Genomic DNA, 230686 nt, shown 5'->3' with positions numbered 1-230686 from the left:
AACTGCGGCTATTTTTAATAACTTGTTTATCATTTTTTGTCCCGTTTTCACTTCGGACCCGAAGGTCCGAAGTAAATGTGACACTGGGTTTTAAATTACTTTGTCACTGTATTTTCAGCTTTGATGGCCTTGTAGCCGCCCTTGTCAATGATGGACTGGGCTTTGGTGAGATATGCCTCAGCTGTTTCTACACGCTGTTTTGTGTAGTTGAAGGCATGGACACCCCAAGAACCGTCTTCTTCAACTTGCTTAATAATTTCTCCGGCCTTGTCAATAAGAAGCATAGCTTCAGTTCTTTGTTCCGGAGTCAGCTTAGTGACTTCAAGCAACTTGTTAATACGTGTCATGGCGTCAACGTTCTTCTGATGGCTTTCCTTAATTGGATTCTGCCACTTCATAACTTCACCATAGATTTCCTTCTGATCTTGGTAAATGAGACCTTGATCCAGTTCGGACTGGAATGGGCTATGGCAGCCTTTTCCTTCTGTAACTGTGAAATCAGCGATAGAAGTTCTTGCGCAACTCCACATCAAGTCAACGTAACCGTGGCCTTCTTCGTCACGAGCAATACGCCAGCCCTTAGAACTTGCATCACGGGACTGTCCAGGACCAGGGTTCATCATCTTCTTCTCTGGGTCGACCATGATCTTGAAGAGGTGAGAACGGCGGACGGCGTCAAAGCCAGCCATATCCGGACGCTGAATGGCCGTGAAGTTTTCGCAGCTCATTGTGAACGGCATATGACATGCAATGCAGTCGACCTTGCTGTGGGTATCAGCCTTGGAGGCCATTTCCGCCTGAACCTTATGGCAGTCTTGGCAATTCTGACGAATAGCCGGACGGGTCGTACCGGACGTCCAGTCGTTGCTTGTAACTTCATGAGGATCGTGGCAAGTCACGCAGCGCATACCCTTTTCATAGTGCTTGGACATGAACAACTGTGCGCCTTCTGTACCGCAAGACGGGCAGGAAGATTTTGTCTTAGCATTGAAAGCCCTTTCCAATTTACCCTTAGCATCCGGGCGATCGACTTCGTCTTCGACGAAATTCAAGCGCTGATGGCAGCGATCGCAGTTAGTGCTCATGTTGTTGGTATTGCCAACCAAGTGGCCGCCCTCGCCGTGGCACTCTTCACAAGCAATACCGCGAGAAATTGTGTGCTTCTGAAGCTCTTTAGGATTACCCAAAGCAGCAAAGAATTCTCTCTTATCCTTAAAGTCAAACTTGAAGGCGTGACAGACTTCGCAGTAAGAGGAAGCGGCCTGGACTAAAAGTTTGCCTTCATAGGTAGAACCGTAGGAGGTCATACCCCATTGGTGAGAAGCTGACGGACCGAACTGGCTAAGCTCTGTCGGGAAGTCAGGAATAAGCTTCTGGATTTCTTTTGCCTTTGCTGGTGTCAGCCATTCGGCCCACCCGCGGGACATCTGGTTGCCGCCGGCAACGATGCTGCCAGTACCGTCTTTCAGAAGACCGTCACGAACGTGATAGGAGCCACGAACGAGCCATCCGTCGATATAACCGTATTTAGTACGCGGTGTACCGATGGTAGCGTAAATGACATCTGCTGTAATACCGTCAGGAAGAATAGAGGCTTCCGTTCCGTACAGCTTTTTCTTCAGATCGTTATCCACTTCAGGATGTTCTCCCGGGAATCTAACGGTCTTAGCATGACGGGAACGCTTCCACTGTTCGTACTGAATAGCGTGACATTCGCCGCACTTTTCAGGACCTACGAATTTATTCGGGAAGTCAAGAATTGAGCGTTGGCCTAAACGATACTGAGAGGCCATTGGACGGTTGCCTGGCTGGTGTGCAGAATACTTCTGGGCATTGCCTTCTCCCAAATACTCAGAACCGCGGGTAGAAATCACCGGAGTACCGATAACACGTCCGTCTTTGCCGTAGGTAGCAAAGATCGGGTGATTCTCGAATATGTAGTCCCACATTTCCTTTTCTTGGACGATGTAGTCTTGCAATGTCCGGATGCCTTTTGATTGCTCGGTCACGTCAGGATTATCCCAGACCTTCTGAGTCAACGCGTTAACTTTCGGAGCCGGGAGCGGCTGGCCGTTAGCAGCATGGACACAAAATGCTGTCATTGTCGCTGCAATGCCAAGCCCAATTTTTATCAATCGTGTCTCTTTTAACATTAAATTCTCCTTGTGAGGCGCGACGATTAGCGAACGCTTATCTTTCACAAATAAATCAGCCTCTGTAGGTATAAAGTAGGTACTCGATACAGGTGGGGAATCAAAATACCAAGTTCAGTTTAAGTTAAGGAAAACGGATGAAGAATAAGACTAATGTTGTAAGTATTTATACTGAATTTATTTCTTAACTTAGAATTAATAAGGGTACATTTCTTGAATTTTGTTAAAGACGACAAATACTATTCGTTATTGACTTTTATAGCTATAAGTAAAGAGAACCCCCAATAACTCTAGGGTTTTGAAGAAAAGATACTGAATTTTTGGAGTTATACAAAAATAGTTCTATAGAAGTGTTCGATAAATCGGAAAAATTAAGAAAAAAGTCTATTAGATAAATATCTAAGATCGGTTACCTCTATAACACTTCGAAATAATGTTAACAATAGCAAAATAAGTAAATCGAGTAGGGCCGGTTATTACCCGTCCCTCTCACACCACCTGGCATGCCGTTCGGCACCAAGGCGGTTCCAGTAAACATCCCTACGTTCCAGATGCGGTTCGCAGGGCCTTTTCTAAACTGCACCATCCCTCTGATTCCAGCACATTGTTGCTTAGACCGGTTTGTAGGGGTCTGCAAGTGACGATGTGCCAGTATCGATTACTGGAATAAGCAAATTTTTCTACGTTTGGAGCTTTGTTCCACCTTAGCTTCAGCTCACGGTATCGATTTGCCGGCTTCTTCCACTGTTTCCACAGAAGTTGCCGAACCCTTCGCCTAATCCATGAGTCTAGGTCCTGAACCCAGCTTATAGGAACTGCCTTTTTAAAGTAGTTGGCCCACCCTCTGAGTTTCAGCCTCAATTTCCTCTTTATCCTGTCTATCCCTCCTCGGGCACGTCTGTCTAGCAATATTCTCAGGGATTCCTTGAGCTTCTTGCGTTTCTTTACGTGCACAGTAGGGAAGTATCGGTATTGCGGGAATTTCATCTTTTTAGCCTTTGAGACTTTAGTCGTGAAGCTAAAACCTAGGAATTGAACATCGGGGCTTCCTACTTTTAGAATTTTTGTCTTGTCCTCGTTGACTCTGAGGTGAAGCTTGCTCTCGATGAATTTCTTAATCCACTTAAGTGCTCTCTCCGCGGCTTTCCTGCTTTTGCAGAAGATGACGGCGTCGTCGGCGTATCTGCATGCTCTCATGTTCTTCTCACGGAGTTTTATATCCAGTTCATGAAGAACTACGTTCGCACACACGGGAGATATAACACCCCCTTGTGGACAGCCGAGTCGATTCGCTTTCCCAACTTTCCCTTCCTCGCTAATCGGCGCTCGAAGGAATTTATGGATTAGAGAGATTACACGTCCGTCCCTTATCCTTCTGGATAGGAGTTGAACTAGGAAATCATGGTTAACCGTATCAAAGAACTTACGTAGGTCGATATCGATTACCCATTCGTATCCCTCTCGAATATGCTCCATAGCTCGCCTTACGGCTTGCCGGCAGTCCCTGTTGGGTCTGAACCCATAGCTGTGATCCACAAAAATCTTTTCGTATTCCTCGCTCAGTACTAAGGCTATTGCCTGTTGCACAAAGCGGTCGATTACCGTGGGTATCCCCAAGGGACGTTGCTCCCCGTTGTCTTTTGGGATGTAAACCCTCCTTATAGGCGAGGGCTTAAAAGTACCTTGAAGAATTTGCTCTGTAAGTTTCCCAGGGTTTGATTTGAAGTAGGCTCTCAGCTCACTTGTTTCCATGCCGTCAACACCGCATGAACCTTTATTTGCTTCCACCTTCTTCAGAGCCTGCATTAGGTTCCCTCTGGCGAGTATCCTTTCGAGCGTGATTTCTCCAAATGTTTCGCTACTCATAAGTTCCGTCTGCTTGGTGTCATCGAACTCCTTTGCTCTTAACTTTCGTGTTCCGCACTATCCTTCAGAGCCTAGGTGTACTTCCTTTTTTTCCATTCTTGCCTTGCAGCGTTCCTCCTTTCACGGTTTACTAGTTCGGTCCTTCCCCCTTACTCTTGGGTACTATGACCTCTGCTGACTTCTTGCCATTCGTTGTTACTACCCCTGTCGGAGCTGACAAGACCTCCTCGGGTAAGAGTGCACTCTTTCACCTCATGTAACTGCCGTCTTTACATTCGCAGATTCCGGCTAGTTTTCGGACTTCGAATTATTTTGCATTCTCATCCTCTGCGCCTGCCTATAGACGATTTCTGTTCGTCAGTTCAAGGTTTTGCTATCTGCTTCTTTCAGCCTGTACATCACTGCACACACCTTGCAGATTCGCTAGCTCTTCCCACTAGCGGGCGAGCTCGGGACTTTCACCCTTTAGATTGCACTCATGCCGAGCACACAAAAAACCGTGAACCTCTTTTACAAGTCCACGGATGCTTTGGCTTCAAGTAATTGCTCTTTTTAAAGAGCAACGGAAGAAAAAATCACTATATTTTCGAAAAAATGCTCTGTTCTTCTAATTCTTATTTCAAGCTCTTAATCTGAGAGGAAAGACGGACAAGGCTCAGTGCTACGTCCGCGGCAGCTTCCAGTGATTTAACAGGAATGCATTCGTAGACGCTGTGGTAATTCATTCCGCCGGTAAAGACGTTCGGGCAAGGCAAGCCTCTAGTGGACAGGCGAGCACCGTCCGTGCCTCCGCGAATCGGCTCTTCGATCGGTTCGATTCCTGCTTCTCTATACGCCTGACGGACAATTTCCATTACCTTAGGAGCTTGATCCAAATAAGGACGCATATTTTCGTAGCTGTCTTTGATCGTCAAGCTTACTTTTGCTCTTGGTTCGGATTCTTGGATCTCTTCTACCAGCTTTTTCAGAAGTTCTTTCTTGGCCTCAAATTTAGCTTTGTCGTGATCACGAATCAAAATACGGACAGTGGTTGATGCAACCGTTCCTTCAACTTTATTGGGATGAATAAAGCCTTCATAGCCTTCGGTTGTTTCAGGGGCTTGATCTGCAGGAAGCCGGCTAATCAACTTAGCAGCGAGTTTTAAGGAGTTAACCATCTTTCCTTTAGAAAGACCAGGATGAACCACAACGCCGGCAATCTGAACAAAAGCCGTAGCTGCATTAAAGTTCTCGGTTTCTAAAGTTCCAATCTCACCGCCGTCAAAAGTATAGGCATATTGAGCTCCGAAATGCTCAATATCAAAATTAACCGTTCCTTTTGCGATTTCTTCATCCGGCGTGAAGGCTACGCAGATTTTTGCATGCGGAATTTCCGGATGAGTTTTGAGATAATCCATGCAAGCAGTAATCGCTGCAATTCCGGCTTTATCGTCAGCGCCCAGCAGGGTTGTGCCGTCGGTAAAAATGATTTCCTGATTGAGATATTTCTTAATTTCCGGGAAGGATTCTTCTTTGAAATAAATCTCCTTCTCCGGATTCAGAAGTACGTCCTTTCCTTCATATACCAAGATCTGCGGCTTTATATTGACTGCCGGAGCATCTGGAGAAGTGTCCATGTGAGCGATCAGCCCAAGTCCGGGGCAATCTTCACAGCCCGGCGTGGCAGGAAGCGTGCCATAAACTACACCGCCCTTCCCGATATGTGCGTCTTGCAACCCGGAAGATTTCAGCTCTGTGACCAGCTCCTCGGCTAAAAGCAATTGGTTGGGAGTAGAAGGCTCTTCTATGCTCTCTCTTGAAGACTGAGTCTCATAAAGAACATAACTTAGAAACTCAGGAACGATGTTCGGAAATTTTTTAGAAGTCATTTTCTTTGAAAAATAATTAAGAACTTTCGGCATTATTTACTTGGACCTATCAAATAGTTATACATGAAATTACTTACTCACATATAGGTATATATTTATAATTTTCATTATTTTTCATAAAGTTACTATTAATTCTTGATTTTATAAATATCTGCGTAATATAGCGTTATTCCTAATTGATTTAATTGGTTCTCCTGATTTTTGAAATCAATTCTGCTCTCTAACATGAGCCCGTTCATTTCAACTTTGCGAGACAAAAATGACTTTTAGTGTTTGGGTTGCTATTGCGGCAGTAATAGGAACCATCTATGGCCTTATTAAGCGGTACGAGACCCGTCTGGTACTTCTTCTTGCGGGCTTAGCCATGTGCGTACTCTCCATGGATCCCATGGAGGCTTTTCTGCAGTTTGATAAATCAATGACGAATAAGGCACTGATTATCTCAATCTGTTCTTCTATGGGTTTTGCAGCTTGCGTTACGATGACTAAATGCGACCTTCATTTGGTCAGCCTTTTAACAAAGCCTTTAAACAAACTCGGCATTTTGCTTCTTCCATGCTGCATGCTGGTAACCGGTGTCGCTTCCTTGGCAATTGGTTCCTTAGCCGGGTTGTGTGCCGCCATCGGCCCAACACTTGTCGCACTTATGATTAGAGCAGGCTTCCGTCCGGCAATTGCCGCAGCCGCGATTATTTCATCTACTCTGCCTAATTATTGGTCTCCCGGCTCAACTGACAACATCCTCGTAGCACAAATTGCAAATATTGCTGTAATGGATCAAATCAACTACATCTCCGGGAAAATCCTTCTTTTGTTCGTTTTCTGCGTCATCGCACTGACAGTTATCTGTTTCCTTTTCGGCGACTACAAGAAAAACGGTACTTTTCAAGAAGCAGGAACTACCAAGGCCGGGGAATTGAACCGCCCTCTACCTGAGCTTCCAGCTAATCCGAACATCCTTAAAGCCTTTGCGCCTCTTCTTCCGGTCGTGCTTCTGTTCGTGATCTCTTTGTGGTTCCCTCAAATCAAGATGAGCGTTGCTACTGCCATGTTAATCGGCTTTATCTACGTCATCTTTGTTACTAGAAGCAATCCTGCTGAATTAGTTAAGAAATTCTTTGACGGGATGGGTTCAGGCTACGGCAACATTATCGGCTTAATTATCGCCGCCGGTGTTTTTGCTGCCGGATTGAGAAGCTGCGGTGTAGTTGCCGGATTCATTGAATACCTCAAGGATTCCTCAGAAATCGCAAAACTTGGCGGTTCTTTCGGCCCGTATGTTCTTGGCGTTATGACCGGATCCGGGAACGCTGCAGCTTTCGCCTTCTGCGAATCTGTCGTGCCTCACGCCGCTGACTTCGGCATGAAGATCCAAGACCTCGGTTTCCTTACCTGTCTTTCTGCAACTCTCGGCCGCGTTTCTTCTCCGTTGGCTGCAGGCGTTATTCTGATTGCAGGTATTGCCGGAACCTCTCCAATCGAAGTCATTAAACGTTCCGCTTTAGTCAGCCTCGGCGCCATCGTTCTTACCATCTTCCTTATGTAACAACCTAAAGAATCAAAATGAAACAACTTTCCATTGCCTTACTAGCAGCACTCTCAGTTACCGCAACCGCTTACGCAGAATCTTCAGTAACCGTATACGGAAGAATCGATGTCGGAGTCGGCGCCTCGCACGTTGACAACGGCCTGGGCTCTACCGTCAACAATGTTGAAATGATTAGCGGAGGCGGTACATCTAACCGCATTGGCATCAAAGGAACTGAAGACCTCGGAAACGGTTATAAAGTCAAATTCGTGCTGGAAAACGGCTTTGACTCCGACACCGGTGCAGAAGGCTCAGAAGGACTTGCATTCAGCAGAGAAGCCACTTTGCAAATTGAATCTCCTTACGGCATCCTCGCAGCCGGTCGCTCTTCCGTCCTTGGAACTGACGGTGGATCCTTTAACCTTCTTGGAAACGTAAATCCTTTCGGAACCGGCATCTGGGAAATTGGCAACCAAAACATCGTCTATGCGAAACTGCCTGCCTCCCGCAATGACAATGCCGTTATCTACCGCTCTCCGGTTATGAAAGGATTCCAGCTTACAACTCAATATTCCATGGGTGAGGAGGATCATGAAAACCGCTCAACTTCCGATCATTATTTCGGTTTAGGCGTCACTTGGAAGGGATCTCAGGCTGAAGGTGTTGTCCTCTTCGAAAGAGTTAATGAAAAACTTACGACTTTGAAGAGAAATCCAAAAGACATGTGGAGAGTAACTGCCGGTGGAAACTGGAAACTCCAAAGCTTCACTACCTATCTTTCTCTGCAATACTTTAGAAATGCGGACGCTGTAGGAACTCCGGCTTTCGGCGACATGAAGGACCATGGCATCGGCAAAATTTCTGCCGCACAGCTCAAAATAATTGACGGCCTTAAAGGCGGCAGCGTCATCTTAGGTTTCTCAACTCCTGTTCTCGGCGGCAATCTTTTAGGCGCAGCCGGCTATGTACACGCAGACACAGATCAGTATGCATCCAAACTTAAAGTTGACGGCGGTTTTGTCGGCTTAGGTTATCAGTATGCTTTCTCTAAGAACACTAAGCTGTATTCAGCCATTGGAGCATCAGGCGCCAAATACAAATCTTCCAACGAATCCATCAAACCAAAGGCGTTCTACGGAACACTCGGTCTTTCTCACTATTTCTAATCCAACGAGTAAGAAGAGCTTTCCTTTGGAAAGATATAGCTCATATAAGATTTAATCTCCCGCATTGGAAGGAGCGCCTCGTCGATGGCCTTCTTCCATATTTCTTTTTGCTCGATGTCGGCACTCAAAAATCGTCTAAAAATTTCTTCGTAAGGATGCAGGGCGCAGGCCTTTAAAATCGATTTTCCAAGCTCTTCGGTTCCTTGTTGGTTCTTTAAAGATGCAATCAAAAGATTTGCTGAAAGGAATCCTATTGTGTACTGAAAATCATGATGCGGCGTCATAGGATTATAAAAATGAGGCTTTCGAGCCCAGATGTATTGGTCGACGCCTTCCACGGTATCTTGGAAAAAGTGGATCCAGCATGTTCTTGTCAAATCATTGATTTTCTCTACTGAAAGATAACCGTTTGATCTCTCTGCATAAATACGTTCAACAAGCCGAAACCGAAATGGTATTTGGACCAAATTGATAGCAAGTCTTCTAAGACCATGCCAGAGTATTGAGCACTTATCTTCGGGCTTTTGAGCACATGTGAGAAGGTGTCTGAGGAGGAGCTCTTCAAAAAGCCGGCCTATAAATTCACAGCGCAATTCCGACAGTCGTCTCTGATGATAAGGAACTTCGAAAGTTGTCCAACGCAAAAACGCGTCACCTAAGATATGAGCTGTTTCGAAGGCCCGATGAATGTTTGCTTCGTAATCGACATAAACAGCGACAGCCCGATTGGAAGGTATCTCTGCGCACCATGCACCACCGGCTCCAGCGGAATAATTGTGAGTTTCTATCCAGCGTCCCTTTCGGCATTCTTCTATAAATTCTGAAAAGTTCGGAAATACATCTCGAACAGCTTTCTCCAATACCTGCAAGGTCACTTCAAACGAACGCAGATGAGCGGGACAGCTTAAGTGAGGAAGTGCAGCCCCAAGCAACGCTGCCGGAAGAGAACGAGAAGTTTCGTTTTCAAGACACGAGCCTATGAATCTAATCATCTTCCGCAATTCGGGCATTTTTTCCCAGTACGCTACAGTGACTGCATCAAATGCAGCCCTCCCCATGTTCTCCTGAGCTAAAGCGTATTCCAGAATCGTTAAGTTATTGCGGGAGGCGTGCAGAAGATGCGCTCCTGAAACAGAATTCAAGATATCGCAGAAAACAGTTGAATTTTGGGCAAAACTGACTGAAAGAGCATTAAATATCCTTTTTCGCTTCTCGGGCTCTGCGGTATTCTTGAGCAAAAAGTTAATGACCGAAGGAGATGCTCTTTTAATGGATCCATCAGGAAAAATCACCGTAGTCTGCAGGCTTCCTTTCATGTGAAAGTAAAGAGAAAACAGTGGTTCCAAGACGAGCATGTCCACTTTATCGTCTAATCCTTGAGGCGACTTGGAACCTATTTTTCTTTTTTCTTCCAGCCATTTCTTGACTGTATCTGACGTGAATATCTGCCCATTCAATGCTTCTTGGAAGTAATGCTGTATTTCTTGGGACACCTTCCGCAGGATGAGAGCTTTTTCTACCACACTGACTTTTTCGGCTGAAATTTTGCTGTCGGCTGCTGCGATTGTTTCGGCCGCCTTGCAGCAGGTCATTAAAGTTTCTTTGAGTTTTTCAGTTTCCTCCAGGAGCGCAATGAGATTCTCCGCAGATAGAGCATCCCGCGGTCTAAATGAACTAAGCCGTTGAAGCAAAAGAATGCCATTTAAGAACTCTTGCTTTTTATCCAGGTAGGCTTGACTTCGAAGATCCGCTAGTCCTTTGGGCGACCAAACTAAAACCGTATGTCTTTGTTCTCTCATTGTTTTTCAGCTGACTCCCAAGAATATCTTGGTTTTGTTGAAAAGTTCTCAGTATTCGGCACTTCTGAAAGTCCGAAGCTTTTAGCTAATTTGCCGGACATCCTGGAAAGACAATTCCAAAGAGCCACGCACTAACCAAGAAAGACAAGTAATTATCTCCTACTTCATTTTAAGATTTCGGCATTCATTTGACATCGAGAATAATCATTAGTTATAAGCGTAAGAACTAAATCTTTGACCAGCAAAAACAGAAATAGTCACCTTCCTTAAGTGAATTGGATAGAAGCCGCGATCCGCAAGCTTCCGACTGCCGCAAACCGGACACAACCTTTCAAGGTTTTGAATGTGCCGGGAACATCCGTTTATCCTATGCCCTATTGTTTTGCTTTTTAATGATGTGAGAAAAAGCCCGAAAAATAAGCGTAGGCTAGAAGAATTATCGAAGCATTCTTCTTAAAAGTATAAAAAGAATGCTTCGTTAGATGTTTTTTACTTCTCCGTAGGACGCCTTCTCTTTTGCGTCTATTCACCTAACGGAGGAAGCATCAACGATAAAGTTTTGCCTTACGGCGTTTTTAAATCGAACTTATGGCAAGTATCACAAGTAGTTACTGACTTTTGATGACCTTTGTGACAGGTAGAGCAATCTCGGTCTCCGAAGTGGTTGTAGTGCGGATTAGGATTTACCTTTTCCGTACGTTTAGCCAATGATTCGTAGCTGCCGTGGCACGCCTGGCATTGTGCCTTTCTCACCGGCAGAGCAGTGTTTCCGTCTTTATGGCAGGCAACGCACTGGACACCCATTTTCTGATGCCGATCAGCCGTTGTTGCTGCAGTGTCAGCTGCCCATGCACAGCTTGCAAGGACTAAACCAAACAATGCGATAATTGTCTTTGTCATAACTGTCTCCTCTTTTTATTTCTGGCCGGCCATATGTTGGGCAGCGATTCTTCCGAACACAATTGCACCACCTAACTGGGTGCCGCCGATATAGTTCCCAAAGAACAAGCCGCCGGCAGCATTACCAACTGCATACAGTCCATTAATTGGCACATCTTCTGTGTTGACTACCTGAGCAAATTTATTGATTTTGGGGCCTCCGAAAGTCGCCGTAATACCGCCTTGGAACGGGAATGCGTAATATGGAGCTTTGTCGAGAGGCTTCACTTCCGGCAAGGAGCACGGGGGATCCATTTCTTTGAGCTTGCCTCCCTTCAGTGCTGTGTTAAATTCATTGACAAGCGAAACAAAGGCTTTGGGATCGGCACCCATCTTCTTTGCAAGCTCTTCAATCGAGTCAGCCACGAGAACCTTGGTCTTCATGCCGATGAACTTTTTAGCCGCTGAGGTAGCTTGCGGCCAGTTGCTGTCAATGATGTGATAAGCGAGATTTTCCGGTGTTCTCTGAGCGGTAGCCATGGATTTCTGGGTATAAGTAAAAATTTCGTCCATGAAACGTTTACCTCTGACATCGACATCAATACCTAATCCGCAATCAATGACGAAATTCGGATTAGCATGCGTCTCTTCCACAATCGGACCGCAGTGGAACTGATCCATGTGAACCAATTTAACGCCCAAAGGCTCAGTCAACTTAATGTTTTCTCCTTGTGTGTAAGGAGAACCGCGCAGCACAAGCCTTGACAGCGGACCTCCCATATAGCGGTTTAGCATTTCGCGGTTTGCAGAGAAGCCGCCGGTTGCAATTACTACACCTTTAACCGCATAGAAGTCTTTGACGCCGTTATCGGTAACACATTTGATGCCGACAACCCGGAAATCATCATTTGTGATTAACTGCATTGCCTTAGTATTGAAAACCACAGGAATGTTTCTTTGTTCGCAGGCTGCCAAGAGATAACGGATGAGACGACCGCCGCCGGTGAGACCTTGACCGTCAACATTGTGCATGCGGTAATTTAACGGCCATGGCTTTCTTTTGATTTTCGCAAATTTAACGCCGATATGTTCTTTCAGCCAGGTCAGATCCTTACCAATGTTTTTAACGTACGTATCAACTAGTTCAGGATCCGCACGATATTCAGAGACCTTCATCATGTCTTCGCGGAAACTCTGTTCTGATTCTTCATGACCTTCCGCTTTCTGCTGTGCAGTACCCCATGCCGCAATTCCGCCGGAGGCATACAAAGAGTTGCCAGCTGCGTAATCCATCTTTTCTAGAACAATTGGTTTTAAGCCGAGATCATAAGCTTCAATCGCAGTAACGAGACCACCGGTACCGGCGCCTAAAATAACGACATCGTATTCATCCTTTTTAGTTTGCTTATTCGGTTTTTCGGTGGCGTTTGCCGACACGGCTGCCGCAGCTCCGAATAATCCGGCCAAACTTTTAATGCAGTTGCGTCTGTTAATCATTTCTTCTCCTTTGAGAGTGGGTTTTGTCCGTGAGGAGAATTATTTTTCTGATCGATGCCTAGGCATCTTGATCCAGATCAAGAAAACTGCATTTCTATTAAGATTAACGTAAGCGTATCCTCAACCTCGCTGGTTTCCTCAATGCTCAAAATAGTAAAAACAGTTCTGATAATTGCTTTGAATGTATTTGCAGCCATAGCAACTGCAGAAGAGCCTCCGAAGATAGGCGACGTGCTCTATGAGCCTCAAATAGCAAATTCCGGCTCTTCTTCTCGTGTGTACACCTTGCTTGTAACTCAGTTTGCTTATCCGAACAGCAACTATCCGATTGTTGAAAAAACTATTGACGCTCTGAAAAAACTTTTTGGCCCTGATCATCTGAAAGTTAATGTCTACTCCGGAGAAACGTCCGACATCGGAGATGCCGATTTGGTCCTTAGCTCTGCCGGAACCTTTACACGAATGAAACTTATCGGTGCCAGAGATTTAGCTTCTGTTGTGTCCGATAAGTTTCCCGATCCCAACCATGCGGAAGGAAGCGTTTTTATAACCTTAAAAGATCGCCTGGATATCGCCGATATTGCTTCATTGAAAAACAAAATTGTTGCAACCACCGGACCTAACGCTTTTTCCGGATACCACGTTGCTCTCGGAGAGCTTGCCAACCGCGGATTTAATCCGGATTCATTCTTTTCCCAACAAGTATCCACCGGTCACGATATGCGTCAGGTCATCAATTTCATCCGAGACGGGAAAGCAGACGTTGGAATTGTCAGAACCTGCTTTATTGAAGAATTAGGAGAGATGGGATGGAATCTTAGTGGCATCAAAGTTATCGGGGACAAGACGATCGCCGGACGCAGCTTCCATTGCAAAACCTCCACGGATCTTTATCCGGGCTGGACGATTTTTGCCACACCTCGGCTTAATCCTGAGGAAGCCAGAAAAGTAGTTCTGACTCTCTTGTCTCTTCCTGAGAAAAAAGGAGAGCCTCATTGGAGCATCGTATCGGACTTCAGCTCAACAGACAATTTATATAAAAACTTAAAACTCGGCCCATATTCGTATTTGCGGAATTGGACATGGAAAAAGTTTTGGGATGAGTACGGCATTTATGTCAGCCTCTTAATGTTGACGGGGGTCGGAATTTTCGGGCACTCTTTGAGAGAATCCTATTTGGTGAAAAAAAGAACTAATCAACTCCGAAGATCATTACAAAGAAGAAGAGAAACTGAGAAAAAAGCCAGAAGTGCCCAGTTCAAACTTCAAGAACTTCAAAAAGCCGGAGCGGTGGGACAAATATCATCAATCATCGCGCATGAGCTCAGACAGCCTCTTGCAACCATCATGAACTATTCTCACGGACTCCAAAGGCAGCTTGAGGAAAAAGACGTTGATACAGACTTAATCAGTGAAGGCATTTCGAGAATGCAGGCACAAGCAGAAAAAGCTGAGAAGATCGTCTCCAAGGTAAGAGCTTATGCCAAAGGAGAGATGCCGGGCCGCAAAACGATCAATCTCGCACAAGCCTCGACAGAAGCTATAAAAACCATCAAGGATTCCAAGTTATCGCATATTCCTGTCAATTTGACGGTTTTGAGCAAGGAGCCGATTTTGATTAATGCGGATCCATTGGAGATTGAACTTTGCATCGTCAACCTTATAAAAAACGCACAGGAAGCGAGTCTCCAAGGTCAAAGTGTTGAGGTCTGTGTAAATACTGAAGAAGGTTCTTACGAAAATTACGCATCATTGGAGGTTTCCGATGAAGGTAAAGCTCTTACAGAGGAAGAATTCGAAAAATTAAATGAACCGCTACAATCGAAAAAAATTGAAGGACTAGGCCTCGGGCTGGCAATCATCCGGCAAATAATTTCCAACCATAAAGGCAAACTCATTTTCTCTCGAAGAAGCCCAAACGGAATCACCGCAAAAATGATTTTGCCTCTTGAGAAAGCGAAGTAACCATGGCACAAAGCAGTAAAACCCTTATTCGAGTGGTCGATGATGATATCGACTTACTTAATTCCGTCGCCTTCCTTCTGGAATGCGAAGGATACGAATGTTCCATCTACTCTAGCGCAGCCACTTTTCTTCGTGCCGATGTGCCCAGCCGGCCGGGCTGTCTCATTCTCGATGAGCAAATGCCTGAGATGACCGGGCAAGAGCTCTTGAGTGAGTTGAACCGCAGAGAGTACATGCTGCCGGTGATCTTCCTAACCGCTCACGGCGATATTGATATGGCTGTGCGAACTATGATTGACGGAGCGGTCGATTTTCAACAAAAGCCGTTATTGCCGGAAAAACTTCTGTGCTCAGTAGCCCGAGCCGTCCAGATCGATTTGGACCGGAGAGGAGGGGCGGTGGATCTCAAGGATGAAATTTTAATGTTCAACAAATTAACGCCGCGAGAGGAGAAAGTTTGCCGCTTAGTAGCCGACGGACTCATCAATAAGCAAATTGGAGAACGGTTAGGGATTTCTAAACGAACCGTCGATCATATTCGGTCTTCGGCGCTGAGCAAATTACCTTTCAAAACAGCTATGCAGCTAGCCTCCTTTTTCAATCGTATAGACGCTTTTAAAGAAAGGCAGCGCTCCGGCTAAGTTTCTATTGTTTCATGTAACCACACAGGGTCACTGTGTGGTTTCATCTCCTACCACTCAAAACTCCAAAATGAAAGCGGAACCGGTTTTTCCGAGATCCGCTTCGCTGGTTTAACTCTGATTAAGGCGCTTGGTTAAATAAATCCTTATTGACCGCCGTAGCGACATTACTATCCGACCAAACATTAAGGGTGGTTTCAATCATATCCACAACTGCATAGAACGGAAGAATTACGCCCATCAGCAGAATCGGAACGTTCATGCTGGCAAGCAAGCTTGCTGAGAGGAAGAAGCAGCCCATTGGAACCCCAGCGTTACCGATAGCAGCAATGGTGGCTATGAATACCCAAATAACCAATGTCATCGGTGTAATTTCAATACCTGCATTCTGCATGAGGTAGACCACCGTGATCAGAATAAAAGCAGCGCATCCATTCATGTTGATTGTGGTGCAGATCGGCAGAACAAAGCGGGATACTTCCGGATGAATGCGAAGATTGTTTTCTGCGCTCGCCATCGTGACAGGCAGCGTACCGGCAGAAGATTTAGAGAAGAATGCCACAGCCAGAGCCGGAAACATTCCTTTAGCGACCTTGAGAGGATTGATGCCCTTGATCAGCAGGAAAGCCGGAAGCACGATAAACATCTGAATTAAGTTTGCAGCGACCACTACGATGAAGTAAGTTGCCAGGCCTCCTAACTGGATACCGCTAGAAAGCTCTTGGGCCAGAGAAGCCACAAAACCAAAAATACCTAACGGCAGAATGACGATAAGCCACTTGACCATAATGAAAAGCACTTGCTGGCACGCTACGACGAAGTTGTAGATAACTTCTTTGGGCTTGGAGTTCTGCGGGAGCTTGGAAATAGCAATACCGACTGCCAGGGAAATCAACAAAACGGAAAGAACGTTTGCTGTCTGGAACGGTGTCAGAAAATTATCCGGAATAACCGATTGAACATATTCCAAATAAGAGTGCTTAGCAATCCCGGCTACTGCGGACGCCGTCTCAGCCGGCATGGCAACATTGGCCGGAGAAAAGAGCACATAGAGAATTGCAGCCAAACCAGCAGCCAGCAAGGTTGTCAGCAAGGTATAGAAGATGGTGTGTTTAAAAATTCTTCCGGAATCCTGAGACTCTGACAAAGATGCCAGGGTGGATATGATAGAAACGGAAATAATCGGAATACTGATGAACTTAAATAACTTAATGAACACAGTGCTGAAGAAGACTGCAACACTGTTAGAGACGTCTCCTCCCCAAACACCCACCCAAACGCCCAATGCGATGGCGACAAAGTAGGCCACAATCGTAATAATCCAACCTTTATTGATATCCGGCCCCTGCTGCATCGGGCCGGCTTTTAGAGCAGCCGACATGGGAAATCCTTTTTCTGAATAAGTTGTAATAAAGTGTTATTAGATTATGGATGACAGAGCACGCTTTCTTTGGATTTTCGGATAGTTTTTTGATCATCAAAGCCCGAGTTTTCACTTGTTTTCTTCGGCTGCCGGCTAGCCTATCCTTACTTCTATTAAGAATCTCAAGTGAAGGCACTAGATTTGCTAAGGCCTCTTTGACGTCCGGTGCTATCATGCCGGCAGGCTTCTAGAACATTAAAAGAGGTTCGAATTGCATTACTACAAACTTTCTATCGCATGCTTCATCGCTGTTTGCACTTTGGTTCTTCCCTACTCAGCAAGTGCCGTTCCAGCTCAACAACTTCCGGAATACCAAAACAGTACTCTTCAAATTGAAAACGCAAAACGGCCCTCCGTTTCTATCTCCTATCCGGTTTTCGGTAAAAAAAATATTGATAAAGCCATTAAATTCTTCATCAACAATCAAGCTGCCGCCTATCTGCAAATGGCAAATGAAAATTTTGAAGCTATGGACGAAGAAAGCAGAAAGCTTGCTCAGTGGGATATGAACGGCACCTTCACGGTCACTCAACCCTCTGAAGACGTTGTGAGCGTAGTGTTTACCATTGAATCTTATTCGGGAGGCGCTCATGGCAACTATTCCGAAGAAGTTCTAAATTTTGACCTAAAGACTGACCGTGAATTGCAATTCCAAGATTTGTTTGAAGAACCTTCCGTGGCCTTGAAGCTTCTGTCTCAGTATTGTGCCTCGGCCCTTAAAGAAAAAATCGGTGAGCAAGCCGACGCAGACATGATTACCTACGAAACCTACCCAACGCTTGCAAATTTCAGTGAAATCCAATTGGCTCCGGGTAAAGTTATTATTCATTTTCAGCCTTACCAAGTTGCACCCTGGGTAGAAGGAGCTCCGCAGATTACCGTCCCATTGAAAAAGCTCTCAGAGGCTAAACCGGAAGCAGAGGTTTTCTCGCCGAATTAAAACTATCAACCTCTTTCCTCGAAGGTCTGCTCAATGAAACCTCATATCAGCAATTCCCTACTGAGTGCGCCAGCGGTCATGTTCATGATGTGCTGCGATATGCGGAACTTTTCGGCTGTTGCCCATGCTTTAGGCATAACACAGTCAGCTGTTTCCAAAACTATGCAGAAATTCGAAAAAGAGCTTGGGTTTGAGCTTTTCATCCGCAGTTCTCGGCCTCTGGCATTAACTCCCGAAGCTCGTCTTCTGCATAAAAACCTTCATGGGCTGAAAGGAGAAATGCTTCGCTCGCTTTCCTTACTGCAGAGCAAAAATTACATCAAACCTATTCTTCGCGTTGGAATACTGGAAAGCCTTCATTTGCATCTGGGATTTGAGATTATCAAACATGCGCTTCCGAATCTTTCGCAAATCACGATGATTTCTGCAAGCGCGAATGTCCTCATGCAAAGACTCGTTGAACGCAAGCTGGATCTGATTATCACCAACGTCGTATCCAGTGAAACTCCGCACATCTTCACAAAAAGGATTTTTACGGAGCCCTCTATCCTCATGCTTCCAAAAAAATTTGAAAAGGAAAAAGATCAAACTTGGAGTTGGCAAAGACTTGCCACTTGCGGACTGCCGTTAGTGAGGTATTGGAGCGAAACCGGCGCCGGCGAAATTAATGACACCTTTATGAGAGTTCACGGGCTCACCTTCCCGGATAGAATTTCAGTGGATACGAACGCTTTAATGGTTAAATTAATCTCCGAGGGCATCGGCTGGGGATTTTCACGGCCGACCACAATCCTTCAGAACCTTCATATATTACCTAATCTAATTGTTAGGCCAATGCAGCCTCCGCTGTTTTCGCGTGAAGTATTTCTCATCGGCCGAGAACAAGAGTTTCTTATTGAATCAGGAATCATTTATGACGTCAGCACGCGGTATGTAGAACGGCAGCTTATTCCTCAGATTCTTGATTTTGCTCCATGGGTCAAAGACGGATTCAAAGTAGGATAATTGAGGACCTTTTCTCACTTTTAAGAATTATTTAGAGTTATTTTCGGATTTTTCCTCGGGTTTTCCAGAGTTCTTGGGGCAATACTATTCCTACTGGTCATACTTGGCATTCTAATGACTTGCCCAAGGGGTTTTAAAATTTCCTTAAGTTCTAAGAATATAGAACTGACCTCCCCAACTTCCTTCTAAGGAGACTCTTATGCCCATTACCGGATGGATTGCAATTCTGGTGCTCATTCTCATGGGTTACCTTCTCATCAAACAATACGAAACTCGTCTAGTCCTTTTTGGAGGCGGCTTCCTCCTCTGCTGCTTAGCCCTGGACCCGATGGCAGGTTTAAATGCTTTTGCAAAAACCATGGTTAATCCAGCCTTAATTGGAGCCATCTGTTCCGCTACCGGTTTTGCCTACTGCGTTACATTTACTGAATGCGACCGCTCTTTAGTTCATTATCTGACCCGCCCTATCAGAAACGTTGGTCTTTTAATGATCCCAATCACATCATTGCTGACATTCGGCATCAATATTGCCATCCCATCAGCAGCTGGGGTCGGCGCTGTCGTAGGTACGACAATGATTCCCCTGCTCTTAAGAGCCGGATTTAAACCCGCAGCTGCAGCAGCTGCCGTTCTAATGGGAACCACAGGTTCTTTGCTCTCTCCGGGCCTGTCCCACAACGCCTATGTTTCTGATATGGCTCACATGACCATCATGGAGCTCATTTCTTATCACGGCAAGTTCTCCTTGATGATCGGTGTTGTCGGTGCAATCGGCCTTTTCATTGTTTGCTGGCTCCTCGGCGACAACAAGGGCGAAAAAACATCAGTCCAAGCATTAGAACAGCAAGAAGCAACCACTGATTTCAAACCAAGCCCAATTAAAGCCCTCGTTCCATTGATTCCTATCGTCTTAATGCTTGTATTCACCTTCTGGGTTCCAACCGTTAAGATGGGTGTTGCTCAGGCCATGGTCATTGGTACAATTGTCTGCCTCCTCGTCAGCTTCAAAAAGCCTCAGCAATTCTCTAAAGAATTCTTCAAAGGCATGGGAGACTCTTACGGCGCCATCATGGGCATTATCATTGCGGCAGGTGTGCTCGCTGCAGGTTTAACTGCCTCCGGCCTTATCAAAGGTTTGATCAGCGTAATGGTTCAATCTAATGAAATCGCTCAATGGGGCGGCTCCATCGGTCCGTTTGTTCTTTCCGTCCTGATGGGAAGCGGTGACGCAGGTGCGATGGCCTTCAACTCTGCAGTAACACCTCATGCTGCCGAGTTCGGCATGAATATCCACAGTCTTGGCTCTCTTGCATTCTTGGCAGGCGCAGCTGGCCGTACAGCATCTCCAATCGCCGGTATTACCATTCTGGTAGCAGGATTGGCTAAAGCAAATCCTTTCGATGTAGCTAAACGCACTTTCGTTCCAATGATTGTTGCGGTTGTATTGCTTGCCATCTTTATGCGTTAATAATTAACTAAACCCCTACATCATTATGACTAAACCTCATATTGTCATTATCGGTACCGGTGGAACCATTGTCAGTTCCGGTACCTCAGGGGCGCAAATGACCGGATACAGCATCCAAGGTTTGGATGTCCGCAGCATTATCTCTGCAGTTCCTGCTTTGGCTGAAATCGCTAACATTGATGCCCTGCCTCTTCTGAACATTGGGTCAAGCAACATCAAGCTTTCAGATTGGCTAAAGCTTACCTGCACTATCAACAAGTTGGCTGAGGATCCCAATATCCATGGATTTGTTATCACTCACGGCACAGATACCATGGAAGAAACGGCTTTTTTCCTGAATCTGACCCTTAAGACCGAGAAGCCTGTTGTTTTAACCGGATCTATGAGGCCTGCAACGGCGATTTCAGCCGACGGTCCTCTTAATCTGCTGAATGCAGTACGACTTGCCTCATCAAAACAGGCTCGAGGCAAAGGCGTCCTGGTCTCGCTAAACGGTCAAATCCACGGAGCAAGAGATGTTTCCAAAACCAACACGGTTTCGGTTGAGACCTTTTGCTCACCCTCTTCAGGCCAACTTGGATACATCATCGGAGAGGATATTGATTTCCTGACTCAATCCGTTAAACCTCATACTTTGAGTTCTGAATTCCATATTTCAGAAAATTTCAAACCTGAAGATTTTCCGCGAGTCGAAATCATTCTTTCTCATGCTGATGAAGACGGGCACCAGCTCGAACGTTGTTTGGCCTCCCGACCGGATGGGATCATCCTGGAACTAACAGGAAACAGTACCGTCCCGGCAGTTGCCGAGAAGGTGTTGCAAGGTTCGGAGCATAAACCTGCTGTTGTGAGGGCGAGCAGAACCGGATCTGGGCCTGTCACTAAAGGTAAAGTTGAGTGGCAGGAAATGCAATTGATTCCCGGAGGAACCTTGTCTGCCCAAAAATGCAGGATTCTTCTTCAACTTGCACTTCACAGGTTTGGACGAAATCAGAAAGTTCTTGAAAAAATTTTCCAAACTTACTAGGCTTAGTCATTCATCTCAATCACAATGGAGAACAACATAATGTACGACTTACTTCTTAAAAACGCTTGGGTAGTCGATCCTCTCAACTCCGTCAATGGTGTTGCGGACGTTGCAATTCAGGAAGGGAAAATCGCTAAGGTACAAAGAGATATTCAGGAAGAAGCCAAAGAAGTTATTGACTTTACCGGTAAAACTCTTCAGCCAGGCATCATCGACAGTCACGTTCACCTCGGAACGATGTGGGGCTCCCCATTCGGTCCGAGAATGCTTGCAATGAACGGCGTTACTACCTGCTTGGATATGGCAGGTCCGCTCGACGACATCTTAGATAATGTTCCGGAATACGGCGTTGGCATCAACATGGCAATCCTTCAGTTTGCCTCCCCTCCGTTCACTTTCAAAAACTCCACTCCGAGTCAGCAAGAGATGATTGACCTTATCGACAAATCTCTCGCTGACGGTGCTTTAGGCGTCAAGCTCCTTGGCGGACATTATCCTTTGGATCCTGAAGTTTCCGCTCTTCTCATCAGAACGGCTCTTGAAAGGCGCGCTTATGTTGCTTGGCATGCCGGCACAACTAAGAACGGCTCCAACATTAACGGCATGATTGAAGCCGTCAAGATGGCCGACGGATATCCGATGCATCTGGCTCACATTAATGCGTACTGCCGCGGTGCTATCCATGAAGCAATGGAAGAAACAAAAATTGCTATCGATTTACTCAAAGCTAATCCGAACATTTTCTGCGAAAGCTATGTTTCTCCAAAGAACGGCACACGTTTGACTTGCAATCCGGACGGCACCATCCAATCTAAGGTTACAGGCAACTGCTTAAGAGCCTTTGGATTTACAGAAGATGCCGACGGCGTCAGAAAAGCTCTTCTTGCCCGTAAAGCTTTTGCTGTCTATGATGCCGGCGGGTACTCTGATCTAATGACCGGAGAAGAAGCCCTTAAATTATGGGAAGCAGCTAAGACTAACGTTGGCGGCAGCTTCAATATCAATCCTCCGCTCCCACGCATTGCCTTAGCTCAGGCTAAGCGTGATGACGGCGCCTTTGTTGTTGACGCCATTTCTACTGACGGCGGATGCATTCCACGCAACGTCATTCTTTCTCAAGGCTTGTCCTTAGTTAAGCTCGATATCCTGTCTCTCAGCGAATTTGCTCAGAAGACTTCTTTGAACCCAGCTCGCATGCTTCGTTTAGAAAACAAAGGACACTTGTCCGTCGGAGCCGATGCCGATATCACTGTTTACGATTTAGCAACTCAAACTCCGGTTGCTTCTTTCGTCGACGGCAAGAAGATTCTCTTCAATGGTGAATTGGTTTCTAAAGGCGCAACCGTTATTTGTACTGAACACGGTAAAGACGCTATTGAAGCCCGCGGCATGAAAGCTATCGTTGTTGACCCAGGTAAGCAAATTGAGAGAATCACTGCTCTCTAGTCTTTAATCGGTAACCGGGTTCGAATGCGGAAAGATCTTTGGTCTTTCCGCTTTTTCATTCTGTTTTATTATTTTTCACCAAATCAATAATGCAAACAATAAATTCCAGCATCCCCAAATAGTCTTTTATCTGCCCTTTAAGGACTATAAAAAATCACTTGTATTTCAACAAGTTAGACTTCGTAGCAAGCCTCAGACCTAAAAACAACGTGTTATCCGCCGTTTCAGCAATCCATTACTTTCCGAGTTTAAGGAGTTGGTACTAAAGCTGGGTTCTGGCAAATCCTTGGCCTAAACAAAAATCTTTAGAGTCCCAAACAGGCGGAGAAATTTTGTGAGATGAGACCACCTCCAAGGATACTCAGAGGTGGTGAAATTATGATTTCAATACTAAGAAAACACTAAACGCTGTTGCTAGAGTGCGTATGTCGAAATCTTTCCTTCGCACGGGCGTCCGTCTGTAATCCATAGACGGCGAGCGGTTAGGTCCATAACAATGCCGTAAATTGTGCAGAACCTCTTGTACTTAGAGTCGATTGGATCCTCGTGTGAACAAACCGAGTCCAGGAAGTTTTGATGGGAAGATAAAACTCCAAAAATCGTTTTCTCATCAACCGGGAATTCAAGCTCTTTCGCCTTACGACGCAGAGTGTTGAGGCGCATAAATGTTTCCGGCAAGCCACGCTCAAATGTAATGAGCGGCTGTTTACTTCATGTCTTCAACCAGACTTTAACGTATAAGTTGGGACCATTAAGGCCTTCAAAAAATAACCGACCTCACTGACGGAAGCCAGCCGAACTAAAGTTCAAGGAGAAAAGTACCAATCAATCAAGAAAATAGAATTAAGGGACTTTATATTCAAAGTTATGACACTGCCCGCAGAAGTTTTCCGAAGGCTCATGGCCTACATGGCAATTGTTGCACTCTAATTTATTTTGATAATGAGGGGATGTATGCGGGTTTTGCGGCTTAACCGAGGCGGTCTTTGCAGTTAAAGCCTCAAGTTCATGACATTTGACACAGTTGTCGATAGTCGGCATCTGCGGCTTTTCTTTGGAAACATGACAGGCTTCGCAAGGAACGCCTTTTGATGTATGTGCATCCGCAAAACCTGCCGCCTGAGCACACATACATCCTGCACCCAACAAAAAACTTACCAAACAGCTTACGAGTAAAGAATTTCTCATTGTTCCTCTCCTGCTAGGGGCGCCTAAGCACCCCTACTAGCCTTAAATTAGCCTTGAGTTGCAGCGGCTGTACCGGCAGCTCTTCCCATAACTAAGCAGTCAAGAATTGCGTTTGTACCCATGCGAACTGCGCCATGAGTTCCGCCTGTAGCCTCACCTGCAGCGTAAAGTCCGGGGATAGGTTCAAGAGTTGAGACATCCAGTACCTTGCCGTCAATAGTAGTTGCCAAGCCGCCCATGCAGTGGTGAACTTTAGGAGACATTTCCATCGCATACCAAGGACCTTCTTCCATTGGCTTCAGATCCTTAACGATTCTTCCAAATTGAGGATCTTTGCCGTCCTTGAAATACCCGTTCAGCTGAGCAATACTTGCTTTAAGAGTATCGGCCGGCATCTTCCAATCGGCAGCTAACGCATCCAAGGAATCATACTGTTTGATGAGGTTATCCTTAAGGGCCTTATCCATGAATCCCGGACGACGACCTTCAAGAGAAGCCGTCGCTGCTTTATTGGCAACGGCAACTGCCTTGAGGCCTTTGCCTTGTTCAACAAGGATGGCATCGGCACGAACCTTTCGGTTAGCATTTTCGTTAACGAAGCGTTTGCCTTCTGTATTAACCCAAATACCTGCCTCGCCGGCAACGTACTGGCCGAAGTTCCAGGTGTAGCCCATGCCTTTTTCAAGCGGATTATTCCATGGAGTGCATTGAATCCAATCGGACTGGATCATCATTCCTCCGATGCGTGCTGCTTCCTTCCACATTTCCGAAGTGGCGCCCGGCTGATTCGTTGTTTTGAAAATTTCAGTTAATTTCGGATCCAAAAGACTTCTGTACTTTACGTCGGCACCGAAACCGCCATGGGCGAGTAAAACTGCTTTGGTAGCCTGAATGTTTTTAGGTCTGCCGGAACCTTCTTTACCAAAACGATAGCCTTCGCGCACGCACAGACCAACGACTCTACCGTTGTCATCACGATAAATACGTTCAACGTAGTTTCTAGTTCTCGGTTCAATACCTTTTTTCTTTAGGTAGGCAGCAAGCGGCATGATAATGCCTGATCCGGATCCTGCGGTTGTTGTCACAGCGCGGGGGACGCTGTGACCGCCGGTAAATCCAACTACCGGCATGAATTCAACACCGATTTCGTCAACGAGCCATTTGTAGTTGTCATTGGCATGTTCTGCGACAAACTTCACTTTCTTCGGGTCGTTGAGGAAAAGACCGTTTCTGAGCATATCCTGAGCGAGCAGTTCCGGAGAGTCTTTAACGTTTTTTGCAGCCTGCTGAGGAGTTCCTACAGCGCACATGTCACCGGCGTTGATGACAGAGTTTCCGCCGATGGTCGGCATCTTCTCAAGAACGATTACCTTGGCACCTGTGTTGCTGGCGCCGACGGCAGCTGAGAGACCGGCAAAACCGGAACCAACAATAATGATATCTGTGGTTTCATCCCATTGGGACGGGATCTTAGTTGTTTGAGCAATAGCAGCTGCAGCCGGAATAAAACCAGCGGCAGCAAGAGCTGTGGATTTCAAAATATTTCGACGAGAAAGCTGAACAGTCATTTTTTATCTCCTTTGATTTGGGTTGATGCGTTTTCCTGCATCTGGGAGAAATTCTAGAAAGTCAGCTTCATCGGAGAAATAGAAGGTTCTCAATCCTTAATTGACAATTAATCAAAATAAATAAGGGGTTACACTGCTGCCTTTTTTGTTCTTTTTGACTTAAAAAAAGCTTGCTCGGGATGATAGAAATCCTCCTCGTCGGTAAAGACATCTCGAAGGTTTTTATTCATCAAACTCAAGGCCTTTAGCGTTCTTTGGTTTGAAGCTTTACCTTCATAAAGCGTCATCCAGTCAACAAAAGTTTTAATTCTTTCATCTGACTTATATAGCTTCTCGGTCGTCACCACCGAAGCCATAAACGGCGTTCTTCGCCAATTATTAAGAACCGGGACCAGAAGTCCGTTTTCCAACTCATCGATGAAAAAACCTACAGGCAAGTCAAAAACAATGCCAACTCCTTGAACTGCAAGCTTTTTGAGGAGGATCGAATTTTCTGCCTTAATTTCCTTTCCCCAGGAAAGAGCCTTGAAATCCGTCCCATTGGTAACCAAGTCCTTGGAAATCGGGAAATTGTTCCCGGAACGCGTGAGACCCACATGAAGAGCGGAGTCCTGAGGATTTTCCAACATACCGTATTGTTGAATATAGGATGGTGAGGCAAAAGCTAAGCATGGGAGCGTCGCATACGGTTTAATAACAAATCCCTGCCGATTGAAGCGGTGTACGGCAAAAAGAACTTCAATTTTTCCATCCGCCAAATCCTTCAAATTCCTTTCAGTGAGAGTGTCGAAAGTGATATCCGGATAACATTTCATATATTCAAGCAGACGCGGCATCAGCCAACCGTGGCCGTATCCTTGGGCTGCAGAAACAGTGATAACTGCCTGTGTTGCTCGTGTTTTACGACGCGCTGCTTTTCCAATTCGATGAAGCATTTGCTCCTGGAGAGCCAAAAGCTTGCGAGCATCTTCATAAAGATCGTCTCCCTCCGCAGTAGCGATAAAGGGGCGCCGGTTGCGATAAAGCAGCTGTACCCTAAGCGCTGCCTCCAGGCTATCTAAATGTCGGCTTGCGGCTGCCGGATCAATATCCAACATAATGCTAGTCTGTGTAAGGTTACCGGTCTCAAGAGCGTTAACAAACACCCTCCACGCAAGGAGGCTATCTTCTTTTTTCATTTTTGGGCTTCCAGTAAGGTTAGTCCTGATTGCAAAAGGATCGCTTAAAAGAGAGAATTAAAGGAGAAATTTTGGCACTTCAATCCTCCGCTCCCACCTCCTTAAACGCAAATTTATTACTTTGATATTTTATCAATGTAGACCCAAGAATCTGCCGAATGATCCCCTCCATGTCATGCATTATTTAACCTGACCTTCTCTACACTGTTTTTTGGCCTCGTGAGAGTCTGTTTTTGATAGAGAGAACTACAAGAATTGGCCAAGAAATAGAGTGTTTCCGTCTTCCTTAAGTCTTCATAGGAACAGCAATCGTCGATGAGAAGCTATCTCTCAGGTGATTCCTAAGGTTTAAATCTGGTTATTTCTCGCTGTGCCCAAGCAAATTTCCTCAAACGAGAACATTGACAATGATGAACGCTCAAACTCATCCCGTAACAATGCAAACTAACTAATAACTCGGCTAAACTCTTGGATCGATTTTTAGGTTAATTTTTATATGGGTTTCAATAGATTAGTTAGTTGCTTATGCGCCGCGGCGATAGCTTTTACCGCTATCCCTATGACTGCTGACGCAGCAGCTGTGCCTGCTTCTAAGAAGGAGCTGAATCTGGTCTTTGATCCGCCAAAACCTAAAAAATTCTCTCCTGATAGCCTGCCTGAGATTGAACTCACCGGAGGACTTCTTTTCCAACTAATCGCTAGCGAAATTGCTTTGCAGCGTAATGAATTAGGTGCGGCTTACAGCACTTACATGAATGTAGCCGAGGAAACAGGTGACCCAAGACTAGCGGAAAGAGCCGTTCAGATTGCACAAGTTGCCCAAGCTCCTCGTGAAATCATGAGGTCAGTGCTGCTCTGGAATAAACTGGCTCCCGGCAATAGACATGCCCAGGAGATGCTCATTCGCATTGGCCTGCACTACCAGGAATACAACAAGATTTTGTTGACTACACAGTCTTTCTTATCTCAGGTAGAGGATCCGGGCAAAGTCATTCTTGGATTGCAGAGCCAGCTTTTAATCGGAAAAGACAGAAAAAAGGCTCTGACGTTCTTTCGCAAAGCTACTGAGAAATTCAAGAGACTTCCGGAAACGAAACTCGGTTTAGCCCGATTAGAAGGGCTGGCCGGCAACCAAAAAGCAGCGGAAAAGTTTGCTAAAGAGAGCTACAAACAGAAACCTAATCCGGAAAGCGTAATGACACTGGTTTCTGTCTTGTTGCAGAAGAAGTCCAATGCAGGTCAAAAAGAGGCCCGCCAGGTTCTCAGCCAGTATCTAGCAAAGAATCCTAAAGATTTAAGAATCCGAGATTCGTATGCCCATCTTTTGCTGCTCTCTTCCGACTACAACCAGCTAATTGAGTTAGTCAAAAAATATCCGAACGACTACGAATTTGAACTAAGTACTGCAGTTTCTCTGCTTCAAAATAATCATGAAGCAGAAGCAGAGGTCCTGCTTACTAAATTAGCAAAGCTTCCTCAAGACGATGCTGAGAATGGAACTATCCCGCAGAAGGCTCTCTTGCTACTGAGCGAAGTTTCCTTAGAAAACAAAAAATATGAGGAAGCTCTCGCGCTTGCTGATCGCGTTGTCGGCTCGATGAAGCCTGCCGCTCTGATTCAGAAAGCCAATGTTTATTCTCATGAAGATAAACATAAAGAAGCACTTGAAGTTCTCAAACAAGTCGACCCCGGCGACAACAGTGCCGTCGCCGAAGAAGTAGCAGCAGTTGAATCCCGTTTAATTGCTGAACTTAACGGAGATACCGAGGCCCTCAAGACCTTAGAAAAGTATTTACAAAAGTATCCTGAATCTAAGAGTCTCTTCTATGAAGCAGCCATGATCGCTGAGCGCTTGGACCTCATTTCTATGGCTGAGAATTATTTAAAGAGAGCTTTAGAGATAGACCCCAACTTTGCTAATGCTTATAACTCTTTAGGCTATACACTTCTTGAAAGAACTAACCGTCTAAAAGAGGCAGGGGAAAACATTCGCAAAGCGTATCAGCTTGATCCATCTAATCCGTATATTTTAGATTCCATGGGTTGGCTAAGCTTTAAAGAGAAGAAATACACCGAAGCAATCGGATATCTCAACGATGCTTTACAGCTTCTAGAGAGTGAAGACATCATGCTTCACCTTGCAGAAGCCTATTGGGTTTCGGATCAAAAGGACGAAGCTCGCCTGGTTTTAAAGAGAGCCAAAGAACTTTGGCCCGATTCAGAAGACACTGAAGCGTTAATCAAAAGACTCGGAATCAAAGAATGAAGAAATTTGGTTTCTCCGTTTTGACTGCAGCGATGCTGGTTTTAGCAGGCTGTTCTACGCCATCCATTCAAAAGACTGCAGATGTTGAAGAGTGGCACGGACGTTTTTCCATTACTCTTTTGAAAGACGGTAAAGCTGACAGGAATTCCGGAACTTTCCTGCTGACGTCTTCTGCTGAGCAGAAAGAATTAATTCTGAAAGGCCCGTTGGGAGCCAATGCAGCAACACTGACAGAGAACTCAGACGGGGCGGTTCTGGCCATTTCTAATGAAGAACCGATTAAAGCCCGTAGAAGCCGAGAAATTACGGAAAGAGTCATCGGCGCTCCTTTAGACCTCACTGACTTGGTAGATTGGCTCTCTGCCAAGAAAGACGCTCAACAATCAGAAAAAGAATTAGCCGCCTCCGGTTGGGAATTGACGGCTGAAAGAAATAGTGAAAATAAACTCACGAGAATCGTGATGAAAAGACAAGAGTCTTTCCACACGCCTGCCGTAACTCTTATTCTTCTTCCGAGATAACAGATTATTTTCTCGGAAAGATCCTGAAAACGAATACCGTTGTAAGCGTTTCAAAGAAATTTTGAATTCTTCAGCTTCAGCTCCTCCAACAACTATGTGCTCTTTCCATGCTTCTGAGTAAGTATTAAAAAACGAAGATCAAAAACTTAACTCTCTTCAGAGATGGACAGGAAAAAGTGTCGATTATGTCCAAAGAGCAACCTTCAACCTTGGAAAATGAGATGTAGACAATTTCGACTTTTTTCACAAGGTAACTTAACAATAACTTTATGAACTTTAACTTGGAAGATGCTTACTTTCATCCCATGTGGAGACACTAAAGAAAATCGAAACTATGCCGGAAATAATTTCGAAGAGATCTTTTCGAAATATACGAAAATAAACGGAGCCCACCTCTTCATGGAAAGAAACGAACGGTCAACACGTATTTAAGAAACTTCTTGGCAAAGTTGTTGATTGGAGGAAGGTTGATAAGACGTTATGCCTTCAAGCAATGGAGAGAAGATCAATTAATGATCTAGAGTTACGACTCCTTTTGCAACAGGCACCAACGAGAATGTCGATAATCGGAAAATGAACTTTGAGGAATCGAGCAATCTTATTATTACTAAGAGCCTTGAATTAACGTCCGTTTCGAAAACTTGGAAAAAGATAGAATCACCAAAAATACGAGCGGAGATAACATGACTTTCCAAGATCCTTCTAGGAACACTCTGAAATTAAAGAATTACTTCGATTTACCGGCACCGGCAAAGATTAATTTGTTTCTACATATTGTTGGAAGAACAGACAACGGTTACCACCTTCTTCAGTCAGTTTTTCAATTAGTTTCACTTTTTGATTACATCGATCTGGAAGAGTTGTCCGACGGAAAAATCGAAAGAGCCGGCGATATCAACTGGTCTGTCGAAAGCGATCTTTGCTGGAAAGCTGCCAAACTTCTACAAGAAAAATGCCCCGACAAAGGCGTACGAATTACCGTCAGAAAGAATATTCCTGACGGGGCCGGTCTCGGCGGCGGGTCCTCGGACGCAGCGACTGTGCTCATCGGCTTGAACCAAATGTGGGGGCTCGGGTTGACTCGGCAGGAACTCTGCGGACTAGGCGTAAGCCTCGGAGCCGATGTCCCCTTCTTTGTCTTTGGTCAAACAGCATTTGCAGAAGGCATCGGAGAAGTTCTGCAGCCGGTGGAAACTGAAGAGATGCAATTCCAAATAATCTTCCCGGGAGTGCGTGTTTCAACGGCAGAAATCTTTAATCACCCTGATTTGACACGTAATACGAATTTGTGCACAATAGCGAACCTTAAACAGCAACTGCACAATTTTGTTCAGTCACCCTGGGGTCGAAATGACTTGGAAACAGTCGCCCGATCCTTGTATGCTCCGATTGAACAAGCCGTTAAGTTGCTGACTCCTTTCGGAAATCCGAGAATGTCCGGGTCTGGTTCAGCTGTTTATGTGGCTGAAAAAAATCTGGATAAAAAATCGGTTAAAATACCACTTCCTGAGAACTGGAGACAGTGGGCTGTCAAAGGTTTGAAGAAACATCCGTTATGGAGTTGGACTTGTTAAAAGTTCAAAAAATTAGATAGTCGCAGGAGAGTAGCCAAGTTGGTCAAGGCACCGGGTTTTGATCCCGGCATGCGAGGGTTCGAGTCCTTCCTCTCCTGCCATTTATTTTGGGCTTTTACTTTCCGTTCTTACCCTTATTTATTTGAGCATACAAATCATGGTCCAAATGGTCCCAGACAACCTGATGGTTTTTTCAGGTAATGCCAATCCGAAGCTTGCAGAAGCTGTTGGCAATCACTTAAATATTCCCCTTGGTCGCGCCAAAGTTTCCCGTTTCTCTGACGGTGAGGTTCAAGTAGAACTTCTTGAAAATGTTCGTGGTAAGGACGTATTCGTTGTCCAGCCAACCTGCCAACCGACTAATGATAATTTGATGGAATTGATCATTATGGTTGACGCCTTGCGCAGAGCTTCCGCAGCTCGCATCACGGCTGTCATTCCTTACTATGGTTATGCCCGTCAGGACAGACGCCCTCGTTCAACCAGAGTTGCTATCAGTGCAAAAGTCGTAGCAAATATGCTTCAGGCTGCCGGTATCGACCGCGTTTTGACAATGGACCTCCACGCTGACCAAATTCAAGGTTTCTTCGACGTTCCAGTTGACAACATCTACGCCAGCCCGATTCTTCTCGGTGATTTGTGGAAGAAGAATTACTCTGACTTAGTGGTCGTTTCTCCGGACGTCGGCGGTGTTGTCAGAGCCAGAGCCGTTGCTAAGAGAATGGAAACGGATTTGGCCATTATCGATAAGCGCCGTCCCAGAGCAAACGTCTCTGAAGTAATGAATATTATCGGTGAAATCGAAAACAGAACTTGCGTTATTGTTGACGATATCGTCGATACTGCCGGAACATTGTGTCATGCTGCTGATGCACTTAAGGAAAGAGGCGCTAAGAGAGTCTTGGCTTATGCAACTCATCCTGTTTTCTCCGGTGCAGCGGTTGAAAAAATTACAAATTCAGCTCTCGATGAAGTTGTAGTTACTGATACAATTCCGCTTCGCGAAGACGCATTAAATTGTCCGAAAATCAGACAGTTGACATGCGCTTCATTGATTGGTGAAACAATCTCACGCATTGCTTGCGAATCCTCGGTAAGCAGCTTGTTTGCCGAATAAAAAAGCAAAAATTAATTTTTCCCTCTACTGACTGGTCGCGGTCAGTAGATTCGTTTTTGGAGTTTTTAAATGAAATTTACTGCATCTACACGTAAGGCTCAAGGTACGGGTGCGAGCCGCCGCCTTCGCCGCGCTGACAAACTTCCTGGCATTGTTTATGGCGGAAAGGTTCCAGCTACTCCTATCGAGCTCGATCACAATGAAATTTTCCACGCCCTCCGCAAGGAAAAATTCCATGCTTCCATTCTCGATATGGAATTAGACGGTCAGAACGAAAAAGTTCTTCTCCGTGCTTTCCAGATGCATCCGTACAAACCGCAAGTTTTGCACATCGATTTTCAACGTATTGCTGCTGACGAACCAATCCATATGCACGTTCCACTTCACTTCATCGGCGAAGAGAAGTCTCCTGCCGTTATTGTTGAAAAAGCAAACGTTACACACACTCTTACTGAAATCGAAGTCGCCTGCTTGCCAGCCAACCTTCCTGAATTCATCACTGTTGATCTTTCCGGCTTGACCGTTCAGGAACCGATCCACGTTTCTAACTTGGCTCTTCCTGAGGGCGTAACAGCTGTTCTCAAACCAGATGAAGATCCTACAGTTGCTTCTGCCGTTGTTATCTCTGAAGAAGTTGATACACCGGCCGAACCAGCAGTTGCTGCTGACGCTGTTCCTGCAACAGCTGAAAAGTCTGCTGAGCAATAACAACAGGTTACTTACTCAAAATGCCCTGTACCCATTCGGGTGCAGGGCATTTTTATTCATAATGCAGACAATATTAATTGCTGTGCAAGCACAGCACTGGAGAATTTAATGTCTGAAAATCTATTCATGAAACTCGGCCTTGACGAAAAGCTGGCCAGCGCTTTATCAAGGTTGGGTTTTGAAGAACCGACTCCAATCCAAACACATTCTATCCCAGCCCTTCTTGAAGGACGAGACGTCTTAGGTCAAGCAGCCACTGGTACTGGTAAAACAGCCGCGTTCTCTCTGCCGTTGATTCAAAGATACTGTTTGAACAGTGAGTCAAAGAATCCGAAAGTATTGATTTTGACCCCGACACGTGAATTGTGTATTCAAGTCTCTGAAGCTATTCTCAGTTACAGCAGAGACTCCGGTGTTTATGTAACACCGATTTACGGCGGTCAGGATTACAGTCGTCAGATCAAAGCCCTTAACAGAGGCGTTCACATTGTTGTTGCAACACCGGGCAGAGCCTTAGATCACATTCGCAGAGGTACCCTCCGTCTTCAAGACATTCAAGCCGTTGTTCTCGACGAAGCTGACGAAATGCTTGACATGGGATTTGCAGAAGATCTGGATGCAATTCTCAGTACACTTCCTGAAGAAAGACAAACAGCTTTATTCTCAGCTACATTGCCTGCCAGAATTACAAAGATGGCTGAAAATCAGCTGAACAATCCGTACCGCATTCTTATCCCGAAGGAAAAGGTTCCCGAAGGAGAACAACCTAAAGTCAGACAGTCTGCCTATATCGTCGGCAGAAACCACAGAGTTGCTGCTTTAGGCAGAATCTTAGATATTGAAAGCCCTAGGCTGGCTATCGTCTTTGCCCGTACAAGAAACGAAGTTGATGAACTGGCCGAAAGCCTGAGAGGTAGAGGCTACAGCGTAGAACCATTGCACGGCGGCTTGGATCAGGCCCAAAGAGACCGTGTCATGAAGAGAGCCAGAGCAGAACAAGTCGACGTTATTGTTGCAACTGACGTTGCTGCCCGCGGTATCGATATCGAACACTTAACTCACGTTATCAACTACGGTATTCCGGCCACAACTGAAACCTACGTTCATCGTATCGGCCGCACAGGCCGTGCCGGACGTGAAGGTACAGCCATCACAATTCTGGAACCGAGAGAAAGCAGATTGCTTAAGAACATTGAGCGCATGACAAAACAGAAGATCCAAATTCTTTCTGTTCCGACAGCAACTGATGTTCACGCTAAACGCCTGGATCTCACAAGAGCCTCCGTTCATGAAATTTTGGTCGGCGAAAACGATTTGGGACGCTATCGTTCTATTGTTGAAACTCTCAGCAATGACTTCGACGTCTTGGATGTTGCAGCCGCTGCCGTCAAACTGGCCAACGAAAACAACTGGAAGGATTCCTACGACGTTGAAATCCCGAGCCAGATTGGCGTTAAGGAAGAAGGCCGTAAGCCAAGAAAACCGTCTAAGTCTCCGCGCCGTACATCTGAAGGAATGGTTCGTCTGTTCATCGGTACCGGCAGAGATTCCGGCATCAGACCGCAGGATTTGGTCGGCGCCATTGCTAACGAAGCTGGTGTTTCTTCCAAGCTGATTGGTTCTATTGATATTGCTGACCGCTACTCACTTGTAGAAGTTGACGAAGAAATCGCTCAGAACGTTATTTTTGCATTACGCAGTGCTTACATCAAAGGAAAACAATGTGTAGTGCGGTATGATCGTCCGCCTGAAGAAAGAGGTTTCTTAGACGCAGAAGAACCTGTTGTTCGTAAAAGAGCAAAGAGAACTGCCGATAAGGACAAGAAAAAAGGAAAGAGCAAGTAAATGAGCGGTGTGAAGATGCCTCCGATTAAATTAATAGTCGGGCTGGGAAATATTGGTAAACCTTACGTTGGAACCAGACACAATGTCGGATTTCAGTTTACTGATGAAGTTCTGGCAAAATTTGGAGGCTTCTTTGAACCGAACAAACGCTTTTTCGGAGAAACGGCTACTACCCATATCTCGGGGGACGCAATTCTCGTATTGCAGCCCTCGACCTTAATGAATTTATCGGGCAGAGCTGTTTCTGCTGTCATTTCTTTTTATAAGTACAAGCCGGAAGAGATCCTCGTCGTTCATGATGAACTTGACCTTCCTCCCGGCTCAATTAAATACAAAATCGGCGGAGGATGCGCCGGCCATAATGGCTTAAAGAGCATTTCTTCTCTGATTGGATCTCAAAATTTTCAGCGTCTGCGTATCGGCATCGGCCATCCCAGGGACAAGCAGCTTCAAACACCTGTTGCCGACTATGTCTTAAGTCGTCCGAGCCCCGATGATCGAATCCTGATTTCTCAGGCCGTCGCAAAAGGCATTGAGTTTCTTCCTCTGATTGCAGAGGGAAAAACTGAAGACGCCTTGCAAAAAATCAATTCATGACCGTCTCCAAAATTTTAGTAAGCGCCTGCTTACTGGGAGACAAAGTCCGCTATGACGGTGCAGGAAAACCGTGCCTTGAGTTGCTGAGTTTTCTCAAAAATAAAGACATCGAAGTCCACAAACTTTGTCCGGAAATGCTTGGGGGCCTTCCTGTTCCGCGAATCCCGGCGGAAATAGATGAGCATACTGACAAAGTATTAAACAAAAGCGGAACGGATGTTAGTAAACAGTTTTTATTAGGGGCTGAGAGCACCTTAAAATACTGCCAAAATAACGAGATAAAAATAGCAGTTTTAAAGTCTAAAAGTCCTTCTTGCGGAAAAGACCGAATCTATGACGGTACTTTTTCGGGCCGGCTGCGCGACGGTGCAGGTTGTACTGCTCGGCTTCTTATGCAGAACGGCATAGATGTCTTTGACGAAACTGAATTGGAAAAGTTAGAAATTAAGCTTAAAGAATAGGAAATCTAAAAATGGGTTTGAAATGTGGAATCGTAGGACTGCCTAACGTCGGCAAATCTACTCTTTTTAATGCATTGACAAAGGCAGGGATTGCCGCAGAAAACTATCCGTTCTGCACGATCGAACCAAACGTCGGTATCGTCGAAGTTCCTGATCCGAGACTTGCCAAGCTCGCTGAAATTGTTAATCCGCAGAAAATCATTCCGGCAACGGTTGAATTTGTTGACATTGCCGGCTTGGTAGCCGGTGCAAGCCAAGGTGAAGGCTTAGGAAACAAATTCTTGGCCAACATTCGTGAATGCGACGCTATTGCGCACATCGTCAGATGCTTTGAAGATGAAAACATCACTCACGTTGCCAACCACGTCAACCCGCTTGAAGATATCGAAGTCATCAATACAGAATTGGCTCTTGCTGATTTGGCCACCGTTGAAAAGCAGTTAGCTAAATACTCCAAGCAGGCTCGTTCAGGCGGCGATAAAGAAGCTTTGAAGCTCGTTAAGGTCTTAGAAAAACTTCAGCCGGCTCTCAATGAAAACCAGCCTGCAAGAAGCGTAGAGCTGACTCCGGAAGAAAAAGAAGTCATTAAGCCTCTCTTCCTTCTGACAATGAAACCGACTATGTACGTTGCCAACGTTGAAGAAGGCGGTTTTGAAAACAATCCGCTTCTTGACCAGGTCCAAGAACATGCCGCCAAAGAAAACTCCATCGTCGTTGCTGTTTGCGCCAAGATTGAAGCGGAAATTTCCGACCTTCTGGAAGAAGACAAACTGGTCTTCTTGGAAGACCTCGGCATGCATGAGCCGGGCTTAGACCGAGTCATTAGAGCTGCTTATCAACTGCTAGGCTTGCAAACTTATTTCACCGCCGGTGAAAAAGAAGTCAGAGCTTGGACAATTCATAAAGGCGACCTCGCTCCTCAGGCGGCCGGTGTTATTCACACTGACTTCGAAAGAGGGTTTATCCGTGCTCAAACCATCAGTTATAACGATTACATCAACTTCAAAGGCGAAAATGGAGCCAAAGAAGCTGGTAAATTAAGAGTTGAAGGTAAAGACTACGTTGTTCAGGACGGCGACGTCATGAACTTCTTATTTAACGTTTAAGAGACTCTTATGGCGCTGACCAGCACCAAGCAGAAAAAAGAAATCGGAGACCGGCTGCGTTTCGAGAGAGAAAGACTTGGCTACACAGAATTGCAGATTGCCCAGCTTCTCGGTATTCCTCTCGAAACCTACCAACGTTTTGAGGCCGGTGAAACTGATCCCGGCATCTTCAGAATGCCGCGGCTTTTTGCCATCGGCTTCGACATCCTTTTTATCATTGCTGATGAGCGCCACATTCCCGGCGTGGAAGAAGACGTTCTGCTTAAAAAGTTCCGGACACTTTCTCTCAAAGGCAGAGCAACCGTATTCAACACTATTGATGCGTTAGAAAGACTCGGCCCGAACATTAAACGCAAAATTAGAAACGCCACCAGAAGCGATCATTCTAAAGACTGAGATGCGCGCTCATTCTTTCCTTGGTTTTATACCCAAGACCTACGTCCGGCTTCTGTGTCTCCCAACTATGAGGTCATAACCAAATGGCTAAATCGGCTCCCGGCATTTCTCGGATGAATTTAGAGCATCTAAAAACATTCCATGTTGTCGCTAGTTTGGGAAGTTTTACCGAAGCCGCCAAAGTTTTATTCCTGAGCCAACCTGCGGTATCTCAACAAATACAAGGCCTCGAACACGCTTTGAAGAATCCTCTTTTTGACAGAGGCAAGCGCCAAATCCGCCTTACTGCCAGAGGAAAAATTCTCTTTAACCACACCCAACGGCTATTCGGTATATTTAAAGAAATTGAAAGTGTTTTCAACGATCTCAATCAACTGCAGACCGGAGAGCTGACGATCGCAGCAAGTGCGGTCATGGGCAACTATTTTTTGCCTGACATCATCGCTGAGTTTTCCAAAACGTATCCTCTCATCAATATTCGGTTAGAAATGGGAGACTCGGCCTATGTCACGGAATTGGTGGAGAAAGGTGCGGCTGATTTGGCTTTATCACGGCATGTGGAAGGCCTCAAAAACTGCCATCAGGAACTTTTGTCCAAAGAGCCATACGTTTGCGTGTGCTCACCTACTTTTCCTCTTGCAGCTCTTAAAAAAGCCATTACTCCGGAAGAGTTCGGCAAGAACTATTTGGTTATGCGTCAAAGAGGTAGCAGAATGCGTTCCAAGATTGAAGAATGGTTCGGATCAGTGGGCGCTTCTGAATTCTTGTCAGCACCATTAATTGAAGTCAATAGTCTTGAGAGTTCAAAACATTTAATCCAAAGCGGAATCGGCATGGCGGCCTTTCCGCTGGTCGCTGTTAAAGAAGAAATCAAGCAAGAGAAATTGTTAGAAGTTCATGTAAAGAACTTTTCCGTCACAGCCGACTATTTTCTGGGCATTAATCCAAACCAAGACTTATCTCCGGCAGCTTTTCAGTTTATTTCATTGTTAAAAAACAAAACTTCTAGAACTGATTAGCTATCATTTCATAAGATTAGCTTATAGGTCTTATATGAATTAATAATTTTCCTTTTTGCTACTGAGGATCCACAATGTTCCTATCCAAACTTAGTAACTCACCGACACTCGAAGGAGACAAAAGTGGCAAAAGAGATTGAAAGAAAATTTTTAGTTATCGGCGATGAATGGAAGAAAGGTGCTGTCGGAACTCTTTACCGTCAAGGTTATCTCAACAGCGCAAAAGAAAGAACCGTCCGAATCCGCACAATTGATGACAAAGCTTTTCTCACTATCAAGGGTTTGACCGTCAGCTGCACTCGTCTTGAATTCGAATATCCCATTCCTCATGCCGATTGCGTAAAAATGCTCGATGATTTAGCCGAAAAGCCCATCATTGAAAAAACTCGATACAAGATCCCTGCAGGAAATGGCTTGACCTGGGAAATCGACGAATTCCATGGCGTCAACGAAGGTTTAGTTGTGGCTGAGATTGAACTGCCTTCCGAAGAAACACCGTTTGAAAAACCGGCTTGGCTTGGCGAAGAAGTCTCTTCCGATCCCCGCTATTTCAACTCAAACTTAGTTGCACATCCTTTCACAACTTGGGACAAGTAGGAGAACGTCATGGTCAATCCTTATGAAAAGAATCAAGCAATTAGTGCAGAAGAGGCTTCAAAGATCGTTCCTAGAGCCGAGTTCCGCGTTTTTGGCAAAGACATCATCAAAGGCGTGCAAGAGCATATGTGGCAGTGCAAAGCTACGCTTTACGCCGCCCGCGTTATGCCGGCTGAGACCTATTTCTTGTCAAGAAATACCAATGATGCCAATGTGAAAGTCCGTGACGGTTTGCTCGATATCAAGACCAAGGTCGGCGAAACTCCGGAAGGTTATGAAATCTTCCAACCTCGCGGCAAGTTCCGCTTCCCTGTCAAAAAGGAAGAACTCGAAGTTATCCTTTCTCATCTGAAGGTTGAAATTCCTCTTACTCAAGAAACATACACGCTTGAAGAATTCGTAGACATCGCCCGCAAGAACAGCGAATTGGCTGTAGTTGTGGTCGAAAAGAAACGCTTTGGTTTTTCCGTTAACGGCGTTATCTGCGAATACGCCAAGGTATGGTTCAACGGCGCAATGGTTGAAACCGCCTGCTGCGAAAGCGAGAACTACGAAAGCATGAAGACAGCTTCGGAAGCTTTAGGAATCTCTGAACTTCCGAATACAAACTATCTTAAGGCCGCTAAACAAGTACTTGGAATGGTCTGAACCTTCCGTGTTTAGGGTGGACTGAAAAGGGAGGCGGTGAAATACCGCCTTAAAGAATATGACTACAAATACCAGCCAGCAAAACTTTGATCCTCTGGATTTGAATGCTTATTCTTTGAATAAGCTTCCGAAGAAACAATTAACAAAAGTCGGTGAATTCTTTAAGAGTTGGGGGCTGCCTATTGCGGTGGCCATATATGTGCTTTTGGCTTACTTCATTCCGATTCCAATCCTTAATGACAAACAACAGATTATGTTCGCCCTCTTTGCGACATCGCTGTTTCTCTGGATTAGCGAAACGGTTCCTAACTATGTCACCTCCATGATCTTGATTTGTGGACTGGTTCTAACCGGAATACTTAAAGCGAAGCCGGCAATGGCAACCTTGGGCGATCCGGTTATTTGGTTGAACGTTGCGGCATTTATTTTAGCCAGTGCTTTAGTAAAAACTCAGCTCGTCAAGCGAGTCGCTTTGTGGTTGATTCTCCGATTTGGAAAAAATGCTTCTGCAATATTCCTGACATTTCTAGGAATCAATGTGATCTTGGCAGCTTTCATTAATGCGACCGCGGCTAAAGCCGCTTTGATGATGCCGCTCTTCATGGTGATTTCTGCCGTTTACGGAGCTCCAGGCACCGATAAAACCAATAATTTCTCCAGAAACTTAGTGCTGTACAACCTGGTTATGATTAATGCCAGCTGCAATGCATTTATGACAGGCTCAGGCGCTAACCTGCTTGCAATTGCACTCTTAGCTGGTGCCGGCTGCACAATTTATTATTTTGATTGGTTGATGGCTGGCCTTCCTTTGGTCATCGGTTTTGGCATTATCGGCTACGCTCTCGGCATGAGATTCATTTTTCCAGTCTCGAAAGAGGATACTCTTCCGAAACTTGAAGGAGGTATGGAGTCTCTTAAGAAGGCCTACGAGGATCTGGGTCCGGTTAAACTCAATGAGCTCAAAGCCATCATTGTTTTCGGATTAGTGCTTTTAGTGTGGGCCACCGATAAAATTCACGGGCTTAATGCCACTGTCGTTGCCATGGCCGGCGCAGTCATCATGCTCACTCCTCAATTCAAACTCTTAAATTGGAATGACGTTGATGTTCCTTGGCATCTGATGATTTTCTCGGCAGGTGCTTACGCTCTCGGTGCAGGCTTAACTACAACGAAGTTAATGGACACGCTGACTAAGGCCATGATGGACACGCTTGGTCTTGCTTCCATGAGCTATTTCTCGCTTTATGCTCTTCTGACCGGCATATTTATTGCCAGTCACTTTATTTTCCAAAGCAAGAATATGCGCACCATCATCTTCATGCCTATCGTGATTGGCATCGCACAGGAGCTGAAGATTGACATCTTATCCTTGGCAATTCCTGTTGCTCTTTGCATCAACGTATGCTGGAGCCTGCCGTTTAATGCAAAACCAAATGCCATGCTGTACGGCACTAACAAATACACCATGGGGGAATCGTTCTACTACGGTTTTGTAATGTCTCTGCTGTACTGGGCTGGGCTTTTGTTGGCCGGCGCTACTTACTTCAAGTGGCTTGGCATTACACCAGGATTCTTCTAAATTATTTATTAAGAGAGGCCGCTTCCTCAAAGCGACCTCTCTTAATCTATTCATCTGGTTATAAAACGCATCAAGTATCGAGGAAAGATTTGGCTCTGCAGCGTTCTCTTCCATTAAAAACCGGTTATCCGAGTTCTTATCAATTGCTCATTTTGCCAGTCAATTTATGCAGGTCGCTATTCAATGTATATACATACGGGTAAAATACGCATCGGGAAATAAAACCATTTATGAAGGAACTGTCTGATGGCTAAAACAGCAACTCTCTTTACTCGCATTGAACCTGATACCAAAGAGCATGCCGAAGCAATTCTTTCGGCCTTAGGTATATCTGCCTCTAGTGCTATTACCATGTTCTACAAACAGATTATTCTGCACAATGGCCTTCCATTTGAGTTAAAGCTAGCAAAACGGCCTTTAGATATGGGAGAACTTTCTGCAGACCAACTTAATGCTGAATTAGAAAAAGGTTATAGACAAATTCAGGAAGGTAAAGGAATTCCTGCAAGTATTGCTTTTGAAAACCTCAGGAAAAAATATGATTTTTGATATTGAGATTTCTCCTGAGGCCCAAAAAGACTTGTCTGATATATACGAATATATTTCTTGTGGACTGTTGGCTCCTCAAGCAGCTGCTGGCCAATTACAGCATCTGGTGCAAAAAATTTCATCTCTTAATACTAACCCAGAGCGCTACAGGGCATTTGATGACGAATCATGGAAAAAACTCAATCTCAGAATTATGCCAGTAGACAAATACGTAGTTCTATACACTGTAGACCTTAGAGCTAAACAAGTCTCTGTAATCAGGGTAATGTTCTGTGCAAGAGACCTACATAAGCATCTGCCTTCTGATTAGGCCTCCTTTGTGAAGATAACTTCCTTTTGAGAAGGTTGCCAACCGACCCAAGACTAGTCTATGAGGAATACAAAGTTGACGAAGCAATGGTTCTTTCCGTGTCCTTCAAGGACACGCCTCTGAAACACGGAGGGATTCGAATGTCTTCGACCTATAAACTTAGCTCTCTTGCCGTTCAACAAATTCTCGCTTTCCTATACTGAAACAAAAGAGCAACTCGTCTGACGTGACTATAGATGTTATCCGAATCGTAGTTTCTCGACTTAATTTCTTCTAGAGCTTCCGCTAATTTAATTTTTGCCCTTTCATCAGGACGTACGACTTTGAATTCAAAAATCCAATGTCTCGCACCGGTTTCTTACCGGAAGGGTGATGGGCCGTGGAGTGGAGTGCTTCTACTATTGTCTGGGCAAGGGTCGCTCACGTAGTGTGTTTTATTCTCATTGCTGTTTTCGGTATGGCTCATGCTTACCTCGGCCTCGGTATTTTCACGCCGTATCGCGGTACTGTCCGTTTAATGTTCGGTGACGGTAAAGTAAGCGAAACAGATGCCGTCTACCACTGGGGCTACTAAGCGGATGTCGAAATTACGAACGGTAAGAATGTGGTCGAAGTAGAAGACGGCAGAAAGACGCCTAATCAATAACCTTTGTAGTGTCTCTCTTCGGCTCCTGATTGAAATCCAATCTCCACACCTTCTTGAAAGGTTGGTACAGCTGGTATGCTGTTACGTCACTTCAAGCAAACTCAAGGTCACCTCACACGCCTGATTAACAAGGTCCGCACTTTTTGCGGACTTTATCATGCCCGGATACGTAGAATTTGAACGATTGGTGCAGATTCAAAAGAAAAAACGAGAAGCATTTTCCTGACTCCGAGCAGAAGTATGCTTCCCGATAATGGTTTCTCTCTACTTTCAGTTTTGAAGTTGTTTACGACTCTTGCCTTGGATATGCTCCTTCCATGATTCTTTGATAATTAGCCTTATCGGTGTCGCCTTCAGTCGAAATGCACAGCACCTTTGCATTCTTATCAAGCCCCATCGCTTGACACTGCTTCTCAAAACGAGGATCCGTCATTATTTCAATGAGAGCCGCAACTCCTGCCACAGCGCTTTCTCCGGCAACGATAGGCTGGTCTCCGTCAATTGCGCATAGCTTCTGCTGCTAAATAATCCGGAAGCGCAGAAGAGTTTTTAATGGAGGATGCCCCTAGCCGCATCGGCTGCATTGTACTAGACGTAAAGACGCCGAAGATGTCAGACCTTCAACTTCAAGAAAGGTTAAATGAGCTGGGTATGCCTTGTCTTTTCTTACTGGACATGGAGATATTGACATGGCGGTGCAAACAATGAGAGAAGGGGCCTGTGACTTTCTTCAAAAACCAATAAAACAAGAAACTTTTCTTCCAGCTATAGAACGGGCAATAAAGAAAGATAGACAAGCCAGGGCTGGGGCGACGGACATGATTCATGAACGGCACATCCTAGCCTCTCTAACACCTCGGGAGGAAGATGTGTGCAGACTCGTAGCAGAAGGACTTACATCTGTTTTAATTGCCTCTAGGCTTAATATTTCTAAAAGAACAGTCGATGTTATTCGCACTGCAGCCCTAAAAAAATTGGCCCTAGAGAACCTCATGAACTAGCAGACTTTTTTAAAAGAGTATCAGAAAAAGGACGTCCGAAGTATTAACTATATTTTTCCTAACGAATTGGTGCGCCAAAAAATGGCGTTAGAGATGAAAAAATCATCTCATCTTCAAGAAATATAAGGACCTCAGATGAAACAATCTCTCTTTTCTCAATACAAAGAAGCAATCGCAAACTTTACCGATGTTAAAGATAGAGACAATCTTCTCGTTAAAGATTGTAGTGGACAGAGAATCTACTATGCACCATTTGACTACGTAAATCCGAAAGCGAAATTATTCGTCATCGGCATTACGCCAGGCGAACAACAAATGGAAAATATGCTTATTGAAGCAAAACGCCTTATCCGATTAGGTTTATCCGATGAAGAAATTCAGAAGAAATGCAAGCCAATTGGAAGTTTTAGTGGCGGAATGCGTAAAAACTTGGTGACCATGATGGACCATATAGGTTTGGCCGATTATCTTGGAATTGAATCAACTGCAGGTTTATTTGACAAACATGTAGATCTCGGAAACCTGACCTCCGCCATACGATATCCAACCTTCCTCATCCAAGACGGAAAAGAAACGAATTTTGGCAACGATATAAAGCCGAAATCCTCACTTTTCAGCTTTGCTGCACCATTAACCATTGAAGAAATAGAAAAGGCTCCAGAAGCTCTCCTTTTGCCTCTTGGTCCAAAGGTAAGCAACTATCTTCAGAAAGTCTTAAAAGGAACCGAATACGAAAAAAATTTGCTGCCTCAGATTCCACATCCGTCCGGCGCAAATGCTGAAAGAATCGCTTATTTCTTGGGCAAAAAGAAAAAAGAGGATTTAAGTGCAAAAACCAATCCGGACAAGATTGACACAGAAAAGCATGAAATCCAAAAAATCCTGAGAAAACGCAAAATATAATTGTTCTTCAAGAAGGACAAAACCCTCGGAGCCGTAATGACTTCGAGGGTCTGTTTTAAATAATTGAGCCCGGAGGCTACCTACTTTCGCAAGAAATACAACTCACTATCATCGGCGTGGAGGCGTTTCACTGTCCTGTTCGGGATGGGAAGGAGTGGTTCCACCCTGCTATGGCCTCCGGGCTTTAACTTGTTCTGCATCTTTCGATGCTCGGAAATTCTTATCAATCTTGACGAGCTCTTAAGCTCTGCTTTGTTTAACTTTACTTACTACAACCAACGCGGGCTTTAAGCTTCACGGTTATAGGATCAAGCCTCACGAGCAATTAGTATCAGTTAGCTCAATGCCTTACAGCACTTACACACCTGACCTATCGACGTCCTGGTCTCGAACGACTCTTTTGGGAGGTTTTACCTCCGGGAAGACTCATCTTCAGGCAAGTTTCCCGCTTAGATGCTTTCAGCGGTTATCTCTTCCGCACTTAGCTACCCGGCTATGCCACTGGCGTGACAACCGGTACACCAGAGGTGCGTCCACTCCGGTCCTCTCGTACTAGGAGCAGCCCCCGTCAATCTTCCAACGCCCACGGCAGATAGGGACCAAACTGTCTCACGACGTTTTAAACCCAGCTCACGTACCTCTTTAAATGGCGAACAGCCATACCCTTGGGACCGACTTCAGCCCCAGGATGAGATGAGCCGACATCGAGGTGCCAAACACCGCCGTCGATATGAACTCTTGGGCGGTATCAGCCTGTTATCCCCAGAGTACCTTTTATCCGTTGAGCGATGGCCCTTCCATTCAGTGCCACCGGATCACTATGACCTGCTTTCGCATCTGCTCGAGTTGTAGCTCTCGCAGTCAAGCACGCTTTTGCCATTGCACTATCAGCACGATTTCCGACCGTACCTAGCGTACCTTCGTACTCCTCCGTTACCCTTTAGGAGGAGACCGCCCCAGTCAAACTGCCTACCATGCACGGTCCCAAACAGTGTGGTCCTGTCTTGGTTAGAACCGCAAACAAATCAGGGTGGTATTTCAAGGTTGACTCCAGAGGAGCTGGCGCTCCTCTTTCTCTGTCTCCCACCTATCCTACACAAATCGGTTCACAGTTCAATGCAAAGCTGCAGTAAAGGTTCATGGGGTCTTTCCGTCTAGCCGCGGGTAGATTGCATCATCACAAACACTTCAACTTCACTGAGTCTCGGGAGGAGACAGTGTGGCCATCGTTATGCCATTCGTGCAGGTCGGAACTTACCCGACAAGGAATTTCGCTACCTTAGGACCGTTATAGTTACGGCCGCCGTTTACTGGGACTTCGATCAAGGCCTCTCAGCCCATCAATTAATCTTCCAGCACCGGGCAGGCATCACACCCTATACGTCGTCTTTCGACTTTGCAGAGTGCTGTGTTTTTAATAAACAGTCGCAGCCACCTATTCTCTGAGACCGTCTCACGCTCAAGGTGTCTCTCCTCTCACGCTACTGCGGCACACCTTCTTCCGAAGTTACGGTGTCAATTTGCCGAGTTCCTTCTCCCGAGTTCTCTCAAGCGCCTGAGCATATTCAGCTCGCCCACCAGTGTCGGTTTGCGGTACGGTCCTCTCAGACTGTAGCTTAGAGGTTTTTCCTGGAAGAGTTTCCAATCACTTCGCTCCCGTGGGAGCACCACTTCCGATCCGGACGATCCGTTGGCGGATTTGCCTGCCAACCGTCCTCGTCTAAGTACCGAGTAGTCCAACACTCGGATGACCTTAGCCTCTCCGTCACCCCTTCGCATCTGACAGCGGTCCGGGAATATTAACCCGGTTCCCATCGGCTACGCCTTTCGGCCTGACCTTAGGGGCCGACTCACCCTGCTCCGATGAACGTAGAGCAGGAAACCTTGGGCTTGCGGCGAGAGGGCTTTTCACCCTCTTTAACGTTACTCATGTCAGCATTCGCACTTCTGATATCTCCAGCAGACTTCTCAATCCGCCTTCTCAGACTTACAGAACGCTCCCCTACCACGCATGGATTTTTCCATGCATCCGCGGCTTCGGTTAGCAGCTTAGCCCCGTTACATCTTCCGCGCAGAAAGACTCGACCAGTGAGCTATTACGCTTTCTTTGAAGGATGGCTGCTTCTAAGCCAACTTCCTGGTTGTCACGGCCTTTCCACTTCGTTTTCCACTTAGCTGCTATTGGGGACCTTAGCCGGCGGTCTGGGTTGTTTCCCTTTTGAGTCCGGACGTTAGCACCCGGTGCTCTGTCTCCCGTGTATAGCTTCCAGGTATTCGGAGTTTGCCTTGGTTTGGTAAGACTACATGTCCCCCTAGCCAAAACAGTGCTCTACCCCCTGGAGCCTTCACACGAGGCACTACCTCAATAGTTTTCGGGGAGAACCAGCTATCTCCAGATTTGTTTGGCCTTTCACCCCTATCCACAGCTCATCCGCTAATTTTGCAACACTAGTCGGTTCGGTCCTCCAGTGTGTGTTACCACACCTTCAACCTGGCCATGGATAGCTCATCTGGTTTCGGGTCTACACCCTGCGACTTTTCGCTCTATTCGAACTCGCTTTCGCTTCGGCTTCCCTATTCGGTTAACCTCGCCACAGAATGTAAGTCGCTGACCCATTATGCAAAAGGTACGCAGTCACCTCAAAAAAAGGCTCCTACTGTTTGTATGCATGCGGTTTCAGGTTCTATTTCACTCCCCTCCCGGGGTTCTTTTCGCCTTTCCCTCACGGTACTGGTTCACTATCGGTCGATCACTAGTATTTAGCCTTGGAGGATGGTCCCCCCTTCTTCAGACAGGATTCCTCGTGTCCCGCCTTACTTCTCGTTTCCTTAGTACCATTCGGACAATTTTAAATACAGGGCTATCACCTTCTCTGGCTGAGCTTTCCATCTCATTCTTCTATTATCCAAACTATCAAAAACTAGGCTCCTCCGGGTTCGCTCGCCGCTACTGCCGGAATCTCGGTTGATTTCTTTTCCTGAGGATACTTAGATGTTTCAGTTCTCCTCGTTCGCCTCGCATGACTATGGATTCATCATGCGATAACCCTTATCGGGCTGGGTTCCCCCATTCAGATATCTGCGGATCTATGCTCGTTTGCCAGCTCCCCGCAGCTTTTCGCAGGCTGCCACGTCTTTCTTCGCCTGTGATCGCCAAGGCATCCACCACATGCACTTAGTCGCTTGATCCTATAACCCTGCCGCCTATTGCCCGGCAGCGTTACAAGCAACCGCTAAACGCTGTTCCCATTACGCTGTTTATGTCTTCGCTTTCAAGTTTCTCACAAAGTTTTGCTTTGTTAATGACTCGTCAATCTTTACCCGTTTACGTTTCCATAAACGTTTTCAATTGATTCAAATTTCCGATTTTTTAAAGAACAAATTTTCAGGCTCTAAATTGCCTGAAATAAATACTCACTAAGCACTTATTTCAGTAATCTGGTGGAGGTAAACGGGATCGAACCGTTGACCCCCTGCTTGCAAAGCAGGTGCTCTCCCAGCTGAGCTATACCCCCATGAAAGACTTTGGTGGGTCTTGATGGACTTGAACCATCGACCCCCGCCTTATCAAGACGGTGCTCTAACCAGCTGAGCTAAAGACCCTTAGCCTTTGGCCTATTCTCTTCTTCAATCTATCGACTGCCGATAAGAGCGGACACTCAAATCTTCAAGCAAAAACTCTTGAAAGGAGGTGATCCAGCCGCACCTTCCGGTACGGCTACCTTGTTACGACTTAACATTAGTCACGGTGCTCACCGTGGTCGCCGCCCTCCTTGCGGTTAGGCTAACGACTTCTGGTAAACACCACTCCCATTGTTTGACGGGCGGTGTGTACAAGACCCGGGAACGTATTCACCGCGGCATGCTGATCCGCGATTACTAGCGATTCCGACTTCATGCAGTCGAGTTGCAGACTGCAATCCGGACTACGATCGGTTTTCTGGGATTTGCTCCGCCTCTCGGCTTCGCTGCCCTCTGTTCCGACCATTGTATGACGTGTGAAGCCCTACCCATAAGGGCCATGAGGACTTGACGTCATCCCCACCTTCCTCCGGTTTGTCACCGGCAGTCTCACTAGAGTGCCCTTTCGTAGCAACTAGTGACAAGGGTTGCGCTCGTTGCGGGACTTAACCCAACATCTCACGACACGAGCTGACGACAGCCATGCAGCACCTGTGTGCAGATCCTCTTGCGAGCTCTCCTCATTACAAGGAGTTGTCTGCCATGTCAAGGGTAGGTAAGGTTTTTCGCGTTGCATCGAATTAATCCACATCATCCACCGCTTGTGCGGGTCCCCGTCAATTCCTTTGAGTTTTAGTCTTGCGACCGTACTTCCCAGGCGGTCAACTTCTCGCGTTAGCTGCGTTACTGAAAGTTTTACCTCCCAACAACTAGTTGACATCGTTTAGGGCGTGGACTACCAGGGTATCTAATCCTGTTTGCTCCCCACGCTTTCGTGTATGAGCGTCAGTTGCGTCCCAGGGGGCTGCCTTCGCCATCGGTGTTCTTCCAAATATCTACGCATTTCACTGCTACACTTGGAATTCCACCCCCCTCTGACGCACTCTAGTCTTGCAGTCATGTATGGCTTTCCCAGGTTAAGCCCGGGGCTTTCACATCCATCTTGCAAAACCGCCTGCACACCCTTTACGCCCAGTAATTCCGATTAACGCTCGCACCCTACGTATTACCGCGGCTGCTGGCACGTAGTTAGCCGGTGCTTATTCTTAGAGTACCGTCATCATCTATCGGTATTATCAACAGACTTTTCGTTCTCTACAAAAGTGGTTTACAACCCGAAGGCCGTCTTCCCACACGCGGAATAGCTGGATCAGGCTTGCGCCCATTGTCCAAAATTCCCCACTGCTGCCTCCCGTAGGAGTCTGGGCCGTGTCTCAGTCCCAGTGTGGCTGGTCGTCCTCTCAGACCAGCTACTGATCGTCGCCTTGGTAAGCCTTTACCTTACCAACTAGCTAATCAGTCATCGGCCGCTCCGCTCGCGAGAGGCCCTCGCGGGTCCCCCTCTTTCATCCTCGGATCTCATGCGGTATTAGCTCCCCTTTCGGGAAGTTGTCCCCCACGAGCGGATACGTTCCGATGTCTTACTCACCCGTTCGCCACTCGTCGACAGAGGAAAGCAAGCTTTCCTCCTCGTTACCGTTCGACTTGCATGTGTAAAGCGTTCCGCCAGCGTTCAATCTGAGCCAGGATCAAACTCTTTTGTTTAATCTCTGTTGTCGCTCTTACTCTTCGTTTCGGTTTTGACGGAGTATTTCCTACTCCGTTTGCCTCACAAAGCGAGCTTCTTAAATTTAATCTCTTTGCTTTCGCTCTTAAACTTAAGTGCCCGCTCTTATCGGTTCGTCGATAAATTTTTAAAGAACTTGCGTCGCTGATTTCGTGTTCGTCATCAACAACGAGGTGCGAACTATAAATACCTTTTTTGAGCTTGTCAAACCTCTTGATGAAGATTTTTTTATGAATTTAGCGTAAAATACTATTTTTTACATTAATTTCAACTAGTTAAGTTAAATGTAAAAATTTATAACATTTCTAAAAGATTCAAAAATTTCTGCATTTATTTATTTTTTTCAATGAAATTCCAGCAGGCTAATAATTCTTTTTTGGTGTGAATATTGAATTTCTTTGAGATATTCAATCGATGGCCTTGGACGGTTCTCTCTGACAAACCCAGTCTCTCACCAACTAATTTACTCGTTAAGCCGTTGGCTATCAGTTCGAATACCTCTTGCTCCCGTCTACTCAGTGAATCAAAAATCTTCAGAACATCTATTTCTTTATTACCGGCATCTTCAACTATTTTGTTCTGAATACACTCGGCCAATATTTCTTCCAACTTCTCGGCATTCACAGGCTTTTGCAGAAAATCAAAAGCTCCCTTCTTCAATGTTCTGACTGCCGTATCAACGTCCGCATATCCGGTAATAATGATGATTGGCAATTCATTTCGTTGTTTCTTTAGTTCGGTTTGAAGCTCGATTCCCGTCATTCCCGGCATACGTATATCCAGGAGAATGCATCCTGGAATCATCTTGTTGTCTTTTTCCAGAAATTCTTCTGCAGAGCTATAGCCTACCGACTTCCACCCGGTACAGCCCAATAAAAAGGTCAACCCGGTAAGTATTCCCGGATCGTCATCTATCACTCGGATCAGAAATCTTGCCTTCGTCTCTTGTGCTAATTCAGTCATTATCTTTGTCGCTCCACTTAGCGAAGAGAACTGACTGCACCAGACCTCCGCCCTCCCTAGCTTGCATTTTCATTGAAGTCCCCATGGCTTCCAGAATTGATTTGATAACCTGAAGGCCAATTCCTAAACCTTCGGCTTTGGTGCTCTTCAAATAATTTTTGCCTATATCTTCAACTTCACTTGCAGAAAATACTCTCCCGCTGTTTGCTACTTGTAGCATTACTTGATCTTTACAGGTTTTCAAAGAAATCCAAACTGTTGGATTTGTTCCTTCCAATGCGCCCTCTATGGCATTCTTCAATAAATTCCAAACAAGAATCTCAATCTCAACTCGATCGCCTTCAATAAAAATGTCTTTTGTGAAGTCAACGTGCAAATGGACTTTCCCAGAGTACTTCACCTTCATGGTCTGGATAATTTCCGCAAGACAAGCAGAAAAGTCTACTTTCTGATTCCTGCAAGCCTGCTTTCGTGCATATTGTCTAACTTTATTGACAATCGCAGTTGCTCGCTTCAGTTCCTTTTCAAAGTTCTCAAGACTAAAACTCAAAATCTCCGGATTAACTTTTTTCGGATTTCGTTTGTTTAATGCTTTGAGCCCGTCCACTAGGTATTGGCAGGCTGCTAAAGGCTGATTCATCTCATGAGCAAAGATAGAAGATATCTGACTGACCAAGTTCAATTTGTGTTGAGCTTCCATTTTTTCTGTCAGTTCGTTAGCTTGTTTTTGCAGCTTGTTCTTTTTTTCTTCGGCTTCCAGCAGCTCGGCTTTTGCTTTATCCACCAATCTCTGAGCACGCCAGCTGTGCGCCGCTAATCCTATTACTGTCAATAACAAAAGTGCAAGCAACGGCCAGTAAGTCAAAACAAAACGACGAAGTGACCATTGGTTCATGTACTCATATGGTCCGGCTTTCAGGACACGATATAAATCATCAACTGGTTTGAAGTTAGTGGCTAAAGACCAATATTGGCCGCTTGCGCTTGGCTTCATGCTTAATAAGGCAGCCGATACTTTCTTTGCCACATCGTGATTGACGACTCGAGTGGAAGCAAAAGTATTGTTAGGATAGGAATGCGTGGAGTGCAGACATTTAACAGGACCGGAAATGGGAGAAATGACTTTAATCTTGTCAAGGACGGCGATATTTTGAAGTTCATGCTCTTCAAGCCAGCAAGCACGTATAAAACCAATATCAGCTTTTCTCTCCACAATTTCTTTCAAGAGCTTTTCGGCTGACTCACCAACAAATCGTTTACTCTTAAAAAAATTATCTGGGTCATAACCTCTGAAGGCAAGGTCTGCCATGCCAATCCTATAACCATGAAAAGCGGACTCATAGTTAGCGACAAACGACTTGCCTTTCATGTCCTCAATACTTTTTATGTCCTTTCTGTCTCGCTGAGTAATAAAAGCACCGGCTGTCCCAAAGTTTGGAACTGGCTTCTCGGCCGTTACGACTGTAGCGATATCTCGGACGCCAAAAGGAAGCATGCGGTAGAAAAAGCCGGCACTGGCATAGAAGAAGTCGATAGAGCCGTCTTTAATAGCTTTTTCTAAATCTGCGGATGAATAGACTTTCGCTTCAACTTTCCAAGGAACCAGCTCCTTCTGCAGATAATGCAAGGTTGGAGTGAAATCCATATCCTTGCTCAAGGGAGGAGAAAAATGAATAAGGCCAATCTTAATAACCTTCTGTCCCTCCTCTGCATGGAGGAAGCAGGAACAGAAAGCAAGGAACAGGATGAGTACGAACCTTATTATTCTCATAAAAAATTAACAATTATCCGTTATTAGCGCCGTGACAAGAGGAGCACTTCTTTAATTGATAATTATGGTGGCAGGCATAGCAAGGTTCAAGAGAAGCACTGGTATCCTTGTATCCGGGTTTAGGTGGCATGGGATGCTGAGAGTGACATTCAATGCATTCCGAGAAATTTTTCTCATCGCCGCCGGCATGAGGAATCCACACGTGAGGATTCACAGGACCCGAATCAGATTGAGCCTGAACGTTCTTTTTAATCAAATCATCGAAAGTCGGTCCATGGCACGCCAGACACTGTTCTTTCTTCATCGGTTCTTGAGCCTGCTGCTGAGCAACCACAGTAACTGCAGAAAAACTTAAGGAAAGCAGCAAGGAAAGATAAAGATCTTTTTTCATTGTTATTTCCTTGGGGATCAAGGCGAGACATCTCTATGCCTCGCCTATTAGGTTTTATTTAAAATAATTATTTGGAAGTTGCAGCATGTTCACCGGCCCAGCGACCCGGCATAATTGCGCGCGGCATTCCATTACCGACATAAAGGCCTCCAGCTGTTTCGCCGGCTGCATAGAGACCTTTAATCGGTTTCATGTCTTGACCAAGAACTTGAGAATTATTGTTGATCGCCAAACCTCCTGTAAGGTTATGTACGCAAAGAACCAGACGAACGGCATGGAATGGGCCTTGTTCGATCTTCTTAGTCAGACTTTCTGCAGGCTTATCAAAATCTTCATCTTTCTTGGTGTCGACAAAACCGTTGTAACGGGCTACAGTCTTTTCAAGATTCGGCTGATTTGTCAATTTAGCTAATTCAGCTAATGTGCCAGCTGTGAAGGCATGTCCTTCTTCGCAAGTCGGATACTTCGTGTCCCATTTGTACTTCTTAGCTGTTGCATCGTCAAATACTGTCCAGAGGAACTGATCGGGCTGAGCCAATGCTGCGTCATAGAAGGTGTATCCGCCTAAGTTAGCTTTATCCAATTCTTTAACGAATCTGTCGCCGCTCTTGTTTGTAAAGATAACCTCTGCCCAGCGAGGACCGCTGATTCCGAGACCGGGAGCACCATATTTGCTTCCTTTCGGGAAGCCATAGTGAGCTGTACCGAACTTACGGCGAAGGTGAGGAGTATCTTCGCAACGGTCACCAACCAATATACCGCCTGCACGCACACCAGCCAAAATAGCTGAACCATCGGGAGCAACGAACGGATATCCGGTAGAAATCATATTCTCTGTAAAGCGTGGATCAGTAAGTCTTCTGAGTTCCGGATTTGCCTTCCAGCTTCCGCCTGCCAGTACTACACCTTTGTTAGCTTTAATATTTTGGATCTTGCCATCCGGACCTTGAACTTTGGCACCGACAACAGCTCCGTTTCCATCAACATAAACATCAATCAATTTCTGTTCGAGAAGAATCTGACCTCCTTTACCTGTGAAATATTCATAGAAAGGCATCATGATGCCTCGGCCGGTCATGAAACCGCCTGTAGGCTGAGGTTTTCTTCCGCCTTCGCCGGAGTCTTTCCACCAGATATGATGGTAGGACTCATGATGCTGAGAATCATATTTGCCGGGTTTTGTGAAAGTCGGGAGGAAACGTACACCATGTTCTTCCAACCAAACCTGTGTTCCGGGACACCATTCAGAATATTTCTTCACGAGTTCCGGAGTGTTCTTGCGATATTCGTGATGAGCCGGATTAGTTAATTTTTTGTAGAGAAGTTCAGGACTGTCTTCTACACCATGTTCTTTCTGAGTTCTTGTACCGCCGCCTAAGGCAATGATGCCGCCGTTAATAATTGCGCATCCTCCGTAGTTCTTGCCTTTTTCCAAAACCAGAACTTTAGCGCCTTTGTCCATTGCAGAAATAGCGGCAGACATGCCGGCGATACCGGAACCGGCGACGAGCACATCAGTCTCTCCGTCCCATTTGGATGGAAGAGTAGAAGATGCAACATCAGCAGCTCTAGCTGTTGAAACAGCAGCACCTAATAAACCTAAAGAAGCAAAAGAGGAAGTCTTAAGAAAATTTCGTCTAGTTGTCATATGAATCTCCTTGGGAATCTGTTCTTTTCTTGAACTGACGTAATTTTCTGCCCGAAAACTGCTCGAGTAGTTTGATATAGATCAAACTTTGTTCACTTTTTTAGACCATCCAAGAGAAGGTTTCAAACTCAGCCAAACAGCTCGCTCTTTGGATCCTCTTTCCTCTGAAAACGGCAAGAGCCAGGCTTCACCTGGCTCTCGCTCTTTAAAAGTTCACTGAATTACTTAACTGCGCTTTCTCCGGCGACATTGCCGTATGTCAGTGCGTCAGCAATTGCATTACCGCCAACTCGGTTAGTTCCGTGGATACCGCCCGTAACTTCACCGGCTGCGAAAAGACCAGGAATTGGTTTTCCGGCTGTATCGAGTACCTGAGCGTTTGTATTGATTCTTACGCCGCCCATAGTATGGTGAACTGACGGTGTCCTGAGTTCCGCATAGTACGGTCCTTCGTACATCGGAATATTCGGAGCGCAGGATGGACGGCCGAATTCCTTGTCCTCGCCTTGGCTTCTGCAGAAGTCATTGAACTTATCAAAAGTTGCTTTGAGAACCTTAGGATCAACTTTAATCTTAGAGGCTAAATCTTCAACGTTTTCGCCTCTGATAACCTTTCCGCTCTTTAGGAAGGTTTCAACAGGAATACCGAGAGTGGTCAAACCGTCTTTGTTGATACGCGCATTCTTCACAGTGCACATGCGGTAGAAAACACCGCCCGGCTGAGCTAAAGCCGCCTTGGAAAGTTCGTCTCGTCTTCCCATTTCATTAACGAAACGCTTGCCTTCAGTATTGACGTAAATAGCTGTACCCTGGCAGATTCCGCTGACGGTTCCATTTTCAGGATCTGTTACCGGCAATAGTTGGATGTATCCCATATCAACTAAACCTGCACCGGCTTTTTCAGCCATGAGGATGCCTTCACCTGTAATTGCACGGCTGTTTGTTGTGCCGATGTTCTTGCCAAGCTTGCCTCCCCAGAGCTTATCGTATTTCTGACGCATTTCGACGTTGGCACCGAAACCGCCCGAAGTCATGATGACGCCTTTCTTAGCATTCAAAGTCACCTTTTCTCCGTTGGGGCCTGTAGCTTTAACGCCGACGACTCTACCGTCTTTCTTAATCAGCTCATCAGCCTTTGTTTGAAGCAGGATGGTGACAGGGAGCTTTTCCTTTTCGATAGTATGTCTGAAGGTATCAATGTAGCCTTGTCCGCTGGTGTAGTTAGCAGCATCGTGGCAGCGAGGCCAGATAGCGCCTACGTATTGGCTGGAAAAGTCATTCCACTTTAAACCCATCTTATCTAGACGTTCTACTGTAGCTGGTGCAAGTTTTGACAACTTATCAATCAAAGCCAAGTCTGCTACGTAGTCGCCGGCTTTGTAAGTTTGAAGAGCATGAAGTTCAGGACAATCAAATAGGATGTCAGGATCTTTTTTGATGGCTTCGTCCCATTGTTTCTTCAAAGAAGCCAAAAGCTTAGCTTGCTGTTCATTCTTAGGTTCTTCCTTCAGAAGGTCTTCGACCATCTTTCTTTGTCCGGCTGACATCTTCTGTTTAGCTTCCAAAGCAGGATCAGAAGCATTCAGCGCACCGCCGGCTAAAACAGTGTTGCCGCCAAGGAAGGACATTTTTTCAATCAATACGACTTTTGCGCCTTTTCTTGCTGCTGCAACGGCAGCAGATAAGCCGGCTCCGCCACCGCCGACAACAACCACGTCTGAGTCAGTCTTTGTTGGGACGGAAACTTTGTAGGCGATGCGAGATCCTTGCATATATTTTTGAGGATCTACGCCGGCCTTTTTAAGAGCGTCTTTGACAGCATTCAGAATTGCCATGCTGCTGAATGTAGCGCCTGAAATCCTGTCGACTTTCAGCGATTGATTATCAACGATCATCTGAGGAATAACTTTCTTCGGAAGTTCAGATACCGCAGGAGTTTCAAAGTTTTTGAGAATTTGGACATTTGTAATTTTATCGTTGTCCAAAGTCACAGCAACTTCAACTTCAGCATTGTGCCCCAGCGCCTTTCCCTGGTAAGTACCGGTAGCAGCGAGAGCAGATGTGCACGCCAAAGCAAATGCGGACAACGTGAAAACAGCAAAAGGTTTAATCATTTTGTTCTCCTTGGATTAACTTATGCTGTCAATTATCCTGATGAGTCTTCTCTTCAGCTAGATACGTTCGTTCTAGTACGAAAGTATCTAGTCATTGAATTCAAAATCTGCTAATCATTTTGAGAACAATTTCTACCGGCCAACCTTCCGAAAGTTAAAGCTTCAGTTAAACCATTGCCACCTAGTCTATTTGCACCATGGGTCAGTCCGGTAATTTCTCCGGCAGCATATAACCCGGGAATCGGAGAACCTTTCTCGTCTAATACGCGGGCACGGGTATCAATAGCCAAACCTCCTAATGTGTTATGTATAGCCATCGGCGCAAAACCAATATAAAAAGGAGGTGCTTTTAAACTGTGGATAAGTTTTTTAGGATCTTTTCCTAAGGGGTCAATCTGATTCACAACACTTTCATTGTAGGCCGTGACTGTTCTCTTCAGAGATTCGGCCGGAATATTCATTTTCTCCGCGATCTCATCTAACGTATCCCCCATGATTACATCGCCGGCTTCAATAGACCGAATCGTATCCCTTTGCACAAGTTTACTGTAAGACCTTAATCCTTCTGAATCTACGAGAATGAAAGCCATTTTCTTCGGAAGCCGAAGCACGGCGTCTCTAATTTGGCTTCGGCTGGCATCTTCTCGAATAAATCTTTTTCCTTTGGCATTAATCAAAATAAATCGAGAAGTGTCTCCGTGTAGACGGCTCCTCGTTGTCCCTTCCTCTCGAGCCCCTGGTAGACATTCTATTTCTTCAAGGTTGACTAATTTAGCACCAATCTTTTGAGCTGAAAGCATCACTTCACCGGTATTTTTGACAAAGTTATCTGTGCCTAGAGTTCCCAGGTCTGGTGAAATTTTTCCGACCAGCTCTAAATTGGCACCGAATCCTCCGGCAGCCAAAATAATTCCTTTTCGCGCTTCGACAGTTTGTCTTTCTTTCTTCTTATCCAAATAGCGAACTTGCCGCACTTTTCCTTTGTTATCTCTGGTTATTTCTTGAACCGCCGCACTTGTTCGAATTTCAACATTTCTCTTCAGAGCATCATTTAGGAGAACCTGGATATATCCTTGGCCGTCCGGTGAAATCGGCTTGAAAGAGCGTCTCCACTCTCCTCCAAAACTCTCAGTGATTCCTTCTTGAAACTTTAGTCCTTTGCTTTTCAGCCACTTCAGTGTAGGAAGAGCTTCCTTCACCATTGTTTTAACAATTTCAGGATCATTTTTTCCTGCGCCGCTTTCAAGCATCTGTTTAACAAATAACTCTTCAGAGTCTTGAATGCCGGCCTTCTTTTGTAATTCCGGGTCTACGGCGTTGTAATAGCCGCCGGAAAAATATGCATTACCTCCGACTCGCAAACCTTTTTCTAAAAGAATGACTTTTGATCCATTTTCGGCTGCCGAGACAGCGGCCGCCAAACCTGCAGCCCCTCCTCCAACAACCACCACGTCAAAAAGCTCTTCTGCAAACGAATACGTGCTACAGAAGATGCAAACAGCAGTCAATAAAGATTTAGTTCTCATGAGTTTCTTCTTTGATGAAAATGGAAGACTTCAAACCATCTGCATTTTTTTCTTCTTCATTTAACTTTTGGAGAAAGAGCGCCAAATCCACATTAGATTTCAACTCCAGCTTGTGGAAAATATTGGAACGATGAATTTTTACTGTTTGTTCTGCCAAACCAAGCGTCACGGCAATCACCTTATTAAGGTCGCCTTTTGCTACTTCCGCAGCAACTTGCTTTTCGCGCGGAGACAGCGTCTTATAAAGTTTCTTCAGCCGGGAAATTTCTTGTTTTTGCTCATTACTTTTCACGCTGAATTTAACTAACCGCCCGACATACTCTTGAAGTTTCTTAGGATCTACGGGCTTCTCTAGGAAATCGAAAGCTCCTCTTTTTAGAGCCAGGACTGCTGCGTTTACTTCACCGTGCCCGGTGACAAAGATAATCGGCAAATTAATACTTCTTCGATTTAGTTCCTCTTGAACCTCAAGACCCGATAATCCATTCATCTTTAAATCAAGAATGATGCATCCCGGACGTTCAAAATCATCCAACCTCAAGAAGTCCTCACCGCTCTCATAACAGACCACTTCAAAGCCGGCTAACGTCAGCAAGAACTTCCTGGAATTTCGTACACTCTCCTCATCATCAACAACTCTTACTACGGGATCTAGCACAATGCCTCCTTTTCAGAAACCAATGGAAGCACGATCTCTGCACGTAATCCGCACTTCTCTTTCGGTTCGAAATCCAAGTGGCCTCCATGAGCCAAAACAATATGATTACACAGTCCCAATCCAAGGCCTAACCCATCTTTCTTTGTCGTCTTCATTGGATGGTTTAAGTTATCGAGTTCTACAGCTGTTAATTTTGGACCAAAGTCTTCCACGATACAGGCCACCTTGTCACCGCCTCTCTTCTCTGCAGTGACGACTATTCTTTTCTCCTGCTGCTCTTTCATCGCATCCGAAGCGTTTCGAAAAAGATTAATGAAAACTAGCTCCAGTTCCAAAGGATCTCCTTCGACTACAAGATCTGAAGGAACTTCCAGTGAAAACTTAACGTTAATTGACTTAGGAGAATGAGAGAAGGTTTTCAATGCTGAATTAATAATTTCTGATATGCGACACGGCTGCCGAGTCCGCTTGTTAGTTCGTACATAACTTCTGACCCGTCCAACGATCTGCGATACACGTTTAGCTTCGATTGAAATGGCATCTATAGCTTCCCCGACGATCTTATCTTCTTTACCAAGCGTCGCTAGGTAGTACCGGAGTCCTTCGGCATAATTCAGAAGCGTCTCTACAGGCTGACGAACTTCATGTGCAAACATCGCAGACATCTGAGAAACGACTCCGCCTCTTTCTAACTGTAAAAGTTTTTCTTGGGCCTCTTTCGATTGTTTCTCGAGTTCCATCTTCTTCGCCAAAGCATCTCTAAGCTGAGCCGTTTTCTTTTTAACCAAAACTTCAGTTCTGAGAACATGAACAATCAAAAAGAATATACACAGAAGTAGAACGGCAAAATAATAAGCATTCTTGAGAAAAAACTCCTTCCAACTTAAATCCCGGACGAAAGGTTTGATACCAAGACTCTCATAGAGCTTAGTAACTCCATCAAATTTATTTGCAACCTCCCAGACATTGTTATTGCTTTTCTTGGAACTCATTGATAGAAGAGCCATTGTCAGTTTCTTTACATCAGTACTTTTAGCCGTCGGAAGAGCAGCAAACACTATTCCTGGAAAAAGATCCGTCGAATGAACACAGGAGAGGCCATCATTGTCTTTCTTGTTAATAACTTTAAAAGTATCAGGAGAGAAAAATCCCATGGCCATCAATTGTTCTAATTCGCAAACTGGTAGGAAACCGACATCAGCATGACCGGTGGCAACCAATGTAGCAACGTCTGGAATTTCAAAATTTGTAAAGATGGTGTGTTTTCTTAATTCTTCTTCCCTAATATTTATTTTCTTTAGCTCTCCCAATGGAATTTGCCAATCATCAAAGTTATCTGGTGAGGACGCGGCAATTTTGGCTCCTTTCAGATCCTCTAAAGAAGAAATTTTCTTATCTTTTTTCCTGGCAATAATCGCTGCACCGGCAGAGTAATTACAATCCTGTGCCTCTTTTCTTGCTCGACTGGCTACTAACTTTGCTCCGTAGGTTCTTTCAAGAAAAGCATATACGCCGCTCGGTACTATTACGAAATCCAGTTGATTCTGTTTAATTTCTGAAATAAGGCTGTCCAAACTCAGTTCTTGAGTGACAAATCTTGTGTTGCGAAACTTTCTTCTGAGATCTGCAATAGTCGGACCGAAGGTATCAATGAAGAAATTTGGATCTCGTGTGGTTAGGAGCCCAATTCGTATAGTTTCTTTTTCCGACAAATCTACATTGCCCTTGACCTCAAAAGCAATGAGGAAGAGCAGAATTACTGAAAGACTTTTCAGAACAAGAACAAAACGCTGGCCCATGGGGATTGAGTACTATTTTTTAAAAATTCTACCAACTTCTCAGTCGACCAATGGAGCATTCAGGAAGCATGGCTTCCCGACTATTAATAATTTTTGAACTTTCGCTTAATGGTTTTGTTCTCTTACCATCGTGGCTAGGCCATGCAAAACCAGATTGTGGCGGATATCGACATTATCAAATTCTTGCTGAATATAAGGAGCGACAACTTTAGAAGCACCCCCTGCAAGAAGAATTTTTGGGGTTGCTCCTATTCCTTCCATCTCTCTTACCGCTCTTTCAATAAGACCTAATTGAGAGTCAACAATTCCGGTTGTAATAGCATCGATAGTATTGGTGGGAAAATCCGTTCTTCTTCCGAATGCTCGTGGCAGATGCGATGTCCCTCTTGCCAAACCTTCGCGCATCATTGCCGGCCCCGGAGCAATTCTTCCACCTAAAAACACATACTCACCAATGCCGGTCGGAATAACACTGTCAATAGTACTGGCAGTCCCTAAATGACAAACTAAAAGAGGTTCGTCTTTATGAAGTGCGACAGAACCAATGGCTGCGAACCACCTATCTGCGCCTAACAGTTCCGGATGGTCGTAGTTGCTCTTAAGAATAAAATCCCCTGTAAATTCTTTTTTGGCTGTAAACCATGTGCATTGCGCTCCGATGCTGCTGAGAAAGTTCTTTGTACTATGAGCAATCCAGTCGGAAGCAACCGTACAACCGTAGGCATTCTTTACACCGAGTTCTTGCCACTTATCTTTGATTTTTTCATCGAGAATACCTGAGGACTCGTGGACGTAAGTAAATGGATTTTCAGGATCATCTAACAGGGACCACTTTAAAGCCGAGTTACCAAGATCAATAAGAATAGATGCCATCTTACCTTCGCCTTTTTTCTAGATAGAAACCAACTACAAGAAAAACTAAAAGAGCCTCAATTATGTACCTAGAACTTCAAAAAAATACTCGGACACATTTGAAGGTGCTCGATTTTGATCTTTTTCGTTAAAAATCCTGTCCACCACGACCGTTTTTAAGGATTTCTCCTGAATTAAACTTTCTTAAAGAATCATCAATGATCAGCTGAATTTCTCCGTCTGAACTAATTCCATTCTCAGTTCCTTCAACGATTTCTTGTGAAGGAAGTCGAAAACTCAACGTTTTTTGATAGAAATAGTCAAATTTTTTCCATCTTTCTCGGAGAAAAGTATCTTGTAACCCGATACTTTGATTCGTTATTTTGAGTACAGAATCTGCCAAAATCTTAATAACATCTTCCCTTTTGGCCTCCTTATCAGAATGCTCCTCAAAAAGGAATGCAATATTCCGGTTGATTTGTTCTTCTAGTTCGCAATTGGGAAATAAATTAACACCGATTCCAAAAACTAGATAGAATCTGCCCGCATACTTAACCGTCTCGATAAGTATTCCGCTTAATTTTCCTTCCGAAGTCATCAAATCATTAGGCCACTTAACCTTGACCTTTGAATTAATCTTCGAGAACTCTTCAGCAAGATTTACGGCTAAGAGAGGACTTAAAGTCATTAGTTCTCGAGTACTGCCCGAATGTTCCACGACCATAGAAAACTTCAGACAGCTCTCCGAATTATCCACCCAGGCTCTTCCCTTCGTGCCTTTTCCTTTGACTTGCTTCTCGGCCACAACCGCATAAGGAGCGCACACCGCTCCATCAAGAACTTTCCTCTTGAGGTAGTCATTGGTCGAATCAACTTCCGGAAGAAACTCAAAGGTGATGCCTTGCTTAGAAAGCTTTTTAGTAACGGATTCAATTGAAAGGTAATCAGACATTTTTGGAACTAAACATTTCAGCAGAATTTCTAATTTATTTGAAGTTACATGCTTCGGTAAAATGGGGGGTTCGAACCATCGAGGAAAAAATGGCCATAAAAGAGATAGAAATGACAGTTCGAGGGAAAAGTGGAAATCTGGAAACCAGACTTTCCATCCCCGGCTGTGCCCCTAAGGGAATTGCATTTCTTTCTCATCCCCATCCTCTCTTCGGTGGAAACATGAATAATAAAGTTATCCATGCTCTAAATAAATCTTTCCTCCAGGAAAATTGGATCACTGTCCGTCATAACTTCCGCGGAGTCGGTAAAAGTCAGGGAGTTTATGACAACGGCGCAGGGGAAACAGAGGATCTTTTAGCCTTGGTACAGTTTTATTTAGAGCTGCCGGAAATCAAAGCACTCTTTTCTTCTAAACCGAAAACTTGCTTTTCGGGATTCTCCTTTGGCACTTATGTGAGCTGCAACGCAGCTTTTTCTAATGCCCCGGATTTCTTGCTACTGCTCGGAACCGCCGCGGAAAAATGGAAGTTCGATTTACCTGCTGTTCCGACATTTTTAATACACGGAGAAAAGGATGAAGTGATCCCCTTGAAGGATGCGCTGGAATGGGCCGGACGTTTCGGCCAGGCTGTCACCGTTATTCCTAATACCGATCATTTCTTCTCAAAACAAATACCTCTGCTGCAGGCCATGATAAAGCGGGCTATTACATGGATGAATCACTATGACCCCTTATAAATTTCTCACTGTATTATCTTTGACTGCTGCTTTGGCTCTCGGCTCATCTCCTGCCTGGTGCAGTAAGGCACCTGCCAAATCCGAAACTCTCGAACAAGAACACAAGTTGCTGTCAGAGGAGCCTTCTTTTGTCTCCTTTGATTTACTCAGCGGTAATTCTTTTGAGACGAATCTTTCCAAACTTGAGATAGACAATATCGAACTTCTTTCTGACCTATTGTCGACTTACGGATTGATTCATTTAATACAAGAAAAGAAAATTGATCCGGCTAAAGAGATAGAACTGACTTCGGCACCGACAACTAAGGCATCTCTGCGTTTGGATCCTGAAAAGAAAATAAAGATCAAAGAACTAGTTACCGCTCTTCTGTTTCTCAAATCTCCTGATGCCAGACTGACTTTGCAAAAAATCCTAACTGATCACTTTGTCGATGCAAAGATTAAAGTAGGTAAAAATGGAGCATTCGATTTAAAAACTTCAAAAATCGACTGCTCGGTTGAAGACTTAACTAATGCTCTGAGCACCGTATTTTTTGAACTCGAAAAAATGGGCGTCAATCCCTTTGATGAAGAATTCGTCATCGGAGACATTAGCTACCCTTCTCAGCTAAAAGCCAGCAGAGGTGAAAAGACGAACATCGTTATGCTCATCGACAAAGACACGAAAGCAGTCCTCTCCTTAGCCCGCATTGACCATCCTAAAAAGAAGAACGCCAGAAAGGAACCCGGTTCTCTTGTCATCAATACGGTAAACAACCCTCTGCCTGCCGGCCAAATCATTAAGCGTTCTTCAAATTTACTCTCTGATGCCGCTAATAATTTTGAGACCTTGAAAATCATATCCAAAGGTAAAATCATCTCAACCGTAGATTTGAAAGGCACTGATAAAAAACAGGTAGTGATGATTGCTCCGGACGATATTTTTATCTCTTTAAAAAAAATTGATCTGCAAGAGCTTAGGCACAATAAAGTTGAACTCCTCATCGAAAGAGATGAACCAATGAAGCTGCCGATTATTTCCGGTTCTCAAATTGGTACCTTACGCATTGTATTTAACGGCCAAACCCTTAAGAATGTACCATTGATGGCCAATGAAAACGTCTATCCTAGCGTGAAGCAGAAAGTCATCGACAAGTTAAATGCCATAATAGATTAGATTGAGGAGTCATCAAAATGTCTGAAGACGTCAAAAAACAAGAACAATCAGAAGAAGAGCTTCCTGCAAAGCTGCTTCAATTCCCATGTGATTTTCCTCTCAAGATCGTCGGAATCAAAGCTGATGACTACAAAGATAAAATTGTTGAAGTCATTAAGAAATACGACCCGGATTACAATCCTGCTGAAGCAAATTTGAAAGAATCTGCGAAGGGCAACTATCTCTCTTTAGGAGTCGTGGTCAGAGCTACCTCTCAAGACCAACTCGACGACTTATACAAAGCGTTAGTTGATCATGAATATACGAAATTTGTTTTGTAATTTTGAATCAGCTTGTATTTCGTCATCTAGGCCTCGTTGATTATCTGGAGACCTGGCAAAAAATGAAAAATTTCGTCCAAGATCGCACAGCCGATTTGGACGAAATTTGGTTTTGCGAGCATCCTTCTGTATTTACGGTAGGCAGACAAGGCAGCCCAAGTCACCTTTTAAATCCGCAAGATGTACCAGTTGTCCATACAGATCGGGGAGGTGAAGTTACTTATCATGGTCCCGGACAAATCGTTGTCTATCCACTCATTCATTTACGTAAAAGAGGATTGCTCCCAAAAGCCTATCTTGAAGCTTTAGAAAGCGCGGTTATCGACACATTGAAAGAAATCGGCATCATCGGCTTCTTAGTCTCCGGGGCTCCCGGCGTTTACGTACAAGGCCCCGATTGTTCCGGTCCATTCAACGGTGCGAAGAAGATTTGCTCTATAGGCATTCGAATCTCCAATGACTGCACTTACCACGGCCTTTCTTTAAATTTCGATGCAGACCTGTCATTCTTTGAAAGAATCAATCCTTGCGGATACAAAGGATTAAAGACGGCCAATATTAAGTCGTTAAACTCAGCTTGTTCTAAACAAGAAATAATTAAAATTCTTGAGAGAAAATTATCGGAGTACTTGATTGAAAAAAAACATTAAACCGCATTCCTTAGAAGCTTGGCTTGCATTTTTTCGTCCTAAGACCTTGTGGATAGCTGCTGCTCCGGTTTTAGTAGGAACCGGATTAGCTTTAGCTTTTGACGGTAAATTTAATTTTTGGATTTTTCTTCTGACATTGCTAGGTGCGATGACCATTCAAGCTATGTCAAATATGGTCAATGACTATGCTTACAACGTCAGAAAAGCAGAACGCTCCGATCGCGTCGGTATTCCGAGAGCCACCACGGAGGGCTGGATTTCCATGGACGCTGCTAAAAAAATGATTGGAGCCATGATAGTTCTTGCCTGCCTTTTTGGTATTGCTCTTATTGTCATCGGCGGCTGGGCTATTGCGCTAATCGCTTTTCTCTCCATTCTTTGCGGGTACTGCTACATGGGTGGTCCAAAGCCAATTGCCTACACGCCGTTCGGAGAATTTTTAGTTTTTCTTTTCTACGGATTATTTGCAGTCGGCGGTACATTCTGGCTGCAGACTTTGAGCTTCAATATTCTGGTTCTTATTCCCGGCACTGCTTTGGGTTTAATTGGTGCTGCCGTGCTCTTTATCAATAACTACCGTGATGTTGAGCATGATTTATCGGTCGGCCGCAGAACGCTTGCAGCGGTTGTAGGTAAAAAAGTCGGCGTGTTCGTCTACTCCTGCATGATTTATATCCCGTTTATCATCGTTGGCTGGTTAAGTATTGCTAACCATTCTTATTGGCCGTTCTTGTTTATTTTGCTTGCTCTTCCGAGAGCCAGTTTCTTGCCCTCCATTCTTAAGAAAACTCAGCAGGCTGACATAACGTTCTTAATGCTTAGAACCATCAAACTCGAAGTTCTTTTTGCTCTCTTGCTTACAATCGCAGGAATTGGCGTGTTTTACTTAACATGGCCTCTCGGCAGCCTTTCTGCCTCAACAATTTTCGCTATTCCTTTTTAAAGTAGGATTTCCATGACGGACTTTATTCCCAAGGAACAGAGAACAACTAAAAAAATAAAGCAGTATGAAGTTTATCGGTTAAATGAAGTCAAGCTGCCTAAACCTTCCTGGCTTAAAGTCCGGATTCCTGCCAATGCTCTCAAAGTTAAAGAAGTCAGAGAATTGTTAGCTGACAAAGGCATGCATACTGTTTGCCAGGAAGCAAACTGCCCTAACCTAAATGAGTGCTTCAATAAGAAACGTGCTACCTTTTTACTAATGGGACAGATTTGTACCCGAAGATGTCCTTTCTGCGATGTAGCGCATGGTAAACCTTTGCCTCTCGATCCGAAAGAAGCCGACCATATCGTCGAAAGCATCAAACGTTTAGGCATTAAATTCGTCGTTCTTACCAGCGTCGACAGGGATGATCTTAAAGACGGCGGTGCTTCTCACTTTGTGCATTGCGTAAAAAAAATTCAAACTGAAACTGATGCAAAGGTAGAAATCCTGATTCCTGATTTCCGAGGAAGATTAGAGCGAGCTCTTGAAGTATTGAAAGAAATAAAGCCCGATGTGCTCAACCACAATATTGAAACGGTTCCTCGTTTGTATCGTGAGGTTAAGCCCGGAGGAAACTACGAACACTCTTTGACTTTGTTAAAAAGATGGTCGGAGATTTATCCGGATTGTCCGACAAAGAGCGGCTTGATGGTAGGTCTCGGAGAAACCGATGAAGAAATCATCCAAGTCCTTAAGGACTTAAGAGCCAACAATGTTCAGATGGTCACGATCGGCCAGTACTTGGCTCCTAGCAAGTATCACCATCCTGTGCAAAGGTATGTCGATCCGGATACGTTTAAAAAATATGCACAGACTGCTAAAGAACTTGGCTTTAGCAGCTGTGCAAGCGGTGCATTAATCAGATCAAGTTACGGAGCTGCCGAGCAGGCTTCCGAATTCAATCAATTACTTAATGACGGTCAGAACATCTGATAAATTCTCAACGGACCAAACTTTTTCCGCGAGATTCTTTTTCAGATCTTCCCAATGCCTGAGTCCTTCCGGCGTCAGATTTTCTTTTTTGAAACTTCTGCCGGTCTGAATAAAGTCGTCATCAATCACTCCCGGTTTGAGTGCGACCTTAACAGTTTTATCTCTTAAAGAAATTTCGAAGTACATATGGCCGTAAACGCCTTCAGGAGCGCACAAAGGAGCCTCCTTAAGTACTTCATACCTTCCGGCGGTGACGGCCCTAGAAATCATTTCTACGGCGTCTCTGAGCCCTGGACCCGGAAAAGCAGTTTTGAAGCTGATATCTTCTCTTCTCGGAATTTCTCCGTCTTCAGAAAGATAGTTAAGAGCCCAGTACATCAGGCGGTATCCTAAGGACAAACCGCCGATGCTGTCTTTTCCGTGGTAAAGAACGCAAGCATGGAACGGGATGTCTAATTCAACACCCTTTTCAACAACCTTGACGATTTCTCTATTCATCATTTCTGCATTGCCATTGGTAAGACGAGATCTTTAACGTTGACGGTTTTCTCCATCATGCCGTTTTCCTTAAGGAACTTCTGGTCAGCTTCCAAGCCTTTGATATCTTCGTCAGTCAAAGTATCGTAGTAGTTGCTCCAGTTCTTTAAAGTTTCTGCGTCTTTAAGAGAGATACCGTGTTCTTTAGCACCGATTTCTAAAGCTTCTTTCGGGTGGGCCTTAATCCAAGCGAGAGCGTCTCTGTTGACTTTAACTATTCTCTTCAAGATTTCAGGATTTTCATCAGCAAACTTCTTAGAAGCTGTCATGACGAGGTTCGGTTCTGTATAGCCGTCTGCAGTAGCAATAGTTTTTGCACCGTTTGCATTTGCTTTGATAACGCCGCCGGCAGCCAAGAGAGCTGCGTCAACTTTACCGGCCATCATGGCTGTCATGCCCTTTGGAATATCCATGGAGATAAAGTTGACATCTTTCGGATCGACGCCGTTCTTTGTCAAAGCGGCAACTAATGTCTGATGAAGAACTGTGCCTTTCGGACCGACAACGGTCTTACCCTTCAAGTCTTTAACCGTCATCTGTGGGCCCGGCTTGCCGACAATAGCAAAAACTTTTGTCGGGTGAGCAACGCCTGTTGCGACGACGACCGGATTACCGGCAGAGTTAGCCATTAATAATGAAGCTGTGTTCATTGTGGCGCTGACATCCAGGGAACCGGCTGCCATGGCTTGTGTCTGTTTAGCGCCGGAAGTGATGTCGTGCCATTTGATTTTGATGCCGTCTTTCTTGAACTCGTTCTCGAGCATATTGTTATGCTTCATCACCATGTTCTGCAGATTGAACGGGGCCTTAACATAAGCAATATTGATTTCTGAAGGAGCAGCAAATACGCTTGCAGCAGCCATGGAAAGTACGAGAACAGAGAGTACTGATTTCAGTTTCATTATTAATAATCCTTATTTAAAAACAGAGTGTAAGAGGTAATTTTGATAGTTCAAAAGACGGGAATCTCCAATTTGCCGAGGGGTTTCTACGTCGATTTTTAAATCTTTTTCAGCCTTCCCATGATTCAGATAGATAACTCGATGGCTAAGAAAAACAGCTTCATTTATGTCATGAGTAATCATCAGCATCGTCATCGATAGTTCTTTTTGCAGTCTGGAGAAATCAGACTGCAACTTAGTTCTGGTCATAAAATCCAGAGCACTAAAAGGTTCATCTAATAGGAGAATATCAGGTTTAGATATAACCCCACGGGCCAAACCAACACGTTGAGCCATCCCCCCGGAAAGCTCACTTGGATACAAGTCCTGAATATCACCGAGACAAACTAACTCGAGAGCTTCTTTAACAAGTTTTTTTCTAATTGTTTCTTCTTCATGACGAATGGGAAGCTCAAGATTCTGTCCTACCGTTTTCCAAGGAAGAAGCCGAGCTTCTTGGAACACGTATGAAATTCTCGGTTCTTTAATTTCTTGTCCGTCTTTGTCATAAAAAATGACCTTTCCTTCGTCGGCCTTTTCAATGCCGCTGATGAGCTTTAAAAGCGTTGTCTTACCGCAGCCGCTTTTCCCGATAACGGTTGTCAGTTCATTGGCAGAGATATCCAAAGAGAAATTATCAATTGGAGTGATAACGCCTTTAGCAGAGTTAAAACTTTTCTTTAAGTTTTCTATTTTGATTCCGGAAGCCATTATTTCTTCATCCAAGGAGAAAATTTATGAGTAATCCACACAAATAACTGATCTCCCAAAATGCCGAGAATAGCAATACTGAAAATGCCCACAAACACTTTATCGGTTTGAGACATTTCACTCGCGTCTCCAATCAGATATCCGAGTCCGGACGATGCGGCAATCAATTCGGCACCGACCAACGCTCTCCAGGAATAACCGAATCCCAAACGAAGTCCGGTAAGAACACTGGGAAGGGATCCGGGAAGCTCTACATGGAAAAATTTTTCTTTTTTATTAAGACGTAAGACGGTAGCCAGCTCAGTGAAATTCTTATCTATCTGTCTGAAGCCTGATAAGGCATTGAAGTAGATAGGAAAGAAACTAGCCAGAATTACGATAGCGACTTTTGAAGCCTCTCCGATACCGAGCCAAAGAATAAGCAAAGGAACTAATGAGAGGGGCGGGATGAATCGCAGGGCCTCCATTACCAACTTCAATCTGCTCTCGGTTTTAGTCGAGTAATAGCAAATATAAGCAGTCGGAAGCGCAATTAAAGCTGCGATGCAGAAACCGCCCAAAGATCTCATGGAACTCGCCAAAATATGGGTTTCTAAGGTCCCATCTTTGATGAGCTGCCCAAAACTTTCTAAGACCTGCTCCGGAGGAGGAAGCAAGAATGAGTTAAAAATGCCTAAATGTGCAACGAAAGCCCAGACGATCAAAATCACCGCCGGAACAATCAGCAAATTAAAAGCATTTTTACTCACTTGGAATCCTCAAAAATTTTTGTTATTTTAAATGAGAATTATTATCAATTCACTATTTTAATTTATAGGAATTGTTTCTGCTCCGGTCTGGACTTCCGTTTTTTCGGTGACTGCGGAGGGGTTCTCTTTGATTAACTTTCTTCTCTCCAATTCTTCCGGCGTAATGATTTCCATCAGAGTCACAACTTTGACGACTCCCGGGACTTTAGCGGCCACTGCAGTGATGATATCTGCCTCGCGCTGAGTTACCGTTCCCATCAAATAAGCGATTCCTCGGTCGACGGTTACTTTCAGAGAAGTTAACGTAACATCCTTATTATCCAGAAGAGCTGCTCTGACTTTACTTGCTGTTAACGAATCGTTCATTCTTGTAGTAAAAGGAACGTTATTCATTACTGCCAGTTCGTTATAGACGGAAGTTACACCGTTAATAGACTTAACGATTTCGCCGGCCTTTTCTTTGTCATCTTCAGAACCGACTTCGCCGGTCAGCAATACTCTTCCTTCGTAGGCCGTAACCGTAATATGACTGGAAGAGAAATTTGCTTGAGCCAACTGGACGCTAGCCTTTGTTTCAATTACTCCGTCATTAGTTACGTCACCAACGCTGCGTCTATCGACTGCAACGGCGGTTCCACCCACGGCAGCCGAACCGATAAGTACTGGGGCACAGGCGCTAAGGACCAAAGAAGAGGTTAAACATGTCAATACTAAAAGTTTTTTCATCAATAACCTTTTTTACTTTGTGTAGAAAACATTTTATTCACTTAACACTTGGTAACTTTACTCGATTATTTCCTTTTTGGATTGTCTGATTTCAATTATTGGAAGTGGTGAAGAACCGATTTAGGCGAAAAAAACTTCCAACTTATGTCAGTAATTTGTTGATAATATTTGAGTAACTTATAAATTTTGTGGATAAGTCCACTTTTAAAAAGTTATCCACAATTCGTCTACATTGATTTCTTATAAATATCCACAATGCAAATTCATATTAACCTATTGTTATTAAATAAATTTTATAAGTTATCAACGAAAAATTTAAACACTTCTATACCTATTTAATAGATAATATATATATAGGAGATAAAGAAGCTGCCTTCCGAAATGTGTAAAAGAAAAGACAACTATCTTTGAGCAAATCTCGAACAAGACCTAATCAATAATTCTTTTCTTCCTTCCTGCTTCTTGAGAATGAAGCTCTCTGAAGATTTTGAGCTAAATTTTTTAGCTGTTATTTAGTTATCAAAACCCTCAAATTTTATTAATTATTTGATTTAATAAAAGATTTTCTTTATAGAAATACATCAAAATACATCCTGTCTTCCTGGTTAAGATTTTGTATTGCATCGGTAGCAAAGAGGCGGAAAGAAATAGCTTATAGCCGACAATAATAACTGGAAGAGAAACTTGCCAAAAATCTGATTTCTATATAGTCTGTTTGAAGCCAGAATAATCCACAAAAATCTGTGGATAACGATTGGCTTTCTTGTGGATATTAAGATTACAAAACTTTTGCCTGAGTTATTCACACACTCTCTACCAAGTTATTAGTTTGATTTCAACACTCACAACATTTATAACTCTTTGAAAATAATCAAACAAATTAAGTTACCCACAAAAAAGAATATGTCTACTATTACATCCTTATAAAAATTATATAAATGACAAAATATACGTAGAACAAGCTAAATAAGTGAATAACAACGGAGTTGCTATTTGGGTAAGAAAATCGCTAGAAGCCGAACCACGCTCCGTTGAAGCTGCAGACATAAGTCTGCGGTAGTTCACAAGCGATCCGTCAAATGAAGCACGATTCGCAGATTCTCTTGATACTTCATCTTTGTCAGATCGCGTTATCTATCCTTAGTTTAGAGAAGAGTTTATTTGTTGTTGAAAAAATCTCTATTGAGGCGAGCCTCTAATACTTTTGCCAAAATCTCCAATTGTTTTTTGTACTCGGGATCGGTGTTCTTCGGACTTTGGTCATTGACGAAGCGTCCTATATTAGTTGCTCCTCAAAAACCTGCGGTGTCATCATCAACAACCTTATAAGCATTCAAGTACTTATCCCATACTTTATCCAATTTTCCGATACCATCTCCCACTGTACCTTGGCCGCCTCCAAGCCAACCAGCATTCATAATAGTATAGATGCCTTTTCCTTTGAGCATTCCTTCTAAGCCTTTGGGAGTGTCCTTATAAGCGAACTGCTTAGAAAAAACTCTCTCCATATAACCTTTGGTTATTGCGTTTGGACTATCGTGCCAATTCGGATAACAGAAGATAATGTAGTCAGCTTGAGAAACAAATTTTTGCTCAGGAACAATGTCTTGTGGAGTAGGACCAAAGCCATCTTTGGCGTGGTAAAAGGTTTCCGGAGAGAGAACCGGATTGAATTTAAGCTTGTATAAGTCTCTTACTTCAACCTCATATCCTTTTTGTTTAAAAAAATTGATAGCTGAATTAACCAAAAAACCTTCTAAAGAGCTCTCGAAACGCGGATCCCCAACAACAAATAAAACTTTCTTGGCTTTACTGTCAGTAAATCCTGTAGAAATAGCTGTAACACGAAGAGATTCGGGAACAATCGTAGCTGATGTTATTGCGTCGATGCTTTTATTTTCTGTTGTCGGCTTCGGAATAGACGCTGAAGAAACGGCATCAGCAGCATGAACCGAAAATGAAATAGCAGAGAGGATGGAAAGAAGAAGAGTCGTTGACTTAACCATAGATAGCTCCATTTAGCATTGCCTCAGGAATCGGATCATTCACGCGACGCCTAGAGGCGAAGATTAAAGGATCACGACGACGGCGAAACGTTAAAGGAGGCACAGAGTGCTACCTAGCCATGACTGTAGCTTTTTAAAAGCGCTCTTCATTTTAGTTCAACAGAAAGAAGACTTAAAGCTGGGAAATTCCCGGAAATTACTTGGTAGTCAACTCAGAACTTTGTGGTTGGAAAAAATTTCATCAAAAAAATTGACTGCTAATAATCCACAAAAAGATGTGAATTGTTGTTTGATTCTTTGTGAATATCTCTTGGCTTCAGAGAAAAAGAAAATTATCCACAAAACACATACCAAGTTATCAGGGATTTTTTAACAGAGTAAACCATTCTAACCATTTGAAAAAATTGAATTATTTAGAATTATCCACAGAAAATAGTTTCCCTTCTACTATTACTTTATTGAGATCTTAATTTTTAAAAGATCTACGTAGTTCAAAGAATTTCCGTGGATAAACAAAAAGCTGCCTTAGAGAGAATCCTGGCGGACAAATCAATAATGGCAGCTTAGGCGTTTTTAAATATTAACGATTTCAGTCTTAACGATATCTTTCATTTCAGAATTCAATACGGCATCATAAAGTTTGCCTTTAAAGCCAATCCATACCTCAGCTTCTTCTTCATTAGCAGTGCCGGTATAGAACTTTCTACCAGCCTTTAAGAATTCAGGTGTGATTACTCCTTCCTTGGCCGTAATTTTCATTACTTTGGAACCATATCCAATCTCAAAATAGAGTTTTCCAAAGATGCATTCCGGAGCATCAACAAATTCGTCTGGAAGAACTAAGAAACGTTTTCTTGTAACGCACCTTCCGATCATTTCTGCAGAATCAGTAATACCGGGACCGGCAAAAGCAGTTTTAAACGTAATGAGATTTCTCTGAGCAACTTCACCTTCAGGAACTAATTCGTCTAAAGCCATTTTCAGCATACGGAAGCACAATGCTAGACCGCCGCATCTTTTTAGGCCATGGTATTTTTCGCAATCCTCCAACGTAAGCGTGGTGATTGTTTTTCCATTTTCGGTAACTTTGATTTCTTCAGTTTGCATTTCAGTACTCAATAAAAAAGTAAAACGTTATTCAAAGGCAACAGGAAGAATGAGGTTGGCTGTATCGACATCCTTTCTCATCATGTTGTTTTCTTTCAAAAACTTTTTGTTGACCTCGAGATCTTTAACATCTTGAGCTGTCATGGCAGAGAAATAGTGACTTCTTGAAATGAGCGTCTTTGAATTTTCTACAGAAATACCGTGCTCTTTGGCTCCCATTTCTGCAGTTTTTTCAAGATTCTTATTCATCCAGTCAAGAGCCTGTTTATAGACTTTGTTTACGCGGGCCACGATGTCCGGATGTTCTTTCGCAAATTTTTCCGTTGTTGTCATGATCAATGTCGGCTGCACTAAACCTTCAGCAGAGACGATGGTTGGAGCACCCGCTTTGTTGGCTTTAATTAGTGCACTGCTTGCAACCAAAGCAGCATCGGCTTGACCTGCAAGAATTGTACTGAGAGCTTTAGGAATGCCCATACTTACGAACTGAACGTCTTTTTCTGTAAGACCTTCTTTTTCTAAAGCTGCTACTAAAAGCTGATGAAGGAATGTTCCTTTAGGACCAACGACTTTCTTTCCTTTTAAGTCTTTGATTGAGAAGTTGGTACCAGGCTTAGAGACAAGTGCAAAATTCGATGTTGGTCTTGCTAAACCTGTCACTACTCGAATTGGCAGTCCTTCCGCATTAATCATCAACAAAGCGGCTGTATTCATATTTCCGGCAATATCAAGAGCGCCTGCGCCCATCGCACGAGCAGCTTCCGGACTCGTTCCCATGTTGTGCTAATTGACTTTGATGCCGTCTTTTTCGAATTCCTTCTCTAAAAGCTTATGGTCCTTCAATACCAGAAGCTGAAGAACAAATGGTGGTTTAACGTAACTGATGTTTAGCTCAGAGATAGGTGCAGAGGCAAAAGAAATTGAAGAAAAGAAGAGAGCCGCTGAGGCCGTAAGAACCTTGAACTTCACGAAATTCTCCTTGGAAAATCAACGAGTTTCTGACTCAAAAATGAGAAAAAGAAAAATAAAAGATAATGATAATTGTAATCATTTATCAACACTTTCTTAACATACAAAATAAGAAAATGCTTTTTGAGCCAAAGGTTTTGTTATTTGTTTTATTGTAATTGTTTGATTTATATATTGATTTTGAAATAAAGTTTCCAGTTTTCTTTCAAGAAAATCACTCTATTTTATGAGTTCTATAATTTTGTTGCCGATGACAAAATTCTTTGTTGCTAAAGTACTATGAGACACAATAGTCAAAGGATAATGTAACACTATAGTTTTATTTTTTTAGTCCCTGGCCAAGAAGCCTTCCGTTTAGTTTCTTCCTATTTTGTTACTAGTTAGACGGCTTTAGAGAGCCGTAGAGGGAGGACACGGTTCTTTGTCAAATAAAAAGCCCGATGGCTTGCATCGGGTCTATAAAGGAAATATTCGGATTAGGTATCAATATTTCCGGCAAGAAGAGCATTGTCTTCAATAAACTTTCTTCTCGGTTCTACTTCATCGCCCATCAGCTTTGTAAATGTCTGATCGGCAAGAATTGCATCGGAGATTTCTACCTTAAGAAGCTTTCTGTGACCCGGCATCAAAGTCGTTTCAGCCAACTCTTCTTTGTTCATTTCACCCAGCCCTTTGAATCGGGACATACCTTTCAAATTAGAACGCCCTTCTTCTAAGACTTTTGTCAAGGCTTGGCTGAAGTTCTGGACCGGTTGAATATTGTCTTTGTTGCCTTTTTTGCTGACAACGCAGGCACCTGGTTTCAGCAAAGTGCCGAATACCTTACCGGCTTCTTCTAGCTTTCTGAAGTCGTCTGTGGAAACGAAAGAAGGAAGAATCTTGGTTTCAATTATCTTATTGAAGCTCTTTCTCTGAATAAGAATGTAAGGTGTTCCTTCAGAGTCTTTCTGAACGGAAATTGATACAGCCGGATCAAAGACTCTCTGTCTTAAAGCTTGGACGGATTCATTGACTTTTTCATCATCGGAAAACTCAACGGAGGCACCGGCAGCGATGGCTTCCAAAGCAGTCGGATCAATAAATCTGGAGAAGTGACTGATGACGGTCTGGGCTTCGCTGTATTCCAAGAAGAGTTTCTTCAACTCTTCGCCTTCGATAGGCTGATTAGCTGCTCTGGCCTCTTCAGAAACATATAGAACGGAGTTCTTGATACCAAGATTGACCAAGAATGTATTGAGCTGAACATCATCTTGCAGATAGATCTTAATATCCCTGCCTTTGTCTTTCTTAGTAACAACGCCGTTGTCGCTATCCTCGCCGTTTCCGTCCTCGTCGGCTCCCTTAGGAATTTCTACACCGCTCAGTTTGCTTGGAGGCAATGTAACTTTGTAGAGAGGAGGCTGTGCAATGAAAATATGTCCCTGTTCAATCAGTTGCGGAACTTGTCTGTAGAACAACGTTAAAAGAAGCGTTCTGATGTGTGCACCGTCAACGTCCGCATCGGTCATGATAATGACGCGGTTATAGCGAAGGTTGTTGATGTTGAAATCTTCACCGATACCGGTTCCTAAAGCAGTAATCAGCGTTGTAATCTGTTCACTGCTGAGAAGCTTCTCTAAACGGGCTTTCTCAACGTTTAAGACTTTGCCTCGAAGCGGAAGAATCGCTTGGAATCTTCTGTCTCGTCCTTGTTTGGCGGAGCCGCCGGCGGAGTCTCCCTCCACCAGGAACACTTCACAGAGCGCACGGTCTCGTTCAGAGCAGTCAGCTAACTTGCCCGGGAGACCGGCAGTATTGAGAAGCCCTTTTCGGCGTGTGTTTTCTCTGGCTTTCCTTGCAGCATCGCGGGCGCGTCCGGCGTCAATAATCTTCTGACAGATAATCTTGGCGTCTTTCGGATTTTCTTGAAGGAAGCTTTCTAAACCGGCTCTGACGATTTGCTCAACTGCCGGTCTAGCCTCTGAAGAAACAAGCTTATCTTTTGTCTGAGAGCTGAACTTCGGCTCAGGCATTTTGACGGACAATACACAAGTCAGACCTTCACGAGTGTCTTCACCGGACAGCTCGATCTTGTCCTTCTCTTTCTTGTTCGGATTCATCTCGTTAATGTAGTTCTTCAAAACGCTTGTCATTGCGCTTCTCAAACCATTAACGTGAGTACCGCCGTCTTTCTGAGGAATGTTGTTGGTGTAAGCCAAGAAATTCTCAGAATAGCTGTCTGTCCACTGCATGGAGACTTCTACATTAATCACTTCACCCGGATTAATCTCGATGGACTTGTTGATGTAGAAGATGTTGTCATGAATCTTGGTCTTGCCTTGATTGATAAATTCAACAAAGCCTTGAACACCGCCGGCGTATTGGAAAATTTCATCTTTTCCTGTTCTCATATCAGCAAGATGAATCTTCACGCCGTTATTTAAGAAAGAAAGCTCTCTTAGACGGGTAGAAAGTGTTTCATAAGAGAATTCAACTTTTCCGAAAATCTCTGCATCCGGTAAGAAGCAGACTTCGGTTCCTCTTCTCTCGGTTTCTCCGGAAGTGCGCATCGGAGAAACTTCAACTTCTCCGTTAGCAGTTTGAACTTTTTCAATCAAGCGATCTTGAAGAACGCCTCTCTTAAAATCCAAATAACGTTCTTTCCCTTCTCTGCGGACAATTAGGCGAAGCCAGGTGGACAGTGCGTTTACGCAGGAGACGCCGACACCGTGAAGGCCACCGGAGACTTTGTAGCTGTTTTGGTTGAATTTACCGCCGGCATGTAGCTCGGTCAAAGCAATTTCCGCAGCACTTCTCTTCGGTTCATGTTTGTCGTCGAGTTTTACGTCCGTAGGAATGCCGCGCCCGTTGTCTACGACAGAAATAGAATTGTCAGAATTAATTGTCACGTTGACGGAATCAGCAAAACCTGCCAAGGCCTCGTCAATGGAGTTGTCCACAACCTCGAAGACCAAGTGGTGCAGACCGGTACCGTCGGAAGTATCTCCAATGTACATACCCGGCCTCTTTCTGACCGCTTCTAGGCCCTCTAAAACCTGAATGGAATCACTTCCATAGGCCTCAGCTAAGTTTGTTTGTTCTACGTCGCTCATTACTACTTTACCTACTTACTGAATTTATTTGTACTGCATTAGATCCTGACTGGCATGACGACAAACTTGAAGTTTTCGCTGTCAGGAACACGAACCAACCCTGAGCTGAGCGGGCCGCTTAAAGAGAATCTGATCTTTTCTGTCTTGACTACTGCCAACATATCAAGGAGATAGGAAATATTGAAGATAATTTCCATTGGCTCGCCTTTGTAGTCGATCTCAATTTCATCGATGGCTTCTTCCATATCGGCATTTGTAGTGGCAAGAACCAGACGATCTTCGGAAAGAGTCCAGCGGACATTTCTAACCTTGTCCATAGAAAGAATTGCCACTCTTTGCAATGTCTTAATCAGCTGTTCTCTGTCAACCATGAATTCTTTATCGTTCTTAGTCGGAATAACACGTTCGTAATCCGGATATTTGCCTTCAATCAGTTTGGAAAGAATATCAATATTGGCAAAATGAACTTTAATCTGTTTTTCGGAAATGCTGATTTTGAGCATTTCTTCTGTATCAGGAATCAAACGGAGAAGCTCTCTTGCTGTTTTCTTCGGAAGAATGGCTTCGCATTTTCCTGCAAACGGCTCATCCAATTCGTTTTGGAACAAGGAGAGTCTGTGACCGTCAGTACCAACTGTTCGTACGATATTGTTTTCAGCAGAAACATAGACGCCGTTTAAGAAATAACGGACGTTGTTGACGGCTGCGGCAAACTGAACCATTGCCAGCATGTTTTTAAACTTCATGCATGGCATAGCGAAGGAATATTGGAATTCCATCTGCTCTTTCATAATTGGATACTGCTCGGCATCGATAGTCTGCAGATCGAACTTGGTTCTTCCGGATTTGATAATGACGTGATTATCAGAGTAGAAGATGGAGACTTCTGCGTCATCGGCAATAGTAGAGAGAATGCCGCAGAGCTTTGCAGCAGAAACGGTAGTGGCAAAATCTTCATCGCCCACTCCGATGGCTGCATCGGACGTTACTTCAATCTGTTCATCGGAACCGGTGAAGGTGACCTTCTGCCCTGTTTTGCGAATCAAAATATTTGCCAGGATTGGAATGGTATTTTTCTTCTCTACTGCTCCGCTGACGGCCATGATTGGTTTAGCGACCTCAGCTTTAAAACCCTTGATAATCAAAGTGTCTGCCATTTCTAATTTCCTTTAATAGTATTTTTTAAGCCCAGTTTTTCAATGATTGCTCAATGAGATGGAGGGTATGATTCAGCTCCGGATCTGCAGCTCTTTCTTTAGATATCTTTCTCACTGCATTTAATACCGTAGTGTGATCTCTGCCTCCGAAGGAACTGCCGATATCCATAAGAGATTTTTGAGTCAATTCCTTGGCTAAGTACATAGCAATCATTCTTGGTTTGACAATGCTCGCTTTTCTGGAAGATGAGTACATATCAGCAATCTTGATGTTGAAATGCTGAGCTGTTTCTTTTTGAATGTTTTCCAGCGAGATCGGACCGGTAGATGTCATACCGCGAAGAGCACGTGTAGCAAGTTCAACAGTGATTGGAGCGTTGTAAACCTTTGCATTCATGATCACGGTATTAAGCGCGCCTTCGAGTTCTCGAATGTTGGTATTCATGCGTCTGGCAATGTAATAAGCCACATCTTCGGGAAGTTCCAGTCCCTGCTGTTTTGCCTTTTTAAACAAGATGGCCGCTCTCAGTTCAAATTCGGCCGGTTCAATACCGACGGACAAGCCTTTTGTCAGTCTTGAAATAAGTCGGTCGTCAAAGTCGGAAAGCTGACGTGCATAAGTATCGCAAGTCATGATGATCTGCTTATTATTTGGCAGAAGACTTTCGAAAATACCGAATAAGTGATTCTGGGTACCCCCTTTCTTGGCCAACAGCTGCACGTCGTCCATCAGGAGAACATCTAAAGTTCTGTAGGTTTCATCGAACTTCTTGATCTTTGCATCGGAAAAGGTACCTCCGCTGGAAAGATCAACGACCTCTCTGACGAATACGTCAGCAGAAACACAGCGAATCTTTGCCTTCGGATTGTTTTCTAAAATCCTGCGTCCGATTGCATGCATCAGATGGGTTTTGCCTAAGCCGACTCCGCCGTAAATGAAAAATGGATTGAATTGAGTACCCGGCTGGGAGCTCACAATCTCTGCACTGCTTCTGGCAACTTCGTTAGCTTTACCTGTAACGAATGTATCAAAGGTTAGTCCGCGGTGAAGTCCGCACTGTTCTGCCAGCTGGTCGATCGAAATTTCAGGCTTAATCTCCTCACCCGGTGGATCGAACAAAGGAAGTTCGATTTCTGTCGGAATGATCGGATTGGCAGTTTGGGCAACCAAAAATTTTATGGTTATAGGTTGTCCTGCAACTTGAGAAGCAAGAGACTGAAGACGGTCTGCCCAGTTTTTTCTCAAATATTGAAGATGAGGCTGAGAGGGTACAGTCAGAGTGAGCTTACCTTCCGCTTCTTCAGGGGACTGGTGATAAGCAATCTTCTTAAACCAGGTCGCATAAATGTCAGATGAGACACTTCCCCGAAGCTCTGTTAAAACTTTTTCCCAAATATTCTTCATTTACAAAGGGTTATAAAAGAAAATAAATAATCTGGATCAGAATAAAGACAATCCCGGACAATCCGACATTTTACCTTTATTTAATGGCTTCTTCTTGTGCTTAAAGAGGTAAACCTCGCGGATTGTCAGGAAAATTTATTGCTGTGGCGAAACAGGAATATGCCTTGAGACAAGCCGAGAAAAAATCATAATAAATCTTGAGGGCAGAATGCTCGTATTTACAGGCCTCCCCGTATGTTTTTACCCAGCGCTCCAAGCTCATTTATGAAGTGCAATTGTTAGAGGGGGAAATTAGATATTTTGATTTTAAATTCAATAGTATTTTGTTGTAACAATTTCTTTTAAGGAGAAATTTGACACTGACTACCCAATTGGAGCTTATAATACTGAACTTTTATTTTACGACACCTGTCTCTTATGCACAGGTAATTGATTTTTGAGTTTAACGCAACTAAGCAAACTCATTTAAAGGATTTTGAGATGGCAACAAAACGTACATACCAACCTTCTAAAGTTAAACGTGCTCGTACACACGGCTTCTTGGTTCGCAGCAGAACACGTCACGGCCGCAAGGTTTTAGCTGCACGCCGTCGTAAAGGACGTCACGTTTTAGCTCTCTAATTTTGCTGGAGATGACGAAGCTGAAAGATTCGTCGCTAGGGCCTGAGAAAAGGATAAAAAGTTCCTCAGAATTTTTAAGAATTCTACAGGCTAGATTTCCTGAAGCCACAAAGTGCTACTCTGAGTGGTTTGAGGCGAAAGCCCTATTTAAATTCGAGCATGCTCGGGTTAGGTACGGCTTTACTGTAGGAAAAAAATTTGCTGTTCGCTCAGTAGATAGGAATCTTGTTAAGAGACTGTTGAGAGAGTCGGCCAGAAGTAATTCAGCTGCTTTTGAGGCGTTGGCTGAAGAGAAAAAGGTCGGCTTGGACATCAACTTGAGATTGAAGAAAAAATACGTTTTTCCGGCTCAATCTTTGAAGTCTCTTAAACAAGAAATTCGTGCTGATGCAGATCTTTTAATGAAGAACCTGTACGACAAAGTGACTCAGTGTTGTAAAGGCGGGTCGTAATGCTTAAGACCATCCTGATTGCCGCAGTGAAGTCCTACAGGTTCCTTTTCTCACCCTGGGTTGGGCACAACTGTAAGTTTCTGCCTACCTGTTCTCAATACTCACTGACAGCTCTGGAAAAATATGGAGCAATCAAAGGTACTTATCTGACGGTCTGCCGTTTGCTTCGGTGCAGTCCTTTTACTAAGGGCGGCATTGATGAAGTGCCCGAAAAATTTAAATGGAATTGCTGGTGTAACGATTGCACATCCGGCAAAAATAATCCCTCGTTCTTGCAATCAACTATAGAGCAATCCAATCATGGGAAGTGACATTCAAAGAGCCCTCTTATGGATTTTATTCGGCTTGTCTGCGTTCATGCTTTATGACCGTTGGCAGGTCTATAACGGACATCCATCATTAATTGGAGCGGACACTGAACAGACTGCTCCAGCTAATACTGCCTCTAATGCTTCTGTAACTCCGCCGACTGCAACCGGTTCCGGCGTGGTCCCTCAGGAAGCAGCTCCAGCTGTTAAGAAAGCAGATCTGATTACCGTCGAGACAGATTTAGTGAAGTTGTCTATTGATCCTAACGGGGCCGTTATTGCTGGTTCTCAACTCTTAAAAGAAAAGCAGCAGGTACCTTGGACTGATGTCGGCTTGGTCGGAATGATTCTTGGTAACAAGCCGGAACCGGCCAAAGATGTCGAGCTCTTTACTGATAAGGGCAAAAAGATTTATGTTGCCCAGACAGGGTTGATTGGCGGTGCCTTTCCTACTCACAAGACTGAGTTCAAATTAGTTCCAGGTCCTTTGAAGTTGGAAGATGGTAAGAACACTCTTGAAGTTAAATTCGAAGGTGAAGCAGGCGGAGTAAAAGTTGTTAAGACCTATACTTTCGAGCGCAACCACTATGGCATCAAGGTTTCTCATCAAGTATTCAATAATACCGGTCATGAAATCAAACCTTCCGTTTATTACCAGTTGACTAGAGACGGTGATAAACCTGAGGGCGAAAGCACAATGGTCAATGCTTACACCGGTACAGCTGTTTACACGGAAAAAGAAAAATTCCAGAAAGTTTCATTCGGTGACATTGCTGACGGCGACAGAGATTACCAAGTCAATGCTGACAACGGTTGGATTGGAATTATTCAGCACTACTTCGTTTCCGCTTGGGTTCCGACTCAAGGTGTAAACAGAGAAAACTACACACGTAAGTTGGCTGATAACCTTTACTCTATCGGTTCTATTGCTGAAATGAATGCAATTGCCCCGGGAGCAAATGCAACTGCCGAAGCAGTTCTTTATTCCGGTCCGCAGGATCAGGAACGTTTGGAACAAATTGCTCCGGGACTTTCCTTGGTTGTCGACTATGGATGGCTTACATTCCTGGCTAAGCCTATCTACTGGCTCCTTTCCTTCCTTCACTCTATCGTTGGAAACTGGGGTTGGGCTATCGTACTTTTGACATGTATTGTTAAAGCAATTCTGTACCCGCTTTCCTTGGCAGGCTACCGTTCTATGGCCAAGATGAAAGATCTTGCTCCGAGAATGAAAGCTTTGAAAGAAAAATATGGTGACGACAAACAGCGTCTTAACATGGCCATGATGGAAATGTATAAGACCGAGAAGATCAATCCGGTCGGCGGATGTCTTCCTATTCTTCTTCAATTACCGGTCTTCTTGGCCTTGTACTGGGTACTTCTGGCCTCCGTTGAGTTACGGGATGCTCCCTGGATTCTTTGGGTTACTGACTTAGCTGCCCCGGATCCATGGTTCATTCTTCCTGTTCTGATGATCATTTCTATGGTTATTCAGTTCAAACTGAACCCGACTCCTCCAGATCCAATGCAAGCAAAAATGATGGCTTTCATGCCGTTCATCTTCGGTGCAATGTTCATCTTCTTTGCTTCCGGTCTGGTTCTTTACTGGCTCGTCAACAACATTCTCTCTATTGTTCAGCAATACGCGGTAAACAAGCAGATTGAAAGAGACAGGCTAAAAAGACAATCGAACTAGCCAATGAATAAGAACATTCCCGCTCTCAGAGCGGGAATGTTTTGGTTCTAATTAATGACCCCTCTTTTGCGAGGGGTTTGTTTTTTTTGCTCATAAAACTTCTTGAAAAGCAAGTGTTTTTTCTTTCGCATATTGAGTCCGCACACTCGTATCCTTCTAGGTTCGGCCTTTAGACTGGCGTCAGTTTAAAATTGAATTGCTTATGAATACCGCCTATCTCGTTTTTGTTTTAGGAATACTTTCGGCCTTTGGGCCATTTGTCATCGATATGTATTTACCGGCACTGCCGGAGATGACACAAGTATTTGATTGTTCCACTGCTTCCGTCCAGCTTGGCCTTACCTTCTGCATGGTCGGTTTAGCCGTGGGACAGCTCTTTTTAGGACCTATGAGCGATAAGTACGGGCGCAAATCTGTGCTCTATCTTTCTCTGTTGCTGTACATTGCCGCTACGTTTCTTTGCTGTCTTTCTGAAAGTATTGAATTCTTTACTTTTGCTAGATTCCTCCAGGGCCTGGGAGGTTCGGGTGCTATCGTCTACTCCCGCTCGTGTCCAACCGATCTTTACTCTGGCAGACAATTAGCCAAAATGATCGCGATTGTTGGCGCAGTTAACGGTATCGCACCGGTCGCAGCGCCTGTTATTGGTGGTTTTTGCGCAAAATTCATAGGGTGGAGGGGAATTTTTTATGCCTTGCTCGGAATCGGCATTGTCGTTACCGCAATGGTTATCCCTGTTAAAGAAACGCTGCCTAAATCAAAAAGAATTCAAGGTTCGCTCCTCACTTCTTTTAAGGGTTTTCTCTTGGTGTATGAGGCTCCCGGCTTCGGGATTTACAGCACAGTATTCGGTCTCTCAATGGCAGCTCTTTTTGCTTATATTTCCTCTACCCCTTTTATTCTTCAAGACTTTTTCGGTGTATCTCAACTGACTTTTTCACTTATCTTCGCGCTCAATGCGGTTGGAATTGCTATTGGGGCGATGCTCGCGCTTAAGGTCTCAACCACACAAAAGGCAAGTTTTATCGGAAGCCTTATCGGTTTTCTTTGTGCTGCCGCCGGCCTCTGTATCTGCTACTTCCACCAAGATATGTACATCTATGAGGCTTCTATCTTTTTAATGCTCTTTTTCTGCGGTTTTATTTTTACGGGAGCGACAGCCACTGCGATGAATGCCGGACGTAAATACGCAGGGGCTGCTTCTGCAGTGATCGGCGCTGTGGGATTTATTTTCGGAGGACTGGTCTCCCCGATTGTGAGCTGGGGAACTATCCTTTTCACGAGTTTCATCATCTGCACTATTGCTTTGGGATTAAGTACATTGCTTCTGCTTGTAGGCGGTGAAAAAAAACATGGTGTGCCTGTTTCAACGACTAACAATCACTAAAAGCCGTGTTTATGTGATCTGCGTGATCCTGCATCTTCGATCCCACCTTTTTACCGGTCAATGTTTTGAAGGCAGATAATTTCTCGAAAAAGATTAAGGGAAGATATAAAAAACGAAAGCCGAGATCCTAAGAGGATCTCAGCCTTCGTTTCCCAAGGAGAAAAACTAATTATTCAACCTTAACTGCAACAGTTCCCGGATCAAGATTCTTTAAGAATTCGACAGAGTTATTGACGTCATCTGTAAAGATTCTATCTTCGCTGACAAAAGGTACAACCTTGCGGTATTGATTCAAGAGTTTTTGTGTACCTTCACCTAACTTATAACCTTGCTCTTTCTGACGCATTTCAGCACCTTGCAAGTGATGCATCAATTCAAAAGCAAAGATTTCATAGCCGACGTTTGTCATCTGGCGAAGTCTATCGGCAGTTTGAGCAACGTTATTGAATGTATCGTCGATGTAAATGGAAGTCGGAAGACCGTAGATAGTAACGTTGTTTGTTAAGCCCATGGCTTCGGCATAAAGACCGGAGACAGCCTGAGCAACGTTTGCAAAACAATCTCCGCCGACATTCTCTTTGGCAACTAAGTACTTTTTCATCTTAGTTCTCTTATCATCAACGATTTGAACCATACGCCATGCGGAGTTATGTAGAACGTGAGCCATCGCTTTGGTCAAAGCTTCAACTTCAAGAGCCATTTGAGTGTAGTCGAAGTTTGCAACGGAGTTAATGTAGCGGCCTTTGTCATCGATGGCGAGAAGTTTTACTGCAGGAAGCTGGCTGTACCAAAGATCGTTTCTGCCGTTAATAGCAATAGCCGGGTTTGTGGAGCTGTGGTTCAAAGATGTGTTGACAATGTCTTTGAGGTTATCCAATGCGCGTTCGGCAGCAGCCAGTGTCCATTGTGCGCTTCTGAAAGAAAGAGGATCTTGGAGTTCACGCTTGTCGTTTACATCCCAAAGGTAGGAACCTTTAAGCTGAGCAAGAATGCTTTCTGAGACTTCATGAGCTTTCGGCCAGCCTTTTGTTTCAATTGAGTGCCAGAGGAACGGAGAGACGTTCCCATTCAAAGCGTCTAAGCCGGCAGCTACGATTGCCGGAGACATCTTCAGAAGATGTTCTGCTCTCTTTAAAGAGTCAATAACAATGGCTTCGGAGACGTTGCCGTTGGACAAAATGGCAATGCCGTCAAGACCGAACGGTTCGTATTTTTTCATGCCGATTATCTTATGTACTTCTTTTGAAGGCATGCGCTGACCGTTGTAAATTACGTCCCACTCTTCCTGAAGAGCCAAGCCGATGTGTGTGGGCCAGTTCAAGTCATTAACGCCTTGAGAACCACGGCTTGGAATAAGCGGATAGACATCATTGTTGATGTAGTTCATGTATGCATTCGCCGCCTCTTTTGTCATACCAGTAATGCCGGAAGCCATCTGGTTTAAGCGAATGATCATGCTCATTTTTACCAGACGGTTATCAAGCCATGGTTTGAGACCGGCAGCTTGAATTCTCATCTGACGTTCATTGAATTTAATAGAAGCAGAACGATTCGGTTCTTTTTCTACGTCGCCGGTAACTACTTTCTGGTGTTTTAAGTCACCGAAGTTAACGGAAACGCCATAAACGGAAATGCCATTCTTTGTTGCATCCAGGATGGCCTGGTAGGACTTGTTGATGCGATCCCAGCCTTCCGGCGAAATTGTGACTTTCTCTCCGGGTTTTGACATTTCCCAAAGAGTATCAACGGTAAGGTCATTACCAGTTAGGACGTGTGTTGCAGCCCAGGTTGGAAAAGCAACGAGAACGCCTAAAGCCAGAAAGGACATTTTTAAAGTGCGCAGCTTCATTAGTATCTCCAGTGAAGATGAATATTGAGGTGGTTCGTAAAAGTTAGAGCTGATCAGTGAGGCGCAGAGCTCCAGGGAAGGCTCGAACCATAGCCTTCAAATTTTAATTAATATACCGTCTAGACGGTTAAGTAAAAAAGGTTAAAAAAAAATCTAAGTTCCCACAAATTCAAATTTAAAGCTTAAAAGGCGTTTTGTTGTTTTCTTGATTCGGGAGGAACTGGCCTATCTATTTGATAGGGAGTCTTTTGATCTTGTTCTCCGTCCTCCCGATTCTATTTATTAATTTAGTTAGCGCCGAAGGATTTCAGGAATTGGACGCCGTTATTTACATCGGGTGTAAAGACTCTGTCTTTATCGACAAAAGGAACGGCTTTACGATAGGACTGAAGGAATGCTCCGGTGCCCTCTCCCATCTTCTTGCCTCCTTCTTTTCTCATGTCCATGGCCTGAGCGTTGTGAAGTATTTCGTAAGAATAGATATCATAGCCTACGTCAACGGCTTTGGAGAGACGATCCGCTGTGAGATTGACGTTAGAGAATGTTTCTTCAATTCCGATTGATGTTGGTACGCCATATCCCAGGACACTGTTAGTTAAACCCATGGCTTCCGCATAGAGGCCGGACATTGATTGAGCGAGATTGGCAAAGCCATCGCCGCCTTTATTCTGATTAGCAACCAAATAGGTCGGCAGTCCTGTTCTGTGATTATCTACTAACTGAGTCGTTCTCCAAGCAGAAGTATGCATTACCTGAATCAATGCTTTAGTTAATGATTCAAGCTGGAGAGCAAGTTGAGTGTTGTCAAAGTTGGCGCAGGAATTTACGAACACATTGGGCTTCCCGGCTCTCATTTCATCAAGAACTTCAGCCTTGCTGTACCAAAGATCATTTTTTGCTTCTGTGTTGACGATTGGGTTATCGGTTGTATGGTTTATAGCCGAATTCAGAAGATCCTTAGCCTGGCGCAGTTCTTCTTGTGCAGCTGCGAGAATGTAGCCGGCGGATCTAAAGCTCAAAGGATCCTGAAGATAACGCTTGTTGTCTTTCTGCCAGAGATAAGAGCCTTTAAGGTTAGCTAGAACGGCTTCAGCTGCTTCATGTCCTTGAGGCCAGCCTTTGGTTTCGACAGTATGCCAAAGGTACGGAGAGACGTTGCCGTTTAAAGCTTCCAAGCTTGTCGCAATCATGACCGGGCTAAGTTTGACCAGATAGTGTTCAGCTTTTTTAACGGATGCGACGGATTGTGCTTCTGCAACATTACTGTTAGAGAGGATGGAAATACCGTCCATACCGAAAGGATGATAATCGGCTAACTTAAGTTCTTTGCGAACCTGTGCAGCCGGAACTCTCTTTCCCTTGTAGTTCACGTCCCATTCGCCCATCAGAGCTAAGCCGATATGTGTTGCCATGCTCAGGTCATTAGCGCCTTCCGATCCTCTTGAAGGAATAAGAGGATTGACATCATTGTTAATGTATTCCATGTAAGCTTTTGCAGCCGTTTCGCTCATGCCGGTAAAGCCTGCTGCCATTTGATTGACACGGATAACCATTGCCATTTTAGAGACGCGGTCGTCGAAAAATGGTTCCATTCCGGCAGCCTGGATTCTCATCTGACGTTCATTAAACTTAATAGACGCAGAACGATTTGGTTCGTCTTCAACGGTGGCCCCTGCTACTTTTTTCTCTTTAAGAGCGCCATAGTTGACTGTTAAACCGTAGATGTCTCTTCCGTCTGTTGCGGCGTCAATCGGGGCTTTATAAGAGGCTTTAATTCGTTTCCAGCCGTCTTCAGAAACTGAGACTGTCTCTCCTGGTTTAGAGATTTCCCAAAGTTCATCGACGGTCAGTGTTTTTCCGTCAAGAACATGCATAGCTGCAAACGCAGGAGCGGTAAGCACAAAACCGAATGCTAATGGAAGAAGATGCTTGAAATTCATGAAGTTCTCCTTGGTTTAATCTAGTTGTGTTTTCAAGTTGTTTAGCGGAAATTTTGCCACTCGACTTTATGGCAATTGCTGCAAAGGTCTTTGCTCTGTTTATGCTCAGAGTGGCATACCGAGCACTCCACAGTATCCCCATAGTGTGCAGACTGATGAGGCTTTTTACCCTGGGGATTGTCCTTTGTCTGGATGTTTGCCATCGGACCGTGGCAAGCAATGCATTGTGTGCTCGCCGGTTTTGTGAACGATTCTTGGCTGCCATGACATGTGGCGCATTGCATCTGAGCAGCCATTTTGTGTTTCATGGGCATGCCGGCTAAGTCCCCGGCAAATGCAGCGTTCATTCCCATACAAGCGAAAACAGTAAGTGCAAAAAGAATTTTTCTCATTTTTTTACTCCTTTGCTCCGACGAGCGCGGCAGCATTTTTTCCGGCTTCAAGGCCAAAGACTAAACAATCTACTGAAGAGCAGCCTCCGAGGCGATCCATCCCATGAACGCCGCCTGTAACTTCGCCTGCAGCATACAAACCGGGAATCGGTTTTAATGTTTCAACGGAAATGACCTCAGCTTTCGGCGTAATCGCAATACCGCCCATGCAGTAATGAAGTTTCGGTGTTAGTCTCATTGAGTAGAACGGAGCTTCAAGCTTCTGTTTCACATCCAGAGGCTTTTCAAACGGATCTTTTCTCTTGCCGGCAACAATTTCGTTGTACTCTGCAATTTGCTGTTTTAATGCTGGCAGAGGGATTTCGTAGTTTTTTGCCAAGTCTTCAACGGTGGCGTGTCTAAAGACGCAGCCGTCACGATAAGCAGCCTTAAATCCTTCGGCATGCTCAGTGGTCTTCTCAGAGCAGAATGCGATCGGATAATTGATTTTGTCTTTTTCGCTTTCACCTAAAACCTTGAGTTCTGCTTCAGCTCTGGTTCTGCGGTCGGCAAGCTCGTTCATGTAACGGCGGCCGGTTTTTGGATTAATGGAAATGCCTTCGGCAAATGCGTAATCGGCAAAGAAACTTCCCGGACCGGCACCCTTTTCATCAGGAGAAGCCCATGGGCCGAGCTGATACATGTCAAGCATTGTGGGGAGTGCACCGGCTTTTAATAAACCTCTCAGCATCTCAGCGGTGGCACCCGGCTGAGAAGTGCATTCCAAAAGTGCATAGGCAGGCATCGTTGTCTTAATAAAGTCATTGTCCTGGCCCCATCCCCCTGTACATACGACAACAGCACTGCGTGTGCCGATACGGGCGGTTTTGGCGGACGTTCCGTCGTTCCAGTTGTAGCCGACATTGCACTGTACGCCTTTAACCTTACCATCTGAAAGTACAAGTTCGGTTACCTGAGTTCGATTTTGGAATTTAACTCCATGTGCTTTGAGCCATTTATGAATTGGAATTACGATGCCGCCGCCGGAAGCAGCTTCCGGGACCAAAGCGCGAGGAGCGCTGTGACCGCCTAAACGAATAACTTTATCTTTGAGCTGAACCCCGCATTCATCGAGCATTGCACAAACACCGGGTGCGTCAGATGCAAACTTACGAGCTAATTCCGGATGGTTAAAGCCTCTTCCTGCTTTATACATATCTGCCATCATCATTTCGACAGAATCCTTAATTCCTTTTGACTTTTGTTTAGGACTCAAGGGCAGAGACATAAGGCCTCCGCAAAGGCAGGAATTACCGCCGAAAGCTTCCATCTTTTCAAGAATCAAGATGTCTTTCAATCCGGCTTTTACCGCAGAGTAAGCGGTGGCTAATCCGGCAAATCCGCTGCCGACAATAACGATGTCATGGACCTCATCAAAACCATTCACTTCAGCTGCGTGAGAGGGACCGGAGAAAGCAGCGGCCAAACCGCCTGCTACGAACCCTTGAAGCAAACTGCGCCTTTTCACTAAATTTGAGTTATTCATGTTTTCTCCTTACTATACCGTCTGGACGGTTAATATATTAGGACGCAAAAAGATTGTTTGAAATTGGTAATTACACTTAGGTTAAAATTCAAATACTTAGTTGAGAAGCATTATTAGAATGGGTTTTAAGAATGAATCAAAAAAATGAGAAAACCGCTAAGAGGAGTGCGGCTGAAACAAAAAAAATAATTCTTGCTGCAGCCAGAAAAATTGCCGTTAAAGACGGCGTAGCACAGCTTACTATTGAGGCCGTAGCCAAACAGGCCGGAGTCAGCAAAGGCGGTGTGCTCTATCACTATCCGAGCAAGAAAAAACTGATTATGGCCTTAATGGATCAATATGTGGCCCACTTAAATCAGGAATTAGAAACGGCTCTTGAGAAAAACCAAGACAAGCCATATGCTCTTGTCCATGCTTTCATAGATTGGTTTAAGAGAAGAGATGGTATTGCGCCTGAAAATCGAGACTGGGGCGCCGCAATTTTTACGGTTCAGTCTTTTGATATGTCTTTGATGGAGCCGCTGCATCAGTGGTATCGAAATCTTTTCCAAAAAATCCGTGAATCTGTGGAAGATAACGCTAAAACCACATTGGGAGTGATCGCTCTAGAGGGCTTTTTTATGCTCTCTCTATACAACTTAGACTATTCCACTCCGGAAGAAAGAGAAAAAGTGCTCGGACTTATTAAAGAATTATTGCGTCAGTAAAGCGCATTTGTTAGATGCCGTTTTTGAAGTCAGTATAGGAGCTGAAAAACCAGACGTTTACTTGAGAAGGACGCTTCCAAAAATACCTTGAAAGAGTGGAACGCTTATTTGAGAAATTTGCGGCACACTAATTTGATAAATAGCAGCGTGTGTAGGCTCTTCTTAGTTTCTGTCGGGAAACGTGAGGAGCCTTTAAACGAAGCTCATTTTTCAGAAAGCAGGCTGAGAATTAAGTCAGAAAACTCTTAACAGCCTTAAGAAAGAAATTATTTTTGTTTTCGTTTAGAGAAGTAGACGAATAATAGAAGAGGCCAAAGCCAAGTACTAATAACCCATAAAAAGAAGAATCTTGATGTGGTCTTTTCGGGTGCCTTTTTGCTGACGTAACCAATCGCAAACGCACCTGCAACCACCCATGCGAGGATTAAAATATAAACTGTTGATCTTGCTTGATAAGTATCGCCGAATATAGAACCAAAAAAGGCTGCGACAGGAATGGCCAACAAAACAGCGGTTGCGCCACCTATTAAGTTAGAGCCTATTTGGTTATTTTGTTTTAGAGACATAGCTAGCCCGAAAATTTATGAATGATAATTTTAACGACCCTATCGTAGCTTTGGCTACCGGGACAGGTAATTCAGGAATAGGAATCATCCGCCTTTCCGGTAAGGACGAGATAATCCAAGAAATAGCAAAATTAGTTTTGCCTAAGTTCAAGCCTGAAAATAGAAAGGCTCAGTTGCTCTCTTTTGTTGATCAAAATCAAGAACAAGTCGACAAAGTCATCACTCTTTATTTTAAGGCGCCAAATTCTTACACCGGAGAAACAGTTCTTGAAGTCCAGTCTCATGGTGGACAAGTTCTTCTTACGTGGATTCTTGAGATCGTTTTAGAAGTTGGCAAAAAGTATTCGTTGAGATTGGCAGATCCCGGAGAATTCACTGAAAGAGCGTTTTTGAACGGGAAAATGGACTTAGTCCAAGCCGAAGCTGTTGCTGATTTGATTGATGCCAGCTCGAGAAATGCTGTGCGTGCGGCTTCCCTCTCCTTAAACGGCGAATTTTCTAAATATGTTCATGAAGTCTCGGAATTGCTTGTTCGTCTTCGCATTGAAGTTGAGGCAATTCTCGATTTTCCTGAAGAGGAAATTGATTTCATTACTGAGTACAACTGCAAAGAAAGACTTGAAGAAATTATCCGAGATATCAAACAAACTTTAGAAATTGCACAGCAAGGAGAAACTCTTCGAGATGGTTTTAAAGTTGCTCTTGTTGGTCAGACAAATGCCGGTAAATCCAGCATTTTGAACAGACTGGCCGGAGATGAAATTGCTATCGTGTCCGATGTTGCTGGAACAACTAGAGATAAAATTCAAACGTTGATACATCTGAACGGCATTCCTTTCCATATCACAGATACCGCAGGTATTAGAGAAACCTCAGACAAAGTCGAGAAAATCGGTATAGAAAGAGCTAAAAATGAGATTTCTAAGTCCGACATTGTTGTCCGAGTCCTTGACGGAGGCGATCCGGAAAAATCAAAGAACGATGAAAAGATTCTAAGTTTGGTTAAACAATTAACTCACGAAGACATTCCAATACTCACAGTCTTGAATAAGTCTGACCTTCTTTCTGAGGATAGTGTTTCACGTGAAACAGAAATTAAAACGTCTGCTCTGACAGGAGAAGGAATTAATGATCTAAGAAACGCATTATTAAAGGCTGCGGGTTGGAAACCTAAAGAATCTGTCTTTATTGCTCGGAAACGTCACTTAGACAGTTTGAATGCTGCCTTAGCTCATCTTGAACTAGCTCAAGAACTAATTTCTTATAACGATATGAAATTGGAGCTGTTTGCTGAGGAGTTGAGATTAGCTAACGATGATTTGGGAAGTATCGTTGGAAAGACAACGAGTGATGATCTTTTAGGGCTTATTTTTAAAGGTTTTTGTATTGGTAAATAAACTTGTTTCACGTGAAACAACATACTAGGAAAGAATAAAAAATGGAGTTTTATCCGAAAAGCTACGATGTAGTTGTTGTAGGCGGAGGAAATGCAGGCATTGAAGCTGCTGCTGCAAGTGCAAGAATGGGGGCAAAAACTCTTCTTATCACGCATAATTTCGATACTTTAGGTCAACAGTCCTGCAATCCGTCTATCGGTGGAATTGGTAAAAGTCATTTGGTAAGAGAATTGGATGCTTTAGATGGAGTTATGGCTAAAGTCACTGATCTCTCAGGTATTCAGTTCAGGCTGTTGAATGCTTCAAAAGGCGCAGCAGTACGTGCAACTCGTGCCCAGATAGATAGAACGCTCTATAAGAATCATATGAGAAAGATTGTGGAAAATATTCCGAATCTTTCACTTATGGAAGCCGCTGTAGACAATGTTATTGTCGAAAATGGAAAAGCTGTCGGCGTTATTCTTGACTCACAAATTGCTATCCGATGCAGTGCGGTTGTTCTGTCAGCCGGAACTTTCTTGAACGGAAAGATATTCGTTGGTTTGTCAGCATATGCTGGCGGTAGAGTTGGTGATCCTTCTGCAATTGCTTTAGGAAATGATTTAATGAGTTTAGGTCTCCCTAAGGGCAGACTTAAAACCGGAACCCCTGCTCGTTTGGATGGAAGAACGATCGATTTTTCGAAGTGCACTATTCAATATGGAGATTCTGATCCGACACCGGTATTTTCGTTTTTAGGTTCAGCGGCTCAACATCCTGAACAGATTCCTTGTTGGATTACAAATACCAACACAACTACTCATGACATTATTCGAAACGGTTTAGATCGTTCTCCGCTCTACACTGGAATCATTGAAGGTATTGGTCCAAGATACTGCCCTTCTATTGAAGATAAAATCCATCGTTTTGCCTCCAAAGATTCACATCATGTATTTTTGGAACCGGAAGGTTTAAATACTCATGTTTATTATCCGAACGGCATTTCAACCAGTCTTCCTTTTGATGTTCAAATCAAATTTATTCACTCAATTCCGGGACTGGAAAATGTAGAAATTTTGAGACCCGGATACGCTATTGAATATGACTACTATGATCCTCGTTCTCTGAAATCTACTTTGGAAAGTAAAGATATTGAAGGATTATTTATGGCCGGTCAGGTAAACGGCACAACCGGATATGAAGAGGCTGCTGCTCAGGGTATTTTTGTCGGCATCAATGCAGTTCTTTATACACGTGAGCAAGAGCCGTTCCATCTAAGACGTGACCAAGCTTATCTGGGAGTGATGGTCGATGATTTGATTACAAAGGGCGTTAATGAGCCTTATAGAATGTTTACTTCTCGAGCTGAATATCGCCTTAGTCTAAGGGAAGATAACGCTGACCAAAGACTTACGGAAATCGGTTATAAGCTTGGTGTGGTTGGACAAGAAAGATGGGAAGCTTTCTCCAGAAAGATGGATATTCTTCAGAAAGAAGAAGAGAAATTGAAATCTACTTGGGTCAATCCCGGTGTTATAGAACCGAATGTTGAAAAAGAAATTCTTGGCAAGGAATTGGTAAAAGAAAGCTTGTTGTATTCCTTATTGAAGCGGCCGGAAATGAATTATTTAAAGCTGACTCAACTTGTCGATAAGGAAGGAAACCCGCTTTTGAAAGATCCGATTCAAGATAAGGAACTATCTTCTCTTTTGGAAACTCAAGTGAAATATTCCGGATATATTGATCGTCAGTATGCCGAGGTTCAGAACAATCTGAATAAGATGGAAATCGTTATTCCGAATGATTTCAACTACGACGATGTTAAGGGTTTGTCTTTTGAGATTTGTCAGAAACTAAAAAATGTCAGACCGGAAACTATCGGACAAGCGTTAGCAATTTCCGGGGTAACTCCCGCGGCTATTTCTATTTTGTTGGTTTACTTAAAGCGCTACGAACTGCAGAAAGGTAAAAATGTCAAAGGATCTTAGATCGCTTCTTGAATCAGGATTGTCAGATTTAGGTTTGACGTTTGATGAAGTACAGGTAAAAAAGTTGCTTCAATATTCAGATTTGATCTTGAAGTGGAATAAAACTTATAACTTGACAGCAATCAAGACAAGTGAGGAGGTGATCGTCAAACACCTTCTAGATTCACTGTCTGTTTGCAAAATCCTTCAAAAATTAGCCGAAAAAGGCAATAAAAAGGTTTTGGATGTTGGATGTGGTGCCGGGCTTCCAAGCCTGCCCTGCTCTATGTTCTCGCCGGATCTGAGCTTTACTTTGGTGGATTCTGTTGGCAAAAAGATTATGTTTGTGACCCAAGTATGCACACTTTTAGGTTTAAAACACGTCTTTCCGAAGCACGAACGTATAGAAGATGAACCCCGAAGTAATAAGTTTTCAGTAATCACATCTCGGGCTTTCACTTCCTTAGAAAATTTTGTTGAGCTCACTAGAGACCTTTTGGAAGAAGATGGAAGATGGTTGGCCTTGAAAGCAAAATTAGAAAAGAATGAAATTTCTGCAATTCCTGATGACATAGAAATTGAAGAAATCTTAGATTTGAAAGTTCCCTTCTTAAATGAGACACGATGTATTGTAATTCTCAAAAAGAAAATCTTTGAATAAATCTAATTCGAGTTGAGCAATTTTTAAAGAGGGAAGGTTTATGTCGTTCCTCTTTTTTAACAAAACAAAATGCCGATCAAGCTGGGAACCTGATCAAATTTCTTAAGCATTGTTTGGTGTTCCAGAGGAAGTTTGTTTTGAAAAGATTAATCATTTTTTGAACAAGCATCGACTGGTGCAAATAAATAGGTCGAGAAAAATCCAATGGTAAGAATAAAAACAGCTGCGAGAATTATGGACGTTATAGAGAATTTAGAAAGAAAATAAGGAAAGAAGAAAGCACTGAGTCCGGAAACAAAACGCGTCACACAAGTAAGAACTCCAATGGCCTGCTCCCTAATTTTTACTTCGAATATTTCGTTTGGATACACATAATCTAAAGTTGTCTGTAGCCCGTATGAAGCTGCATAACCTATAAATGCAAAGACGATAATCAATAAAGACAAAGAGTCGGCCCAAAGGAGCGGTATAAGACAAAGCGTCATGAGCGCGAAGGTTATTAAGGCTAAAAATTTTCTGGTGCACTTGTCAATAATCAAGTAAGAGCAAGAACTTCCGATGAAGAAGAAAATATAGGTGACGCTTAATTGGAAAAAACTTCCGCTTCCTGAAAAACCTAATGCTTCCATGATAGAAGGACCGAAAAGAAGTATGACTGTCACAGGAATGCATTGACAAGTCCAGAACGCACAAAGAAAGCCTAGATTCAACAAAGATTCTTTAGACCAGGATTTGCTTATTGGAGAGGAAGAGACGTTTTTGGAGCTCTTTTGAGAGGTTTTAGACGTGCTGGAAAAATAAGGAAGCCTTGTTAAAAGAACAACCAACGGAATTAAGGCCGGTGCAGCTAAAAGAATTTCTGACGAAACCGAGAACAAACTCGCAAACCAGAAAACTAAAATGGCAAAAATTGCGCCCCAATACCAGCTAGACATTAATAGCGTAAGTCCTTTAGCTTTAAAGGATGTATGGCATTGGCTGGAGAAAAAGACCTGAGAGATTGGATAATCGCTTCCGATAAAGAATCCGAACAAGAAACGAGCTGCCAGGAGATAGAAAAAGCTATCGAATAAAACTTGAGATAGAAGAAGAATAAAGATGGCCAGTGGGCTTAAAAAATAAATATTTTCAGTTTTGAGTTTTTTGCTGACGGCACTAACCAGAAAAGAACCTGCCATTACTCCGAAAAGGTAACTGGTTCCATAGGCACCTGCGCTCCAAGTGCTTAAATTAAATTGAGGTGCCAAAGAAAGAAGAAGAAAACCGCCGGAAACGGTAAAAAAAGCATCCAAGAAAGGAGTTCCGCTGGCGCCTAAACAAAGAAGATACTGATTCCGCATCGAGACCTCGTCATCAGTAATGGATATTGAGTTTTTTCAGTTTGCTTCTTAATGTATTCGGATGCATTTTTGCAATTTCAGCGGCTCCTCCTGGACCTGAAATTTTGCCTTTTACTTGATGAAGCAAAGATAAAAAATACTGTCGGACAGTATCTTCATAGGAAGTTGAGGGACACCCAATATTCCCTTCCTTTGCACGAATTGCAGAAGAATTTAATAAAACTTGCTTAAGTTCAATTTGTGAACTCTGACTGGATAACACTGCTCGTTCTAATGAGTTTTCTAATTCACGGACATTCCCAGGCCAAGCGTAATTGCGAAGGAATTCAATAGAATGCGAGGAAAGTACAGGCTTGATTTTTAGTCCGTATTTATCTTTAAGTTTTTCTAAAAACAGCTCTGAAAGAAGTACGGCATCCTCCCCTCTTTCACGAAGCGGTGGTATTGAGATCGGATAAACGTTTAAACGAAACCAAAGATCTTCTCTGAAAGTTCCGTCTTCAACCATCCGTTGAAGATTACGGTGAGTCGCAGCAACAATACGCACATTAACTCGAATTTCTTTAGTACCCCCTACCCGGATGATTGTTTTTTGCTGCAAAGTTCTAAGTAAGCGCACTTGCGCACTAGGCGTTAACTCACCTATTTCATCAAGGAACAAAGTGCCGCTATCTGCTTGCTCAAAGAATCCTTTTCTTGTCTGTTTTGCATCAGTGAACGCGCCTTTTTCATAGCCGAATAGTTCCGAGTCAAGAAGATTGTCGGGGATGGCGCCGCAATTAATTTTGACTAGAGGTCCATTGGAACGGGACGACATAGAGTGAATTAAATCTGCGATTACTTCTTTGCCCGTTCCCGTCTCTCCAAGGACTAAAACGGTGGCCTCTGTGGGTGCAATTTTTTCTATTTGTCCGGCAATGCTCGAAAGTGAAGGAGAATGCTTTAAGAAATTAACGATAGGCTTTCTTTTTTCTATTTCCAGACTCTCTAGTAGCTTGGATTTCTCCTTTCCCAACTCGCTATTTTCTTTAAGAAGAAAGGTGTTCAGCGCATTGCATGTGACTAAAGCCAAAGGATCATGAAGACGTTGGAGAAGTTCGGCTTGTTTTTCGCAGAAATGATGACTGAATTGGCTGTAGAAGCAAACAACACCTAAATGTTTTTCGTCCTTAAAAAGGTCTAGCATCAAGAAAGACTTAACCTCCGGGATCGCCTGAGATAAGACGTATTGAGTGAAAGGATCATCGGTAATTTCTTGGATGCACAGAACTCCGCCTTTTTCTTTTTTTTATTTTTGGAAGAAATAGCATGGGACTTTGATTGGGGCCGGAAGCGGTTGAATGCCGGCACTATTGATATGTCCTAGAAAAGAGACGGCTTGCTTGGATCTATTGAAAAAATTAATGAAAACGCCGTCAGCATCAAGTTTTTGATTCAGAACAGTAAAAAGCCGAAAAAGAGATTTTTCCAGAGTGAGGCTGGAACAGAGGACTTCAACCAGATGAGATATGTCTTCCATGGTTTTCACTAAATATCGTAATTCACGAAATATCGTAAAAAAATTATACGAAATTTCGTGAATTATTCTGATTAGGATTTCTATCTATTCTTGAAAATATAAATAAAACAATCGGTTAAAAACGATAGAAAAAGTTGGTATAGAGCTTGCAATAAATAGTTAAAACCCAATAATCAAGGAGCAAAAATGCAAGCTTTAGAGTCTTCACGAAGAAATTTTATCAAGGCCGGTTTGGCTGCTATCGGTGCTTTAAGTGCCGGGGGAGTCACCGCTCAAGGAAAAGTTAACCATAAATTTGACAAGATTGTTGACGTAATCGTTGTCGGTAGTGGATTTGCAGGATTAGCTGCCGCTCTCGAAGCAGCGGAAAAAGGAGCATCTGTTCTTCTTCTGGAGAAGATGCCGGTTTTTGGAGGTAACTCAGCAATTAACGGCGGTGCTTTCGCCGTGGCCGGTTCTCCCCTTCAAGAGAAAGAAGGCATCAAAGATTCTCCTGAACTAATGCTTCAGGACATGATTAAGTCAGGACGTGGGTTAAGTCATGTGGATTTATTGAAGAACATTGTTTACGGAACACGGCCTGCTTTTGATTTCACGGTTAAATACGGCGTGAAATACAAACCGTTTGTTCAGCATTTTGGCGGCCACAGCGTCCCGAGAATTATGCAGACTGTTGAAAGTACAGGCGGCGGTATCACACGTCCGTTAGTCGAAGCAGCCCGTAAACAAGGTGTGGATCTTCACACTAGTGCAGCAATGGAAGACTTTATTCGAGATGAAAACGGTCGGGTAATTGGTTTAGTTGTGAGAGAAAAATTTAATTTTCTACAGAAAGATTCAGGTCTGGTTCTGAACTATGGTGCAAGAAAAGGGATAGTGATTGCATCCGGCGGTTTTTCCCAAAATGTTCAGTTTAGAAAGGCTATCGACCCGTCATTAGATGAAAAACTCGAGTCAACTAACCATCCCGGCGCAACCGGAGAATGTCTGATGGCTATGCTTGCTCTCGGAGCGATGCCTATTCAGTTGGATCAGATTCAGCTTGGCCCATGGTCCAGTCCCGATGAAAGAGGTTTCGGTCTCGTTTCCCAGTTCAATACTATTGCAGGTTTTCCAAAAGGCATTATGGTTGATTGCCGGACCGGACGTCGGTTTGTTGATGAACTGGCCGATCGCAAAGCTAGATCCGATGCAATCTTGAATCAAATTGATGAAAACGGAAAGCCTGTGTATCCGATTTGTTTTGTAGATAGTGAAGGCGTCAAATTAGCTCAAACTTTAAAGAACGGATTGAAGTACGGCGTAATTAGGAAGTTTGATACGTTGGAAGAACTGGCCAAAGCGTATGGCATCCCTACGGATAACTTGATTAAGCAGGTAAATGAATTTAATGAGTACGTTCGAAATGGTAAAGATGAGCAGTTCAATCGTCCGTTAGCGCTAGCTGTTGAGATTACCAAGGCACCTTTCTACGCCGCTCGAGTATGGCCGAAAGTTCATTACTGCATGGGAAGTGTTGCGATCAACAATAGAGCTCAGGTTCTTAACGTCAGAGATCTTAAACCGATTCCCGGACTTTATGCCGCTGGGGAAGTTACCGGAGGAACCCACGGAGCTTCTCGTTTAGGCGGCTGTGCTATTGCTGACGGCCTGGTCACAGGCAGAACCGCAGGTGCACAAGTAGCTGCCGAACCTTCACAGAATCTCAGCTAATCCAAGGAATAGATATGAAAACGATTAAAGCTTTACTCATTGTTTGTTTAACAGTATTAACAGTCTCAGTTTCTGCGCAGCAAATGAAGCCGCATCATCAGATAATTAAAGATTGCTCTGTCTGCCATACAAAAGAAAATGCCGTAAAAGGGAACGAATTTTTTAAACCGAACAATGCTTCTTGTCAGTCCTGCCATGGAAGTTATGAGGACCTGGGTAAGTTGGTTCAAAACAAAATTAAGGGAGAACCTAATCCCCATACTAGCGCTCACTATGGTTCTGGAATTGAATGCACGGCTTGCCATAAAGAACATAAGCCCAGCGTTGTTTACTGCAACAACTGTCATGAGTTTAAGTACCAAATGAAATGACCTATAGACAGGAAACCTTGAATAGAATGAAGGGCAAGATAATGAAATACTCAATACTTTCAATTATGGTTATGTTGGCGGCAACGGCCCAAGCGGGCGTAATTACTTTGGACGGTCACCATCTGACCCAAGAGCAAGCCTGGTCAATCGCTGAAGGAAAAGATACGGTTGCAATATCTTCCGAAGCTTACGAACGTCTAGAGAGATCTCATCAACTTGTTGAATTAGCTGCTAAAGGAGGTACTCCTGTTTACGGATTAACCGTTGGAGTAGGCCTTAATAAAGACAAGTCTCTTTTTTCGGCCAATGGAGAGTTATCTCAAGAGGTTCGAGAAGCCTCCAAGGCATTCAATAGGAATGCTTTGAGAAGCCATTCTGCCGGAATTGGTCCAATGGCTGAAGATGTGATTGCTCGACTGCAGCTGGTTATCCGCCTCAATACATTGTTGGCCGGTCAGACTGGTGCGCAGCCTAAAGTTGCTGAGCTGTATCGCGACTTTCTAAATAAAGGAATTACGCCGCAAATTCCAGCTAGAGGATCGGTCGGAGAAGCTGATATTACGCTGTCCTCTCATGTAGGAGCGGTGATGATGGGAGAGTGGAAAGCTAAAGTTGATGGAAAAGTTGTTAGCGGCGCAGAAGCTTTGAAACTTAAAGGAGTTTCTCCGCTTGATCCTCAAGGAAAAGATGCGCTGGCAATTCTCTCAACCAATGCAATGGCTGTTGCTCAGGTAATGAAAGCAAGGAAGGATGCAAAGACCTTAGCTGATTTTTCTCCTGCGTTGTTTGCACTAAGCTTGGAAGGGTTAAATGGAAATATTGCACCTGTATTACCACAGGCAGTTTCAGTCCATCCTTTTACTGGATTAGAAAAAGAAGCCTCTAGAATAAGAGATGCATTAGACGGCTCATATTTATGGAAGAAGAATGAGGAGCGTGCACTGCAGGATCCGCTTTCGTTCAGAACCTCAGTTTATGTCTTGCGAGAAGTTAATCAAGCACTTAACCATCTAGATGAAGAGCTGCAGGTGCAGTTGAACTCTTCCGATGATAATCCCGGAACAATTTTGAATGCGGATAAGAAATACAGTGAGCACGAGCAAGTAGCCATGTATTTCGTCGAAGGAAAGGATGTAAAAGGAGCAATCGTTCCTACGGCTAATTTTGAACCATTGCCAGTAGCAATCGCCGCACAAAGACTTGGGATTGCTCTTACGCATCTTAGTCACAACAGTGTCCAGAGAAGCATTCATTTGTCGGATGAGCATTTTACTGGGCTCACTCGCTTCTTGTCGGATCCGAAAAACAAAGGACACGCGTTCGGTGCTATTCAGAAGCCGTTTGTAGCTCTACATAGTGAGAATCAAACTTTGGCAAATCCTGTTTCTTTCTTGGGAACTCCGGTTGCTGGAGATATTGAAGATACCTTCACAAATCTTCCTTTGGTTGCTGAAAGGTTAGCAAAAATTGCGGACAACACCGCCTATATCTATAGCCTGGAATTGCTCCATGCAGCCCAAGCAGTAGATTTGAGAACTAAGCTGAAAGGACAGTTCGCAATGGGCAAAGATTCACAAGAGTTATATAAGCGGTATCGACAAGCAGTTAAGTATGTCGGTGAAGATCGGATTTTTACTGATGATATAGAGAACGGTAAGAATTTGATTATGAACAACTTAAGGTAGAGGGTTAAAACAAGGAGAGGAGGCGTCGTTTTTAAGACTCTCCTCTTTTTGTATTTGACCGAAGAGTGACACAAAAAAGCGCTCAAAATTTCGCTGTGAAAAGGCGAACTAATCTTTTTGAATTAAAAAATAGCAAAAAATCTTCCTTGTATTGCCGGTACCGACTGAAAACATATCTGAAGAATTAGAAGATATTTTATAAACTATTGTCTAACAATATAGTTTGCAAAGATATCTGATAACCAGTTAGGAGACACGCAGCATTCTCCGAGGATGAACCTAGTCTCCTTCCTGCCTAATTGAGTATGAAAGTGAGAAAAACTAAAGCTCTTTTTCATACGTGAAGAGGATAATGTTCTTTGATTCTGCCGTTGTAGAACACCACTGAAGACAGAATAGTTAAAAGTCCGCAAGCAATCAGAATTGAGACGCCTAAAGCAAATGGCATGCCGGATGTAATTCTGCGAAGGTAAAGGTTGTAGGCCGATATAAACCATTCAATACCGAAGCCGATAAGACTTAATTGCCAAAGCCAGCAAACCGGACGGAAAGGAATAATCAGCAGGATAAGCAAGATAACCGGAACAGCCAGCCAAAAATAACTACCCCAAAAATATAAATGGGCCGCAAATAGAATTGCTCCCAAAATCGGAAAAATCAGTCGCCACATATCAGTATTTATTTGTGAGGCCAAAATCACCGGCCCTATCCTTCTTGTTTCTGTCCGGTTTTAATAAAAAAACAGCTCAAAGTCTAAAGAGGATCTTTGATGTTTGCAGGAAAAAAGTCCTTCTTTTGAGAAATGTTACTAACTCGTAAAGTCATGGAATTTCCTAATCTGTTTAGCCACAGCTATTTTTTCTAAGTTTTAGACTTAACGGAATCATTGGATAAAAAGAAAAATGGAACTCGAACTCCTCTCCCAGTTTCTCTTTCAGTTTGAAAGAAGTTCGCCGTTGTTTCTGCTGATCTTCTTAGGATTTGCTTTAGCTAAATGGTTTGGTTTTAGTAAAGCGGCTGGAAATATCTTGGCTCGGTTTGCTTTCAATATCGCGTTGCCGGCAATGTTGTTTCGCCTTCTTTCCGACCTCTTCACAAAAGAGAACCACGCCGATTTAAGGCTGCTTTTGGCTTATTTCGGCGCTTGCATTATCTTATTTTTTATCGGACGCCTTGTTGCCAAGAGAGTTCTCTCAATGCCTCCGGTAGATTCTGCTATTTTCGGTACCGGCTGTGTATTTTCTAATAATGGACTGCTTGGACTTCCATTGGCTATTGCTATGCTGGGTGAAATTGTAACACCTTCAATTTCCGCAGTTCTGTCGATGAATGCCATGATTCTGTGGACTCTGGTTTCTATTGCTGTAGAGTTTGCTCAACAGACCGGTCATTTAACCGTGAAGAGCTTTCTTAAGACGTTGCTGACCGTTTTCAAGAATCCTCTCATTATCTCCATCTTCTCCGGCGTTTTGTGGAGCTGCACCGGGATAAAGATTCCATATGTCATCGATGAGCCTTTGCGTCTTATCGGTAATTCAGCAACGGCCATCAGCTTAATTGTTGTGGGAATGGGGTTGGCTGAATATGGCCTTGGAAGCGGTATTCGTAAAAGCTTTGTTTTAAGCGGAATAAAGCTGTTTGTGCACCCGGCTTTAATTTTCTGTTTGGCTTGGTTAATTGGCCTAGGGCCGGTGGAAACAACTGCCGTAGTATTTCTTGGGTGCTTACCAATTGGCGTCAATGTCTATTTGATGTGCAAGCAATTCCATGCTGCAGCCGACATTATTGCTAATGCCATGATTATTACGACTGTGATGTGTTCTTTCACCATTCCGTTAGCCGTAACCGTGCTAAGACATTTCTTTCCTATGGCCTAATGAAAAAGGCCTCTGAATCGAGAATTCAGAAGCCTTTTAAAGGAAAGAACAAAAAGTTTACTGGGGCATTTCTGCCATGAGTTCAACCTCAAGTTTGTAGCCGAAATGAAGTTCCTTTACAGGAACAACAACACGTGCCGGACGATGGTTTCCAAACGCTTTAGCATAAAGCTCATTAATGCGAGGCCAATCGTTGATATCTGCAACGTAGACGCGGCAATTAACAACGTCTTGAAGAGATACACCATTGAACCCTAAAACCTCTCTAATGACCTTAAAAACAGCTTCAAATTGATCGTCTAATGAGTCCTGTGGTTTTACTAAGTTCGGCAGAATTCCGGACATATAGAGCTGTCCTTTGGAAATTACGGCATGAGAGTAGTGGCCGTTCGGAGGCGGTAAATTAGGAACAATAATTTCACGCATGAGATCTACCTCCTAATAATGACGCCGGCTTGTGGAACAAAAGATGCTTCCCGTTCGAGACCTACGTCTAAGATCTGCATGCCCGGTAAGAAAGGAATGCCCATGGAATAAGTCTTGTCGGCAATGCCTTGAACTTGAACGTGATAGTCAATCTTGTCGCCTTCAAAAAGAGTATTCACGATCTTTACTGGAATAGCATTTTCAGAGCAGGAGGCAAAAGAAAGATTTTCCGGACGAACAACTAATAAAGCTTCTTTGCCGACTTCCGGAGGATTTTGCTTTCCTAGACGGGCTTGAATATTTTTGCCGTTAACGTTGAAAATGCCGTAGTCTCCGTTCTTGCTGACGAGAGTGCCGGGGATGAGGTTGGCCTGACCAATGAAATCTGCAACAAAAGGAGAAGCCGGATCGTCATAGAGGTCAAACGGAGAACCCAACTGTTCAATGTGGCCGCGTTGCATAACCATGATGCGGTCGGACATGGTCAGAGCTTCCTTCTGATCGTGAGTAACGTAGAGGCACGTCAGAGAAAGATCTCTCTGAATGCGTCTGATCTCGGTTCTCATGTGTAGTCTTAACTTAGCGTCTAAGTTAGAAAGCGGTTCATCCATGAGAATTATTTTTGGTCTGAGAACCAATACACGAGCCAAAGCGACGCGCTGTTGTTCGCCCCCTGAAAGCTGGTTAGGATAGTTCCCTTCTGCGTTTTCAAGACCGACCATTGCTAAAGCTTCATGGACTTTTTTCTTGATGGAGTCTGTGGTCTCACGTCTGATCTTTAGGCCGTAGGCAACGTTGTCAAAAATCTTCATATGCGGAAAGAGTGCATAGTTCTGGAATACGAATCCCATGTCTCTTTCGTTTGCTGGAACTTTAGTGATGTTCTCACCATCTAATAAAATTTCTCCGCTGGAGGGCGTCTCGAAGCCGGCGATCATTCTAAGTGTTGTCGTTTTTCCGCATCCCGATGGCCCGAGGAAAGTTAAGAATTCACCGGTCTGAACTTCCAAGTCAACCGAAGAGACCGCTGTGAAATCTTTTCCGTCTTTAATGTAATGGCGGGAGATATTTTGTAGACAAAGGGCAACTGACATTTAGCGGAGACCTCCGGTTGAATTACCTACAGGGCAGACAGTCTTCGCAATTAAAGACATAACGCCTGAAGCAATGAAAACAATAATAATGAGAACGATAGAGAATGCACAGGCCTGAGCAAATTGCAGCTCAGTCATACATTCAAGAATTCGGGTCGTGATAAGAGACCAGTGCACCGAGACCAAGAAGATGGTTGCGCTGATGGCGGTCATGGAGTGGATGAACAAATACTTCATACCTGCCATTACTGCCGGCAAGACCAAAGGAACGGTAATTTTCCAGAATGTATAGGCTGAAGAGGCTCCTAAGCTGGTGGAAGCTTCTTCAATAGATGGATCAATCTGAGTAAGAGAAGCAATCACGTTGCGGATACCGGCTGATGAATAACGGAACACATAGGCGGCGATAAGAATATAGACAGTACCTGTTAACACGATTGGTTTGTCGTTAAAGGCAATGATGTAAGCGATACCGACGACCGTACCCGGTAGTGTGTAGTTCAGCAGGGAAATCGTTTCTAACGTCTTATGGCCTTTTACTTTGAGCCACTTGGTGACATAACCGATTAAAACGGCAAGCAAGCCGCCGATCGGAGTGCCGACGCAGGCAATAATCAAAGTATCTTTAATTGCCTTGCTGCCGAAGGTAAAGACGTAATGGTAGTTCTCGAACGTCAGAGAGTTGTCCACGCCCCAAACCTTGATGAGTGAACCGATGAGAATAATGGAATAAAGGTACAGAACAAAAGCCGAAATAAAGGTAACGGTGCCGAGAACGACGGCAGTAATAAGCGGACCCGGGCCTTTGATGGAGCTTCTTCCGCCTGCCTTACCGGTAACGGTAACAAAGCTTCTACGGCTGACCCAGAAATTCTGCAGACCGTAAACAATCAAAGCTGGAATAATGAGCAGGAAGGACAATGCGGCACCGCCCTTGAAGTCATACATACCGGTAATCTGCAAGTAAGCTTGTGTCGGCAGAACTGGGAATGAGTGTCCGCCCAAAACCTGCGGTGTGGCGAAGTCTGCTAGTGAACACGAGAAGACGAGCAGGAAGGCATTTGCTAAACCGGGAGCTGCCAATGGGAATGTGACTGTTCTAAAGACATTAAATGAAGAGGAGCCTAATGAATATGCTGCATCTTCCAAATTCGGATCAATTCTTAGAAGAATTGTCGTCAGTGTCATGAAGGCAATCGGGAAATAAGTCAGGGTTTCTGAAATATAGGTGCCCCAAAAGCCGTAGAAGTTAAAGTTGTCCAGGCCGAAGAACTGAAGCAAAATGCCGTTAGGGCCTAAGGAAAGAGTTAAAGCGATGGAACTGGTGAAGGGAGGAGAAATAAGCGGAAGAAGTGTTACCGCTGAAATCGCAAATTTTAACCAAGCCGGCATGGAAAGCCGAGTCACCGCAAAAGCAAAAATAAAACCGATGATGGTTCCGGTAAGACCGACCGCAGTCGCTAAAACAATACTGTTGACGATGGCCCTTCTGTCGTACCAGTTGTCCAAGAAAGGTTTTAAGTTTTCAAAGGTAAAATGCCCGTCAACCCAGAAAGTAACCCCTAATAATCGGACTAATGGGTAGACGACAAAGACACCCATGGCCATCCATAAGGCAAAAACAGTAAATTTGGTTACCAGATCATTTTTTTCAGAACTTTTGACCATGGGTTTGATGCCTATGTTTAAGGGCCCCCGAAGAGGCCTTAGTTTTAGGAATTAAGTAAATCAATAAGTTGATTACTTAATGACTTCGTTGATCCAGCGGTTTGTATATTCTTTTCTCTTTTCACCTTTCCAAGTTGTGTCAACGTCTTTGAGGTTGATCTTGGAGAGGTCAAGAAGCGGATTGAAAGTCTTAACGTCATTGCGTGTAGGAACGTAGTTGATCTTGTTGGCAACGATGAAGTCTGCGAATTTCTTGCTGGCTGCCCAGTCAACGAACTTCTTGGCGGCGTCCAGATTCTTAGCACCCTTAACGATACCTGTAGCTTCAATACCGTAGGAGACACCGTCTTCTGGATAGGTGATAACAACCGGATAACCCTGTTGCTTAATATCTAAAGCGTCAACAATGTAGAAGATACCGGAAGCGCATTGACCGGTAGCAATCGGCATGGCACCGCCCGCACCGCTCTTGGTGTACATCTGGATGTTGCCGTTAAGTTTCTTCTGATATTCAAAAGCAGGATCTTCGCCTTTAACCTTAACTAAAGAGTAGATGCGTTCCGTCGCTGTTCCGGAAGTTCTGGCATCAGCCATCTGGAGGTTGTTTTTGTACTTCGGATCAAGGAGGTCATCCCACTTTGTAGGAGCCTGCATCTTGTTCTTTTCCAAGAACTTAGTATTTGTTAAGAAGCAGAGAGGAATAATACCGATACCGGTCCAGCGATTGTCTTTGTCTCTGAGATTTGCAGGGATAGCATCGGAATCTTTTGGTCTGTAAGATTCAAAAATCTGATCTTTAGCGCCAGCAGCATATGTATCGGCAGGACCGCCAAGCATAACGTCAACCTGGGGGTTGCCCTTTTCAGCCGTCAATCTTGCCAAGGCTTCCCCTGAGGAGAAACGCAGGAAGTTAACTTTGATTCCGGTATCCTTAGTGAATTCAGCAAATACCTTGGATGCGTACTTCTCAGGCATGATGGAATAAGCGTTGAGAGTTTCTGCTGCGCTGACGGAACCAGCAAGGAAGCAAACAGACAACGCTGCTACACTAAATAATTTCATATTGAAGCCTCTTTAAGAGTTGAAAAAAGCAGAATGTCACATGCTGTTATTCTATAGTCACTTCCATGCCTACAAAAGAGGGAGAACGTAGTCGCTCCGGTATTTTTGAGAAATTTGCAGATTTTTCCGGACTTGAAGAATCCTTTTGTTGCCTCTAAGCAAAACTCTCCAGCCCTTCTTCCTTAACCGCAGTCTAGTAAACGCAGAAACAATCGATGTCGCTAGCATTCTTTATCAAAATTCAAAACTCTTTAGGCTGTAGTTGTGTCTAGTGAAGGAAAAGAAACTTTTTTATCGATAATTGACATATAAAAAGCCGCCCAATCGAAAAATTGAGCGGCCAAGATAATTAGCCGGAGTTACTTGATAAATCTATTGTTCAAGTCTTTGGAGAGCTCCTCGAATAAGTTGTTAAAGCCAACTGAATAGCTTTTAATCAAAGCGGGGACGCTTTCCTGCTCGATCGGGGTGACTATCCGATAGTGCTTGTTGAATACCAGTTTGTCGTTTGAAGCTCTCGTTACTGACACATCCATCGAAATAACTGTATCTCCCGGCTGCTGAACTGAAGCATTAGCAAAAAGTTCAGAGATGTAGAGGGTCATCTGATAGTCAGGAGAGGCAAGGCTGTTTGGAGCTAAAACCATACTCCACGGACCTGTCCTATCGAGCCATTGTCTTAAGTCATCTCCGATGATGTCGTTGGGAGAAGCCACTAACCTATTGATATTGGTTGCATAAAAGCGATTGTCCTTGCCCTTGATGTATAGCTTAGGACTATTGTAAGGAGTGGCAATATCCGGGAGGTTGACTCTGACGGATGCCGGAAGCTTCTTAGAAGAAATGACAGTTTCCGCAGGGGGAGAAATTGAAAAATCGTAATAATTTAATGGAGGTCTGTCCGGAAGAATTGAACATCCGGCAAGAAAAGCAAAACTGGCAGCTAAAGTTAATTTTTTAACCATTGTTATTTCTCTCCTGTTCTTAACACTTTTTCCGTAGAGCTCTTCGGTGGGACAAAGAGAGCACTCGGATCATTGACCAACTCACGGCTAAGACTCTGAAGATTTTGAGTAATTCGGTTGATATTGGCAATAATCTTCTGAACTTCGTACTGATTGTTGCCGACCAAACCGTTAAGTCGTTGAGAAAGCTGCGTAAGACTGTCGACGAGTTTGCGTGTATTGGTCTTCTGGGCCATATCGCCGAAATTCTTGGCAGCAACGTCTAGTTGACCAATAAGCTCATTTAGACTTTGAATGTCGATTTCTGAAATCTTGGTATCAGTGTTCGTCAGCAGAGTATTTAAGTTGGTTCCAATATCTTGAACAGTAGTAGCATTGATGCTTTCTGCAATTCTGTTTAAATTAACGATAAGAGAATTAATTGCCGGCAGCGTGTTGGAAACATATTTCTCGATATCCATCTCATCTAAACCCGCCAGGAAATTTTTAACGTTTTCAATAACTTCATTGCTTAAGCTTGGAGCCGATGGAATGTATGAATATTCAGGGTGCCAGGTAAAAGGAATGCTGTCAGCGGGATACTTTTCAGGATCTAAAAATTCCAAAGAGATGTACAGAGAGCCTGTGATACCGGCTAACTGAGTTTGGGTTCGCAGGCCCTCTTTTATATAGGTGTTTAGTTCTTGGTTGACGCTGTCAGCCGGCAAATTAAGCTGCATTCTGACAACGGCCACTGAATTTAGATTGGAGATTACGTCTTGTGCGGACTTTGGGTACGCTTCCGTGGATAGAAGAATCTCTTTTACCTCTCCTACCTGAATGCCGCGGAATTTAACCGGAGAACCGACTTCTAATCCGCTGATAGAGTATTTAAAGTAAGTTTCAGCGATGGTCTTGGGTTTAGTAAGAGAAGGACCCACAAGAATGACTACAGCCGCAATAATCAATAGGATAGCGGCGATAACAAACAACCCTAATCTAAATAATTTTGTATTGTTATTCATAGATTATTCCTCACCGTCAGGTTGTGCGTTAAAGAACTGACGAACTCTCGGATTGGGTGAGTGTTCTCTCAATTCTTCAGGAGAACCGTCGGCAATGATGGATTTGCTGACAGGATCCAGCATGAGGCAGCGGTCGGCAATCCGGAAAATACTTTTCAGCTCGTGGCTGACGATTACAAACGTACAGTTCAAATTTTTTCTTAGTCTAAGAATTGTTTCATCAAGGTTAGCAGCAGTAATAGGATCCAGACCCGCGCTCGGCTCATCTAGAAGCAGAATTGTGGCTCCTAGCGCCAGCGCTCTGGCAATACCTGCCCTTTTGATCATGCCCCCTGAAAGTTCTCCGGGCATCAGGTTGGCTGCATGAGGCATTTCTAGGGCTGCTAAAAGCATCTGAGAAGTCAAGTCCTTGGCCGGCATCGGAAGCTTAGTAAATTGGTCCAATGGAAAACGGACGTTTTCTAAAACTGTTAGTGAACCAAACAAAGCTCCGCTCTGATACATGATCCCGAGGCCTCTTTGAATTTCAGCTATCTTTTCTTGATCAGAGTGAATGATACTTTCCCTTCTGATTAGGATGTCGCCTGCCATCGGCGGGTTCAGACCGATAATTGTTTTCATCAAAGTGGATTTACCGCAGCCCGAGCCACCCATGATAAAAACGATCTCATTTTGCAGAATATCGAAGCTGACATTCTCCAACAGAATCTTCCCTGGCCATCCCATGGTCAGGTTTTCGACCCGAATAACTGATTTTTTATTGTTTTCTGTCATCATCAGATACCTAGTCTGTTTGCTAACAAAGCTGCAACGCCGTCAATGACCACAATCCACACAATGCTGCGGACCACAGCTTTGGTGGTCGAGATACCGACGGCAGCTGCCCCGGCTCCCGTATTCATACCGCATTCGCATCCGATTAAGGCAATCACATAACCGAAAATAACTGCTTTACCCAAACCAAAGAAGATGTCTCCGAGGGACATCGAACCCACCAACTGAACGTAGAACTGCATCGGTGTAATGTCATACAGTCCCATGACCAACGCACCTCCGAGAATTCCGGTAAGTGAGGCAAAAACTGACAAAAGGGGGACTACCGCGGAAGAGGCAAGTAAGCGAGGAACTACTAAAAAATGCATTGGGTCCAAACCAAATGTGGTTAAGGCATTGAGTTCTTCATTAACCTTTTGAGTTCCTAACTGAGCCGCAAAGGCTGAGCCTGAACGGCCGGCAAATAAAATGGCGGTCATTAGAGGGCCGAGCTCGCGGGTAACAGCAATGCCGATTCCGTTGACCACAAAAATAACGGCACCGAAAATCTGAGCGACCAAAGCAGTTTCAAAGGCAATAATCACGCCCATTAAAAAGCCGATTAGGCACACAATTCCTACAGCGTTGCTTCCCGTATCATCGCTGACGCTGAGAATTTCTTTAAGACGGAAGCGCCGAGGATGTATGAATAGAGAGCAAATGGCGCAAAGACTTTCTCCTAAGAAAGTTAAACTTGCCTTGGTTCCCTGAAGGAAAGTATTGAGCCATGCGCCACAGGCAACAACAAATCCTTCTCTTTTTTTAGGAGCCGGAGCCTGGGCGACCATATTTTTAGTCATCGTGACATACACTTGCTGTATGTCTTGTGGGATGTTAATCAGTTTAACGTTGGGGCCTGCGTGATTAATCTGAAATAGCAGAGCAATGCCTGACTCGTCACAAATCTTGACATTTTGAGCGTTGAATACGACAGATCTAGAAGAAGGTGAAAGAACTTTGCTCCAATACTGATTAGAGCAAGCCGCTGTCAGTTCGGCAGGCAGCATAATCTCTACTGACGTTTGCACGCTGCCGTTTGAATGAGCGAGTGTCTGATCCATTTTTCTTACCGTTCTCGAACAAGTATTGAGTTCTCAAAATATTCGAATCGTAATACTTGTCTTCTGCGAGTTTTCTAAATTAACTTAAAATAGCCGTGCATACACAGTACACTAAATAATTTCAGATTGCGGGACGTCATCCCCAACTAGGTCATAAACGAGGTCAGGAAAAGGTAAATGGCAAAGATTTATAGCGTCGCTAACCAAAAAGGCGGCGTCGGAAAAACAACTACAACCGTCAACCTAGCCGGCGCACTTGGCAAGCTAGGCTACAAAGTTTTGCTTGTTGATTTGGACCCGCAAGGAAATGCAACGACCGGTAGTGGTTTAGAAAAAAATACCTTAAATCTTTCTGTTTATGACGTTCTGAATGAAGATGCCTCTATCTCGGATGCAATTCAATATTCAGAAACTGCCGGCTATTCTGTTTTAGGTTCGAATAGAAGATTAGCCGGTGCAGAAGAAGAGTTGCTCCAGTGTTCTGGCAAAGAACTCAAGCTTCGGAAAGGATTAGAGCAAATTCAGGATCAGTACGATGTGATTTTGATTGACTGCCCTCCTACCCTTTCTATTTTGACGATCAATGCCTTCTGCGCATCCAACGGTTTGATTATTCCGATGACTTGCGAATATTTTTCTTTGGAGGGGGTCTCCGACTTGGTCATCAGTGTAAAAGCTGTTAGAGAACAGGTTAATAGTGACTTAGTAATCACTGGACTTCTTAGAGTGAAATTTGATCCTAGAGTCACTCTCCAGAAAGAGGTTAGCGAAGAGCTTATTAACTTTTTTGGAAAACGAGTCTACGGAACCGTTATTCCAACAAATGTCAGACTTGCCGAAGCTCCGGGCTACGGTTTGCCCGGGGTTCTGTATGAACCAAGCTCTAGAGGCGCACAGGCTTATACTAGTTTTGCAGAAGAATTCGCAAAGAAAGAGAATTTGAAAAAGAGAAAAGCTTTAAAGAAGAAGGAAGCTTGATATGACACCTAGAAAAACAAAAGGGCTTGGTAAAGGCCTCCCTAGTATGTTTGGGGTGAAATCAGTTGCTGATGTTTTGGAACCCAAAACTCCTAACGGCGATGTTCAGAAACTTCTTTTAGCAAAACTTCATCCTGGCAAATATCAGGCAAGAAAGACTTTGCCTGAAGAAAGCATTCAGGAATTAGCTCATTCCATTCAGGAAAAAGGAATTATCAATCCGATTGTTGTCCGTAAGATAGAAGAGAATTCTTACGAGATTCTTGCCGGAGAAAGAAGATTTAGGGCTGCTACTCTGATCGGTCTAAAAGAAGTACCGGTATCTATATTAGAGGTAGGTGATGAGGATGCCTTAATTATCGGTCTTATAGAAAACCTCCAAAGAGAAGACCTCAATGTGATCGATGCTGCTTGGGGTGTCCAGAGGCTGATCCAAGAATTCAACTATAGCCATGAACAAGCAGCTCAAGCAGTCGGTCGTTCCCGTTCAGCCGTTTCCAACTTAATTCGTCTCCTTAGCCTGCCGGAAGAAATTCAAACTTTTCTAAAAGACGGGGAGCTAGATATGGGACATGCGCGTGCCCTGCTCCCTCTTGAAAAAGTAGAACAAATTAAGCTAGCTGAAGAAATCATCAAAAAGGCTTTATCGGTAAGGCAGGTCGAAGCCTTAGTAGAGAGAATTAAAAAACAGAAAGAAGAGCCCGAAACACCATCCGAAGAAGGGGAAATCTTACTCCCGGACTTCACAAAATTCGAAAAACAGCTAGGGAAGCTCTACGGAACTCCGGTTAAATTGTCAGCAAATGCAAAAGGAAAAGGTAAAATCGTCTTGAATTTCGCCAATAAAGAAGAGCTTATGGCTCTATTGAAAAAGTTAAATAAGAAATAATCTGAGCTAATAAGGCTGACAAAATCTGAAAGATGCAGTCAATCTGTCCCTCTCCTGAGACTCTTAAAATCTTCTAAAGTCCAGGGGATATATAAAATTTGGAATAGTTCTTCTGAAGGCAAACGATAGCAGCTATGAGAAAGAGAATTCAGGGATAGATTATTTAGTCAACAAAATTTTAAGTATTTTTCACTAGGCCATTTTCCAAGAGGTCATTAAAACGGATGATATCCCGGTTTTCTAGGTTGCCTAACTGAATTGGGTTCATTACAATGCGCACAAATGAAAAATAGCGTAACTGAATTAATTGAAATCTCTGCCAAATGTTTGCTTTAAGGCGTGTTGTATTTTGGCAGTTTTTTGTATGCCTTTCTTGTTCGTTACTTTTCTGGATCTTCTCGGGAAGAAATAGTGGTTTATCTGCTTTATGCGGAGGGATGGTTTGTGCGTTCCCTTCGTTACTTGTGATCCTAATGATGTGGGTCACGAGAAATGCAACAGCCTCTCCTTTCGGGATCTTCTTGTATGAGTTTTTTAAAGTCACGATGATTATCTTCGGATTTTTGATTGTGGCGATGTTTTATAAGAATTTGGACTGGCTCTCGTTCATTATCAGCAGCGGAGCAGTTCTTTTAAGTCATGTTTTTGCTTTAGCTAGCAGAAAGTAATTGAAGGATTGATAACCATGGCAGGCTCGGCTACCGAATATATCCAGCACCATTTAACCCATCTATCCACTGTCAAGCAGCAAAGTATTGTTGACTTCTCCGTCTTCAACTTTGACACCGCAGTATTTTCTATTTTGATGATGGCGTTAGCACTCGGTTTACTCTATATGGCTGCCCGTAAGGCAACTCCAGGAGTTCCGGGAAAATTCCAATGCGCAGTAGAAATGCTTGTTGACATGGTTTCTGAACAAGCCAAGTCCATTGTCCATGGAGACAGAACCTTTATTGCTCCTTTAGCCTTGACAGTTTTTGTCTGGGTAGCATTTATGAATGCAATTGACTTGATTCCGGTTGACTTGTTCCCGTCTATCGCCAGTGCATTCGGTATCCATTATCTTCGTCCGCTTCCAACCGCTGACCTTAACGGCTCTTTAGGCATTGCCTGCGGTGTATTGATTTTGATGATCTATTATGGAATCAAGGTCAAGGGACTCAAGGGATTTAACAAAGAGCTCTTCACAGCGCCATTCGGAAATCATCCGCTCTTGTGGCCATTTAACTTCCTTCTGAATTTGATCGAATACTTAGCCAAAACAGTCTCTCTCGGCATGCGACTTTTTGGAAACATGTATGCCGGTGAGTTAGTTTTCTTCCTTATCGCTTTGCTTGGCGGTTTGTGGGCAGGTTTTGACGGGTTAAGTATTTTCGGTGTGGTTGGACATTTCGTCGCCGGTTTGTGCTGGTTGCTCTTCCACATTTTGATTGTTTTGCTTCAAGCCTTCATTATGATGATGTTGACTTTGGTCTACATTGGTCAGGCCCATGAAGGACATTAATTTTCTTTTCTTTCTTTTGATTTGTTTACGTCATATTTAACAAGGAGTTCGTTATGACAAACGTCGCTTATGTTGCCTTAGCTTGTGGCCTTATCATTGGCTTCGGTGCTTTTGGTGCTTGTATCGGTATCGCTATCATGGGTAGCAAGTACCTCGAAGCTTCTGCTCGCCAGCCAGAGCTTATCAACACATTGCAGACCAAGATGTTCCTTCTCGCCGGTCTTATCGACGCCGCTTTCTTGATCGGTGTTGGTATCGCCATGATGTTCGCTTTCGCAAATCCTTTTGTCGGCTAACCAGCTTTACTTTGCGCTTAGGTTTTCCAGACAAACTGCAGTTCTGTAAAAGAATTGCTTAAAGGGATCGAAAAATGAACATTAATGCAACACTGTTCGTACAGATGGCTGTGTTTTTCGTTGGTGCTTGGATCACTATGAAATACATTTGGCCACCGCTCAATCGAGCAATCGAAGAGCGGCAGAAAAAGATTGCCGATGGTCTTGCAGCAGCCGATCGCGGTGAGCACGCTCTCGAAGAAGCCAAGAAACAAGGCGCTTCTATCGAAGCTACAGCCCGCCAACAATCTCAAGTGATCGTTGCTCAAGGCGAAAAACGCGGTCAGGCAATCATTGACGAAGCTAAAGCTCAGGCACAGGTTGAAGCCGACAAGATCATCGCCGCTGCTAGAGCCCAAGCTGCTCAAGAAATTCAACAAGCCCGCGAGCAATTGAAGGACCAAGTTGCGCATTTAGCAGTTACCGGTGCTTCTCAGATTTTAGGTAAAGAAGTCGATGCTAAGGCTCATCAGCAATTGCTAGACCAACTTAAGGCGAAACTGTAATCATGGCTGAAATCTCAACTATTGCACGTCCCTACGCAGAAGCTCTTAATGCAGCTGTTATGGACAGTAAGGAAGAGGGTCTGGCTGATAAAGTCTTGCTTGCTCTAGAAACTCTCGATCAGATAGTTGTTGATCCAGCATTGCAAGATTTAATCAATGACCCTCAGGTGGGTTCTGAACAAATCTACAGTTTATTGCGCGGCATGCTGCCTAAAGAGATTCCCTCTGAAGCTATCCGGCTTTTGAAACTCTTGATAGAGAATGGCAGACTTGAGGCGTTACCGTCTATTACCGAGCAATTCAAAAACCTTCTTCATCAAGACAGATCTGAAGCAGAAGTATTGATCGAAACTCCTTTCCCATTAAGTCAGGAAGAGGTCGATTCTTTAGTTAAGGCCTTGGGCAACAAGTTCCCTGGTTTGAAATTGCTTCCAAAGATCGAGATTGACAAGTCTCTTATTGGTGGAGTGAAAATCTCTGTCGGAGATAAGGTACTTGACGGAACAGTTAAGGCTCGTCTTGCAGAAATGCATGCAGCCCTCACAAGTTAATAACGGAGTTTTAAGCTATGCAACTCAATCCGAGTGAAATTAGCGAGCTGCTTAAGCAGCGAATCGAAGGGATGGGTCTTAATACCAACCTTCGTACGGAAGGCACAGTAGTTTCTGTGACTGACGGTATTTGCCGTGTTCACGGTCTTTCTGACGTGATGCAGGGCGAAATGCTTGAATTCCCAAATAACACTTACGGTCTTGCTCTTAACTTAGAAAGAGATTCAGTCGGTGCTGTTATTCTGGGTAGCTATGAACATATTTCTGAAGGCGACATCGTTAAGACAACAGGCCGCATTCTTCAGGTTCCAGTCGGCCCGGCTTTGATTGGCCGCGTTGTTAACGCTCTTGGTCAGCCAATCGATGGAAAAGGCCCAATCGTTACCGACGAGTACGACGTTGTTGAAAAAGTTGCTCCTGGCGTTATCGACAGACAGTCCGTCAGCCAGCCGGTTCAGACAGGTTTGAAGTCAGTTGACTCCATGGTTCCAATCGGACGCGGCCAACGTGAGTTGATCATTGGCGACCGTCAGACCGGTAAGACAGCCGTTGCTATCGATACCATCATCAACCAGAAAGGTAAAGACCTTATCTGTATTTATGTTGCTATCGGTCAGAAGGCTTCTACTATCGCCAACGTAGTACGTAAATTGGAAGAATACGGCGCAATGGATTACACCATCGTTGTTGCCGCATCTGCATCCGAATCTGCTGCTATGCAGTACATTGCTCCGTACTCCGGCGCAACAATGGGTGAATACTTCAGAGACCGCGGTCAGGATTCCTTGATTGTTTATGATGACTTGACCAAGCAGGCTTGGGCATATCGTCAAATCTCTCTGCTTTTGCGCAGACCACCAGGACGTGAAGCTTATCCTGGCGACGTTTTCTACTTGCACAGCCGTCTTCTTGAAAGAGCTGCTCGTGTCAACCCGGAATACGTCGAAAGAAAGACTAAGGGTGCAGTAAAAGGCAAGACAGGTTCTATGACTGCTCTTCCGATTATTGAAACCCAGGCCGGTGACGTTACAGCTTTCGTTCCGACCAACGTAATTTCCATTACTGACGGCCAGATCTTCTTGGAAACCGACTTGTTCAACGCAGGTATCCGTCCGGCTATTAACCCTGGTATTTCTGTGTCCCGTGTAGGTGGTGCAGCTCAAACCAAGATTATTAAGAAGCTCGGCGGCGGTGTTCGTTTGGCTTTGGCTCAGTATCGTGAATTGGCAGCTTTCGCTCAGTTCGCTTCTGACCTTGACGAAGCAACACGTAAACAGCTCGAACGCGGTAAGGTTGTTACAGAATTGATGAAACAGCCTCAGTACCAGCCTCTCCAAGTTTGGGAAGAAGCTTTGGTTCTTTTCGCGATCAACATGGGTGCTTACGACGATGTTGAAGTTAAGGATGCATTGAAAGTTGAAAAAGCCATGCAGGATTACATGAAAGTAAATCATGCTGATTTGATCGACCGTATCGAAAAAGAAAAGGCTTTGAGCAAAGAAGACGAACAACTTCTCACAGCTGCTGTTAATGAGTTCAAGAAATCCGGAGCTTATTAAGGCGAGATTTACGTTAGAGGAACCTAATGCCTAGCACAAAAGAAATTCGAGCAAAGATCCGATCGGTTCAAAACACCAGAAAGATCACTAAAGCTATGGAAATGGTTGCCGCTTCTAAGATGAAGAAGGCACAGGATCGTATGAGGGCTGCTCGTCCCTACGGCGATACGATCCGCAACATGATTGGTCATTTGGCTGAGGCTTCGACTGAAATTACTCATCCTTTCCTCCGTAAAACGACCAAGATTGACTCCATAGGTCTCATTTGCGTAACTACTGACAAAGGCTTAGCCGGTGCTTTGAACACTAATATTCAAAGATTGCTTGCTCATAGACTTCATGAGTGGGCAACTGAAGGTAAGAAAGTCGAAGCTACTGCAATCGGTAATAAAGGTTTAGGTTTCCTCCAACGAGTTGGCGTGCCGGTTGTTTCGCAAGTAACTCAGTTAGGAGATCGTCCTCACCTTGACCGCCTCTTAGGCGCTATCAAGGTTCAGATTGAAGCTTTCCAGAAAGGCGAAGTGGATGTTGTTTATTTGGCCTACTCTCGCTTCATTAACGCTATGAAGCAAGAACCGGTTATCGAACAACTCCTTCCGCTTCCAAAGAAAGTCATTGAAGCTGATGAAAAAACAGTTTCCTGGGACTACATCTACGAACCGAGTCCAGAGCAAGTATTGAAGGTCTTACTCAAGCGCTACGTAGAAGCATTGATTTACCAGGCAGTAGCTGAAAATATGGCCAGCGAACAAAGTGCCCGTATGGTAGCTATGAAGGCCGCTTCTGATAACGCTAAGAAGCTTATCGATGACCTGCAGCTTGTTTACAACAAGACTCGCCAGGCAGGTATTACCAAAGAGATTACTGAGATCGTCGGCGGTGCTGCCGCTGTGTCTTAATTAAGAAATTCGAACGAGGATTAGTCATGAGTGACGGAAAAATCGTACAGGTTATTGGCGCTGTGGTTGACATCGAATTCCCACGCGACAAGATGCCTAATGTTTACGACGCCCTTGTCCTTGAAAAGGATGAGAAAAATACGCTTGCTGAAGAAGGTTTAACTTTCGAAGTTCAGCAGCAATTAGGCGATGGTTTAGTTAGAACTATTGCTATGGGCTCTTCTGAAGGTCTCCAAAGAGGTATGGCTGTTAAGGCTTTAGGCCACGGAATTGAAGTTCCTGTTGGTCCTAAGACTCTTGGCCGTATTATGGACGTTCTGGGTCGCCCAATCGACGAAGCCGGTCCTATTGGTGAAGAAAAGAGAATGCCAATTCACCGTGCTGCTCCTAAATTTGACGAGTTGAGCCCATCTGTTGATCTTTTGGAAACAGGTATTAAGGTTATTGACTTGGTATGCCCGTTCGCTAAAGGCGGTAAGATTGGTCTGTTCGGCGGTGCTGGTGTAGGTAAGACAGTTAACATGATGGAACTCATCAACAACATCGCTAAAGCTTACGGTGGTTATTCCGTATTCGCTGGTGTTGGTGAAAGAACCCGTGAAGGTAATGACTTCTATCACGAAATGGAAGACTCCAAGGTTCTTGATAAAGTTGCCATGGTGTTCGGTCAGATGAACGAGCCTCCAGGAAACCGTTTGAGAGTTGCCTTGACAGGTTTGACAATGGCTGAAGCATTCCGTGACGAAGGTCGCGACATTCTTCTGTTCATTGATAACATTTACCGTTACACATTGGCAGGTACTGAAGTATCCGCTTTGTTAGGCCGTATGCCTTCTGCTGTGGGCTACCAGCCGACACTTGCTGAAGAAATGGGTAAACTCCAGGAACGTATTGCTTCCACAAAGGTTGGTTCCATTACTTCCATTCAGGCCGTTTACGTTCCTGCTGACGACTTGACTGACCCTTCTCCGGCTACAACATTCGGCCACTTGGACGCTACAGTTGTGTTGTCTCGTGATATCGCTGCTTTGGGTATTTATCCGGCTGTTGACCCGCTTGATTCCACATCTCGTCAGATCGACCCGAATATCATCGGTGAAGAACATTACAGCGTTACGCGCCGTGTTCAGGCTACATTGCAGCGCTACAAGGAATTGAGAGACATTATCGCCATTCTTGGTATGGACGAACTTTCTCCGGAAGACAAACTCTCCGTTACAAGAGCTCGTAAGATTCAGCGTTTCTTGTCTCAGCCTTTCCACGTTGCTGAAGTGTTTACCGGTACTCCTGGTAAGTATGTTCCACTCAAAGAAACTATTCGTGGTTTCAAGATGATTGTTGACGGCGAATGCGATCAACTTCCGGAACAGGCTTTCTACATGGTCGGTACTATTGACGAAGCCTTCGAAAAGGCCAAGACACTTAAGTAATCTTTGGCGGGTAAAACCCGCCAGCACCATGGAGATTTAAATGAGCAAAAAACTTAAAGTCGACGTAGTCAACGCTGAGGAGTCTCTCTTCAGCGGTGAAGCTGAGTTCGTTGCTCTTCCTGGTATCGAAGGTGAGTTAGGCATATTGCCTGGTCATACTCCTCTCATCACATTGATTCGTCCCGGACTCGTCAGAATCCGCAAAGAGGGTCAAGAAGGTGAGGATGAGTTCTTTGTAGCCGGCGGCGTATTAGAAGTTCAACCCAATAATGTGATTGTTCTTGCTGACGTCGCTATCCGCAGCAAAGACTTGGATGAGGCCAAAGCTAAAGAAGCTATGGATCGAGCCAAGGAAGCCGCTAAGAATGCTTCAAGCCAGATTGAAGTTGCTAAGCTCGAAGCTGAAATTAGTATGCTTGCAGAACAACTGCGTATCCTTCAGAAGCTCAAGAGATAATTTTCTCAAGCATCAAAAAAACCCTGCCGTAAAAAGCGGGGTTTATTTTTACCTGTTCAGTCGTATATGCAAGACACGGCCCAATAAAATTCTTGTATCACGAGTAACTTTCGGTTACTTTCTTCAGCGGGATTTCTTATAATTACGATACTTCATTATATTTATTAGAAACCTTATAGGAGTTCAAAGTGATCCTAGTCTCTACTGACGGCACAGAATTATCTGACAAAGCAGTTCATACCGCAGCTAAATTGGCTAAGCAGCTCAATACTTCCGTCCTGGGAATTATTGTTGTCAAATCCAAGGGTGCAGAGTCTGCAATCAAAGCTCTAGATGATGTCAAAGATGTTTGCGAAAGAGCGGGGACACCTTGCGAAGTAGCCGAGATTATCGGAACTTCTGTTCCGGACTCAATTTTGAAGACAGCTCAAGAAAGAGATGTACGTTTTATTGTGATGGCCAGCCGCGGTTTAGGAACTCTGGGTTCCCTCTTTATCGGCAGTTCAACTCAGCAGGTTTTGGCTAAAGCTGATCGTCCTGTTTTAGTTGTTCGTTAATCAACAATAAATCCAGATATACAAGGACTCCTAAGGAGTCCTTCAGTTTTTTGAGCTAACCTCATATTCTTCCTATTATTTCCGGTTGGAGCCTGTTTCGAATGAGACCAGCAAATGATACTTTTTTAAGAGCATTATTAAAAGAAAAGACTGAATACACTCCTATTTGGCTGATGAGACAGGCTGGCCGCTATCTTCCAGAATATCGCGCAACAAGAGCAGAGGCCGGCAGCTTTATGGATCTTGCAATGAATCCTCATTATGCTTGTGAAGTTACATTGCAGCCGGTGGAAAGATATCCGTTAGACGCTGCTATTTTGTTTTCTGACATTCTCACAATTCCAGATGCTATGGGCTTAGGTTTAAGTTTTCAAGCCGGGGAGGGCCCGAAGTTTGAAAAGGCAGTCAGAGATGAAGAAACAGTCAATTCCTTATTCGTTCCGGATCCTTGTGGCAAACTCAAATATGTTACGGATGCAGTCGTTGAAATCAAGAAAGCATTAAATAACCGCATCCCGCTTATCGGCTTCTCTGGCAGCCCGTTTACTTTGGCATGTTACATGGTTGAAGGCGGAAGCTCTTCTTCTTTCCAGAACGTTAAGAAAATGATGTATCAGAGACCTGATCTCTTTCATAAGATTTTGGAAACTAACGCTCAGGCAGTCGCCGCTTACTTAAACGCTCAAATAGAGGCCGGTGTCAATGCCGTGATGGTATTTGATACTTGGGGCGGGTCTCTCGCCCACAGGCAATATAAAGAGTTCTCTTTAGCTTATATGAAGAAAGTCGTCGATGGCTTGATCAAAGAGCAAGACGGAGAAAGAATTCCTTCTATTGTATTCACTAAGGGCTCTGCACCTTGGGTAACCGACATTGCTTCCATCGGAGCTAATGCTATGGGTCTTGATTGGACAGCAAGCTTAGGCGAAGCCAGAAAACTAGTTCAGGACAAAGTTGCTCTTCAAGGGAATCTTGATCCTTCCGTCCTCTTTGCTGACGAAAAAGTTATCAGAGAGCAGGCTCGCGCCGTGATTGATGATTTCGGCATGGTTGGCAACGGTGGACACGTATTCAACTTAGGACACGGCATTGATAAGACAACTCCGCCGGAAAATGTTCAGTATCTTGTTGATGAAGTTCACAACTACAGTAAGAAATATCATCTCTAAAAAATAACTCCTTGAAGAAAAACCGTTGCAAGAGGCAGTGGAAGCTGCCTTTTCAACGGTTTTTCCATATTGCCGGAACAAAAACTGCTGTTGCGCCTAAAGGCATAACAGCAGTTATTTGAAGCTTAGAAGAAATTAAAGAACGATCTTTGCGAATAAGAATCCAACAGGAACAGCAGCCACGAGACCTAAAATTCCCGGAATAAAGAACGGATGGTTAATCACAAACGAGCCATTCCACTTTCTGTCCATATAAGAACCGGTATCGTCACAAGCGATCGCAAAAGCTGTTGTCGGATACACCGTTGTAATGAACAGGGCAGAGCAGGCAACGAAGCTGGCGAGAATGGTTGCGGCATCGACACCCAAACTGGCTGCTACGGGAACCAGAAGGGCTGAGGTTGCGCCCTGACTGAATAACAAAGCAGAAACACAGAAGAATGCGACGGCAAGCAAAGCAGGGTATTGCTCCAAGAGGTGGGTGGCAGAGGTCTTAATTTCCGGAATGTGAGCACCGATGATGGTCGAGGACATCCAGACGATACCGAGAACCACAATCAAGCTTTCCATACCGCCGCCGAATACCGGTGTGTCTTTGATGCCGCTTAGCGGGAATTTGCAGACCCAGTAAGTTACAAGACCGCTCATCAGCATTGCGATGATGATAATGTCACGGCTGCCGAGAGTATGACCAATTTGTGTTTTGAAAAGAAGCATGCCGACGATAAATAAAACGGCAAGTAAGAAGATGCCGACGGACAGCTTTGCTTTGGCTGTGGTTGGTTGTTCATCTTTCTGTTTGGACTTAAGAACCACTAAGCCTTCCTTAAGACGCTGCTGGAAGATCGGATCTTTTTCGAGATCAACACCTTGGTAGCTTGAGATGATGACGGCTACGATGGAGCCGGCGATAGCCGCCGGAACGATAACGGCAAGAGCTTGGCCGAAAGAAACACCCATTTTTTCAACCACAACGTACATAGCTGCGGTAGCTGCAGAAATAGGAGAAGCCGTAATGGCAATTTGGCTGGCGATAACCGCGCTGGTCAACGGTTGAGAAGGACGGACACCGTTTTCCTTTGCTACCTCTTGAATAACGTTTAAAACGCTCATGGCGGTAAAGCCGGTACCTCCAAGAACTGTCAAGAGAAAGGTAATAGCCGGAGCGAGGAAGTTGATGTATTTAGGATTCCCGCGCAGAAGCCGTGCGGAAATTTTAACCATGTAATCCATTCCGCCTGCGAGCTGCATACAGCTGATGGCAAAAATCACGGTAAGAATAATAAGAATGACATCAACCGGAATTTCGCCCGGTTTTAAACCCAGGCCGAAAACCGCTATCGCCATCCCTAAGCCGCCGGCCATGCCGACACCTACCCCTCCGAGTTTTGCAGCATATATAATGCAGCCGAATAATATAGCAATTTCAAGATATATCATGGTTTCCTTCAATAAGAGGCCTAATAATCACTTATTTTTTCAAAATTTAACAGATAAGTTCTACCTAATATAGGTATTAATACTTACAAAAAATTAGATAATTCTTTCAAATTTTTAAATAGTAATTGGCACGGATAATAATTTTTAGTTATTGGAAGAGAGGTTTCTGCGGAAACCCAAAAAAGATTTGTAGGACATACAAGGTAACTATTGCAAGCCTTATGAGGCGCTCCTTTTTTCCTATAATTCTTGAAATGTCAGGTAGTTAGTTCTAACGGAAGCAATGGATCAGAAGATAATCAAAGTAATCGTCGATACTCCTTTATGGGAGCCTCTCGATTATTTGAATGTGCCTGCTGAGAATCTAAAAGTCGGCGAGAGATGTCTTGTTCCCGTTGGGAGACGAACTTGTGTGGGTATTGTCGTTGGCTTTTCTCAAACCAGCAGTTTTCCGCAAGACCGGCTGAAAAAGATTATCGGACGAATTGACCGTCTGTCTCCTCTTAGCTCTAACTGGCTTCGGTTTACTAAATTTGCCTCGAAATATTATCTTTCTCCGTGGGGAGAAACTGCGGTTCCCTCATTGCCGAAGTTTTTTCGAAGACCTCCCGGTCAGCGGCATGATTCTTCCTTGAACAGACTTAGAAAAACCAACTTTGTACTTAGCGCACCGGATCAAGAACTTCCGGTTCTGAATGAAGAGCAAAAGTATGTTCTGGATAATTTTGTTCAAAGCAAGTTCGGGGTAAGTTTGCTTTACGGTATTACCGGGAGCGGTAAGACGGAAGTCTATCTTCGGCTTATCCAAAAAGTTTTTGATAAAGATCCGGAAGCACAGATTCTGCTGATGGTGCCGGAAATCAATTTAACGCCACAACTTGTGGAGAGAGTAGCCAAAAGATTTCCAAACCATGCTGTCGGCAGCTGGAACTCTAAAATGTCGGAAGGAGAAAAGGCAGCTACTTGGCTTGCAGCTCATGAAGGCCGACTGAATATTTTGGTTGGTACTCGTCTTTCCGTTTTTGCCAGTCTGCCTAAGCTTTCCATGATTCTCATTGATGAGGAGCATGACAGCTCTTATAAGGCACTCGAAGGGGTTCGTTATTCTTCCCGAGATTTGGCCATTAAAAGGGCACAGATCGAGAACATTCCGATTCTCTTAGGTTCTGCTACCCCATCTTTTGAATCGTTCCAAAGAGCTCTTAGCGGCGATTATCAGCTCTTCAAAATGACTAAGAGAGCCGTTCAGGATGCTCATCTTCCGGAATTGGAACTTATCGACATCTCCAAAGACAGAGTAAAAGGTGCGGCTCTAGGTGCTCAGGTAAGAGATGAGATTACTAAAACCCTTGAAAAGAAAGAGCAGGTTTTGATTTTCCTCAACCGCAGAGGTTATGCACCGGTGGTGACATGCAACAGCTGCGGATGGGTTTCAACTTGTCCTCACTGTTCAACGTTTGCGGTTTATCACAAGACAACCGGAAACTTGACCTGTCACTACTGCGGATGGACTACGCCTCTTCCGAGGCACTGTCCTAAATGTGGGTCCGTTGAAATTGTGCCGCTAGGCCGCGGAACGCAGAGAGTCGAAGAAGAGATTAAAGAGCTTTGGCCTGACGCAAACGTGATGCGCTTAGACCAAGACAGCACAAGACGCAAAGGAAGCGCTCAGGAAGTACTGGAAAGCGTCCACCAAGGAAAAGTCGATATACTTCTCGGAACTCAGATTGTGGCCAAAGGACACGATTTTAAGAAGGTTTCTTTGGTTGTCATTCTTAATTCCGATCCGGTGTTATTGTCGCCGGACTTTAGGGCAAGAGAAAGACTTTTTTCCGTACTGATGCAAGTTTCCGGCAGAGCCGGAAGGGGAGAGATACCTGGAAAGGTTTTATTGCAGACGCAGTACACGCAAGATCCTCTTTTCCACCATTTAAGCCGGCAGAACTACAGTGACTTTGCGACGGAGGAACTCAATTCAAGGGAGAAGACGAGACTGCCTCCGTTTACCGCACAGGCTTTGGTTATTGCGGAAGGAAAAAAGATTAACGAGGTACTCAAGTACCTTGATGAGGTAAAACAAGCGGCGCTTTCTCTCCAATATCCGGGAATTCACATTTATTCTCCGATTCCACAGTCGATTATGAGGATTCAGGATATTGAAAGAGGGCAACTTCTGCTTGAGGCTGATAGTAAGAAAGTCATGCAGGAGTTTTTAGCTGTGTTTGCTCCTATATTGTTTGAAAAAATGAATAGGTTCAACGTTTATATCGACGTTGATCCGCTTAACTGTTGAGAAAAAATTGAAGCGAGAAGATTTTGAAATTATGGCTCCCGTAGGATCATGGGAGCCTTTGTCTGCTGCCATTCAGGGCGGAGCTGATTCTGTTTATTTCGGAGCCGGTGCATTAAATATGCGTTCGGCTTCTTCTAATCAGTTCTCTCCTGATGATTTGAAGGAAATTGCCAGAGTCTGCAAAGACGCCGGCGTGAAGTCATATCTGACGGTTAATACCATCATGTACGATGATGATTTGAAGCTGATGCGTCAATACATCGATACGGCAAAAGAAGCAGATATTTCAGCCATTATTGCCTCCGACGTTGCGGTTATGAATTACTGCAATCAGATTGGAATTCCCGTCCACCTTTCAACTCAGCTGAACATTTCTAATTTGGAAGCTTTGAAGTTTTATGCGCAGTTTGCTGAAGTAGTAGTTTTAGCGAGAGAGCTGAACGTAAAACAAGTTAGACATATTTATGAGGGCATTCAATCTGAAAATATCTGTGGTCCAAACGGAGAGAAAGTCAGGATTGAGATGTTCTGTCACGGTGCACTCTGCATGGCTGTCAGCGGCAAGTGCTATTTGAGTTTGAATACGGTCGGCAGAAGTGCCAACAGAGGCGGATGCATGCAGACCTGCCGCAGAGCTTATATCGTCAAAGATAAAGAAAGAGATGTTGAGCTCGAAATCGATAATCAATACATCATGTCCCCGAAGGATTTGAAGACCATTGGATTCTTGGATCAGATGGTTAAGGCAGGTGTTCGAGTTTTCAAGATTGAAGGTCGCGCCCGAGGTCCCGAATACGTCAGAACAGTTGTTGAGTGCTACAACGAAGCTTTAGAAAGCATTCTGCAAGGTAAATGGAATGAGGAACTGAGCAAATCTTGGGATGACCGACTCAAGACGGTTTACAACCGTGGCTTCTGGAACGGCTATTATCTTGGTCAGACTCTAGGGGAGTGGAGCAACCGTTACGGTTCTCAAGCCACGGAACGTAAGGTTTACGTTGGCAAGGGAATCAAACATTTTGCTAAACCCGGTATTGCAGAGTTTTTAGTACAGGCTGAAAACATCAAGAAAGGCGAGAAAATGCTGGTCACGGGTCCGACAACCGGTGCTGTTTATTTCAATTTGGATGAGCCTTGGGTTGATCAGAAACAAGTGGATGAAGTCATCAAAGGTCAGCATTTCACATGCAAGGTTCCTGAGAAAATCAGGGAGAATGACAAGCTTTATGTTGTCCGCAGTGTTGAGCTCGACAATGTTTTGAAGTAAGACTAACGCTTTGTAGGATTATAAAAAACGGCTGTTCTTAGCGCTTATTCTTGTTAGGAAGTGAACGGCTGTTTTTTATCTTTACAAGCTTAATACTCATAGAGTAAGTGAATACTTGCTATTTCTTTTTAGATTGAGGGTTAAAAATTCGTATTTCAAGCCGGTTCTCTAGCTTGAAAGGAGAAAGATTTATAGATAGAAGTTTGCGAAAGCCTCCTCAGGCAATTAGAATTACACTTTCTCGCACCTGTAGCTCACTTGGATAGAGTACTGCCCTCCGAAGGCAGGGGTAGTGGGTTCGATTCCCGCCAGGTGCGCCATTTCTTTTCCCCTTTGTGTAGTTTTTGAAGTTTTCTTTTATCTAACCTCCTCCGAGGTGGCATCTTAGTGGGTCTGAGATTCTGTAATCTTTATACCAAGTTCCTATCTAGTACATATTCTTGTCTAGCGGAGCGTCTCCTGAAAAAACATAAAACCTCGGAACTGGACACACTGGGTATCGAATAGTCTTGTTTCCTGAAAGAAATTTGAGTAACAGTCTTCATTTAGTTGGCCGTTGCCTTAGAAAAATGCCAGGTATTTCAACACTGGTTTCCTAGAGTGTGTCCGAAGGAATTAAGCGAGAATTTTGCACACTTTTTTTTATAATTTGCCGGTTAACTACTCTCGGAAGTTTGGATTTTTTATATAAGAAGGATCTGACGAAGCTATGTTCTCAACTTTAGTTACTATCGCGGGAGTGCACATTATTGCACTTGCTTCCCCTGGTCCCGATACCTTTATTGTCATGCAAACTGCTGCAAGTAAGTCTAGAAAAGAAGCCATGATGTGTGTTGTGGGGATTACTGTTGGAGTTGCGGCTTGGGCTGCTGTGTCCTTGTTGGGACTGCAGTGGCTTTTTGATCAGTTTGCGTGGCTTCATAAGACTATTATGTTAATGGGCGGCATTTACTTAGGCTGGATGGGCTTTAAGATTATGAAGAGTTCATTAAAGGCCTCAACTTCAGCAACTGCAGACTCCTCACTTGGTACTCAAGAGGCTAAGTCAAAGCCATTTTTGACGGGATTGTTCACTAATCTTGCGAATGCGAAGGCTCTTGTCTACTTTAGTTCAGTGTTTGCTTTATTTATTAGGCCAGATATGGAATGGACTCAGAGTTTTCCAATTTTTCTTTTAGTAATTACTGAGACCTTTTTATGGTTTTCTTTCGTAGGTCTGTTAATAGGACTGCCTAAACCTAAGCGGATTTATAGGAGTGCCGGAAAATGGATTGACGGTGCGTGTGGCGCAATATTTGGAGTATTCGGAGGCGGTCTAATTTACAGCGCTTTAAAAGAATAACCTCTTCGTTAAAACTTTTGGAGTCAAAGGGTGTTGACAAATGCTTGGCAACTTTTGTGTCTTTAAACAGAGCCAACACAAATTTCTACTTGACTTGCTTGTCGGAAGTAGATTGAACTTCTTCTTTAAACTTTTTGCGAGATGAGAACCTGACCGATTTCCGACATTTAGCCTGTGGAGAAGCGACCCGAGGCATTCATGGTGCCGTTTATACGACAGGAAATGCATTTGGTAAGGCATTTCCTTTCGGTCACTTGGCTACGACGGATTTCGCCAAAAACTGAAAAAAGAAAAAAACAAAGAGGCGGCTTGCTCCTCTTTGAGAAAGGAAGAAAAGGCTGCTGGAACGGTTTATAAGCAGCCTTTTTGATTATTGCCTATTCAGTGCCGTTAAGCTTCAGAAGGCAGCCTTTAAAGATATCGAATGCGGTTTCCATGCCTTTTTCATCAAAATCAAATTCTCTCTGGTGATGGGCTGCAGTTCTGTCTGCACCGACAACAAAGAACTCAGTTTTTCCGCCTCTAGCGCGTACTCGAGAGGCAAGAAGGGTGAAGTCTTCTGAGCACCCAATCTTCTTGCGTTCAACGACTTTATGACAAGATGGCACTGATTTTGCAACTTCCGCCACGAGCGAAGCTAACTCATCATCATTTCTGAGTTCTCCGCCCTCACCTACTTTTTCAATTTCGTATTGAACATCGTAAGCAAGCGCAGTGCCTTTGACGATTCTGCATGCCTGATCAACCATGAAATTATTGATTTCATCGCTTTCTCCGCGGACTTCCATTTGAATAGTCGCATGAACCGGGATGACGTTTCTGCATTCTCCAGCCTTCATTAAACCGACATTAATGCAGCCTAGTCCTTTGCCATGACGGGCCATTCCTAAAAGTTCACTTACAGTGGTGCATGCGCAGGCAAGAGCATTACGACCGAGGTGGGGACTCATTGTTGGATGGGCTGGGGCCCCTTTGAGATGAATGTCGAGCTTGGTCGTCGAAAGCAGGCCGGTGGGATAAACGCAAACTTCGCCCGTTGGACACATCATTGCGAGATGAGCTCCTAATAGATACTGGACGTCATCAAGCAGTCCGCTGGCCGATTGTGCTGCGCCGCCTCTCACCCCCTCTTCTGCAGGTTGGAAAATAAGTTTAATTCTACCGGTTAGCTTGTCTTTGTTTTCTATTATCCAGTGGGCAAGATTTAAGCCAATAGATGTATGGCCGTCGTGACCGCACGAGTGCATCTCTCCCGAATGACAAGAACGGAATTTTTCCTTATTTGGCAAATGCTCTTCCTTGTCGGTCTCTTCAACCCCTACACAGTCAATATCAAAGCGTAAAGCCGTGACAGGGCCGGCTCTGCCGGTGTCAAATTCTGCTATGCAGCCTGTGTATCCTTGCATCCTATCTAAGGTTTCTTCACTTACTCCTGAGTCGCGGGCTCTTTGAATGCTTTTTTCTACGAAAACGGGATCTCGGCCCATCACTTGATCTAAGCCAACTTGTTGGATTCCTGTATGAAGAGTCCATCCTAAAGGATCGAGTGTTTCGATAATTTTTGCCGTTGTTTTGAACTCTCCCTATCCCATTTCCGGAATTTTGTGGAGTTCGCGACGAATTCGAACCAAATTTTCTTGATAGTTCATTGAAGTTCTCCTCTAAACCATAGTCAAGGCTACAAAGATGACAGCTATGAGCATCGGGAGCCAAAGCCGTTTCGTTAAATCAATAGGATTAATTGAAGCTAATCCGCAAATAACGATAGCAACGCCTGAGATAGGGCTCATCGTTCTGCCTAAGGCGCCTGAAAGAGCCGCCATCATTCCAAGCGTTGGAATTTCCATTCCGAATTCTTTTGCGTGCGGTGTTACTGCTTCATTGAAAGCAAATGCGGCAGCGTCTCCGGAACCTGTGATGACGCCCATTACAAATGGACCGATCGATCCGCCCCAGCGAGCAATTTCATTAGATTGTTTAAGTACATTGATGAAAGCATCGATAAGACCGCATGTCTTTAGGCCCGCCGCAAAAACGCCTGCGGAAATGATGATGCCCAAAACTTGACCATAGCCTTTTCCCATTCCTGCGAAGAAATTCTTTGAAAAGGTTTGAGGATTGACTCTAGAAACTATCAGAGTGTAGATGGCGCCGATAACCATGGCTTGGGCAACACCAGTTTTCAGTGCTGGGACCCATAAGTTGCCGATGACCAGAATAGCAACTGGAATTAAAGGAGCCAGCGCTTTAAAGAGACTTATTTCTTGAATCGAAGTTCCTTCTTCAACCAACTTTTGTTCTTGTGTGCTGTTAGTTCCATAATCTTTCATAATCCAACACATGACAGTCACACCGATGACAGCAATTGCGCCACACACTAGTGTGTAATTCATGTGGACGCCTATGGTCTGCATGACGCTTAATCCTGAGATCTTCGCAACATAAGCATTGTGAGAGAGTCCGGGTGAGAGCATTGAACCAAAGGTTCCCGCTAAGATTGCTGCACCAGCGGCCTGAGGAGAGACTTTTGCTCTCAGGAGAAGCGGAATTAGAGTAGGACCAACCGCAGCTGCACACCCTGCAGCAGAAGGAATTGCAATACAGATGAAGTACGTAAGGGCAGTGGTGGCGGGGACGAGAAGGAAGCCAAATTTTGAAAGAGGTGCAGATAAAAGCTTAACTAAATGGACATCACACTCTGTCATCTGAATGACCATGGCAAAGCCCATCGAGGAGCAGATAGCAAGAATAAGGCCATTATTGGTCATCGACTTTGCAAATGCGTCTAGCGCGCCCATAGGCTGTAAAGAGATACAGGCCAAGAATAGACCTGCTGTTATTAATACCAGCTTAGTCTCATATCGTTTGATTAACGCCCAAACAGTAACGAGGACGACAGCTATTCCAATCCAAGCAGTGATTGACATAGATTTCTCCTTAAGATTTTATAAGCTGAATTTTTGACGCCTGCGTGGATTTCGGTAAGCCCAAAATATGCTACATTGTTTTTGCTATTACGGAACAGAATATGAAACGAGTTGATTTCATTGAAATTCTTTATTCATTTTTGTGTTTGGAAAAACATAGAAACTTTCAGTCAGCTGCTGAAGAGCTGAATGTGTCGAAGTCGACTTTGTCTCGTAGGATGACGATGTTGGAAAAAGAGCTGGGAGAAGTTATTTTCATCCGGGACTCTACTCCAATCGGATTGACCGAACATGGAACAAAGTTCCTAAGGGACGCTTTGCGCATTAAGAAGAAATACGAATTACTCAACGAACAGACAGAGAGCTCGTCAGCAAGTCCAAAAGGAACTGTTTATATCTCGGCACCTAGCGCAATTGGGAATGGACTTTTAATTGGATGGATAAAACAGTTTCAGGACATCTATCCGGAGATTATTATTGATTTAACACTGACGCTTGGCCCGGTAAGAATTCTTGCGCCGGAATGCGATATTCGAATCAACCACGGTTTGTTTCCTTGCGAACGGGTTCTTGCTAGGCCGCTAGGCTGCATGCTTCGAACTATGGTAGCTTCCGAAAAATATCTTTCTGAAAAAGGACTGCCTAAAACTCCTTTCGATTTGGAACAACATCATTTGCTAGGAGGTAATGACTTAATTGCAGATTCAAAACTTGTTTTGCGATCAAAAAACGAGGTGATTACAGTTCCGTATTACCCAAGGCTCAGGCTGAAAGATCATGTGGCCGCTCGTACGGCCGCAATATGCGGATTAGGAATTTCAGTACATGCATTTCAATACGATACTTGGGAATATGTTAGGAGAGGACAACTATGTGAAGTGCTTCCGGAGTGGAAACCAGAGCCGAGCCCGGTGTCTCTTCTGCTTCCCCAGAACAAAACCTTATCTTCGGCTTCACGGACTTTAGCGGATTTTATAGAGGAGAGATGGAAGTCACATCCTCATTTAACACATGACTAAGAAAAGAACAGCGATTATCCAGTGGCGTTGCTTTGTAGAGGCCGTAAGCTGCGGAAGTATGTTAAAGGCCTCAGAGGTTCTCCAGATGGAGGTTTCGGAAGTTAGTCAACAGATCAAGGCATTAGAAGAGACCTTGGGAGAGACGCTGCTTGAAAGAAACCAACGAGGAGTTCGTCCAACGTGGGCCGGTCAAAAGAGATTAAATGCAGCCAAAGAACTCATTCGTGTGGTTGAAGAAGTCTTTCGAAAAAAGACGGCAAAAAGAACAAGTTTGCGAGTTGCAGTTCCGGTATCTATTGGAAGATTGTTTTTGGATTGGATTGGACAATTCGAAAAGGAGTTGGGAGAGACCGCCTCCATTGAAGTTATCCAGTTTGTAGAAAACTCACCTTACGATTTATGGAGTTTCGATTTGTTCATCTGCAAAGATACACTGCCCAACGAAAGAATCATTGCGCGGACATTGGGAGGAGTAGAAAGAGGCATCTGTGCCTCTCCGAACCTCTTTAAGGACCGACGGCTTCCGAAATTTCCTGAAGAGCTTCTAGAGTTTCCTTTGGCCATGAGACAAGGAAAAGAAGAGTTGCTGAGTACAAATACCGAAAAAATGCGTATCAAAACCAGTCCGCAATTTTTGGTGAACTCTTCTTATGCTTTGATTGATACGGCAGTTTTAGGACATGCTGTAGCAGTCGGTGTTCCTCTGTGGGCGATCAAAGAGGAACTAGCCTCAGGAAAATTGATCAGGATTCTGCCGGAGTGGAAATTGGAGCCGACGGTAGTTTGGGGCGTATGGAAACCACAGGAAGGCAAAAATCCAATGACAAAGAAGTTGTACTCGTATTTTCAGGAGCGCTGGAGAACTGAGCCTGGATTAATAAACGATGGTACAGAAAGTCTTCAATCTGCCTACACTGGCTTTCATTGAGTTACTTATCTAGGAAAAGTTATTTTGAATGTGCGTGATATGGGCAATTTTGGTATGCGAATTAATATTAAAATTCGCAAATCAACTATTAAGGAACCGCTGTGAAGTTACCTACAAATATTGAGTTTCACAATAAATCAAAGATTATGAATATCTCCTACCCTGACGGAGATTACGAACTGACTTACGAATTCCTGCGTGTTTTTTCTCCTTCCGCAGATGTTCAAGGACATACTCCGGATCAAGCAAAACTTCAGGTCGGAAAGCGCGACGTGACTATTGTCGATGTCGCTCCAGTTGGAGAATACGCTCTGAAATTAACTTTCTCCGACGGCCATGATTCGGGCATCTACAGCTGGGAGTGGTTGGAAGATCTCGGTAAAAACAAAGAAGCTTTTTGGGCAGCTTATCTTGAAGATCTGAAGGCAGCAGGTGCCAGCCGTGACCCTAATGATCCGGCTAATGAACCATTCAAGGAAAAACCAAAATCTAAGTGCTCAGGCCATTAATCGATGAATAAAGAAGTTAACAGCCAAATGCCGGATAAAAAAACAAACGAACGCTTGACTGATTTTGGTTATCAGACCATTCCTGAAGAAGAAAAAGAGAGTCACGTAAAAGAAGTTTTCGATGAAGTGGCTCCTAAGTACGACATCATGAATGACGTGCTTTCCTTCGGCATGCATAGACTGTGGAAAAAATATACCGTTGACAAAGCTGCCGTTAAACCCGGCATGAATGTACTCGACATTGCCGGAGGAACCGGAGATCTCTCAATTGCTATGGCCGATAAAATCGGTGACGGAAAGCTCTGGCTTACGGATATTAATCTCAGCATGCTGAGAATCGGCAAGAAACGCATGAAGCAACATCATTTTGACGCCTTCTATACGACTTGCGATGCAGAGGCTCTTCCGTTCCCAGACGATTATTTTGACGTTATTACCGTTGCTTTCGGTTTGCGCAATATGACCCACAAAGACAAAGCATTAAAAGAAATGCTCAGAGTGTGTAAACCCGGTGGAAAAGTGATGGTTCTAGAGTTCTCCAAACCGGAAAAGTGGCTTGCTCCGTTTTACGACTTTTATTCTTTTAAATTAATGCCTTGGATTGCAGCTAAGATTACCGGTAAGGCAGAAAATTATCGTTACCTGGTTGAGTCGATCCGCATGCACCCCGATCAGCTCACTCTTGCTACAATCATGCAAAATGTCGGGATGAAAAATGTCTCCTGGACAAATTTAACTTTTGGAATTACAGCCCTCCATATTGGATATAAAGAAAAATCTTAATAAAGGAAATGGAATGAAAAAATTTCTTGCTGCTCTTCTGATTGGCCTCTCTCTGGTCACATTTACGCTGGATGCATCAGCAGCTCGCCTTGGCGGCGGTGCAAGCTTCGGCCGTTCTATGTCCGTGCCCAAAGCCTCTCCGTCTTTTCCAAAGGCAGCTCCTTCCACCGCAAAACGTCCGTCAGCTGCCCCTGCAGCCGGTGCAGCCGCAGCGGCTAAATCAGGCGGTCTCGGGCGCAGCCTCTTAATCGGTGCTGCTACAGCCCTCGGCTTTATGGCTCTTGCTAATATGCTTGGCCTCGGTGAAGGCTTCGCCCAGATTCTCATGTTCTTGGCTTTGGCGGCACTTGCTCTCTTCGCCTTCAGGTTCTTTGCTGCGAAGAAAGCTGCTTCCTCTGCGGGTAATTCGTCTCAGAATCCTACAAACATCTTCCAGCGCCCCTCTCAGCCTGAACCTTATTCGGCACCAGAGCCGATGCAGAAAGAAGCTTCTAATCCGTTCTCCGGAATGGCTTCAAGACCGGGTTCTGCTATGGATGAGTTCTCTGATTCTCCTTCCACAGGCGCTCAAAACTCCGACTCTTCTTTTGAAGTTCCTGCAGAATTCGATAAAGAGGCTTTCCTTCAGATGTCTACTTCTTACTTCAAGATGCTCCAAGGTGCTTGGGACAGCGGCGATATGGACAATCTGTCTAATTACTGTACGGACGATATGTTCATCGAGTTAACACATAGACGCCGTGAAATTAAGGGCGCTAACGTCACAATGATCCTGTCCTTGACACCGTCTCTGGCCGGGTTCGAAACAACTCCGACAGAGTACGTTGCTTCTGTTCTCTTCGAAGGCAAACTCAATGAAAACGGTGAGCCGACAGATGTCAAAGAAATTTGGAACCTTGTTAAACCTCGCGAAGGTAAATCCGGTTGGTTGTTAGCCGGCATTGAACAGGCCGAATAAGTTAAAAAATAAATAAATTTTCGTTGCCCACATTCAAATCTGGATGTGGGTTTCGTTTTTTTTGCAACAGACTTTCTTGCTTTTATGAACGTTGGGTAATTATTGGCTTGAATCTGACGTTTTTAAATTAAAATTATCCAATTAAACCTAAGTTTTTTCTCCTGTCGATTAAAGCCGGCAGTTTCCGTTCTTTTAAGGAAAAACAAAACTAATGAAATTAGCGATTTTTGTTGGTTTGTACTTGTTGTGTACTGTCGGCATCGGTTTGTATGCTGCCACCCGTGTTAAGAGTACAAGTGACTATGCGTTAGCAGGTCGCTCTCTTCCTCTGGTTATGGTGGTTACAGCCACATTTGCTACCTGGTTTGGAAGCGAGTCCGTGTTGGGGACTCCGGGCCAATTTATTAAAAATGGTCTGGAGGGAGTCGTTGAAGAGCCTGTTGGATCCAGTATGGCTTTGATTCTGGTCGGCGTTTTCTTTGCGAGAAAGCTTTATAAGATGAGCCTGCTGACGGTGGGCGACTTCTATAGACGCCGGTATGGGGTCTCGGTGGAACTTGTCTGTTCCATCTTTGTTGTGCTCTCCTACCTTGGCTGGGTCGCGGCTCAAGTGGCAGCTTTGGGTTTGGTTATGCACATCCTGACCGAAGGCTATATCAGCGTGAGCGTGGCAATGATTATTGGAACAATCGTGGTGCTTATCTACACGGTTTTCGGCGGTATGTGGTCTGTGGCTCTTACCGATTTCTTCCAGATGATCATTATCGTAATTGGCCTGGCCCTGGTGGCGGTTTTCGCTTCCAGCATGGCCGGCGGGGTCCAGAATGTCACGAGTTATGCTGTGGATCACGATTTGTTCAGGTTCTTTCCGGAAAATTCCGTAAAGGGCTGGCTCTTCTGGATTTCGGCTGCTATCACAATGATGATTGGCTCTATTCCGCAACAGGACGTGTTCCAGCGTGTTATGTCTGCGAAGACTGCAAGGATTGCGTGTATCGGTCCAATCATCGGCGGATCTTTCTATCTGGTTTTTGCTGCAATTCCAATGTTTATTGTTGTTGCTGCTTCCGTTGCCGTTCCTGATATGGCTGCAGGACTGATGAATACTGATCCTCAAGAGATTCTGCCGACCTTTATTAAAGAACACATGCCGCTGTGGCTGAGGATTCTGTTCTTTGGTGCTGTTCTTTCCGCAGTGATGTCCACAGCCTCGGCAACCATGCTCGCTCCGACCACAACTTTCGTGGAAAACGTTTTAAGAAACATTATCCCGTTGAGTGATAAGAGAGAGTTAAGGGCCATGAGAATCTCTTTGATTATCTTTGCGTTGGGTGTTTTGGCATACTCTCTCTCTATGGAAGGCACACCAATTTATGAATTGGCTGCGATGGCTTATCAGTTCCCGGTTATCGGGGCTTTCTGGCCGCTGACATTAGGTTTGTATTGGAAGCGTTCCACAACCTTCGGCTGCTGGTTCTCTATCTTCGTCGGTACTGTGGTTTGGTCTTACTTAACCTTCACCACGATGGGCGAAGAAATCCCTGCTTTGCTCGGCGGTTTTGTTGCTGCCGGTTTGGCACAGGTGGTTGGTTCCCTTATCCCAATGAAGATGAATAGAGAGTGTGTGAAGAACTGGGAAGAGAACAAAGACAAATATCTGTATGACGCTGCTGCGTAAGAAGGAAAATCAATGAATGTAGTTATCTTAGCCGCCGGCAAAGGCAAGAGAATGAATTCTTTTTTGCCTAAGGTTTTGCAAAGACTAGGCAATAAGCCGATGCTGGAATGGGTCTTAGATTCTGCCGAGACTCTTTTACAAGGACAGTCTCCTGTTGTTGTAATTGGTCACGGTGCTGAACAGGTAAGAGAATACTTTGCCGATCGTCCCGTTAAGTTTGCACTTCAGGCCGAGCAGAAAGGAACCGCTCACGCTGTTGCACAAGCGATTCCAAGCCTGGAAAACAATGAATCCGTATTGGTTCTTTACGGTGACGTCCCGCTCATTTCGCCGGCCACTTTGGAAGAATTTTCTAAACAGGCCGGAGACGAAGTGGGATTACTGACTGTTGAGCTTGATAATCCGACAGGTTACGGCCGAATCCTTAGAGATGAGACAGGTGAGGTCATCGGGATCGTTGAAGAAAAAGACGCCTCAGATGAGCAGCGAAAGATCAAAGAAGTCAATACCGGCATCATGATTATCCCGGGAGATAAGATCAAGGGATGGCTGTCTCAAGTTGGATGTACCAACAAGCAAAGCGAATACTACCTGACGGATTTAATCGGCTTTGCAGCTAAAGAAGGCGTCAAGATTCATACTCTCAAGACAAAAGATCATTGGGAGGTTGAGGGAGTCAACGACAAGACTCAGCTCCAACGTCTTGAAAGAGCTTTGCAGAGAAAACAAGCCGCGAAGTTAATGGCTCAAGGTGTCGGTTTGGCCGATGCTGAACGGATTGATATCAGAGGTTCTTTGACATGTGGAAAAGATGTTTTTATCGATGTCGGCTGTGTGTTTGAAGGAGATGTAGTTCTCGAAGACAATGTCCGGATCGGCCCCTACAGTGTCATTCGCTCTACAAAAATCTGTGCGGATACCGTCGTAGACGCATTCTCACACTTTGATAAAGCTGTGGTGGGAGAATCTGCGAAGATTGGTCCGTTTGCACGTCTTAGACCGGGTGCAGAACTATCAGAAGAGGTACATGTCGGTAACTTTGTGGAAATTAAGAAGAGCGTGATCGGTAAAGGAAGCAAGGTTAATCATCTTTCCTATATCGGCGACTGCGACATGGGTTCTAACGTCAATATTGGTGCAGGCACCATTACATGCAATTATGATGGCGTTAATAAATTCCGCACTGTCATTGAAGATGACTGTTTCATCGGCAGCGATACTCAATTAGTAGCGCCGGTAACGGTTCATAAACACTCCACTGTAGGCGCCGGAGCCACAGTGACCAGAGATGTGCCGGAAGATTGTTTATTTGTCCGCAGAGCGAAGCCTGTGACAATTCCAGGTTGGCCGAGACCAACCAAAAAATAAAGATTTGGAGAGTTAAAGAATATGTGCGGTATTGTCGCAGCAAGCAGTAAAAGAGATGTCGTTCCAATCCTCACGGAGGGATTGAGACGTTTAGAGTATCGCGGCTATGACTCCTGCGGTATTGCTATTGTTGACGAGAGTAAGCTTAAAAGAACTCGAACAGTAAAAAGAGTTAATGCACTAATTGAACAGACTAAGATTGAAAATCTTAGCGGTCTCACCGGTATTGCTCATACTAGATGGGCAACTCATGGTGCGCCGGAAATCTGCAATACCCATCCTCATTTTTCTCACAATATGATGGCTGTAGTTCATAACGGCATCATCGAGAACTATGAGGAAATCAGAGAAGAACTGATCGAAAAAGGCTATGAATTCTTAAGTCAAACAGATACTGAAGTTATTGTTCACTTAGTCCACAGCCTCTACGAAGGAGACCTTCTTAAAGCCGTTGAAAAGGCAGTCCAGCGTCTTAGAGGTGCTTATGCCATCGCTCTCACTTGCATTAAGGAACCCAACCGAGTGGTTGCTACGAAGAAAGCCGCTCCGTTAGTGGCTGCTCTAGGAGAAGGCGAAAACTTTGTTGCCTCTGACCCAATCGCATTGGCAGGCGTGACAGACAAATTCATTTATCTTGAAGACGGCGATGTAGTTGACGTTACTCCGGAAAAAGTTGTCATTTGGCATAAAGAAGGAGAAGAATACAAAACCATCGAACGTCCGGTTTCCATCATTCACGAGTTTTCTTCTGAAATTTCTCTCGGCAATTACAACCACTACATGCAAAAAGAAATTTTTGAACAGCCGAGAGCCATTGCCGATACTTTAGAAGGCGTGCAAGGTATTACCGGGGCCATTTTCGGCTTTGAAGCTCCGGAAATGTTCAAGAGACTCAAGAGAGTTTTGATTATTGCCTGCGGTACCAGCTATTACGCCGGCATGATCGGAAAGTATTGGATTGAATCTATTGCAAAGGTTCCGGTTGACGTTGAAATCGCCAGCGAATACCGGTACAGAGAATCCGTTCCCGATCTCGACACGCTCGTGCTGACTATTTCTCAGTCGGGGGAGACTGCAGACACGCTTGCTGCTTTGAGACATGCTCAAGATCTCGGCATGGATATGACCATGACCATTTGCAATGTAGCTACGAGCGCAATGGTCAAGGAAACGAAGGCTCACTACATTACCAGAGCCGGTGTTGAAATCGGCGTTGCTTCTACAAAGGCTTTTACTACCCAGTTGGCAGCTCTTTATTTGCTGGCTCTTGCCATTTGCAAGGAAAAAGGCAGACTTACCCCGGAAAGAGAAGAGCAGGCCATTAGAGAGCTCCGTCATTTGCCGAAGAGCATGGACGTTGTTCTTAAACAAGAACCGGAAATTAAGACGTGGGCTGAGCTTTTTGCTGATAAGAACAATGCATTGTTCCTCGGCCGCGGTGCTCATTACCCAATCGCTTTGGAAGGTGCTCTCAAGCTCAAAGAAATCAGCTACATCCACGCTGAAGGATATCCTGCAGGTGAATTAAAGCACGGACCCTTAGCTTTAGTAGACGGTAATATGCCCGTCGTTACAGTTGCTCCGAATGATGAATTGATCGAGAAGCTTAAGAGCAATATGCAGGAAGTCAGAGCCAGAAAGGGTGTGCTTTTTGTATTCTCTGATGCGGACTCCAATATCGAGCCGTCCGACGGAATCCATGTGATAAAGCTACCGGAAAACTACGGTGACTTATCTCCTATTCTTCATGTCCTTCCTTTGCAGCTTCTTGCTTACCACACCGCATTAGTAAGAGGTACCGATGTCGATAAGCCAAGGAACCTTGCTAAGAGCGTTACTGTGGAATAGCTCAGACGTCCATATAGGGACGCTTCGGCGGCTCTATATGGAGTAATAAAAGGTGGTGGTTCAGCTATTATGGGACGAGGTAGGATGTTAGTTAATTAGGAAAATCATAAGGAGGGTTAAAAACTAGTCATCAAATTGCTCCTTAATCTTGTACAAATTATGATAATACCTACCTTTTTAGATAACTGTTGATTTCTCTCTCCTGTCGGTTGGGCAACTAGCAGATAGATCGGGTGTTAGTTCCGCAACCATCCGTCGCTGGTGCAGTGCTGGTAAATTATCTGAGACTCTGCGCACTGTTGGAAATCATCGACATTTTTCCTCTTCTTCCTGCTCTCATTTGAGAAAACCAAAAGAGCGCCGGGATATCAGTTAAGTCCGAGTCTGCAGCCACGATCAAAAATCAGATCTTTAATCTCAAAGTCAACGCTTCAAAGACAATGGGTTCGATGAAGTTATTTCTGAACTAGGTTCAGGATTAAGCTATAAGAATCCAGGATTGAAGAAGCTGCTGGAAGCCACTTGGAGCGGTACCGTAAGCTCTCTTACTTTGACTCATGTCGAACGCCTTTTACGGTTCGGAAAGGAATTAATCTTCTACTTGTAGCTGAGATATGCGATTTTGGAAGCCAGAGGCAGGCAACTTCTCGCTACTACGTAAAATATATGCTCACACTATACCCTTGAGGCCGACAGACTGCCTACATCAAATAAACTGGTATGCAGAATTCTTTCTTCTGGACTGCTTTTATTGCCAGTTGGTAAGGTCAGTGACTAGCCACTGGATATTTCTTGCTTTTGGGCTTATTTCTAATATTTCTCCTGAATCCCAGCCTCAAATAAGGAGAAAAAATGAATCAAATATCAATCATTAAGGTGGCAGTTACATGTGCGCTGGCAGGTGTCTGTTTAAGCGGATTTGCCCAAGATCATGAGTTAACGACAGATGTTGTCGTGGTTGGCGGCGGAATATCAGGATTAAGTTCCGCTATGTCCGTTCTCGATCACGGAGGTAAGGTGGTGGTTTTAGAAAAGCTTCCGGGACTGGGCGGCGCAGGGAACTATTTCGAAGGGGCTTTCGCAGCTGACTCCGACTACAAGAGAAGAAATGGACTGACTGAGCCGACAGCAGATCAAGTGTACAAGGATGTCGTCAGGTTCTATAACTATAGAATCAATGCCGTAGTTCTTCGGACTTTGATCAATGAGAGCGGTCCTGCAATGGACTGGATCGAGACAAAAGGCTACAAGTTCAAGCTGAATAAACGTGGCAAAAAAGATCGCCACATGGCTCCGGACGGCTTTGGTGCTGGGTTTATAAAGCTTTTCTACCGTGATATTGAGAAGAACGGAGGAACTATTCTCTTAGAGACCCCAGCGCAGAAACTTATTCAAAATGAAAAAGGTGAGGTTGTAGGGGTAGAAGCTAAAAACCATAAAGGCGAAAAAGTTACTGTACGAGCCAAAGCAGTTATTCTTGCCACTGGAGGTTTCCCAGGTAATCAGGAAATGCTTAAGAAATATGTTCCGGACATTGGCAAAGAAGGTATGGCCAGAATCATGCTGCGCGGTCCGGGGATTGAAGGACGAACCGGTGACGGTATAAACATGGCTAAGGAAATTGGTGCTGATTTAGCTGGTATGGATACGATTGCAGGAAACAGCCCATATCTTGAATATGAACCTGTCATCTTCCAATTTAATGGCCCTCAATGGCTTAAAGAATCTAGAGCAGCTTTGAGTCAGCCATTCTTGTGGGTCAACAAATTTGGACAGCGTTTTTACAACGAAGGCAATGGTCGTTATTGGAACGACAATCACAATGCGATGACTGCAAATGGCGGAGTGATGTTCTCTATTTTTGATGAGAACATGAAGAATAAGCTCATTAAAGAGGGCCCTTTAACCGACTTCAATCAGATTGTTATCAGAGGCGAACCGATGACCGCTTTGGATGAAGGGCTGGAAAGAGGTATTAAAGCTGGTTACGCCTTTAAGGCAGACACAATCGAAGAATTGGCAGAAAAGATTGGAGTACCAGTCCAAAACCTTGTGGAGACGGTTAAAGATATCAACGCGGCGGCAGATGCCGGAGAAGATAAATTATTGGGCAGGCCTAAACAATTTTTGTTTAAGTTCTCTGACAAAGGTCCTTACTATGCCATGCGAGGACTTAGAGCCTTCTTCCAGACCTTGGGCGGTGTGCGTATGAATTCGAAGATGCAGGCCATGGATAAGAAAGGCAACGTTATTCCTGGCCTATACGCAGTGGGAATGGATATGGGTGGTCTGTACGACACTAGTTACGATATCAAGTATCCGGGATTTACAAGTGGTTTTGGTATGACCGGCGGTTTAATCGCAGGCAGGGATGCAATGCGTTTAGTCAAGGAATCTAAAAAATAATCTCAGGAGATAACAATGTCGAATAACAAATTCAAAGTTCTCTTTCTTGCCTTCGTGTTTGCCGGTTCTTCCATGGTTAGCGCTCAAGGTCTTTCCTCGATGAAAGCACACGATAAACTTGGAGTTACCTGTGAACAATGTCATGGAACTAAAGCCCCTATGGCAGCTCCGGATGAGAAGCAGTGTTTGGCCTGTCACGCCAATAGCGGAGGACATTATCGCGGAACAAAATTAGACGCTTCCGGATTTGGCGTTCCAAAAGTCTATATGGAAAGCGGACGTGAACGTCCCGCTGCTATTCATGACAGTCATTCCGGCCCCGTTAGATGCACTGTATGTCATACAGCTCATAAGGCACCTCCCAAAATGTACTGCAATAACTGTCACTCATTTGATGTAAAGACGAAATAGATGACCCTTGAGGAGCTCTGCTCCTCAAGCAGTACAAGGAGAAAAACATGACCAAAGCTAAGTTAATAACTAAGATGCTCGGCCTCATGCTGCTTCCAACATGTTTATATGCATCGGAAGTGGAAGTCTATGGTGTGATTGATACTGGGATAGCTGTTTCTAGAGTGGACGGGCAAACCAGGGTTTACCAAGAAACAGGTTTTATGAGGCCGAGCCGTTTTGGTTTTAAAGGCCGTGAAGATTTGGGTAACGGGCGTGCCGTCAGTTTTATCTTAGAGCAAGGATTCGAGTCGAATAACGGAGCAGCGAGTCAAGGCGACAAATACGCCTTCGGGCGAGAAGCTAACTTGAACTATGAAAATGATTTTGGAAAGTTTGGGTTGGGAAGAATCGGAAACTTTATGTCAGGTATGGGGTCTTGGGATCCATGGGGACCGAATTCCGGACCTTTTGCCACGGGCTGGGGTATTGCTGCTTCTGGTTCCACAATGTCAGACTATTTAAGGATGAATAACACTTTTGCTTGGAAGTCTCCCAAACTAAATGGCTGGCAGTTAATGGCTCAATATTCTCTTGATGTGCTAGGCACAGAAGCGGCAACGTTTGCTGATAATACCCGATACCTTTCCGGGGGTATGGCCTATATGGAAAAAGGTTTGAACTTTTTAGTTCTTGCCGGCTGGAGAATGAATCCGACGGTTGGAGGTAAAGGTTACGAAGACGGACAAACGTATGGTGTTGCGGTTAATAAGCAGTTCTCCGGATTTAAGCCGTACTTTGCGTTTCAATATGCGAAGAATTCTTTGTCTGTCGGCAAAAAGCCGCTGGCTGTTTTTAAGGCCGTTGAGGCAACCGGGGCCAATACAAAAGGAATTGACGGTTTTGCAGTAGTGACCGGATCGGATATAAGTCTTTTCGGTGGTACTTTTAAGCTCGCAGTCCAATATTTCCATGGACGCAATAAAGGTGCAGAAAACAGAGATAAGCTTCGACGATTGATATTTTCGGTAGGGCAAGAGTATCTGCTGTCTAAGAGAACCGCTTTGTACGGAGGAGTCAATTGGGGCAAGTCTACGAAGAAGGTATTCAATAGCGAAGACAACGTCTGCGCTATGGAATTCTTCAGCGGAATCAAGCATAGTTTTTAGCTTTCTACTCGTCCTTCAAAGAGTCTGCTGCTCTACTTTTCTTCAAAGGCTTCAGGAAAGAGGTAGAGAATTTCTTCCCGAAGCTTTTTAAGACCTTTTTCGAAATCCTCCTTTGTAAGTGAAGGAGGATTCAGCATAATATGCGAGGAATCCGCAGAATCGTAGAAAAATCCCGGATTAAAAGAGATACCTTTTCTCGATTCAAACAGTACCTTTGTATCGATAGGAGGTTTAAACTTAATCCAGAAGCACCATCCGCTGGCTTTACGGTTCCAATTCGCTATATCTCCTAGATACTTTTGGATTAATGAGTTATTCGTGTAGGTATCTTCTCTTAGCTTCTCTCGTACGGCAGCGTGATAATTTTGCAGCTCCCTGGTTTGAAGAAGACGCTGCAGAATGGTTTGAGAAAACGTATCTAAAGAACGGAAGCGTTTTTCCTTGATGTCTTCTAATCGCAGAATTACAGGTTTGGGAGCCACAATCCAAGCCAGCCAAGTTCCAGCCGCCATTCCTCTTGGAAAAGCTCCAATCTGTATGGTGCCTTCAAAGTATTCTTTACGAAATAAAGAATTGGGGGCGTCTCTTTCTAGATTGTAGGCCTCCAGCATGCAATTATCGATGATTGGGATATTGTGGGTCTTACAAACATTGAGAATCTTGTCTCTGCGGCTTTTGCTCAGAGAAACATTCGTTGGGGGAGTACAGCTGGACCAAATGAAGAGCACCGAGTCGTTTTTGGGATTTCCTTTTTTCATTAAAGAGTCAACAACAATTCCCTCTGAGTCGCTTGGCAGAGGATGTAGCTGGGCCCCGTACGATTCTAAAAAGCCAAAATAATTGATATCACTAGGTGTGGAGTAGTAAAGGTGGACGCCGGAAGCTAGAAGTAATTCAGAGACGAAAGAAATTGCTTGAACAGGACTAGCAACCAAAAGAAGTTCTTCTCGAGTGCAGGTTACACCGTGCTCGGCGAGATACTCTAACATTGAATCTTGAAGCGACTCTATGCCATGAATGTAGTCTCTCTTTAAGTCTGATGGATCGCCGATAATCGCTTTGATTTGCTGAAGTGTTTTTAAGTTTTTTTCGCACTCTTTGAATTCAGAAGATAGACTCAGACGAGAGAGATTAATTTCCGCATTGTCAATGCGGCTGCTCTTTTGGATATTGCAATATCGATGTCCCGAGCGACGGAAATAGACATTCCATTGAACGCCTTTGGTAGAAAGGTCGGAGACGACCGCCTGATTTCTTTCCTGAATATCAATAAGCCCTGCATCGGCCATTTCAGTCATGGCTTTTACTATGGTTGCGCGTGACAGGCCGAGAAGCTTGGCTAACTGCCGTTGAGATGGGAGAACTTCTCCTTTTCTAAGCTCACCGCAAGCAACCGAAGCTCGGACTAGATTCACTAGTTGCTTATAAATCGGTACTGTACTGTTGGGATCGATTTTCCATGAGATCATCAGGTGTCCTCAGGCTATTTTCGGAAAATTATGGCTTCTATCCCAAAAAAAGAAAAGGCGGATAAGCAAAAACGAGGAGCCAAGATTTTGTCTTGAATCCTCGTTTTAGAAGTAGTTTAGGTTTTTCTAAGAACCAGCCATGAACGTTCTGACACCGGAACCCATAAATTGAACACCAATACAAATCAGCAAGAAACCCATTAACTTAGTGAGTACCTGGGTGCCCGAGGGTCCAAGTTTGCTTGAAATATACTCTGAACACCGAAGAACAATCCAAGTAATAAAAGCGCAGGCCAGAATAGAGACGCCGGTCATAAAGAAAGCTCCGGCCATATCAATCCAGTTCGGCAATTCCGCAATTTCGGAAGCAATACCGATGACAACGGCGATGGTACCTGGTCCGCTTATTCCCGGCATAGCTAAAGGGAAGAAGGAGTAGTCCGTTTTGTCTCTTCTGACAACCGGAGCTCCTTGTTGGTCTCTGCTGCCAAACAGCATTTGATAGCCAATCAGACCTACTACAAAGCCGCCGGAGATACGCAGCGCGCCATAGGAGATGCCGAAAAATACCAAGAGAAGGTTGCCCGCCGCAAGACTGACGAGCATGATTGCTGCCGCGTAATAACATGCCCAGTTTGCTTGCTTCTTGCGCTCAGCAATGGACATGCCTTGGGTCAAACTGATATAGAGAGGGATCTTAGATAGAGGATTTGTAATAACAATCAGTGAGACAAATCCTCCAAACAAATATTGAAGGTATAGAGATTCAACCATGGCTATGGTGTCGCGGGTAGAAACTGATTCTAACTAAGGACCTGAAGTTACGATTCACTGACTATAAAGCAATTAATCCGGTTTTGCACTAATTCTTTTTCTGATATGAGTCTTGATAATTTCAGCACTTTCGGCAACATCCCGAGCAATCATGGCATCATCGGACTCAAAGCCCGGAAGGCAGAGAGCTTTTAAGTATATGTTGTTCTTCAACATTTCAATATAAATTCGAGCAATGCCTTTAAGTTCTTCAAAATCAAGAGCAATATGGTTCTCCAGTACCTTGGCAAAACAGCTGTAGCTGAGAAGGGCCCCTTGCTCGTAATACCATTTGCCGATATCTGGAAATCTAGCGCTCTCTGAATAAATCAGCCTGGCTGCGCCTATAGCTCGTCTCGAGAGAATTCCCTTAAGAAATATATTTCCAAAAACAACAAGTTCTTCTTCCCAGGTTCTCTTTTCGTCGTACTGTTCAGCGTATTCCGAGTAGAGCTCTTCAACCATGGATTCAAGGGCAGCTAAAAAGAGTCCTTGCTTGGAGCCGTAAGTTTTATAGATCGTTGTTCTGGACCCGCCTGATATTTTCAGAATTTTATCGAGAGAAGTTCCCTCATATCCGTTAGCAATGAAGACATCAATCGCCGATTCCAAGATGGCTTTTTGGCGTTGCTTCCCTTTTTTTGTCGGTAATGCTGGCATGAGTTTGTTAAAAATTGATCTCTAAGAATGAACAGTACTACAAAAATTATAAAATATTCTGTACTGTACGATACAGTATTAAAAATTGTTGAGGAAAAAAACAAATGAAAAGAAGAGCTCTGTTAGGAACAATGACGGCGGGACTTGTTGCTCCTATGCTTTGTGGGAAAGCATTTGCGCAGTCGTCAAACGGTATTAAGTTGGTGATCCCATTTCCTGCCGGCGGCGGCGGAGATGTTTTAGGCAGAAGCCCGTTAGACGCATTGTCCAGAAATCTCGGAAAGGATATTTGGGTTCTCAACAGACCGGGTGCCGGCGGAAATATTGGTACTTCTTACCTTATTGACGAGCCTCAGAAAGACGCCAGCTTCGGTTATGTCACCAATGGCATTATGTGCGTCAACCGTTATCTTTATAACAATATGAAGTTTGATCCGCTTACCGATCTTGAACCGGTGGGCCAGATTTCTAAGGTTGGGCTTGTGATGGTTCTTAATACCAAAGCTATTCCCGGCGTCGAGGATTACGAATCCTTGGTTAAATACAGTAAATCTCATCCGGGAGAAATGTTCTTTGCTTCATCCGGTGTCGGTACTACGAGCCATCTCGCCGGGCAGTTCTTTGCTATGCAGACTGGTTTAAACCTTACTCATGTACCTCACGCCGGCGGTGCAGCAGCTATGGTAGAAGTGTTAGCTGGAAGAATTCCATTCATGATCGATGTGGCAGCTAATGCGTTGCCTCATGTTAAGAAGGGCTCTTTAAAGGCAATCGCCGTCACAACCGGAGAAAGGTTAGAGAGCTTGCCAAATATTCCGACTATGAAAGAAATCGGCCTTAAAGATTATGAACTTTGTGCTTGGGATGGTTATGTGGTTCCAAAGGGTGCTCCAAAAGAACTCAAGGATCAGCTTTCCAAGGCGCTGGTAAAGTGCAGAAGCGACCAAAAGGTCATTGAAAGAATCAAGATGCTTGGTGCACAACCGGTTCTTTCTGATGGTGCTGAATTTGCTGAATTTATTAAGGCCGAAGCTCAGAAATGGAAAACCTTGGCTGAGTCGATTTCCCAGGCTAAGTAATTTTCCGATTTAAATTTTGGAAATGATGAGTTGATCTCCATTTCTTGATTGCCATAAAAAGGTTTCTCACGACATGTTTGAGAAACCTCTTCTCGTATTTACAACTTCTTCATCAGGTCGGTCTTTCTATTCCGGAAGAATAGGATTTTGAACTTCGACCATGTTAATGGATAGGCCTTATATTCACTTTCCTTCAGTCAAGCATCTAAATAACACCCCGTACTTCAAACGTACTTTATTCACAGAAACTTTGTCTGACTATTAAGCTCAGGGTTAAAAACTAGCCACGAAATTGTTGTGTAATCTTGTACAAACAAGGATAATACCCACCTTTTCAGATGAAGCGTCTAGATTTTTCTCTCCTGTCGGTAGGAGAATTAGCAGCTAAATTAGGTGTTGCATCAGCAACCATTCGCCGCTGGTGCCGTGCCGGTAAATTGACGGAGACCCTCCGAACTGTCGGGAACCTTCGTCGTTTTGCCTCTTGCTCTTTCTCTCATTTAATAAAAAAAGAGGAACGCCGCAGCATCGGGTACGCCCGAGTCTCCAGCCACGATCAAAAATCTGACCTTCAGTCCCAAATTCAACGTCTTAAAGACAGTGGCTGCGATGAAGTTATCTCTGACCTCGTCTCCGGATTAAACTGCAAAAAGCCGGGACTGAAGAAGCTTTTGGAGGCCATCTGGGGCCGTACTGTGAGCTCTCTTACTTTGAGGCATGCCGATCGTCTTTTACGGTTCGGAAAGGAGTTAGTTTTCTACCGGTGCAAACAGTTTAATGTCTCGATTCAGATTCTCGATGACCCGGAAGGCGAAGCCTTTGAAACTGAACTGGTTAAGGATGTAATTACGCTGATGACTGTGTTCTCGGCCCGTCTTTATGGCAAAAGAAGCTGGAAGAATCGACGGGCTCTAGAACAAACTCAATCGAATTCTGTGCCAATTGGCAATTAGATGAACTCCTTACCGACAGATACCCCCTGTTTCGTGTAAAGTGGGGGGATGAAGACCGTAAATTCTTTACCATTGACAGTAACGCGATTGTTCGCACCGATTCCTCCTGAGACTCAGGCGGAGTTGGATTTGTTATGTGAGCTTTACGGTAGAACATTGCAGAAGTTTCAAATGGCTTTCTGCACTCACGAGCTCAGACAAAAAGTTTGGAACTGGCGTGCCTTTAGAGATGAAATTGTTTATTGCCTAAATCTTCCGCAGCCGAAGTTCGAAACTTTGCTTGAAGATCTCAAAGCGCAAGGGAAACGAGCTCAAACAGAACTTTTGAAGTTTCTGCGTTCTCAGCAGAGCTCAGAAGGACCTCACCTGCAGGCCCGTCATTGGAAACTGTGCTTAGAAGAGGCGAGCCAAGGACTTCGAACTTATTGGCAGACTGTAAAAGCAGAATTAAAAAGACAATGGGGAAGGTTTTTCGGCCGATATTCCAACGAGCCTAAAACACTTATCTATATCAATTGGATTTTAAGAGAGACTGAGCCGCAGTTTTATATGGCTTCTCAAGGAAAAGTTCCATATCCTCAACCTCCTAAGCTCAATCCAAAAGAAAAAGATGCCGAGGAGAGATACCGGAAGCGCCTGACAGCCTTTGAGAAGCTGAAAAAAGACATTGAAACTGTTAAGAGGTATGCCGTTGCCAAACGGGTCTATTGCGCAATTAAGAAAGTTCGTAAAAAGATACGGCTTCCCCACTGCCGGCTTACTTCCAACAGAGCAGACTTTGACAGCAGCTGCTGGAGATTAAATTCTAAAGACCAGAATGAGTTAAGGCTGATGTCATATGCAGAAGGGGCTAAGAAGCGCCAGCTGATTGCTTTGCGTATCCTTGGCAAAGGAGCACTCAGAGGAACTATTCAGCTCATTAAAAAACTCGACGTTTACGAACTGAGAGTTTGCCGTGAAGCCTTATGCAAACCGGAAAGGACTGAAGGAGAGATTGTTGGCTTCGATACCGGTTATACGGAAGTCGCAGCTTTAAGCAACGGAGCTTTTATCGGTCAAAAGTTCGGAGAGAAACTTACCCGATATTCAGATTACTGCAAGGAAAAAGGTCAGAAGAGAAATAAACTTTGGGCTAAAGCCAAAGAGTTAGAAAGCTCGGCTAAAGAGAAAGATAGGAGAAAAGCACAAAATATATTTAAACATAACCTTGGCCGCAAAAAACACAATGCGAAATATCGAAGAGCGCAAGACTCAATCAAGCAAGAAATCAATAAAGCGATAAATTCCATTGTGCAAGGCAAAGGAGACGGCTTAGATGGCGTAAAAGTCAAAGAGCTCGTCATAGAAAAGCTCTCTGCTCATATGGGGAAGACAAGAAGTAAAAACTGGAACCGAAGGCTGTCAAGCTGGGCCCGAGGATATATCCGGCAGTGTCTTGAGCAGAAATGCAAACAGTTTGGCATCAGGCTTACTCAGGTAAATGCGTGTCACAGCTCTCGAGTTTGTCCAGCTTGTTTTTACCCATCCAAAGAAAACAGAGTCTCGACAGATCGTGTGAAGTGCCGTCAATGCGGCTATGAGGGCCACGCTGATACGTGTGCTGCGAAGGAAATATTACGCAGACGAAGCGGGGAGATACCGCTGTACGCCCCGCCCGGCAAGGTATTTGAGATGCTGATGGTGCAGTACAAACGCGGGTTGGAAGTGCCTCAGGCACCACCGTTTTCCTGCAAGACTCAACTTAATGAGAGCGAAGGGGAGAAGAAAAGCTTATGATTCTCGCGATGATCAAGTTTTTTCAACTTCTCAAAAACGGTGCCGGTTGGAATAAAGACGTTGAAAAAGCAACTCAAGACCAGCACATCAAAGACGGCAAAGCCAATTCTCTCGACGAACTAGCTCAGAAGATGGGAATTCCGGCTGAAGGTTTGAAGAAGACAGTTGCCCGTTACAACGAATTGTGCGAAAAGGGCGTTGACGAAGACTTCGGTAAGCGCAAAGTCTTGATGACTCCAATCCTCAAGGCACCGTTCTATGCCGGCAAACTTTCCAGCTCCTTATTGGCAATGAGCGGGGGCCTCCATACTGATCCGTCACTGTTGGTCTTGGATGTTAACGACAAACCAATCGAAGGCTTGTATGTTTGCGGTGCAGCAGCCGGCGAATACTTCGGTTCCGACGACTACCCAACAATCTGTCCGGGTATGAACCACGGCCGCTGCCTTACATTCGGCCGTTTAGCGGGCATTATGGCTGCCGGCGGTGACATTGATAAGTCAGTCAAATCTATGCAGTTTGAAGCTTAATTGACCTTGATTAGTGCTTTACCGAAGAAGCACTAAAAAGAATTTTTCACAAAGGCTGAGGATGTTTGTTCTTGGCCCTTTTGCAATTGAGAACAAAGAGTTAGGGGCTGCAATTGTTTGGAGTTGTGATCTTTTTTTACTCTGACTCCGAGTAAATTGAATCACACAATCCGATAATTGAAGAACTTAGTTGGAAGTCATTGTTAATGCAGAGAAAAAAATGTTGACACTTAGATGTCGAGTTTTCGGGAAGTGATCTATCCAATCGATGGAATTGCATGCAAATAACGATTAATATCTTGGTTCTATCAAAAAGGATTGAATAGATGCAGCCTCAATTAGACACTTCTTCACTGCCGAAAATTCCTGAATGGAAAAAGGTAAAAGACTTCGAAGATATCATTTACGAAAAAAGTGATGAAGGCATTGCCAAGATCACGATTAATCGTCCCCAAGTCAGAAACGCTTTCCGTCCTCTGACCGTCCGAGAAATGGAACAGGCTTTGGCCGATGCCAGAGACGATGAAAATGTCGGCGTGATCATTTTGACCGGTCAAGGCAAAGATGCGTTCTGTTCCGGCGGAGACCAGAAGGTTAGAAGTACCGGAGGTTATGTCGGTTCCGACGGGGTACCTCGTTTGAACGTTTTAGATTTCCAAAGACAAATCAGAACTTGTCCGAAACCCGTTATTGCGATGGTTGCAGGATGGTGCGTAGGCGGCGGTCATGTTCTGCATATGATTTGCGACCTGACTATCGCAGCGGACAACGCCAGATTCGGTCAGACAGGTCCTAAGGTCGGCTCTTTTGACGGAGGGTGGGGCGCATCTTATATGGCTAGAATTGTTGGGCAGAAGAAAGCTCGTGAAATTTGGTTCTTGGCCCGCTTCTACGATGCTAAAGAAGCTTTGGACATGGGGTTGGTCAACAAGGTTGTTCCGTACGAAGATCTTGAAGCTGAAACCGTTCAGTGGTGCAGAGAAATTCTTGCCAATTCTCCGCTTGCCATCCGCTGCTTGAAGTCTGCTTTGAATGCTGACTGCGACGGCCAGGCTGGTTTGCAGGAGTTGGCCGGAAATGCGACATTGCTTTTCTACATGACCGAAGAAGGTAAAGAAGGTAAAGAAGCTTTCTTGGAAAAACGCCGTCCTAACTTCAAGAAGTTTCCTCGTCTTCCGTAAACTCTGTTTCATGACACTCGACCTTTTATCTGTCAGGAGAGCAGCAGAGGAATTCCCCCAGCGTTTGGCTATTAGAAGGAGCCTCGCTGAAGGGGGAGACTTGTCTTTTTCTCAACTGGCAGAATTAGTCGAACAACGAATTGCTGAGATTGAACAAGAAGGACGTACCAAAATTTATCCTTTGGTCGTCCATCCTAATACGGATTCCTTGGTTTCGGTTTATGCCCTGCTAGAGCTCCATACTCCCATTCTTGTCCTTCATCCGTCTCTTACCGAGACGGAAAAGCAAAGGTTCTTGGCTCAAGTCGATACTTTCACCGATCCGCTTCCAGAAGACACTGCAATTATTGTTTTTACTTCCGGAACAACCGGGAAGCCCAAAGCGACCATTCTGACCAGAAAAGCTCTTATCAGCAGTGCTCAGTCAAGTGCCAAGAATATTCCTTTGGAAGAAGGTGATGTTTGGCAGCTAAGTATTGCCCCGGCTCGAATCGGAGGTTTTTCTATTGTCAGCCGCAGTTTGATTGCCCGCACCGCAATCTCTTTTGCTCCTAAATTCTCTGCTAAGGCCTATACGGAGAGCTGGGATAGGGACGGAGTTACTTTGTCGTCTATCGTTCCTACAATGCTGATAAAGGTACTGGAGGATTGTCCTGAGTGGCGCCCGAGTAAAAACTTTAAAACCTTCTTGGTTGGGGGAGCTGCAACTTCTGACAAATCACGAAAACTGGCTTTTGAACGTCATCTTCCTCTCGTGATGACTTACGGCATGACTGAGACCGCGAGTAACGTCGTCAGTACGCCTTTTGAGATGAGATACTCCATCACCAAAGGCAACGGCAAAATCAATCCCGGGGCCGAGATAAAAATCGTTGACGGCCGGGTATTGATAAGAGGACCGATGCTCCTTGAGGGTTATTGGGGAAGAGAAACTAAGGATGAAAACGGATGGTTTGATTCCGGAGATTTAGGACACATCGACGAAGAAGGGTACGTCTACGTCAAAGGACGAGCAAAAGACGTTATCCTTTCCGGCGGGGACAATGTGTATCCGCAGGAAGTTGAAGAAGCACTGGAGAACATTCCGGGTATTAAGCAGGCTTTGGTTCTCGGCAAACCGGACGAAACTTGGGGAGCTATCGTTACAGCACTTCTAGTTCCCGAGAATGAGGCCAGTAAGCCCGAGGCAAAGGATATTGTTTTTGGTTTGTCCAACGTACTTGCAACCTACAAGTCTCCTCGACTTATTTCTTGGGTCCGGCAGCTCCCTGTTAATGCTTCCGGCAAACTAAACCGCAGACCCGAGGTTCTTGAAGGGCTGACTTTTGAAGTTCTTCACTACACCGCCAAAAATAAATAAGGCCTGCATCCCACAGGCCTTATCGCTATCGTATCAGCTTATTTTTTCTCGGTTTCAAGAGGAACCGGAACGAAGATTCTTTGACCTTTTCTGTCAATCAGAAGAGGAATGGAAGTACCGGCTTTTTCCAATACTTTCTTTAAATCGTCAGCGGTTTTAAGTTTCTTGCCGCCTGCGCTGAGAATGATATCTCCGGTTTGAATACCGGCTTCTGCAGCGGGGCCTTCAACCGTGTCAACAACAATACCGGAAGAATGCTTTTTCTTTTCCAGATCATTGAGCGGACGTGTAGACAGTCCTAAACGATCAACGGAAGAGTTAGACGGTGCTGTGTTCTTGAAGTTAAGTTTGCCGTCTACAGGCATTTCATCGACAGTCATTGTTAATTCAGTCGGTTTCCCTTCTCGGAGGACGATAACCTTCACCTTTGAACCCGGCTTGGTTGCGGCGACAGCTTGAGAAAGCTTGGCCATTTCGTCAATCTTCTGGCCGTTGAATTCAATGATGACATCTCCTTCTTTCATACCGGCTTTTTCTGCAGGGCCTTTCTCTTCAATCTGAACGACTAAGGCACCTTTTTCGTCTTTCAATCCGAAGCTTTTAGCCAATTCAGGAGTCATCGCTTGCATCATTACGCCGATTCTGCCCCTGGAGACCTTTCCGTCTTTGATTAGCTGGTCTTTGATTTGGATTGCTAAGTCAATAGGAATCGCAAAAGACAAGCCCATGAAGCCGCCCGAGGTGGAGAAAATCTGAGAGTTGATGCCGATGACTTCACCTTTCATATTGAAGAGCGGACCGCCGGAGTTTCCGGGGTTAACAGCCACGTCAGTCTGAATAAACGGGACGAACTGATCATCCGGCAGATTACGGCTTTTGGCTGAAACGATACCGGCTGTGACGGTGTTGTCTAAACCGAATGGCGCTCCAATAGCGGCAACCCATTCACCGACTTTTACCTTATCGGAGTTTCCGATTTTGACTGTGGGCAAGTCTTTAGCTTCAATCTTGATGACTGCTACGTCGGTCTTTTGATCGCTGCCGATGACTTTGGCCTTGAGTTTCCTTTTATCTGTGAGATGAACGGTGAGCTCATCCGCACCGTCAACAACGTGATGGTTGGTCAGAATATAGCCGTCAGGAGAAATAATGAAGCCTGACCCCTGGCCGTGTCTTTCGGGAGTGCCGAAGCTTGGGAAATCATCGCCGAACGGGAAGGGGAAGCCGAATTTTCTTAGTTCTTCGAACGGATCTTGACCTCTCGGACGTTTGTTTTTTGTAACTTTTTTGGCTTTTTTCAGTGTTTCGATGCTGACAACTGCTTTGCCATTATCTTCCACTAACTTAGAGAAATCAGGTAAAGCTGCAATGAGTTGAGTCGGACTGACTTCCTGAGCGTTTGCAGTAGGAAGAAACGTACCTAGGGCCGCTGCTGAGGAAAAAACAAAAGAGAATGCAACAGCAGAAGCAACGAGTGATCTTTTAAGAGAAGTAGAAGTCATAAGTGTTTTACTCTTCTAATTTGTAAAAAGTTCTATCGTTTCATCATCAATAAAATTTCTTAAATTTGGCTTAAGAAAATTGAGATCTCTGTAAGCAATTATGCCTTTTAGCGCAAATACAAAACTGTCTGTAAAACCCGTCTGCAAGTTCTCCTCAAGGCACACATGTCCCCGTATTGGATGAAAAAAGTTTTTTAGCAGGCAACTAAAAATTAATATCCGAGATATAGACATTTTTAATGAGAGGCTTAAATTGAAAAAAGTTGTTTGTCTGCTGGCTGCAGCAATGCTTTGCCTAGGTTTGACCGCTTGCAATACCGTTAAGGGCGTAGGCCAAGATGTTTCTGCGGTTGGCGGTGATATAGATTCAGCTGCTACAGCAGTTCAAAATAAGATGTAATGCGTTTTAGTCCGAACAATTAACTTATCCGAAAGGAATTATTATGAAAAAGTTTGGAATTACAGCAATTCTCGTTGCATTCGTTCTTGCTATCGCAGGGTGCAATACTGTAAAAGGTATTGGTAAAGACGTCTCCGCCGCTGGAGAAGGAATCAATAAAGGCGCAACTGCTGTATCCAATAAACTCTAGAACTAGTTATCAGAATATTCGTCGTCAGCTTCGTCCTGATTTTCGGATCTCTGTTTTTGGGTCGCGGGAAAAGAAATCTTAAATGTGATGCCTTTCCCGTCCAGACCGTCTTCTAGCGACGGTTTGCCGCCGTGCAGTTCTGCAACTCGTCTGACAATTGCCAGACCGATGCCGGTTCCCGGGATTGTTTTTGTTCCTTCGACACGATAGAACCTTTCAAAAATTCTTGCTCTTTCGGACTCCGGGATGCCGGGACCGTCGTCTGAGACTTCAACAATACCGTTGCCGTCCTCGATGCCGGTCGCAATTCTGATGTGGCCGCCTTTAGGCGTATATCGAATGGCGTTATCGCACAGATTTGTGATCATGAGCTGTAAAGCATCTTTATTGCCGAAAACAATCGCTTTGCTTTTTTCGAGGGTCGAAATCTCAATGCCCTTTTGTTCAGCGACTACGCTGATTTCATCTTGGATGCTTGTTGCCAATGCATGAAGGTCTAGTGGCGCCATAGGTTTTTCGGAATTGTCCGGATCTAAACGCGCCATCGTCAGCAACTGAGTTACAAGACGGGTTGCTCTTTTAATGCCTTCTTTTAAGCGTCCGAATGCTTTTGCCTTGGCTTCTTCGGTTTTAGCTCTTTCTGCCAGTTGAATTTGAAGATTTAGGGCCGTCAGAGGCGTTCTTAATTCATGGGCAGCGTCGGAGGCAAAACGGCTTTGCAGTTTGAAACTGTCGGATAGGCGAGCGAGCAAATCGTTCAAAGAATTTACCAAAGGGGCTAACTCTACAGGCATCCCTTTCATAGAAAGAGGCTGCAGGGAGGTAGGAGAGCGTCTGGCAATGGCCCGGGAAGCTCCCTCAAGGCTCGAGAATCCGTGACGGATGAAAATCCATAGAATCAAAGCGATCACCGGAACAGCTACTACCAGCGGAATAAGGATAGGTTTGGCGGTTTTAATGGCGACCTCGCTTCTCAGAACGGCTGGCTGAGCCACTTCCACAATCTGACCTGTAAAGTTTTGAGAGGTATAAAGCCTCCAGGGTCGGCCGTCGATGAGAATATCCGAAAAGCCGGTTCGTTCAGCTATCGGCAGTTTCTCCATATTGCGGGAGATAAAGGTTATTCCGCTGATGGGATCATGAATTTGTACCACCAGACTATCATCAGCAGGTAGAAGAGCACCTTTTTTTAGAAAAGGGATTTCTCCGCTGTGGATGGAGTTGAGCGAAAGCGCAACCTGCTTTAAGGAATTGTCCAGAAGCCTGTCGACCTGCTGCTGAACGGCAAAATAGGTAGCAAGACCTTCACAGAAGGTGCTGAATAAAAGAACGACAATAACGGACGCTAGAAGCCGTTTTCGGATGGAGAACAATTAGGTCTCCAGAATATAGCCAACGCCTCTGACAGTTTTAATACTGTCTTCCGAGAGTTTTTTCCGCAAGTGGTGGATATGAACCTCAATAGCATTAGAGCCAATCAAGGAATCGTAGTTGTAAAGTTTTTCTTCCAACTGAGCGCGCGAGAGAACGATGCCTTTTCTTTCAGCCAGAGCAAAGAGCAGAGCATATTCTTTACTTGAAAGGATGATGGATTGACCGTCAAATAAAACTTCACGAGTAGTTGGATTAATTGTTAAACGACCTCTTTCGATGATTGGATCTGCACGTCCTGCAGAGCGCCTCAGAAGGGCTCTGACACGAGCATTTAATTCGTCTAAATCATAAGGCTTAATAAGATAGTCATCTGCTCCCGCATCGAGACCTTCAATTTTGTCATTAACGGTGTCTCGGGCGGTTGTAATGAGAACCGGTGTATGGTTTTTCTTGCGTCTCATGTCTTTTAAGACATTAAGTCCGTCCTTGCCCGGGAGACCAAGATCAAGAATTACGATTCCGAATGAAGTGGTATCCAGAGCGATAGTTGCAGAGCCCCCGTCCTTCACCCAGTCAACGGCATAGCCTTCCGATTTGAGCCCGTCGACGACGGCCTCACCGATCATTTCATCGTCTTCAACCAATAGAACGCGCATAGTTTTCTCCAAACATCTTCTCGGGATTATCTCATGATGAGGAAGATATGGGTATCCATATTCATATTAAGTTGCGATTGAGAAAGCATTAATTATATTTTGTTGCGGACAAAATACGAGTCAACAAAGAAAACAAAGATCAGGAAAGAATCTCGAAAGTTCTTTCCAGGAATTAATAAAAATAAGGCCTACAATGGCGCCCAGCTACGAATCATTGAAGACGGGGACAGACGCAGTTTTTGTGAGAGGATGTTTTGATTTAATTCAATTTCCGAACTTTTCCAGAGTCAATAAAATCACGTTCCTAAAAATACCTTCCAAAAGAAAGCAAGTGATATTTTTGGTGTTTAATGAACCCTGGAATTTAATGGAGTAAACCATGTCCGATTATCAAGTGATGGACCAACAGCAGCCGAATTTTCCGGTTAATCAGGTTCCTCGCAATTTAGTTACCGTTACGCAGATAGTATATTTTCTGCACGGCCTTTCCATTGTGCTCGGAGTTTTTTCCGGAGCCTCTATTGCCACTGCATTCGTATTCGGTTGGCCGTCCATTATTGCTGTCATCATTAACTACGTCAAAAGAAGTGACGTGCAAGGTACTTACTTGGCCAGTCACTTTACTTGGCAGATTAGAACGTTCTGGTATGCGTTCTGGTGGATTATCTTTGTATGGGTTGTCGGCTTTTTCTTAGCTTTCATCCTTGTTCCTGAGTTTGATACCGAAACCCCCTTATTTTCATAATTACTATCTGAAAATAAAAGGAAAATCTCTCTTGACTTTTTTTGGTTATATGTAGTAAAATAATGGTAATAGTATAGAGAGGGGTTTATGCGTTACCACGTCATGTACAGTTCTAATAAAGAGGGGAATCGAAGTGTCTATATCGCTTCCTCCTACAGAAATGAAAAAGGACAAGCCCGGAAAAATATTTATCGCAAATGTGGAAATGAGAAGATGCTGCTTGCGGCAGACCCTCTTGCTATACAAAAAATTAAAGCCGAGGTTGAAGCTCTTAATCGTGAGGCTGCAGCAACTGATCTAAACCAAAGGATGGTTTTAAATAAAAATATTAAAGATCAACTTCTCAAAGAAGCTAAGGACGGCCTGAGCTTAAAAGGAGAAAAGCCGGCGTTACGAGGTCTTGGGTTGGTGGTTTTAAGTCGGCTTTGGAATGAACTTAAACTGCCTTACAAGCTCACTTATCTTAAAAATGGTACGAACGTTCAGTTCGATTTTTCTGAAGTTGTCCGCCAACTGTGTCTTACAAGAATTTTATCCCCTTGGTCAAAGGCTAAAACCAAACGCTTAGTACCAGTCACATATCTCGGTGCTAGGCCGCAGAACCTTTCCGATTACTACAATTGCTTAGATCTGCTCAGCGATAATAAAGAAGCCATTATCAAATATCTGAATAAAAAGCTTTTAGAACAAAATCCTCAACGAGACACGCGAGTGTGCCTCTATGACATTACTACTTACGCCTTTGAAAGCATTCGAGCCGACAGTCTTCGAGAATTCGGTTACTCAAAAGATAAAAAATTTAATGAAGTTCAGGTAGTTATGGCCTTAGCTGCTGACAAAGACGGACTGCCAGTCAGCTATAAACTCTATAAAGGCAATCAGGGAGAATCTCCGACGATGATTCCTTTTGTAGAAGAATTGAAAAAAACTTATGGGGTTGAAAAACTTGTAGTCGTGGCCGATAGGGGCCTTAACAACACGGCCAACATTCACTGCCTGGTCGAGCTTGGTCACGACTATGTATTCTCATCGAAGATTAGAAGCGCTTCCGAGGAAGTCAAGGCCGCTGCCCTTTGCCCGGAAGGAAGAATCTCATATACCGTGGTCGATGATGACGGGGTTGTGGAAGAAAACTGGTACAAAGAGGTCACGCTTGAAACCAAAGTTAACTATCGTTATCCGGAGTTTGCAAAGGAGCATGATAATCCTGCAGAGATAGAACGGCTGGAGAAGATATTAAAGCCCTATGAAACTCGAGCTAAAAATAAGAGAAAAAAAGGAACGCTCAAGCGCAGGTACATCGTTACATTCTCTAAAAAGCGCTTTGATAAAGACAGACACGATAGACAAAAGTTTATTGATAAAGCAATAGGGCTAGTTACCCGTCCCTCTACCTTCACAGCGGAAATGAAAAAAGGAGGCAAGGGATTAGTTCGCGTTGAGATTGATAAAGAGAGTTTGAGTTTAGACGAGGAAAAGATCGTTGAGCAGGAGAAGTTCGATGGAATGCATGTGATAGAGACTTCACTGGAAGATCCTGTAGAGGAAATCCTAAGCATCTACAGAGAGCTCTGGCACATAGAGAGCAATTTCCGCCTCTTGAAAAGTCAATTAGAAGCACGACCGGTGTATGTGCGCACTGAGCAACACATCCGCGGTCATTTTCTTTGTTGTTATATCGCATTAGTAATTTCGCGTTTGCTCGAGTACAAGCTCAAATCCAACCAGACCCCAATTTCCATAGAGAAGATCGTGGAAAGTCTCAACGGACTAAGGACGACAAGAATCAAATTAGAGAGACTGCCGGCGGTCTATGCAACTACAGGGATTTCAGACGATGTAAAAAACATCTGCAAAGCCGTATCTATGCCGGTGCTAGAGGACTATGAAACCGCAGCAACCTTGAGAAGGAAACTGGGGCTATCCGGAGATTTGAACAGTTACTTCTCTATCGAGTGAACTACTACTACGAGGAATAAAAAAATGAAAAATTAGAGATACATTGAGGCCCAATAGATATAACAAAATTTCCTCAATTTATTCTCTGAAACTCAGGAGGAATTAATAAAAATAAGGCCTACAATGGCGCCCAGCTACGAATCATTGAAGACGGGGACAGACGCAGTTTTTGTGAGAGGATGTTTTGATTTAATTCAATTTCCGAACTTTTCCAGAGTCAATAAAATCACGTTCCTAAAAATACCTTCCAAAAGAAAGCAAGTGATATTTTTGGTGTTTAATGAACCCTGGAATTTAATGGAGTAAACCATGTCCGATTATCAAGTGATGGACCAACAGCAGCCGAATTTTCCGGTTAATCAGGTTCCTCGCAATTTAGTTACCGTTACGCAGATAGTATATTTTCTGCACGGCCTTTCCATTGTGCTCGGAGTTTTTTCCGGAGCCTCTATTGCCACTGCATTCGTATTCGGTTGGCCGTCCATTATTGCTGTCATCATTAACTACGTCAAAAGAAGTGACGTGCAAGGTACTTACTTGGCCAGTCACTTTACTTGGCAGATTAGAACGTTCTGGTATGCGTTCTGGTGGATTATCTTTGTATGGGTTGTCGGCTTTTTCTTAGCTTTCATCCTTGTTGGATTAGCCGTATGGTTCATCGGTTTTATTGTCCTGGGTATTTGGGTATGCTACCGCATTATACGTGGCTGGTTGAGATTGTCGGATGGCCTGCCGATGCCAATATACTAGTAAGCAGTTACTTACTTAAACGCATCAAAGATTGAAAAATTGGTCGGTTGGTAGTAGCTACCAATCGGCCATCGTGTATTGAGCTTTCGAATTCTATTGATTTAGGATTTTCCAGCCAGCTGTTTGTTCAGAAAGTATCTAGAAAAACTTCATCGGACTTTGAGCCAAGATAACTCCTCCGCAAATGATTACCAGAGGCCAGGCGACTAAGGGAGAAAAAATCACTCTTAGAATTCGGTTGTTTGGAACAAAGCCAACTCCGTAGACGAAGCAGAAGCTCATGCCTAACATCAGGCCTACCAACCAGCCGTGAGGAACCGAGTGCATATCCGTTGAAATGATTCTTGGAAATACGATGATGGTGCCGGCAATGGCTAATGCAAGTAAAAAAGAAAGTATTCTCATTCTTATCTGAAAAAGAAAATAATGCCCGGTTTGCACCGGGCCCGTTTCAAATTATTTATCGTTATCGATCTTTGTTGCGAAGTTTGCTGAGCCCCAGATCATGAGAACTAAGCAAGCCAACCATAAAAAGTAGATCATTATTTACTCCTTCGAGAGCCCCGAAGGGCTCGCCCCTTAATTAGTACAAGTTCTTAGAGTTATCTTGGATAACCTTCGGTGTAAGCTTGCCGCTCAATACTTTGTAAGCCCAGCCGGTGTAAAGAAGAACAATCGGCAGGAAAATCAAAGTAACGCAGAACATGACGAACAGTGTTGTATGAGAGCTTGTGCAGTCCCAGGCTGTCAAAGAAGAAGCCAGGTTTGTTGAGGACGGCATCAAGAACGGGAACATTGCTGCGAGCGGGGTAAATACTGTACCGATCATTGCTAAAGAAGAGCAGATGATGGCCCAACCAGCTTTCTTGCCGCTGATAAACAGGGAGGAGAGAACACCGCCTGCAACAGCAAGAACAGGAAGGACCCAGAGCACAGGATACTTAGCAAAGTTGGCAAACCAGGCACCGTCTTGAATTTCAACGGTCTTGTTGAGGGGATTTGGGAGCATTGCAGGATCAATGGCGGATGTGATGACATAACCCTTGATTCCGAAGTAGACCCAAATACCTGCCAAGATGAACAGGACTGCATAGAGGAAACCTGCAATCTGAGAGCACTTGGCTGCTTTACTTTGCAAATCTCCTACTGATCTCAAGACAAGGTAATTTGCACCCTGAGAAATGAAGATGCAGATAGAGACAATGCCGCAGAGAAGAGCGAACGGATTAAGAAGAGCCCAGAAAGAACCTGTATAGAAACTGCGCAGGTTATCGTCGAAGTGGAATGGAACGCCCTGAAGGAGGTTGCCGAAAGCCACACCGCAAACGATAGGAGGTACAACGCTGCCGACGAACAACAACCAGTCCCAAGTGCTTCTCCAAGTGGTGTTTTCCACTTTGCTTCTGTAGTCAAAACCGACTGGTCTGAAGAACAGAGCAAAGAGAACCAACAACATTGCCCAGTAGAAACCGGAGAAGGATGTTGCGTAAATCAACGGCCATGCAGCAAAAATAGCACCGCCGCCGGTAATGAACCAAACCTGGTTGCCGTCCCAGTGAGGGGCAACGGCATTAATCATGATGCGTTTTTCATCGTCGTTTTTTCCGAGGAACGGCAATAAGGTACCGATACCCATATCCTGGCCGTCCATAATGGCGAAACCGGCAAGGAGAACCCCGATAAACAACCACCATATAACTTTTAGTACTTCATAATCTAACATTTATGTACCCTCCTTACTTGGCAGCCTTGGCAGCTTGTTCGTGGTGATAGGCACCTGTTCCCAAAGAGCTAGGACCTAATTTAGCGAAACGAATCATCAACCAAGCTTCAACAATGAGCAAGCCGGTATAAAGAATAACCAAGCTGGCTAACGAACCCCAGACTGAACCCACAGATAAGGAAGAAACCGACAAGTGGGTCGGGAGAATTTCCCAAATTGTCCATGGCTGTCTGCCGTATTCAGCAACGAACCAACCTGCTTCGCAAGCAAGCCAGGGTAATGGAACGGAGATGACGGCCAATTTAAGAAGCCAATGCTTCTTATCGATAACTCTCTTGTATGCATACCAAAGAGAGAGACCGAAGATGAAAATCAAAGCAACGCCGACACCAGCCATCAAACGGAATGCATAGAACATTGCGTCGATAGAGTATGGGATGGAATCGTTAGCAGCTTTTTGTATATCTGCTTCAGTAACCTTAGCGGGGTCGTTCTGATATTTCTTAGTCAAGAGTCCGAAGCCAAGATCTTTCTTGTGCTGTTCAAAGAGAGCTTTGACTTCAGCGTTATTCGGATCTTTTCTGAGCTGCTCAAGAGCGCCGACAGCGATTACGCCGCTAGCAACCTTAGCCTTGTTTTCCGCGATGATTTCTTTAAGGCCCGGAACTGTCTTATCGAAGCTGCGGGTTGCAAGAATACCGGCGAGATAAGGAACTTTGATTTCAAAAGTATTTTCTTGCTTTTCCGGATCAGCAAAAGCGACTAAAGCCATTGCCGCCGGAGCAGGTTCAGTTTCCCACATACCTTCCATGGCGGCTAACTTAGCCGGCTGGTCTTGGGCTGCTAAATAGCCGGATTCGTCACCTTGCCAAGCGGCAAGCAATGAAGCACAGAAGCCAAAGCAGGCAGCAACACGGAAGCTGCGTTTTGCGAAGTCAATGTCACGGCCTTTGAGCAAGTACCATGCGGAGATTGCCAAAACGAAAGCAGCACCGGTAGCGTAGCCGGCAGTAATGGTATGGAAGAACTTTGTTTGAGCCCATGGGCTAAGAATGACTGCGAAGAAGTCATTCATTTCCATACGCATCGTTTGATAAGAGAAGCTGGCACCGGCAGGATACTGCATCCAGCCGTTAGCAACGAGAATCCACAAGGCGGAAAGGTTGGAGCCTAATGCCATGAGGATTGTGCATAAGAAGTGAGTACCTTTCTTAACCTTATCCCATCCGAAGAAGAATAGGCCGATGAAAGTGGACTCTAAGAAGAAAGCCATTAAGCCTTCAATAGCAAGAGGAGCACCGAAAATGTCTCCTACATAGTGAGAATAGTATGACCAGTTAGTACCAAATTGGAACTCCATGGTAATACCGGTTGTGACACCCAAGGCAAAGTTAATACCAAATAACTTGCCCCAGAATTTCACCATGTCTTTGTAGACTTGTTTCCCGGTCTTTAGGTAGCAGGCTTCCATTGCTACCAAAATCATCGAGAGACCCAAGGTTAGTGGGACAAAAAGGTAGTGATACATCGCGGTCGCCGCGAACTGCAGGCGCGACAGATCCACTAGTTCTGTTGAGAGCATATTCCCTCTCCTTTTTCGTTATTAATTAAAGAAGTGTTAGTAGAAGTATTTCTGGAAAGAATACCTGCGCTTACGGCTTCAGGAGTCTGCTCGGTTTTGGTATCAGGCCCGAAGAAGACAAAACATATCGCGGCAATAATAGCAAGCTTGCAGCCGATGACTGCAGAAAGCTCCCATATAAGCTTTTTATCGTTCTTTTTCATAAAGCGGTAAAAACAGGTTCCAATGTAACAATGAATTTCAATTCGTTATATTACCTATTGCAATAAGTCTAATAGGAAAAAATGTTCTGAATGGGATCATGGACTTGTGATATTCGGATTCGGTGCCGGAACATCATCGCCCTCCTCCCAAGGAAGGGGCAATAATGCCATAAAGGCAAAGAAAATCAAGGCCACAGCGACAACGAGCCACTTCCAGAGTTTTTTCTTTTCTCGAGAGTCCATAGTAAATACAAACGAATTAAAAAAAGTACAAAAAGAGACGTGAATAGTACAACGGACACTTACCCCATTGTTCCATGAGGAAAAGAATATACACAATAAAAAAACTCTCGATTTCCGTTCGAACTTACCTTGGGAAATCGAGAGTTTTTAAGCTTAAAAAGTATGCAACTTTTTATTCTTCATCTGTCTTCGCTTTTGTTCTTCTGGTTCTCTTTGGTTTTGGTGTTGTGTCTTCGGCCGCAGCAGCTTTTCTAGGGGCTCTTCTGCGAATAGGATTTTTTGCCGGAGCAGCAACTTTTTTAAGAGCCGGGTTCTTCGGCTGAGAACTCGCGGTCATTGCCGGATCCTTGAAGGTCGGGGCTCTCAAGATTTCAACAGGCTTTTCTGGTTCTTCAACCTCGACCTTAACTTCCTGCTGAACTTCTTCCTCATCTTTGCCCATTGGAATACGAACAATGGGAGGAGGAGCCTTAGCTTCTTCCTCGGTGATTTTCCAGAGTTCAAGAAGTTCTTTTTGTGTCGGCGCCGGGGTAGTTTTTACGCGTTCTCTTCTGGCAGCGACGGAATCACGAACAATTTTTTCGAGGCTGTCGAGCGGGATACGGTTAAGGTCGTCAAAACAAATGGCACTGCGGTCAGTCAAAACCCCCTTAACGTTGTCTTTATAGTTTTCAACAACAGAAGGCTCGGCAATGAAGAGAGTCATTGTTTTTTCTGTTGATTCAAGGGCGAAAAGAGGACCATGAAGTTCATAAAAAGCGAGCCCATATCTCATGCTTTCGCGGACGCCTCTAGCCGAACGTCTAATCATACTGCAGACGCGAGCCATGGCAACACGCCGATCGGCAGGTAATTCTCTAAGATAACCTCCTACAGTCGTGGCTTTGAGCTCCATTAAATTCCTCCATGAACGACATATCTTTAGACAAACTATCATTATAACTCATTTATCTAAAACGGTTTTTTACGATTTGAGCTGGGGCGCCGATTGTTCGGTCTTCTCAAGGGATTCTCACCGTAAAAGTTATGCATAGATGATTTTTTGCAACTCATCGAAAAGAAATCGAAATTTTTAAAACAATTTCCGGCCGTTGTGATGCAAATTTGTGAAGAATTTGGATGGCGAATTTCCAGAAAATTCATTTTTCAAAGGCGTGAGTCTTTCAATATATCTGATTGATTTATTTTGGCACGGTTTTCTAAGAAAAAACGCCCAAGATTTCTCTTGGGCGCCAAAATAACTCAAATCAAATCTAGGTAACTATTGCTTTTATTGTGCAGTTGCTGCTACTTTACCTGCTTGTCGTCCGAAGGTAAAGATGTCGGCAATAGCATTTCCGCCAAGACGGTTAGCTCCGTGAATACCGCCTGTGACTTCGCCGGCTGCATAAAGTCCTGGAATTGGTTTTCCGGCTATATCAAGAACCTGAGTCTGTGTATTGATCTTCAGGCCGCCCATGGTGTGGTGGACAGTAGGAACCTTCTTAACGGCATACCAAGGACCTTCAGTCATAGGTTTATCTTCTTTGTTGTTAGCAACAAAGCCGTATTTATCTTTTTCAATTTTGCCGCTTGCTACTTTGTTATATTCATCAACGGAAGCCTTAAGCTTTGCTGGATCCATTCCTGTCTTCTTGGCTAAGTCGTCAAGTGTTGCGCCTTCAATAACCGCCCCAAGAGAGGCCATATTGGCAATAGTAGAGCCGTCTTTATCAGGCGTATCGCGGGTCGGGTATCTTAGATGGTTGACGACCAGCCAGTAGGTGGAATGCGGTTGGGCAAAAATAGCTTTACACAATGTGTCGCGGGCCGCACCTTCGTTAACGAAACGGTCGCCGTTTTCATTGATGAACAGACGGTTTCTGCCGGAAGTTCTGATGTGTTCCATCAATCCGGTTCCGGGGGTTCCGCATGGATGCAGCTGAATGTCGGACATGCCGATGACCTCAGCTCCAACTTTTTTACCCATGGCAATGCCATCACCTTGGGCTGCTTTCTGAATTGTTGAAGCACCGATTCCTTTGCCAAGATCAACTTCTTTCCAGACACCTGTGTTCACTCTTCTTCTCAGTTCAACGTTTGCCCCGAATCCGCCGGTGGTAATAACAACTCCCTTGCTGGCTATTACGGTAATCTTCCTGCCGTGGTTTTCTGCGACAGCACCGATGACCCGTCCGTCTTTATCTTTGATGAGGCTCTTAACGTTGGCATCGGTAATAATCGTTGCACTGTCTTTGTGCTCCGCCAAGAAGTTTTCAAGAGTACGTATGTAATGGTTGCCTGAGGGGGTAGTACCGTAGTGGCTTCTTTGCCAGAGAGCTCCTGTAGCTGTGCCGATTTTATCTTTGAATGGAGAACCTAAGGATTCAAGCCATTCAATAGAGCTCATGGCATTGCTGGTAAGGTAACGGACCAATTCCGGATTTCCCACATTGTGCCCGCCTTTCATGGTCTGGTCGTAGAATTTGTCTTCAGAGTCTTCAATACCCATTGCTTTTTGACGTTTTGGGTCGACAGCGTTAAAAGCACCTCCAGAGACGTTAGTTGAGCCTCCAAGATAGCCGAGTTTTTCTAAAACAACAACTTTGGCGCCGTTTTGGACGGCAGATACCGCAGCTGCCAAACCAGCTCCGCCGCCGCCGATCACGACAACCTGAGTATCGATAGTTTCATTTTTGGTTGGATACGTATCGACTTTTTTGTTGAATTCGTTCTTAGCTGTACCAGCTTGTGTGAGGCAGTCTCGAACGCCTTTCTTAATAGCAAAGGATGAAAGAGTGGCACCGGTCACGTTGTCAACGTTAACTGACTGAGTCTCCACCATACGTTTTGAGAGTTTGTCGAGAGCAAGCTTACCAACTCCGATAGTTTCAAGATTTTTAGAAGTATCGATGCTGTCGATTTTGTGATTAACGATTTTGACGGTAACTGTCATCGGAGCATTGTGCCCGTTAACTTTGGCAGAGTAGGTGCCGTCTGCAGGTGCAGCTTGAAGGGTAGGGAGAGCCAAAGCAAGCGCTGCGGCAAGAGGCAAGACTAATTTGTTGTTCATGAGCATTCTCCATGGTGAGTAGTTTTGATTGTATGAGTGCCATTACGTAAGTATTCAGTACTTAAGTACAATCTCCTCATAGACTAGAAAAAAAATTACGAACTGACCGATATGATCCTCCGGCTCTTTTTCTTGTTTCTATTGGTTTACTCCTTAATTGCGCAAGGAGCAGAACCTCTTATTCGCGTAGGAATGACGGAAGGAGGACACGAAAAAGAGCACACTCAGGTTTTCGATGAGACAAGAGATGCATTGATAAAAAAATTCGGCAAAGAAAATGTCTCTTTCGACCTAATCCACGTCAATCAATTGGTTTCGAAAATCTTTTCCGGAGAGGTTAATTTTTTCATCTCAACCACCGGCCTTTCTCGGAGACTCCAGGCAGACGGTGCGCGCGATTTGGTAACTTTGACTTCTAAGCGTTTTCCGAATCCGAACCTCTCTTACGGCTCAGTTTTTCTTACAAGAAAGGACTCGAGAATATCTTCAATCGCCGACATGCAAGAAAAGGTTCTGGTTGGCAACCGACCCTTAGGATTTTATGGTTATGTAGTTCCAATCGGAGAGATAGCTCGGCACGGATATAAACCTAAGGATTTTTTTTCGAAAGAAATTTTCTTAGACTCCGGCAGTCACAACGTCCTGGCTTCTTTACTGCGGGGAGAAGGCGATGTGGCTACGGTACCAAGCTGTTTTTTGGAAGACAACTACCCAGAAGATCATCCTTTCCGAAAAGATCTAAAACCGATTAACGTATTGGAAAGCAAGCCTTGTGTCCGTTCGACGCCTGCCTATCCGAACTGGGCCTTTTCTTCTTCACCGGGTGCCAGCCCGGAGGTGGCCCGAGATGTCCTTAAGACGCTTCTTGATATGCCTACGGATTCGAAAGGCTACCGCTGGAGTATCGCTACAAATTTCTCGGGAACGGATCAGCTATACAAAGACTTAAAAGAAGGCATGTACATTATTCTTAATGAATGGTCTTTGAAAACATTTTTCAAAGAATACAAGCATTGGTTTTTCTCTTTGACGGTGCTGTTGATTTGCTTAGCCGGTTACAGTGCTCTGTTGAATTATTTGGTAAGAAAGAAAACTCGTCAGCTTCAACGATCAATTAAGCACCAGCAAGTACTTCAGAAAAGATCAAGAGATTCCGAAGCAAAGTTTGAATCGCTTCAGAAGTTAGGCATTATCGGCCAGATGAGCTCAATGATTGCTCATGAATTAAGGCAGCCTCTTTCTACATTGCGGCTTTATGCTCAAGGCTTGCAAAGAAAGCTTGAAAGAGGCGAGTGGAGCATTGAACAATCTAGCGAAGTTCTGAGCAAGATCGTAACTCAGGCCGAGAGAGCCGAGCAGATCGTTCAGAGCGTCAGAAATTATGCGAAAAGCAAACGGAGTGAGAAACAGGAAATTTGCCTGACAGAAATCGTGAATAACGCCTTATACGCCTTTAAACAAAGCGGCCGTTTCCGTCGAAATGTCATCGTCTCCATCGCAGAAGATATCAGGCTGTTCGCTAATCCGATGGAGTTTGAACTCGCTATTTTGAACTTGCTCCGAAACTCTGCCGATTCTCTTGCGTCGTTAAACCACAAGGACCCGAAAATAGAGCTGGCAGTACGAAGAAACGGAGATTTTGCAGAAATCGAAGTGAAAGACAATGGAGTTAAGGTTTCTGAGGCTGATTTACAGGCCGCTGTCGTTCCTCTTCGCAGCAACAAAGAAAATGGTCTGGGAATCGGACTTTCTCTCGTAAACAACATAATGGAAAATCACGGAGGAAGCTTAGTACTGCACGCTAGAAAGGAAGGCGGAGTGACGGCTGTCCTCTCCTTAAGAATTTTGGAAAGATAAGATGCCCGACAGAGAACTTATTTGTATTGTTGATGATGATGCAGACCACTGTGATGCCTTGCGCTTTCTTCTAGAAAACGAAGGCTATCAAGTTAAGATGTATCTCCGAGCTGAAGAGTATCTGAATACCGGAGAAAAAGACTGCGACTGCCTTATCCTTGACTTTAAGATGCCGGGAATCAACGGCGTTGAGTTATTGGAGCTTCTGCAAGCGAGAGGGCTGACTCCGCCGACAATTTTTTTGACTGCGCATGCAGACTTGGACATGGCCATCAAGATTTTTAAAGGCGGCGCTCATGACTTAATCCAGAAGCCTGTGGATGCCGTCCAACTTCTCCAAGCTGTAGGCGAAACAATAGAAAAACACCAAAAATTACTCCGTTCTTCCTCCGGCAGCGCAGAGTCGGCTCAAAAACAAATCTCATGTCTTACACAGCGTGAGAAACAAGTTCTTAACCTGGTTTCAATGGGGTTGATGAATTGCCAAGTGGCAAGTCGATTAAATCTCAGTGAACGGACGATAGAGACCCATCGAGCCAACGCTTATCGGAAACTAGGAATCTCTAATCTTGCTCAGTTAAGGAAGCTGCTGATGCAAAGCAAACTTTCGTAAGAGAAATCCGAGTAAAGCTTCATAAACCATCCAGCTCAGAAAAAGACATCAAAAATAAAGGTATTTAGACAGGCTGAAAGTTCTCTTCTGAGTCAATTGGGAATCGTTCTCCGCACTCTCTGTAGACCGTTTTCCACAAATTGTTTTCTGCCTCTTGGAGTTTAAGCATCAGCCATTCAAAGAAATTGCCGAGAGCCGGAATTTCTTTGAGAACAGAGTAACTGCAAACTCTTTCTTTAAACCTTTGAAGGTTCCTTACTACATCAGCGCTCCGGCTTATATCGGAATCTACAAGACGGAAGGAGGATTGGAAGTCAATCCAAATTCCCAGGTTCTTAGGTACGCTGACGATAAACCTATTCCTGGCCTTTATGCGGTTGGGGCAGGATGCGTTGTACCACATCTCGCCACAGTGAAGTTGTCGCCAGCGGTTTGATTGCCGGCGAACATGCACATGCAGCTAAGACAGCTAAATAATCGATTAGCTTGGGCATCTTAGGTGCCCAACCCTAGAAAAAAGAGTAACTGTGAGAAAAGTTTTGACTTTGCTAGCTCTTCTTTGCACGGTAACGACGGTTCAAGCAGCTGACTTTGGTGCGGATAAACATGTTCAAAAAGGCGTGCAATGCGTGATTTGCCACGGCGCAGATATGAATAAGCCAAAGGAGCCGACCGATAAAGTTTGTCTGCAGTGCCATCCTAGAGAGCAGTTGATAGAAAAAACAAAACATCTAAATAAACCTGTGAATCCTCACAATCTGTCTCATAACGGCGAGTGCATTTTATGCCACCGCATGCATGAAGCACCGGTTAATAACTGTGCAGAGTGCCATAAATAAAAATAGAGGATAGCCGTCCGTCGAGAATGAGCTTCTAATGTTTGGAGGTTCCTTCTCGATTTTTTTGACGGATTTAAACGTAATGAGAAGGTTCAAAAGCCGTGAGAGAATTCTTCTTAAGATTTTAAGATCCCATGTGATAAGCGTTAATTTTATGAAGTTGTCAACCAACAGAAAATGGCTTCTCTTGTGTTTCTTTGGTTTGTTCGTGAAATGTTTTCACCAAGCAGTCCAAGAAAAGTTTAAGAGGTTTGTTAAAAATAAGTTCTTTAGACCAAATTAGAAACATCGGACTTTCGAGAGGAGGTTTCAAGGGAACTGCCGTCAAGTTCTTCTCTTCCGGACCGACCACGATATCACCGAAAGTTAACATGTAATATTCGGTGGTGGGGATAAGAAATTTTGGAGTTGTCGCAAGGTTGAATGTAGCAGCAATGTTTAGCTGATCGATGCCATATCCTAGCCAACCGGGAAGCATGTTTACGGTAAGAAGAGTCCTGCTCAGAATTAACGGCAGACCTTTGATCATTTCCGGCGTAATAAATTTTTCCTTGGCCAAAGGTGCGTCGTTTCTCATCACCAAGGCCCATTTTTCTAGTCTTGGGAGGCGGTAGTAGTCGTAGGAATGAAGACGTTTGGAATCAAAAATGATTCCTAGATCAGAGGTTCTATCATCGATTTTGGTACAAACTTCTTCCTCGTTGCCGCTATAGATGTGCAGGAGTGCTTGGGGATATTGTTTTCTGAGTTGTTTCAAGGCCGTTCCGAGTGGGCCGATGGCGGTTGTCTCACCAGCAGCAATGCTAATTTGAGGAATAGTTTCGGATGCGAGCTCTGCTTTCGCTTTATCGGTCAACTCAACGATAACTTTAGCTCGTTTAAGCAATGAAATGCCTGCCTGGGATAATGAGACTCCTTTTCCGTGCCGAATAAATAGCTGTACATTCAATTCTTCTTCAAGCTGCTTAATAGTTCGGGAGACATTCGGCTGAGTAGTAAATAATTTTTCGGATGCTCTCAGAAAACTCTTCTCATCTGCAACTTTTACAAAATACTTCAAAGCCCGAATGTCCATTGATATGCCTTTTTCTTATATCTCTATCAAATAAATAAGTATTGGATATAAATTTTAATCGTTCTTAAAATTTTAGAAAAATTTTTTGAGGTTTGAGATGTTTAGACGAGATCTGATAGTTGCTTCTTTAGCTACTGCGGCTCTTGGTTCATTAGCTTATGCAGAGGATAAGAAAGTGACATTGTTGAACACGGCAGATAAATGGGATAAGACCTTTCCTCAAAGTGACAAAGTTGAGTGTGTTAAGGTCAGTTTTAAAAATCGTTATGGTGTTCCGCTAGTTGGAGACCTGTATATTCCAAAGAGCAACAAAACTCAGTTGCCCGCGGTTGCTGTGTCCGGACCATTTGGAGCTGTGAAGGAACAGGCTTCAGGAAGGTATGCTCAGAGGCTGGCTGAAAACGGATTTATTACTTTGGCTTTTGATCCGTCATTTACAGGCGAAAGCGGAGGTGAGGCCAGAGCAGTGGCTTCTCCTGACATCAATACCGAGGACTTCAGTGCCGCAGTTGATTATTTGTCTACAAGAAAAGATGTGGATCCCAATAAAATCGGGATCCTTGGGGTATGCGGTTTCGGTGGTTTTGCTCTAAATGCGGCAGCCAATGATCCGCGCATTAAAGCCACAGTTACTTCAACTATGTATGACATGGCGAGAGTGCTGTCTAAAGGCTATTTTGATTCGATGACGGTTGAGGATAGACAACAGCTCAGAGAGGCCTTAAATAAGCAAAGAACCAAGGATGCCTTAACGGGTACGCCTGAAAGAGCCGGCGGCCTTCCGGATAAGCTTAACGGGGATGAGCCGTTGTTTGTTAAACAGTACTGGGAGTACTACAAGCAGTCTCGCGGTTACCATCCAAGATCTCTGAATTCAAACGAGGGATGGACAAAAACCTCCCAGCTGTCATTCATGAATATGCCGATATTGGCTTACAGCGATGAAATCCGGAGTCCGGTAATGATGATGCATGGAGAAAAAGCTCATTCTTTATATTTCAGTCAAGACGCATTTAAAAAGCTGACGGGTGACAATAAAGAGTTAGTGATCGTTTCCGGAGCCAATCATGTTGACTTATACGATAACGACAAGTTTATTCCGTGGCAGAAGATCGTGGATTTCTACAAAAAGAATCTTTGAGAAAGCATTGGGAGGAGGCGCTATCCTGCCAGTGTTTGAAAGTAAAGATATTGGCAGAAAAAACTGAATTAGCGACTTTTCTCCTACAGACTTTTTCTTTCAAACGAGAACTGAAAAAATCCTCCTAGAGTCCGGCCTAGGAGGATGCAAGCAACAGGAAGATAAGCAACTGAATTAAGCTTCAGCTGTCATATCAATGTAACCTTTACCGTTTTTGATCTGAATCTCGGTTCCAAACTCTTTGGAGAGTTTCTTCAGTTGATGGAGAACTTCTTCCGAGTCGGTAAGAATGGGAGACCCCTTTCTTGAACGAGGAGCATGCTGATGAAGATCGATGGGATGGAGAGTGACAGAAGTGATTTTTCCATCCTCCGTTTCCCAAACAGGAAGGACTGCGGACCAAATTGTTTTTTGTGCTGCAAAGCCGCGGGTACCGTTGCCGGATCTCTTATCCATTAAGTCGCCGACTTGTGAGTTAGACGGCATGCCCATGTTTGTATAAGCCTCAACCGGCTGTCTTTCGATGGTTTCTGTTTGAAAAATAAAGTTGCCAAGACTGTAAAAAATCAAACCGTCCCCATACTTTTCAATGCCTCTAAGTTCATGGGGACCATGCCCAATTACAACGGAAGCACCGGCATCAATACACTTCCTGGAAAAAGTTCTTAAGAATTCTGCCGGTTTGTCCATATCTAGGTCGAGGAATTCATGAGCATGAACACTTACTAAAACAATGTCAGCTTGTCTTTTAGCTTCTTTGATCTCCCGAATAGTTCTTTCGACATCTGCCGGATGAGGAACTGTTTCATTTCTTTCTTCTCCATCACTCAGTTTGAAAGTCAGTTTCCCGAACGGAAAAATATCGTTTGGAAGAGGGGGAAGGTAACCGGCTTGTGTTTTGAGTGTTCTCAAATTGTTGGCTTCGGATACCTCAGCAAGCTCTTTGGCCATTTCAAAGTGTTTTGCGTTGACGTGGTGGATGGTCTTGAATCTGAGAGGATTCAGACCTGGTCTGCCCATCATATCAATGCTCGGTCCACCGGCGGCAGCTGCCGGATCAAAAGAAGACGTAATACCGATCAATGCGACTCTTGCTTCTTTAGTATCGAGATAAACGGCTCTTGCAGCCTCTCTAAGATTTTCGCCGGAGCCGGCAAAGATAAGCTTTCTTTCCTTCAAATGGCGAATTGTTGCCATGACACCTTCTTGACCGAAATCTCCCGAGTGGTTGTTGGCCGTATTGAATAAATTGAAGCCGTATTTGCAGACATCATCAATCAGTTTTGGAGCTGCCATGGCCCATGTACCGCCGCTCGCAGCTGCCGGATATCCTTCCTGATCATGGAAAGTCATCTCTAAATTCGTGAAGCGGACATCTGCCGTTTCGATTAGCTCTTTGATTTCTTTGAATCCCGGATAACCGTTTTCAGGAATGCTTCTAGTAATGAAGCAATCTCCGCTGGCTACGAATTTTGTACTCATCTTTATATCTTCCTTACTTGTGATGGGCAAAAAGAAAGCGGACAAAACTGCCTGTCCGCTTTTCCGCTGTCTCTCATGCCATAGACAGCCTAAACGCTAGAAATTAACAAAGAGCGGATTAGAACCAGTGGGCCATTCCGACCATGCCGGTGTAAAGGTTCTTGCCGCCGCTGTATTTAATCAGCTGACCGTAGTTTCGGCCGTATGCGGCTGTAGCATATACGCTGGTACGTTTAGTTAAAGAATATTCTAAGGCAGTAGCAAATCTTAATCTTTCGCCGTTTTCCTTAACACCCTGAGCAGTCTTCAAGCTTGCGTCTGTGTAGCCTGCGGCACCGACCCATGTGAGGTTCCCGGAAAGTTTTTGACGGAAGCCCAGGTTAAGACCCCATCCATCAACGCCATTCTGATTACCTGCTGTTGTGCTGTCGCCTTTGACAGCTTCGTTTTTAGGCATCCAGTAATAGAAAGTGCGCCAATTCTTCATGTATTGCGCAGCGAAATAAAGTGTTGTGCTGTCGGTAGCGTTCAAACGGAAACCGGCGAAGTATTCTTCGGAATTCTTTCTATTTCCGAGTTTGGCTGCATCAGCTTTGGACATTGTTTTGCTGAAGCTGGAGGCAGGAAGTTTGCCCCAACGGAACTGAGAACCGCCAAAGTCAATCAAGAGAGGACCAACCTCGTAGTTGACGGCGAGAGAAATGGCGCGGTTGTTTTGCGGAACAGTGCGGTCATCTGAATCAGTTCCTAAAGAGTAGCTGACGCCGATACGCAGGCCGTTCATCTTGTTAGAGAGCCAAGCAATAGCGTTATTGACGCGTCCATCTCCGGCGATAGAACCTTCGATCTCATAGGCTGGGCCATAGGCTGTTCTGAAAGGATCGATATTTGGGAGACCTATTCCGTATGGAGAGCTGATGGACTGAACGGTTCCCATTCTGCCGAAACCGATTTCACCGATTTTGTCGTTGTAGATAGCAAGAATACTGCGGCGTGCAAAAGCAACTCCTGCGGTAGATTCAGCGCCGGTATCTGCACTGAAGCCGGCTTCTAAATAGGCTTTGACTGCCCAATCAGCATTGAGCTGCTCCTTGATCATTAAGCCCCAACGGGAGGTTTGGTTTTCCATGCTGACGACAGCAGACTTTCCGGGGGCCTTCATGTACTGCATAGCCAAGTCTACTTTTCCGTAGAGCTTGACATCGGTGTCGGCATAAGCGACAGAAGAGAGCATACAAGCGAGCAGGGCAGTTAATTTGAGTTTTGTCATTTCTTATCCTTGGTGAGAAAAGAGGTGAAATTGGGAATTTCTTTTTTTTATTAAAAAACTTTTGCCGCCAAGAGATCTGCCAAGTCTTATGTCTTATACATGACTAATGTTTTTCCTAATTGGACTCAAAAAATAAAGAGAGTAGTTAAATGGATATTTTCTTAGCAAGCTAATTTCTTCTCGAGATAAAAAATCTAATGAATGAGAAATTTTGCTGAAGTTAAAAATAGCGTTGAAGAAATATTCAAGGGTGGCGCTATCCGGGAACTCCCTATCACTCGTGGTTTTTCCCGAATATCCCATGGAAAAACAAATATCAAATATTGAGAAACACTCACGACCGTCCTTAAGAAAATTGTTCAAAGTCCTCTGGTTTTGGCCTTCTTGTTGAGCTTGGTCTGTACTTTTAAAGAATTAATTGTTACCTGAAATTAGAAGAGGATATGGCCTTAAAAAATTGGTTATATGTCATATACATGAGTTAAGAAATTTTGAGACTCTATTCGGTTTTTAATGGCGGTATTCGCTTTAGTCAATAAAGAATCCAAGGAACGACAAATGAATATTTTGGAAGAAGCCATTCAAACCAGAAGAAAGATTCACTCCCGTCCTGAAGAAGGATGGACCGAGTTCGAAACTTCTTATCTTGTTTCCGAACGATTGAAGAGTCTTGGCTGGCAAGTTTATATCGGCCTCGATGCCTTGGTACCGGAAGAAGTACTGGGCAGAAATCCGGAATTAGTAGAAAAAGCCATTGAGAGAGCAGCAAAGCAGGGAGTTCCTGCAGCTTTCTTAGAAAGCACTCAAGGTTATACCGGCGTTGTCGGAACATTTGATACCGGCAGACAAGGTCCTCGTACAGCATTCCGTTTCGATATGGACTGTGTTCAGGTACAAGAAACCAGTGACGCTAATCACGTTCCCGTCAAAGAGGGTTTTGCAAGTCAAATTCCCGGCATGATGCACGCTTGCGGCCACGATGGTCACACTGCCGTAGGATTGGCCTTGGCAAGATGGATTGTTGAGAACAAAGAAGATCTTTGCGGTTCTTTCGTATTTATTTTCCAACCGGCCGAGGAAGGCACCCGTGGTGCAGGTCCGATTGCTGCTAAAGGCTGGGTCGATGATGTTAATTTCTTCTTTGCCGGCCACTGCGGTATGTACTGCCAGCAGGGCCAGCTCGGGATCGGAGCTAAAGGGTTCTTCGCCACATCTAAATTAGATGTCAGTTTTACCGGCATTCCTTCTCACGCAGGTGCTTATCCTGAAAGAGGCCGCAGTGCGTTGACCGCAGCCTGTTCTGCCGTCATGATGATGCAGGGCATCAGTCGCAACAGCGAGGGCGACACTCGCGTTAGTATCGGCAAACTGAATGCCGGGGAAGGCCGCAATGTTACTCCGGTTCATGCTGCAATTCAGCTGGAAACCCGCGGAGAAACAGAAGAAGTCAACAACTTCTTGGTTAAGAACGTAACGAACATCGTTAGAGGCGCAGCCGAAGCATACGAAGTCAAGTATGAAATCAAGCTTGTCGGCCATGCCACTACTCTGACAACAACACCTAAAGGAGTTGAACTTCTGAAGAGAGCCGCAGAAACCGTGGAAGGTTATAAAACCGTTGATATTTATAACTCCATCGGCGGCAGCGAAGACGTTTCCTTGTTATTCCCGACTTTGACACCAGATTCATCAAGAAATCTGCGGGAACCTAGGCTCCATCGAGGTTCCCAGACTTTATAAAAATTACGTCTGTGTAGCTAAAGTTTTTGCAATCGGCAAATGTAATTTCCTTCTTAGAGAAGACGGAGTTTCCACTCGATTGAGAGCGTCCAGCCCAAATACGGTGGACATTCGGTCAAACAACCCAGCCTCATACAGTCTTAAATAAAGAGGCACCTGAGGGTTAATATCATCGTAAACAACACTGGCGGTTTTGATGCTCTCAAGCATCTTGTCGTGTGTGATTTCTTCTTTGCCTAACTCCCTTTTAAGCATGAAGAGCATGTATTTTTCAATGACCAGGCTTATAAAACAACTAAGGAAGTGTCCATAAATGTGAGGATCCGTCCACACGAAGCACGGACGTGTTTCCAGATGAGTTTTTGAGACTCTAAAACAATCTTCAATTTGCCAGAGTTTTCGATAAATACTGGTTGCTTCATGAGGCGAAATTTCAAGATTCGTACAAATAACGTAATAACCGTCCCACTTGGCCTGTTCTTCAATTTTGTCCCAATTTATACGAGGAGAACCGGTCCCTTTAGGGATCGTAATAAGGGATTTATACCCGCAGCTTCGAAGTCTGTTTGGATCATCGACCGCCTTCTTTGCCTTCTCAATGGCTCTGTCTCTATCGGCCTTATCTTTAGCCGCTCTTGCCGGGCTGTAAGAGACGATCCAATTTAGTTCCATGGTGCCTAGAACCTTTGGGCCCCGGTACCGGCGATGAGTAGTCGGACTTTCTTTCCTCTCGTGCAGTTCCTGAGTCACATTGAGTGTCTTATATTGACACTTAACCTCTCCGTCGTCTTTGCAAATAAACTCCTCCCAGTTGTCAGGATCCAAAATTTGAGCCTTTATTTCCGCTGCAGAGTTTTTAAATTTCTGAGCAATAACGAAGTCGCAGCCAATTTCTTTGAGAGCAAATAGGTTCTCAGCGCAATTCAAACCACGGTCAGCAACCACAATCAGCTGTTTGAGATGATAGGTATTTTTTATTTTCTTAATCAACGGCACCATCGTCTCGAATTCACTGGTGTTGCCTGCAAAGAGTTCATAGTCAATGTGGATGCCGTTCTCATCCATAACAAGTCCAAGCACGCCCTGAACCTCGTTAACCTTATGATCTTTGCTTAGACCGAAATCCTTGTATCCAGAGACACTCCGGCTCTCAAAACTGTAGGTGGTCACATCGTAAAAGGCAGCCGTGACAGTCCTTTTTGTTCTTTTCTGGATTTCTTTATTTAAATGTCTGACGATGGTTTTCTTATCTTCTTGAAGCACATCGAGAACTTTATACAAATCTTCGAGATGATCGACTTGGCCGTGATCAATGATGCTATGAGCACGGTTATTAAAGCTTTTCAACTTACTTGAGGGATTTAAGAACCTCTGCTCAGTCAGAAGGTAAGCAGTCTGGTCATAGGGATATTGGATTTTTCTGCCTTTTTGAAGATGGCGGAACATCTCCGGCATTTTTAAATCTAACCACACCTTCCTTATAAGAGCCGAGCCAACATTGAGGCTCTTGAAATTGCCCGGTTTCTCGTTAAGACCTTTAGCAGAATCAGCCAACTTATCCATTCTTCTTTTGGCTTGATTTTCAAGTTCCAGAGATTTGTTCTGAGCTTCTAGAGCATTCTCCTTAGCAATGCGTTCTTTGAGTCTTTCCACATACTGAGGATCTTTTTCTAAAGCGGCATCAAGTCTGCCGTGGTTTTCAATTATTCGAGAACGAGGTTGTCCTTTTTCATTTCGATAACTCGAATAGACACGGATGTATTGATGATTTTTAACTTTAACCACTGAAACATGCAAAGGCATTTTTCCGACTCCGACTACTGTAAGGATATTATACCTGAATTTTTTAAAACATGCTACTTTTACGCTACAAAGACGGTAAATTTTTTGCAGAGGAACCCAGAGCGCGTCTGGTCTCATCTGCAAAAATAGGTGTCAAACTCGGGAGTTGAACTTCTGAAGAGAGCCGCAGAAACCGTGGAAGGTTATAAAACCGTTGATATTTATAACTCCATCGGCGGCAGCGAAGACGTTTCCTTGTTATTCAAACGTGCTGTCGAACATGGTGCCGACGGTGCATTCTTCATGTGGGGCGTAAATAACAAAGGACATCATCGCGCAGACTTCGATCTCCAGGACGTCAACACCATGCCTCCGGCAATCCAACTTTGTCAGAACTTGGTCAGACAGACAAACGGAATTACTAATAACTAATCTAATTTGGAAAAACTTCTTCTTTAGCCATAACTCTTATTACCTAACTTAAACCTTCGGAGAAATATATGAGCTGGACAATTTGGATGGCAACCGCCGTTGTTATAGCTACGATTTACGCCTTGATTAAACGTTATGAAACTCGGTTAGTACTTTTAACCGCCGGTTTCTTAATGGCACTGTTGTCCATGAAGCCAATGATGGCTTTCCAACAGTTTGACAAGTCCATGACCGCCGCAGCTTTGATTATCGCAATCTGCTCGGCAATCGGTTTCGCAAGCGTTATTTCCATCACCAAGTGCGACCTTCATTTGGTTTCCTTGTTGACAAAGCCTTTGAAACAATTTGGTATTTTCTTGCTTCCGGCATGCTGTGCCGTTACCGGTCTTGTTTCCATCGCTATTCCTTCCACAGCAGGCTGCTGCGCTGCTGTTGGCCCAACGCTGATCCCATTAATGATTAGAGCTGGTTTTAAACCGGCTGTCGCTGCGGCTGCAGTTGTCGGCAGTGTTACACCTGCACTTGTAAACCCAGGCATTTCTCATAACGTCTTCGTGGCTAAGTTAGCATCCATGGAAGTTATGCAGTTCCTTGGTATCTTCTCCAAGTACACTCTTGGGTTGTCCGCATTCGGTATTGTTTTGCTTACAGTTATATGTTTCTTTTACAAGGATTATAAGAAGAACGTTGGCGAAGCAGATCTGTCCAGACAAGAAAACTCTACTAACGCTAATCTTCCGGAACTTCCGGAACATCCGAACGTCGTTTACGCTCTTGCTCCGCTGGTTCCGGTTGTTCTTTTGATTATCTTCTCCCTCTGGGTTCCGTCCATTAAAATGTCTGTGGCAACCGCCATGCTCATTGGTGCCGTATACGCCATGGTTGTTACTCGCACAAGTCCGGAAAAAGTCACAAAAGAATTCTTCAACGGCATGGGCAAAGGTTATGCAAACATTCTCGGTATCATCATTGCTGCCGGTGTGTTCGCCGCTGGTTTAAGGGCTGCCGGTGTTGTTGACGCTTTCGTTGCCTTCCTTACACAAACCCAGGGTGCTGCAAAGATCGGCGGTGCAGTTGGTCCGTACCTTCTCGGCATCCTTACAGGATCCGGTGACGCTGCCGCATTTGCCTTCAACGAAGCCGTTACACCTCATGCTGCTAAGTTCGGTATGACAATTGAAAACTTGGGTTACCTCGCAGCGATTGGCGGTGGTTTAGGCCGTCTGTCCTCTCCTCTCTGCGGCGGCTTGATTCTTGTTGCCGGTATCGCAGGTGTCTCCCCAATGGAAGTTGTTAAGAGAACTGGTCCGGTCATGTTCGGAATGTTAGTAGCTGCTCTTCTTATCCTCTAATCTAAATTAACATCGGAATTTCTTCCTCCTAAGGCTGTTGAATCTCATTTTGACAGTTGATTAAAAGGTGATTTACTGCTAAGAGCAAAACGGTAAATCACCTATTTTTAAATTCGAAGCAGATAGTTGACGGCGGTGCAGTGTTCATAGCGCAGTTCTACCGTCTTTTTATTTAATAATCTTCCCTGGCGGGTTACCACGAACATCGGGCTGCCGAGAGGAAGAAGAGTCAGCTTATTTAAAGCTTCATCGACAATTAGAAATTCCAGAAGGTCGGTTACATCGGCGATATAGATGCCGAGTTTTTCTTCATAAAGTTTGTAGAGGTTACCTTTTACCGCCTCTAAATCTTCAATTTTTAAGTCGCGGAAAGTATCTAAATCTAAGAAGGATTCGTCAACTCCCGTGTGTACTCCATTGTCGCTCATGGCTCTTAAGATATGGATTACCGGATCTCCGGAGACGATTTTCATTTTTGCGGCTACCTCTTCCGGTGCCGGGATGATTTCAAATTTTATCGGTTTGCTCTCAAAGACAGGTAAACGGCCGTCTTTGCGAATAAACTTCTGGAATCTGTTCCAGACTCCGGTGCCTTTGTAGCTTCGCACAAAAGTTCCGACTCCTTGGCGTTTTACCAATATTCCCGCATCTTCCAGGTCAGCCACGGCATGACGAACCGATCCGATGGATACACCAAAGTCTTCAGCCATTTTTGATTCTGAGGGCAGCGGCTGGTCGAACTTCCATTCTCGCGAAGAAAGTTTTTGAAGAATGGCCTCTTTGATCTGCGCATAGACCGGCATGCGAATAATATTAGAACGCTTCATTTTTTATTCCTCAGGAGGGGGTGTAAGGATCTAGTTCTATGTCATTTATATGACTTAGAGAAGTTTACACGCTGAAAGGAGTTTTAATGATGGCTAACGAAGACCTTCCCATTGATGTGAAATCTGCTTCTTGAACTGCTCTTTACTGAGACAAACCTAGACGGAACGTGTATTCTTCGCAGACTTTCCGTTTAGAAAATCAATTTCTAAGAATTTCAAAAAACGAGCCGGCAGCCTTTTATCAGGGAAATTAATTATCTAATCATTAACTAAGCAAAGGAGTAAATACTAGATGGACGTTTTGATAAAAAGATGGTACTTGCTGGCGATTGCCTGCGTTATTAATCTTTGCGCCGGTTCTATTTACGCATGGAGCGTATTTGCGGGTCCGAAGGCTGAGCAATTGTCACAGATTTTAGGTCAGACCATTACCGCTGGCGATCTCTCTTTGGCTTTCTCTTTAGGAAATGGTCTGGCTCCGATCCCAATGCTTTTAGGCGGCTATTTAAATGACAAAGCCGGCCCGAAGATTCAGATTGTTTTAGGCGGTTTGCTAGTAGCTATCGGTCTTTGCTGGGCCGGAGCTTCCGAGTCTCTCTTTACTCTTTTCTTTTCCTACGGGTTCATCTTCTGTCTGGGTGTCGGCTTAACCTACAGCGCTACTGTTAACACTTCCGTTAAGTTTTTTCCCGATCATCCGGGTCTAGCCGGCGGTTTAACTACAGCTGCTTACGGATTCTGTTCCGTCGGTGTTCCACCTGTAGCTCATGTTTTAATTCAGCAGTTTGGCATCACGGCAGCTTTCCAGATTCTCGGCGTTGTTTTCGGTACCGTAATTGTTATTGGCGGACTTCTAAGCCAGAAGTGCCCGCAGGGATTTATGACAACAGGCCGCAAAGATTCTCCCCGCAGTGTTAAAGCGGCAGTCAACTACAACTGGTCGGAAATGGTCAGAACCACTAACTTCTGGCTCATGATTGCACTTCTGTTGTGCGGCGCGATTACCGGCATGATGATCTTCTCTCAGGCTGTCGGCATTGCAGTTAATCAGGTTGGAATGAGCGTTACCGCGGCAACCGGTGCAGTGGCTTTCCTTGCTTTGATTAATACTTTCGGAAGATTGGCTGCCGGTGTGATCTCTGACAAGCTCGGGCAGCCGTTGAGCCTTTTAGGTGCTTGTATTCTTACTATCTGCGGTTTAGCGATTCTGATTACTTGTACGCAAGGCTCCGACGTCCTGTTCTACGTGGCTTTGACTATTATCGGTTTTCCGTTCGGTGCTTTCTTAGGCATCTTTCCCGGATATACTGCTGCAGCTTTCGGAACAAGATTCAATGGAACCAATTACGGCATTATGTTCTGCGGGTTTGCTTTGTCCGGTGCTGTTGGTCCATGGCTCATGAATGCTCTATCTAATAACGGAGACTTCTACTATTCTTACTTGGCTGGAATTTGCCTTGCCTCTCTCGGAGTTCTCTTGGCGGGAATTTTGAAGGTACGTTCCTCCCGAGAAAATACTTGTAAATTGCAAAATGCCAGTTGTTAAGCGGCTGATATATCTCGGCTAACTCACAAAAGAGGCTGGTTTTCCAGCCTCAAATTGTTTTTGCCGGCAGGAGTCCCTAGATTATTTTCTGAGGTCAGTGGCGGCTGGCCTTTCAAGAGCTGATACCTACAGTCTTTCTAATCAATAATAAAAATTGCCTGATATTTTTAGTCAGGCAATTTTTGATAAAGAACAAAAGTCGTTTGGCTCAATTGTTTTGGTTTTCAAGAGGCACTTTCAGCCAATCTCTCACTTCCAAAATACGAATTCGGCCGTAAACGGAACCTTTAGAAGTTTTCCCGCTTCTGTTTGGGAACAGTTTGACTGTGGAATGCCTCCCTTTGTGTCCAACCTTTGAATATACCTGACGCCTTCCAGCGCTCCAGGCTTGTCATTCGGGACAGCTGAAAGAAGGGCTAAAACTAGATCTTTTTTAGAATCAGACGGATTAGCCCAAGCGGATACTCGTGTTGAGATAATCGAAGAGCCGTCCTTGTAAGAAATAGCAGACATCGGACCAGACAAAGTACCGACTTTTTCCGAGCCTTCATACAAAGCGGCATCCGGACGCTCGAAACGGTAATAAGGGCCCTTTGAGTCCACTGTACATCTGAAAACCTGGACGCCCTTTGCCTGCAGGGTAAGAATAGGTTTTCCTGTTGGCGGTGTGAGCTTTGAAGGCACACCTCCGGTCCCTGGTATTAGGCTACTGAGATTGTCTCCAATCGTAGAACAGCCGGCTAGACAAATTGGTAGTGTAAAAAGAAGTGCTTTCAGGTAGGTTTTCATAAGGCCGTCCGGAGTTGTTAAAAGCAGTGATGCTGGTAATTTTAACGCTGTCGACCTTTTCCTTCTTCCGTTTTGGTTCTAATCATCTTGGCTGACGCAGTGAGCTTTTCTTTTTCTTCTGCGCTAAGCGGCAAAGGCATGGCCATTTCCGCGCCGGATTTAGTGATGATTGCAGGATAACCGACATAGCATTTGAATTCATCAACGTATACCGAAGCGGGGCAGACTAGGCGAGAATCTGAAAATACTGCCTGAACAAGCTTAACGGCACATGTTGCAATCGCATAACAAGTGTACTTCTTACCGTTAAATACGAGCCAGCCGCCTCCGCGGGCTGCGTTGTCGAGTTCACCAAGGTTCAGTCCGACTTCTTCAGCGAGCTCTTCAATTGGTTTGCCTTGAACGCAGACTGTCGACCAAGCGGTAAATTGAGATTCACCGTGCTCTCCGAGAACGTAGCCGGAAATGTTATGCGGATTCTGATTAAGAGCCATTCCAACAGCTCTCTGCATTCTTGCAGTATCCAAGAAGGTGCCTGTGCCGAACACTTGCCGACGATTTAAACCCGTATAGTACCGAAGCAATCCTGTAATGACATCGCAGGGATTGGAAATATTAATCAGTACACCTTTAAAGCCAACTTCATGCAATTTAATTCCGACTTCCTTAGCTTGCTTGCAGTTGAATTCATACTCCAAGAATCTATCGCCGCCTTGCGCAAGAGCTTTAATGTCGCCGAATGAAGTAACGATAACATCAGCATCGGCAAGGTCGCTATAATTCTGTTTCAGTATCTTCGTGCTGGTATCGAGTCTTGGCAAAGAGTCCATATAGTCATAGAACTCAGCAGTGCATTTGGCATCGTTGTTGTCGATAAGGACTAGCTCATCTGCGATACCCTTGGTTACTAGTGTGTAGGCGACAGTTGATCCAACGTGTCCAAGGCCGATAACACCGATTTTTCTCATTTTTTTCTCCTGACAAATTGTTTTGTCAGTCTAATCATCAAAAAAGAGGAGAAAAGTTTTTGGGGTATTGAATAACTCAAAAATAGCCTTAATTCCTCAAACTGGTTTCAGTGAGCCTAGCGTACAGAAGGTGGATTGAGGCTTTTGATTTCAACGTCTCGGTTATGAAGCGTAGCTAGACAGCCTGCGCCTAAACTTTTTGACTGCTTCCTAATGAGCGGAACTGAACAAGGGCGATAAAGAAGGCCATTAACAAAAGTCCGGCACAAATGAAATAAACAAGACCTGACAGCATGGATTGAGGATCCTGGTGGACAGTATGTACAAGAAGAGGGGTTCCGATAAGTGGAGCGATAACACCGATAAGACTGTTCAGAGAAGAAATAGCTCCGAGGCTGATACCTTGGTCGTTGGCACTGATATTTTCTGAGACCATGCCGTTTAGTGTCGGAGGGACGGCAACAGACATAAAATTTAAGAAGATAATGACGTAGAGCCAAGAACCTTGAGTAACCAGGCCAAAACCTAAATAAGCTAATGCGCCGGTTAGCAGCCCGCAAAGGACTACTTTCTTTTCACCGATCCTGCGGATGAACACTCTCATCAGGAATCCTTGCATTACAACGCTGACGGCACCGATACAAACTAAAGAAATGCCGATGTCAAATGGAGTCCACCCGTAGCGGTAATCGGTATAAAGAGTCCAAGTAGAGTGAAGCATGGACTGGGCGAAGGAAGAAACGGCGATAACTGCGATGAGTAGACCGATTTTCTTCAGCCTGGACAAATTAACAAGAGTGCTGAGGGGATTGCATCTTCTCAGAGAGAAGGGAGTACGAAGACTAAGACTTAAGGATTCAGGAAGAACAAATAAGCCGTATAAGAAGTTAAGTCCTGATAGGGCGGCGGCCAGGAAAAACGGATACCGCAAATCGTGTTCTCCGAGGATTCCGCCGATAAGAGGCCCCAAGATAAAACCGATGCCGAAACACGCGCCGAGCATGCCGAAGGCTGCCGCTCTTTTTTCTTTAGCCGTTATGTCGGCGATATAAGCCTGAGCTACCGCTACGTTGGCCGAGAACATTCCTCCTACAAAGCGCGAGGCCAAAATTACTGGCAAAGACATACTCAGGGCCGGAACTAAAAACATGATACTTAGGCCGAAGATTCCTAAAAGCATCAGAGGGCGCCGACCGTATCTATCAGATAAAGCACCGAGAGTGGGAGCAAAGCAAAATTGCATCAGGCCGTAGCTGACGAGCATTGCACCAAGCCACCAGGCCTGTGAGGCAGAGTTGCCGGCGAGCTTACCCACAAGTTGGGGAAGGACGGGAATAATCAAGCCTATCCCTAAAATGTCTAATAGAACACATACCAAAATAAATGGCAGGCCCGGATGGAAACTTCTCTTCATATGTCCTCGGCACGAATAAGTCCGAAAATCTAACACATGAATTTTATCCACACCTGAGGAAAACACTTAAGATGGCGACAAGGCCAATGAGAATGTAAATAAGTCCTTCAAAAAAAGACCTTGTCGGCGAAATGCCGACAAGGCTACTTCGTAAAGGTTGGGAAGAAATCTTGAGCGGAATCAGTTGCTCTGTTCCGATCGTTGCTTAATTTTTTTCTTCCTCAATATCTCGTTAGAGTTCTTTTTGCTCCTCTTTGTTGTTGGAATCTAAAACGAAGTTCACAACGAAAAGCATTGTCAAGATAGCATTGACAAAGTTTCTCTCGTCCGTATTGTCCCACTCTTGCAGTGCTGGTATCTCAACAATGTCTGCGAGGGCTTCTGGAACATGCCGTTCGGTTTTAAAGAGTCGGAACTGTTCAGTCAGCCAGCTTGCATGTTCTTTTCTCATATACTTAGCAAAGTCTCTGAGATCAGGCCAACGTTCATTCAATCTTTCATCAGCTATTCTTAATTCGTTGAAGAGACTGAGTGTTTGTTTCCCTGGAATTTCCATAAAGTGATAAAGCTCTATAAGGAAAGACAGCTGTTTGCCTATCTGATACCAGTCGAGGGCACTTGAGTCAGCCAGTTCTTCCAGTTTTTGAAGTAGCTTTCTGCAATTCTTTTTCTTTAGCTCATCATTCTTCTGAGCAATTTCCCACAATTCAACTAGATGTTTAGTGTCAATTAATTGTTTTGCTATTTCTTCCGTCTCACCGGAGAAGAACGTACTGTTAACTCCATCGGGATCCTCTTCCTCAAAATCCTCATCAATCATCATTTCCAAAGGATCATCTAAACGGCGTGTGGCCCTGCTTGCATGCCAGTGGCCTAGGTGAGATGCTCTGGAGCACTTTCTGATAGGTTCGCTCATGCAATAGGAGATGTCTCCCGGTCCCTCCAGGTCTCCAAAGGGAGCGTTGCACATCCTGTCGACAACCGGCATTTGAGGCACCACACTCAATTTTGCAAAGTCTGCTACTTTATCTTCTTCTGCACGTTCGACTACGAGGAGGAAGTTGGTGCGGGGCCCCGCCAAGTTGTAGCGAATACCTAAATATTCTTGTTCTTCGGCATCTTTGCTGGCAACCATGCGCATATTAGCAACAAGTTGCACAAGGGCTTTTCCAAATTCTTGGTCTAACCGTTTTATGGTTATTTCTTGCTTCTGTCCATCTTCTAAAAAAGACATTCTTAATTCATCAATCGGCTCTCTCAGGAAAGCAGCTGATGAACAAGAGTCAGCCGAGTAAGCAGTCCTCGGGGCCCTAGAGGTCCAAATTGCATCTTGAGGCCAGTGAATGCTAACTGACTTCAACAGTGGTGCCTGAAGGCGGACAATTACACTGTTTGCAGCATCCTCGATGTCAGAGTAGCTGTAAACCGACTCATACACTCCGCCTGTGGACTCAGAAATTTCAGTCAAAAGACTGCCGTAAGGAGCCATGCCGATTCCTAAGGTGAAGATTCTTCGGCCTGTCTTTTTAGCAGCTTTTTTTACGCTCTTATTGTCCCAAACTTCTCCGTCGGTAATTAAGAGAATGGCGCTATTCTCACTTTCCCCTCGGCACAGGTCTCTACATCCGTTCAGGGCGCCTTCAAGCTCAGTTCCTCCTAAATCGGCCTGAATGTTATTAATGACTTCTTCCCATGGTCTTGTAAGCCATCCCTTAATTCTTGAGTTGCACTTCGGAATGATGGCATTTTCTGCAATTTTTTCCAGTCTCAGATCAGATCCGAAACGATACAGGGTAACTTGATCCTGTGGATCTAACCCTCCCACAATTTTTGACAGAGTCTCTTTTGCCCACTCAATTCGGCTTCCATCCATTGATCCGGAGCAATCAAGTAAGACACAGAGATCTAAGGGTGCTTTTTTAGGAGCAATCTGCGGAATAAAAGATGCCAAGGCAGCCCACTCTTTGCCGTCTTGTGCGAGACACAGAACACCTGAGTTCTCAACTTCAAGGTCAACGACAAAATCTCGGTCTGCTTTGCCGACGGCGCTAACCTTTAGACCTTTTTGGGAGTAGGAACATCTGATAGCATGAGAAGGAGAGTAGACAGTCCCCTCATCGAACGGCTTCTTAACTAGAAGCTCTCCGGAACAGGCGTAATCCGCAAAAATATTCGCTTCAACTCCGGCGAGAGGTGATGGATAGGATTCTTCGCTGGCGGCATAGCGCTCATCCAATACCATCGGGATAGTGATGCGGACTTTTTTGCCGTGAAACTCTAATAGCTGCATATACTCGACAGTTATTTTGGCCTTTTCACCCGGCTTCAGATTGCCGAGTGAAGCAGTGCAAAAGTCCTGCTCTTCGATCTTGAGCATTACCGGAGAGTCGCCGGATTCCATGGCATCTTCATAAGTCTCTTCTGCCTTCTTCTTTAGAAGTGCGCAAGCATGACGAACAACACCGTTTATTTCAGCCGAGAAAGAAGTAATCACACTCTTGCCATAAGGCAGCGGAAAGCTGTAGCTGATTTCAATGGTATCGTCCGTGCTGTTCTCATAGTTTTGAACAGACTGATATCTGAAAAGAGGACCGTCCACTTCACCTTTCCATTGAATGGATTTCAAAGGAATGTTGGCTTTTACGTGATTACTCATTGTTCTTTCCTTTATTCTGTTTGTATTCTTGAACAAGTTCAATAATTTTTTCTGTCATCTCCGGAAGAGCTTCTGCCTTAATTTCTGCCTTTCGGTTATCTAGAACCAAGGTCATTCCTGAACCAAGAAAAATGTGAGAACACCAAGAAATTGTTCCGACTTCCGGTTCTGGGAGTGCGATTGAATCTTCGTCATAAGAAGTGATTTCTTTTAACCGAACATTCTTATGAGATAGTCTCTTGATCTTGAGCAGCTCTTCTAGATGTTCATTGGTGTAGTAGGACCCACGTTTTTGACCCAATGGGGGTGCTACATACCCTTTTTGAATGTAGAACCGAATCGTCCTTCTTGGTATTCCAGTGAGTTCAGCGAGATCTTCTAGACGAAATTTTTTGTCGCTTTCCATCCTCTCCTCCTTAATTGAATTTTATTATACACTAATTGTGTACTAAAAAGTGTCATAAAAATAAATTGCTGTTCAAAAACTTCAAAAAGTGCCTGCCTTCTTGAATGTTTAAGGAGTTCTCAATTCGGTTTGAGAGAGATGTGTTTGAAAAGTCAAAGACCTCTTCGGAAAGTTGAGTTCGAAGAGGTCAAAGATGTAGTCGTTATGTCGGGTTAAGAAAAACCAATTTTTCGGACGGCGCCTCCGTTTCCTTTGATTCGTACCTCGTCTTTAAGGGCCTCTAAGAAAGTTTTTTTCGTTTTCTCGGTTCTGAATTTGAATTGACGATAGACGGCGGCAAAATCACCGGGGGTTAGTTTTTCGAGGTTTTCAAGTTCAGCCAAAACTTCTGCTAACGAACCTTGAAGCCGAAGTTGAGAAGAATACTTTTTGAATAGTTTTTTAGCTTGTTCAAGTTTTAAGAAGTCGAATTTTGTTTTGAGGTCAAAGCGGCGTAAAGCTGCCGGATCAAGAAGATCCATTAAATTGGTGGTTGCAATAAACACCCCTTCGAAGTTCTCAATTTGTGTCAGCAGCTCATTGACTTGTGTGACTTCCCAGGAGTGACTGCTTAAGGTTCTGTCTCTCAAGAAAGAATCGATCTCGTCAAGCAACAGAACGGCATCATCTCTCTGTGCGTCTTCAAAGGCTTGGGCAATAATCTTTTCCGTTTCCCCAAGATAGCAGTTCAATAAGTCAGAAGCTTTTCGAACGATGAGTGGTTTTTCAAGGTATTTTGCCAGCCACTTGGCATAGGCAGTTTTCCCGGTCCCGGGAGGTCCATAAATGCAAATTTTTGCACTCCCGGCACGTTTAACGCCTTCTGCGATCTTTTTGAGAGCGAGCGTGGAATTGGTTAAATCCGGATCATACAAGTAGCTTTGATTATTTTCGATAGGAGGAAGCTTGGGAAGACCTTGGGCTTTGAGTTTTTCTGTAATGATCTCCATGGCAACTTTGGAAGAGAGTTTCAATGAACTCATAGACAATATCTCTAAAATTTCGGCTGCCTGGGCGATAATCCCCGGGGAAAGAAAGTTGCTTTTTGTAAGTCGAGTTAATTCTTTTTCGTCGAGAAATTTCCCTAGTTTCCGATGTGTTAAGTCCTTGAGGACTCTCAAAGGAGGATTTGCTATCTCTAGAACAAAAGTAAATCTTCGAATCATCGCAGGATCGAGGCCTGCAATAGAATTTGTCATCCATATTGTTGGAGTTTGGTTTTCTTCCAGACACTTGTTGATGAAGGCCTTGTTAGTACGAAAGGTGTAAGACTTCTGAATTCCTTCGTTGAAGAGATCCGCAGCCTCATCGACGGCAAGAAGAGAGTCGCTGGAGGAACTCAACAGGGAAGAAGCAACTTGCCAGTTTTCCCAACGGCTCGTGGACTCGGATGATTTAGAGCCGGATGTAGAAAGAGAAGGTTCAAAAGTTTTTAGTCCGGATTCTTTAGCTAATAAGCGACTTAACTCGGTTTTTCCTGTTCCAGGTGGTCCATACAAGAGAATGTTTACACCTTTCCTGGGATTTGAGGCATTCTGCTTTAGAAATGGAAGAATTATGTCCGGAATAGCCGGAAGATAATTAAAGTCTTTTAAAGATAAAATACTCGATTCTGTTTGAATCAGGTATTGAGAAAAGAGCTTCTGTTTGGTAACAGTTCCCCAAATATATTGGTTCAGATCATTGTTGTGGAAAACTTCGAACAGATCTTCCGCATCCGTAGAAGAATAGCAATTGAGTGTCAGGACGCCGCAGTTAACTAATTTTCCTTCCGGAGAAATGACTTTCATGACTTCAGTACTCGAGACATCGAAAAGCCACGCCATAATATCTCCCAGCAGATGTATGCCTTTATTAGTGAAGTCAAAGAAATTGATGACTTCCTTGAGCAGGGGATTGGCTTGAATAAGAAGAAGAAAAAATAAAATATCAGTTTCAAAGCTTGAAAGACACAAACATTCCTGCAGCACTGCTGCATTCTTTTGCATTTTCTCTGGAAAGAGACCGGCTGTTTTGACTTTGTCTGATATCGATTGATAGAAGTCTGAAAGTTCCTGAGGAATACCTTCACCTCCTTTTCTTAGTTTTTTTCTGAGTTCTTTGTAGGCACGGGATACTTGTTCAGGAAGATCGTTCTCGATCTCTTCAAAAGTTTTAGGCTCTTCGTCGTCCTCAAAGTTTCCCGATTCAATAACCTCTTGAACCAGCCCAGAAAGAAGATCGGTAATGACCGTTCCAACTTCAGTGCCAGGTAAAACGTCATATCCTTCTCTGCGCCAAGAACCTGGTCTTCTTCTTTCATAGTTTTTTTCCAACTTGAACCAGCCGCCTCGCTCCACTAAAATCCTGGTAATCCAATAGTCAACGCCAGCTATGCTTTCTTCACAAGCACCTGTAAAGCTCAAAACAACACTGAGATTTTTAGGCATATTTTGTGCTCCTTTAATCTTGTTCTATTGTGATATTTAAAGCGTTAATTTATGACGCATTAGCCAGCTCGAATCTCTATGAATCAATTCGGCTCCAATCTATTTATTCAATTTTTATCCTGTCTTAATTGAGAAGAAGATTTTTACTTTTACGTAAATAAAGGTACGTAAAACTTCTTAATCGGACATAAAAAAATAATTTTGTCTAGTGGAATTACTTCTAAGTTTTTCGATTTGGCCGCTGTTTCCTATCTAAAATTTAGTAACAACTTTTGACAATAGGAATTGAATAAATGAAACGTACCCTACCTTTTCTACTTTCACTGGTTCGACAGGGATCGCTGGTCAAGCAGATTATTGTGGCTTTGATCCTTGGTATCGCTGTTGGGGTTTTATGGCCGAGCGGTGCTTCCTCCTTGGAGGTTTTAGGAAGTTTCTTCGTCTCTGCTTTGAAGGCAGTAGCCCCGGTTTTAGTGTTTGTTCTGGTTGCTGCTTCTATCGCTAATCAAGACACCGGAAGCGGCGGCAAAATTAAATCGGTTCTCTTCCTCTATATCTTAGGAACCTTTTCTGCTGCATTGGTAGCTGTTATTGCAAGCTTTATGTTCCCGACTCCGATTGCGTTAGTTGAAGTTAAAGACGCAGTCACTGCACCTGGCGGAATTACTGAAGTTATCCGAAACTTGGTTTTCAATCTTGTGGATAATCCTGTAAAAGCTTTGGCTAATGCAAACTACATCGGCATTTTGGCTTGGGCTGTTAGCTTGGGTATTGCTCTTCGTCATTCGAGCGATGAAACCAAGAAAATCGTTGCTGACTTATGCAACAGCGTTGAGTACATCGTGCGTTTGGTTATTCGACTTGCTCCCATCGGTGTGTTTGGCTTGGTTGCCGGCGTTATTGCTACAACCGGCCTGGAAGGAATGCTCAGCTACGTCAAACTGCTTGTCGTTTTGATTGGCTGCATGATCTTCATCGCTTTGGTTGTCAATCCGTTGCTGGTTTGGTTCTATACACGCAAGAACCCGTTCCCTCTGGTTTGGATGTGCTTGAGGGAAAGCGGCGTTACAGCTTTCTTCACCCGTTCATCTGCCGCTAACATTCCGGTCAATATGAATCTTTGCCGTAAACTCAACCTCGACGAGAACGTTTACGCTATTTCCATCCCGGTTGGCGCAACTATTAACATGGCCGGCGCTGCTGTCACTATTACAGTTTTGACTTTGGCTGCCGCTACTACACTGAACGTTCATGTTGATATCGGAACGGCTCTCTTGCTTTCCTTGGTTGCTACCGTTTGTGCGTGCGGCGCATCCGGTGTACCTGGCGGTTCTCTTCTCCTTATTCCATTGGCTTGCGGCTTGTTCGGTATTGAACAGAACGTTGCTATGCAGGTTGTTGCCGTGGGCTTCGTAATCGGTGTCTTACAAGATTCTGCAGAAACTGCTTTGAACTCTTCAACAGACGTTCTGTTCACAGCAGCGGCTTGCGAATACAATCAAAGAAAAGAAGCAAGTGTTCACTAATCTGAACCTTCCGAGTTCATAAAGAAATCTTTTGCCTGCCTCCGTTTGAATGATGAAGGCAGGCAATTTTTATTCCGGTAAATCGGAAAATTGAACCTCAGAAAGTAAAAAAGGACTCCAACAGCTAAAGTTGGATTCCTTGTTTTCTATTTGAATACTTCGAAAAAAACTTACTTTTTCACAAATCGGATAAGCTGTTCAACCGGATTGGCACCGCCTCCGAAGGTAACGGGCTGATCCTGCCATTCGGCATCTAAAGTCGGAGTTAAATCGTCTTGAGTAAGCTCCGCTTTCTCCGGTTTCACATTGGCAATCGATAATAAAGCTTCGGTGACCGGAAGCCACGGACTATTCATTAGCTTAAGCTCACGGTTGATGGATTGAATAAGCGGCGCGGCACTTGCAAGCCACATCTGAGCATCAGCAAATTTGAGTCCGGATAGGAACTCCAAGATCGCCGGAAGGAAATCTGGTAGTTCATTGCTCTCAAACTTCAGACCATGATCCTCATACAGGCGCAGAAGATTGAGCATTGCAGAACCTCTGCCGCGGGAATCACCATGCAGATGTTCGAATAAATTCAAACTGGCTTTCTTACCTAAATCGAAAGTGGAGACATAAATTCCTTGCAGATTTGCTAAAGATGATGAAGAAAAGTGTTCAATCATCTTGGACAAATTCTCCTTGACTTTGTGACTGAGAGTAGGCGCATTTTGAATCGACGAAGAAATCTCATCTAGTTCATCAAATAATTGCTGCCTCGGGTAAACAAGCAGACAAGCCATGGCCTTTAATTCAATATTCATTATTTACCCCCTAATTAAGGGTTATCTCTACACATAGAGATCATACAAAAGATAAGTACGCTAACAACTCCAGGGGGCGGTGTGAATACCCAAATCGATAATTGTAAATGCTTATTTCAGTGATAAAGATCGGGGAGATAAGCCCAAAATGGAAGATTTTCAAAGGGGTAGTAGGGGATAACTCCTACACTTCAAGAAGATAATCCATAAATTAAAGGAGCGCATTATGCGTGCAGATATTAAGGTTTGGAACCCTGAAAATCCTGCCCAATGGAATAAAACATTAGCATGGACAACAGTTTGGTTAAGTACCTTCAGTTTGACATTGGGCTTTTGTGCCTGGTTCTTGGTACCTTCTTTGGCTCCTAGATTAAATGAGGTCGGCTTTCAGCTTGACCATCGCCAATTGTATTGGTTGGTGGCTATGGTAGGCCTTTCCGCCGGAACTTTAAGAATTATTTGGACCTTCTTACCCCCGATTTTGGGAACAAGAATTTTAGTAACTTTTTCAACGGCTTTGCTGTTGATCCCGCTGTTCTGCTGGGTATACGCAGTAATGAACCCTGGTACACCGTATTGGGTCTTGTTGCTGTTCTCTTTGTTCAGTGGTATTGGCGGCGGTACATTCTCTGGCTTGATGGCAAGTACTAACTACTACTTCCCGAAAAAGCAGAGAGGATTTGCTTTGGGCGTCCAGGGCGGCCTGTCTGACTTCGGTACCGGTTTAGTTCAGTTTGTCACACCATTAGTAATCGGCTTCAGCGCTTTTGCAGCACTTGGCGCTCCTCAGGTCGCTCACTTGGCTGACGGCAAGACGGTTCAATACTGGCTTCAGAATGCAGCCTGGATTTGGATTCCGTTCGTCGTCATTATTACTATTCTGTCTTGGCTTTGCTTGCGTTCAGTTCCCGTAACCGCAAATATCAAGAAGCAGTGGTCTATTTTCGGCAATAAACACACCTGGTTTATGACCTTGTTCTATTACGGGACATTCGCTACATTCGCCGGTCTCGGTGCTCAGTTGGCTTTGTTGGGAACTCACGAATTTGCTCATATCGAAAACGCTCCTAACGTCGTTGCTTTAGCTTGGTTAGGCCCTGTCATCGGTGCTTTGTCAAGAGTCGGTGCCGGTAAGGTTGCTGACTCCATCCGCGGCGGCCGCGTCACCACGATTATGGCTGTCTGCAATATCATCGGCTTGCTCGGGTTGTGGCTCTACAAACCAGATTCTGTAATGGGATGCTGGATTTGGTTAGGCTTTATGTTCTGGGTATTCTTCTGGACCGGTGTCGGCAATGCTTCCACTACTGAACAGATGGCTGTTCTGTTTCCGCCGCTTCAGGGAGGTGCAGTCGTTGGCTGGACTTCCGCAATCGGTGCTTATGGTCCTTTCACTATCGGCGTCCTCTTGGCTGAAACCAATGCAGCAACAATGTTTGCCGTAACAACAGCAATCTTTATCGCTATCTTATTAATCAATATTTATTACTACGACCGTAAAGATGCCCCGGATCTTTGCTAATTCGTCGAACAAATAAATAAAAAAGGGAGAACCTATATGCCTGGAATGATGAAAAGTTCTCTGTTCTTCTCAAAGAAGGTCGGTTCCTATTCAGATGGTTGGGGTGAAGTTGTAAACGCTGACCGCGGTTGGGAACAGGCTTACAGAGACAGATGGGCACATGACAAAATCGTCCGTTCTACCCACGGCGTTAACTGTACCGGCTCCTGCAGCTGGAAGGTATACGTTAAGGACGGTATTGTCACATGGGAAACCCAAGAAACTGACTACCCCCCAACGCCTCCCGGAGTTCCGAATCACGAACCTCGCGGCTGTCCTAGAGGAGCAAGTTACTCTTGGTATCTCTACAGTGCCTCCAGAATTAAACATCCGTTAATCAGAGCAGAACTTCTAAACTATTGGGAAGAAGCTCGGAAGACAATGGATCCGCTAGCTGCTTGGAAGAGCATTGTTGAAGATCCGCAAAAGAAGAAGGCCTATTGCGAAGCCCGCGGTATGGGCGGATTGGTTAGAACTTCCTGGAATACCGCTCTGGAAATTATCGCTACTGCCAACCTCTACACGATTGACAAGTACGGTCCTGATAGAATCGCCGGTTTCTCACCGATTCCAGGCTACTCTATGGTCTCCTACGGTGCAGGTACTCGGTATCTGTGCTTAATCGGCGGTACGCCTCTCTCTTTCTATGACTGGTACTGCGATTTGCCGCCGTCATCTCCCCAGACATGGGGCGAACAAACTGACGTTCCAGAATCGGAAGCTTGGTACTACTCCAGTTACATCATTGTTTGGGGTACGAATATTTCTATGACCCGTTCTCCGGACGCACACTTCCTGATTGAAGCCCGTTATAACGGTACCAAGGTTGTAAATGTCTGCCCGGATTATGTGGAAGTAACGAAAGACGCCGATATGTGGATCCATCCGAAGCAGGCAACCGATGCTGCTTTGGCTTTGTCTATGGCTCACGTCATCTTCAAAGAGTTCCACTATGAAAATCCGGATCCGTACTTCACCGAATACGTTAGAAACTATACCGACTTCCCAATGCTTGTCATGCTCGACAAGAATGAGAAGGGCGGATATGTTCCGGGACGTCTGCTTCGTGAATGCGATATCGGCGCTCCGGCCGGAGAAAACAATCCGGAATGGAAGACCGTCGTCTATGACGAACTGACAAAAGATGTGGCCGTTCCGCAGGGCTCAATGGGTTACCGTTGGGGTCAAAAAGAAGGACAGGATCTCGGCAAATGGAATTTGAACTCCGTAGACGGACGTACCGGCAAAGAAATTAAGCCGCAGCTATCTTTCTTGAAGGATTCGCCGGAAGTAGTCGATGTTTCCTTCCCGTATTTCGGCGGAAGAGAACGCCCGATGTTCACTCCGAACGAACAGACTTCCGATGTTATCGTTAGAAAAGTTCCTGCCAAGACAATTAAAGTTGACGGAAAAGAATACTTGGTTGCTACAGTGTTCGATTTGTTCGGCAGTTACCTTGGCGTCGACAGAGGCTTGGGCGGTGAAGTTGCTCACAGCTACGAAGATAACGTGCCGTTTACACCGGCATGGCAGTCTGTCATTACCGGCGTTGAACCCGAATATGCAATCACTGTAGCTCGTGAGTTTGCAAAAGCTGCTTCTAAGACCAAAGGCCGTGCCTGCGTTCTGATGGGCGCAGGCGTTAACCAGTGGTTCCAGACCGATAACACTTACCGTACGATTATTTATCTTCTGTTGATGTGCGGTACTTGCGGTGTCGTCGGCGGAGGCTGGTGCCACTATGTGGGTCAGGAAAAGATTCGTCCGGAAGCCGGATGGTCCGAATACTCCTTTGCTAAAGACTGGGAGCCCGCCAGCCGCCATATGAATGCGACTAGCTACTTCTATGAACATACCGACCAGTGGCGTTACGAAAGAATTCCTCTTTCGGATATGTTGTCTCCTCTAGCAGATACCAAAGTTTATAACGGTACTTACGTCGACTATAACGTTAAGTCCGAAATGATGGGCTGGTTGCCTTCTGCTCCTCAGCTCAACGTCAACCCAACAAAAATTGCTTCGCTTGCTCAGAAGGCCAACGAGGATCCAACTCAGTATTTGATCGATCAGCTCAAGACCAAGAAGATTCAGTTCAGCTGCCAAGATTTGGATGCTGAAGAAAACTGGCCGAGAAACTTATTTGTTTGGCGTTCGAACCTGCTCGGTTCTTCCGGTAAAGGTCAGGAATACTTCCTTAGACATTTAATGGGAACTCAGAGCGGTATTCTTGGCGGGGAATTAACAGAAAAGGACGGCACGCTGCTTCCGCAGATGGTTAAATGGCGTCCCCCTGTCACAGGTAAATTGGATCTGTTGGTCAATATGGACTTCCGTATGAGTACAACGTCCATTTACTCCGACATCATTCTTCCGACAGCTACTTTCTACGAAAAGAACGATATCAACACAACGGATATGCACAGTTTCATCCATCCGTTCGTTAAAGCCGTTCAATGTTCTTGGGAAGGCCGCTGCGACTGGGATACTTATAAGGATATCGCCAAAAAACTTTCTGAAATCGCCGCGATGTATCCGGATAAATTCGGCAACGTCGTTGACATGGTTATGACGCCGCTCGGTCACGATTCTCCTCATGAATTGGGTCAAGCTTTGGATGTTAAGGCCTGGTATAAGGGCGAATGCGATTTGATTCCAGGCAAGACGGCTCCGTTGATTCACGCAGTTCCGAGAGACTACCGCACTATTTACGATAAGTACACGTCTGTCGGACCTTTGCTCAGTACAAAGGGAGGCGGCAATCGCGGCATCAAATGGAACCTGGATCCGGAAATTGAAGAGTTAAAACAGTTGAACGGTACGGTCACCGAAGGTGTCGCCAAAGGCCGTCCGAAGATGCTTACCGACATCAATGCAGCAAACTTCATTATGAGAGTTTCTCCGGAAACTAACGGTGCTTTGTCATACCGCAGCTGGACATTCGTTGAAAACCAATGCGGTGTTAAATGCCGCTGGATGTCCGAAGGTCATATCGAAGACAAGATTACCTTCGACGATTTGGCTCATCGTCCCGTAAAGACATTCACTGCTCCGGACTGGTCTGGCACAATTACTCCGGAAACTCCGTATGTCGCATTCTGGCAGAACGTGTTTGTTAAACTTCCGTGGCGTACTCTGACAGGACGACAGCAGTTCTATCAAGACCATAGCTGGATGAGAGCTTTTGGTCAGGAATTCGCTCAGTATCGTCCGCCTGCATTCCAGAGATCGTTGGAGGGTTATAAGGATATTGCGGCGAACGGCAATAAAGTCATCATGTTGAACTTTATGACCGCCCACCAGAAATGGGGTATTCACTCCACTTATTACGACAACGAAAGAATGCTTGCGCTGTCCAGAGGAGGCCCAGTAGTTTGGATGAGCAACCTCGATGCGGCTAACGCCGGCATCGTTGATAACGATTGGATCGAATGCTGGAATTGCAACGGTTCAGTTGTTGCCAGAGCCATTGTCTCTTCAAGAATGCCGGAAGGCCTGTGCATCATGCAGCACGCTACTGAAAAGACAGTTAATACACCGGGATCTGAGATTAACCACATGAGAGGCGGCGACCATAACTCCCCGACAAGAGTTATCGTCAATCCGACTCATATGATCGGCGGTTACGCTCACCTCTCTTATGCCTTCAATTATTACGGAACTATCGCTCCAAACAGAGATGACTTCGTGTGGATGAGAAAGATGAATGATATCGACTGGATGGAAGAAGAAGCTCCGAGCAAAGGAGGTAATTTATGAAAATCCGTGCACAAATAGGGATGGTATTAAACCTCGATAAATGCATCGGTTGTCATACTTGTTCCGTTACCTGTAAGAATGTGTGGACTAACCGCCCCGGCACCGAATATGTTTGGTTCAACAACGTTGAAACAAAGCCGGGCATCGGTTATCCGAAACAATGGGAAAACCAGAAGAAGTGGCTGGGCGGCTGGGAACTTAAAAACGGTACTCTTCGCCTTCGCCGCGGCAGCAAACTCGGCGTACTCGCCGGAATTTTTGCCAACGGCAAGCTTCCGGGAATTGATGAGTACTACGAGCCGTATACCTTCGATTATCAGAACCTGCAGAAAGCTCCTCGTATGAAGACTTCTGTGACGGCACAGCCAATCTCTTATCTGACCGGAAAGAAGATGAAGAAGATTGTTAACAGTGCTGCATGGGATGATAACCTCGGCGGTACCGATCTGATGACTACCCCGGACGTCAACTTAGCTAACGTAGAGCGCGAAATTTACGCACAGTACAAGAACACTTTCTTGTACTATCTGCCGCGTCTATGCGAACACTGCTTGAACCCAGCCTGCGTAGCCAGCTGTCCGTCCGGTTCCATCTATAAGCGTGAAGAAGACGGCATTGTCTTGGTCGACCAGAACAAGTGCCGCGGATGGAGAATGTGCGTCTCCGGCTGCCCGTACAAGAAGGTTTATTACAACTGGTCTACCGGGAAAGCAGAAAAATGTATTTTCTGTTATCCGCGTGTAGAAAGCGGCCAGCCGACCGTTTGCGCTGAAACCTGCGTCGGGCGTATTCGTTACATGGGCGTAATGCTTTACGATGCGGACCGCGTTAAAGAGCTCGCTTCTATACCAAACGAAGAAGATCTTTACGCAGCCCAGAAGTCCATTTTCTTGGATCCTAACGATCCGAATGTTGAGGCTCAGGCGCTTGAAGCCGGAATTTCTCACGACTGGATCGAGGCCGCGAAGAAATCTCCGATCTACAAGATGATCTGCAAATGGGGCGTAGCGCTTCCGCTGCATCCGGAATTCAGAACTCTGCCTATGGTTTGGTATGTTCCGCCGCTTTCTCCGATTGCTCAGGCAGTCGATGCCGGTAAGCTTTCTTTGAAGGGCGATCTTCCGGATGTAGAAAGTCTGCGTATTCCTGTCCAGTACTTGGCAAATCTGTTTACCGCAGGCAATACAAAACCGGTTCTGGATGCTCTAGGACGCCTGTTGGCTGAAAGAAAGATCCTTCGTTCTTACAGCAACGGCGCCGGAATATCTCAGTTCCTGACTTGTGAAGTGTTCCCTGAAGAGCTCAAGAATAGTCCGGACGTTAAGCTTCTGGATTCTTTGGGACTGACATTGCAGGATGTTTGCGACATGCATAACCTCTTTGCTATTGCCGACTATAAAGATCGCTTTGTCGTGCCGTCAGCCAACCGCAACCATATGGCAAGTATGCTGTCTCAGGGTTCTCAAGGAATTAACTTGGGCGGCGGTGCTGATATGCGCCGCAGAGCGTCGGTTATCTTCGGCGGTCCAATGAACCGAAAGGTCATCCCTCTTTTCGAAGAGTATGAACGCAGTACCGATAAGGTGGGAGGCTAATGATGAATGATCTCTATCTAACCTTAAATTTCGTGATCTTCCAAGTGATGCCTTATGCGATCTTGGCAATCCTGCTTCTCGGCAGCTTTGCCAGGTATCTGATTAGCCCGTTTTCCTGGAAGAGCCAAAGCAGCGAACTCATCGATAAAAAAGACTTGATGTGGGGTGCAAATTTGTTCCACATCGGTGTCATCATCGTGTTCTTCGGTCACGTCTTCGGCCTCTTTACACCGAGCGCAATCCTCGACATGATGGGAATGACTCCTGCCGTTCACCAGTTGGTTGAAGTCTTTGTAGGAGGCACCTTTGCCGTTGTAGCAGTCCTTGGCATCTTTATTCTGTTCTTCCGCCGTTGTTTCAATGACAGAGTCAGAACAGCATCAAGACCAAGCGACTACCTGGTTTTGATTCTCCTGATTGCTGTACTGCTCTTCGGATGCGCTTCCGTCATTGAGTCTTATCTGTATGACCACTCCGGCGCAACCATCGTATTGTTCCGCTCCTGGGTTCACGGTTTACTTACTTTCGACCCGAACGCCTGGACATACATGCTGCAGGTTCCTGAACCTCAGAAATGGCATATCTTCATCGGTTTGTTGGTTTTCTTGGTCGTTCCTTTTACCAGACTGGCTCACATCTGGAGCGGATACTTCACGCCATTGTTTCTTATCAGACCGCATCAGATTATGCGCATTAATAGGAAACCAATGAAGTAACAGGTTGTTTCAGAAGAGAAGCCCGGGCCTTGACGCTCGGGTTTCTTTTTGGCCGACGCGAAATAACTCCGCTCCAATCTAAGGTGATTGTTTAAGGATAACGGCTGGTATACAATTTTCGCCCTAGCCGAAGAACACACGGGAGCCGAGTATGAGTGACTTTTCTTCAAGTATTTCAACTAAGCTGGTTCATGTTGGTAGAAACACAGGCGTGAGCCAAGGTTTTGTCAATATTCCACCGTTTAATGGCTCTACGGTTTTGCATCATTCTTCCGCAGATATGAAAGAAAGGACACGCCGTCAAATGAACGGAGAGGAAGTTCTGACTTATGGGACCGAGGGTGGCCCTACACACGATGCTTTCTATCAATTGATGAACGAACTGGAAGGCGGGGTTGGTACTTGGGCCTATTCCACCGGACTTGCCGGCTGCGTGATTCCTTTTTTTGCTTTTGTGAAGGCAGGCGACCATGTGTTGGTTACAGACTCCGTCTACGGACCTACACGACAGTTTTGTGAAACGATTCTACGAGGACTAGGAATTGAGGTTGAGTTTTATATTCCGACGATAGGTGAGGGAATCGAAGAGCTCATACGTTCGAACACGCGCTTGATTTACATGGAGAGCCCTGGAAGTCACTCCTTTGAGATGCAGGATGTCCCGGCGATTGTTCGTGTTGCTCAAAAACATAACGTCTGGACCATGATCGACAACACTTGGGCTAGCCCAATGTATTTCCAGCCGTTGAAAGTCGGTGTCGATGTTGTCATACATGCTGTGACGAAATATATAGGAGGCCATTCTGATTTGCTGATGTCAACGGCAACCTGCAATGCCAAGGCGTGGCTTTTGGTAAAGGCCGTCAGCACTACGATGGGACAATTAGTTCCGGCAGACACTATTTATTTGGCCCATCGCGGCATTCGGACGATGAAAGTCAGAATGGAGGCACAGTTCAAATCGGCGCAGAGAATTATTCATTGGTTAGAACAGCAGCCCGAGGTCGAGAAGATTTTGTGGCCTGCTCACGAAAAAGATCCCGGTTATCCGATTTGGAAAAGAGATTTCACGGGCGCATCCGCTTTGTTCGCTGTCAAGTTGAAAGACAGCATTCCTGATGCCGCTTTGGATAGTTTCTTAGACAATCTGAAACTCTTTGGACTTGGATATTCGTGGGGCGGGTATGAAAGTTTGCTTATCCGAAGTTACGGAAAGCGAAGCAAAGACGACTCAACCGCTTTTGAAAAGATGCTTCGGTTGTCTATCGGGCTGGAAGATTCAGAGGACCTTATAAAAGACCTTCAGAGAGGTTTTGAAGCACTGCGAAAGGAAACACCTTAACGAAGAAAGAAAAGGCGCCAGAAGCGCCATTTTGTTAGTTCTGTGTTGAGGTTTTTCTTGGTTTCTGCTTTCTTGAAGCCAAAATCTTATCGAACAAGCAGTTTGGAATGATCCTCAGAACTTTAGAGAGCACGCCCATTTGCCAAGGAATCGTCACATAAGATTTTTTCTCAAAGATAGCTTTAACAGCCTCTTTGGCAAATTCTTCTGGTGTCAGAAGGAAAGGCATCTTGTAGGGATTTTTGGCGGTTAAAGGTGTCTTCACAAATCCCGGAGAAATGGTCACGACGTCCACGCCGTGCTTTTTCATTTCCACGCGCAGACTTTCGCAGTAAGTGATGACTGCTGACTTGCTTGCGCAGTACGCTTCGCTCCCCGGTAAGCCGCGGATGCCGGCTACGCTGGCAATACCAACCAACGTTCCTCTTTTTCTTTCCATCATCGGTGCTTCAAAAGCGTGGAAAGTGGAAGCCATGGATAACACATTGGTTTCGAATACTTGGTCAAATACTTCCAAGTCCTCTTTGAATTGTGTTTTGACTCCGATAGAGACACCTGCACAGGCGATTGCCACATCCACGCCGCCGCATTCTTTATCGAACTTACGGGCTTCTTCAATCAGTTTTTCTCTATCAGTTACATCGCAGACAATGGCTTTATGCAAATGAGAGTGTGGAAGGCGGGAGATAATCTCATCGAGTTTTTCTTTTCTTCTGGCAACAAGTCCGAGAGTAGCGCCCTTAGCGGCAAATTCTTTTGCGAGCGCTTCCCCGATTCCGCTGGAAGCTCCTGTGAGAAAAATGTTCATTTATTTAATTTCCGTGAAAGCGTACAAAACCGCAATAAAAAGATTATTTTAATCGTGCAGTCGGGATTCCTGCAGGCTGCGAATGGAAAAAAAGCCCCTTAAAGTAGAACATTAAGGAGCTTGTTCGCAGAAGAGAAAATTATTTGTTATTTTCTCTTTCTTTATTGATCAGGAAATCCATCACCTGGATTGCACCCTCGCGTGTCCCGACCATATGAGGAGCGGTGATGTATTTACCGTTGACTGCATTGCAAGGAGTGCCGTCGATGTCATAAGCCATCCATGTTTTGCGGGCCTTTTCAGTGTTCATCCTTGTGGAGAAAGAATTAGCGGCCTTTAAGAACTCTTCCTTATTCAGCCCATTGGAGGCTAAATAATCAGCAACGCTGTTAAGGTCCGGCATTTCTCTGCCTTCTTTAATAACGGCATTGAACATCATGTCGTGGTACGGATCGAGCTTATTGAGTGCTTCAAGCGCGTAATAGGTCTGAGTGAAGTGCTTGGTTTTATCAGACCATGCCACCGGGATTCTCTTGAAAACAACATCATTCGGAAGCTGGGCTGCCCAAGGCTCTACTGATTTTTCATAGGTGTAGCAGTGCGGACAGGTATAAGCAAAAAATGTAAGAACTTCGATTTTCTTTGGATTGGAAGTTTGAACCGGAGTTTTTAAAGCAACGTAATCAGTTCCGGCAACTGGTTTATCCGCAGATGCAAAAACTGTCAGAGGCATAAAAGCTGCGATAGCTGCAGCAAGTATTGAACGTCTGAGCATAGTTAAACCTAATAAATTAAATATTCAAAAATGCTAGTAAATTGAACTGAAGGAGAAATTAAATAACAATACGCAGTCAAAAGACTGCGTATCGGATACTACTGAAGATGTTTATTTCACTCGTCCTACTGTTGCCTGGAACGAGTTCTGCATTAAGCGGGTTTTGACATCATTGGCTTCTTGATTGGTCCCGTAAGGTCCGAGACGGACTCTGTACCATGTTGTTCCGTTTTCAACTCTCTTAATGATGCGGGATTCAAAGCCGAGAAGGCCGAGCTCTGCTCTCAGGTTTTCTGCTTCCGCTTCTCCTTTGAAAGCACCTGCTTGGACAACATAACGGTAAGTTTCTTCAGCCGGCTGCTTAACCTCTTCTTTGGTGTTGGCGGTATCGGCAGAGTTAGGATATTGAGGCTCTACAGTTACAACTTTGCTTTTGGGCGCGTTGGCTGGTGAGTCTCCGGTTCCGTTAAGCGCAGCATTCGGATCCGGAATTGCACCGTTAGCGATAGGGTTGATTTTCTCACTGGCCTGGTTCACTTTATTGATAAAAGGAATCGGTGCATTGGTAATGAAAAGAGCAGCCGCTGCGCAGGCACCAACACCTACGACACCCCCGACTAAAAATCCATAAAACCACGTTCCAAAACCGGATCTGCCTGCCATTTCTATTGCTCCTTATCGGCTCTGTCCAATCTTTCCGGAGCTGACACTCCCAAGATTCCGAGGCCGTTTTTGAAGACTTGCTGGACTGCCAACAATAAAGCGAGACGAGCGTTTCTTGTCTTCTCATCCTCAACGAGTACTCTTTCAGAATTGTAGAAAGAATGGAACTTGGATGCCAGATCAGACAAATACGCAACTAAGCTGTGAGGTGCAAGTTCGTTTGCGGACGAGGCAAGAACATTCGGGTAGTCAGAGAGCAAATTCATCAAAGCAAGCTCGGAAGGAGCTGTTAAAACGCTTAGATCGAAGCTTGAGGCCTGCTGTTCGCTCGGAACCTTGAATCCTTTTTCCGCAGCTTGCGCAAAAATGGAGCAAATGCGGGCATGAGCGTATTGAAGGTAATACACCGGATTTTCATCAGACTGACTTTGGGCCAAATCGATATCCAGATTGAATTCTGCGTCGCTCTTTCTGTTAACTAAGAACAAACGGGCAGCGTCTTTTCCAATCCAGGTTATCAGATCACGCAAAGTTACATAGGTTCCGGCTCTCTTACTCATCTTTACTTCTTGACCGTCTTTGATGACGTGAAGCATCGTATGAAGAAGATATGCAGGGAAATCTTTTGGAACTTCAAAGTTGAAAGCAGGGGCCGCCGCCTGAATGCCGGCACGGACACGTGCTACTGTACCGAAGTGGTCTGTGCCTTGAATGTTCAAAGCTTTCTTGAATCCTCGTTCAAACTTGTTGAGGTGATAAGCCACATCAGGAACGAAATATGTGTAAGTGCCGTCAGTCTTCTTTACGACACGGTCCTTATCATCGCCGAAATCTGTGGATTTAAACCACAGTGCACCGTCTTTCTCGTAAAGCTTGCCGGCTTTATCGATGGCTGCAACCGCGTTCTGAACTCTCCCGTCTCTATATAAAGAGCTTTCTAAGAAATAGTTATCAAAGGAGACGCCGAAAGCTTGGAGATCGTTGTATTGTTCGTTTCTCAGATAAGCAACAGCGTACTTACGAATGTTTTCTAGATCGTCGATATTACCGCTGCTGTGAATTGGTTCACCGTCGAATGCAGTGAAGCTTTCTTTATCCAGATATTTCTGGGCGATATCGCGAATATATTCGCCTTGATAGCCGTCTCCTGGGAATTTGACATCTTTACCCAAAATTTCTTTTGCTCGAGCCTGGACGCTGTCGGTTAATTTCTGGATCTGAACACCAGCATCGTTGTAATAGAACTCGCGGCTGACAACCCATCCTTGAGACTTAAACAAATTGGTCAACACATCACCGAGGGCACCCTGGCGAGCGTGACCTAAGTGAAGAGGACCGGTTGGATTCGCAGAAACAAACTCAATAAGAATAGTTTTATCTTTGTCGGTTGGAAGACAGCCGAATTTGGCTCCTTCTTCCAAAACAACCTTCACGACTTCCTGCTTTGCGTGATCGGACAAAGTCATGTTGATGAAGCCCGGACCGGCAATTTCTATATTTTTAAAGAATGTCTTGGTACCGGGCTGTGCATTGATCTTTTCAACAAGCTGTGCGGCGATATCACGAGGTGCTTTCTTCATAGCTTTGGCGCACTGTAATGCCACAGTGCAGGCCACATCGCCATGAGCAGCTTGCTTCGGCTTCTCCAGGATAACCCTTGCAGTTTCTGGAGCACCAATTTCTTTCAGGGCCTCTGTGAAGAGGCTCGAGATATAGTCTTTCTGAGTATTAAGCATTTTTTGAAGACGCTCTCTTATTCTTCAGCTTTCTTAGAAAAAGTGATCGAGGCAAAAGCAGAGTGATTATGAATAGACTCAAAGTTTTCTGCTTCCACTGTGAAGGAGAGAATTGCCGGTTCGTCTTGGCAAAGGATGGCGACATCTCTGACTAAGTCTTCAACGAACTTCGGATTTTCGTAAGCATGTTCAGTAACATATTTTTCGTCAGAACGTTTCAAAAGACCCCAAACAGGACAGGAAGCTGAAGATTCAATCATCTCAATTTGCTTTTCAATTGCAAAATTGGTTTCGAGCTCCGCATTGATAGAAACTAAAGAACGCTGGTTATGTGCACCATACTTACTGATTTCTTTGCTGCATGGGCACAAACTTGTTACCGGAGCTTCAACTTTCTGATTAATTTTGATATGGCCGTTTTTGGCCTCGGCAACTAATCGAACCTGATAGTTCATTGTGCTGTGAAGTTCAGAAACCGGGGCGGCTTTTTCCATAAAGAACGGAAAGGTAAGACTGATATAACCGCCATCAGCTTTTAGAGAGGAAAGCATCTGTGCCATTACATCAGTTAAAAGAGTAGGGCAAAAAGGCTTATTAATGCTTTCGAGTAATGTCCAGAAGCGGGACATATGGGTGCCTTTTTTGTCTGCCGGCAAAGAAACGTACATTTCTACATCGGCTACAGTGTGCTGGGAACCCAGAACAGTCTTAACTAAAATCGGGGTTTTGATCCCTTTGACCCCAACTTTTTCAATAGGAATATTACGGCGGTCGAGAGAGGATTGAACGTCCGGAAGGACCATCAAATCATTACTTGTCATTTTTTCCTCAAAAGGTCTGGAAAGACCCGTACCAAAACAAAGATAGTTGTCAAGTATACCTTGAATCGAGAGTGAACTTTTTTCATAATCGAGGATCTTTGGGTTCATCCGAAGGTAGACGGATTTTTTAACAAAAAAACTTTTGAAATTTTCCTGTAAAGTGACGTAGATTAACAATCAGTCATGAGTTGACAATTAATTTACAAGGAACGTGATGAACTATCCGATAAAAAAAATTATCTGGGTAGCGGCGGCCGTGGCAGTAATTGTGCTGTTAGCTATGTTTGTTATTCCGGTTATCAGTGCTCTGCTTCTGGGATTCTTCGGAGTTTGTGCTTTGTTGGCAGCTTCTCGTTGGATTGCGGGAGTTTTTAATAAAAATGAGCCAGAAGAAGATAGATACGACACCAATTATCAGGATCACTCTTCAAACCGTGGTTCCCGCAGACCTGCCAGAATCGGCAGAACGAGACAAGAGATAGAAGACGCCGAAGTCATTAAAGACGAAATAAACGGCAGAAGATAATTTAATTTAGAAATGGAAAAACAAAACGAATCCTTTAATTCCAATAAGAAAATCCGTCTTAAAGATACGAGGATTGCCTACTATTGGAATCTAGTACTTTATATCCTGTCGGCGGTGACATTTGCCGACGGATTGGTTAGCCTCTCTTCAAAAATTTGGGGTGGGGCTCTGAATGATTTTGGACTGACTCTAGTTTTCCTTGTTCTGAGCACAAGAGGGGAACAAATCGCAGCCTACGCCTACATTAAAGACCCTGAGCAGAAGGATAAAGTCATTAGAGCCTTAGTTGAAAATGAAAAAACTAGGAAGCCCTGGCTCGGAAGAATTTCTGCAGTAGGTTGGGGTTTGATGTTTGCCGGAATTGCGATTGAGTTGCTAATGTAAAGAAACCTGTGTTAGAATGGCAGTTTCCTTTTCGGAGGGGTGCCCGAGTGGCTAAAGGGGGCAGACTGTAAATCTGTTGGCGCACGCCTACGATGGTTCGAATCCATCCCCCTCCACCAATAGGAAACAAAATATTTCAAAAAATTAACGCTTGACTTGACAAGTCCTAAAAACTTGTTAAAATCTCCGACTCTCTGATACATGGAGGGGTGCCCGAGTGGCTAAAGGGGGCAGACTGTAAATCTGTTGGCGCACGCCTACGATGGTTCGAATCCATCCCTCTCCACCAGTATTCTGAGTTGAAACTAAAGTAACTTCGGTTGTAGTTTCGCGGGTGTAGCTCAATGGTAGAGCAGAAGCCTTCCAAGCTTACGACGAGGGTTCGATTCCCTTCACCCGCTCCATCGCCCATGTGGCTCAGTGGTAGAGCACTCCCTTGGTAAGGGAGAGGTCACGCGTTCAATCCGCGTCATGGGCACCAGATTTATATACGAGATTTTTTAATACATCTGCAAAGGCAGAATTCAGGAGCTACACATGGCAAAAGAAAAATATGAGCGTACCAAGCCTCATGTTAACGTAGGCACCATCGGTCACGTTGACCATGGTAAGACAACTCTTACAGCTGCTATTACTTCCGTTCTTTCTCAGAAGTTCGGCGGTGAAGCAAAAGCATACGACCAGATCGATGCTGCTCCTGAAGAAAAAGCTCGTGGTATTACTATTAACACAGCTCACGTTGAATACGAAACAGAACATCGTCACTACGCTCACGTAGACTGCCCGGGCCACGCTGACTATGTTAAGAACATGATTACCGGTGCTGCTCAGATGGACGGCGCTATTTTGGTTGTTTCCGCAGCTGACGGTCCTATGCCTCAGACACGTGAACACATCCTTCTTGCCCGTCAGGTAGGTGTACCTTACATCATCGTTTACATGAACAAGTGCGACTTGGTTGACGATGAAGAACTTCTCGAATTGGTTGAAATGGAAGTTCGCGAATTGTTGAGCAACTACGACTTCCCAGGCGATGACATTCCAATCATCAAAGGTTCTGCTCGTATGGCTCTCGACGGCGACAAAGGTCCGATGGGCGAACAGTCCATTCTTAAGTTGGCTGACACACTTGACAGCTACATTCCGACACCGGAACGTGCTATCGATCAGCCGTTCCTTATGCCGGTTGAAGACGTATTCTCCATCTCCGGCCGCGGTACAGTTGTTACCGGCCGTGTAGAACGCGGTGTAATCAAAGTTGGCGACGAAATCGAAATCGTTGGTCTTCGTCCGACAGCTAAGACAACATGCACAGGCGTTGAAATGTTCCGTAAGCTTCTTGACCAGGGTCAGGCAGGCGACAACGTCGGTATTCTTCTCCGCGGTACAAAGCGTGAAGAAGTTGAACGCGGACAGGTATTGGCTAAACCGGGCACAATCACACCTCATACTGAATTCCAGGCAGAAGTGTACGTATTGAGCAAGGAAGAAGGCGGCCGTCACACACCGTTCTTCAAAGGCTATCGTCCACAGTTCTACTTCCGTACAACAGACGTAACAGGCACAATCCAATTGCCGGAAGGCGTTGAAATGGTTATGCCAGGCGACAACATCCGCATGGACGTTCAGTTGATCGCTCCGATCGCTATGGAAGAAGGTCTTCGTTTCGCTATTCGTGAAGGCGGCCACACAGTTGGTGCTGGTGTTGTCTCCAAGATCGAAGGTTAATAACAAAATATTAGGGGTATAGCTCAATTGGCAGAGCGACGGTCTCCAAAACCGTAGGTTGAGGGTTCGATTCCTTCTGCCCCTGCCACTAAAAAACACCGCGATCCCTTAGTGGATCGCGGTTTGTTTACCGGGAAACCGGTGAGAGATAAAGAATGAGTATGCAAAACGCAAAGCCGGTAGAGTCCAAGAGTGGAATTGCTTTAATGGCAGTGGCAATTGTCATTGCATTAAGCGGTGTTTTCGCTTTTGCTCTTCTTGCTGATCAACCGGCTTTAGTCAGAGTTGGTGTTCTTCTTGGCTGCATTCTCGTCGGTGCAGTTATTGGTTGGTTTAGCGCACCTGGTAAAGAGTTCGCAGCTTACTGCAAAGCCTCTTACGAAGAACTGCGCAGAGTAGTCTGGCCAACCAGGAAAGAAACAGTGAACACAACAGGTATCGTATGTGCTTTCGTTGTCGTTGTTGCTTTCTTCCTTTTCTTGGTTGATTCTCTTATCGATTTGGCTCTCCGTTTGCTTATCTAGGAGACAAAGATGACAGGCGATAAAAAGTGGTACGTTATTCATACGTACTCTGGAATGGAAAAAAGTGCTGAAACCGCACTTAGAGACAGAATCAAAAGGGCTGGTTTAGAAGACGCTTTTGATGAAATCCTAGTCCCGACCGAAGATGTTTCCGAAGTAAAAGACGGAAAAAAACGTGTGTCTACACGTCGTATGTACTCCGGATACATATTTGTTAACATGTTAATGAACGACGAGACTTGGCATTTAGTCAAAAATACGCCTAGAATAACGGGCTTTCTCGGTGGTTCTGCAAACAGACCTACTCCGCTTCCTACTAAAGAGATTGAAGAAATCAAGAAGAGAATGGAAGATAGAACCGATACGCCAAGACCTCGCTTTCAGTTTGAGGTTGGTGAAGAAGTTCGAATCACTAGCGGTCCGTTTGCTGATTTCGAAGGCTATATCGACGAAGTCAGCTACGAGAAAAACAAACTTGTTGTTATTGTTTCAATCTTCAGCCGTGATACGCCTGTTGAATTGGCTTTTAACGAAGTTGAAAAGATCTCCTAGTATTTATTTCTTAGTCCGGGAATAAATACGTTTTTGTGGACTTTACCTCGGGGAGCTTATCAGAGCGTCTTACCCGTAAGGAAAATAAATGGCAAAGAAAATTGTAGGCTTTATTAAGCTTCAAGTGCCGGCAGGAAAGGCTAATCCTTCTCCTCCGATTGGTCCGGCTTTAGGTCAGCGTGGCCTCAACATTATGGAATTCTGCAAGGCATTTAATGCCAAGACCCAAGGTGTTGAACCTGGTCTCCCAATTCCAGTTGTGATCACAGCTTATGCCGATAAGAGCTTCACATTCATTATGAAGACTCCTCCGGCCACTATCTTGATCAAGAAAGCTGCTAAGATTCAAAAGGGTTCCGCACGCCCTCATACTGACAAAGTTGGCAAAATCACTCGTGCACAGGCAGAAGAAATCGCTAAGACAAAGATGCCTGACTTGACCGCTGCTGATATGGACGCCGCTGTGCGTACAATCGCTGGAAGCGCACGTTCAATGGGTATTACGGTTGAAGGAGTGAAATAATGGCAAAACTTGGAAAGCGTGAAAAAGAGAACAACTCCAAAGTTGAAGCTCAGAAATTCTATTCCATCAACGAAGCTCTCGAATTAGTTAAGGCTCTTGCTAACGCTAAGTTCGATGAATCCGTTGATGTTGCCGTTCAGCTCGGTATCGATCCTCGTAAGAGCGACCAGGCTGTTCGCGGTGCAGTTGTTATGCCTGCCGGTACAGGCAAGACAGTAAGAGTTGCTGTTTTTGCTGCTGGTGCTGCTGCTGAAGCTGCAAAAGAAGCCGGGGCCGATGTTGTCGGTTTGGAAGATCTTGTTGCTTCCGTTAAAGGTGGTAATCTCGACTTCGACGTTGTTATTGCTGAACCAAGTGCTATGCGCTTTGTCGGTCAGTTAGGTCAGATCCTCGGTCCACGCGGATTGATGCCTAACCCGAAAGTCGGAACCGTAACACCGAATGTTGCTCAAGCTGTTAAGAATGCTAAAGCAGGTCAGGTACAGTTTAGAGCTGATAAAGCTGGTATTATCCATGCCCCAATCGGCCGTGCTTCTTTTGAAGCCGACAAATTGTTGGTTAACGTCAAGGCTCTTATCGAAGCTTTGAACAAAGCTAAACCAGCTTCATCTAAGGGTGTTTACCTCCGTAAGCTTGCTGTCTCTTCAACCATGGGCCCTGGCGTCAAGGTTGATGTTCAGACACTTGCTTAATAGGTATTCACTTTTTAAGTAAAGAACTTTGGGTTACAGTCTCTCAGGAGACTGTAGCTATCAAAGACCGCCGGAAGGTGTCAACCCTTAAATAACATTAGTTGTCCGGCGCAGATGGCAACCGAAGAGAGATTCTGCGTTGTGTCCTCCGTAGGAGGCAGAATTGTTAGGCTCTCGGAGCGAGCCGGTTATGTTGAACCGGTGCTGATTTATTCAGCACCTCTGAGTGGAGCAGACCATGGGTCTTAATAGACAAGAAAAGGCTGACATGATCAAAGAAATCAGCGAAATCGTAGCTGATACTGAGGGTCTTGTTATTGCTGAATTCCGTGGGCTGACCGTAGATGCAGCTACTCAATTACGTGCTGAAGCACGTAAAAAAGGTGTGAAGTTGCGTGTACTTAAGAACACTCTGGCTAGAAGAGCTGTTCAGGGAACTCCTTTCGAAGGACTTGCCGATCAATTCGTCGGTCCTCTCGTTTATGGTTTCTCTGCTGATCCAGTTTCAGCTGCCAAAGTGATGTCTGACTTTGCTAAGACAAATCAAAAGCTTGTCATCAAAGCCGGTGCAATGCCTAACAGCGTCCTTGATGTTGAAGGTGTTAAGCAGTTGGCCTCTATGCCGAGCAGAGAAGAACTCTTGGCTAAGTTGATGGCCACTATGAACGAACCTGTTGCTAAGTTCGTACGTACACTCAATGAAGTACCTGCACGTTTGACAAGAACAGTTGCTGCAGTGCGCGATGCCAAACAGGCCGCTGCCTGATTTTGAATTAAATTTTTTATTTATACACAACGTATTTGGAGTTAAAAATGGCTTTGTCCAAAGAAGAAATCCTTGACGCAATTGCGTCCATGTCCGTTCTCGAAGTTTCCGAACTCATCAAAATGATGGAAGACAAGTTCGGTGTTTCCGCTGCTGCTGCCGCTGTTGCAGTTGCTGCTCCTGCTGCTGGCGCTGCTGCTCCTGCAGAAGAAAAGACTGAATTCGACGTAGTTCTTTCTGAAATCGGTTCCAACAAGGTCGCTACAATTAAGGCCGTTCGTGAATTGACAGGTCTTGGCTTGAAAGAAGCTAAAGAACTCGTAGAATCCGCTCCTAAGGCTGTTAAGGAAGGCTTGCCAAAGGCTGAAGCTGAAGAAGCTAAGAAGAAACTCGAAGCAGCTGGTGCTAAGGTTGAATTGAAGTAATTCTTCATATATAATATCCGACTCCGTTGATTTTACGGGGTCGGAGTTTAGAATCCTTCGTATGTGTCTGATTTTAAAGATATATACGAAGTCTTCTAAAGACTGTAGTTACAAGACAAATTGAATATTGCCGCGCAGAGAGTCCCAATAATGGGACTCGGCGTGGCTATTCGTGTCTTGTGTTTACGGATTTAGGAATTTTACTGTCTCTTCCGAACGGAGTGTTCATGTCGTACTCGTTCACTGAAAAGAAGCGCATCCGGAAAAGCTTTGCAAAGCGTCCGAGCGTGCTTGAAGTGCCCTCTTTGCTTGAAACTCAATTGCATTCCTATCGCGAGTTCCTTCAGCAGGATGTACCGGCTGCTGAGCGTCGTGATGAAGGCTTGCAAGGAGCTTTCACTTCCATTTTCCCTATCACTAGCCACAATGGTTTGGCAAGGCTTGAATTCCAAGAATACGTTCTCGATGAACCTATTTTTGACGTCGCAGAATGCCAGCTTCGTGGCTTAAATTATTGCTCAAGACTTCGCGCAAAAGTTCGCTTAGTCATCTTCGACAGAGATTCTCCTAAACAAAGTTCTGTAAAGGAAGTCAGAGAGTCCGAAGTTTACATGGGCGAAATCCCATTGATGACGAACAAAGGCTCTTTCATCATCAACGGTACCGAACGTGTTATCGTTTCTCAGTTGCACCGTTCTCCCGGAGTGTTCTTTGAACATGATAAAGGTAAAACACATAGTTCGGGTAAAAAATTATTTAGTGCTCGGATTATCCCCTACCGTGGTTCTTGGTTAGACTTCGAATTCGACGCTAAAGACATTCTGCATTTCCGTATCGACCGCAGACGCAAGATGCCTGGCACCATTATGCTCAAGGCACTCGGTATGACACCGGAAAGCATTTTAGCCCAGTTCTACGACTTTGATAAGTTCCGTATGACTCCGGGCGGTTACGCTATGGCTATCGTTCCTTCCCGTCTTCGCGGCGAAGTCGCTCGTTTCGACATCACAGACAAAGACGGCAAGGTTGTCGTTGCTAAAGATAAACGAATCAACGCTAAGCACGTCAGAGATATCGAAAAATTAGGCATTACTGAACTTCAGGTTCCGGAAGATTTCTTGATCGGCAAAGTTCTTGCTAAGAACATTTACGATGAGGATACCGGTGAAATTATTGCAAATGCCAACGAAGAAATTACCGAGAAGCTTCTCGAAGTTTTCAAAGAAAAAGGAATCCTCGATTTCGAAACTCTCTATATCAACGAGTTGAATCGCGGTCCATACATTTCCGATACTCTTCGTTTAGACGAAACACCGGATCAGCTTTCTGCCAGAGTTGCTATCTACAGAATGATGCGTCCGGGCGAACCACCGACAGAAGAGGCTGTTGAAACACTCTTCCGCCGCTTGTTCTTCGATAACGAAACATACGATTTGTCCAAAGTCGGCCGTATGAAGATCAATTCCCGTTTCGAACGCGGAACTGAACAAGGTCCTATGACATTGGAACCGGAAGACATTATCGACACAATGAAGCTTATTGTTAAGCTCCGTAACGGTGAAGGCACGGTCGACGATATCGATCACTTGGGAAATCGCCGTGTCCGCTGCGTCGGTGAATTGACAGAAAACCAATTCAGAGCCGGTTTGGTTAGAGTTGAACGTGCCGTTAAGGAAAGATTGGGTCAAGCCGAATCCGATAATTTAATGCCGCATGACTTGATCAACAGTAAACCAATCAGCGCCTCCATTCGTGAATTCTTTGGCTCTTCTCAGTTGAGTCAGTTTATGGATCAGACAAATCCATTGTCTGAAATCACTCATAAGAGAAGAATTTCCGCTTTAGGCCCCGGCGGTTTGACACGTGAAAGAGCAGGCTTCGAAGTTCGAGACGTTCATCCGACCCACTACGGTCGTGTTTGCCCAATTGAAACCCCTGAAGGTCCGAACATTGGTTTGATCAACTCTCTGGCTCTTTATGCGAGATTGAACGATTATGGTTTCTTAGAAACCCCGTACCGCAAGGTGATTGACGGCAAAGTAACAAACGAAATCGCTTACTTATCTGCAATCGACGAAGGCAACTACATTATTGCTCAGGCTAACGCATCTTTGGATTCCGAAGGCAATTTGACTGACGAACTCGTCAGCTGCCGAGACAAAGGTGAATTCGTTCTGATGCGTCCGGAAAGAGTCCAGTATATGGACGTTGCCCCGGCTCAGATCGTTTCCGTTGCTGCTTCTTTAATTCCGTTCCTTGAACACGATGACGCAAACCGCGCTTTGATGGGTTCCAACATGCAGCGTCAGGGTGTGCCTTGCTTGCGTCCTGAAAAACCGGTTGTCGGTACTGGTATTGAAAGAACAGTAGCCGTCGATTCCGGAACAACCGTTCGCGCAGAAAGAGGCGGTATCGTTGATTCCGTTGATGCTAATCGTATTGTTGTCCGTGTCAATGACGATGAAAACGTTGTAGGCAGAGTAGGTGTTGATATCTACAACTTGCAGAAATTCACCCGTTCAAACCAAGGGACTAACATTAATCAGCGTCCTATAGTCAACCCCGGCGATAAAATTTCCAAGGGTGACGTAATCGCTGACGGTGCTTCTACTGACTTAGGTGAACTTGCTCTCGGTCAGAACATGATTGTCGCCTTTATGCCATGGAACGGCTACAACTACGAAGACTCTGTGATGGTCAGCGAAAAGGTTGTTGCAGACGATAGATATTCTTCCATCCATATCGAAGAACTCACAGTTTCCGCTCGTGACACTAAGCTCGGCAACGAAGAAATCACTCGCGATATTTCCAACTTGAGTGAAAACCAAATTAACCGCCTTGACGAATCCGGCATCGTTTATATCGGAGCTGAAGTTAAGGCAGGTGATGTGTTGGTTGGTAAGGTAACACCGAAGGGTGAGACCACACTTACCGCTGAAGAAAAACTCTTGAAGGCGATCTTCGGTGAAAAAGCCAGCGATGTTAAAGATACGTCTTTGCGTGTTCCAAGCGGCATGGTTGGTACCGTTATCGACGTTCAAGTCTTCACAAGAGAAGGCATCGAAAGAGACAAACGCGCTCAGTCAATTATTGACGAAGCATTGAAGCGTTATAGAACAAACTTGAACGATCAGCTTCGTATCGTTGAAAACGATGCATTCGAACGTTTGAGCCGTCAGTTGGTCGGCGCAGTTGCTCAGGGCGGTGCTAACGGTTTGACCAAGAACAAGAAGATCACCCAAGAATATCTTGACAACACAAATCCGCATTTGTGGTTCGATATTCGCTTAGCCGACGGCGAACTCCAGAAAGTTCTCGAAGACGTTCGTGTTTCTCTTGATGAAAAGAGAAAAGAATTCAACGCTGCTTTCGAAGAAAAGAAGAAGAAACTCACACAAGGTGATGAGCTTCCAGCCGGCGTTCAGAAGATGGTTAAGGTTTACATCGCTGTCAAACGCAGACTGCAGCCTGGCGATAAGATGGCTGGCCGTCACGGAAATAAGGGTGTGGTTTCTCGTATTACCCGCGTTGAAGATATGCCGTACATGGCCGACGGGCGTCCTGTCGACATCGTTTTGAACCCCTTGGGCGTTCCTTCCCGTATGAATATCGGTCAGGTTCTTGAAGTCCACTTGGGTTGGGCAGCTTTCGGCTTGGGCTGGAGAATTGAAGAAATGCTCAAGCAGGAAAGAACCAAGCAGGTTGGTCAGTTAAGAGAATTCTTGGCTGAAATTTACAACCGCAGCGGTAAGAAGGAAGATTTGGATTCCTTAACGGATGACGAAATCATCAATCTTGCTAAGCATTTAAGAAAGGGCGTTCCATTCGCAACCCCGGTTTTCGACGGTGCCAGCGAAGAAGATATTAAGGAAATGCTGAACTTAGCTTTCCCGGATGAAACTGCTAAGAAATTGCAGCTGACCCCATCCAAAACACAGGCTCAGTTGTTTGACGGCAGAACAGGCGAACCGTTTGACAGACCGGTTACCGTCGGTGTTATGCACTATCTCAAGCTGCACCACTTGGTTGACGATAAGATGCATGCTCGTTCAACCGGACCTTACTCTTTGGTTACACAACAGCCGTTAGGCGGTAAGGCACAGTTCGGTGGTCAGAGATTTGGTGAAATGGAAGTCTGGGCTTTGGAGGCTTACGGTGCCAGCTATGTTCTGCAGGAAATGCTGACTGTGAAGTCTGACGACGTCACAGGCCGTACAAAACTTTACGAAAACATTGTTAAGGGTGACCAAGTAATTGATGCCGGAATGCCGGAATCTTTCAATGTGTTGGTTAAAGAAATTCGTTCACTCGGTATCGACATCGATCTTCACCGAGACAAGGATACAAAGTAAATGACAATACCTTTACATTCTCTATTCAGCAAAGTTGAACAGGACGAACCTTTTGACGCAATCAAAATTGGTATTGCGTCTCCTGAAAAGATTCGTTCCTGGTCCTATGGTGAAGTCAAAAAACCCGAAACAATTAACTATAGAACTTTCAAACCGGAACGCGACGGTTTGTTCTGCGCAAAGATTTTCGGGCCGGTAAAAGACTACGAATGTCTATGCGGAAAATACAAGAGACTTAAGCATCAAGGCGTCATCTGTGAAAAATGCGGCGTTGAAGTCACATTGTCTAAAGTTAGACGTGAGCGCATGGGCCATATCGAATTGGCCAGCCCCGTTGCTCACATTTGGTTTTTAAAGAGCTTGCCTTCCCGTATGGGTATGGTTCTCGATATTCCATTGAGAGATATCGAAAGAGTACTTTACTTCGAAGCTTATATCGTTGTTGATCCAGGCATGACTGAGCTCAAACGCGGCCAGTTGATGACTGAAGACGACTACTTCGCAAAGACTGAAGAATACGGTGATGAATTCAAGGCGATGATGGGAGCTGAAGCTATCCGTGAATTGCTTTCTTCCATCAACATCGATGAAGAAGTTCATACCCTTCGTCAGGAACTGCAGGAAACAACTTCTGAAGCTAAGCTCAAGAAGATTGCTAAGCGTTTGAAGGTTTTGGAAGGATTCCAACGTTCCGGCATCAAACCGGAATGGATGGTTATGGAAGTTCTCCCGGTTCTTCCTCCGGATCTTCGTCCGTTGGTTCCATTGGACGGCGGCAGATTCGCTACCAGTGATTTGAACGATCTCTACAGAAGAGTTATCAACCGTAATAACCGCTTGAAGAAGCTTCTCGAGCTCAAAGCTCCGGATATTATCGTCCGCAACGAAAAGCGTATGCTTCAGGAAGCTGTTGACTCTTTGCTTGATAACGGCAGACGCGGCAAGGCTATGTCCGGCCCGTCTAAGCGTCCGCTTAAATCCTTGGCTGACATGATCAAGGGTAAAGGCGGCCGCTTCCGTCAGAACTTGTTAGGTAAACGTGTTGACTACTCCGGACGTTCCGTTATTACCGTCGGTCCGTACCTCAAACTGCACCAATGCGGTCTTCCGAAGCTGATGGCTCTTGAATTATTCAAGCCGTTCATCTTCAATAAGTTGGAAAGCCGCGGTTTAGCTACAACCATCAAAGCAGCTAAGAAGATGGTTGAAAACCAAGAACCGGTAGTTTGGGATATTCTTGAAGAGGTCATTTATGAGCACCCGGTTATGCTTAACCGTGCTCCGACTCTTCACAGACTCGGTATTCAAGCTTTCGAACCGCTTTTGATTGAAGGTAAAGCTATCCAACTTCATCCGCTTGTCTGCGCAGCGTTCAACGCTGACTTCGACGGTGACCAGATGGCTGTTCACGTACCGCTTTCTTTAGAAGCTCAATTAGAAGCTCGTTCTTTGATGTTGGCCTCCAACAACGTGTTGTTCCCGGCTAACGGCGATCCATCCATCGTCCCATCTCAGGATATCGTGCTTGGTCTTTATTACTCTACTCGCTCCCGCATCAATGCGAAGGGTGAGGGTATGTTCTTTGCTGATATCGGAGAAGTTGAGAGAGCTTTAGCCAACAAGGTTATTGAACTTCAGACACGCTGCACAGTCAGAATTAAAGAATTCGATGTTGCTGAAGACGGAACAAAGACACCGCGTATAGTTCGTTATGAAACTACAGCCGGCCGTGCTTTACTTTCAGAAATTCTTCCTCCGGGTCTTTCTTTCTCTGTCCTCAACAAGACTTTGAAGAAGAAAGAAATCGCCAAGTTGATTAATATGGCTTTCCGCCGCTGCGGCTTGAGAGAGACAGTTATCTTTGCTGACAAGCTTATGCAGAGAGGCTACCACTTGGCTACTATCGGCGGCTTGTCTATCGCTATCGGTGACATGATTGTTCCGGAAGCTAAGAACAAGCTCGTTCACGAAGCAGAACAAGAAGTTAAAGAAATCGAAGCTCAGTACACTTCCGGTCTTGTTACTTCCGGCGAACGTTATAACAAGGTCGTTGATATTTGGGGTCGTACTTCCGACCAAGTCGGTAAGGTTATGATGGAAGAAATTTCCAAAGAACCGGTTATCGACCGTCACGGCAACAAGACAACACAAGAGTCTTTCAACTCCATCTACATGATGGCTGACTCCGGTGCTCGTGGTTCTGCTGCTCAGATTCGTCAGTTGGCCGGTATGCGTGGTTTGATGGCTAAACCGGACGGTTCCATTATTGAAACTCCGATTACCGCGAACTTCCGTGAAGGTTTGAACGTTTTGCAGTACTTCGTATCAACCCACGGTGCACGTAAAGGTTTGGCTGATACCGCTTTGAAGACCGCTAACTCCGGTTACTTGACACGTCGTCTCGTCGACGTTACTCAAGATTTGGTTGTTACGGAAGACGATTGCGGAACTCACCATGGCGTGATCATGAAAGCCCTGGTTGAAGGCGGTGACGTTGTTGAAGCTTTGGGTGATCGTGTTTTAGGACGTGTTGTTGCACAGGACGTTCATAACCCGGATACACAGGAACTGGTATTCGAAGCCGGTCATCTCATTACTGAAGACGACGTCGAAACAATTACTAAGCTCGGCATCGATGAAATGATGGTCCGCACACCGCTTACCTGCGAAACTCGCTATGGTCTTTGCGCTAAGTGCTACGGACGTGACCTTGGCCGCGGTACATTGGTTAACACCGGTGAGGCTGTTGGGGTTATCGCTGCCCAGTCAATTGGTGAACCGGGAACTCAGTTGACAATGCGTACCTTCCACATTGGTGGTGCCGCTTCCCGTACCGCTGTTGCCAGTAACGTTGAAACCAAGTCTGCCGGTACTGTCCGTTTCACAAGCTCTATGAGATATGTGACGGGCGAAAAAGGAAATAAGGTTGTTATTTCCCGCTCCGGTGAAATCGTTATTGAAGGTGTTAACGGCCGCGAAAAAGAACGTCATAAGATTCCTTACGGCGCCAACTTGCTCGCTATTGACGGACAAGAAGTTAAGGTTGGTACTGAATTGGCCAACTGGGATCCGTTGACACGTCCGATCGTTACTGAATATGCCGGTGTCGTTAGATTTGCTAACGTTATCGACAACGTAACGGTTAAGAGCCAGGTTGATGAAGTTACAGGCTTGAGCTCTTTGGTTGTTATCGAAGGAAAACACTCTGCCTCCAGTAAGATTGGACGTCCGATGATTCAGTTGTTGGACGAAAACGGTGAACTCGTTAAGATTCCTGGAACAGAACACCCAGTAAGTATTCAATTGCCGGTAGGTGCTCTTATTACCGTTCATGACGGCGATAAAGCCAGCGTCGGTGACGTTTTAGCCAGAATTCCGACAGAAAGCCAGAAGACTCGTGATATTACCGGCGGTCTGCCGCGTGTTGCTGAGTTGTTCGAAGCTCGTTCTCCGAAGGATGCCGGTGTGTTGGCTGAAGCCAGCGGTACCGTTACTTTCGGTAAGGAAACCAAGGGCAAACAGCGCCTCATCATTACCGATACTGAAGGTAAGGAACATGAATTCCTTATTCCGAAGGACAAGACAATTCTTGTTCACGACGGTCAAGTTGTTCATAAGGGTGAAGTCATTGTCGACGGTCCTGCCGATCCGCATGATATCCTTCGCTTGAACGGTATCGAAGCTTTGGCTCGTTACGTTGTTGATGAAGTTCAGGACGTTTATCGTCTGCAAGGTGTGAAGATTAGTGATAAGCACATCGAAGTTATTGTTCGTCAGATGCTTAGAAGAGTCATCATTACTGCTTCAGGCGATACCAAATTCATCAACGGTGAACAGGTCGAACGCAGTGAAATGCTCGATGAAAATGAAAAGATGCTTGCCGAAGGCAAACGTCCGGCTGCCTACGATAATCTCCTCTTGGGTATTACAAAGGCCAGCTTGTCTACCGATTCGTTCATTTCCGCCGCTTCCTTCCAGGAAACAACTCGTGTTCTTACAGAAGCCGCTATTATGGGCAAACGCGATGAACTCAGAGGCCTGAAAGAAAACGTTATCGTCGGCCGCCTGATTCCTGCCGGTACTGGTCTTGCATATCACAAGGCACGTCACCAGAAGGATCCTTTCCCATTCGATAATGAAATCGTAAATCATGACAGAATGTACGAAGATCCTAAGGAAAATTTGGTTAAGAGAGCCGAACCAGCGAATGCTATTGACCATACACTTACTAAGTAATTAGTAAAACCGTAGGCTAAGAAGAGAGCCGGGTGATGAGCCCGGCTTTCGTATTTTTGGAAAAAGAACACTCTGTAATTTTGTAAAAAATTCTGAATCGTGAAATTCCTCTTTGAATTCATTTGACTTTTCAAAAAAAAAGAGTGAAAATACAGCACTTTTTTGGAAACCCGCGACGGGATCCGCGTTCTTTGATAGGCTTCTCTGCCAGTTCTAAATGCGCGATCCGGCGCAGCTCCCCTAAAAGTGTTTTTACTAACCCCCACTCCTTGAGTGGTTTTTCTAATCGTTACGGACTATATGCCGACCATTAACCAATTAGTGCGTAAGCCTCGCGAGAGAGCTATCGAGAAGAGCAAGAGCCCTGCGCTCAAAAACTGCCCGCAGAAGCGCGGCGTTTGCACCCGTGTATACACAACAACTCCGAAGAAGCCAAACTCCGCTCTTCGTAAAGTTGCTAAGGTACGTTTGACCAACGGTATCGAAGTCATTTCTTACATCGGCGGTGAAGGCCACAACCTCCAGGAACACAGTGTTGTTCTTATTCGTGGCGGCCGTGTGAAAGACTTGCCAGGTGTTCGTTACCACGTTGTACGCGGTTCTCTTGATACACAAGGTGTCAAGGATCGTAAGCAATCTCGCTCCAAGTATGGCGCAAAGCGCCCCAAGAAGGCTTAACCGGCTCGCACCCGGGATACGGTCACTTTTTATGACCGAGTAAGTCGCAGTTCATTGGAATTGCAATATTTTTTAACTGACTGAAGACAGAATTGAGGTAAAAATGCCCCGTCGTCGCGAAGTACCAAAACGTGAAGTATTACCAGATCCAAAGTTTGGTTCTGTAGAAATCACAAAATTCGTCAACATGATTATGCTTGATGGCAAGAAGGCCGTTGCAGAAAGAATCGTGTATGGCGCTTTAGAAGAAATTCAGACAAAGTCTGGAAAAGATCCATTAGAAGTTTTTACAACCGCCCTGAACAATGTTCGTCCGTTGGTTGAAGTTAAGTCCCGCCGTGTTGGCGGTGCTAACTACCAGGTCCCGGTTGAAGTTCGCCCTGTTCGCCGTTTAGCTTTGGCTATGCGCTGGTTGCGCGAAGCCGCTAAAGGCAGAAGCGAAAAATCCATGCCGCAGCGTTTGGCTGGCGAGCTCATCGACGCTTCCGAAGGCCGTGGCGGCGCTATGAAGAAACGTGAAGAAGTCCATCGTATGGCTGAAGCCAACAAGGCCTTCTCTCATTTCCGTTTTAACTAATTTTAGTAACTGGGGGAGGGTACCCTTCCCCTAATTAGAGGTAGATAACATGGCTCGTAAAACTCCGATTGAGCGCTATCGCAACATCGGTATTTCCGCCCACATTGACGCAGGAAAAACAACCACTACTGAACGTATTTTGTTCTACACCGGTGTAAACCATAAGATCGGCGAAGTTCATGATGGAGCCGCTACCATGGACTGGATGGAGCAGGAACAGGAACGTGGTATCACCATTACATCTGCTGCTACAACAGCCTTCTGGCGTGGTATGGACATGAACCATCCAGAACACCGTATCAACATCATTGATACCCCGGGACACGTTGACTTCACAGTTGAAGTTGAACGTTCCATGCGTGTTCTTGACGGTGCCTGCATGGTTTACTGCGCTGTAGGCGGTGTACAGCCTCAGTCTGAAACCGTTTGGCGTCAGGCCAACAAGTACAAAGTTCCACGTCTTGCTTTCGTAAACAAGATGGACCGCACCGGTGCGAATTTCTACAAAGTATTTGACCAGATGAAGTCGCGCCTTAAAGGCAATCCTGTACCTATCGTTATTCCAATCGGTGCTGAAGACACTTTCAAAGGCGTTATCGATTTGGCCAAGATGAAAGCCATCATTTGGGACGAATCTTCCCAAGGTATGAAGTTCGCTTTCGAAGAAATTCCTGAAGAATTGAAGGAAGAAGCCGAAAAGTGGCGCAGCTACATGGTTGAAGCAGCTGCTGAATCTAGCGAAGAATTGATGGATAAGTACCTCAATGACGGTGACCTCTCTGAAGCTGACATCATTAAAGGCTTGAGAACTCGTACAATCGCCGGTGAAATTCAGCCGATGCTTTGCGGTACAGCTTTCAAGAACAAAGGCGTTCAGAGAATGCTAGACGCTGTTATTGAACTGCTTCCAAGCCCGGTTGATATTCCCGATGTTGAAGGTATTGATCCGGATACAGACGAGCCTGCTACCAGAAAAGCTGACGACAAAGCTCCGTTCTCTTGTTTAGCATTCAAGATCATGACTGACCCGTATGTCGGCCAGCTCACCTTCTTGCGTGTTTACTCCGGCGTTGTTAACTCCGGCGATACAGTTCTTAACTCCGTCAAGAACAAGAAAGAAAGAATCGGCCGTTTGCTTCAGATGCACGCTAACGAACGTAAAGAAATCAAAGAAGTTCTTTCTGGCGACATCGCTGCTGCTGTTGGTCTTAAAGAAGTTACAACAGGCGATACACTGTGCTCTATCGAACATCCAATTATTCTCGAAAGAATGGAGTTCCCGGAACCGGTTATTTCTCAGGCTGTTGAACCCAAGACTAAAGCTGACCAGGAAAAAATGGGTCTTGCTTTGAATCGTTTGGCTCAGGAAGATCCTTCCTTCAGAGTTAAGACAGACGAAGAAAGCGGCCAGACCATTATTTCTGGTATGGGCGAACTTCACTTGGATATTCTCGTAGACCGTATGCGCAGAGAATTCAACGTTGAAGCTACAGTCGGCAAACCACAGGTTGCCTACCGTGAAACAATCCGCGGTGTCGCAGAAAACGCTGAAGCTAAGTTCGTTAAACAGTCCGGCGGCCGTGGTCAGTATGGTCACGTTGTTCTTAAGCTCGAACCAAATCCTGGCAAGGGCTACGAATTCGTTGACGCCATCAAGGGCGGTGTTGTTCCACGCGAATACATCCCAGCTGTTGAAAAGGGTATCGAAGACACAATGAAGTCTGGTGTTCTCGCTGGTTACCCGGTTGTTGACGTTAAAGCCACATTGCATTTCGGTTCTTACCACGAAGTGGACTCCAACGAAAATGCATTTAAGATGGCTGGCTCCATGGCATTCAAGGAAGGTATGAGACAAGCTCAGCCAGTTCTTCTTGAACCAATTATGGCTGTTGAAGTTGAAACTCCTGAAGAAAAGATGGGCGACGTTATGGGCGACTTGTCCTCCCGCCGTGGCATGATTCAGGGTATGGAAGATCTTCCTGGCGGCGGAAAAGCTGTTAAGGCAGAAGTTCCACTGTCCGAAATGTTCGGTTATGCAACTCAGTTGCGTTCCTTGACACAAGGCCGTGCTTCCTACACTATGGAATTCAAGCACTACGCTGAAGCTCCTAAGACAGTTGCCGAAGCAGTTATTGAAGCAAAAGCTAAGTAATTAAGTTTTAATCTAGATTTGATTTAAAAGGATCCAGAAATGGCAAAAGAAAAGTATGAACGTACCAAGCCCCACGTAAACGTTGGTACTATTGGTCACGTTGACCATGGTAAGACAACTCTTACAGCTGCTATTACTTCCGTTCTTTCTCAGAAGTTCGGCGGTGAAGCAAAAGCATACGACCAGATCGATGCTGCTCCTGAAGAAAAAGCTCGTGGTATTACTATTAACACAGCTCACGTTGAATACGAAACAGAACATCGTCACTACGCTCACGTAGACTGCCCGGGCCACGCTGACTATGTTAAGAACATGATTACCGGTGCTGCTCAGATGGACGGCGCTATTTTGGTTGTTTCCGCAGCTGACGGTCCTATGCCTCAGACACGTGAACACATCCTTCTTGCCCGTCAGGTAGGTGTACCTTACATCATCGTTTACATGAACAAGTGCGACTTGGTTGACGATGAAGAACTTCTCGAATTGGTTGAAATGGAAGTTCGCGAATTGTTGAGCAACTACGACTTCCCAGGCGATGACATTCCAATCATCAAAGGTTCTGCTCGTATGGCTCTCGACGGCGACAAAGGTCCGATGGGCGAACAGTCCATTCTTAAGTTGGCTGACACACTTGACAGCTACATTCCGACACCGGAACGTGCTATCGATCAGCCGTTCCTTATGCCGGTTGAAGACGTATTCTCCATCTCCGGCCGCGGTACAGTTGTTACCGGCCGTGTAGAACGCGGTGTAATCAAAGTTGGCGACGAAATCGAAATCGTTGGTCTTCGTCCGACAGCTAAGACAACATGCACAGGCGTTGAAATGTTCCGTAAGCTTCTTGACCAGGGTCAGGCAGGCGACAACGTCGGTATTCTTCTCCGCGGTACAAAGCGTGAAGAAGTTGAACGCGGACAGGTATTGGCTAAACCGGGCACAATCACACCTCATACTGAATTCCAGGCAGAAGTGTACGTATTGAGCAAGGAAGAAGGCGGCCGTCACACACCGTTCTTCAAAGGCTATCGTCCACAGTTCTACTTCCGTACAACAGACGTAACAGGCACAATCCAATTGCCGGAAGGCGTTGAAATGGTTATGCCAGGCGACAACATCCGCATGGACGTTCAGTTGATCGCTCCGATCGCTATGGAAGAAGGTCTTCGTTTCGCTATTCGTGAAGGCGGCCACACAGTTGGTGCTGGTGTTGTCTCCAAGATCGAAGGTTAATTTAGTCAAGTAATTTCGCGGGTCAGAAATGGCTTCTGACCCCTCGCTCTTTAAAGGATAAATAATGCAAAGCCAACGCATTCGTATTCGCCTCAAGGCATTTGATTACAAGTTGATCGATCAATCCGCTCTTGAGATTGTTGACACTGCTAAGAGAACAGGCGCTTTAGTTAGAGGTCCAGTTCCTCTTCCTACAAGAATTCAGCGCTTTGATATTCTCCGCAGCCCGCACGTCAACAAGACAAGCCGTGATCAGCTTGAAATCAGAACTCATCAAAGATTGATGGACATCATCGATCCGACTGACAAAACAGTTGACGCTTTGATGAAACTCGACTTGCCTGCTGGCGTCGATGTCGAAATTAAAGTTCAGTAATACTTGACTGAAACCAAGAGCCTCCATTTTTATGGAGGCTTTTTTCACTCGATGAATTTTTAAACTCTCACACCGAAAGTGAGTAGCATCGTAAGGTTCCCATGGCTCGATAAGAGCCGTGGATTTTCCGGCATTAGCTCTCTGCTTGCAATTGTTTGTAGGTAGACGGAAGCCATGGCTTGAGGTCGTAATCTTCCAGTCCGTGCTTGAAGTCCAAGGAACCTATCTTCTTGGTTTTATCGTGT

The 230686-nt window shown here is 44.7% G+C and carries 200 protein-coding genes, 9 tRNA genes, 3 rRNA genes and 3 pseudogenes (1 of these 215 cut by a window edge); 124 read left to right on the top strand and 91 right to left on the bottom strand.

Features of this window, described 5'->3' with window-relative positions:
* The 4 genes from ADH67_RS04400 to pepT all read right to left on the bottom strand — a co-directional run.
* Positions 1 to 33 carry the start of a rhodanese-like domain-containing protein gene (locus ADH67_RS04400; protein WP_066593870.1) on the bottom strand. 393 nt of this gene lie to the left of the window's left edge, so the window shows 33 of its 426 coding nt (coding positions 1–33); the start codon lies at positions 31 to 33; its stop codon lies beyond the left edge, outside the window.
* Between the two features lie 62 nt (positions 34 to 95).
* Positions 96 to 2153, bottom strand: coding sequence for a cytochrome c3 family protein (locus tag ADH67_RS04395; protein WP_066593872.1), 2058 nt, complete (start codon positions 2151 to 2153; stop codon positions 96 to 98).
* A gap of 540 nt (positions 2154 to 2693) precedes the next feature.
* The gene (ltrA, locus tag ADH67_RS04390) at positions 2694 to 4019 is read right to left on the bottom strand and encodes a group II intron reverse transcriptase/maturase (RefSeq protein ID WP_066593874.1); all 1326 of its coding nucleotides are present in this window, start codon (positions 4017 to 4019) and stop codon (positions 2694 to 2696) included.
* 614 nt (positions 4020 to 4633) lie between these two features.
* Positions 4634 to 5887, bottom strand: a complete 1254-nt coding sequence (gene pepT, locus ADH67_RS04385; protein ID WP_066595969.1) for a peptidase T — start codon at positions 5885 to 5887, stop codon at positions 4634 to 4636.
* 259 nt (positions 5888 to 6146) lie between these two features.
* Here pepT and dcuC (ADH67_RS04380) point away from each other — a divergent pair, with 259 nt between their 5' ends.
* Positions 6147 to 7433 (top strand): C4-dicarboxylate transporter DcuC, encoded by a 1287-nt coding sequence (gene dcuC / locus ADH67_RS04380; protein ID WP_066594546.1) that lies wholly within the window; start codon positions 6147 to 6149, stop codon positions 7431 to 7433.
* Positions 7434 to 7450: 17 nt separating this feature from the next.
* Complete coding sequence (locus ADH67_RS04375) at positions 7451 to 8581, top strand: porin (protein ID WP_066594548.1); 1131 nt, start codon at positions 7451 to 7453, stop codon at positions 8579 to 8581.
* Here the strand turns inward: ADH67_RS04375 and ADH67_RS04370 are convergent.
* From ADH67_RS04370 to ADH67_RS04360, 3 genes are all read right to left on the bottom strand, one after another.
* Positions 8578 to 10380: a gluzincin family metallopeptidase gene (locus ADH67_RS04370; protein WP_066594550.1), complete on the bottom strand. Its 1803-nt coding sequence runs from the start codon at positions 10378 to 10380 to the stop codon at positions 8578 to 8580. The genes ADH67_RS04375 and ADH67_RS04370 overlap by 4 nt on opposite strands.
* A 564-nt stretch (positions 10381 to 10944) precedes the next feature.
* Positions 10945 to 11280 (bottom strand): cytochrome c3 family protein, encoded by a 336-nt coding sequence (locus ADH67_RS04365; protein ID WP_066594552.1) that lies wholly within the window; start codon positions 11278 to 11280, stop codon positions 10945 to 10947.
* A gap of 15 nt (positions 11281 to 11295) precedes the next feature.
* A complete protein-coding gene (locus ADH67_RS04360; protein WP_066594553.1) occupies positions 11296 to 12756 on the bottom strand; it encodes an FAD-dependent oxidoreductase in 1461 nt (486 codons plus the stop codon).
* 141 nt (positions 12757 to 12897) lie between these two features.
* Between ADH67_RS04360 and ADH67_RS04355 the strand changes: the two genes are divergently transcribed.
* Positions 12898 to 14721 (top strand): sensor histidine kinase, encoded by a 1824-nt coding sequence (locus ADH67_RS04355; RefSeq protein ID WP_158212621.1) that lies wholly within the window; start codon positions 12898 to 12900, stop codon positions 14719 to 14721.
* Positions 14722 to 14723: 2 nt separating this feature from the next.
* Positions 14724 to 15362: a response regulator transcription factor gene (locus ADH67_RS04350; protein ID WP_066594554.1), complete on the top strand. Its 639-nt coding sequence runs from the start codon at positions 14724 to 14726 to the stop codon at positions 15360 to 15362.
* 121 nt (positions 15363 to 15483) lie between these two features.
* Here the strand turns inward: ADH67_RS04350 and ADH67_RS04345 are convergent, their stop codons facing one another.
* Positions 15484 to 16743, bottom strand: a complete 1260-nt coding sequence (locus ADH67_RS04345; RefSeq protein ID WP_236578579.1) for a dicarboxylate/amino acid:cation symporter — start codon at positions 16741 to 16743, stop codon at positions 15484 to 15486.
* Positions 16744 to 16996: 253 nt separating this feature from the next.
* On the opposite strand from ADH67_RS04345, the gene ADH67_RS04340 reads away from it, so the two are divergent.
* The 5 genes from ADH67_RS04340 to ADH67_RS04320 all read left to right on the top strand — a co-directional run bounded on the left by ADH67_RS04340 (position 16997) and on the right by ADH67_RS04320 (position 22671).
* On the top strand, positions 16997 to 17725 hold the full coding sequence (locus tag ADH67_RS04340) for a DUF3298 and DUF4163 domain-containing protein (protein WP_066594555.1): 729 nt from the start codon (positions 16997 to 16999) through the stop codon (positions 17723 to 17725).
* Between the two features lie 33 nt (positions 17726 to 17758).
* Entirely contained in the window at positions 17759 to 18730 is a 972-nt protein-coding gene (locus ADH67_RS04335) for a LysR family transcriptional regulator (RefSeq protein WP_084081547.1), read from the top strand.
* A gap of 199 nt (positions 18731 to 18929) precedes the next feature.
* Positions 18930 to 20198: a C4-dicarboxylate transporter DcuC gene (dcuC, locus tag ADH67_RS04330; RefSeq protein ID WP_066594558.1), complete on the top strand. Its 1269-nt coding sequence runs from the start codon at positions 18930 to 18932 to the stop codon at positions 20196 to 20198.
* 25 nt (positions 20199 to 20223) lie between these two features.
* A complete protein-coding gene (locus ADH67_RS04325; RefSeq protein ID WP_066594560.1) occupies positions 20224 to 21225 on the top strand; it encodes an asparaginase in 1002 nt (333 codons plus the stop codon).
* A 39-nt stretch (positions 21226 to 21264) separates the two neighbouring features.
* Positions 21265 to 22671 (top strand): amidohydrolase family protein, encoded by a 1407-nt coding sequence (locus tag ADH67_RS04320; protein ID WP_066594561.1) that lies wholly within the window; start codon positions 21265 to 21267, stop codon positions 22669 to 22671.
* 414 nt (positions 22672 to 23085) lie between these two features.
* Here the strand turns inward: ADH67_RS04320 and ADH67_RS04315 are convergent, their stop codons facing one another.
* From ADH67_RS04315 to ADH67_RS04300, 4 genes are all read right to left on the bottom strand, one after another.
* Positions 23086 to 23334 (bottom strand): hypothetical protein, encoded by a 249-nt coding sequence (locus tag ADH67_RS04315; protein WP_066594563.1) that lies wholly within the window; start codon positions 23332 to 23334, stop codon positions 23086 to 23088.
* A gap of 180 nt (positions 23335 to 23514) precedes the next feature.
* The gene (locus tag ADH67_RS04310) at positions 23515 to 23859 is read right to left on the bottom strand and encodes a cytochrome c3 family protein (protein ID WP_066594568.1); all 345 of its coding nucleotides are present in this window, start codon (positions 23857 to 23859) and stop codon (positions 23515 to 23517) included.
* A 47-nt stretch (positions 23860 to 23906) separates the two neighbouring features.
* The gene (locus tag ADH67_RS04305) at positions 23907 to 25427 is read right to left on the bottom strand and encodes a flavocytochrome c (RefSeq protein WP_066594570.1); all 1521 of its coding nucleotides are present in this window, start codon (positions 25425 to 25427) and stop codon (positions 23907 to 23909) included.
* 128 nt (positions 25428 to 25555) lie between these two features.
* On the bottom strand, positions 25556 to 26605 hold the full coding sequence (locus ADH67_RS04300; protein ID WP_066594571.1) for a LysR family transcriptional regulator: 1050 nt from the start codon (positions 26603 to 26605) through the stop codon (positions 25556 to 25558).
* A gap of 496 nt (positions 26606 to 27101) precedes the next feature.
* Between ADH67_RS04300 and ADH67_RS04295 the strand changes: the two genes are divergently transcribed.
* The 17 genes from ADH67_RS04295 (at position 27102) to ADH67_RS04210 (ending at position 41898) form a co-directional block, all read left to right on the top strand.
* Positions 27102 to 28871 (top strand): tetratricopeptide repeat protein, encoded by a 1770-nt coding sequence (locus ADH67_RS04295; RefSeq protein ID WP_084081548.1) that lies wholly within the window; start codon positions 27102 to 27104, stop codon positions 28869 to 28871.
* A complete protein-coding gene (locus ADH67_RS04290; RefSeq protein ID WP_066594576.1) occupies positions 28868 to 29392 on the top strand; it encodes a lipoprotein insertase outer membrane protein LolB in 525 nt (174 codons plus the stop codon). Before ADH67_RS04295 ends, ADH67_RS04290 begins: the two co-directional genes overlap by 4 nt.
* A gap of 683 nt (positions 29393 to 30075) precedes the next feature.
* Positions 30076 to 30966, top strand: coding sequence for a 4-(cytidine 5'-diphospho)-2-C-methyl-D-erythritol kinase (ispE, locus tag ADH67_RS04280; RefSeq protein ID WP_066594578.1), 891 nt, complete (start codon positions 30076 to 30078; stop codon positions 30964 to 30966).
* A 24-nt stretch (positions 30967 to 30990) separates the two neighbouring features.
* Positions 30991 to 31067, top strand: a tRNA-Gln gene (locus tag ADH67_RS04275).
* Positions 31068 to 31132: 65 nt separating this feature from the next.
* Positions 31133 to 32083 carry a ribose-phosphate pyrophosphokinase gene (locus tag ADH67_RS04270; RefSeq protein ID WP_066595976.1) on the top strand — a complete coding sequence of 317 codons (951 nt, stop codon included), beginning with the start codon at positions 31133 to 31135 and terminating at the stop codon, positions 32081 to 32083.
* A gap of 69 nt (positions 32084 to 32152) precedes the next feature.
* Entirely contained in the window at positions 32153 to 32791 is a 639-nt protein-coding gene (locus tag ADH67_RS04265; protein ID WP_066594581.1) for a 50S ribosomal protein L25/general stress protein Ctc, read from the top strand.
* Positions 32792 to 32899: 108 nt separating this feature from the next.
* Complete coding sequence (locus ADH67_RS04260; RefSeq protein WP_084081549.1) at positions 32900 to 34636, top strand: DEAD/DEAH box helicase; 1737 nt, start codon at positions 32900 to 32902, stop codon at positions 34634 to 34636.
* Positions 34637 to 35233, top strand: coding sequence for an aminoacyl-tRNA hydrolase (gene pth, locus ADH67_RS04255; protein ID WP_066594583.1), 597 nt, complete (start codon positions 34637 to 34639; stop codon positions 35231 to 35233).
* Positions 35230 to 35694: a 2-thiouracil desulfurase family protein gene (locus ADH67_RS04250; protein WP_066594585.1), complete on the top strand. Its 465-nt coding sequence runs from the start codon at positions 35230 to 35232 to the stop codon at positions 35692 to 35694. Before pth ends, ADH67_RS04250 begins: the two co-directional genes overlap by 4 nt.
* Before the next feature lie 11 nt (positions 35695 to 35705).
* A complete protein-coding gene (gene ychF / locus ADH67_RS04245) occupies positions 35706 to 36800 on the top strand; it encodes a redox-regulated ATPase YchF (RefSeq protein ID WP_066594587.1) in 1095 nt (364 codons plus the stop codon).
* Between the two features lie 9 nt (positions 36801 to 36809).
* A complete protein-coding gene (locus ADH67_RS04240) occupies positions 36810 to 37196 on the top strand; it encodes a helix-turn-helix domain-containing protein (protein WP_066594589.1) in 387 nt (128 codons plus the stop codon).
* Positions 37197 to 37279: 83 nt separating this feature from the next.
* Entirely contained in the window at positions 37280 to 38215 is a 936-nt protein-coding gene (locus ADH67_RS04235) for a LysR family transcriptional regulator (RefSeq protein ID WP_066594590.1), read from the top strand.
* A gap of 123 nt (positions 38216 to 38338) precedes the next feature.
* On the top strand, positions 38339 to 38812 hold the full coding sequence (locus ADH67_RS04230; RefSeq protein WP_066594592.1) for a CYTH domain-containing protein: 474 nt from the start codon (positions 38339 to 38341) through the stop codon (positions 38810 to 38812).
* A 9-nt stretch (positions 38813 to 38821) separates the two neighbouring features.
* Positions 38822 to 39460 (top strand): hypothetical protein, encoded by a 639-nt coding sequence (locus tag ADH67_RS04225; protein ID WP_066594594.1) that lies wholly within the window; start codon positions 38822 to 38824, stop codon positions 39458 to 39460.
* A 58-nt stretch (positions 39461 to 39518) separates the two neighbouring features.
* The gene (locus ADH67_RS04220) at positions 39519 to 41039 is read left to right on the top strand and encodes an SLC13 family permease (protein ID WP_066594596.1); all 1521 of its coding nucleotides are present in this window, start codon (positions 39519 to 39521) and stop codon (positions 41037 to 41039) included.
* Positions 41040 to 41285: 246 nt separating this feature from the next.
* Complete coding sequence (locus tag ADH67_RS04215) at positions 41286 to 41588, top strand: type II toxin-antitoxin system RelB/DinJ family antitoxin (protein ID WP_066594597.1); 303 nt, start codon at positions 41286 to 41288, stop codon at positions 41586 to 41588.
* Entirely contained in the window at positions 41578 to 41898 is a 321-nt protein-coding gene (locus ADH67_RS04210) for a type II toxin-antitoxin system RelE/ParE family toxin (RefSeq protein ID WP_066594603.1), read from the top strand. Before ADH67_RS04215 ends, ADH67_RS04210 begins: the two co-directional genes overlap by 11 nt.
* Before the next feature lie 175 nt (positions 41899 to 42073).
* Here the strand turns inward: ADH67_RS04210 and ADH67_RS13765 are convergent.
* Positions 42074 to 42238, bottom strand: a pseudogene (locus tag ADH67_RS13765) (hypothetical protein); the annotation flags it as partial.
* A 39-nt stretch (positions 42239 to 42277) separates the two neighbouring features.
* Between ADH67_RS13765 and ADH67_RS04200 the strand changes: the two are divergent.
* On the top strand, positions 42278 to 42472 hold the full coding sequence (locus ADH67_RS04200; protein ID WP_066594607.1) for a hypothetical protein: 195 nt from the start codon (positions 42278 to 42280) through the stop codon (positions 42470 to 42472).
* 358 nt (positions 42473 to 42830) lie between these two features.
* Here ADH67_RS04200 and ADH67_RS13245 read toward each other — a convergent pair whose 3' ends face one another.
* Complete coding sequence (locus tag ADH67_RS13245) at positions 42831 to 43007, bottom strand: hypothetical protein (protein WP_157108111.1); 177 nt, start codon at positions 43005 to 43007, stop codon at positions 42831 to 42833.
* A gap of 226 nt (positions 43008 to 43233) precedes the next feature.
* Here ADH67_RS13245 and ADH67_RS04195 point away from each other — a divergent pair, with 226 nt between their 5' ends.
* The gene (locus ADH67_RS04195) at positions 43234 to 43545 is read left to right on the top strand and encodes a response regulator transcription factor (protein ID WP_066594609.1); all 312 of its coding nucleotides are present in this window, start codon (positions 43234 to 43236) and stop codon (positions 43543 to 43545) included.
* 135 nt (positions 43546 to 43680) lie between these two features.
* Entirely contained in the window at positions 43681 to 44448 is a 768-nt protein-coding gene (locus ADH67_RS04190; RefSeq protein WP_066594612.1) for a uracil-DNA glycosylase family protein, read from the top strand.
* A 67-nt stretch (positions 44449 to 44515) separates the two neighbouring features.
* Here the strand turns inward: ADH67_RS04190 and rrf are convergent.
* The 15 genes from rrf to ADH67_RS04115 all read right to left on the bottom strand — a co-directional run bounded on the left by rrf (position 44516) and on the right by ADH67_RS04115 (position 62370).
* Positions 44516 to 44630 (bottom strand): 5S ribosomal RNA (gene rrf, locus ADH67_RS04185).
* Positions 44631 to 44752: 122 nt separating this feature from the next.
* Positions 44753 to 47637, bottom strand: a 23S ribosomal RNA gene (locus ADH67_RS04180).
* Positions 47638 to 47887: 250 nt separating this feature from the next.
* Positions 47888 to 47963: transfer RNA gene (locus tag ADH67_RS04175), tRNA-Ala, on the bottom strand.
* Positions 47964 to 47974: 11 nt separating this feature from the next.
* A tRNA-Ile gene (locus ADH67_RS04170) sits at positions 47975 to 48051 on the bottom strand.
* 81 nt (positions 48052 to 48132) lie between these two features.
* A 16S ribosomal RNA gene (locus ADH67_RS04165) occupies positions 48133 to 49674 on the bottom strand.
* Together the 16S, 23S and 5S rRNA genes with 2 tRNA genes alongside form the textbook arrangement of a ribosomal RNA operon.
* A gap of 352 nt (positions 49675 to 50026) precedes the next feature.
* The gene (locus ADH67_RS04160) at positions 50027 to 50659 is read right to left on the bottom strand and encodes a response regulator transcription factor (RefSeq protein WP_066594613.1); all 633 of its coding nucleotides are present in this window, start codon (positions 50657 to 50659) and stop codon (positions 50027 to 50029) included.
* On the bottom strand, positions 50652 to 52304 hold the full coding sequence (locus ADH67_RS04155) for a sensor histidine kinase (protein ID WP_066594616.1): 1653 nt from the start codon (positions 52302 to 52304) through the stop codon (positions 50652 to 50654). Before ADH67_RS04155 ends, ADH67_RS04160 begins: the two co-directional genes overlap by 8 nt.
* 139 nt (positions 52305 to 52443) lie before the next feature.
* Positions 52444 to 52821, bottom strand: a complete 378-nt coding sequence (locus ADH67_RS04150; RefSeq protein ID WP_066594618.1) for a hypothetical protein — start codon at positions 52819 to 52821, stop codon at positions 52444 to 52446.
* A gap of 67 nt (positions 52822 to 52888) precedes the next feature.
* Complete coding sequence (locus tag ADH67_RS04145) at positions 52889 to 54469, bottom strand: FAD-dependent oxidoreductase (RefSeq protein WP_066594620.1); 1581 nt, start codon at positions 54467 to 54469, stop codon at positions 52889 to 52891.
* Between the two features lie 221 nt (positions 54470 to 54690).
* Positions 54691 to 56583 carry a flavocytochrome c gene (locus ADH67_RS04140; RefSeq protein WP_066594622.1) on the bottom strand — a complete coding sequence of 631 codons (1893 nt, stop codon included), beginning with the start codon at positions 56581 to 56583 and terminating at the stop codon, positions 54691 to 54693.
* Between the two features lie 110 nt (positions 56584 to 56693).
* The gene (locus tag ADH67_RS04135; protein ID WP_066594624.1) at positions 56694 to 58109 is read right to left on the bottom strand and encodes an FAD-dependent oxidoreductase; all 1416 of its coding nucleotides are present in this window, start codon (positions 58107 to 58109) and stop codon (positions 56694 to 56696) included.
* On the bottom strand, positions 58099 to 58767 hold the full coding sequence (locus ADH67_RS04130) for a response regulator transcription factor (protein ID WP_084081551.1): 669 nt from the start codon (positions 58765 to 58767) through the stop codon (positions 58099 to 58101). Before ADH67_RS04130 ends, ADH67_RS04135 begins: the two co-directional genes overlap by 11 nt.
* A complete protein-coding gene (locus ADH67_RS04125) occupies positions 58761 to 60566 on the bottom strand; it encodes a sensor histidine kinase (protein ID WP_066594627.1) in 1806 nt (601 codons plus the stop codon). The genes ADH67_RS04130 and ADH67_RS04125 overlap by 7 nt, the downstream gene beginning before the upstream one ends.
* A gap of 105 nt (positions 60567 to 60671) precedes the next feature.
* Positions 60672 to 61439, bottom strand: coding sequence for a type III pantothenate kinase (locus ADH67_RS04120; RefSeq protein ID WP_066594630.1), 768 nt, complete (start codon positions 61437 to 61439; stop codon positions 60672 to 60674).
* Between the two features lie 127 nt (positions 61440 to 61566).
* Positions 61567 to 62370: a biotin--[acetyl-CoA-carboxylase] ligase gene (locus tag ADH67_RS04115; RefSeq protein WP_066594632.1), complete on the bottom strand. Its 804-nt coding sequence runs from the start codon at positions 62368 to 62370 to the stop codon at positions 61567 to 61569.
* A 110-nt stretch (positions 62371 to 62480) separates the two neighbouring features.
* Between ADH67_RS04115 and ADH67_RS04110 the strand changes: the two genes are divergently transcribed.
* From ADH67_RS04110 to lipA, 6 genes are read left to right on the top strand one after another with little or no spacing between them, the layout of a single operon-like run.
* A complete protein-coding gene (locus ADH67_RS04110; RefSeq protein ID WP_201415731.1) occupies positions 62481 to 63110 on the top strand; it encodes an alpha/beta hydrolase in 630 nt (209 codons plus the stop codon).
* Positions 63097 to 64266, top strand: coding sequence for a hypothetical protein (locus ADH67_RS04105; protein WP_066594636.1), 1170 nt, complete (start codon positions 63097 to 63099; stop codon positions 64264 to 64266). Before ADH67_RS04110 ends, ADH67_RS04105 begins: the two co-directional genes overlap by 14 nt.
* Before the next feature lie 17 nt (positions 64267 to 64283).
* A complete protein-coding gene (locus tag ADH67_RS04100) occupies positions 64284 to 64586 on the top strand; it encodes an HP0495 family protein (RefSeq protein WP_066594638.1) in 303 nt (100 codons plus the stop codon).
* Positions 64587 to 64588: 2 nt separating this feature from the next.
* Positions 64589 to 65236, top strand: coding sequence for a lipoyl(octanoyl) transferase LipB (lipB, locus tag ADH67_RS04095; protein ID WP_089275705.1), 648 nt, complete (start codon positions 64589 to 64591; stop codon positions 65234 to 65236).
* Positions 65220 to 66179, top strand: coding sequence for a 1,4-dihydroxy-2-naphthoate octaprenyltransferase (gene menA / locus ADH67_RS04090; protein ID WP_084081553.1), 960 nt, complete (start codon positions 65220 to 65222; stop codon positions 66177 to 66179). The genes lipB and menA overlap by 17 nt, the downstream gene beginning before the upstream one ends.
* Before the next feature lie 12 nt (positions 66180 to 66191).
* The gene (gene lipA / locus ADH67_RS04085; protein ID WP_066594642.1) at positions 66192 to 67154 is read left to right on the top strand and encodes a lipoyl synthase; all 963 of its coding nucleotides are present in this window, start codon (positions 66192 to 66194) and stop codon (positions 67152 to 67154) included.
* Here lipA and ADH67_RS04080 read toward each other — a convergent pair.
* The 12 genes from ADH67_RS04080 to dnaA form a co-directional block, all read right to left on the bottom strand.
* The gene (locus tag ADH67_RS04080) at positions 67128 to 67655 is read right to left on the bottom strand and encodes a hypothetical protein (protein WP_236578580.1); all 528 of its coding nucleotides are present in this window, start codon (positions 67653 to 67655) and stop codon (positions 67128 to 67130) included. The genes lipA and ADH67_RS04080 overlap by 27 nt on opposite strands.
* Positions 67652 to 68593 carry an ABC transporter substrate-binding protein gene (locus tag ADH67_RS04075; protein ID WP_066594644.1) on the bottom strand — a complete coding sequence of 314 codons (942 nt, stop codon included), beginning with the start codon at positions 68591 to 68593 and terminating at the stop codon, positions 67652 to 67654. The genes ADH67_RS04080 and ADH67_RS04075 overlap by 4 nt, the downstream gene beginning before the upstream one ends.
* Before the next feature lie 12 nt (positions 68594 to 68605).
* Complete coding sequence (locus tag ADH67_RS04070; RefSeq protein ID WP_066594646.1) at positions 68606 to 69343, bottom strand: ABC transporter ATP-binding protein; 738 nt, start codon at positions 69341 to 69343, stop codon at positions 68606 to 68608.
* Positions 69343 to 70092 (bottom strand): ABC transporter permease, encoded by a 750-nt coding sequence (locus ADH67_RS04065; RefSeq protein WP_066594647.1) that lies wholly within the window; start codon positions 70090 to 70092, stop codon positions 69343 to 69345. Before ADH67_RS04065 ends, ADH67_RS04070 begins: the two co-directional genes overlap by 1 nt.
* Before the next feature lie 57 nt (positions 70093 to 70149).
* Positions 70150 to 70818: a BON domain-containing protein gene (locus ADH67_RS04060; RefSeq protein WP_066594648.1), complete on the bottom strand. Its 669-nt coding sequence runs from the start codon at positions 70816 to 70818 to the stop codon at positions 70150 to 70152.
* Positions 70819 to 72110: 1292 nt separating this feature from the next.
* Positions 72111 to 72824, bottom strand: coding sequence for an NAD(P)H-dependent oxidoreductase (locus ADH67_RS04055; protein WP_236578581.1), 714 nt, complete (start codon positions 72822 to 72824; stop codon positions 72111 to 72113).
* Positions 72825 to 73397: 573 nt separating this feature from the next.
* A complete protein-coding gene (locus ADH67_RS04045; RefSeq protein ID WP_066594655.1) occupies positions 73398 to 73931 on the bottom strand; it encodes a hypothetical protein in 534 nt (177 codons plus the stop codon).
* 27 nt (positions 73932 to 73958) lie between these two features.
* Complete coding sequence (locus tag ADH67_RS04040; RefSeq protein WP_236578582.1) at positions 73959 to 74708, bottom strand: ABC transporter substrate-binding protein; 750 nt, start codon at positions 74706 to 74708, stop codon at positions 73959 to 73961.
* 6 nt (positions 74709 to 74714) lie between these two features.
* Positions 74715 to 74900, bottom strand: coding sequence for a hypothetical protein (locus ADH67_RS13425; protein WP_236578583.1), 186 nt, complete (start codon positions 74898 to 74900; stop codon positions 74715 to 74717).
* 476 nt (positions 74901 to 75376) lie between these two features.
* Entirely contained in the window at positions 75377 to 77992 is a 2616-nt protein-coding gene (locus ADH67_RS04035; protein WP_066594657.1) for a DNA gyrase subunit B, read from the bottom strand.
* Between the two features lie 38 nt (positions 77993 to 78030).
* Complete coding sequence (dnaN, locus tag ADH67_RS04030) at positions 78031 to 79149, bottom strand: DNA polymerase III subunit beta (protein ID WP_066594659.1); 1119 nt, start codon at positions 79147 to 79149, stop codon at positions 78031 to 78033.
* A gap of 25 nt (positions 79150 to 79174) precedes the next feature.
* Entirely contained in the window at positions 79175 to 80554 is a 1380-nt protein-coding gene (gene dnaA, locus ADH67_RS04025; protein WP_066594661.1) for a chromosomal replication initiator protein DnaA, read from the bottom strand.
* Positions 80555 to 81034: 480 nt separating this feature from the next.
* Between dnaA and rpmH the strand changes: the two genes are divergently transcribed.
* From rpmH to ADH67_RS04000, 5 genes are all read left to right on the top strand, one after another.
* On the top strand, positions 81035 to 81175 hold the full coding sequence (rpmH, locus tag ADH67_RS04020; RefSeq protein ID WP_066594663.1) for a 50S ribosomal protein L34: 141 nt from the start codon (positions 81035 to 81037) through the stop codon (positions 81173 to 81175).
* 11 nt (positions 81176 to 81186) lie between these two features.
* Positions 81187 to 81627, top strand: a complete 441-nt coding sequence (locus tag ADH67_RS04015; protein ID WP_066594665.1) for a ribonuclease P protein component — start codon at positions 81187 to 81189, stop codon at positions 81625 to 81627.
* Positions 81627 to 81938, top strand: coding sequence for a membrane protein insertion efficiency factor YidD (yidD, locus tag ADH67_RS04010; RefSeq protein WP_066594667.1), 312 nt, complete (start codon positions 81627 to 81629; stop codon positions 81936 to 81938). Before ADH67_RS04015 ends, yidD begins: the two co-directional genes overlap by 1 nt.
* A complete protein-coding gene (gene yidC, locus ADH67_RS04005) occupies positions 81928 to 83631 on the top strand; it encodes a membrane protein insertase YidC (RefSeq protein WP_066594669.1) in 1704 nt (567 codons plus the stop codon). The genes yidD and yidC overlap by 11 nt, the downstream gene beginning before the upstream one ends.
* A 202-nt stretch (positions 83632 to 83833) precedes the next feature.
* Positions 83834 to 85018 carry a multidrug effflux MFS transporter gene (locus ADH67_RS04000; RefSeq protein WP_066594671.1) on the top strand — a complete coding sequence of 395 codons (1185 nt, stop codon included), beginning with the start codon at positions 83834 to 83836 and terminating at the stop codon, positions 85016 to 85018.
* 169 nt (positions 85019 to 85187) lie between these two features.
* Here the strand turns inward: ADH67_RS04000 and ADH67_RS03995 are convergent, their stop codons facing one another.
* From ADH67_RS03995 to ADH67_RS03980, 4 genes are all read right to left on the bottom strand, one after another.
* Positions 85188 to 86867: an aromatic amino acid ammonia-lyase gene (locus ADH67_RS03995; protein ID WP_084081554.1), complete on the bottom strand. Its 1680-nt coding sequence runs from the start codon at positions 86865 to 86867 to the stop codon at positions 85188 to 85190.
* A 287-nt stretch (positions 86868 to 87154) separates the two neighbouring features.
* Positions 87155 to 88807 carry an HAL/PAL/TAL family ammonia-lyase gene (locus ADH67_RS03990; RefSeq protein ID WP_066594673.1) on the bottom strand — a complete coding sequence of 551 codons (1653 nt, stop codon included), beginning with the start codon at positions 88805 to 88807 and terminating at the stop codon, positions 87155 to 87157.
* A gap of 41 nt (positions 88808 to 88848) precedes the next feature.
* Complete coding sequence (locus tag ADH67_RS03985) at positions 88849 to 89199, bottom strand: cytochrome c3 family protein (RefSeq protein ID WP_066594675.1); 351 nt, start codon at positions 89197 to 89199, stop codon at positions 88849 to 88851.
* A 4-nt stretch (positions 89200 to 89203) separates the two neighbouring features.
* Positions 89204 to 90724 (bottom strand): flavocytochrome c, encoded by a 1521-nt coding sequence (locus tag ADH67_RS03980; protein ID WP_066594678.1) that lies wholly within the window; start codon positions 90722 to 90724, stop codon positions 89204 to 89206.
* A 131-nt stretch (positions 90725 to 90855) separates the two neighbouring features.
* On the opposite strand from ADH67_RS03980, the gene ADH67_RS03975 reads away from it, so the two are divergent.
* A complete protein-coding gene (locus ADH67_RS03975; protein WP_066594680.1) occupies positions 90856 to 91431 on the top strand; it encodes a TetR/AcrR family transcriptional regulator in 576 nt (191 codons plus the stop codon).
* Between the two features lie 266 nt (positions 91432 to 91697).
* Here the strand turns inward: ADH67_RS03975 and ADH67_RS03970 are convergent, their stop codons facing one another.
* Positions 91698 to 91997: a hypothetical protein gene (locus ADH67_RS03970; protein WP_066594682.1), complete on the bottom strand. Its 300-nt coding sequence runs from the start codon at positions 91995 to 91997 to the stop codon at positions 91698 to 91700.
* A 17-nt stretch (positions 91998 to 92014) separates the two neighbouring features.
* On the opposite strand from ADH67_RS03970, the gene mnmE reads away from it, so the two are divergent.
* From mnmE to rsmG, 3 genes are read left to right on the top strand one after another with little or no spacing between them, the layout of a single operon-like run.
* Positions 92015 to 93394, top strand: a complete 1380-nt coding sequence (mnmE, locus tag ADH67_RS03965) for a tRNA uridine-5-carboxymethylaminomethyl(34) synthesis GTPase MnmE (protein ID WP_066594683.1) — start codon at positions 92015 to 92017, stop codon at positions 93392 to 93394.
* Between the two features lie 41 nt (positions 93395 to 93435).
* On the top strand, positions 93436 to 95361 hold the full coding sequence (gene mnmG, locus ADH67_RS03960; RefSeq protein ID WP_066594685.1) for a tRNA uridine-5-carboxymethylaminomethyl(34) synthesis enzyme MnmG: 1926 nt from the start codon (positions 93436 to 93438) through the stop codon (positions 95359 to 95361).
* Complete coding sequence (gene rsmG, locus ADH67_RS03955) at positions 95345 to 96001, top strand: 16S rRNA (guanine(527)-N(7))-methyltransferase RsmG (protein WP_066594687.1); 657 nt, start codon at positions 95345 to 95347, stop codon at positions 95999 to 96001. Before mnmG ends, rsmG begins: the two co-directional genes overlap by 17 nt.
* Positions 96002 to 96147: 146 nt before the next feature.
* Here rsmG and ADH67_RS03950 read toward each other — a convergent pair whose 3' ends face one another.
* The 3 genes from ADH67_RS03950 to ADH67_RS03940 form a co-directional block, all read right to left on the bottom strand.
* The gene (locus ADH67_RS03950) at positions 96148 to 97341 is read right to left on the bottom strand and encodes an MFS transporter (RefSeq protein WP_066594689.1); all 1194 of its coding nucleotides are present in this window, start codon (positions 97339 to 97341) and stop codon (positions 96148 to 96150) included.
* A 13-nt stretch (positions 97342 to 97354) separates the two neighbouring features.
* Positions 97355 to 98527 (bottom strand): sigma-54 interaction domain-containing protein, encoded by a 1173-nt coding sequence (locus tag ADH67_RS03945; protein WP_084081555.1) that lies wholly within the window; start codon positions 98525 to 98527, stop codon positions 97355 to 97357.
* A 102-nt stretch (positions 98528 to 98629) separates the two neighbouring features.
* Positions 98630 to 98860 (bottom strand): hypothetical protein, encoded by a 231-nt coding sequence (locus ADH67_RS03940; protein WP_084081556.1) that lies wholly within the window; start codon positions 98858 to 98860, stop codon positions 98630 to 98632.
* Between the two features lie 186 nt (positions 98861 to 99046).
* On the opposite strand from ADH67_RS03940, the gene ADH67_RS03935 reads away from it, so the two are divergent.
* The 3 genes from ADH67_RS03935 to ADH67_RS03925 are packed head-to-tail and all read left to right on the top strand — an operon-like array spanning position 99047 to position 102629.
* Positions 99047 to 100573: a flavocytochrome c gene (locus ADH67_RS03935; RefSeq protein WP_084081557.1), complete on the top strand. Its 1527-nt coding sequence runs from the start codon at positions 99047 to 99049 to the stop codon at positions 100571 to 100573.
* Between the two features lie 14 nt (positions 100574 to 100587).
* Entirely contained in the window at positions 100588 to 100944 is a 357-nt protein-coding gene (locus ADH67_RS03930) for a cytochrome c3 family protein (protein ID WP_066594693.1), read from the top strand.
* Positions 100945 to 100985: 41 nt separating this feature from the next.
* Positions 100986 to 102629, top strand: a complete 1644-nt coding sequence (locus tag ADH67_RS03925; RefSeq protein WP_066595985.1) for an HAL/PAL/TAL family ammonia-lyase — start codon at positions 100986 to 100988, stop codon at positions 102627 to 102629.
* Positions 102630 to 102963: 334 nt separating this feature from the next.
* Here the strand turns inward: ADH67_RS03925 and ADH67_RS03920 are convergent, their stop codons facing one another.
* The gene (locus ADH67_RS03920) at positions 102964 to 103329 is read right to left on the bottom strand and encodes a hypothetical protein (protein WP_084081558.1); all 366 of its coding nucleotides are present in this window, start codon (positions 103327 to 103329) and stop codon (positions 102964 to 102966) included.
* A 202-nt stretch (positions 103330 to 103531) separates the two neighbouring features.
* On the opposite strand from ADH67_RS03920, the gene ADH67_RS03915 reads away from it, so the two are divergent.
* Positions 103532 to 104506, top strand: coding sequence for an AEC family transporter (locus ADH67_RS03915; RefSeq protein WP_066594694.1), 975 nt, complete (start codon positions 103532 to 103534; stop codon positions 104504 to 104506).
* Positions 104507 to 104563: 57 nt separating this feature from the next.
* Here the strand turns inward: ADH67_RS03915 and ADH67_RS03910 are convergent, their stop codons facing one another.
* From ADH67_RS03910 to ADH67_RS03875, 8 genes are all read right to left on the bottom strand, one after another.
* Entirely contained in the window at positions 104564 to 104932 is a 369-nt protein-coding gene (locus ADH67_RS03910; RefSeq protein ID WP_066594695.1) for a RidA family protein, read from the bottom strand.
* A gap of 5 nt (positions 104933 to 104937) precedes the next feature.
* Positions 104938 to 106026, bottom strand: a complete 1089-nt coding sequence (locus ADH67_RS03905; protein ID WP_066594698.1) for an ABC transporter ATP-binding protein — start codon at positions 106024 to 106026, stop codon at positions 104938 to 104940.
* The gene (locus tag ADH67_RS03900; protein WP_066594700.1) at positions 106027 to 107694 is read right to left on the bottom strand and encodes an ABC transporter permease; all 1668 of its coding nucleotides are present in this window, start codon (positions 107692 to 107694) and stop codon (positions 106027 to 106029) included.
* 72 nt (positions 107695 to 107766) lie between these two features.
* A complete protein-coding gene (locus ADH67_RS03895) occupies positions 107767 to 108756 on the bottom strand; it encodes an ABC transporter substrate-binding protein (protein WP_066594704.1) in 990 nt (329 codons plus the stop codon).
* Positions 108757 to 109115: 359 nt separating this feature from the next.
* The gene (locus tag ADH67_RS03890; RefSeq protein WP_066594706.1) at positions 109116 to 109721 is read right to left on the bottom strand and encodes an ABC-type transport auxiliary lipoprotein family protein; all 606 of its coding nucleotides are present in this window, start codon (positions 109719 to 109721) and stop codon (positions 109116 to 109118) included.
* Between the two features lie 2 nt (positions 109722 to 109723).
* Positions 109724 to 110725 (bottom strand): MlaD family protein, encoded by a 1002-nt coding sequence (locus ADH67_RS03885; protein ID WP_066594708.1) that lies wholly within the window; start codon positions 110723 to 110725, stop codon positions 109724 to 109726.
* 3 nt (positions 110726 to 110728) lie between these two features.
* Positions 110729 to 111499 carry an ABC transporter ATP-binding protein gene (locus ADH67_RS03880; protein ID WP_066594712.1) on the bottom strand — a complete coding sequence of 257 codons (771 nt, stop codon included), beginning with the start codon at positions 111497 to 111499 and terminating at the stop codon, positions 110729 to 110731.
* A 2-nt stretch (positions 111500 to 111501) separates the two neighbouring features.
* Entirely contained in the window at positions 111502 to 112599 is a 1098-nt protein-coding gene (locus tag ADH67_RS03875; RefSeq protein WP_066594714.1) for an MlaE family ABC transporter permease, read from the bottom strand.
* A 177-nt stretch (positions 112600 to 112776) separates the two neighbouring features.
* On the opposite strand from ADH67_RS03875, the gene ADH67_RS03870 reads away from it, so the two are divergent.
* The 13 genes from ADH67_RS03870 (at position 112777) to hemE (ending at position 123433) form a co-directional block, all read left to right on the top strand.
* Entirely contained in the window at positions 112777 to 113577 is an 801-nt protein-coding gene (locus tag ADH67_RS03870) for a ParA family protein (RefSeq protein WP_066594715.1), read from the top strand.
* Between the two features lies 1 nt (position 113578).
* Positions 113579 to 114466 carry a ParB/RepB/Spo0J family partition protein gene (locus ADH67_RS03865; RefSeq protein WP_066594716.1) on the top strand — a complete coding sequence of 296 codons (888 nt, stop codon included), beginning with the start codon at positions 113579 to 113581 and terminating at the stop codon, positions 114464 to 114466.
* Between the two features lie 323 nt (positions 114467 to 114789).
* A complete protein-coding gene (locus tag ADH67_RS03860; RefSeq protein WP_066594717.1) occupies positions 114790 to 115134 on the top strand; it encodes an ATP synthase subunit I in 345 nt (114 codons plus the stop codon).
* Positions 115135 to 115151: 17 nt separating this feature from the next.
* On the top strand, positions 115152 to 115970 hold the full coding sequence (gene atpB, locus ADH67_RS03855; protein WP_066594718.1) for a F0F1 ATP synthase subunit A: 819 nt from the start codon (positions 115152 to 115154) through the stop codon (positions 115968 to 115970).
* 53 nt (positions 115971 to 116023) lie between these two features.
* Positions 116024 to 116266, top strand: coding sequence for a F0F1 ATP synthase subunit C (gene atpE / locus ADH67_RS03850; RefSeq protein WP_008810358.1), 243 nt, complete (start codon positions 116024 to 116026; stop codon positions 116264 to 116266).
* Positions 116267 to 116340: 74 nt separating this feature from the next.
* On the top strand, positions 116341 to 116811 hold the full coding sequence (locus ADH67_RS03845) for a F0F1 ATP synthase subunit B (protein ID WP_066594719.1): 471 nt from the start codon (positions 116341 to 116343) through the stop codon (positions 116809 to 116811).
* Positions 116812 to 116813: 2 nt separating this feature from the next.
* Positions 116814 to 117362: a F0F1 ATP synthase subunit delta gene (locus tag ADH67_RS03840; protein ID WP_066594720.1), complete on the top strand. Its 549-nt coding sequence runs from the start codon at positions 116814 to 116816 to the stop codon at positions 117360 to 117362.
* Positions 117363 to 117379: 17 nt separating this feature from the next.
* Positions 117380 to 118921: a F0F1 ATP synthase subunit alpha gene (gene atpA, locus ADH67_RS03835; RefSeq protein ID WP_066594721.1), complete on the top strand. Its 1542-nt coding sequence runs from the start codon at positions 117380 to 117382 to the stop codon at positions 118919 to 118921.
* Positions 118922 to 118947: 26 nt separating this feature from the next.
* Positions 118948 to 119820 carry a F0F1 ATP synthase subunit gamma gene (atpG, locus tag ADH67_RS03830; protein WP_066594723.1) on the top strand — a complete coding sequence of 291 codons (873 nt, stop codon included), beginning with the start codon at positions 118948 to 118950 and terminating at the stop codon, positions 119818 to 119820.
* A 26-nt stretch (positions 119821 to 119846) separates the two neighbouring features.
* A complete protein-coding gene (gene atpD, locus ADH67_RS03825; RefSeq protein ID WP_066594724.1) occupies positions 119847 to 121250 on the top strand; it encodes a F0F1 ATP synthase subunit beta in 1404 nt (467 codons plus the stop codon).
* A gap of 40 nt (positions 121251 to 121290) precedes the next feature.
* Positions 121291 to 121707, top strand: a complete 417-nt coding sequence (locus tag ADH67_RS03820; protein ID WP_066594726.1) for a F0F1 ATP synthase subunit epsilon — start codon at positions 121291 to 121293, stop codon at positions 121705 to 121707.
* 188 nt (positions 121708 to 121895) lie between these two features.
* Positions 121896 to 122264, top strand: coding sequence for a universal stress protein (locus tag ADH67_RS03815; protein WP_066594728.1), 369 nt, complete (start codon positions 121896 to 121898; stop codon positions 122262 to 122264).
* 101 nt (positions 122265 to 122365) lie between these two features.
* The gene (hemE, locus tag ADH67_RS03810; RefSeq protein WP_066594730.1) at positions 122366 to 123433 is read left to right on the top strand and encodes a uroporphyrinogen decarboxylase; all 1068 of its coding nucleotides are present in this window, start codon (positions 122366 to 122368) and stop codon (positions 123431 to 123433) included.
* A 135-nt stretch (positions 123434 to 123568) separates the two neighbouring features.
* Here hemE and ADH67_RS03805 read toward each other — a convergent pair whose 3' ends face one another.
* Positions 123569 to 124873, bottom strand: a complete 1305-nt coding sequence (locus tag ADH67_RS03805; RefSeq protein WP_066594734.1) for an anaerobic C4-dicarboxylate transporter — start codon at positions 124871 to 124873, stop codon at positions 123569 to 123571.
* A gap of 283 nt (positions 124874 to 125156) precedes the next feature.
* Here ADH67_RS03805 and priA point away from each other — a divergent pair, with 283 nt between their 5' ends.
* From priA to ADH67_RS03785, 4 genes are all read left to right on the top strand, one after another.
* Entirely contained in the window at positions 125157 to 127166 is a 2010-nt protein-coding gene (gene priA, locus ADH67_RS03800; RefSeq protein ID WP_066594736.1) for a replication restart helicase PriA, read from the top strand.
* Positions 127167 to 127173: 7 nt separating this feature from the next.
* Positions 127174 to 128433, top strand: coding sequence for a peptidase U32 family protein (locus ADH67_RS03795; protein ID WP_066595987.1), 1260 nt, complete (start codon positions 127174 to 127176; stop codon positions 128431 to 128433).
* Positions 128434 to 128676: 243 nt separating this feature from the next.
* A tRNA-Arg gene (locus ADH67_RS03790) sits at positions 128677 to 128753 on the top strand.
* Positions 128754 to 129142: 389 nt separating this feature from the next.
* Positions 129143 to 129775: a LysE family transporter gene (locus ADH67_RS03785; protein WP_066594741.1), complete on the top strand. Its 633-nt coding sequence runs from the start codon at positions 129143 to 129145 to the stop codon at positions 129773 to 129775.
* 377 nt (positions 129776 to 130152) lie between these two features.
* Here ADH67_RS03785 and ADH67_RS03780 read toward each other — a convergent pair.
* Together ADH67_RS03780 and dcuC (ADH67_RS03775) are read right to left on the bottom strand one after the other, a co-directional pair.
* Positions 130153 to 131343: pseudogene (locus ADH67_RS03780) on the bottom strand (amidohydrolase); the annotation flags it as partial.
* Between the two features lie 93 nt (positions 131344 to 131436).
* The gene (gene dcuC, locus ADH67_RS03775; protein WP_066594743.1) at positions 131437 to 132702 is read right to left on the bottom strand and encodes a C4-dicarboxylate transporter DcuC; all 1266 of its coding nucleotides are present in this window, start codon (positions 132700 to 132702) and stop codon (positions 131437 to 131439) included.
* A gap of 101 nt (positions 132703 to 132803) precedes the next feature.
* On the opposite strand from dcuC (ADH67_RS03775), the gene ADH67_RS03770 reads away from it, so the two are divergent.
* The 12 genes from ADH67_RS03770 to ADH67_RS03715 all read left to right on the top strand — a co-directional run bounded on the left by ADH67_RS03770 (position 132804) and on the right by ADH67_RS03715 (position 145758).
* A complete protein-coding gene (locus ADH67_RS03770) occupies positions 132804 to 133721 on the top strand; it encodes a LysR family transcriptional regulator (protein ID WP_066594745.1) in 918 nt (305 codons plus the stop codon).
* Positions 133714 to 134649: a LysR family transcriptional regulator gene (locus ADH67_RS03765; RefSeq protein ID WP_066594748.1), complete on the top strand. Its 936-nt coding sequence runs from the start codon at positions 133714 to 133716 to the stop codon at positions 134647 to 134649. Before ADH67_RS03770 ends, ADH67_RS03765 begins: the two co-directional genes overlap by 8 nt.
* A gap of 101 nt (positions 134650 to 134750) precedes the next feature.
* On the top strand, positions 134751 to 135158 hold the full coding sequence (locus ADH67_RS03760) for a gamma-butyrobetaine hydroxylase family protein (RefSeq protein ID WP_066594750.1): 408 nt from the start codon (positions 134751 to 134753) through the stop codon (positions 135156 to 135158).
* A gap of 3 nt (positions 135159 to 135161) precedes the next feature.
* Complete coding sequence (gene ubiE, locus ADH67_RS03755) at positions 135162 to 135941, top strand: bifunctional demethylmenaquinone methyltransferase/2-methoxy-6-polyprenyl-1,4-benzoquinol methylase UbiE (RefSeq protein ID WP_236578402.1); 780 nt, start codon at positions 135162 to 135164, stop codon at positions 135939 to 135941.
* 13 nt (positions 135942 to 135954) lie between these two features.
* Positions 135955 to 136899, top strand: a complete 945-nt coding sequence (locus ADH67_RS03750; protein WP_066594752.1) for a Tim44 domain-containing protein — start codon at positions 135955 to 135957, stop codon at positions 136897 to 136899.
* A gap of 211 nt (positions 136900 to 137110) precedes the next feature.
* Positions 137111 to 138577, top strand: coding sequence for a high affinity choline transporter 1 (locus ADH67_RS03745; RefSeq protein ID WP_066594754.1), 1467 nt, complete (start codon positions 137111 to 137113; stop codon positions 138575 to 138577).
* Positions 138578 to 138589: 12 nt separating this feature from the next.
* Positions 138590 to 139945 carry a bifunctional UDP-N-acetylglucosamine diphosphorylase/glucosamine-1-phosphate N-acetyltransferase GlmU gene (gene glmU, locus ADH67_RS03740; RefSeq protein ID WP_066594756.1) on the top strand — a complete coding sequence of 452 codons (1356 nt, stop codon included), beginning with the start codon at positions 138590 to 138592 and terminating at the stop codon, positions 139943 to 139945.
* Positions 139946 to 139966: 21 nt separating this feature from the next.
* A complete protein-coding gene (gene glmS / locus ADH67_RS03735) occupies positions 139967 to 141793 on the top strand; it encodes a glutamine--fructose-6-phosphate transaminase (isomerizing) (RefSeq protein ID WP_066594757.1) in 1827 nt (608 codons plus the stop codon).
* A gap of 181 nt (positions 141794 to 141974) precedes the next feature.
* A complete protein-coding gene (locus ADH67_RS13760; RefSeq protein WP_084081627.1) occupies positions 141975 to 142169 on the top strand; it encodes a MerR family transcriptional regulator in 195 nt (64 codons plus the stop codon).
* 476 nt (positions 142170 to 142645) lie between these two features.
* The gene (locus ADH67_RS03725) at positions 142646 to 144199 is read left to right on the top strand and encodes an FAD-dependent oxidoreductase (RefSeq protein WP_066594758.1); all 1554 of its coding nucleotides are present in this window, start codon (positions 142646 to 142648) and stop codon (positions 144197 to 144199) included.
* A gap of 15 nt (positions 144200 to 144214) precedes the next feature.
* The gene (locus tag ADH67_RS03720; protein WP_066594759.1) at positions 144215 to 144610 is read left to right on the top strand and encodes a cytochrome c3 family protein; all 396 of its coding nucleotides are present in this window, start codon (positions 144215 to 144217) and stop codon (positions 144608 to 144610) included.
* A gap of 47 nt (positions 144611 to 144657) precedes the next feature.
* On the top strand, positions 144658 to 145758 hold the full coding sequence (locus tag ADH67_RS03715; protein ID WP_066594760.1) for a porin: 1101 nt from the start codon (positions 144658 to 144660) through the stop codon (positions 145756 to 145758).
* A 32-nt stretch (positions 145759 to 145790) separates the two neighbouring features.
* Here ADH67_RS03715 and ADH67_RS03710 read toward each other — a convergent pair whose 3' ends face one another.
* The 3 genes from ADH67_RS03710 to ADH67_RS03700 form a co-directional block, all read right to left on the bottom strand.
* Positions 145791 to 147227, bottom strand: a complete 1437-nt coding sequence (locus ADH67_RS03710) for a GntR family transcriptional regulator (protein ID WP_066594762.1) — start codon at positions 147225 to 147227, stop codon at positions 145791 to 145793.
* 126 nt (positions 147228 to 147353) lie between these two features.
* The gene (locus tag ADH67_RS03705; RefSeq protein ID WP_066594764.1) at positions 147354 to 148001 is read right to left on the bottom strand and encodes a MarC family NAAT transporter; all 648 of its coding nucleotides are present in this window, start codon (positions 147999 to 148001) and stop codon (positions 147354 to 147356) included.
* Positions 148002 to 148073: 72 nt separating this feature from the next.
* Positions 148074 to 148700 (bottom strand): TetR/AcrR family transcriptional regulator, encoded by a 627-nt coding sequence (locus tag ADH67_RS03700; protein WP_066594766.1) that lies wholly within the window; start codon positions 148698 to 148700, stop codon positions 148074 to 148076.
* A 104-nt stretch (positions 148701 to 148804) separates the two neighbouring features.
* On the opposite strand from ADH67_RS03700, the gene ADH67_RS03695 reads away from it, so the two are divergent.
* From ADH67_RS03695 to ADH67_RS03670, 6 genes are all read left to right on the top strand, one after another.
* Positions 148805 to 149779 (top strand): Bug family tripartite tricarboxylate transporter substrate binding protein, encoded by a 975-nt coding sequence (locus ADH67_RS03695; RefSeq protein ID WP_066594767.1) that lies wholly within the window; start codon positions 148805 to 148807, stop codon positions 149777 to 149779.
* 338 nt (positions 149780 to 150117) lie between these two features.
* A complete protein-coding gene (locus tag ADH67_RS03690) occupies positions 150118 to 150732 on the top strand; it encodes an IS607 family transposase (protein WP_066594770.1) in 615 nt (204 codons plus the stop codon).
* 48 nt (positions 150733 to 150780) lie between these two features.
* On the top strand, positions 150781 to 152508 hold the full coding sequence (locus tag ADH67_RS03685; RefSeq protein ID WP_066594772.1) for a zinc ribbon domain-containing protein: 1728 nt from the start codon (positions 150781 to 150783) through the stop codon (positions 152506 to 152508).
* A complete protein-coding gene (locus tag ADH67_RS03680; RefSeq protein ID WP_066594774.1) occupies positions 152505 to 153038 on the top strand; it encodes an FAD-binding protein in 534 nt (177 codons plus the stop codon). Before ADH67_RS03685 ends, ADH67_RS03680 begins: the two co-directional genes overlap by 4 nt.
* A gap of 326 nt (positions 153039 to 153364) precedes the next feature.
* Complete coding sequence (gene menB, locus ADH67_RS03675) at positions 153365 to 154219, top strand: 1,4-dihydroxy-2-naphthoyl-CoA synthase (protein ID WP_066594776.1); 855 nt, start codon at positions 153365 to 153367, stop codon at positions 154217 to 154219.
* A 100-nt stretch (positions 154220 to 154319) separates the two neighbouring features.
* Complete coding sequence (locus ADH67_RS03670) at positions 154320 to 155579, top strand: AMP-binding protein (RefSeq protein WP_236578403.1); 1260 nt, start codon at positions 154320 to 154322, stop codon at positions 155577 to 155579.
* A 38-nt stretch (positions 155580 to 155617) separates the two neighbouring features.
* Here the strand turns inward: ADH67_RS03670 and ADH67_RS03665 are convergent, their stop codons facing one another.
* The gene (locus ADH67_RS03665) at positions 155618 to 157081 is read right to left on the bottom strand and encodes a DegQ family serine endoprotease (RefSeq protein WP_066594781.1); all 1464 of its coding nucleotides are present in this window, start codon (positions 157079 to 157081) and stop codon (positions 155618 to 155620) included.
* 253 nt (positions 157082 to 157334) lie between these two features.
* Here ADH67_RS03665 and ADH67_RS03660 point away from each other — a divergent pair, with 253 nt between their 5' ends.
* A complete protein-coding gene (locus ADH67_RS03660) occupies positions 157335 to 157481 on the top strand; it encodes an entericidin A/B family lipoprotein (protein WP_084081559.1) in 147 nt (48 codons plus the stop codon).
* A 43-nt stretch (positions 157482 to 157524) separates the two neighbouring features.
* Positions 157525 to 157671 (top strand): entericidin A/B family lipoprotein, encoded by a 147-nt coding sequence (locus ADH67_RS03655; RefSeq protein WP_066594783.1) that lies wholly within the window; start codon positions 157525 to 157527, stop codon positions 157669 to 157671.
* A gap of 2 nt (positions 157672 to 157673) precedes the next feature.
* Here ADH67_RS03655 and ADH67_RS03650 read toward each other — a convergent pair whose 3' ends face one another.
* Together ADH67_RS03650 and ADH67_RS03645 are read right to left on the bottom strand one after the other, a co-directional pair.
* Entirely contained in the window at positions 157674 to 159044 is a 1371-nt protein-coding gene (locus tag ADH67_RS03650) for an ATP-binding protein (protein WP_066594785.1), read from the bottom strand.
* Entirely contained in the window at positions 159045 to 159701 is a 657-nt protein-coding gene (locus ADH67_RS03645; RefSeq protein WP_066594786.1) for a response regulator, read from the bottom strand.
* Between the two features lie 379 nt (positions 159702 to 160080).
* Here ADH67_RS03645 and ADH67_RS03640 point away from each other — a divergent pair, with 379 nt between their 5' ends.
* The 3 genes from ADH67_RS03640 to ADH67_RS03625 all read left to right on the top strand — a co-directional run bounded on the left by ADH67_RS03640 (position 160081) and on the right by ADH67_RS03625 (position 163155).
* The gene (locus ADH67_RS03640; protein WP_201415691.1) at positions 160081 to 160446 is read left to right on the top strand and encodes a DUF4870 family protein; all 366 of its coding nucleotides are present in this window, start codon (positions 160081 to 160083) and stop codon (positions 160444 to 160446) included.
* 87 nt (positions 160447 to 160533) lie between these two features.
* On the top strand, positions 160534 to 162405 hold the full coding sequence (locus tag ADH67_RS03635) for an IS1634 family transposase (protein WP_066591743.1): 1872 nt from the start codon (positions 160534 to 160536) through the stop codon (positions 162403 to 162405).
* A 309-nt stretch (positions 162406 to 162714) separates the two neighbouring features.
* Positions 162715 to 163155: a DUF4870 family protein gene (locus ADH67_RS03625; protein WP_236578404.1), complete on the top strand. Its 441-nt coding sequence runs from the start codon at positions 162715 to 162717 to the stop codon at positions 163153 to 163155.
* A gap of 138 nt (positions 163156 to 163293) precedes the next feature.
* Here ADH67_RS03625 and ADH67_RS03620 read toward each other — a convergent pair whose 3' ends face one another.
* The 7 genes from ADH67_RS03620 to ADH67_RS03595 form a co-directional block, all read right to left on the bottom strand.
* On the bottom strand, positions 163294 to 163560 hold the full coding sequence (locus ADH67_RS03620; RefSeq protein WP_066595991.1) for a cyd operon YbgE family protein: 267 nt from the start codon (positions 163558 to 163560) through the stop codon (positions 163294 to 163296).
* Between the two features lie 178 nt (positions 163561 to 163738).
* Complete coding sequence (cydB, locus tag ADH67_RS03615; RefSeq protein WP_066594788.1) at positions 163739 to 164878, bottom strand: cytochrome d ubiquinol oxidase subunit II; 1140 nt, start codon at positions 164876 to 164878, stop codon at positions 163739 to 163741.
* Between the two features lie 13 nt (positions 164879 to 164891).
* Entirely contained in the window at positions 164892 to 166460 is a 1569-nt protein-coding gene (locus ADH67_RS03610) for a cytochrome ubiquinol oxidase subunit I (RefSeq protein ID WP_066594789.1), read from the bottom strand.
* Positions 166442 to 166663, bottom strand: coding sequence for a cytochrome oxidase putative small subunit CydP (cydP, locus tag ADH67_RS03605; protein ID WP_066594790.1), 222 nt, complete (start codon positions 166661 to 166663; stop codon positions 166442 to 166444). Before cydP ends, ADH67_RS03610 begins: the two co-directional genes overlap by 19 nt.
* A 96-nt stretch (positions 166664 to 166759) precedes the next feature.
* On the bottom strand, positions 166760 to 166906 hold the full coding sequence (locus tag ADH67_RS13240) for a hypothetical protein (RefSeq protein WP_157108112.1): 147 nt from the start codon (positions 166904 to 166906) through the stop codon (positions 166760 to 166762).
* 172 nt (positions 166907 to 167078) lie between these two features.
* Positions 167079 to 167801 (bottom strand): DUF1801 domain-containing protein, encoded by a 723-nt coding sequence (locus ADH67_RS03600; RefSeq protein ID WP_066594791.1) that lies wholly within the window; start codon positions 167799 to 167801, stop codon positions 167079 to 167081.
* 375 nt (positions 167802 to 168176) lie between these two features.
* A complete protein-coding gene (locus ADH67_RS03595; RefSeq protein WP_066594792.1) occupies positions 168177 to 169958 on the bottom strand; it encodes a flavocytochrome c in 1782 nt (593 codons plus the stop codon).
* Between the two features lie 111 nt (positions 169959 to 170069).
* On the opposite strand from ADH67_RS03595, the gene ADH67_RS03590 reads away from it, so the two are divergent.
* From ADH67_RS03590 to ADH67_RS03575, 4 genes and pseudogenes are all read left to right on the top strand, one after another.
* Positions 170070 to 171815 (top strand): sensor histidine kinase, encoded by a 1746-nt coding sequence (locus tag ADH67_RS03590; RefSeq protein ID WP_066594793.1) that lies wholly within the window; start codon positions 170070 to 170072, stop codon positions 171813 to 171815.
* 1 nt (position 171816) lies between these two features.
* Complete coding sequence (locus ADH67_RS03585; protein WP_066594795.1) at positions 171817 to 172428, top strand: response regulator transcription factor; 612 nt, start codon at positions 171817 to 171819, stop codon at positions 172426 to 172428.
* 154 nt (positions 172429 to 172582) lie between these two features.
* Positions 172583 to 172801: pseudogene (locus ADH67_RS13755) on the top strand (hypothetical protein); the annotation flags it as partial.
* Between the two features lie 154 nt (positions 172802 to 172955).
* A complete protein-coding gene (locus tag ADH67_RS03575; RefSeq protein WP_066594797.1) occupies positions 172956 to 173267 on the top strand; it encodes a cytochrome c3 family protein in 312 nt (103 codons plus the stop codon).
* 163 nt (positions 173268 to 173430) lie between these two features.
* On the opposite strand, the gene ADH67_RS03570 is transcribed toward ADH67_RS03575, so the two are convergent.
* Positions 173431 to 174342: a LysR family transcriptional regulator gene (locus tag ADH67_RS03570; protein ID WP_066594798.1), complete on the bottom strand. Its 912-nt coding sequence runs from the start codon at positions 174340 to 174342 to the stop codon at positions 173431 to 173433.
* Between the two features lie 97 nt (positions 174343 to 174439).
* Between ADH67_RS03570 and ADH67_RS03565 the strand changes: the two genes are divergently transcribed.
* Positions 174440 to 175483, top strand: a complete 1044-nt coding sequence (locus tag ADH67_RS03565; protein ID WP_066594799.1) for an alpha/beta hydrolase — start codon at positions 174440 to 174442, stop codon at positions 175481 to 175483.
* Positions 175484 to 175657: 174 nt separating this feature from the next.
* Here the strand turns inward: ADH67_RS03565 and ADH67_RS03560 are convergent, their stop codons facing one another.
* The gene (locus tag ADH67_RS03560) at positions 175658 to 176965 is read right to left on the bottom strand and encodes a CapA family protein (RefSeq protein ID WP_066594800.1); all 1308 of its coding nucleotides are present in this window, start codon (positions 176963 to 176965) and stop codon (positions 175658 to 175660) included.
* A 118-nt stretch (positions 176966 to 177083) separates the two neighbouring features.
* Positions 177084 to 178235: a porin gene (locus ADH67_RS03555; protein ID WP_066594807.1), complete on the bottom strand. Its 1152-nt coding sequence runs from the start codon at positions 178233 to 178235 to the stop codon at positions 177084 to 177086.
* A gap of 558 nt (positions 178236 to 178793) precedes the next feature.
* Between ADH67_RS03555 and ADH67_RS03550 the strand changes: the two genes are divergently transcribed.
* Positions 178794 to 179975 (top strand): amidohydrolase, encoded by a 1182-nt coding sequence (locus ADH67_RS03550; RefSeq protein WP_158212618.1) that lies wholly within the window; start codon positions 178794 to 178796, stop codon positions 179973 to 179975.
* Between the two features lie 3 nt (positions 179976 to 179978).
* Here the strand turns inward: ADH67_RS03550 and ADH67_RS03545 are convergent, their stop codons facing one another.
* Positions 179979 to 181778, bottom strand: coding sequence for an IS1634 family transposase (locus tag ADH67_RS03545; protein WP_089275704.1), 1800 nt, complete (start codon positions 181776 to 181778; stop codon positions 179979 to 179981).
* 129 nt (positions 181779 to 181907) lie between these two features.
* Here ADH67_RS03545 and ADH67_RS03540 point away from each other — a divergent pair, with 129 nt between their 5' ends.
* A complete protein-coding gene (locus ADH67_RS03540; protein ID WP_066594811.1) occupies positions 181908 to 182189 on the top strand; it encodes a hypothetical protein in 282 nt (93 codons plus the stop codon).
* A gap of 68 nt (positions 182190 to 182257) precedes the next feature.
* A complete protein-coding gene (gene dcuC / locus ADH67_RS03535; RefSeq protein ID WP_066594813.1) occupies positions 182258 to 183541 on the top strand; it encodes a C4-dicarboxylate transporter DcuC in 1284 nt (427 codons plus the stop codon).
* A gap of 107 nt (positions 183542 to 183648) precedes the next feature.
* Here dcuC (ADH67_RS03535) and ADH67_RS03530 read toward each other — a convergent pair whose 3' ends face one another.
* Positions 183649 to 184368, bottom strand: a complete 720-nt coding sequence (locus tag ADH67_RS03530) for a GntR family transcriptional regulator (protein WP_066594814.1) — start codon at positions 184366 to 184368, stop codon at positions 183649 to 183651.
* 292 nt (positions 184369 to 184660) lie between these two features.
* Here ADH67_RS03530 and ADH67_RS03525 point away from each other — a divergent pair, with 292 nt between their 5' ends.
* Positions 184661 to 185914, top strand: a complete 1254-nt coding sequence (locus tag ADH67_RS03525) for an L-lactate MFS transporter (protein WP_066594815.1) — start codon at positions 184661 to 184663, stop codon at positions 185912 to 185914.
* 249 nt (positions 185915 to 186163) lie between these two features.
* Here ADH67_RS03525 and ADH67_RS03520 read toward each other — a convergent pair whose 3' ends face one another.
* From ADH67_RS03520 to ADH67_RS03495, 6 genes are all read right to left on the bottom strand, one after another.
* Positions 186164 to 186703: a DUF3455 domain-containing protein gene (locus ADH67_RS03520; protein WP_236578405.1), complete on the bottom strand. Its 540-nt coding sequence runs from the start codon at positions 186701 to 186703 to the stop codon at positions 186164 to 186166.
* Between the two features lie 41 nt (positions 186704 to 186744).
* On the bottom strand, positions 186745 to 187671 hold the full coding sequence (locus ADH67_RS03515) for an L-lactate dehydrogenase (RefSeq protein WP_066594821.1): 927 nt from the start codon (positions 187669 to 187671) through the stop codon (positions 186745 to 186747).
* 190 nt (positions 187672 to 187861) lie between these two features.
* On the bottom strand, positions 187862 to 189085 hold the full coding sequence (locus ADH67_RS03510) for a TCR/Tet family MFS transporter (RefSeq protein ID WP_066594823.1): 1224 nt from the start codon (positions 189083 to 189085) through the stop codon (positions 187862 to 187864).
* A 232-nt stretch (positions 189086 to 189317) separates the two neighbouring features.
* Positions 189318 to 191741 (bottom strand): VIT and vWA domain-containing protein, encoded by a 2424-nt coding sequence (locus ADH67_RS03505; protein ID WP_066594825.1) that lies wholly within the window; start codon positions 191739 to 191741, stop codon positions 189318 to 189320.
* The gene (locus tag ADH67_RS03500) at positions 191734 to 192147 is read right to left on the bottom strand and encodes a MerR family transcriptional regulator (protein WP_066594827.1); all 414 of its coding nucleotides are present in this window, start codon (positions 192145 to 192147) and stop codon (positions 191734 to 191736) included. Before ADH67_RS03500 ends, ADH67_RS03505 begins: the two co-directional genes overlap by 8 nt.
* Before the next feature lie 212 nt (positions 192148 to 192359).
* Complete coding sequence (locus tag ADH67_RS03495) at positions 192360 to 194615, bottom strand: AAA family ATPase (RefSeq protein WP_066594829.1); 2256 nt, start codon at positions 194613 to 194615, stop codon at positions 192360 to 192362.
* Positions 194616 to 194908: 293 nt separating this feature from the next.
* On the opposite strand from ADH67_RS03495, the gene sstT reads away from it, so the two are divergent.
* The gene (gene sstT / locus ADH67_RS03490) at positions 194909 to 196141 is read left to right on the top strand and encodes a serine/threonine transporter SstT (protein ID WP_066594831.1); all 1233 of its coding nucleotides are present in this window, start codon (positions 194909 to 194911) and stop codon (positions 196139 to 196141) included.
* 170 nt (positions 196142 to 196311) lie between these two features.
* On the opposite strand, the gene narJ is transcribed toward sstT, so the two are convergent.
* Positions 196312 to 196947 (bottom strand): nitrate reductase molybdenum cofactor assembly chaperone, encoded by a 636-nt coding sequence (gene narJ, locus ADH67_RS03485; RefSeq protein ID WP_066594836.1) that lies wholly within the window; start codon positions 196945 to 196947, stop codon positions 196312 to 196314.
* Positions 196948 to 197173: 226 nt separating this feature from the next.
* Here narJ and ADH67_RS03480 point away from each other — a divergent pair, with 226 nt between their 5' ends.
* From ADH67_RS03480 to metC, 5 genes are all read left to right on the top strand, one after another.
* Positions 197174 to 198469 carry an MFS transporter gene (locus ADH67_RS03480; RefSeq protein ID WP_066594837.1) on the top strand — a complete coding sequence of 432 codons (1296 nt, stop codon included), beginning with the start codon at positions 197174 to 197176 and terminating at the stop codon, positions 198467 to 198469.
* A 36-nt stretch (positions 198470 to 198505) separates the two neighbouring features.
* On the top strand, positions 198506 to 202264 hold the full coding sequence (locus tag ADH67_RS03475) for a nitrate reductase subunit alpha (protein WP_066594838.1): 3759 nt from the start codon (positions 198506 to 198508) through the stop codon (positions 202262 to 202264).
* Positions 202261 to 203859 (top strand): nitrate reductase subunit beta, encoded by a 1599-nt coding sequence (gene narH / locus ADH67_RS03470; protein ID WP_066594839.1) that lies wholly within the window; start codon positions 202261 to 202263, stop codon positions 203857 to 203859. Before ADH67_RS03475 ends, narH begins: the two co-directional genes overlap by 4 nt.
* Positions 203859 to 204575 (top strand): respiratory nitrate reductase subunit gamma, encoded by a 717-nt coding sequence (gene narI, locus ADH67_RS03465; RefSeq protein WP_236578406.1) that lies wholly within the window; start codon positions 203859 to 203861, stop codon positions 204573 to 204575. The genes narH and narI overlap by 1 nt, the downstream gene beginning before the upstream one ends.
* A gap of 151 nt (positions 204576 to 204726) precedes the next feature.
* Positions 204727 to 205917: a cystathionine beta-lyase gene (gene metC, locus ADH67_RS03460; RefSeq protein WP_066594841.1), complete on the top strand. Its 1191-nt coding sequence runs from the start codon at positions 204727 to 204729 to the stop codon at positions 205915 to 205917.
* A gap of 34 nt (positions 205918 to 205951) precedes the next feature.
* Here metC and ADH67_RS03455 read toward each other — a convergent pair whose 3' ends face one another.
* The 5 genes from ADH67_RS03455 to folE2 all read right to left on the bottom strand — a co-directional run bounded on the left by ADH67_RS03455 (position 205952) and on the right by folE2 (position 210720).
* Complete coding sequence (locus tag ADH67_RS03455; protein ID WP_066594842.1) at positions 205952 to 206725, bottom strand: SDR family oxidoreductase; 774 nt, start codon at positions 206723 to 206725, stop codon at positions 205952 to 205954.
* Positions 206726 to 206864: 139 nt separating this feature from the next.
* Entirely contained in the window at positions 206865 to 207500 is a 636-nt protein-coding gene (locus ADH67_RS03450; RefSeq protein WP_066594844.1) for a thiol:disulfide interchange protein DsbA/DsbL, read from the bottom strand.
* A 111-nt stretch (positions 207501 to 207611) separates the two neighbouring features.
* Positions 207612 to 208163, bottom strand: coding sequence for an SPOR domain-containing protein (locus ADH67_RS03445; protein WP_066594846.1), 552 nt, complete (start codon positions 208161 to 208163; stop codon positions 207612 to 207614).
* 2 nt (positions 208164 to 208165) lie between these two features.
* Positions 208166 to 209899, bottom strand: a complete 1734-nt coding sequence (argS, locus tag ADH67_RS03440; RefSeq protein ID WP_066594848.1) for an arginine--tRNA ligase — start codon at positions 209897 to 209899, stop codon at positions 208166 to 208168.
* A 17-nt stretch (positions 209900 to 209916) separates the two neighbouring features.
* A complete protein-coding gene (folE2, locus tag ADH67_RS03435; protein ID WP_066594850.1) occupies positions 209917 to 210720 on the bottom strand; it encodes a GTP cyclohydrolase FolE2 in 804 nt (267 codons plus the stop codon).
* 214 nt (positions 210721 to 210934) lie between these two features.
* On the opposite strand from folE2, the gene ADH67_RS03430 reads away from it, so the two are divergent.
* From ADH67_RS03430 to rpsJ, 21 genes are all read left to right on the top strand, one after another.
* The gene (locus ADH67_RS03430; RefSeq protein ID WP_066594851.1) at positions 210935 to 211246 is read left to right on the top strand and encodes a hypothetical protein; all 312 of its coding nucleotides are present in this window, start codon (positions 210935 to 210937) and stop codon (positions 211244 to 211246) included.
* Between the two features lie 12 nt (positions 211247 to 211258).
* Positions 211259 to 211630, top strand: coding sequence for a hypothetical protein (locus tag ADH67_RS03425; RefSeq protein WP_066594853.1), 372 nt, complete (start codon positions 211259 to 211261; stop codon positions 211628 to 211630).
* Between the two features lie 33 nt (positions 211631 to 211663).
* Positions 211664 to 211749: transfer RNA gene (locus ADH67_RS03420), tRNA-Tyr, on the top strand.
* A gap of 84 nt (positions 211750 to 211833) precedes the next feature.
* A tRNA-Tyr gene (locus ADH67_RS03415) sits at positions 211834 to 211919 on the top strand.
* A gap of 41 nt (positions 211920 to 211960) precedes the next feature.
* Positions 211961 to 212034 (top strand) — tRNA-Gly (locus ADH67_RS03410).
* A gap of 2 nt (positions 212035 to 212036) precedes the next feature.
* A tRNA-Thr gene (locus ADH67_RS03405) sits at positions 212037 to 212111 on the top strand.
* A gap of 56 nt (positions 212112 to 212167) precedes the next feature.
* Positions 212168 to 213358, top strand: a complete 1191-nt coding sequence (tuf, locus tag ADH67_RS03400) for an elongation factor Tu (protein ID WP_066594855.1) — start codon at positions 212168 to 212170, stop codon at positions 213356 to 213358.
* Between the two features lie 12 nt (positions 213359 to 213370).
* Positions 213371 to 213446 (top strand) — tRNA-Trp (locus ADH67_RS03395).
* 67 nt (positions 213447 to 213513) lie between these two features.
* The gene (gene secE / locus ADH67_RS03390; RefSeq protein WP_066594858.1) at positions 213514 to 213882 is read left to right on the top strand and encodes a preprotein translocase subunit SecE; all 369 of its coding nucleotides are present in this window, start codon (positions 213514 to 213516) and stop codon (positions 213880 to 213882) included.
* Positions 213883 to 213891: 9 nt separating this feature from the next.
* On the top strand, positions 213892 to 214434 hold the full coding sequence (gene nusG, locus ADH67_RS03385) for a transcription termination/antitermination protein NusG (RefSeq protein ID WP_066594860.1): 543 nt from the start codon (positions 213892 to 213894) through the stop codon (positions 214432 to 214434).
* 88 nt (positions 214435 to 214522) lie between these two features.
* Positions 214523 to 214957: a 50S ribosomal protein L11 gene (rplK, locus tag ADH67_RS03380; protein ID WP_066594862.1), complete on the top strand. Its 435-nt coding sequence runs from the start codon at positions 214523 to 214525 to the stop codon at positions 214955 to 214957.
* On the top strand, positions 214957 to 215649 hold the full coding sequence (rplA, locus tag ADH67_RS03375; protein ID WP_066594864.1) for a 50S ribosomal protein L1: 693 nt from the start codon (positions 214957 to 214959) through the stop codon (positions 215647 to 215649). The genes rplK and rplA overlap by 1 nt, the downstream gene beginning before the upstream one ends.
* Positions 215650 to 215887: 238 nt before the next feature.
* Entirely contained in the window at positions 215888 to 216415 is a 528-nt protein-coding gene (rplJ, locus tag ADH67_RS03370; RefSeq protein ID WP_066594866.1) for a 50S ribosomal protein L10, read from the top strand.
* 47 nt (positions 216416 to 216462) lie between these two features.
* Entirely contained in the window at positions 216463 to 216840 is a 378-nt protein-coding gene (gene rplL, locus ADH67_RS03365; protein ID WP_066594868.1) for a 50S ribosomal protein L7/L12, read from the top strand.
* A 227-nt stretch (positions 216841 to 217067) separates the two neighbouring features.
* Positions 217068 to 221192 (top strand): DNA-directed RNA polymerase subunit beta, encoded by a 4125-nt coding sequence (rpoB, locus tag ADH67_RS03360; RefSeq protein ID WP_066594869.1) that lies wholly within the window; start codon positions 217068 to 217070, stop codon positions 221190 to 221192.
* Positions 221193 to 225428, top strand: a complete 4236-nt coding sequence (rpoC, locus tag ADH67_RS03355; RefSeq protein ID WP_169711906.1) for a DNA-directed RNA polymerase subunit beta' — start codon at positions 221193 to 221195, stop codon at positions 225426 to 225428.
* A 300-nt stretch (positions 225429 to 225728) separates the two neighbouring features.
* Positions 225729 to 226106 (top strand): 30S ribosomal protein S12, encoded by a 378-nt coding sequence (gene rpsL / locus ADH67_RS03350; protein WP_066594870.1) that lies wholly within the window; start codon positions 225729 to 225731, stop codon positions 226104 to 226106.
* Between the two features lie 103 nt (positions 226107 to 226209).
* Entirely contained in the window at positions 226210 to 226683 is a 474-nt protein-coding gene (gene rpsG, locus ADH67_RS03345) for a 30S ribosomal protein S7 (RefSeq protein ID WP_066594871.1), read from the top strand.
* A gap of 49 nt (positions 226684 to 226732) precedes the next feature.
* Positions 226733 to 228835 (top strand): elongation factor G, encoded by a 2103-nt coding sequence (gene fusA, locus ADH67_RS03340; RefSeq protein ID WP_066594872.1) that lies wholly within the window; start codon positions 226733 to 226735, stop codon positions 228833 to 228835.
* Between the two features lie 39 nt (positions 228836 to 228874).
* Positions 228875 to 230065 carry an elongation factor Tu gene (tuf, locus tag ADH67_RS03335; RefSeq protein WP_066594855.1) on the top strand — a complete coding sequence of 397 codons (1191 nt, stop codon included), beginning with the start codon at positions 228875 to 228877 and terminating at the stop codon, positions 230063 to 230065.
* Between the two features lie 64 nt (positions 230066 to 230129).
* Positions 230130 to 230441 (top strand): 30S ribosomal protein S10, encoded by a 312-nt coding sequence (rpsJ, locus tag ADH67_RS03330; protein WP_066594877.1) that lies wholly within the window; start codon positions 230130 to 230132, stop codon positions 230439 to 230441.
* Positions 230442 to 230686: the final 245 nt, after the last annotated feature.

This window comes from Turicimonas muris, assembly GCF_002221595.1.
Taxonomy (GTDB): Bacteria; Pseudomonadota; Gammaproteobacteria; order Burkholderiales; family Burkholderiaceae_F; genus Turicimonas; species Turicimonas muris.
Note: the sequence above shows the minus strand (reverse complement) of the source record. Positions and strands in the feature narration are given on the sequence as shown.

What these genes read in the sequence shown, in the direction of transcription:
- ADH67_RS03980 (WP_066594678.1), bottom strand. Translation starts at nt 90,724, where the DNA reads ATGAATAACTCAAATTTAGTGAAAAGGCGCAGTTTGCTTCAAGGGTTC.
- rplK (WP_066594862.1), top strand. Translation starts at nt 214,523, where the DNA reads ATGGCAAAGAAAATTGTAGGCTTTATTAAGCTTCAAGTGCCGGCAGGA.
- ADH67_RS03450 (WP_066594844.1), bottom strand. Translation starts at nt 207,500, where the DNA reads ATGCTCAGACGTTCAATACTTGCTGCAGCTATCGCAGCTTTTATGCCT.
- dcuC (WP_066594546.1), top strand. Translation starts at nt 6,147, where the DNA reads ATGACTTTTAGTGTTTGGGTTGCTATTGCGGCAGTAATAGGAACCATC.
- ADH67_RS03665 (WP_066594781.1), bottom strand. Translation starts at nt 157,081, where the DNA reads ATGACTTCTACTTCTCTTAAAAGATCACTCGTTGCTTCTGCTGTTGCA.
- ADH67_RS03910 (WP_066594695.1), bottom strand. Translation starts at nt 104,932, where the DNA reads ATGCGTGAAATTATTGTTCCTAATTTACCGCCTCCGAACGGCCACTAC.
- rpmH (WP_066594663.1), top strand. Translation starts at nt 81,035, where the DNA reads ATGGCAACAAAACGTACATACCAACCTTCTAAAGTTAAACGTGCTCGT.
- ADH67_RS03655 (WP_066594783.1), top strand. Translation starts at nt 157,525, where the DNA reads ATGAAAAAGTTTGGAATTACAGCAATTCTCGTTGCATTCGTTCTTGCT.
- ADH67_RS03590 (WP_066594793.1), top strand. Translation starts at nt 170,070, where the DNA reads ATGATCCTCCGGCTCTTTTTCTTGTTTCTATTGGTTTACTCCTTAATT.
- ADH67_RS04150 (WP_066594618.1), bottom strand. Translation starts at nt 52,821, where the DNA reads ATGAAAAAAGATCTTTATCTTTCCTTGCTGCTTTCCTTAAGTTTTTCT.
- ADH67_RS04265 (WP_066594581.1), top strand. Translation starts at nt 32,153, where the DNA reads ATGAAATTTACTGCATCTACACGTAAGGCTCAAGGTACGGGTGCGAGC.
- ADH67_RS04360 (WP_066594553.1), bottom strand. Translation starts at nt 12,756, where the DNA reads ATGATTAACAGACGCAACTGCATTAAAAGTTTGGCCGGATTATTCGGA.
- dnaA (WP_066594661.1), bottom strand. Translation starts at nt 80,554, where the DNA reads ATGAAGAATATTTGGGAAAAAGTTTTAACAGAGCTTCGGGGAAGTGTC.
- ubiE (WP_236578402.1), top strand. Translation starts at nt 135,162, where the DNA reads ATGAATAAAGAAGTTAACAGCCAAATGCCGGATAAAAAAACAAACGAA.
- rpsJ (WP_066594877.1), top strand. Translation starts at nt 230,130, where the DNA reads ATGCAAAGCCAACGCATTCGTATTCGCCTCAAGGCATTTGATTACAAG.
- rpoB (WP_066594869.1), top strand. Translation starts at nt 217,068, where the DNA reads ATGTCGTACTCGTTCACTGAAAAGAAGCGCATCCGGAAAAGCTTTGCA.
- ADH67_RS03990 (WP_066594673.1), bottom strand. Translation starts at nt 88,807, where the DNA reads ATGAATTTCAAGCATCTTCTTCCATTAGCATTCGGTTTTGTGCTTACC.
- ADH67_RS04315 (WP_066594563.1), bottom strand. Translation starts at nt 23,334, where the DNA reads ATGCGCCTCAACACTCTGCGTCGTAAGGCGAAAGAGCTTGAATTCCCG.
- ADH67_RS04195 (WP_066594609.1), top strand. Translation starts at nt 43,234, where the DNA reads ATGGCGGTGCAAACAATGAGAGAAGGGGCCTGTGACTTTCTTCAAAAA.
- ADH67_RS03895 (WP_066594704.1), bottom strand. Translation starts at nt 108,756, where the DNA reads ATGAAATTATTTAGTGTAGCAGCGTTGTCTGTTTGCTTCCTTGCTGGT.
- ADH67_RS04120 (WP_066594630.1), bottom strand. Translation starts at nt 61,439, where the DNA reads ATGGCATCTATTCTTATTGATCTTGGTAACTCGGCTTTAAAGTGGTCC.
- ADH67_RS03905 (WP_066594698.1), bottom strand. Translation starts at nt 106,026, where the DNA reads ATGTCAGTTGCCCTTTGTCTACAAAATATCTCCCGCCATTACATTAAA.
- ADH67_RS03705 (WP_066594764.1), bottom strand. Translation starts at nt 148,001, where the DNA reads ATGGTTGAATCTCTATACCTTCAATATTTGTTTGGAGGATTTGTCTCA.
- pth (WP_066594583.1), top strand. Translation starts at nt 34,637, where the DNA reads ATGAGCGGTGTGAAGATGCCTCCGATTAAATTAATAGTCGGGCTGGGA.
- ADH67_RS03640 (WP_201415691.1), top strand. Translation starts at nt 160,081, where the DNA reads ATGTCCGATTATCAAGTGATGGACCAACAGCAGCCGAATTTTCCGGTT.
- ADH67_RS03545 (WP_089275704.1), bottom strand. Translation starts at nt 181,778, where the DNA reads ATGCCTTTGCATGTTTCAGTGGTTAAAGTTAAAAATCATCAATACATC.
- ADH67_RS03455 (WP_066594842.1), bottom strand. Translation starts at nt 206,725, where the DNA reads ATGAACATTTTTCTCACAGGAGCTTCCAGCGGAATCGGGGAAGCGCTC.
- ADH67_RS04070 (WP_066594646.1), bottom strand. Translation starts at nt 69,343, where the DNA reads ATGGCTTCCGGAATCAAAATAGAAAACTTAAAGAAAAGTTTTAACTCT.
- ADH67_RS03950 (WP_066594689.1), bottom strand. Translation starts at nt 97,341, where the DNA reads ATGCGGAATCAGTATCTTCTTTGTTTAGGCGCCAGCGGAACTCCTTTC.
- ADH67_RS04295 (WP_084081548.1), top strand. Translation starts at nt 27,102, where the DNA reads ATGGGTTTCAATAGATTAGTTAGTTGCTTATGCGCCGCGGCGATAGCT.
- ADH67_RS03885 (WP_066594708.1), bottom strand. Translation starts at nt 110,725, where the DNA reads ATGAATAACAATACAAAATTATTTAGATTAGGGTTGTTTGTTATCGCC.
- sstT (WP_066594831.1), top strand. Translation starts at nt 194,909, where the DNA reads ATGAAACGTACCCTACCTTTTCTACTTTCACTGGTTCGACAGGGATCG.
- atpG (WP_066594723.1), top strand. Translation starts at nt 118,948, where the DNA reads ATGCCTAGCACAAAAGAAATTCGAGCAAAGATCCGATCGGTTCAAAAC.
- ADH67_RS03915 (WP_066594694.1), top strand. Translation starts at nt 103,532, where the DNA reads ATGGAACTCGAACTCCTCTCCCAGTTTCTCTTTCAGTTTGAAAGAAGT.
- ADH67_RS03475 (WP_066594838.1), top strand. Translation starts at nt 198,506, where the DNA reads ATGCCTGGAATGATGAAAAGTTCTCTGTTCTTCTCAAAGAAGGTCGGT.
- nusG (WP_066594860.1), top strand. Translation starts at nt 213,892, where the DNA reads ATGACAGGCGATAAAAAGTGGTACGTTATTCATACGTACTCTGGAATG.
- ADH67_RS03900 (WP_066594700.1), bottom strand. Translation starts at nt 107,694, where the DNA reads ATGGTCAAAAGTTCTGAAAAAAATGATCTGGTAACCAAATTTACTGTT.
- ADH67_RS04325 (WP_066594560.1), top strand. Translation starts at nt 20,224, where the DNA reads ATGACTAAACCTCATATTGTCATTATCGGTACCGGTGGAACCATTGTC.
- ADH67_RS03620 (WP_066595991.1), bottom strand. Translation starts at nt 163,560, where the DNA reads ATGAGAATACTTTCTTTTTTACTTGCATTAGCCATTGCCGGCACCATC.
- ADH67_RS03570 (WP_066594798.1), bottom strand. Translation starts at nt 174,342, where the DNA reads ATGGACATTCGGGCTTTGAAGTATTTTGTAAAAGTTGCAGATGAGAAG.
- ADH67_RS04080 (WP_236578580.1), bottom strand. Translation starts at nt 67,655, where the DNA reads ATGATGAATAGAGAAATCGTCAAGGTTGTTGAAAAGGGTGTTGAATTA.
- fusA (WP_066594872.1), top strand. Translation starts at nt 226,733, where the DNA reads ATGGCTCGTAAAACTCCGATTGAGCGCTATCGCAACATCGGTATTTCC.
- ADH67_RS04240 (WP_066594589.1), top strand. Translation starts at nt 36,810, where the DNA reads ATGGCGCTGACCAGCACCAAGCAGAAAAAAGAAATCGGAGACCGGCTG.
- ADH67_RS04105 (WP_066594636.1), top strand. Translation starts at nt 63,097, where the DNA reads ATGACCCCTTATAAATTTCTCACTGTATTATCTTTGACTGCTGCTTTG.
- dcuC (WP_066594558.1), top strand. Translation starts at nt 18,930, where the DNA reads ATGCCCATTACCGGATGGATTGCAATTCTGGTGCTCATTCTCATGGGT.
- ADH67_RS03720 (WP_066594759.1), top strand. Translation starts at nt 144,215, where the DNA reads ATGTCGAATAACAAATTCAAAGTTCTCTTTCTTGCCTTCGTGTTTGCC.
- rpsG (WP_066594871.1), top strand. Translation starts at nt 226,210, where the DNA reads ATGCCCCGTCGTCGCGAAGTACCAAAACGTGAAGTATTACCAGATCCA.
- ADH67_RS03520 (WP_236578405.1), bottom strand. Translation starts at nt 186,703, where the DNA reads ATGAAAACCTACCTGAAAGCACTTCTTTTTACACTACCAATTTGTCTA.
- ADH67_RS04355 (WP_158212621.1), top strand. Translation starts at nt 12,898, where the DNA reads ATGCTCAAAATAGTAAAAACAGTTCTGATAATTGCTTTGAATGTATTT.
- ADH67_RS03935 (WP_084081557.1), top strand. Translation starts at nt 99,047, where the DNA reads ATGCAAGCTTTAGAGTCTTCACGAAGAAATTTTATCAAGGCCGGTTTG.
- ADH67_RS04365 (WP_066594552.1), bottom strand. Translation starts at nt 11,280, where the DNA reads ATGACAAAGACAATTATCGCATTGTTTGGTTTAGTCCTTGCAAGCTGT.
- dnaN (WP_066594659.1), bottom strand. Translation starts at nt 79,149, where the DNA reads ATGGCAGACACTTTGATTATCAAGGGTTTTAAAGCTGAGGTCGCTAAA.
- ADH67_RS03725 (WP_066594758.1), top strand. Translation starts at nt 142,646, where the DNA reads ATGAATCAAATATCAATCATTAAGGTGGCAGTTACATGTGCGCTGGCA.
- ADH67_RS03445 (WP_066594846.1), bottom strand. Translation starts at nt 208,163, where the DNA reads ATGGCAGGCAGATCCGGTTTTGGAACGTGGTTTTATGGATTTTTAGTC.
- ADH67_RS04135 (WP_066594624.1), bottom strand. Translation starts at nt 58,109, where the DNA reads ATGAGAACTAAATCTTTATTGACTGCTGTTTGCATCTTCTGTAGCACG.
- ADH67_RS04345 (WP_236578579.1), bottom strand. Translation starts at nt 16,743, where the DNA reads ATGTCGGCTGCTCTAAAAGCCGGCCCGATGCAGCAGGGGCCGGATATC.
- ADH67_RS04115 (WP_066594632.1), bottom strand. Translation starts at nt 62,370, where the DNA reads ATGTCTGATTACCTTTCAATTGAATCCGTTACTAAAAAGCTTTCTAAG.
- ADH67_RS03880 (WP_066594712.1), bottom strand. Translation starts at nt 111,499, where the DNA reads ATGACAGAAAACAATAAAAAATCAGTTATTCGGGTCGAAAACCTGACC.
- dcuC (WP_066594743.1), bottom strand. Translation starts at nt 132,702, where the DNA reads ATGTCAATCACTGCTTGGATTGGAATAGCTGTCGTCCTCGTTACTGTT.
- ADH67_RS04310 (WP_066594568.1), bottom strand. Translation starts at nt 23,859, where the DNA reads ATGAGAAATTCTTTACTCGTAAGCTGTTTGGTAAGTTTTTTGTTGGGT.
- dcuC (WP_066594813.1), top strand. Translation starts at nt 182,258, where the DNA reads ATGAGCTGGACAATTTGGATGGCAACCGCCGTTGTTATAGCTACGATT.
- ADH67_RS03565 (WP_066594799.1), top strand. Translation starts at nt 174,440, where the DNA reads ATGTTTAGACGAGATCTGATAGTTGCTTCTTTAGCTACTGCGGCTCTT.
- ADH67_RS03710 (WP_066594762.1), bottom strand. Translation starts at nt 147,227, where the DNA reads ATGATCTCATGGAAAATCGATCCCAACAGTACAGTACCGATTTATAAG.
- ADH67_RS04220 (WP_066594596.1), top strand. Translation starts at nt 39,519, where the DNA reads ATGACTACAAATACCAGCCAGCAAAACTTTGATCCTCTGGATTTGAAT.
- ADH67_RS04000 (WP_066594671.1), top strand. Translation starts at nt 83,834, where the DNA reads ATGAATACCGCCTATCTCGTTTTTGTTTTAGGAATACTTTCGGCCTTT.
- ADH67_RS04140 (WP_066594622.1), bottom strand. Translation starts at nt 56,583, where the DNA reads ATGATTAAACCTTTTGCTGTTTTCACGTTGTCCGCATTTGCTTTGGCG.
- narH (WP_066594839.1), top strand. Translation starts at nt 202,261, where the DNA reads ATGAAAATCCGTGCACAAATAGGGATGGTATTAAACCTCGATAAATGC.
- ADH67_RS04035 (WP_066594657.1), bottom strand. Translation starts at nt 77,992, where the DNA reads ATGAGCGACGTAGAACAAACAAACTTAGCTGAGGCCTATGGAAGTGAT.
- pepT (WP_066595969.1), bottom strand. Translation starts at nt 5,887, where the DNA reads ATGACTTCTAAAAAATTTCCGAACATCGTTCCTGAGTTTCTAAGTTAT.
- ADH67_RS03865 (WP_066594716.1), top strand. Translation starts at nt 113,579, where the DNA reads ATGACACCTAGAAAAACAAAAGGGCTTGGTAAAGGCCTCCCTAGTATG.
- metC (WP_066594841.1), top strand. Translation starts at nt 204,727, where the DNA reads ATGAGTGACTTTTCTTCAAGTATTTCAACTAAGCTGGTTCATGTTGGT.
- ADH67_RS03530 (WP_066594814.1), bottom strand. Translation starts at nt 184,368, where the DNA reads ATGAAGCGTTCTAATATTATTCGCATGCCGGTCTATGCGCAGATCAAA.
- ADH67_RS04145 (WP_066594620.1), bottom strand. Translation starts at nt 54,469, where the DNA reads ATGACAACTAGACGAAATTTTCTTAAGACTTCCTCTTTTGCTTCTTTA.
- rplL (WP_066594868.1), top strand. Translation starts at nt 216,463, where the DNA reads ATGGCTTTGTCCAAAGAAGAAATCCTTGACGCAATTGCGTCCATGTCC.
- ADH67_RS03975 (WP_066594680.1), top strand. Translation starts at nt 90,856, where the DNA reads ATGAATCAAAAAAATGAGAAAACCGCTAAGAGGAGTGCGGCTGAAACA.
- ADH67_RS03930 (WP_066594693.1), top strand. Translation starts at nt 100,588, where the DNA reads ATGAAAACGATTAAAGCTTTACTCATTGTTTGTTTAACAGTATTAACA.
- ADH67_RS03690 (WP_066594770.1), top strand. Translation starts at nt 150,118, where the DNA reads ATGAAGCGTCTAGATTTTTCTCTCCTGTCGGTAGGAGAATTAGCAGCT.
- ltrA (WP_066593874.1), bottom strand. Translation starts at nt 4,019, where the DNA reads ATGAGTAGCGAAACATTTGGAGAAATCACGCTCGAAAGGATACTCGCC.
- ADH67_RS03770 (WP_066594745.1), top strand. Translation starts at nt 132,804, where the DNA reads ATGAAACGAGTTGATTTCATTGAAATTCTTTATTCATTTTTGTGTTTG.
- ADH67_RS03995 (WP_084081554.1), bottom strand. Translation starts at nt 86,867, where the DNA reads ATGAAGCTGCGCACTTTAAAAATGTCCTTTCTGGCTTTAGGCGTTCTC.
- glmS (WP_066594757.1), top strand. Translation starts at nt 139,967, where the DNA reads ATGTGCGGTATTGTCGCAGCAAGCAGTAAAAGAGATGTCGTTCCAATC.
- ADH67_RS03510 (WP_066594823.1), bottom strand. Translation starts at nt 189,085, where the DNA reads ATGAAGAGAAGTTTCCATCCGGGCCTGCCATTTATTTTGGTATGTGTT.
- ADH67_RS03985 (WP_066594675.1), bottom strand. Translation starts at nt 89,199, where the DNA reads ATGAGAAAAATTCTTTTTGCACTTACTGTTTTCGCTTGTATGGGAATG.
- ADH67_RS03685 (WP_066594772.1), top strand. Translation starts at nt 150,781, where the DNA reads ATGAAGACCGTAAATTCTTTACCATTGACAGTAACGCGATTGTTCGCA.
- ADH67_RS04225 (WP_066594594.1), top strand. Translation starts at nt 38,822, where the DNA reads ATGGTCAATCCTTATGAAAAGAATCAAGCAATTAGTGCAGAAGAGGCT.
- cydB (WP_066594788.1), bottom strand. Translation starts at nt 164,878, where the DNA reads ATGTTAGATTATGAAGTACTAAAAGTTATATGGTGGTTGTTTATCGGG.
- ADH67_RS04055 (WP_236578581.1), bottom strand. Translation starts at nt 72,824, where the DNA reads ATGGTTAAGTCAACGACTCTTCTTCTTTCCATCCTCTCTGCTATTTCA.
- ADH67_RS03845 (WP_066594719.1), top strand. Translation starts at nt 116,341, where the DNA reads ATGAACATTAATGCAACACTGTTCGTACAGATGGCTGTGTTTTTCGTT.
- ispE (WP_066594578.1), top strand. Translation starts at nt 30,076, where the DNA reads ATGACTTTCCAAGATCCTTCTAGGAACACTCTGAAATTAAAGAATTAC.
- priA (WP_066594736.1), top strand. Translation starts at nt 125,157, where the DNA reads ATGGATCAGAAGATAATCAAAGTAATCGTCGATACTCCTTTATGGGAG.
- ADH67_RS04075 (WP_066594644.1), bottom strand. Translation starts at nt 68,593, where the DNA reads ATGAAACTGAAATCAGTACTCTCTGTTCTCGTACTTTCCATGGCTGCT.
- ADH67_RS04260 (WP_084081549.1), top strand. Translation starts at nt 32,900, where the DNA reads ATGTCTGAAAATCTATTCATGAAACTCGGCCTTGACGAAAAGCTGGCC.
- ADH67_RS04015 (WP_066594665.1), top strand. Translation starts at nt 81,187, where the DNA reads ATGACGAAGCTGAAAGATTCGTCGCTAGGGCCTGAGAAAAGGATAAAA.
- menB (WP_066594776.1), top strand. Translation starts at nt 153,365, where the DNA reads ATGCAGCCTCAATTAGACACTTCTTCACTGCCGAAAATTCCTGAATGG.
- ADH67_RS03505 (WP_066594825.1), bottom strand. Translation starts at nt 191,741, where the DNA reads ATGAGTAATCACGTAAAAGCCAACATTCCTTTGAAATCCATTCAATGG.
- ADH67_RS03430 (WP_066594851.1), top strand. Translation starts at nt 210,935, where the DNA reads ATGAACTATCCGATAAAAAAAATTATCTGGGTAGCGGCGGCCGTGGCA.
- ADH67_RS03745 (WP_066594754.1), top strand. Translation starts at nt 137,111, where the DNA reads ATGAAATTAGCGATTTTTGTTGGTTTGTACTTGTTGTGTACTGTCGGC.
- ychF (WP_066594587.1), top strand. Translation starts at nt 35,706, where the DNA reads ATGGGTTTGAAATGTGGAATCGTAGGACTGCCTAACGTCGGCAAATCT.
- ADH67_RS03765 (WP_066594748.1), top strand. Translation starts at nt 133,714, where the DNA reads ATGACTAAGAAAAGAACAGCGATTATCCAGTGGCGTTGCTTTGTAGAG.
- ADH67_RS03875 (WP_066594714.1), bottom strand. Translation starts at nt 112,599, where the DNA reads ATGGATCAGACACTCGCTCATTCAAACGGCAGCGTGCAAACGTCAGTA.
- ADH67_RS04270 (WP_066595976.1), top strand. Translation starts at nt 31,133, where the DNA reads ATGGTCCCAGACAACCTGATGGTTTTTTCAGGTAATGCCAATCCGAAG.
- tuf (WP_066594855.1), top strand. Translation starts at nt 228,875, where the DNA reads ATGGCAAAAGAAAAGTATGAACGTACCAAGCCCCACGTAAACGTTGGT.
- ADH67_RS03425 (WP_066594853.1), top strand. Translation starts at nt 211,259, where the DNA reads ATGGAAAAACAAAACGAATCCTTTAATTCCAATAAGAAAATCCGTCTT.
- ADH67_RS03595 (WP_066594792.1), bottom strand. Translation starts at nt 169,958, where the DNA reads ATGAACAACAAATTAGTCTTGCCTCTTGCCGCAGCGCTTGCTTTGGCT.
- ADH67_RS03695 (WP_066594767.1), top strand. Translation starts at nt 148,805, where the DNA reads ATGAAAAGAAGAGCTCTGTTAGGAACAATGACGGCGGGACTTGTTGCT.
- folE2 (WP_066594850.1), bottom strand. Translation starts at nt 210,720, where the DNA reads ATGACAAGTAATGATTTGATGGTCCTTCCGGACGTTCAATCCTCTCTC.
- rplJ (WP_066594866.1), top strand. Translation starts at nt 215,888, where the DNA reads ATGGGTCTTAATAGACAAGAAAAGGCTGACATGATCAAAGAAATCAGC.
- tuf (WP_066594855.1), top strand. Translation starts at nt 212,168, where the DNA reads ATGGCAAAAGAAAAATATGAGCGTACCAAGCCTCATGTTAACGTAGGC.
- narI (WP_236578406.1), top strand. Translation starts at nt 203,859, where the DNA reads ATGATGAATGATCTCTATCTAACCTTAAATTTCGTGATCTTCCAAGTG.
- mnmG (WP_066594685.1), top strand. Translation starts at nt 93,436, where the DNA reads ATGGAGTTTTATCCGAAAAGCTACGATGTAGTTGTTGTAGGCGGAGGA.
- ADH67_RS04125 (WP_066594627.1), bottom strand. Translation starts at nt 60,566, where the DNA reads ATGGGCCAGCGTTTTGTTCTTGTTCTGAAAAGTCTTTCAGTAATTCTG.
- yidD (WP_066594667.1), top strand. Translation starts at nt 81,627, where the DNA reads ATGCTTAAGACCATCCTGATTGCCGCAGTGAAGTCCTACAGGTTCCTT.
- ADH67_RS03625 (WP_236578404.1), top strand. Translation starts at nt 162,715, where the DNA reads ATGTCCGATTATCAAGTGATGGACCAACAGCAGCCGAATTTTCCGGTT.
- ADH67_RS04060 (WP_066594648.1), bottom strand. Translation starts at nt 70,818, where the DNA reads ATGAAAAAACTTTTAGTATTGACATGTTTAACCTCTTCTTTGGTCCTT.
- ADH67_RS04305 (WP_066594570.1), bottom strand. Translation starts at nt 25,427, where the DNA reads ATGACTGTTCAGCTTTCTCGTCGAAATATTTTGAAATCCACAGCTCTT.
- atpD (WP_066594724.1), top strand. Translation starts at nt 119,847, where the DNA reads ATGAGTGACGGAAAAATCGTACAGGTTATTGGCGCTGTGGTTGACATC.
- ADH67_RS04370 (WP_066594550.1), bottom strand. Translation starts at nt 10,380, where the DNA reads ATGAGAGAACAAAGACATACGGTTTTAGTTTGGTCGCCCAAAGGACTA.
- ADH67_RS03750 (WP_066594752.1), top strand. Translation starts at nt 135,955, where the DNA reads ATGAAAAAATTTCTTGCTGCTCTTCTGATTGGCCTCTCTCTGGTCACA.
- ADH67_RS04190 (WP_066594612.1), top strand. Translation starts at nt 43,681, where the DNA reads ATGAAACAATCTCTCTTTTCTCAATACAAAGAAGCAATCGCAAACTTT.
- glmU (WP_066594756.1), top strand. Translation starts at nt 138,590, where the DNA reads ATGAATGTAGTTATCTTAGCCGCCGGCAAAGGCAAGAGAATGAATTCT.
- ADH67_RS03870 (WP_066594715.1), top strand. Translation starts at nt 112,777, where the DNA reads ATGGCAAAGATTTATAGCGTCGCTAACCAAAAAGGCGGCGTCGGAAAA.
- ADH67_RS04395 (WP_066593872.1), bottom strand. Translation starts at nt 2,153, where the DNA reads ATGTTAAAAGAGACACGATTGATAAAAATTGGGCTTGGCATTGCAGCG.
- rpsL (WP_066594870.1), top strand. Translation starts at nt 225,729, where the DNA reads ATGCCGACCATTAACCAATTAGTGCGTAAGCCTCGCGAGAGAGCTATC.
- ADH67_RS04155 (WP_066594616.1), bottom strand. Translation starts at nt 52,304, where the DNA reads ATGGATTTCACTCCAACCTTGCATTATCTGCAGAAGGAGCTGGTTCCT.
- ADH67_RS03805 (WP_066594734.1), bottom strand. Translation starts at nt 124,873, where the DNA reads ATGATATATCTTGAAATTGCTATATTATTCGGCTGCATTATATATGCT.
- ADH67_RS03585 (WP_066594795.1), top strand. Translation starts at nt 171,817, where the DNA reads ATGCCCGACAGAGAACTTATTTGTATTGTTGATGATGATGCAGACCAC.
- hemE (WP_066594730.1), top strand. Translation starts at nt 122,366, where the DNA reads ATGAGACCAGCAAATGATACTTTTTTAAGAGCATTATTAAAAGAAAAG.
- argS (WP_066594848.1), bottom strand. Translation starts at nt 209,899, where the DNA reads ATGCTTAATACTCAGAAAGACTATATCTCGAGCCTCTTCACAGAGGCC.
- ADH67_RS03550 (WP_158212618.1), top strand. Translation starts at nt 178,794, where the DNA reads ATGAATATTTTGGAAGAAGCCATTCAAACCAGAAGAAAGATTCACTCC.
- ADH67_RS04290 (WP_066594576.1), top strand. Translation starts at nt 28,868, where the DNA reads ATGAAGAAATTTGGTTTCTCCGTTTTGACTGCAGCGATGCTGGTTTTA.
- ADH67_RS03555 (WP_066594807.1), bottom strand. Translation starts at nt 178,235, where the DNA reads ATGACAAAACTCAAATTAACTGCCCTGCTCGCTTGTATGCTCTCTTCT.
- atpB (WP_066594718.1), top strand. Translation starts at nt 115,152, where the DNA reads ATGGCAGGCTCGGCTACCGAATATATCCAGCACCATTTAACCCATCTA.
- ADH67_RS03820 (WP_066594726.1), top strand. Translation starts at nt 121,291, where the DNA reads ATGAGCAAAAAACTTAAAGTCGACGTAGTCAACGCTGAGGAGTCTCTC.
- rpoC (WP_169711906.1), top strand. Translation starts at nt 221,193, where the DNA reads ATGACAATACCTTTACATTCTCTATTCAGCAAAGTTGAACAGGACGAA.
- narJ (WP_066594836.1), bottom strand. Translation starts at nt 196,947, where the DNA reads ATGAATATTGAATTAAAGGCCATGGCTTGTCTGCTTGTTTACCCGAGG.
- ADH67_RS04320 (WP_066594561.1), top strand. Translation starts at nt 21,265, where the DNA reads ATGTACGACTTACTTCTTAAAAACGCTTGGGTAGTCGATCCTCTCAAC.
- ADH67_RS03840 (WP_066594720.1), top strand. Translation starts at nt 116,814, where the DNA reads ATGGCTGAAATCTCAACTATTGCACGTCCCTACGCAGAAGCTCTTAAT.
- ADH67_RS03940 (WP_084081556.1), bottom strand. Translation starts at nt 98,860, where the DNA reads ATGGAAGACATATCTCATCTGGTTGAAGTCCTCTGTTCCAGCCTCACT.
- rsmG (WP_066594687.1), top strand. Translation starts at nt 95,345, where the DNA reads ATGTCAAAGGATCTTAGATCGCTTCTTGAATCAGGATTGTCAGATTTA.
- ADH67_RS04375 (WP_066594548.1), top strand. Translation starts at nt 7,451, where the DNA reads ATGAAACAACTTTCCATTGCCTTACTAGCAGCACTCTCAGTTACCGCA.
- ADH67_RS04100 (WP_066594638.1), top strand. Translation starts at nt 64,284, where the DNA reads ATGTCTGAAGACGTCAAAAAACAAGAACAATCAGAAGAAGAGCTTCCT.
- ADH67_RS04040 (WP_236578582.1), bottom strand. Translation starts at nt 74,708, where the DNA reads ATGGGAACGAGTCCGGAAGCTGCTCGTGCGATGGGCGCAGGCGCTCTT.
- ADH67_RS03680 (WP_066594774.1), top strand. Translation starts at nt 152,505, where the DNA reads ATGATTCTCGCGATGATCAAGTTTTTTCAACTTCTCAAAAACGGTGCC.
- ADH67_RS03860 (WP_066594717.1), top strand. Translation starts at nt 114,790, where the DNA reads ATGTTTGCTTTAAGGCGTGTTGTATTTTGGCAGTTTTTTGTATGCCTT.
- ADH67_RS04160 (WP_066594613.1), bottom strand. Translation starts at nt 50,659, where the DNA reads ATGACTGAATTAGCACAAGAGACGAAGGCAAGATTTCTGATCCGAGTG.
- ADH67_RS03560 (WP_066594800.1), bottom strand. Translation starts at nt 176,965, where the DNA reads ATGAGTACAAAATTCGTAGCCAGCGGAGATTGCTTCATTACTAGAAGC.
- ADH67_RS03925 (WP_066595985.1), top strand. Translation starts at nt 100,986, where the DNA reads ATGAAATACTCAATACTTTCAATTATGGTTATGTTGGCGGCAACGGCC.
- atpA (WP_066594721.1), top strand. Translation starts at nt 117,380, where the DNA reads ATGCAACTCAATCCGAGTGAAATTAGCGAGCTGCTTAAGCAGCGAATC.
- ADH67_RS04110 (WP_201415731.1), top strand. Translation starts at nt 62,481, where the DNA reads ATGACAGTTCGAGGGAAAAGTGGAAATCTGGAAACCAGACTTTCCATC.
- ADH67_RS04045 (WP_066594655.1), bottom strand. Translation starts at nt 73,931, where the DNA reads ATGCAAACTGAAGAAATCAAAGTTACCGAAAATGGAAAAACAATCACC.
- ADH67_RS03500 (WP_066594827.1), bottom strand. Translation starts at nt 192,147, where the DNA reads ATGGAAAGCGACAAAAAATTTCGTCTAGAAGATCTCGCTGAACTCACT.
- ADH67_RS03525 (WP_066594815.1), top strand. Translation starts at nt 184,661, where the DNA reads ATGGACGTTTTGATAAAAAGATGGTACTTGCTGGCGATTGCCTGCGTT.
- ADH67_RS03715 (WP_066594760.1), top strand. Translation starts at nt 144,658, where the DNA reads ATGACCAAAGCTAAGTTAATAACTAAGATGCTCGGCCTCATGCTGCTT.
- ADH67_RS04335 (WP_084081547.1), top strand. Translation starts at nt 17,759, where the DNA reads ATGAAACCTCATATCAGCAATTCCCTACTGAGTGCGCCAGCGGTCATG.
- ADH67_RS04210 (WP_066594603.1), top strand. Translation starts at nt 41,578, where the DNA reads ATGATTTTTGATATTGAGATTTCTCCTGAGGCCCAAAAAGACTTGTCT.
- mnmE (WP_066594683.1), top strand. Translation starts at nt 92,015, where the DNA reads ATGAATGATAATTTTAACGACCCTATCGTAGCTTTGGCTACCGGGACA.
- ADH67_RS03495 (WP_066594829.1), bottom strand. Translation starts at nt 194,615, where the DNA reads ATGCCTAAAAATCTCAGTGTTGTTTTGAGCTTTACAGGTGCTTGTGAA.
- ADH67_RS04215 (WP_066594597.1), top strand. Translation starts at nt 41,286, where the DNA reads ATGGCTAAAACAGCAACTCTCTTTACTCGCATTGAACCTGATACCAAA.
- ADH67_RS04235 (WP_066594590.1), top strand. Translation starts at nt 37,280, where the DNA reads ATGGCTAAATCGGCTCCCGGCATTTCTCGGATGAATTTAGAGCATCTA.
- lipA (WP_066594642.1), top strand. Translation starts at nt 66,192, where the DNA reads ATGACGGACTTTATTCCCAAGGAACAGAGAACAACTAAAAAAATAAAG.
- ADH67_RS03480 (WP_066594837.1), top strand. Translation starts at nt 197,174, where the DNA reads ATGCGTGCAGATATTAAGGTTTGGAACCCTGAAAATCCTGCCCAATGG.
- ADH67_RS03700 (WP_066594766.1), bottom strand. Translation starts at nt 148,700, where the DNA reads ATGCCAGCATTACCGACAAAAAAAGGGAAGCAACGCCAAAAAGCCATC.
- ADH67_RS03635 (WP_066591743.1), top strand. Translation starts at nt 160,534, where the DNA reads ATGCGTTACCACGTCATGTACAGTTCTAATAAAGAGGGGAATCGAAGT.
- ADH67_RS03970 (WP_066594682.1), bottom strand. Translation starts at nt 91,997, where the DNA reads ATGTCTCTAAAACAAAATAACCAAATAGGCTCTAACTTAATAGGTGGC.
- ADH67_RS03785 (WP_066594741.1), top strand. Translation starts at nt 129,143, where the DNA reads ATGTTCTCAACTTTAGTTACTATCGCGGGAGTGCACATTATTGCACTT.
- rplA (WP_066594864.1), top strand. Translation starts at nt 214,957, where the DNA reads ATGGCAAAACTTGGAAAGCGTGAAAAAGAGAACAACTCCAAAGTTGAA.
- secE (WP_066594858.1), top strand. Translation starts at nt 213,514, where the DNA reads ATGAGTATGCAAAACGCAAAGCCGGTAGAGTCCAAGAGTGGAATTGCT.
- cydP (WP_066594790.1), bottom strand. Translation starts at nt 166,663, where the DNA reads ATGAAAAAGAACGATAAAAAGCTTATATGGGAGCTTTCTGCAGTCATC.
- ADH67_RS04300 (WP_066594571.1), bottom strand. Translation starts at nt 26,605, where the DNA reads ATGAAAAAAGAAGATAGCCTCCTTGCGTGGAGGGTGTTTGTTAACGCT.
- atpE (WP_008810358.1), top strand. Translation starts at nt 116,024, where the DNA reads ATGACAAACGTCGCTTATGTTGCCTTAGCTTGTGGCCTTATCATTGGC.
- ADH67_RS03890 (WP_066594706.1), bottom strand. Translation starts at nt 109,721, where the DNA reads ATGGTTAAAAAATTAACTTTAGCTGCCAGTTTTGCTTTTCTTGCCGGA.
- yidC (WP_066594669.1), top strand. Translation starts at nt 81,928, where the DNA reads ATGGGAAGTGACATTCAAAGAGCCCTCTTATGGATTTTATTCGGCTTG.
- ADH67_RS03515 (WP_066594821.1), bottom strand. Translation starts at nt 187,671, where the DNA reads ATGAGAAAAATCGGTGTTATCGGCCTTGGACACGTTGGATCAACTGTC.
- ADH67_RS04350 (WP_066594554.1), top strand. Translation starts at nt 14,724, where the DNA reads ATGGCACAAAGCAGTAAAACCCTTATTCGAGTGGTCGATGATGATATC.
- ADH67_RS03610 (WP_066594789.1), bottom strand. Translation starts at nt 166,460, where the DNA reads ATGCTCTCAACAGAACTAGTGGATCTGTCGCGCCTGCAGTTCGCGGCG.
- ADH67_RS03600 (WP_066594791.1), bottom strand. Translation starts at nt 167,801, where the DNA reads ATGGAGCTCAAAGCCACGACTGTAGGAGGTTATCTTAGAGAATTACCT.
- ADH67_RS03645 (WP_066594786.1), bottom strand. Translation starts at nt 159,701, where the DNA reads ATGCGCGTTCTATTGGTTGAAGACGATGAAATGATCGGTGAGGCCGTC.
- ADH67_RS13240 (WP_157108112.1), bottom strand. Translation starts at nt 166,906, where the DNA reads ATGGACTCTCGAGAAAAGAAAAAACTCTGGAAGTGGCTCGTTGTCGCT.
- ADH67_RS04250 (WP_066594585.1), top strand. Translation starts at nt 35,230, where the DNA reads ATGACCGTCTCCAAAATTTTAGTAAGCGCCTGCTTACTGGGAGACAAA.
- ADH67_RS03945 (WP_084081555.1), bottom strand. Translation starts at nt 98,527, where the DNA reads ATGCTAGACCTTTTTAAGGACGAAAAACATTTAGGTGTTGTTTGCTTC.